The sequence below is a fragment of the Streptomyces sp. Act143 genome (assembly GCF_003143935.1).
Taxonomy (GTDB): domain Bacteria; phylum Actinomycetota; class Actinomycetes; order Streptomycetales; family Streptomycetaceae; genus Streptomyces.
In genome coordinates, this window is the sequence record NZ_QFRX01000001.1 from 223,129 (window position 1) to 390,456 (window position 167,328).

Annotated in this window: 156 protein-coding genes and 6 pseudogenes; 88 read left to right on the forward strand and 74 right to left on the reverse strand. The window is 70.6% G+C overall.

Annotation, left to right across the window (positions count from 1 at the left end; all coding sequences use genetic code 11):
- Positions 1 to 327: 327 nt before the first annotated feature.
- A complete protein-coding gene (locus tag DI272_RS00985) occupies positions 328 to 1,128 on the forward strand; it encodes an endonuclease/exonuclease/phosphatase family protein (protein ID WP_109493237.1) in 801 nt (266 codons plus the stop codon).
- A 16-nt stretch (positions 1,129 to 1,144) separates the two neighbouring features.
- Here the strand turns inward: DI272_RS00985 and DI272_RS00990 are convergent, their stop codons facing one another.
- The 5 genes and pseudogenes from DI272_RS00990 to DI272_RS01015 all read right to left on the reverse strand — a co-directional run bounded on the left by DI272_RS00990 (position 1,145) and on the right by DI272_RS01015 (position 5,085).
- Positions 1,145 to 1,531 (reverse strand): hypothetical protein, encoded by a 387-nt coding sequence (locus DI272_RS00990; RefSeq protein WP_109493238.1) that lies wholly within the window; start codon positions 1,529 to 1,531, stop codon positions 1,145 to 1,147.
- A 177-nt stretch (positions 1,532 to 1,708) separates the two neighbouring features.
- Entirely contained in the window at positions 1,709 to 2,449 is a 741-nt protein-coding gene (locus DI272_RS00995; RefSeq protein WP_109493239.1) for an alpha/beta hydrolase, read from the reverse strand.
- Positions 2,450 to 2,634: 185 nt separating this feature from the next.
- Positions 2,635 to 2,878: pseudogene (locus DI272_RS01005) on the reverse strand (carboxyl transferase domain-containing protein); the annotation flags it as partial.
- Between the two features lie 133 nt (positions 2,879 to 3,011).
- The gene (gene gap, locus DI272_RS01010) at positions 3,012 to 4,010 is read right to left on the reverse strand and encodes a type I glyceraldehyde-3-phosphate dehydrogenase (protein ID WP_109493240.1); all 999 of its coding nucleotides are present in this window, start codon (positions 4,008 to 4,010) and stop codon (positions 3,012 to 3,014) included.
- Positions 4,011 to 4,128: 118 nt separating this feature from the next.
- Positions 4,129 to 5,085 carry a GlxA family transcriptional regulator gene (locus DI272_RS01015; protein WP_109493241.1) on the reverse strand — a complete coding sequence of 319 codons (957 nt, stop codon included), beginning with the start codon at positions 5,083 to 5,085 and terminating at the stop codon, positions 4,129 to 4,131.
- Positions 5,086 to 5,367: 282 nt separating this feature from the next.
- On the opposite strand from DI272_RS01015, the gene DI272_RS01020 reads away from it, so the two are divergent.
- Entirely contained in the window at positions 5,368 to 5,946 is a 579-nt protein-coding gene (locus tag DI272_RS01020) for a dihydrofolate reductase family protein (RefSeq protein ID WP_109493242.1), read from the forward strand.
- A 4-nt stretch (positions 5,947 to 5,950) separates the two neighbouring features.
- On the opposite strand, the gene DI272_RS45030 is transcribed toward DI272_RS01020, so the two are convergent.
- Both DI272_RS45030 and DI272_RS01030 read right to left on the reverse strand, forming a co-directional pair.
- Entirely contained in the window at positions 5,951 to 6,337 is a 387-nt protein-coding gene (locus tag DI272_RS45030; protein ID WP_109493243.1) for a hypothetical protein, read from the reverse strand.
- 76 nt (positions 6,338 to 6,413) lie between these two features.
- A complete protein-coding gene (locus tag DI272_RS01030; protein ID WP_109493244.1) occupies positions 6,414 to 7,181 on the reverse strand; it encodes a helix-turn-helix domain-containing protein in 768 nt (255 codons plus the stop codon).
- A gap of 86 nt (positions 7,182 to 7,267) precedes the next feature.
- On the opposite strand from DI272_RS01030, the gene DI272_RS01035 reads away from it, so the two are divergent.
- A complete protein-coding gene (locus DI272_RS01035; protein ID WP_109493245.1) occupies positions 7,268 to 8,245 on the forward strand; it encodes an LLM class flavin-dependent oxidoreductase in 978 nt (325 codons plus the stop codon).
- A 36-nt stretch (positions 8,246 to 8,281) separates the two neighbouring features.
- Positions 8,282 to 8,875, forward strand: a complete 594-nt coding sequence (locus DI272_RS44100; protein ID WP_146238297.1) for a VanZ family protein — start codon at positions 8,282 to 8,284, stop codon at positions 8,873 to 8,875.
- On the opposite strand, the gene DI272_RS01045 is transcribed toward DI272_RS44100, so the two are convergent.
- The 7 genes from DI272_RS01045 to DI272_RS01075 all read right to left on the reverse strand — a co-directional run bounded on the left by DI272_RS01045 (position 8,853) and on the right by DI272_RS01075 (position 18,380).
- Entirely contained in the window at positions 8,853 to 9,998 is a 1,146-nt protein-coding gene (locus tag DI272_RS01045; protein WP_109493246.1) for an RNA polymerase sigma factor, read from the reverse strand. The two genes, DI272_RS44100 and DI272_RS01045, sit on opposite strands and share 23 nt — an antisense overlap.
- Positions 9,999 to 10,006: 8 nt before the next feature.
- A complete protein-coding gene (locus DI272_RS01050) occupies positions 10,007 to 10,414 on the reverse strand; it encodes a YciI family protein (RefSeq protein ID WP_109493247.1) in 408 nt (135 codons plus the stop codon).
- 363 nt (positions 10,415 to 10,777) lie between these two features.
- Complete coding sequence (locus DI272_RS01055; RefSeq protein ID WP_109493248.1) at positions 10,778 to 12,817, reverse strand: glycoside hydrolase; 2,040 nt, start codon at positions 12,815 to 12,817, stop codon at positions 10,778 to 10,780.
- Positions 12,818 to 12,930: 113 nt separating this feature from the next.
- A complete protein-coding gene (locus tag DI272_RS01060) occupies positions 12,931 to 14,970 on the reverse strand; it encodes a beta-galactosidase (protein ID WP_109493249.1) in 2,040 nt (679 codons plus the stop codon).
- 81 nt (positions 14,971 to 15,051) lie between these two features.
- Positions 15,052 to 16,389: a sugar ABC transporter substrate-binding protein gene (locus DI272_RS01065; RefSeq protein ID WP_109493250.1), complete on the reverse strand. Its 1,338-nt coding sequence runs from the start codon at positions 16,387 to 16,389 to the stop codon at positions 15,052 to 15,054.
- A 136-nt stretch (positions 16,390 to 16,525) separates the two neighbouring features.
- The gene (locus DI272_RS01070; RefSeq protein ID WP_109493251.1) at positions 16,526 to 17,449 is read right to left on the reverse strand and encodes a carbohydrate ABC transporter permease; all 924 of its coding nucleotides are present in this window, start codon (positions 17,447 to 17,449) and stop codon (positions 16,526 to 16,528) included.
- Between the two features lie 4 nt (positions 17,450 to 17,453).
- Complete coding sequence (locus DI272_RS01075; RefSeq protein ID WP_109493252.1) at positions 17,454 to 18,380, reverse strand: carbohydrate ABC transporter permease; 927 nt, start codon at positions 18,378 to 18,380, stop codon at positions 17,454 to 17,456.
- A gap of 324 nt (positions 18,381 to 18,704) precedes the next feature.
- Here DI272_RS01075 and DI272_RS01080 point away from each other — a divergent pair, with 324 nt between their 5' ends.
- The 4 genes from DI272_RS01080 to DI272_RS01095 all read left to right on the forward strand — a co-directional run bounded on the left by DI272_RS01080 (position 18,705) and on the right by DI272_RS01095 (position 23,770).
- Positions 18,705 to 19,694 carry a LacI family DNA-binding transcriptional regulator gene (locus tag DI272_RS01080; protein WP_181387496.1) on the forward strand — a complete coding sequence of 330 codons (990 nt, stop codon included), beginning with the start codon at positions 18,705 to 18,707 and terminating at the stop codon, positions 19,692 to 19,694.
- A gap of 197 nt (positions 19,695 to 19,891) precedes the next feature.
- Positions 19,892 to 21,115: a serine hydrolase gene (locus tag DI272_RS01085; protein ID WP_181387043.1), complete on the forward strand. Its 1,224-nt coding sequence runs from the start codon at positions 19,892 to 19,894 to the stop codon at positions 21,113 to 21,115.
- 5 nt (positions 21,116 to 21,120) lie between these two features.
- Complete coding sequence (locus DI272_RS01090) at positions 21,121 to 22,704, forward strand: alpha/beta hydrolase (protein ID WP_375138102.1); 1,584 nt, start codon at positions 21,121 to 21,123, stop codon at positions 22,702 to 22,704.
- A gap of 121 nt (positions 22,705 to 22,825) precedes the next feature.
- Complete coding sequence (locus tag DI272_RS01095) at positions 22,826 to 23,770, forward strand: amidohydrolase family protein (RefSeq protein WP_375138018.1); 945 nt, start codon at positions 22,826 to 22,828, stop codon at positions 23,768 to 23,770.
- Positions 23,771 to 23,810: 40 nt separating this feature from the next.
- On the opposite strand, the gene DI272_RS01100 is transcribed toward DI272_RS01095, so the two are convergent.
- Entirely contained in the window at positions 23,811 to 25,151 is a 1,341-nt protein-coding gene (locus tag DI272_RS01100) for a DEAD/DEAH box helicase (RefSeq protein WP_109493256.1), read from the reverse strand.
- A gap of 268 nt (positions 25,152 to 25,419) precedes the next feature.
- Here DI272_RS01100 and DI272_RS01105 point away from each other — a divergent pair, with 268 nt between their 5' ends.
- Entirely contained in the window at positions 25,420 to 26,298 is an 879-nt protein-coding gene (locus DI272_RS01105; RefSeq protein ID WP_109493257.1) for a PfkB family carbohydrate kinase, read from the forward strand.
- A 259-nt stretch (positions 26,299 to 26,557) separates the two neighbouring features.
- On the opposite strand, the gene DI272_RS01110 is transcribed toward DI272_RS01105, so the two are convergent.
- Positions 26,558 to 27,157, reverse strand: coding sequence for a TetR/AcrR family transcriptional regulator (locus tag DI272_RS01110; RefSeq protein WP_109493258.1), 600 nt, complete (start codon positions 27,155 to 27,157; stop codon positions 26,558 to 26,560).
- A 167-nt stretch (positions 27,158 to 27,324) separates the two neighbouring features.
- Between DI272_RS01110 and DI272_RS01115 the strand changes: the two genes are divergently transcribed.
- From DI272_RS01115 to DI272_RS01125, 3 genes are all read left to right on the forward strand, one after another.
- Complete coding sequence (locus DI272_RS01115; protein ID WP_109493259.1) at positions 27,325 to 28,206, forward strand: NAD(P)-dependent oxidoreductase; 882 nt, start codon at positions 27,325 to 27,327, stop codon at positions 28,204 to 28,206.
- A gap of 418 nt (positions 28,207 to 28,624) precedes the next feature.
- The gene (locus tag DI272_RS01120; protein ID WP_109493260.1) at positions 28,625 to 29,335 is read left to right on the forward strand and encodes a hypothetical protein; all 711 of its coding nucleotides are present in this window, start codon (positions 28,625 to 28,627) and stop codon (positions 29,333 to 29,335) included.
- A gap of 198 nt (positions 29,336 to 29,533) precedes the next feature.
- Positions 29,534 to 30,166, forward strand: a complete 633-nt coding sequence (locus tag DI272_RS01125; protein ID WP_258314409.1) for a sigma-70 family RNA polymerase sigma factor — start codon at positions 29,534 to 29,536, stop codon at positions 30,164 to 30,166.
- 66 nt (positions 30,167 to 30,232) lie between these two features.
- On the opposite strand, the gene DI272_RS01130 is transcribed toward DI272_RS01125, so the two are convergent.
- Positions 30,233 to 31,483: an MFS transporter gene (locus DI272_RS01130; RefSeq protein ID WP_109493262.1), complete on the reverse strand. Its 1,251-nt coding sequence runs from the start codon at positions 31,481 to 31,483 to the stop codon at positions 30,233 to 30,235.
- A gap of 126 nt (positions 31,484 to 31,609) precedes the next feature.
- Here DI272_RS01130 and DI272_RS01135 point away from each other — a divergent pair, with 126 nt between their 5' ends.
- From DI272_RS01135 to DI272_RS01145, 3 genes are all read left to right on the forward strand, one after another.
- Positions 31,610 to 32,494, forward strand: a complete 885-nt coding sequence (locus DI272_RS01135) for a LysR family transcriptional regulator (RefSeq protein WP_109493263.1) — start codon at positions 31,610 to 31,612, stop codon at positions 32,492 to 32,494.
- 224 nt (positions 32,495 to 32,718) lie between these two features.
- Positions 32,719 to 33,633, forward strand: coding sequence for a universal stress protein (locus tag DI272_RS01140; RefSeq protein WP_109493264.1), 915 nt, complete (start codon positions 32,719 to 32,721; stop codon positions 33,631 to 33,633).
- Positions 33,634 to 33,923: 290 nt separating this feature from the next.
- Positions 33,924 to 35,759 carry a stealth family protein gene (locus DI272_RS01145; protein ID WP_109493265.1) on the forward strand — a complete coding sequence of 612 codons (1,836 nt, stop codon included), beginning with the start codon at positions 33,924 to 33,926 and terminating at the stop codon, positions 35,757 to 35,759.
- A gap of 88 nt (positions 35,760 to 35,847) precedes the next feature.
- Here the strand turns inward: DI272_RS01145 and adhE are convergent, their stop codons facing one another.
- The 3 genes from adhE to DI272_RS01160 all read right to left on the reverse strand — a co-directional run bounded on the left by adhE (position 35,848) and on the right by DI272_RS01160 (position 40,035).
- Positions 35,848 to 38,529, reverse strand: coding sequence for a bifunctional acetaldehyde-CoA/alcohol dehydrogenase (gene adhE / locus DI272_RS01150; RefSeq protein WP_109493266.1), 2,682 nt, complete (start codon positions 38,527 to 38,529; stop codon positions 35,848 to 35,850).
- Positions 38,530 to 38,740: 211 nt separating this feature from the next.
- Positions 38,741 to 39,115: a cupin domain-containing protein gene (locus DI272_RS01155; protein WP_109493267.1), complete on the reverse strand. Its 375-nt coding sequence runs from the start codon at positions 39,113 to 39,115 to the stop codon at positions 38,741 to 38,743.
- A gap of 14 nt (positions 39,116 to 39,129) precedes the next feature.
- Positions 39,130 to 40,035: a class I SAM-dependent methyltransferase gene (locus tag DI272_RS01160; RefSeq protein WP_109493268.1), complete on the reverse strand. Its 906-nt coding sequence runs from the start codon at positions 40,033 to 40,035 to the stop codon at positions 39,130 to 39,132.
- Positions 40,036 to 40,579: 544 nt separating this feature from the next.
- Between DI272_RS01160 and DI272_RS01170 the strand changes: the two genes are divergently transcribed.
- From DI272_RS01170 to DI272_RS01195, 6 genes are all read left to right on the forward strand, one after another.
- A complete protein-coding gene (locus tag DI272_RS01170; RefSeq protein WP_181387044.1) occupies positions 40,580 to 41,425 on the forward strand; it encodes a DUF2249 domain-containing protein in 846 nt (281 codons plus the stop codon).
- A gap of 96 nt (positions 41,426 to 41,521) precedes the next feature.
- Positions 41,522 to 42,022 carry a hypothetical protein gene (locus DI272_RS01175; protein ID WP_109493270.1) on the forward strand — a complete coding sequence of 167 codons (501 nt, stop codon included), beginning with the start codon at positions 41,522 to 41,524 and terminating at the stop codon, positions 42,020 to 42,022.
- 254 nt (positions 42,023 to 42,276) lie between these two features.
- Complete coding sequence (locus tag DI272_RS01180; protein WP_258314410.1) at positions 42,277 to 43,695, forward strand: TIGR04053 family radical SAM/SPASM domain-containing protein; 1,419 nt, start codon at positions 42,277 to 42,279, stop codon at positions 43,693 to 43,695.
- Positions 43,676 to 46,297 (forward strand): multicopper oxidase domain-containing protein, encoded by a 2,622-nt coding sequence (locus tag DI272_RS01185; protein ID WP_219933835.1) that lies wholly within the window; start codon positions 43,676 to 43,678, stop codon positions 46,295 to 46,297. Before DI272_RS01180 ends, DI272_RS01185 begins: the two co-directional genes overlap by 20 nt.
- Positions 46,297 to 46,743, forward strand: a complete 447-nt coding sequence (locus DI272_RS01190) for a hypothetical protein (protein ID WP_109493271.1) — start codon at positions 46,297 to 46,299, stop codon at positions 46,741 to 46,743. Before DI272_RS01185 ends, DI272_RS01190 begins: the two co-directional genes overlap by 1 nt.
- A gap of 48 nt (positions 46,744 to 46,791) precedes the next feature.
- A complete protein-coding gene (locus tag DI272_RS01195; protein WP_109493272.1) occupies positions 46,792 to 47,778 on the forward strand; it encodes an Acg family FMN-binding oxidoreductase in 987 nt (328 codons plus the stop codon).
- A gap of 8 nt (positions 47,779 to 47,786) precedes the next feature.
- Here the strand turns inward: DI272_RS01195 and DI272_RS01200 are convergent, their stop codons facing one another.
- On the reverse strand, positions 47,787 to 48,209 hold the full coding sequence (locus DI272_RS01200; protein WP_109493273.1) for a pyridoxamine 5'-phosphate oxidase family protein: 423 nt from the start codon (positions 48,207 to 48,209) through the stop codon (positions 47,787 to 47,789).
- Positions 48,210 to 48,504: 295 nt separating this feature from the next.
- Between DI272_RS01200 and DI272_RS01205 the strand changes: the two genes are divergently transcribed.
- From DI272_RS01205 to DI272_RS01235, 7 genes are all read left to right on the forward strand, one after another.
- Entirely contained in the window at positions 48,505 to 49,788 is a 1,284-nt protein-coding gene (locus DI272_RS01205; protein WP_109493274.1) for a NarK/NasA family nitrate transporter, read from the forward strand.
- 45 nt (positions 49,789 to 49,833) lie between these two features.
- Positions 49,834 to 50,319: a hemerythrin domain-containing protein gene (locus tag DI272_RS01210; protein ID WP_109493275.1), complete on the forward strand. Its 486-nt coding sequence runs from the start codon at positions 49,834 to 49,836 to the stop codon at positions 50,317 to 50,319.
- A 219-nt stretch (positions 50,320 to 50,538) separates the two neighbouring features.
- On the forward strand, positions 50,539 to 51,057 hold the full coding sequence (locus tag DI272_RS01215) for a hypothetical protein (protein WP_109500616.1): 519 nt from the start codon (positions 50,539 to 50,541) through the stop codon (positions 51,055 to 51,057).
- Positions 51,058 to 51,124: 67 nt separating this feature from the next.
- Complete coding sequence (locus tag DI272_RS01220) at positions 51,125 to 51,793, forward strand: vitamin K epoxide reductase family protein (protein ID WP_109493276.1); 669 nt, start codon at positions 51,125 to 51,127, stop codon at positions 51,791 to 51,793.
- A gap of 220 nt (positions 51,794 to 52,013) precedes the next feature.
- A complete protein-coding gene (gene ctaD / locus DI272_RS01225) occupies positions 52,014 to 53,702 on the forward strand; it encodes a cytochrome c oxidase subunit I (RefSeq protein WP_258314411.1) in 1,689 nt (562 codons plus the stop codon).
- Positions 53,703 to 53,705: 3 nt separating this feature from the next.
- A complete protein-coding gene (locus DI272_RS01230) occupies positions 53,706 to 54,338 on the forward strand; it encodes a hypothetical protein (protein WP_109493277.1) in 633 nt (210 codons plus the stop codon).
- Positions 54,339 to 54,381: 43 nt separating this feature from the next.
- Positions 54,382 to 55,389, forward strand: a complete 1,008-nt coding sequence (locus tag DI272_RS01235; RefSeq protein ID WP_109493278.1) for an Acg family FMN-binding oxidoreductase — start codon at positions 54,382 to 54,384, stop codon at positions 55,387 to 55,389.
- 76 nt (positions 55,390 to 55,465) lie between these two features.
- Here the strand turns inward: DI272_RS01235 and DI272_RS01240 are convergent, their stop codons facing one another.
- The 4 genes from DI272_RS01240 to DI272_RS01255 all read right to left on the reverse strand — a co-directional run bounded on the left by DI272_RS01240 (position 55,466) and on the right by DI272_RS01255 (position 59,602).
- Positions 55,466 to 56,131 (reverse strand): DUF4389 domain-containing protein, encoded by a 666-nt coding sequence (locus DI272_RS01240; protein WP_109500618.1) that lies wholly within the window; start codon positions 56,129 to 56,131, stop codon positions 55,466 to 55,468.
- A 178-nt stretch (positions 56,132 to 56,309) separates the two neighbouring features.
- The gene (locus tag DI272_RS01245) at positions 56,310 to 56,768 is read right to left on the reverse strand and encodes a cyclic nucleotide-binding domain-containing protein (protein WP_109493279.1); all 459 of its coding nucleotides are present in this window, start codon (positions 56,766 to 56,768) and stop codon (positions 56,310 to 56,312) included.
- Between the two features lie 189 nt (positions 56,769 to 56,957).
- Complete coding sequence (locus tag DI272_RS01250; protein ID WP_109493280.1) at positions 56,958 to 58,076, reverse strand: ABC transporter ATP-binding protein; 1,119 nt, start codon at positions 58,074 to 58,076, stop codon at positions 56,958 to 56,960.
- 215 nt (positions 58,077 to 58,291) lie between these two features.
- Positions 58,292 to 59,602: a DUF1254 domain-containing protein gene (locus DI272_RS01255; protein ID WP_109493281.1), complete on the reverse strand. Its 1,311-nt coding sequence runs from the start codon at positions 59,600 to 59,602 to the stop codon at positions 58,292 to 58,294.
- Between the two features lie 450 nt (positions 59,603 to 60,052).
- On the opposite strand from DI272_RS01255, the gene DI272_RS01260 reads away from it, so the two are divergent.
- The 6 genes from DI272_RS01260 (at position 60,053) to DI272_RS44355 (ending at position 65,927) form a co-directional block, all read left to right on the forward strand.
- Positions 60,053 to 60,490, forward strand: coding sequence for an NfeD family protein (locus DI272_RS01260; RefSeq protein ID WP_109493282.1), 438 nt, complete (start codon positions 60,053 to 60,055; stop codon positions 60,488 to 60,490).
- Positions 60,491 to 60,519: 29 nt separating this feature from the next.
- Positions 60,520 to 61,611, forward strand: coding sequence for an SPFH domain-containing protein (locus tag DI272_RS01265; protein WP_109493283.1), 1,092 nt, complete (start codon positions 60,520 to 60,522; stop codon positions 61,609 to 61,611).
- Between the two features lie 81 nt (positions 61,612 to 61,692).
- A complete protein-coding gene (locus DI272_RS01270) occupies positions 61,693 to 62,040 on the forward strand; it encodes a hypothetical protein (RefSeq protein WP_109500619.1) in 348 nt (115 codons plus the stop codon).
- Between the two features lie 169 nt (positions 62,041 to 62,209).
- Complete coding sequence (locus tag DI272_RS01275; RefSeq protein ID WP_109493284.1) at positions 62,210 to 64,990, forward strand: AAA family ATPase; 2,781 nt, start codon at positions 62,210 to 62,212, stop codon at positions 64,988 to 64,990.
- A gap of 154 nt (positions 64,991 to 65,144) precedes the next feature.
- Entirely contained in the window at positions 65,145 to 65,318 is a 174-nt protein-coding gene (locus tag DI272_RS44350) for a hypothetical protein (protein WP_181387045.1), read from the forward strand.
- A 207-nt stretch (positions 65,319 to 65,525) separates the two neighbouring features.
- Positions 65,526 to 65,927, forward strand: coding sequence for a hypothetical protein (locus DI272_RS44355; protein ID WP_258314855.1), 402 nt, complete (start codon positions 65,526 to 65,528; stop codon positions 65,925 to 65,927).
- Here the strand turns inward: DI272_RS44355 and DI272_RS01290 are convergent.
- Positions 65,855 to 66,166: a flavin reductase family protein gene (locus tag DI272_RS01290; RefSeq protein ID WP_109493286.1), complete on the reverse strand. Its 312-nt coding sequence runs from the start codon at positions 66,164 to 66,166 to the stop codon at positions 65,855 to 65,857. The two genes, DI272_RS44355 and DI272_RS01290, sit on opposite strands and share 73 nt — an antisense overlap.
- A 21-nt stretch (positions 66,167 to 66,187) precedes the next feature.
- Between DI272_RS01290 and DI272_RS01295 the strand changes: the two genes are divergently transcribed.
- Entirely contained in the window at positions 66,188 to 66,829 is a 642-nt protein-coding gene (locus DI272_RS01295; RefSeq protein ID WP_109493287.1) for a hypothetical protein, read from the forward strand.
- Positions 66,830 to 66,989: 160 nt separating this feature from the next.
- Here the strand turns inward: DI272_RS01295 and DI272_RS01300 are convergent, their stop codons facing one another.
- Complete coding sequence (locus DI272_RS01300) at positions 66,990 to 67,826, reverse strand: AraC family transcriptional regulator (protein WP_258314856.1); 837 nt, start codon at positions 67,824 to 67,826, stop codon at positions 66,990 to 66,992.
- A 111-nt stretch (positions 67,827 to 67,937) separates the two neighbouring features.
- Between DI272_RS01300 and DI272_RS01305 the strand changes: the two genes are divergently transcribed.
- A complete protein-coding gene (locus tag DI272_RS01305) occupies positions 67,938 to 68,714 on the forward strand; it encodes an alpha/beta fold hydrolase (RefSeq protein ID WP_109493289.1) in 777 nt (258 codons plus the stop codon).
- Between the two features lie 483 nt (positions 68,715 to 69,197).
- On the opposite strand, the pseudogene DI272_RS01310 reads toward DI272_RS01305, so the two are convergent.
- From DI272_RS01310 to DI272_RS01320, 3 genes and pseudogenes are all read right to left on the reverse strand, one after another.
- Positions 69,198 to 69,434, reverse strand: a pseudogene (locus DI272_RS01310) (substrate-binding domain-containing protein); the annotation flags it as partial.
- Positions 69,435 to 69,557: 123 nt separating this feature from the next.
- Positions 69,558 to 69,770: a hypothetical protein gene (locus DI272_RS01315; protein WP_109493290.1), complete on the reverse strand. Its 213-nt coding sequence runs from the start codon at positions 69,768 to 69,770 to the stop codon at positions 69,558 to 69,560.
- Positions 69,771 to 70,056: 286 nt separating this feature from the next.
- Positions 70,057 to 70,383, reverse strand: coding sequence for a hypothetical protein (locus tag DI272_RS01320; RefSeq protein WP_258314412.1), 327 nt, complete (start codon positions 70,381 to 70,383; stop codon positions 70,057 to 70,059).
- Positions 70,384 to 70,501: 118 nt separating this feature from the next.
- On the opposite strand from DI272_RS01320, the gene DI272_RS01325 reads away from it, so the two are divergent.
- Positions 70,502 to 70,990 (forward strand): MarR family winged helix-turn-helix transcriptional regulator, encoded by a 489-nt coding sequence (locus DI272_RS01325; protein WP_109493292.1) that lies wholly within the window; start codon positions 70,502 to 70,504, stop codon positions 70,988 to 70,990.
- A 613-nt stretch (positions 70,991 to 71,603) separates the two neighbouring features.
- On the opposite strand, the gene DI272_RS01330 is transcribed toward DI272_RS01325, so the two are convergent.
- On the reverse strand, positions 71,604 to 72,827 hold the full coding sequence (locus DI272_RS01330) for a phospholipase D-like domain-containing protein (RefSeq protein WP_181387046.1): 1,224 nt from the start codon (positions 72,825 to 72,827) through the stop codon (positions 71,604 to 71,606).
- Positions 72,828 to 73,126: 299 nt separating this feature from the next.
- On the opposite strand from DI272_RS01330, the pseudogene DI272_RS46130 reads away from it, so the two are divergent.
- The 5 genes and pseudogenes from DI272_RS46130 to DI272_RS01345 form a co-directional block, all read left to right on the forward strand.
- Positions 73,127 to 73,375 (forward strand): annotated as a pseudogene (locus tag DI272_RS46130) (diacylglycerol kinase); the annotation flags it as partial.
- Positions 73,376 to 73,428: 53 nt separating this feature from the next.
- Positions 73,429 to 73,581, forward strand: coding sequence for a hypothetical protein (locus tag DI272_RS45035; protein WP_181387047.1), 153 nt, complete (start codon positions 73,429 to 73,431; stop codon positions 73,579 to 73,581).
- Positions 73,582 to 74,535 carry a YihY/virulence factor BrkB family protein gene (locus DI272_RS01335; RefSeq protein ID WP_109493293.1) on the forward strand — a complete coding sequence of 318 codons (954 nt, stop codon included), beginning with the start codon at positions 73,582 to 73,584 and terminating at the stop codon, positions 74,533 to 74,535.
- A 371-nt stretch (positions 74,536 to 74,906) separates the two neighbouring features.
- Positions 74,907 to 76,910, forward strand: a complete 2,004-nt coding sequence (locus DI272_RS01340; protein WP_258314413.1) for an NAD-binding lipoprotein — start codon at positions 74,907 to 74,909, stop codon at positions 76,908 to 76,910.
- A 233-nt stretch (positions 76,911 to 77,143) separates the two neighbouring features.
- Complete coding sequence (locus DI272_RS01345; protein WP_109500622.1) at positions 77,144 to 78,319, forward strand: PP2C family protein-serine/threonine phosphatase; 1,176 nt, start codon at positions 77,144 to 77,146, stop codon at positions 78,317 to 78,319.
- Between the two features lie 32 nt (positions 78,320 to 78,351).
- Here the strand turns inward: DI272_RS01345 and DI272_RS01350 are convergent, their stop codons facing one another.
- From DI272_RS01350 to DI272_RS45040, 3 genes are all read right to left on the reverse strand, one after another.
- A complete protein-coding gene (locus tag DI272_RS01350) occupies positions 78,352 to 79,461 on the reverse strand; it encodes a hypothetical protein (protein WP_146238299.1) in 1,110 nt (369 codons plus the stop codon).
- A 394-nt stretch (positions 79,462 to 79,855) separates the two neighbouring features.
- The gene (locus DI272_RS01355; protein WP_181387048.1) at positions 79,856 to 80,275 is read right to left on the reverse strand and encodes an STAS domain-containing protein; all 420 of its coding nucleotides are present in this window, start codon (positions 80,273 to 80,275) and stop codon (positions 79,856 to 79,858) included.
- 444 nt (positions 80,276 to 80,719) lie between these two features.
- Positions 80,720 to 80,920: a hypothetical protein gene (locus tag DI272_RS45040; protein WP_258314415.1), complete on the reverse strand. Its 201-nt coding sequence runs from the start codon at positions 80,918 to 80,920 to the stop codon at positions 80,720 to 80,722.
- Positions 80,921 to 81,118: 198 nt separating this feature from the next.
- On the opposite strand from DI272_RS45040, the gene DI272_RS01365 reads away from it, so the two are divergent.
- Positions 81,119 to 81,790, forward strand: coding sequence for an adenosylcobinamide amidohydrolase (locus DI272_RS01365; protein ID WP_109493296.1), 672 nt, complete (start codon positions 81,119 to 81,121; stop codon positions 81,788 to 81,790).
- A gap of 246 nt (positions 81,791 to 82,036) precedes the next feature.
- On the opposite strand, the gene DI272_RS01370 is transcribed toward DI272_RS01365, so the two are convergent.
- Positions 82,037 to 82,360 carry a multidrug efflux SMR transporter gene (locus DI272_RS01370; protein WP_109493297.1) on the reverse strand — a complete coding sequence of 108 codons (324 nt, stop codon included), beginning with the start codon at positions 82,358 to 82,360 and terminating at the stop codon, positions 82,037 to 82,039.
- A complete protein-coding gene (locus DI272_RS01375; RefSeq protein ID WP_109500623.1) occupies positions 82,357 to 83,016 on the reverse strand; it encodes an FMN-dependent NADH-azoreductase in 660 nt (219 codons plus the stop codon). Before DI272_RS01375 ends, DI272_RS01370 begins: the two co-directional genes overlap by 4 nt.
- A gap of 104 nt (positions 83,017 to 83,120) precedes the next feature.
- Here DI272_RS01375 and DI272_RS01380 point away from each other — a divergent pair, with 104 nt between their 5' ends.
- Complete coding sequence (locus DI272_RS01380) at positions 83,121 to 83,732, forward strand: TetR/AcrR family transcriptional regulator (protein WP_109493298.1); 612 nt, start codon at positions 83,121 to 83,123, stop codon at positions 83,730 to 83,732.
- A gap of 717 nt (positions 83,733 to 84,449) precedes the next feature.
- Here the strand turns inward: DI272_RS01380 and DI272_RS01385 are convergent.
- Genes DI272_RS01385 through DI272_RS01395 form a run of 3 tightly spaced genes read right to left on the reverse strand, consistent with a single transcriptional unit; the run spans position 84,450 to position 87,594 of the window.
- Entirely contained in the window at positions 84,450 to 84,881 is a 432-nt protein-coding gene (locus tag DI272_RS01385; protein WP_109493299.1) for an STAS domain-containing protein, read from the reverse strand.
- Positions 84,878 to 85,969 carry a B12-binding domain-containing protein gene (locus DI272_RS01390; protein ID WP_109493300.1) on the reverse strand — a complete coding sequence of 364 codons (1,092 nt, stop codon included), beginning with the start codon at positions 85,967 to 85,969 and terminating at the stop codon, positions 84,878 to 84,880. The genes DI272_RS01385 and DI272_RS01390 overlap by 4 nt, the downstream gene beginning before the upstream one ends.
- Positions 85,966 to 87,594: a PP2C family protein-serine/threonine phosphatase gene (locus DI272_RS01395; RefSeq protein WP_109493301.1), complete on the reverse strand. Its 1,629-nt coding sequence runs from the start codon at positions 87,592 to 87,594 to the stop codon at positions 85,966 to 85,968. Before DI272_RS01395 ends, DI272_RS01390 begins: the two co-directional genes overlap by 4 nt.
- Before the next feature lie 880 nt (positions 87,595 to 88,474).
- Here DI272_RS01395 and DI272_RS44365 point away from each other — a divergent pair.
- Positions 88,475 to 88,621 (forward strand): hypothetical protein, encoded by a 147-nt coding sequence (locus DI272_RS44365; RefSeq protein WP_181387049.1) that lies wholly within the window; start codon positions 88,475 to 88,477, stop codon positions 88,619 to 88,621.
- Here the strand turns inward: DI272_RS44365 and DI272_RS01400 are convergent.
- The 5 genes from DI272_RS01400 to DI272_RS01420 all read right to left on the reverse strand — a co-directional run bounded on the left by DI272_RS01400 (position 88,582) and on the right by DI272_RS01420 (position 95,218).
- On the reverse strand, positions 88,582 to 89,421 hold the full coding sequence (locus DI272_RS01400; RefSeq protein WP_109493302.1) for a carbohydrate ABC transporter permease: 840 nt from the start codon (positions 89,419 to 89,421) through the stop codon (positions 88,582 to 88,584). The genes DI272_RS44365 and DI272_RS01400 overlap by 40 nt on opposite strands.
- On the reverse strand, positions 89,418 to 90,779 hold the full coding sequence (locus DI272_RS01405; RefSeq protein ID WP_109493303.1) for a carbohydrate ABC transporter permease: 1,362 nt from the start codon (positions 90,777 to 90,779) through the stop codon (positions 89,418 to 89,420). Before DI272_RS01405 ends, DI272_RS01400 begins: the two co-directional genes overlap by 4 nt.
- A gap of 7 nt (positions 90,780 to 90,786) precedes the next feature.
- On the reverse strand, positions 90,787 to 92,115 hold the full coding sequence (locus DI272_RS01410; protein ID WP_109493304.1) for an ABC transporter substrate-binding protein: 1,329 nt from the start codon (positions 92,113 to 92,115) through the stop codon (positions 90,787 to 90,789).
- 39 nt (positions 92,116 to 92,154) lie between these two features.
- Positions 92,155 to 93,771 carry a glycoside hydrolase family 13 protein gene (locus DI272_RS01415; RefSeq protein ID WP_258314416.1) on the reverse strand — a complete coding sequence of 539 codons (1,617 nt, stop codon included), beginning with the start codon at positions 93,769 to 93,771 and terminating at the stop codon, positions 92,155 to 92,157.
- A 175-nt stretch (positions 93,772 to 93,946) separates the two neighbouring features.
- Positions 93,947 to 95,218, reverse strand: coding sequence for an ABC transporter substrate-binding protein (locus DI272_RS01420; protein WP_109493306.1), 1,272 nt, complete (start codon positions 95,216 to 95,218; stop codon positions 93,947 to 93,949).
- 120 nt (positions 95,219 to 95,338) lie between these two features.
- Here DI272_RS01420 and DI272_RS01425 point away from each other — a divergent pair, with 120 nt between their 5' ends.
- The 3 genes from DI272_RS01425 to DI272_RS01435 are packed head-to-tail and all read left to right on the forward strand — an operon-like array spanning position 95,339 to position 98,999.
- The gene (locus DI272_RS01425) at positions 95,339 to 95,854 is read left to right on the forward strand and encodes a PadR family transcriptional regulator (RefSeq protein ID WP_109493307.1); all 516 of its coding nucleotides are present in this window, start codon (positions 95,339 to 95,341) and stop codon (positions 95,852 to 95,854) included.
- Positions 95,851 to 96,600 (forward strand): ABC transporter ATP-binding protein, encoded by a 750-nt coding sequence (locus DI272_RS01430; RefSeq protein WP_109493308.1) that lies wholly within the window; start codon positions 95,851 to 95,853, stop codon positions 96,598 to 96,600. The genes DI272_RS01425 and DI272_RS01430 overlap by 4 nt, the downstream gene beginning before the upstream one ends.
- A 38-nt stretch (positions 96,601 to 96,638) precedes the next feature.
- Positions 96,639 to 98,999, forward strand: a complete 2,361-nt coding sequence (locus DI272_RS01435; RefSeq protein ID WP_109493309.1) for an ABC transporter permease — start codon at positions 96,639 to 96,641, stop codon at positions 98,997 to 98,999.
- 118 nt (positions 99,000 to 99,117) lie between these two features.
- Here the strand turns inward: DI272_RS01435 and DI272_RS01440 are convergent, their stop codons facing one another.
- On the reverse strand, positions 99,118 to 99,276 hold the full coding sequence (locus tag DI272_RS01440) for a helix-turn-helix domain-containing protein (RefSeq protein WP_109493310.1): 159 nt from the start codon (positions 99,274 to 99,276) through the stop codon (positions 99,118 to 99,120).
- Positions 99,277 to 99,552: 276 nt separating this feature from the next.
- On the opposite strand from DI272_RS01440, the gene DI272_RS44370 reads away from it, so the two are divergent.
- Positions 99,553 to 99,690, forward strand: a complete 138-nt coding sequence (locus DI272_RS44370) for a hypothetical protein (protein ID WP_181387052.1) — start codon at positions 99,553 to 99,555, stop codon at positions 99,688 to 99,690.
- 12 nt (positions 99,691 to 99,702) lie between these two features.
- Here DI272_RS44370 and DI272_RS01445 read toward each other — a convergent pair whose 3' ends face one another.
- The 5 genes from DI272_RS01445 to DI272_RS01470 form a co-directional block, all read right to left on the reverse strand.
- Positions 99,703 to 100,110, reverse strand: coding sequence for a hypothetical protein (locus DI272_RS01445; RefSeq protein WP_258314417.1), 408 nt, complete (start codon positions 100,108 to 100,110; stop codon positions 99,703 to 99,705).
- 370 nt (positions 100,111 to 100,480) lie between these two features.
- On the reverse strand, positions 100,481 to 100,906 hold the full coding sequence (locus DI272_RS01450; RefSeq protein WP_109493311.1) for a peptidase inhibitor family I36 protein: 426 nt from the start codon (positions 100,904 to 100,906) through the stop codon (positions 100,481 to 100,483).
- Positions 100,907 to 101,434: 528 nt separating this feature from the next.
- Positions 101,435 to 101,878 (reverse strand): transposase, encoded by a 444-nt coding sequence (locus DI272_RS01460; RefSeq protein ID WP_109493312.1) that lies wholly within the window; start codon positions 101,876 to 101,878, stop codon positions 101,435 to 101,437.
- Positions 101,879 to 101,908: 30 nt separating this feature from the next.
- Entirely contained in the window at positions 101,909 to 102,157 is a 249-nt protein-coding gene (locus tag DI272_RS45045; protein ID WP_258314418.1) for a winged helix-turn-helix domain-containing protein, read from the reverse strand.
- A 324-nt stretch (positions 102,158 to 102,481) separates the two neighbouring features.
- Positions 102,482 to 102,940: a DUF5707 domain-containing protein gene (locus tag DI272_RS01470; RefSeq protein ID WP_109493313.1), complete on the reverse strand. Its 459-nt coding sequence runs from the start codon at positions 102,938 to 102,940 to the stop codon at positions 102,482 to 102,484.
- Positions 102,941 to 103,203: 263 nt separating this feature from the next.
- Here DI272_RS01470 and DI272_RS01475 point away from each other — a divergent pair, with 263 nt between their 5' ends.
- Positions 103,204 to 103,605: a hypothetical protein gene (locus DI272_RS01475; protein ID WP_109493314.1), complete on the forward strand. Its 402-nt coding sequence runs from the start codon at positions 103,204 to 103,206 to the stop codon at positions 103,603 to 103,605.
- A 10-nt stretch (positions 103,606 to 103,615) separates the two neighbouring features.
- On the opposite strand, the pseudogene DI272_RS45935 reads toward DI272_RS01475, so the two are convergent.
- From DI272_RS45935 to DI272_RS01495, 3 genes and pseudogenes are all read right to left on the reverse strand, one after another.
- Positions 103,616 to 104,098, reverse strand: a pseudogene (locus DI272_RS45935) (ATP-binding protein).
- A 94-nt stretch (positions 104,099 to 104,192) separates the two neighbouring features.
- Positions 104,193 to 104,540 (reverse strand): annotated as a pseudogene (locus DI272_RS45940) (SDR family NAD(P)-dependent oxidoreductase); the annotation flags it as partial.
- Positions 104,541 to 104,880: 340 nt separating this feature from the next.
- Positions 104,881 to 105,783, reverse strand: a complete 903-nt coding sequence (locus DI272_RS01495; protein WP_109493316.1) for a LysR family transcriptional regulator — start codon at positions 105,781 to 105,783, stop codon at positions 104,881 to 104,883.
- A gap of 189 nt (positions 105,784 to 105,972) precedes the next feature.
- On the opposite strand from DI272_RS01495, the gene DI272_RS01500 reads away from it, so the two are divergent.
- From DI272_RS01500 to DI272_RS01515, 5 genes and pseudogenes are all read left to right on the forward strand, one after another.
- On the forward strand, positions 105,973 to 106,266 hold the full coding sequence (locus tag DI272_RS01500) for a DUF1330 domain-containing protein (protein WP_109493317.1): 294 nt from the start codon (positions 105,973 to 105,975) through the stop codon (positions 106,264 to 106,266).
- A complete protein-coding gene (locus DI272_RS01505) occupies positions 106,263 to 106,484 on the forward strand; it encodes an immunity 53 family protein (RefSeq protein ID WP_258314859.1) in 222 nt (73 codons plus the stop codon). Before DI272_RS01500 ends, DI272_RS01505 begins: the two co-directional genes overlap by 4 nt.
- 88 nt (positions 106,485 to 106,572) lie before the next feature.
- A pseudogene (locus tag DI272_RS46135) lies at positions 106,573 to 106,947 on the forward strand (IS630 family transposase); the annotation flags it as partial.
- Between the two features lie 350 nt (positions 106,948 to 107,297).
- Positions 107,298 to 107,597 (forward strand): DUF1778 domain-containing protein, encoded by a 300-nt coding sequence (locus DI272_RS01510; protein ID WP_258314419.1) that lies wholly within the window; start codon positions 107,298 to 107,300, stop codon positions 107,595 to 107,597.
- On the forward strand, positions 107,594 to 107,980 hold the full coding sequence (locus tag DI272_RS01515) for a fic family toxin-antitoxin system, toxin component (protein ID WP_109493319.1): 387 nt from the start codon (positions 107,594 to 107,596) through the stop codon (positions 107,978 to 107,980). Before DI272_RS01510 ends, DI272_RS01515 begins: the two co-directional genes overlap by 4 nt.
- A gap of 58 nt (positions 107,981 to 108,038) precedes the next feature.
- On the opposite strand, the gene DI272_RS01520 is transcribed toward DI272_RS01515, so the two are convergent.
- Positions 108,039 to 111,362 carry a tetratricopeptide repeat protein gene (locus tag DI272_RS01520; protein WP_146238300.1) on the reverse strand — a complete coding sequence of 1,108 codons (3,324 nt, stop codon included), beginning with the start codon at positions 111,360 to 111,362 and terminating at the stop codon, positions 108,039 to 108,041.
- A 130-nt stretch (positions 111,363 to 111,492) separates the two neighbouring features.
- On the opposite strand from DI272_RS01520, the gene DI272_RS01530 reads away from it, so the two are divergent.
- A complete protein-coding gene (locus tag DI272_RS01530) occupies positions 111,493 to 111,795 on the forward strand; it encodes a DUF4259 domain-containing protein (RefSeq protein ID WP_375138019.1) in 303 nt (100 codons plus the stop codon).
- A gap of 459 nt (positions 111,796 to 112,254) precedes the next feature.
- On the opposite strand, the gene DI272_RS01535 is transcribed toward DI272_RS01530, so the two are convergent.
- Positions 112,255 to 113,841 carry a hypothetical protein gene (locus DI272_RS01535; protein ID WP_109493321.1) on the reverse strand — a complete coding sequence of 529 codons (1,587 nt, stop codon included), beginning with the start codon at positions 113,839 to 113,841 and terminating at the stop codon, positions 112,255 to 112,257.
- Positions 113,842 to 115,049: 1,208 nt separating this feature from the next.
- On the opposite strand from DI272_RS01535, the gene DI272_RS44105 reads away from it, so the two are divergent.
- The 3 genes from DI272_RS44105 to DI272_RS01550 all read left to right on the forward strand — a co-directional run bounded on the left by DI272_RS44105 (position 115,050) and on the right by DI272_RS01550 (position 117,030).
- Positions 115,050 to 115,610: a hypothetical protein gene (locus DI272_RS44105; protein ID WP_146238301.1), complete on the forward strand. Its 561-nt coding sequence runs from the start codon at positions 115,050 to 115,052 to the stop codon at positions 115,608 to 115,610.
- A complete protein-coding gene (locus DI272_RS01545) occupies positions 115,604 to 116,005 on the forward strand; it encodes a hypothetical protein (protein WP_109493323.1) in 402 nt (133 codons plus the stop codon). Before DI272_RS44105 ends, DI272_RS01545 begins: the two co-directional genes overlap by 7 nt.
- A 165-nt stretch (positions 116,006 to 116,170) precedes the next feature.
- A protein-coding gene (locus tag DI272_RS01550) for an IS5 family transposase (protein ID WP_258314860.1) occupies positions 116,171 to 117,030 on the forward strand; the annotation gives its coding sequence in 2 pieces (ribosomal slippage) (positions 116,171 to 116,549 and positions 116,549 to 117,030; 861 coding nt in all).
- A 202-nt stretch (positions 117,031 to 117,232) separates the two neighbouring features.
- Here DI272_RS01550 and DI272_RS01555 read toward each other — a convergent pair.
- The gene (locus tag DI272_RS01555; RefSeq protein ID WP_109493324.1) at positions 117,233 to 117,559 is read right to left on the reverse strand and encodes a DUF6221 family protein; all 327 of its coding nucleotides are present in this window, start codon (positions 117,557 to 117,559) and stop codon (positions 117,233 to 117,235) included.
- Positions 117,560 to 117,601: 42 nt separating this feature from the next.
- Positions 117,602 to 118,003, reverse strand: a complete 402-nt coding sequence (locus tag DI272_RS01560) for a pyridoxamine 5'-phosphate oxidase family protein (protein ID WP_258314421.1) — start codon at positions 118,001 to 118,003, stop codon at positions 117,602 to 117,604.
- Between the two features lie 943 nt (positions 118,004 to 118,946).
- Here DI272_RS01560 and DI272_RS01565 point away from each other — a divergent pair.
- Entirely contained in the window at positions 118,947 to 119,297 is a 351-nt protein-coding gene (locus DI272_RS01565; protein WP_109500625.1) for an ASCH domain-containing protein, read from the forward strand.
- Positions 119,298 to 119,457: 160 nt separating this feature from the next.
- Here DI272_RS01565 and DI272_RS01570 read toward each other — a convergent pair whose 3' ends face one another.
- Positions 119,458 to 122,304: a SpoIIE family protein phosphatase gene (locus DI272_RS01570; RefSeq protein WP_109493326.1), complete on the reverse strand. Its 2,847-nt coding sequence runs from the start codon at positions 122,302 to 122,304 to the stop codon at positions 119,458 to 119,460.
- Positions 122,305 to 122,670: 366 nt separating this feature from the next.
- On the opposite strand from DI272_RS01570, the gene DI272_RS01575 reads away from it, so the two are divergent.
- On the forward strand, positions 122,671 to 124,716 hold the full coding sequence (locus DI272_RS01575) for an NB-ARC domain-containing protein (RefSeq protein ID WP_109493327.1): 2,046 nt from the start codon (positions 122,671 to 122,673) through the stop codon (positions 124,714 to 124,716).
- Positions 124,717 to 124,870: 154 nt separating this feature from the next.
- Here DI272_RS01575 and DI272_RS01580 read toward each other — a convergent pair whose 3' ends face one another.
- The gene (locus DI272_RS01580) at positions 124,871 to 125,761 is read right to left on the reverse strand and encodes an NAD(P)-dependent oxidoreductase (RefSeq protein ID WP_109493328.1); all 891 of its coding nucleotides are present in this window, start codon (positions 125,759 to 125,761) and stop codon (positions 124,871 to 124,873) included.
- A 159-nt stretch (positions 125,762 to 125,920) separates the two neighbouring features.
- Between DI272_RS01580 and DI272_RS01585 the strand changes: the two genes are divergently transcribed.
- On the forward strand, positions 125,921 to 126,319 hold the full coding sequence (locus tag DI272_RS01585) for a helix-turn-helix domain-containing protein (RefSeq protein WP_109493329.1): 399 nt from the start codon (positions 125,921 to 125,923) through the stop codon (positions 126,317 to 126,319).
- An 85-nt stretch (positions 126,320 to 126,404) separates the two neighbouring features.
- On the opposite strand, the gene DI272_RS01590 is transcribed toward DI272_RS01585, so the two are convergent.
- The 4 genes from DI272_RS01590 to DI272_RS01605 form a co-directional block, all read right to left on the reverse strand.
- Positions 126,405 to 127,121 (reverse strand): hypothetical protein, encoded by a 717-nt coding sequence (locus tag DI272_RS01590; RefSeq protein ID WP_109500626.1) that lies wholly within the window; start codon positions 127,119 to 127,121, stop codon positions 126,405 to 126,407.
- The gene (locus tag DI272_RS01595; RefSeq protein WP_109493330.1) at positions 127,118 to 131,437 is read right to left on the reverse strand and encodes a WD40 repeat domain-containing serine/threonine protein kinase; all 4,320 of its coding nucleotides are present in this window, start codon (positions 131,435 to 131,437) and stop codon (positions 127,118 to 127,120) included. Before DI272_RS01595 ends, DI272_RS01590 begins: the two co-directional genes overlap by 4 nt.
- Positions 131,438 to 131,442: 5 nt before the next feature.
- Complete coding sequence (locus tag DI272_RS01600) at positions 131,443 to 132,105, reverse strand: DUF7019 family protein (protein WP_109493331.1); 663 nt, start codon at positions 132,103 to 132,105, stop codon at positions 131,443 to 131,445.
- Positions 132,106 to 132,362: 257 nt separating this feature from the next.
- The gene (locus tag DI272_RS01605; RefSeq protein ID WP_109493332.1) at positions 132,363 to 132,971 is read right to left on the reverse strand and encodes a TetR/AcrR family transcriptional regulator; all 609 of its coding nucleotides are present in this window, start codon (positions 132,969 to 132,971) and stop codon (positions 132,363 to 132,365) included.
- A 122-nt stretch (positions 132,972 to 133,093) separates the two neighbouring features.
- Here DI272_RS01605 and DI272_RS01610 point away from each other — a divergent pair, with 122 nt between their 5' ends.
- The 3 genes from DI272_RS01610 (at position 133,094) to DI272_RS01620 (ending at position 135,126) form a co-directional block, all read left to right on the forward strand.
- A complete protein-coding gene (locus DI272_RS01610; RefSeq protein ID WP_109493333.1) occupies positions 133,094 to 133,840 on the forward strand; it encodes an SDR family NAD(P)-dependent oxidoreductase in 747 nt (248 codons plus the stop codon).
- Positions 133,841 to 133,953: 113 nt separating this feature from the next.
- Positions 133,954 to 134,307: a nuclear transport factor 2 family protein gene (locus DI272_RS01615; RefSeq protein WP_109493334.1), complete on the forward strand. Its 354-nt coding sequence runs from the start codon at positions 133,954 to 133,956 to the stop codon at positions 134,305 to 134,307.
- Positions 134,308 to 134,625: 318 nt separating this feature from the next.
- On the forward strand, positions 134,626 to 135,126 hold the full coding sequence (locus DI272_RS01620; RefSeq protein WP_258314422.1) for a hypothetical protein: 501 nt from the start codon (positions 134,626 to 134,628) through the stop codon (positions 135,124 to 135,126).
- A 308-nt stretch (positions 135,127 to 135,434) separates the two neighbouring features.
- On the opposite strand, the gene DI272_RS01625 is transcribed toward DI272_RS01620, so the two are convergent.
- A complete protein-coding gene (locus tag DI272_RS01625) occupies positions 135,435 to 136,178 on the reverse strand; it encodes an SDR family oxidoreductase (protein WP_109493335.1) in 744 nt (247 codons plus the stop codon).
- Between the two features lie 170 nt (positions 136,179 to 136,348).
- On the opposite strand from DI272_RS01625, the gene DI272_RS01630 reads away from it, so the two are divergent.
- Positions 136,349 to 137,389, forward strand: a complete 1,041-nt coding sequence (locus DI272_RS01630; RefSeq protein WP_109493336.1) for a hypothetical protein — start codon at positions 136,349 to 136,351, stop codon at positions 137,387 to 137,389.
- Positions 137,390 to 137,770: 381 nt separating this feature from the next.
- On the opposite strand, the gene DI272_RS01635 is transcribed toward DI272_RS01630, so the two are convergent.
- On the reverse strand, positions 137,771 to 138,223 hold the full coding sequence (locus tag DI272_RS01635; RefSeq protein WP_109493337.1) for a MarR family winged helix-turn-helix transcriptional regulator: 453 nt from the start codon (positions 138,221 to 138,223) through the stop codon (positions 137,771 to 137,773).
- A gap of 400 nt (positions 138,224 to 138,623) precedes the next feature.
- On the opposite strand from DI272_RS01635, the gene DI272_RS01640 reads away from it, so the two are divergent.
- From DI272_RS01640 to DI272_RS01650, 3 genes are all read left to right on the forward strand, one after another.
- Positions 138,624 to 139,529, forward strand: a complete 906-nt coding sequence (locus DI272_RS01640; RefSeq protein ID WP_109493338.1) for an NmrA family NAD(P)-binding protein — start codon at positions 138,624 to 138,626, stop codon at positions 139,527 to 139,529.
- A gap of 131 nt (positions 139,530 to 139,660) precedes the next feature.
- Positions 139,661 to 140,134: a VOC family protein gene (locus DI272_RS01645; RefSeq protein WP_109493339.1), complete on the forward strand. Its 474-nt coding sequence runs from the start codon at positions 139,661 to 139,663 to the stop codon at positions 140,132 to 140,134.
- 21 nt (positions 140,135 to 140,155) lie between these two features.
- Complete coding sequence (locus DI272_RS01650; protein ID WP_375138020.1) at positions 140,156 to 140,293, forward strand: NAD-binding protein; 138 nt, start codon at positions 140,156 to 140,158, stop codon at positions 140,291 to 140,293.
- A 170-nt stretch (positions 140,294 to 140,463) separates the two neighbouring features.
- On the opposite strand, the gene DI272_RS01655 is transcribed toward DI272_RS01650, so the two are convergent.
- The 4 genes from DI272_RS01655 to DI272_RS01670 form a co-directional block, all read right to left on the reverse strand.
- On the reverse strand, positions 140,464 to 141,504 hold the full coding sequence (locus tag DI272_RS01655; RefSeq protein ID WP_109493340.1) for an NAD(P)-dependent alcohol dehydrogenase: 1,041 nt from the start codon (positions 141,502 to 141,504) through the stop codon (positions 140,464 to 140,466).
- Between the two features lie 19 nt (positions 141,505 to 141,523).
- Complete coding sequence (locus DI272_RS01660; protein WP_109493341.1) at positions 141,524 to 142,318, reverse strand: SDR family NAD(P)-dependent oxidoreductase; 795 nt, start codon at positions 142,316 to 142,318, stop codon at positions 141,524 to 141,526.
- Between the two features lie 7 nt (positions 142,319 to 142,325).
- The gene (locus tag DI272_RS01665; RefSeq protein WP_109493342.1) at positions 142,326 to 142,970 is read right to left on the reverse strand and encodes a TetR/AcrR family transcriptional regulator; all 645 of its coding nucleotides are present in this window, start codon (positions 142,968 to 142,970) and stop codon (positions 142,326 to 142,328) included.
- A gap of 201 nt (positions 142,971 to 143,171) precedes the next feature.
- Positions 143,172 to 144,089 carry a LysR family transcriptional regulator gene (locus tag DI272_RS01670; RefSeq protein ID WP_109493343.1) on the reverse strand — a complete coding sequence of 306 codons (918 nt, stop codon included), beginning with the start codon at positions 144,087 to 144,089 and terminating at the stop codon, positions 143,172 to 143,174.
- Between the two features lie 126 nt (positions 144,090 to 144,215).
- Here DI272_RS01670 and DI272_RS01675 point away from each other — a divergent pair, with 126 nt between their 5' ends.
- The 10 genes from DI272_RS01675 (at position 144,216) to DI272_RS01720 (ending at position 153,302) form a co-directional block, all read left to right on the forward strand.
- Positions 144,216 to 145,217 carry a fumarylacetoacetate hydrolase family protein gene (locus DI272_RS01675; protein WP_109493344.1) on the forward strand — a complete coding sequence of 334 codons (1,002 nt, stop codon included), beginning with the start codon at positions 144,216 to 144,218 and terminating at the stop codon, positions 145,215 to 145,217.
- Positions 145,214 to 146,170: a cyclase family protein gene (locus tag DI272_RS01680; protein ID WP_109493345.1), complete on the forward strand. Its 957-nt coding sequence runs from the start codon at positions 145,214 to 145,216 to the stop codon at positions 146,168 to 146,170. The genes DI272_RS01675 and DI272_RS01680 overlap by 4 nt, the downstream gene beginning before the upstream one ends.
- Positions 146,171 to 146,194: 24 nt before the next feature.
- Positions 146,195 to 147,325, forward strand: coding sequence for an FAD-dependent oxidoreductase (locus DI272_RS01685; RefSeq protein ID WP_109493346.1), 1,131 nt, complete (start codon positions 146,195 to 146,197; stop codon positions 147,323 to 147,325).
- Positions 147,322 to 148,323 (forward strand): amidohydrolase family protein, encoded by a 1,002-nt coding sequence (locus tag DI272_RS01690; protein WP_109493347.1) that lies wholly within the window; start codon positions 147,322 to 147,324, stop codon positions 148,321 to 148,323. Before DI272_RS01685 ends, DI272_RS01690 begins: the two co-directional genes overlap by 4 nt.
- A gap of 5 nt (positions 148,324 to 148,328) precedes the next feature.
- Entirely contained in the window at positions 148,329 to 149,261 is a 933-nt protein-coding gene (locus DI272_RS01695; protein ID WP_109493348.1) for a VOC family protein, read from the forward strand.
- Positions 149,262 to 149,355: 94 nt separating this feature from the next.
- Positions 149,356 to 150,327: a fumarylacetoacetate hydrolase family protein gene (locus tag DI272_RS01700; protein WP_109493349.1), complete on the forward strand. Its 972-nt coding sequence runs from the start codon at positions 149,356 to 149,358 to the stop codon at positions 150,325 to 150,327.
- The gene (locus tag DI272_RS01705; protein WP_109493350.1) at positions 150,324 to 151,076 is read left to right on the forward strand and encodes an SDR family NAD(P)-dependent oxidoreductase; all 753 of its coding nucleotides are present in this window, start codon (positions 150,324 to 150,326) and stop codon (positions 151,074 to 151,076) included. Before DI272_RS01700 ends, DI272_RS01705 begins: the two co-directional genes overlap by 4 nt.
- Positions 151,073 to 151,864 carry an SDR family NAD(P)-dependent oxidoreductase gene (locus tag DI272_RS01710; RefSeq protein WP_109493351.1) on the forward strand — a complete coding sequence of 264 codons (792 nt, stop codon included), beginning with the start codon at positions 151,073 to 151,075 and terminating at the stop codon, positions 151,862 to 151,864. The genes DI272_RS01705 and DI272_RS01710 overlap by 4 nt, the downstream gene beginning before the upstream one ends.
- Before the next feature lie 14 nt (positions 151,865 to 151,878).
- Positions 151,879 to 152,634, forward strand: coding sequence for a CoA transferase subunit A (locus DI272_RS01715; protein WP_109493352.1), 756 nt, complete (start codon positions 151,879 to 151,881; stop codon positions 152,632 to 152,634).
- Positions 152,634 to 153,302, forward strand: coding sequence for a CoA transferase subunit B (locus tag DI272_RS01720; protein ID WP_109493353.1), 669 nt, complete (start codon positions 152,634 to 152,636; stop codon positions 153,300 to 153,302). The genes DI272_RS01715 and DI272_RS01720 overlap by 1 nt, the downstream gene beginning before the upstream one ends.
- A 97-nt stretch (positions 153,303 to 153,399) precedes the next feature.
- On the opposite strand, the gene DI272_RS01725 is transcribed toward DI272_RS01720, so the two are convergent.
- Positions 153,400 to 154,137, reverse strand: a complete 738-nt coding sequence (locus DI272_RS01725; RefSeq protein WP_109493354.1) for an SDR family oxidoreductase — start codon at positions 154,135 to 154,137, stop codon at positions 153,400 to 153,402.
- A gap of 214 nt (positions 154,138 to 154,351) precedes the next feature.
- Here DI272_RS01725 and DI272_RS44380 point away from each other — a divergent pair, with 214 nt between their 5' ends.
- The 4 genes from DI272_RS44380 (at position 154,352) to DI272_RS01750 (ending at position 157,246) form a co-directional block, all read left to right on the forward strand.
- Positions 154,352 to 154,726: a nuclear transport factor 2 family protein gene (locus tag DI272_RS44380; RefSeq protein ID WP_181387055.1), complete on the forward strand. Its 375-nt coding sequence runs from the start codon at positions 154,352 to 154,354 to the stop codon at positions 154,724 to 154,726.
- 105 nt (positions 154,727 to 154,831) lie between these two features.
- The gene (locus tag DI272_RS01740; protein WP_109493356.1) at positions 154,832 to 155,659 is read left to right on the forward strand and encodes a helix-turn-helix transcriptional regulator; all 828 of its coding nucleotides are present in this window, start codon (positions 154,832 to 154,834) and stop codon (positions 155,657 to 155,659) included.
- A 159-nt stretch (positions 155,660 to 155,818) separates the two neighbouring features.
- The gene (locus DI272_RS01745; RefSeq protein ID WP_109493357.1) at positions 155,819 to 156,124 is read left to right on the forward strand and encodes a hypothetical protein; all 306 of its coding nucleotides are present in this window, start codon (positions 155,819 to 155,821) and stop codon (positions 156,122 to 156,124) included.
- Positions 156,125 to 156,142: 18 nt separating this feature from the next.
- Positions 156,143 to 157,246: a DNA alkylation repair protein gene (locus DI272_RS01750; RefSeq protein ID WP_109493358.1), complete on the forward strand. Its 1,104-nt coding sequence runs from the start codon at positions 156,143 to 156,145 to the stop codon at positions 157,244 to 157,246.
- Positions 157,247 to 157,346: 100 nt separating this feature from the next.
- Here DI272_RS01750 and DI272_RS01755 read toward each other — a convergent pair whose 3' ends face one another.
- Together DI272_RS01755 and DI272_RS01760 are read right to left on the reverse strand one after the other, a co-directional pair.
- A complete protein-coding gene (locus tag DI272_RS01755; RefSeq protein ID WP_109493359.1) occupies positions 157,347 to 157,982 on the reverse strand; it encodes a TetR/AcrR family transcriptional regulator in 636 nt (211 codons plus the stop codon).
- Between the two features lie 104 nt (positions 157,983 to 158,086).
- Entirely contained in the window at positions 158,087 to 158,776 is a 690-nt protein-coding gene (locus DI272_RS01760; protein WP_109493360.1) for an alpha/beta fold hydrolase, read from the reverse strand.
- A gap of 218 nt (positions 158,777 to 158,994) precedes the next feature.
- On the opposite strand from DI272_RS01760, the gene DI272_RS01765 reads away from it, so the two are divergent.
- Positions 158,995 to 159,567 carry a TetR/AcrR family transcriptional regulator gene (locus DI272_RS01765; RefSeq protein ID WP_109493361.1) on the forward strand — a complete coding sequence of 191 codons (573 nt, stop codon included), beginning with the start codon at positions 158,995 to 158,997 and terminating at the stop codon, positions 159,565 to 159,567.
- Positions 159,528 to 160,511, forward strand: a complete 984-nt coding sequence (locus tag DI272_RS01770; protein WP_109493362.1) for a zinc-dependent alcohol dehydrogenase family protein — start codon at positions 159,528 to 159,530, stop codon at positions 160,509 to 160,511. The genes DI272_RS01765 and DI272_RS01770 overlap by 40 nt, the downstream gene beginning before the upstream one ends.
- A 352-nt stretch (positions 160,512 to 160,863) precedes the next feature.
- On the opposite strand, the gene DI272_RS01775 is transcribed toward DI272_RS01770, so the two are convergent.
- A complete protein-coding gene (locus DI272_RS01775; protein WP_258314861.1) occupies positions 160,864 to 161,523 on the reverse strand; it encodes an NADPH-dependent F420 reductase in 660 nt (219 codons plus the stop codon).
- A gap of 76 nt (positions 161,524 to 161,599) precedes the next feature.
- Here DI272_RS01775 and DI272_RS01780 point away from each other — a divergent pair, with 76 nt between their 5' ends.
- Positions 161,600 to 161,950, forward strand: coding sequence for a helix-turn-helix domain-containing protein (locus DI272_RS01780; protein ID WP_109493364.1), 351 nt, complete (start codon positions 161,600 to 161,602; stop codon positions 161,948 to 161,950).
- A 298-nt stretch (positions 161,951 to 162,248) separates the two neighbouring features.
- Positions 162,249 to 162,863 carry an ankyrin repeat domain-containing protein gene (locus DI272_RS01785; protein ID WP_258314862.1) on the forward strand — a complete coding sequence of 205 codons (615 nt, stop codon included), beginning with the start codon at positions 162,249 to 162,251 and terminating at the stop codon, positions 162,861 to 162,863.
- Positions 162,864 to 163,451: 588 nt separating this feature from the next.
- Here the strand turns inward: DI272_RS01785 and DI272_RS01790 are convergent.
- Complete coding sequence (locus DI272_RS01790; RefSeq protein WP_375138103.1) at positions 163,452 to 164,462, reverse strand: LacI family DNA-binding transcriptional regulator; 1,011 nt, start codon at positions 164,460 to 164,462, stop codon at positions 163,452 to 163,454.
- 420 nt (positions 164,463 to 164,882) lie between these two features.
- Between DI272_RS01790 and DI272_RS01795 the strand changes: the two genes are divergently transcribed.
- The coding region (locus DI272_RS01795; protein ID WP_258314424.1) for a glycosyl hydrolase at positions 164,883 to 167,328 on the forward strand (2,446 nt) is incomplete at its 3' end.

The window sequence follows — 167,328 nt, forward strand, 5'->3', positions numbered from 1 at the left end:
ACGCTTCAACGCGGCCGTGAACGCCCTGGCCGACAAGGGCGCTGCGGAACTGGCCGAGGACCGCGCGTTCCTGGAACAGACCGACCTCGTCGGCTGACCACGCGCCTTCGTGGAACAGGCCGACCTCGTCGGCTGACCACCGACCGCCGATTGCTGGAGGCGTGGGAGGGCGGGTCGCGGAGGCCGGCGGTAGTCCTGAATCAGTGGTCGCCGACAGGTTGCCGACAGTTGCGTCGCATAGCCTCGTGTCCGGAGTGGTCGGTTGCCGTGGGCTCACCTGGGGAGGCGTCGGTGTTCGGAAGGGGAGCGCGGCTGTACGCGAGCGCGATGATCGTGGTCTGCGTACTGCTTCTCGGCCCCAGCGCGCCGGGCGACGCCCTCGTCGGCAGGCCGCTGCCCGCCGGTGCGGCCCGGGACGTGGTGCCGAACCGGGTCATCACGTGGAACCTCTGCAACCCCTGCGGGAAGAGCAATGCCGACCGGGCGGCTGAGATCGCCACGTACGCGCCTCAGGTGATCGGGCTCCAGGAGTCGTGCACCGGTGATGTGAAACGGATCAGGGACCTCCTGGAGAGCCTGTACGGGCTGGTGTACCACGTCGAGTACGGGACGGTGCTCCAGAACTGGGGCCGCTGCGGGGGAGTGCCCTGGAGCCCGGGAGGCTACGGCCAGGCGCTCCTCTCGGCGGCGCCGATGACCGACCGGGTCGTGGTGGAGTATCCCGACGGCGGTTCTGAGGACCGCGGGTATCTGGCCGTCACCACCACCGTGGACGACAAGCCGGTCCGGGTCTTCAACACCCACCTCGCCCAGCGACAGCAGGAAGACGTCCGTACCGAGCAGGTGCGCGTGCTCGGCGCGGCGGTCGGCGAGTACGACCGCGCGATCGTGCTCGGCGACTTCAACGCCACGCCGGACACCCCCGAACTTGCCCCGATGTGGACACTGGCCACCGACACCGACCCCCAGTGCCGGCCGTCGGCCTCCGGCACCTGCGACACGACCACCGACTGGTACAGCAAGTTCGACTACGTCTTCCTGCGCGGCATCACCTCACTCCGGCACCAGGTGCACCCCACCGCGTACTCGGACCACGACCTGCTGCAAGCGGACCTGGATCTGACCTAGTGGCTGGTGCGGGCGGTCAGGGAACCAGCGTGAAACTCGCCCGGTAGACATAGCCCGGCATGACGGGGGTCCACGCGAAGCCGTGGCCCATGGTGAGGGTGCCGGTCTGGCCGTCGGGATGGTCCCGGTCGTTCATGACGTAGCTGATGGAGTACTCGACGGTGGCCGGAGTCGAGCCCGACCACTCGTAGCAGGTGAGGTACACCGGGTGCTCGTCGAAGTCCCGCACGGCCGTGGGGTTGTCCGGGCTGAGGTAGATGTGGCGGATGTACTGCGGAGCCCAGGACCAGTCCTGGCAGACGACCTCGGTGATCCCCGTGTCGGCCGAGGCGGTGGGCAGGGGGGCCGTCAACGGGAGGCCGAGGGCGGCGGCAACGGCCAGCAGAACAGCGGGTCTACGCATGGGCAGCTCCGTGGATGCGGCGACGGGGCCTTCATTCTGGCAACGGCGGCCGTCCTCCACAGGGCGGAATCGAGCCCCTCCCCGACCTGATGCCTCGTCAATGTGTGGACGTACAAGGCGTGTTGGGCGCGTGCCGCCCCGACCGTCGGGCGCTCGGACGGCCGGGGCGGCGCGGGCTCAGCTCAAGTGCCGGGAGAAGAACCGTGCCGCGGCGTCCCCCGCGGACTGCGGGACGCCGGTGTGTCCGCCCATGTGGGCGTGCAGGGACTTCTCCTCGGAGCCGAAGGCGTCGAACAGGTCCAGGGCGGCCTGCCGGTCGTTTCCTTCGTCGTCCCACTGCAACAGGACGTGCAGCGGAATGGTGACCCGGCGGGCCTCCTCGAAGATGGCGCGCGGCACGAGGCTGCCCGCGAACAGACCGGCGGCCACGATGCGCGGCTCGACCACCGCGAGGCGGACACCGACGGAGATCACCCCGCCCGAGTACCCGACCGGGCCGCCGATCTCCGGCAGGGCCAGGAGAGCGTCGAGGGCGGCCTGCCACTCGGGGACCGCCCTGTCGACGAGGGGGAGGACGAGGGCGTCGACGATCTCGTCGCCGACCGGCTCGCCCGCTTGCATCGCCCGCCGCAGCTCGGCGCGGGCCTCCTCGACGGCGGCCCAGCGCGGCCGGTCACCGCTGCCGGGGAGCTCGATGGTGGCCGAGGCGAAGCCGTCCGCGGCGGCCTGCGCGGCCCGCGCCACCAACCGGGGGTACATCTTGCGCAGTCCGAGCGGAGGGTGGCCGAGCAGGATCAGCGGCACCGGTGCGGGAGCGGACGCGGGCGTCCACAGGATGCCGGGGATCTCACCGAGGGTGAATGTGCGTTCGAGGACGTCGTCGTCGAGGCGCTGTTCGGACGTGAAGCGAAGGGCCATGGTCGTGCCTTTCGGGAGTGCGTGAGAACGGCGCTCCCGGACGACCTATCGCCCGACCGCGACCCCTGAGGGGAGCACCCATGTCGATACGTTCACGGGTACCACCTCCTCGGTCTCTCGCACGGCCTCCGGGACCGTAGCAGTGGCCACGACGTTCCACCAACGGGTTTTCGCGAAGGCGCGACGTCCAGGGCGTCCTCCTCGTCGGCGGCGAGAAAGCGCGCGTTGCCGGTCACGGCGTTGCTGGTGCGGGCGCCGCCCAACTCCTCGGCGCCCGTGCGGTCGCCGGTGACCGCCTCGATGACGTCGGGGCCGGTGACGAACATGTGCGAGGCGCCGGCAGGCGGCCCGGCCCGCGCAGGGCCTCAGCAGCACCGAGATCCGCGGAATCACCCCCGACGCCTGGACGTTGCGGCGCACCAGTGCGGCCAGCCGTTCGGTCCGCCCAGGCCCCGAACCGCCCACGCCTGCGCGCCCCGCCGGGCGCCGGCGCCCGCTCGCGGCGGTGGGCCAGGTCACCGCGTTCCACGGTGCTGCGGGGCGCGTACGCAACCGCGTGCGGTCAGCGAGCGGCGAGGAGCTGGAGCGTGTCGATCACACGGTTGGAGAAGCCCCACTCGTTGTCGTACCAGGCGACGACCTTGACGTGGCGGCCGTCGACGCGCGTGAGCGCCGAGTCGAAGATCGACGACGCGGGGTTGCCCACGATGTCGGACGACACGAGCGCGTCCTCCGAGTACTCGAGGACCCCGGCCAGCGGCCCCTCCGCCGCGGCGCGGTACGCCGCCAGCACCTCGTCGCGCGTCACGTCACGGGCGACGGTCGTGTTGAGCTCCACGATCGAACCCACCGGCACCGGCACCCGGATCGAGTCACCCGACAGCTTGCCGTCGAGGTTCGGCAGCACCAGCCCGATCGCCTTGGCGGCACCGGTCGTGGTCGGCACGATGTTGACTCCGGCGGCCCGGGCACGACGGGCGTCGCGGTGCGGACCGTCCTGGAGGTTCTGTTCCTGCGTATAGGCGTGCACCGTCGTCATGAACCCGTGCTCGATACCGGCGAGTTCGTCCAGGACCGCGGCCAGCGGCGCGAGCGCGTTGGTGGTGCAGGAGGCGTTCGAGACGATGGTGTGCACGGCCGGGTCGTAGGTGTCGGTGTTGACGCCGTACGCGAGGGTGACGTCGGCACCGTCGGACGGCGCGCTGACCAGCACCTTCTTCGCGCCCGCGTCGAGGTGGGCGCGGGCGGCCTTCGCCGAGGTGAAGCGACCGGTGGCCTCCAGGACGATGTCGACGCCGAGCTCGGCCCACGGCAGGTCGGCCGGTTCGCGCTCGGCGAGTACGCGGATACGGCGGCCGTCGACGACGAGGGTGTCCCCGTCGACGGTGACCGGGCGCCCGAGCCGGCCGGCCGTGCTGTCGAAGGCGAGCAGCCGGGCAAGCGTGGCGGGCTCCGTCAGGTCGTTGACGGCGACGACCTCGAGGTCGCTGTCGCGCTCCAGCAGCGCGCGCAGCACATTGCGTCCGATGCGGCCGAATCCATTGATGGCGATGCGAGTCATGAGTGGTGTCCCTTCCCTTCGCCACCAGGCTCGCTCGTGACGGGCGCCGGTGACAGTGGCGGGATCGCCATGGTTCAAAAGGATCCCGCCACGCGTCGGCCTGCCGGGTGGCGCGGGCTCACTCGCCCAGGGTGAACGTGCGCCGGTACTCGCTCGGAGTGGTGCCGAGGATGCGCTGGAAGTGCATCCGCAGATTCGCGCCGGTGCCGAGACCGACGTCGGCGGCGATCTGCTCGACGCTCCGCTGCGACCGCTCCAGCAGCTCACGGGCCACGTCGATGCGGGCCCGCATCACCCACTGCATGGGCGTGTAGCCGGTCTCCTCGACGAAACGCCGGGAGAACGTGCGCGCCGAGACCCCCGCCTGTCGCGCCAGTATGTCCAGGGTGAGGTCCTCGTCGAGCCGGTGCAGCGCCCACTCGCGGGTGGCGGCGAACCGCTCGCCGAGCGGCTCGGGGACGCTGCGGGGCACGTACTGGGCCTGCCCGCCGCTGCGATAGGGGGCCGCGACCAGCCGCCGGGCCGCGTGGTTGGAGGCGGCGACCCCGAGGTCGCCGCGCAGGATGTGCAGGCACAGGTCGATCCCCGAGGCGGCACCGGCCGAGGTGAGCACACTGCCCTCGTCGACGAACAGCACGTTCTCGTCGATCCGGACGAGCGGATGTCTGGCCGCGAGGGCCCGCGTGTAGTGCCAGTGCGTCGTGGCGCGCCTGCCGTCGAGCAGGCCCGTGGCGGCGAGCGCGAAGGCGCCCGTGGAGATGGCGGCGAGCCGCGCGCCCCGCTCGTGGGCGGCGATCAGCGCGTCGACCACGGCCCGCGGCGGGTCGTCGCGGTCCGGGAACCGGTAGCCGGGGACGAAGACGATGTCGGCCCAGGCAAGGGCGTCCAGGCCGTGGGCGACGTAGTACGCCAGGCCGTCACCGCCGGTCACCAGCCCGGGCGTCGCCCCGCACACCCGCACCTCGTACGGCATGCTCGCGCGGGTCGTGAAGACCTGGGCGGGAATTCCGACATCGAGCGGCTTCGCGCCCTCCAGCACGAGAACGGCGACGCGATGCAGACGGGAGGCTGGCACAGGGAGAGGGTACGTGGGGCGTGACCTCGACGCCTTCGCCCACCGGTCGGCCGGTGTCGAAAACCGCTGAGCAACGTGACCTGCGAGGGGGGACCACTGCGATGGATCAGGTACGAGAGGCCTTGGCGCTGGTGGGCGGCATGCTGGGCAACTGCCTCCACGGCTCCTCCGTCCTGGGCAGCCTGAGACCGGCCGGCCACGGCACGTGTTTTCGCGCGTCGCGATGAGTTCTGGGGCGTCGGACGGTCGTACTGTCGAACCTGTCTCCCAGGAGGATTACTGATGCGCAGCGTGACGTATTCGATGAGCGTCTCACTTGACGGCTACATCGTCGGACCGGACGGCAACTTCGCCTGGTCGGAGCCGAACGACGAGGTCTTCCGCTTCTGGATCGACGACATCCGTCAGGTCGACGTCCACCTGATGGGGCGACGGCTGTACGAGACGATGCTGTACTGGGAGACCGCCGACCAGGATCCGGCGCTCGACGACGCGCAGCGCGAGTGGATCTCGCTGTGGAACCCGCTCCCGAAGGTCGTCTTCTCCACCACCCTGTCATCGGTGCAGGGCAACGCCCGTCTGGCCGCCGGAAGCCTGGCGGAGGAGATCGGGCGGTTGCGGGCCGAGCCGGGGGAGGGCGAGATCGCGATCGGTGGCGCGGCGCTCGCCGCGGAGGCGTCCGCACTGGGGCTGATCGACGAGTACCGCGTCGTCGTCTACCCGGTGCTGGTCGGCGGCGGCACCCCGTTCTTCGCCCGTGCCGAACAACGGGTGGACCTCGAACTGGTCGAGACCCGCACCTTCAAGTCGCACGTCGCCTACCTCCGCTACCGCGTGGTGCGCGGCGCCGTGTCGTCGTAGCACGTCACGCGGGCAGGAAACCCGGCCACCAGGGCGGCACGTTGCCCGGGCACACCGGGGCGGGGTAGGAGTCCGGCATGCCGAGCCACGTCACCAGGAACCAGGCCAGCCACAGGGTGATGACAAGCCCCGCGGCCCAGGCCGCTGTGCGGTGACGTCTCCCGAGGGTGCTGTGCACGGCGATCCACGGGACCGCGGCGGCCACCCAGAGGAGAGGGGCGAGGAACAGCAGCGTCATGCCGTTGGCGGCGGCACCGATTCCGGTGTCGCAGGCGGCCCAGGCCCTCCCGATCGCCGTGACGGTCACCACTGCGGTCAACCCGCCCACGAGGACACCGACACCGATGCCGCTGAGCCGGGGGCGCGAAGAATCTGCCCGTCCAACGTCCATGCCTGCCTCCCCCGTTCGGCCGTGATCCGGAGAGTACCAGCGCCCCGGCGCGGCTTCCTGCGGCCCTGGCATGCCCTCATGTCGTCGGTGCCTGAGCCAAGGCCGTCGCCCCGGCGGCCGCCGAGAGAGCCTCGGACGTCGCCGGGTCCGCCGGGAGGAATGCCTCCAGTTTCAACTCGGCCAGCGTCACGTCGACGGCGGTGGCGAAGGTCGTCACGGTCGTCATCAGACGCAGCTCGCCGTACGCGGACCGCAGGTGCAGCGGGACCGCGAACCCCAACTGGCCTGCGCCCGGCTCCAGGTCGGGGACGTAGCGGGTCAACTCGGCGCGCAGTTCCTCCAGATGGCCGACGCGGGCCAGGATGTGGCGGGCCCATTCGGCGAGGTTGAGGATGCGGGGCGCCAGGCCGTCAGGATGCAGGGCCAGGCGGTAGACGTTCGTGCCCGGGCCCACCAGTTCGGCCGCCGCACCCTCGGTGATCAGGTCGAACGCGGTGTTCGCGGCGACCAGATCACCTCTGCGGTCCACCACCAGCGCCGGGTAGGGCAGATGCCCGCGCAGAATGTGGTCGATCGCCGTGCGGACGGGGGCCAGCGCCGGATCGTCGAGCGAGCTCTCGGGGTAGGCGGGTGCGTAACCGGCGGCCAGCAACAGCTCGTTGCGCTCCCGCAGGGACAGTTCCAGCGACTCGGCCAGCCGTACGACCATGTTCCGGCCCGGCACGGACCGGCCGGACTCGATGAAGCTCAGGTGCCGCTGGGTGGTACCCGCCCGCAACGCCAGGTCGAGCTGGCTGAGATGACGGCGGGCACGACAGGCGCGAAGCGTACGAGGGAAGTCCACCCGCCTGTTGTAGCGGGGGCGGAAGGCGCCAGGCCATTCCCCGCAGGGAATTGCCGCCACTCCCGCCGCACTTGAGCATGGCTGCCATGGACATCGGCGTACTCCTTCCGACCGGAACCGCCCAGTGGGGCCCTGCGGACGACCCTCGCGAGCTGGTGGCCTTCGGCCGTCATGCCGAACGCTCGGGCTTCACCTCGCTCTTCGTCAACGATTCCCTGATCAGCCCACGCATCGAGGCGCTCACGATGCTGGCCGCGCTCGCGCCGGTCACCGAGACCGTGACGCTCGGCACGGCCGCCCTGATGCCGTTCCTGCGCCGGCCGGTCCAGGCCGCGCAGTCCCTCGCGTCGATCGACCTGCTGTCCGGCGGCCGGCTCGCCGTGACCGTCGGCGCCGGCTTTCCCGGCCGCTTCGGACGCCCCCTCTACACGCTCTCCGAGCTGCCGTGGGAGAGACGCTTCGCCCGCCTGGACGAGACCGTCGCGCTGTGGCGGGCCCTGTGGGACGGCGCTGACGCCTTCCACGGGGAGATCCTCCGCTTCACCGACATCCCGCCCACGACCAGGCCGTTCCGCGCCGGCGGCCCGCCCGTCTGGCTCGGCGGTGCGACCCCCGCGGCCCTGGCCCGCACGGGCCGTCTGTACGACGGATGGCTGCCCTACCCACCCGAACCCGCCGCCTACGCGTCCGGCCTCCTCGACATCCACAAGGCGGCGGCCGGCGCCGGACGTGCGGCCGAGGAGATCACGCCCGCGCTGTTCGTCTCCGTACGGATCGACGACGACGCCGAGAGCGCCCGCCACTCGATGGACGCCTACGCACGGGCCACGTACGGCCTGCCGCTGGAGGAGTTGGAGAGCATCCAGGCGGTCGTCACCGGGACCGCCGATCAAGTACTGCACCGTCTGGGAGAGTTCGTCGCCGCGGGCGCTCGTCATCTCGTCGTGCGCCTTGCGGGCCAGGACCTGCGTACCCAGCGTGACCAGCTCGAACAGGCTGCGGACCTGATCCCCGCCCTCGGACGGCAGGCGGCGGATCAGGGGGAGCCCAGGCACGTAACCTGAGGGCCCCTCAGGACCCGGAACCGCGGAAAGAACCGTATGTGGCGCGTGCTCTTCTGCATCACCCCGGCGACAGTGGCGGCCTTCGCCCTGGTCATGCTCGCGCTGTCATGGGCCGGCGGGTGGTGGTACCGGCGCGATCCCGCTCGGGCAGGTCGCGCCGCCCGCGTCCTGCTGGCAGCCTGGGGCGCGTTGATCCTGACCGCGACGCTCGCCCCCTCCCAGGCGCCCGGAACGTCGGGATACGACGTCTTCTGGATCCCGGGCGAGGGCCTGTGGGGTGTGAACCCAGGCGGCCTCTTTCCTGCGGAACGCGCCATGATCGTGCGTCTGCAGCTTGCGAACGCGGCGATGTTCGTGCCGTTCGGGTCCCTGTTGTCGTTCACCTTCCGCCCCGCCCGCAAGGCTGTGCCCGCACGGGCGACGTGCGTGTGCCTGGGGTTCAGCGTGCTCATCGAAGGCGTCCAGTTCGTCATGGCGGCCGGTCGGACGGTGGACGTGGACGACGTGCTGTTCAACACCCTCGGGGGTCTTCTGGGGGCCGGGGTGGCGGTGGCTGGCGTGCAGGTGTTCGCGCGCGCTCGCCGCGGGAACGGGCGAGGGCGGTACGTCACTCGTGCCGGCGGGTGTTGAGGCGGGCGGCCTGGCGGGTGAGGTGGTCGCGTTCGGGGAGGTTGGGGGCCTGGTGGGCCGCCTCGGCGTACAGGCGTGCCGCGGTCGTGAGGTCGCCGTCACGTTCGTGGAGGTAGGCGGCCACCGCGGTGTGGCGAGGCAGCGCGGGGTCCAGTTCGGCGAGGGCGGCCAGGCCGGCGCGCGGTCCGTCGGCCTCGGCGACGGCGACGGCACGGTTGAGGCGGACGACGGGACTGTCGGTCAGGCGCACCAGTTCGTCGTACCACTCCACGATCTGGACCCAGTCGGTCTCCTCGGCGCGGGGCGCGTCCGCGTGGAGGGCGGCGATGGCGGCCTGGGCCTGGAACTCGCCGAGCCGGTCGCGGGCGAGGGCCGCCTGGAGGATGTCGACGCCTTCTGCGATCAGCCGCGTGTCCCATCGGCCGCGGTCCTGCTCGGCGAGCGGCACCAGGCTGCCGTCGGGCGCGGTCCGGGCGGCGCGGCGGGCGTGGTGGAGCAGCATCAGGGCAAGCAATCCGGATGCCTCGGGATGGTCCACGGCGGCCGTGACCTGTCGGGTGAGGCGGATGGCCTCGGCGGCGAGGTCGATGTCGCCGGAGTAGCCCTCGTTGAAGACGAGGTAGAGGACGCGCAGCACGGTGGCGACATCGCCGGGCTGGTCGAAGCGCACTTGGGAGACGGTGCGCTTGGCGCGGCTGATGCGCTGCGCCATGGTCGCCTCCGGCACCAGGTAGGCCTGGGCGATCTGGCGGGTGGTCAGCCCGCCGACCGCGCGCAGGGTGAGCGCGACGGCCGAGGACGGGGTGAGGGAGGGATGGGCGCACAGGAAGTACAGCTGGAGGGTGTCGTCGGCCTCGGGCGCCGGACCGGGCGCGGGTTCCTCCTCGACCCGGTCCTCGCGACGGCGGCGTGCGGCGTCGGCGCGGGTCGCGTCGAGGAACTTGCGCCACGCCACGGTGATCAGCCAGCCCTTGGCGTCCCGCGGCGGGTCGGCCGGCCAGACGCGCAGTGCCTCCACGAGCGCGTCCTGAACGGCGTCCTCGGCCGCCGCGAACTCCGCTCCGCGGCGGACGAGGACGGCGAGCACGCTCGGTGTGAGGCTGCGCAGCAGGGCCTCGTCCATCGGTGCGGTCACTCCGTGACGGTGCAGTGCGCGGCCATGATCGGCCGCACTTCCAGCCACTCGTGGATCGGCTTTCCTCCCGCCCCCGGCGCGGCGGAGAGTTCCGCGGCCAGTTCGAGGGCCCGCTCGTGGCTGTCGACGTCGATGATCGTCCAGCCGGCGATGAGGTCCTTGGTCTCGGCGAAGGGGCCGTCGGTGACCGGCGGGCGCCCCTCACCGCCGTAGCGGACCCACGAGCCCTCGGGGGCGAGCGCCTGGCCGTCGACGTACTCGCCGGTCTTCTCCAGCCGCGCCGCGAAGTCGTTCATGTACTGCACGTGCGCCGAGATCTCCTCCGGCGTCCACTGGTCCATCGGTACGTCGTTCACGGGCGCGGGAGCGCCGCGGTAGTGCTTCAGCAGCAGGTACTTGGCCATGTCGGTTCTCCTCGGTGCCGGTGCGCCCATTGTGGCCGCGTCCACCCCTGGGACGGAGCCGGACGCGGGTTCTCGACATGGTCGGCCGACTCAATTCGTGCAGACGCCGTCGCCGAGCGGGGTGAGTCCGGGCATTTGCTGCCACCGGTGACTGACCGGCAGCGCGTCGAGGGAGCGAGGCAGGGGCGGGGGCCGCCTGGGTGTCCTTGGCGGGGGCGAGTGCGAGCAGCGACCCGCCGCTGACCGCCTCGGCCGCGACCGGACCCCGGGTGTCGGCAGTCTGAGGTGAGCAGCGTCGGAACGGCCGAACGCTCGGCCGGGGTAGCCCGGCCGAGCGTTCGGAGCGAACCGTTCAGGGGCTGATCAGCTCACCTCGGTGATCCGCCACCGCTGGTTGGCGCCGGAGTTGGCCTGCCACGTCGTGACGGCCGCGCCCTCGCCGGTCGCCTGGCCGCCGACCTCCAGCAGCCGGCCCGTCGCCGCGTTCACCAGCGTCCACGTGCCGTCGCCCGTGGTCGACAGGATCCACTCGGTCGCCGGGTCCCGGTCGCCCGTGTCGGGCTCGATCACCGGCACGTCGTCCCGCACGGCGAGCCGCTTGCCCTCGGCCGGGTTGGCGAAGACGTAGCGGGCGCGGTTGCTGCCCTTCTTGCCGTACTTCGCCTCCAGCCGCCACTCCTGCGCGACCGTGCCGGCGGCCGAGTTGATGACGAGGTTCGTGCCGTTGGCGCCGACGGTGACCGCCTTGCCGCTCTGCACGCCGGTCAGGGTGTAGGACGCGCCCTTGCTGAACAGGCTCGCGTCCTTCGCCACGCCCGAGACGCCCTCGACGGCGAACGAGGTCACGGACTGCGCGGGGACGGTGAACGTCGCCTTGCCGTCGACGACCGCGACCGGCGCCTGCTCCACCAGCTTGCCGGCGGCGTCGGTGACGGTCGGGGTGACCGTCGCGTCCCGCTTGATCTTCCCGAACTTCGACAGGTCGATCGTCACCGTGCGCGGCGCGGTCGTGGAGTTGACGTGGACGACGGAGGCACCCTTGCCGTCCTTCGTGACCGCGGCGGCGCTGGAGGTGTCGTTCACCTTGACCAGGCTGTCGCCCGGCTTGATGAAGTGCGTGAAGTTGCGGGCCGTGTCGAACTTCGTGTTCGTGTGGATCGGGCAGGTCTGGAGGGTGTCCGTCGACGTGCAGCTGAACGGCAGCTGCACGGAACCCCAGTTGCCGCCCTTGGCGGACTCGCCGCCCGGCTTCATGTTGTCGTAGTCCTCGACCGGCTGCCAGAACACCCAGGCCGTGGGCTCCAGTTCACGCAGGTCGTTCACCATCTGCTGGGCCAGCCCGAGGCCGGGGCGCATGTCGGTGAAGCTCTGCCCGTCGCCCCAGTCGCCCTCCACCTCGCTCATCCACAGCGGCTTGTCGGCCGCCTTGGCCAGGTCGCGGACCGTGGTGCGCTGACCGGTGCCGTAGGTGTGGACGTTCATCTGGCCGACGAGGTCCTTGGACGCCTGTGAGTAGGAGTTCCAGTTGGTCGCGAACAGACCGGGGTTGGTCTCGTCCATCGCCGATATGTCGGCCTTGACCTTGGCCTTCTTCAGGGCCGGTGCCAGGGCGGCCAGCACCTTCTCCTGCATCGCGGGCCCGATGTGCGCGCCCTCCTGACGGCCGCCCACCGGCTCGCCGTCGGCGCCCAGACGGGTGCCCCAGTAGCCGGTGTTCGGCTCGTTGAACGGGTCGACGGTGTCGACCTTGATGCCCTCGGACTTCTCCAGCCGCTTCGTCGCACCGGCGAGGTAGGCGGCGAAGTCACCGACCGAACTCTCCTTCAGCTGCTCGGCGTTGGCGTTGAAGCCGCCCGAGACGTAACCGCTCTCGGTCATGAACCACGGCGGGGAGTTGGAGAACGTCTCCCAGTGGTCGATGTCGTTCTTGATGCGGTCGACCCACCAGCGCTGGGTGGCGTCGGCCTTGTCGTTCCAGTCGGCGGGATCGTCGGCGCTCCACCAGTCGGTGTCGGTACGGGTGGTGCCCTCCGGCGCCTGCCACCAGCCCTCGACCGCGCCACCGGCGCGCAAGTAGTCCTTCACATCCGGGGCGTTGCCGCCGCCGATGTTGTAGCGCGCGATGTTCAGCGCCAGACCGTCGTCACCGAAGAGCAGATCGGCGAGCTTCTCGCGGATCTCCTTCGGGTAGTCGCCGGTGGCGTTCGCGAACCAGACCAGGCTGGTGCCCCAGCCCTCGAACGGTGCCTGCTTGTACGACGGATCGGGCTGCACGGTGACCGACGCGGTGGCCGTGTCGGCCTGCGCGAGCGGCGCGGGGACGGAGAGCAGTGCCGCTCCGGTCGCCAGCGCGGTCATCGACGCGGCGGTGAGGAGCCGTCTGCTGCGGGTGAGTCCTGCCATCGTGTGCTCCCAGCTTCATAGGTGGAAACGCTGCGGTGGTCCCTCCCGCCGGACGTACGGGGAGGGGAGGTGCCCCCGGGCGGGTCAGGTGCCGCCCGGGGAGACAGATGAGGTCAGACGGCCGGCCGGCGCACCACGGCGACCTCGCGCGGCCCGAGGACGAGCCCGCCGTCGCCGGCCGTGCCGTACAGCACGTCACCGGCGAACCCGGGCATCGGCACCGTGTCGTCGGTGCGGTTGACCAGGAACAGGAACTGCTCCTCGGCGCTCCTGCGGACCGTCAGCTCGACGCGTCCGCGCGCCTCGGCCGGGAGTTCGCTCGCCACGCCGGCCGGCTCCAGCAGACGCGGCAGCAGCGCGGTGAGCCCCGGGACGCCGAGGCGGGTGGAGACGTACGACGCCGAACCGGCGGCCGCCGCACGGCGGGTCACGGCCGGTCGCCCGGCCTGGTCGCCGGAGTCGTAGCGGGCGAGAACCTCGGTGCGGTCGTCGGCCAGGGTGATCCGGTCGGTCCACAGGGTGCCGGTCGAGCCGTCGTCCAGGGACACCGACTCGTCGGCGAGCAGCGGACCGAACTCCTCGACCCGGATGCCGAGCAGGTCACGCAGCGCACCGGGGTAGCCGCCCAGCCAGACATGGTCGTTCTGGTCGACGACGCCCGAGAAGTAGGTCGTCACCAGGTGGCCGCCCTGCTCGGCGTAGCGGGTCAGCTCCTTGCCGAGTTCCGCCGGGACGACGTGCAGGACCGGCGCGATCAGCACGTCGTAGCGCGCGAAGTCGCTCTTGGTGGTGATCAGGTCGGCGCGCACGCCGAGCGCGAGGAGCGCCGAGTACCAGTCCAGGCCCTCCTGGCGGTAGTTGAGCAGCGAGGTGGGGTGGGAGTCCTGTTCGCTGGCCCACCAGGAGTCCCAGTCGAAGACGATGCCGACCTTCGCGCTGTCCCGCGTCGAACCGGCCACCGGGGCCAGCGTCTTGAGGGTGGCGCCGAGTTCGGCCACCGCGCGGAACAGCTCGCTGTCGGGACCGGCGTGCGGGACCATCGCCGAGTGGTACTTCTCGGCGCCGGCCGCCGACTGCCGCCACTGGAAGAAGCAGACGGCGTCCGCGCCGTGCGCCACGTGCAGCAGGGAGTCCCGGGCCAGCTCGCCCGGCCGCTTGGCCACGTTGACCGGCTGCCAGTTGACGGCGCTGGTGGAGTGCTCCATCAGGAACCACGGGCGGCCGCCCGCGATGCCGCTGGTGAGGTTGGCGGAGAAGGACAGCTCGTCGCGGGACTGCGGGCCGGGGTGGACGTAGTGGTCGTTGGAGACGAAGTCGATCTCCTCGGCCCAGTCCGCGTAGTTCATGCCCTTCGTCTCGCCCATCACCATGAAGTTGGTGGTGACCGGGACGTCCGGGGTGATCTCCTTCAGCAGGTCCCGCTCGGCGCGCAGGTAGTCCTTCAGGGCGTCGGAGGAGAAGCGCTTGAAGTCCAGCTGCTGGGTCGGGTTGGGGTGCGAGGCCGCCAGGCGCGGCGGCAGGATCTGCTGCCAGTCGGTGTAGCGCTGCGACCAGAACGCCGTGCCCCAGGCGTGGTTGAGGGCGTCCAGGGTGCCGTAGTGGGCGCGCAGCCAGTCGCGGAAGGCGCGGGCCGCGTCGTCGGAGTAGTCGTAGACGTTGTGGCAGCCCAGCTCGTTGGAGACGTGCCAGGCGACGAGCGCGGGGTGGTCGGCGTAGCGGGTCGCCATCTCGCGGACCAGGCGCAGGGCGTGCTCGCGGAAGACGGGGGAGGTGGGCCGCCAGTGCTGACGGGCGCCCGGCCACAGGGTCTCGCCGGTCGCGGTGACGGGGAGGATCTCGGGGTGGGCCGTGGTCAGCCACGGCGGCGGGGAGGCGGTGGCGGTCGCCAGGTCGACGCCTATGCCGCCGGCGTGCAGCAGGTCCATGACCTCGTCGAGCCAGCCGAAGTCCCAGGCGTCGGCGGCCGGTTGGAGCCGGGCCCAGGAGAAGATCGCCACCGAGACGACGGTGACACCGGCCTCCCGCATCAGCCTGACGTCCTCCTCCCACACCTCCCGGGGCCACTGCTCGGGGTTGTAGTCGGCGCCGAAGGCGAGACGCGGGGTGGGGTCACCGTCCGCTCCGCGGCGGCGGGAGTGGAGGGTGGAGATCATGGCGGTCCTTCCGAAGGGGTGGTGCACGGGGCGGCGCGGCCCGCAGGCCGCGCCGCCCGGTGTTCGTTGCTTCCGCGAGAACTACTTCTCGATGGTGAAGCCCTGCTCCTCGCCGTACTTGACGGACGCGTCCTGCCAGGCCTTCAGCCCCTCCGCCAGCGTGGTGCCGGAGACGTAGGCCTTGCCGACGGTGTCGTTGAAGATCGAGTTGGCGTACGGCTGGAAGGGCAGGTAGGACCAGTCGCTCGCCACGTTGGCCGCGGACTCGGCGAAGATCTTGTTGGCTTCCTGGCCGTCGAAGTAGTCGAACTTCTTGCTCTGGAACGCCGGGTCCTCCAGCTGCGCCTTGGTGGCGGGGAAGGCTCCCTCGGAGACACGGGTGGCGACACCGTCGCCGGAGTTGGCGTACTCCGTGAAGGCGTAGGCGAGTTCCTTGTTCTTGGCGAGGGCCGGGACGGTCAGCGAGGAACCGCCGTTCTCCGCGCTCGCCTTGTCGCCCTTGGTCCAGGCCGGCAGCGCGGCGGCACGCCACTGACCCTTGGCGCCCGGGACACCGGTCTCGAAGTTGGCGGGCATCCAGGCACCGCTGGCCAGGGTGGCGATGCTGCCGTCGCCCAGGCCCTTGTACCAGTCGTCGGTCCAGCCGTTGATCGGGGCGAGCAGCTTCTCGTCGATCAGCTTCTGCCAGACCGTCTCGAACTTCTTGGCGCCCGCGTCGTCGAAGTTGATGCCGACCTTGGTGCCGTCGACCTTGTACGGGCGCGAACCGGCCTGCCACAGCATGGAGGTGGTGAAGCCCGCGTCACCGGCGTCGTTGGCGATGTAGACCTTCGGGTCGGCCTTGTGGAGCTTGCGGGCCGCGTCGAGGTACTCGTCCCAGGTGGTCGGGACGGCGATCTTGTACTTGTCGAAGACCGTCTTGTTGTAGAACAGCGCCATCGGGCCCGAGTCCATCGGCAGGCCGTAGACCTTGTCGCCGTCGCTGACCGCGTTCCACGGGCCGGCCGTGTACTTCGAGGCGAGCTTGTCGGCGCCGTACGGCGCGAGGTCGGTCAGGCCCTTGGTGAGGGAGTACTGGCCGAGCGCGAAGTACTCGACCTGGGCGACGTCCGGGACGCCCTTGCCGGCCGAGATCGCGTTGGACAGCGCGGTGTAGTGCTTGTCGCCGGAGCGCTCGCTGACCAGGTTGACCTTGACCTTCGGGTACTTCTTCTGGAAGTCGGCGGCCACCGTCTTCAGCGTGGGCTCCCAGGCCCAGACCGTGATGGAACCACCCTTGTCCAGCGCCGCCTTGATGTCGCCGGCGGACACGGCCTTGGTGTCGGAGTCGTCGTCGGAGCCGCCGCAGGCGGTGACGCCGAGGGCGAGGGTGGAGACGAGGGCGATGCCGCGCAGGATGCGGCTCGTTGTTCTGCGCATGGAGGTGCTTCCACTTCTTCGTGGGTGGGACAGGTGAGGGTGGGGGAGCTTCAGGGGTTCTTCAGGGTGGTTCAGGGGTGGTTCAGGGGTTCTTCGGGGATGGTTCAGCGGTGCTGCATTGGGGGGCTTGGGGGCGTCACTCCTTGACGCTTCCGGCGGCGAGGCCGGACTGCCAGTACTTCTGGAGGAACAGGAAGGCGGCGATCAGGGGGATGATCGTGAGCAGGGAGCCGGTGATCACCAGGTTGAAGATGACCTCTCCGCCGATGGTCTGTGCCTGCGAGCTCCAGGCACTCAGACCCAGGGTCAGCGGATACCAGTCGGGGTCCTTGAGCATGATCAGCGGCAGGAAGTAGTTGTTCCAGGTGGCGACCGTGGTGAACAGCAGCACGGTCACGATCCCCGGGGCCAGCAGCGGCAGCGCGACCTGGAAGAAGGTCCGCACCTCGCTCGCCCCGTCCATCCGGGCCGCCTCCAGCAGCTCGGTCGGGATGGCCTCGGCGGCGAACACCCACATCAGGTAGAGGCCGAACGGCGAGACCAGCGACGGGATGATCACCGCCCAGGGGGTGTCGGTGAGCCCCATCTTGCTGAACATCAGGAAGGTCGGCACCGCGAGCGCCGTACCCGGCACGGCCACCGCGCCGATGACGACGGCGAAGATGCCGCGCTTGCCGGGGAAGTCGAACTTGGCCAGCGCGTACCCGCCCAGCACCGCCAGCAGGGTCGCGCCGCCCGCCCCGAGCACCACGTACAGCAGGGTGTTCAGCAGCCAGCGGCCGAAGATGCCGTCGTGGTAGGTGAAGGTGTCCCGGATGTTGTCCCACAGGGCGAAGTCGTGGGCGAACCACAGTCCGTTGGAGTCGCCCAGACCCGCCTGGGTCTTGGTGGAGTTGATGACCAGCCAGATCAGCGGCACCACGGTGTAGAGGACCATCAGGGCCATCAGCACCGTCAGCAGCACACTGCGCCGCGGCTTGCCGGGGGTGTGCGGCTTGCGGGGCGTCCGCAGCCTGGGGGCGGCCTTCTTCGCGGGGGGAGCGGTGACAGAGGTGCTCATCGGGTCACGCTCCCTTGCGCATGCCGCGCAGCTGGACGGCGTAGGCGACGATCATCGTGATGACGCCCATGATGATGGCCACCGTCGCGGAGTAGTTGTGCTGCTGGCCGTTGAAGGACAGCGAGTAGGTGTAGAAGTTCGGCGTGTAGTCCGTGGTGATGGAGTTCAGCGCCAGCGGACGCAGGATGCTCGGCTCGTTGAAGAGCTGGAAGCTGCCGATGATCGAGAAGATCGTGGCGATGACGATCGCGCCCCGGATCGCGGGCAGCTTGATCGAGCTGATGACCCGCCACTGACCCGCGCCGTCGATCTCCGCCGCCTCGTACAGCGAGGTCGGGATGACGCGCAGCGCGGAGTAGAAGATCAGCATGTTGTAGCCGACGAACTCCCAGGTCACGATGTTGCCGATGGAGGCGAGCACCCAGTCGGGGGAGAGCAGGTCGGGCAGCGAGGTGCCGAACGCGTCGTTGATGTCGCCGACCAGGCCGTACTTGGTGCCGTACATGAAGCCCCACATCAGGGTGGCGACCACGGCGGGCACCGCGTACGGCAGGAAGATCGTGATCCGGAAGAAGCTCTTGCCGTAGAGCCGGCCGCTGTCCAGCGCCAGTGCCACCAGCAGGGCGATGCCGAGCATGATCGGCACCTGGATCGCCAGGAAGAGCCCCACCCGGCCGACGGCGGCCCAGAACTGGTCGTCCTTGAGGGCCTGTGTGTAGTTGTCCAGGCCGACGAACTGGTTGCCGCCGATCAGCTGGTTGCGGAAGAGGCTCAGGTAGATCGAGTACGCGATGGGGGCGAGGAAGACCAGTGCGAAGACCGCCACGAACGGGCCGATGAAACCCCATCCGGTCCACGAGCGCCGGTCCCGTTTCGCCGGAGGCGGTGCCGGGCGCGGCTCGGCGGCGGCCGGCGGTTGCAACGTTTTCATGATCGTTCCTCGCTCGTTCACTCATGGAACCCGCCGCCCCGCAGGGGATTCCCCGTGCGGCACGGCCGCGATGTTTACGTAAACATCAGCCAGCAGAAAAAATGACTTGAGCTGTTATGTTTACGTAAACATCCGATGGCGGCATGTCTACACTCCTCCGATGACACCGGTCAAGGGTCTCCCCGGAGGATCGTGATCAAAGCGATGCAGGGAGAGGCAGGGGGTAGGAAAATGGACGCGACGCACGACTCGCCGCCAGCGGCGCGCGCGGCGGCGGCGCCCGGCGGACGGCGCTCGTCGGGGCCGGGCCGCTCCTCGGTCTCGATGGCCGACGTGGCACGGCTGGCGGGGGTGTCCTCGCAGACCGTCTCGCGCGTGTCGAACGGCTACGCGGGCGTCAACGAGGAGACCCGCCGCCAGGTCCTCGCCGCCATGCGTGAACTGGGCTACCGCCCCAACAGCGCCGCCCGCGCCCTCAAGCGCGGCGAGTTCCGCACCCTGGGCGTGATCACCTTCTCGCTCTCCAAGACCGGCAACGTCCGCACCCTGGAGGCGATCGCCACCGCCGCGGCCGCCGAGGGGTACGCCGTGACCCTGCTGCCGGTCGCCGTCCCCACCCAGGACGAGGTGCGCGGCGCCTTCTCCCGGCTCCAGGAACTCGCCGTCGACGCGGTGATCGTCATCATGGAGGTGCACCTCCTGGACGCCGCCACCGTCCACCTCCCGCCGCACGTCCAGGTGGTCGTCGCCGACTCCGACGCGGGGGAGCGGTACACGGTCGTCGACACCGACCAGATGGGCGGCACCCGCACCGCCGTCGAGCACCTCCTCGGGCTCGGCCACCACACGGTCTGGCATCTCGCCGGTCCCGAGGACTCCTACGCCGCCCAGCGCCGCACCGACGCCTGGCAGACCACGCTCCGCGAGGCGGGCCGCGAGGTGCCGCCGCTGGTGCGCGGCGACTGGTCCGCGGAGTCGGGCTACCGGGCGGGCCTGGAGCTGGCCGCGCGCGAGGACTGCACGGCCGTCTTCACCGCCAACGACCAGATGGCCCTGGGCCTGCTGCGCGCCCTGCACGAACGCGGTCGCCGCGTGCCCGAGGACGTCAGCGTCATCGGCTTCGACGACATCGCCGAGGCATCGTCCTTCCTGCCGCCCCTGACCACCGTCCACCAGGACTTCGCCGAGGTCGGCCGCCTCTGCGTCCAGGCGGTCCTGCGCAAGATACGCCACGACGACGCGCCGCACGGGACCACGCTCGTGCCGACCCGACTCATCGTCCGCAAGAGCACGGCACCGCCGCGCGCACAGTGACGGCACGCGCCGCGGAGCGCGGGGGCGTCGGGCCGTCGCGGTGGGCGCCCGACGACCGACGCGCGGCGACTGACAGCCCCCGGCCCCCGCGCGCTCCCCTGAGGGACACCCCCTGCCGCACCCGGGGGCATCCCCCACCCGAGGACGGCGGCCACCCCGAGTGACCCCGCCGCACCGCGAACCTAGCGTTGTGGCGTATGGCATCCACCCGTACGACCTCGACACTGGGCAGACGTGCAGGGGTGGCGGCCTTGCTGGCGGCCCTCCTCGTGCCCGTCGCGCCGGCCGCCGCGCGGCCCGCCGCCGCACCGCGGCACACCGGGTGCGCACCCCACGACGAACTTCGCCGGGCGCTGCGCACACTCATCGATCGCGACCGGATCACCGGCGCGGCGGTCCTGGTGACCGAGCACGCCGCGGGCGCGCCCTGCGGAAGCCGGGCCGAGACCGCGGGGACGGCCGACCTCCGCACGGGCCGCGCCATGAACGCCACCGACCGGCTGCGCGCCGGCAGTGTCACCAAGACGTTCACCGCGACCGTCGTGCTCCAACTCGCCGCCGAGCACCGGATCGTGCTCGACGCCCCCGTCGACCGCTATCTGCCCGGCCTGATCCGGCGCAACGGCCACGACGGCCGGCGGATCACCGTGCGGCAACTGCTGCAGCACACCAGCGGGTTGCCCGACTACCTCGACGCCCCCGAGTGGGAGCACCCCGAAAGCGTCCGGTACCGCCACTTCGAGCCGCGCGAGCTCGTGGCCCGCGCCCTCGACCTGCCGCGCCCGACGAGCAGGTGGCACTACGCGACCACCAACTACCTCCTCGCGGGCCTGATCATCCGCGAGGTCACCGGCCACTCTCCCGAGAAGGAGGTCACCCGCCGGGTGATCCGGCCGCTCGGCTTGCGTGACACGTACTGGCCCGGCGACGACACGCGCCTCCACGGCCCGCACTCGCACAGCTACTTCACCGCCGAGGACGGCCGTCTCACCGACGGCACCGCCTGGAACACGACCTTCGGCGGGGTCGGCGGCGCCCTCGTCTCCACGCCCGCCGACCTCACCCGGTTCGTCACCGCACTCCTCGACGGCCGGCTGCTGCCCGCGGAGCAACTGGCCGCCATGCGGCGGACGGTGGCCGCCGACCCCGACCGGCTGTGGCCCGGCGCCCGCTACGGGCTCGGCCTGATCGCCTCCCCGCTGCGCTGCGGCGGCCAGTGGTGGGGCCATGCGGGGACCGTGCCGGGCGGCCACCGGGCGCTGACCGCCGTGGGCCCCGGCGGGCGTGCCGTCGCCGTCGCGCTCAACAAGGTGCCGGACTCCCTCCAGGCCGAACAGGACTTCCTCGCCACGGTCGAGACCGCCTTCTGCGCAGGACGGCCGTCCCGAGGAACGGAACCGACAGAAGGGGAACACCAGTGATCCGCTTGGCCCGCCCCCCGCGGGGTGCTTCCGGTACGACGAGTCGGGGTGCTTCCGGTACGACGAGAAAGGCCGCCCTCGGACTGGCCGCCACCGCCCTCGGCCTCACCGCGCTGCCCGCCACCGCCCTTCCGGCCCACGCGGCCTCCGACCCCCTCGCCCGCTACCACCACCAGCGCCTCGACTGGAAGAGCTGCGTGCTCGGACCGGACGACACGACCGGCAAGGAGCTGGACCAGGCGGGCGCCCGATGCGCCGACGTGACCGTGCCGCTGGACTACCGCGATCCCGACGGCCGCACCATCACCGTGGCGATCTCCCGCATCCGCGCCACCGACACCGCGCACCGCGTCGGCCCGCTGCTGCTCAACGGCGGTGGCCCCGGCGGGCAGACCCTCGGCGACCCGCCGTGGGTGCGCCAGGCGATGAAGGACGTCGGCGCACGCTACGACGTCGTGGGCGTGGACCCGCGCTTCGTCGGCCGCAGCACCCCGCTGGACTGCCACTGGCCGACCGGCGCCGCGTTCCGCGGAGCGGGCCACGACCGCGCCGGCTTCGACCGCACGGCGGCCTTCTCCGAGGACCTCGCCCAGCGCTGCCGCCGGCACGCCGGGGACGTGCTGCCGTACGTCACCACCCGCAACACCGCGCGCGACATGGACGTCGTCCGCGCCGCCCTCGGCGACCGGCGGATCTCCTACCTCGGCTACTCGTACGGCAGTTACCTCGGCGAGGTGTACGCGACGATGTTCCCCGGCCGCACCGACCGAGTCGTCCTCGACGGGGTCATAGACCCGGACCGGTACGGCCCCCGGCTGCTGCGCGGCACCGAGAAGGCCAACCGTCACGCGCTGGAGGGCTGGGCCTCCTGGGCCGCCGCCCGGAACGCGACGTACGGCCTGGGCCGCACCCGCGGCGCGGTGCTGGCGGCCGTGGACCGCGTCCGGACGGCCGCCGCCCGCACACCGCTGCGGGTCGGGGACCACCGGGTGGACGAGCACATCGTCCCCCTGGTCGTCCTCGACGGCCTCTCCCAGGACAACGACAGCGCCTACGGGGACTTCGCGCAGGGCATGCGGGACCTGCTGCGGGCGACGGACGGGCAGCGGGTCACCCCGTCCCCGTGGCTCGCCGACACCCTGAAGTTCATGCTGACCGGCGCCGACTCCCACTACGGCAGCGTCCAGACGGCGATCCTGTGCGGTGACATCGCCGCCCCGCGTGATCCGGAGATCTACTGGCGCGACGTCCAGAACTCCCGGGAACGGGAACCGCTGTTCGGCCCCGTCGCGAACAACCTGAACGCCTGCGCCTTCTGGGACCCGCCCCGCGAACGCCCCACCACCATCAGGGACGACCTCCCCGCGCTGCTCGTCAACGCCACCGGCGACCCGCGCACCACCTACGAGGGCGCCACCGAGGTACGCCGGGCCTGGCCCTCCTCCCGCCTGATCACCCTGCGCGGCGCCGACCAGCACGCGGTGTACGGCGTCTACGGCACCCCGTGCGTGGACACCGCCGTCAACGCCTACCTCGCCACCGGCCGCCTCCCGGCCGCGGACCTCACCTGCCGCGCGCACGCCCGGTGAGCGCCGGGCGCCGGCCGAGGGCACCGCTCGCCCGCGACCGGCGGCCCTGGTGACCGATCACTCACACCTCCTGGAGGAAACGGCTGGACCCGCCCCCGCGCCGGGGGTGATCGTGGGAGACGTGAACGATCACCCTCCGGCGCCCGGCAGCCGCACCAGCCCGGAAGGCGCGACGAGCGATGTGTCCTTGGTGGCGGAAGCCGGTGAGATCCGCCGTTTCCGGGAGCGGCTCGGTCTTGCGGGACTGGTCGACGTCCACACGCACTTCATGCCCGAGCGCGTGCTGCGCAAGGTCTGGGAGTACTTCGACGCGCAGGGGCCGCTGACCGGCGGGTTGGAGTGGCCGATCACGTATCGGCGGCAGGAGGCCGAACGAGCGGCTGTACTGCGCGCGTTCGGGGTGCGGGCGTTCACCTCGATGCTCTACCCGCACAAGCCCGGCATGGCCCGGTGGCTGAACGGCTGGGCCGCCGAATTCGCCCGCCGGACCCCGGACTGCCTGCACACCGCCACCCTGTTCCCCGAGCCGGATGTGGAGGCGTACGTGCGCGAGGCCGTCGAAGCGGGCGCGCGCGTGTTCAAGGCGCACGTGCAGGTCGGTGCCTACGACCCGGCCGACGAACTCCTCCGGCCGGCGTGGGGGCTGCTGGCCGAGGCACGGGTGCCCGTGGTGATCCACTGCGGTTCCGGGCCCGCGCCCGGCAAGCACACCGGTCCCGAGCCGATCGCGCGGGTGCTGGCGCGGCACCCGGGGCTGCGGCTGATCGTCGCGCACATGGGGATGCCCGAGTACGAGGACTTCCTCGGCCTCGCCGAGCGGCACGGGCAGGTCCGGCTGGACACCACCATGGCGTTCACCGACTTCAGCGAGAGCTTCATGCCGTTCCCCCGCCGTGCCCTGCCCCGGCTCGCCGCGCTCGGCGACCGTGTCCTGCTCGGCTCCGACTTCCCCAACATCCCCTACCCGTACGTGCATCAGCTGCACGCGCTGGAGCGGCTGGGCCTGGGAGCGCGGTGGCTGCGAGCCGTGTGCCACGACAACGCGGCGGCACTGTTCGGGCTGTGAGCCACAGCCGGCGCCACAGCCGGCGTCGGCGGCCCCGGCCTCAGCGGCCCTTGCGCACCCGGGCCGCCGCACGGGCCTCCGCGATCTTGCGGGCCTCGGCGGTCTTGCGGGACTCCTTCGCGGGGCGGCCCGCGCGGGAGCCGAGGCCGCGGAAGGGGGCGTTGCCGCCGGTGTTCTTCGTCCCGACCGGCGGGCGCCGCGCGCCGGTGAGGGCGGTCAGCTGCGCCTCGCCGGACCGTACCTGGGTGACCGTCGGGCGGATGCCGGCCTCGGACAGCATCCGGTTCACCTCGCGCCGCTGGTTGGGGGTGACCAGGGTGACCACGGTCCCGGACTCCCCGGCGCGTGCCGTACGTCCGCCACGGTGCAGATAGTCCTTGGCGTCGGCCGGCGGGTCGACGTTGACGACGAGGTCGAGCGTGTCGATGTGAATGCCCCGGGCGGCCACGTTGGTGGCCACCAGTACGGTGATCGCACCGTCCTTGAACTGGCCGAGGGTGTGGGTGCGCTGCGGCTGCGACTTCCCGCTGTGCAGGGCGCCGGCACGGATGCCGCTGGCCCGCAGATGGCGGGTGAACTGGTCCACGGCGGCCTTGGTGTCGAGGAACATCAGGACCCGGCCGTCGCGCGCGGCGATCTCGGTCGCGGTCGCGTACTTGTCGGCGCCGTGGATGTTCAGCACGTGGTGTTCCATCGTGGTGACCGCACCCGCCGCCGGGTCGACCGACGCGAGCACCGGATCGTGCAGGTGGTCGCGCACCAGCCGCTCGACATCGCGGTCGAGCGTGGCGGAGAACAGCAGCCGCTGCCCGTCGGGGCGCACCTGCTCCAGGATGGCCGTCACCTGCGGCAGGAACCCCAGGTCGCACATCTGGTCCGCCTCGTCCAGCACGGTGATCCGCACCTGGTCCAGGTGGCAGTCCCGGCGCTCCACGAGGTCGGTCAGCCGGCCCGGGGTCGCGATGAGCACGTCGACCCCGGCCCGCAGGGCCGCCTGCTGCCGGTTGATCGACAATCCGCCGACCACGGTCGCCAGCCGTACCTTCAGCGTCTGCGCGTACGGGGTCAGCGCTTCGCTCACCTGCTGGGCGAGCTCGCGCGTCGGTACCAGGACCAGGGCGAGCGGCCGCTTGGCATCCGCCCGCCGGCCTGCGGTCCGGGCGAGGAGCGGCAGCCCGAAAGCCAGCGTCTTGCCCGAGCCGGTCCGCGCCCGGCCGAGGACATCGCGGCCGGCCAGGGCGTCGGGCAGGGTGGCGGCCTGGATCGGGAAGGGCTCGGTGACGCCGAGGTCGCTCATGGTCCCGAGCAGCTCCGGCGGCAGGTCGAGCGCGGCGAAGGACGCGGCCGGAGGCAGCCCAGGGGTCGACGGCTTCGTGTTCATGGGGAACCTTCCTGATCTGGCGCCCCGGAACGGACCAGGGCCCGTACCCCTCGGTACGGGCCCCGGCGCAAGTCGAAGCGTGTCGACATTTTACCAGTGGGAACACCTGCGCCCGCTGCTCGGGCCGCAGCGAGGTCTCCTCATCGACGGGCAGGACAGCCGATCCACTCCCGCCCGGCGCGCACTGGGTAAGGTGCCCGTGCCGCTGCCGACGGCCGCGCACCCCCTCCGCGCCACCGCCTCGCCTACCTCTGGACGGTCGACCCACGTGCCCACACGCCCCGCGGGACTGTTCGTCGGACTGTGCACGTTCGACGTCGTCCAGCTCGTCGATCATGTGCCGGGCGCGGACGAGAAGGTGACGGCCCGTCGGCAGACGGTGGCGGCCGGTGGCCCGGCGGCCAACGCGGCCGCGGCCTTCGCGCACCTCGGCGGGGCGGCCACGCTGCTCACGTCGATCGGCTGCCATCCGCTGGGCGTCGCCGCCGCGGCGGACCTGAGGGGGCTCGGCGTCACGGTCCGGGACCTGTCGCCCGAGTCGGCCGAGCCGCCGTCCGTGTCCTCGATCCTGGTGACCGCGGCCAGTGGTGACCGGGCCGTGGCGTCGACCAACACGGTGGGGCGCCGGATCGGCCTGCCCGACGACCTGGCCGCTGTGGTGGCCGGCTTCGACGTCGTCGAGTTCGACGGCCATCACATGGACCTGGCGGTGGCCGTCGCGCGGGCCGCACGCGCCGCCGGGCGCCGGACCCTTCTGGACGGCGGCAGTTGGAAGCCGGGAACGGAACAGCTGCTGCCGTCGATCGACGTGGCCGTCTGCTCCGACGCCTTCCGCCCGCCCGGCACTACCTGCGCCGAGGACGTGCTGCGATTCCTGCGGGCCCACCGGGTCCCGTGGGCGGCGGTCAGCCGGGGCGGGCGGCCCCTCGTGTGGGAGGGGCCGGACGGTGCCGGCACGGTGGACGTCCCGGACGTGCGGGTGGTGGACACGCTGGGCGCGGGTGACGTACTGCACGGGACACTCGCTCACCGGGTGGCGTCGGCGGGGCAGTTGACCGTGCCCGGGTTCGTCGGTGCGCTGGGTGAGGCAGCCGCTTGGGCGTCACGGGCCTGCGCCTCGTTCGGCACGCGGGAGTGGATGGGGTAGGCACCGGTGGGCCGGCCGATTGCGCTCGCCGTCCGCGGGGCGGCCGATTGCACTCGCCGTCCGCGGGCCGGCCGAATTCATTCGCAGTCCGCGGCCGACCAACCGGCCGGCCCCGGCTCGGGCCGGGCGCTGACGCGGTGCCCGAGCGAGGCGGCTCCGGGCTGCGCGGGCCGGTCGCCGACGGAACAGGGAACGCGGGGTGCGGTGAGCCGATGACGGGCGACGCCCTGCTCCTCCAGTCATCGCTGCGGGAACGGGCTCAGGGACGATCCCGGCCGTCGCGCGCGGCGGCGTCGAGCAGGGGGGCCAGTTCCCGCGCCGCGGTCGTCAGGGCGCGGACGTTCCGTTCGGCCCGGGCCATGAGGAGCGCGCCCTCCAGGGTGCTGATCATGAGCGTGGCCAGCGCGCCGGCCCGTTCCTCCGGCACGCCCATGTCCGTCAGCGCTTCGGCCACCGCCCCGGTCCAGGCGGCGAACGCGGCGGCGGACGCCTCCCGCGTGGACGCGGTGGACTCCGCACAGTCCACTGTGGCGGCGGCCACGGGGCAGCCGCCCGCGAAGCCGGCCTGTTCGTACTCGTCGGTCCACTGACGCACCATCTCGGCGAACAGCCCCCCGGGCGTGGGCCGCGGCAGCGCGGCGAGGAAGCGGGCGACGCGCCGGGCCGCGTACCGCCCCGCCCAGCTCACCGCCTCGTTGACCAGCTGCTCCTTGCCGCCGGGGAAGTAGTGCTGCAACGAACCGCGCGGCGCCCCGGCGTGGGCGGCGACCTCGCGCATGCCCGTGGAGGCCACCCCGTCGCGCCGGATGAGCTGGGCCGCACTGAAGACCATCCGCTCGCGCGGACCTCGCTCGGACATCCCCGGCCTCCCTCTCCGTTCCCGCTTCGCCGTGCCTGTACCGGCCATTGCGCACATCCTATGACCGCCGTCATAGAAGCTCGGCTACTATGACCGCTGTCATAGTCGGTGAACCAGGTCCGGTCCATGGTTCGCTGTCCGTCGCCGACCGTTGGTGGTGGTGCCTCGTGTACGTCGGTTTCGTCGGCCTCGGAGTCATGGGCCGGCCCATGGCGCTCAACCTGGCCCGCGCCGGAACGCCCCTCGTCGTCTGGAACCGCACACCGCACCGGTGCGATCCCGTGCGCGCCGCCGGAGCCGAGGTCGCGGCAAGCCCCGCCGAAGTCTTCGCCCGGGCCCGGACCGTGATCCTCATGCTGGCCGACGAGAGCGCCATGGACGAGGTGCTCGGGCGCGGCACCGCGGCCTTCGCCACCCGCGTCGCCGACCGCACCCTCGTCCACATGGGCACCACCTCACCCGAGTACTCGGCCGGCTTGGAGGACGCCGTTCGCCGTGCGGGCGGACGCTATGTCGAGGCTCCGGTCTCCGGCTCCCGACTCCCGGCGGAAAAGGGGGAGTTGGTCGGCATGCTGGCCGGCGACCAGGAGGCCGTGGCGGCCGTACGGCCCCTGCTCGCGCCCCTGTGCCGGGAGACGTTCGACTGCGGGACGGTACCGGGCGCACTGCTGATGAAGTTCTCCGTGAACCTCTTCCTGATCACTCTCGTGACCGGGCTGGCCGAGGCGTTCCACTTCGCCGGCCGGCACGGCCTCGACCAGCGGCTGCTGCGGGACGTGCTGGACGCCGGCCCGATGGCCAGCGCCGTCTCCCGGGTGAAGGCGGCCAAGCTGGTGGCCCGCGACTTCGATGTCCAGGCGGGTGCCGCGGACGTCCTGAAGAACAACCGCCTGATCGCGCAGGCCGCCCGCAAGGCGGATCTCGCCTCTCCGCTTCTCGACGTCTGCCACGCCCTCTACGAGGAGACCGTGGCACGCGGGTACGGAGGCGAGGACATGGTGGCCGTGGTGCGTGCGCTGCAGGCCCGGACGGAGCGGGCGGGGTCGTGACGACGGGCCCTCCGGGATGACCGCCGCCGACAGCTGCCGACTGTTGCGTGGCACAGGAGCCCTCCAGAGCTGCTCCGGCGGCAAAACAACCCACGATGCGGATCACATTGGCGCCGGGGCACTTGACGACTGGCACCGGTACCGGTGGTGGCGGCGCCGACCTGGACGACATGGACATGGGCGGCGGCAGACATGGAGGGGATCGGTGACGGGCGCGGAATGTGAGCCGTCCTTGCCGCACCGGTCGCCGTGCGGGAGGGTGGCTCCGAACGGCTCGTCGACATCGCGGACTTGACGGCCGGTCAGGACGCTCGCCGTGGTGGTCCGGCCGGGCAGCGTCCCTGGAAGTTGAGCGTGCCCCCTGTGGATTGCGTATCCCTCCCTGACCAGCGATGCCCGGATGCGAGGATGAGGCGTCATGACAGCAGGGTGGTGTTCTCGCACGGTACGGGCCGCGGTGTTCGCGGCCGTCTGTGTGCTGCTCGCCGCCCTGGGGCACGTCCTGATGTCGGGCGGCCACGTGCCCGCCTGGGCGCTGACGGCCGGTGCGGTCGGCACGGGCGGGGCCGGCTGGTGCCTTGCCGGGCGTGAGCGCGGCCTGCCGCTGATCGTGACGGTCGTGGTCATCGCCCAGACGGCACTTCACCAGGCGTTCTCGCTCGCGCAGCAGGCGCCGGGGGAGCCGGCCTCCCTGCCCGTGAACACGGGTGCGATGCAGACGGGCTCCATGGACATGGGCGTGGGCATGGACATGGGCGTGGGCATGATGCACACGCACTCCATGGGCATCGGCCACCTGGCGATGCGTCACATGCGCATGGATCACATGGGGCAGGTCATCGACGGCGGGGCCGGCTCGTCGTCGTACGGCATGTTCGCCGCGCACCTGCTCGCCGCGGTCCTGACCGGCCTGTGGCTGGCGTACGGCGAGAAGGCGGCCTTCCGCATCCTGCGGGCCGTCGCCGCACGGCTGGCGGCGCCGCTCCGGCTGCTGCTGGCTCTGCCGGTGCCGGGCGACCGCCCTCGGATCCGCCGCGGGCGCCCTCGCTCGGACCGGGCACCGGCGCTGCGTCTCCTCGTCCACGCGATCACCTCCCGGGGGCCTCCGGCGGGGACGGCTGTCGTCTGACGACAGCTGGTTCCCCGAGGCCGCGGCCACGCGCCTCGGGCCACGGCTGTACGCCCGCGCCGACGCCATGGCGCCGTGACTCATGACGCCATGAGCGGTGCATCGGCGGCGCGTGCCGTGGGGCCGTCTCCTCGCTCACCGGACCCCGGGCCTGCTGTGCGCCCCGGTCCGGATCACGGATTCCGAGAAGGACACCAGGTGATCACCTCTGCCCTGCTTGACCCGCCCTCCGAAACGGACGGCACGTCCCGCACGTCGGCCGCGGCCGACGCGTCGACAACCGCCTGGGCGCTGGCCGCCCGCGGCGGTGACCCGGCCGCCGTGGAACGGTTCGTGCGCGCGCTCCAGCGCGACGTCCAGCGGTACGTCGCCCATCTGTGCGGCGACCCCCAGGCTGTCGACGACCTCGCCCAGGACACCTTCCTGCGGGCGCTCGGCAGCCTGCACCGCTTCGAAGGGCGCTCCTCGGCCCGCGCGTGGCTGCTGTCGATCGCCCGGCGGGCCGTCATCGACAGCTACCGGAACGCGGCCGCACGGCCCCGCCTGTCCGACGTACCGGACTGGCAGCTGGCCGTCGAGTGCGCCCAGCCGCTGGGCCTGCCCGGTTTCGACGACGGCATTGTCCTGCTGGACCTGCTGGCCGCGCTGCCCGACGAGCGCCGGGAGGCGTTCGTCCTCACCCAGCTGGCCGGGCTGCCGTACGCGGAGGTCGCCGCGGCCAGTGACTGCCCGATCGGCACGGTCCGCTCCCGCGTGGCCCGTGCGCGGGCGAACCTGCTGGATCTGCTGGCCGAGCCGGAGGAGCCCGCCGCCGCGCTCGCGGCGGTCTGAGCCCTGCACGGCGTGCGCGCGAAGCCCGGCCTCCGAAGCGCGGAGGCCGGGCGGGCACCGAGGTGATCAGTGGGTGTGCGCGCGGCGGCCGGACAGGGCGACCACGGCGAGCAGGGCGAGGAGGATGCCGGCGAACCAGGTCATCACCGTGACGGAGGAGAAGCCGAGGGTGGCCACTCCGATGCCGATCGCCGGCAGCGTCAGTCCGAGGTAGGCGATGAGAAACAGGCCGGCCAGCGCCTCGCTGCGGTGGTCCGGCACGGCCAGGGCGGCGACGGTGCCGAGGGCGGCCTTGAACAGGACGCCCGCCCCGATGCCGGCGACCACGCCGCCCGCGAGGAAGACGGGCAGGTCGGCCGTGTGCATGCCGGTGACGAGTGTCACCACGCCGATCGCCTGCGCGGACTGGCCGAGCCGCCGCTTCGCCGCGGTGGACAGGCGGGCGGTCAGGCTCTGCGCGGTGGCGGCACCGCCGAAGACCACGAAGACGATCGCTCCGGCCAGAACCCGGGAGGGGTGGTGCAGGGTGCCGGCCACGAAGCCGGGGGCGACGGAGGTGAACAGGCCGAACACCGCGAAGGACGCGAACGCTCCCGCGGCGGCGGTGAGATAGCCGGCCCGGTCGCCGTGGTCGAGGCTGATGCGCTGCGGCCGGTAGGCGGGCCGGACGAACTGTTCCTCGACCGTCTCCGGGGCCAGGGCCACGGCGACCAGCGCGAGCGCCAGCAGGACGGCGAAGACCAGGTAGGGGGTGTGCAGGGGCACGGCGACCCACTGGGCCAGGAATCCGGCGACCAGGGCGCCGACGCCGAGGCCGCCGATGTTCGCGCCGGTCGACACCAGCTCGAAGCGGTGGGTCGACGCCTGCGGGCGGTGCGCGGCGTGCAGTTCCTGGAGGTGGGCGGTGGCGGTGGCGGTGATCATGCCGACCCCCAGACCGGTGACGAACCGGGCGGCCAGCAGCACCGGGAGCGCGGTGCCGGTGAGGAACAGGATCGCGGCGAGGAGTTCCAGCGAGAGCGCCGGCAGGAGGATCTTCTTGCGGCCGACCCAGTCGGAGACATGGCCGGCGAGCAGCAGGCTGACGACGACGCCGACCGCGTAGACGGCGAACACGACGGTGACCATGAAGGTGGAGAAGCCGTCGCGCGCCATGTACAGCGGATACAGCGGGGTCGGAACGGTGGAGAACGCCATCGCGGTGAGAAAGGCGAAGGCGACGAGGGCGAAGCCGACGCCGTGCCGCCGGGCCCCGGCGTCGGACCGCACGGCGGTCCGGCGGCCCGGGGCGGCGGTCGCGCGCGGGGTGGACGCCATGTGAGTCATGGGAAGTGCCTCCGACCGAGGAAGGTGGGTGAACGTTGAACAGTGTTGCTCGGTCCGATCATCGCGTCCAACGCAAGTAGAAGACAGTGACCATCTCTGTGAGAGATAGTTACGCTCATGGAACTGCGTCAGCTCGAATACTTCGTCGCCGTCGCCGAGGAGAAGAACTTCACCCGCGCCGCCGCCCGGCTGCACATCGTGCAGTCCGCGGTCTCCGCCACCATCAAGGCCCTGGAACGGGAACTGGGCGCCCCCCTGCTGGACCGCAACTCCAAGCGGGTGCTGCTCACCGACGCCGGCGCCGCCCTGCTGCCGCGGGCCCGCGCCACCCTGGACGCCGCTCGCGAGGCCGCCGAATCCGTCGCCGAGGTCAGCGCGGGACTGCGGGGCACGCTCCGGGTGGGCACCCTGACGTCCGTCCGCCTCATCGACCTCCCCGCCCTGCTCGGCGAGTTCCACCGCCGTCACCCCGGCGTGCTGCTCCAGACCTCCGCGGCCCGCTCCGGCTCCCAGGGCCTGGTCGACGCCCTGCTCGACGGCCGCCTGGACCTCGCCTTCGTCTCCCTGCCCGGCCCGCCGCCGCCCGGCCTCACCCTGATCGACCTCGCCTCCTCGGTGCTCGACCTCGTCGTCCCGGTCGGCCACCCCCTGGCGGAGCGCGACAGCGTGCAGCTCACCGACCTGGCCGGCCTGGACTTCGTCGACTCCCCGGTGGGATACGGCAACCGGGCGGTGGTGGACCGCGCCTTCGCCGCCGCCTCCCTGGCCCGCCGCGTGGCCGTCGAGATCACCGACATCGGCACCGGAGCCGACTTCGTCCGCAACGGCCTGGGCGTCGCCCTGCTGCCCCGCTTCATCCTGACCGACGCTCCCGGCGTCGCCACGCTGACCGTCGACGACGCCGACCTGGAATGGCCGCTGTCCCTCGCCGCCGCGGCCGACCGCCGACCCGGAGCAGCGGCCCGCGCGATGATCGCGCTGGCCCGCGAACACGTCGCCTGACCGACGCCGGCACACTCGCCCGTCAGCCGACGGATCCCGCCGGCAGCCGGCCCAGGACACGGCGCCGACCCGGTCGGAGCACCGAACTCCATCCTCACGAGGCCCTGATGACGGGACGTTCGGCCCCCGTCCCCGACCCGGGCGGCCCCTGCGGACACCGCCACCCCACCGGCATCGTGGGCAGCGCACCACACAGTCCCCGATCAGCTTCGTTGAGGAGAATCGTGTCCGGCACCGTTGTCGTGGGCCTGGACGGCTCACGTGAGAGCCAGGCGGCCGCCGCGTGGGCGGCCCGCGAGGCCGTCCTCCGCGACGCCGACCTGCGTCTCGTGCACGCCTGGCAGCCGCGGCCCGTCGCGTCCGCGGCCTTCGCCGGGGTCTCGCTGTCGTCGCTGTACACAGATCTGCAAGGGTGGTCGAGCCGCCTGCTGCGTGAGACGCAGGCGGACCTCGCGCGCCGCCACCCCGGACTGGATGTCCACACCGAGCAGCACCCCGAGCAGGCGGTACCGGCCCTGCTCGCGGCATCCGAGCAGGGCGAGTTGCTGGTACTGGGCTCCCGAGGTCTGGGCGGGGTCGCCGGCTTCCTGCTCGGCTCGGTCGCGCTCACCGTCGTGGCCCGGGTCCGACGGCCCCTGGTCCTCGTGCGCGGCGGCGAGTACGCCGAGAACGCGCACCTGCCGGACGCCTCCGGCGCCACCAGCGCGACCACCCCGTACCGCGATGTGGTCCTCGGTCTCGACCTGCACGAACCGCACGACGCCGTGACCGGGTTCGCGTTCGACGCCGCGGCCCGCCGTGCGGCGGGGCTGCGCGTCGTCTACGGCTGGAACCCGCCCGCCCTCGCCGACCACGGTGCCTTCGACGCCGTACTGCGAGCGGAGCTGAACGGCAGCATGCGCGGCGCGCTGGACGAGATGCTGGAGCCGTGGCGGCAGAAGTACCCCGGCGTGGACGTGACGGCGCAGGCCGTGATCGGCAAGCCGGGTTCCCACCTCGTCGAGGCATCACGGGACGCGTCGTTGGTGGTGGTGGGCCGGGCGGCGAGCCATACGGCGGTCGGCGCCCGTGTCGGCCCGGTCGCCCATGCCGTCCTGCACCACGCCACCGCGCCCGTCGCCGTCGTACCCCACCTCTGACCGACCTGCCGGCCGCGGGTGGCCGGCCGCGGGCGGTCGGGCCCGGAGCGCTCCTCCGAACGCCCGAGGTGGTGCGGCCCGTTTGTCCTCCTAGGCCCTTCCGGTTGCGGCCTGTTCGTCCTCCCAGGCCCTTCCGGTTGCGGCCCGTTCGTCCTCCGAACGCCCCTGCGGCTGCGGTCTGTTCGTCCTCCCGAGGCCGTTGCGGTTGCGGTCCGTTCGTCCTCGGAAGAGGACCGAAGGGCTCAAGAGAATCTCCTCCGCCGGAGAGAAGGTGATCACGCGGCGACGTGATGCCGGAGGAGGGGATCGACGTGAACGCCTCAGCATCCCGGACAGCCCGTGCCCGACGGCCGCGGCCATCGGCGTCCCGGGCCCGCGGCGACCCCGAGACCTCCCGGCTGGTGCGCCTGTACCGGCGCGCCGTGCCCGCGCGCCTCAGACGAGCCGTCCTGGCCGCGACGACCCCGCAGGCCCGCGCGCGAGTCAAGCAGCGGTTCGCGAACCCGCCGTCGCCACGTCGTCTGCTGGGCCGGTTGCACGCGGCCTGGCTGGTACACCGCCACCCCGGCCTGACGGCCCGGCAGGACCGGGAGATCAGGCTGGTGCGCGAGGTGCCCAAGGTCGTCCTCGTACGCCCCGGCCTCTCGCCGCTGGCGGCACGCCATGCCAACGCCGCCGCGGTCCGCGCGGCCCTCGACGAGGCGGGGCTCGACTATTTCTGCGTCCGAGCGCGCAGCAATACCTCCGCGGTCGTCGCCCTCGCCTCCCAGCACCGCCCCGCCGCCCTGCGCGCTCTGGAGCGGGCCTGCCAGGACCGGCCCGGCTACGTCCGCGCCGCCGACGGCTCCCGGCGCACGGGGCGTACGACGCGGCCCGGGTTCCGGCACCGTACCTGGCGGCGACTGGCCCGGGCCGAAGCGCTGCGCATGACCTGGTACCAGGGCGATGTGAGCGGAGAGCTGACGTTCGGGCCCATGTACGGCTGCGACGTCGAGTTCTGGACGCCGGACACCGAGACGGGGGAGCTGCTGCTGGCTCCGCGCCGCAACCGGGTCTGCGAGCAGGTGCCGTGTCACGACACCCCGGTACACGCCTCCGACTCCCTCTTCACCGCGCTCGCCCCCGCCGGCCGTCCGCTGCCGCCGGTGCGCACCCGGAGGGAGTTCGCCCGGCCGGCCCCCGAGGACGTGCGGTTCCCCGTCGACGCCGTCTACACCTGGGTCGACGGGCACGATCCGGCATGGCGGCAGCGCCGCGCGGCCTGTGCGGGACAGGCGTACCACGAGGAGGCGGACAACGCGGCGCGCTACCTCAACCGCGACGAACTGCGTTACTCGCTGCGCGCGTTGAGCCAGTACGCGCCATGGGTGCGCACGGTTCACCTGATCACCGACGACCAGGTGCCCGCCTGGCTGGACACGGGCGCGGCCGGTCTCCACGTCGTCGGCCACAAGGAGATCTTCAGCGATCCGAGCCTGCTGCCCACGTTCAACTCGCACGCCATCGAGAGCCAGTTGCACCACATCGACGGCTTGTCCGAGCACTTCCTCTACTTCAACAACGATGTCTTCCTGGGCCGTTGCGTCGTCCCGCAGGACTTCTTCCTCGCCAACGGCCTGACCAGGTTCTTCCCGTCCTCGGTCCTCATCCCGCCGGGCGAGCCGAACCCGCTCGACGTGCCGGTGGCAGCCGCGGGCAAGAACAACCGTGCCCTGATCGAGGCCGCCTTCGGCACGGTCGTCAACCAGAAGATGAAGCACACCCCGCACGCGCTGCGGCGCAGCGTCCTGTACGAGATGGAAGCGCGGTTCCCGGAAGAGCACCACGCCACCGCCGGCCACCGCTTCCGCAGCCTCGACGACGTCTCCTTCGTCTCCTCGCTGCACCACTACTACGCCTTCCACACCGCCCGGGCCGTCCCCGGCCACCTGCGCTACGCCTACCTCGACGTGTCGCACCCGGCACTGGCCACCCGGCTCGCGGCCCTGCTGGCCCGGCGGGACCGGCAGGTGTTCTGTCTGAACGACACGGTCTCGGGCGAGCAGGAACAGGACGCCCGAAGTGACCTGATCACGGACTTTCTGGAGGCCTACTTCCCGATCCCCGGCCCCTACGAGATCAACTGAGCGGGAACGGGAAGAACGGGAAGAGCGTGAAGGGCGCGTCCGCCGTGGGGGCCGACGTGCCCTTCCCGTCCCTCGCACTCGCTGGTTCCTAGACGTCAGCGGCCCCTGCCCGCCCGTAGTAGGCCGCGCGCATGAGGTCCTGCATGTCGTCCAGCATCGGCATCCGGGGGTTCGCCGGTGCGCACTGGTCCTCGTACGCGTTGAGGGCCTGCTGGGGGAGGGCGTCGAGGAACGCCTTCTCCGCGACGCCGAGGGAGCGGAACGACGGTTCGATGCCGACGGCGTCGCGCAGGCGCTCCACGGCCGAGGCGAGGGACTCGACGCCCTCGGCGGGGGTCGCGGCCGGCAGGCCGAGGGTGCGGGCGATGTCCTGGAAGCGCTCGGGCGCCCGGTAGTTCTCGTACTTGGGCCAGCCGGTCAGCTTCGTGGGGACCGTGCCGTTGTAGCGGATGACGTGCGGCAGCAGCACCGCGTTGGTGCGGCCGTGCGCGATGTGGAAGCCGGCGCCGAGGGTGTGCGACATGGCGTGGACGATGCCGAGGAAGGCGTTGCCGAAGGCCATGCCCGCGATGGTGCCCGCGTTGTGCATCTTCTCCCTGGCCTCGGGGACACAGCCGGTGACCGACGCCTCGATGTTGTCGAAGATCAGGCGGATCGCGTGCAGGGCGAGACCGTCGGTGAAGTCGTTGGCGTAGACCGACACATAGGCCTCTATGGCGTGGGTGAGGGCGTCGAAGCCGCTGTCGGCCGCCAGCGCGGCGGGCAGCTCGGTGGTGAGGAGCGGGTCGACGATGGCCACGCTGGGGGTGAGCGCATAGTCGGCCAGCGGGTACTTCTTGCCCGTCGTGGGGTCGGAGATCACCGCGAAGGGCGTGACCTCGGCGCCGGTGCCGGAGGTGGTGGGCACACAGACCAGGCGGGCGCGGGCACCGAGCACCGGGAAGCGGAAGGCGCGCTTGCGGATGTCGGAGAACTTCTGCCGCATGTCCGCGAAGTCGACGTCCGGGTGCTCGTACAGCAGCCACATCACCTTCGCCGCGTCCATCGGCGAGCCGCCGCCCAGCGCGATGATGGTGTCCGGGCCGAACTCCCGCATGAGGTCGGCGCCGTGGCGCACGGAGTCGATGCTCGGCTCGGGTTCGACGTTGTCGATGATCTGGAGGGTGACCGGCTCAGGCCGGCGTTGCAGGACGCGGCTCACCCGGTCGACGAAGCCGAGGCGGGTCATGGTGGTGTCGGTGACGATCGTGACGCGCCGGACGTCCGGCATCGAGGAGAGGTAGCGGATGGCCTGCGGCTCGAAGTAGATCTTCGGCGGCACCTTGAACCACTGGAGGTTGTTGCGGCGGCTGGAGACCCGCTTGACATTCAGCAACTGGACCGCGGAGACGTTGTTGGACACCGAGGTGCTGCCCCAGGAGCCGCAGCCGAGGGTGAGCGAGGGCAGCAGGCCGTTGTAGATGCCGCCGATGGCACCCTGCGAGGAGGGGGCGTTGACGATGATCCGTACCGTCTTCATGCGCCTGCCGTACGCCTCCGCGAGTTCCCGGTCCTCGGTGTGGATGACGGCGCTGTGGCCCTGGCCGTGGAAGGCGACCATGTCGGCGGCCAGGTCGAAGCCCTGCGGTGCGGAACCGGCGCGCAGCACGGCGAGCACCGGGCAGAGCTTCTCGCGGGTCAGCGGCTCGTGCGGGCCGACCCGCTCGGCCTCGACGAGGATGACAGAGGTGTCGGCGGGCACGGTGAAGCCGGCCTGTTCGGCGATCCACGCCGGACTCTGCCCGACGGCCGCGGAGTTGACCTTGGGTTCGCAGCCGCTGCCCGCGGCCCGGTTGGCCGGGAACAGGAAGGTCTCCAGCTTCGCCTTCTCCTCGGCCGTCGCCAAGTAGGCGTGCAGAGTGCGGAATTCGGCCAGGGCGGCGTCGTAGATCTCCTCGTCGAGGATGACGGCCTGCTCCGAGGCGCAGATCATGCCGTTGTCGAACGACTTCGAGAGGACCAGGTCGTTGACGGCGCGGCGCAGCTTCGCGCTCTTGTGCACATACGCGGGTACGTTGCCGGCGCCGACGCCGAGGGCGGGCTTGCCCGCCGAATACGCGGCCCGGACCATGCCGTTGCCGCCGGTGGCGAGGATGAGCGAGATGCCCGGGTGCCGCATCAGCGCGCCGGTGGCCTCGACCGACGGGGTCTCGATCCACTGGACGCAGTGCTCGGGGGCGCCCGCGGCCACGGCGGCGTCCCGGACGACCCGGGCGGCCTCGGCGCTGCACCGCTGGGCGGAGGGGTGGAAGGCGAAGACCACCGGGTTACGGGTCTTCAGCGCCATCAGCGCCTTGAAAATGGTGGTGGAGGTCGGGTTGGTGACGGGCGTGATGGCGGCCACCACACCTACCGGCTCGGCGATCTCGACCATGTCGTCGATGTCGTCCCGGGCGATCACACCGACGGTCTTCATCCGGCCCATGCTGTGGGTCACGTGTTCGCAGGCGAACATGTTCTTGGCCGCCTTGTCCTCGAACACCCCCCGCCCGGTCTCGTCCACCGCCAGCCGGGCCAGCGCGGTGTGCCGGTCCAGGGCGGCGACCGACGCCTTCTTCACGATGTGGTCGACCCGCTCCTGGTCCAGGGCGTCGTAGTCGGCCAGTGCCTTCAGCCCGTTCGTGACCAGCCGGTCGACGGCGACGTCGATGTCCGACGGCGCCTCCGCCAGTGCCTCCGACGGCGCCTCGGTCGGGGCGGCGGTCGCGGTCCGGTCGTCGTGGCGGGTCATGGGTGTGCCTCCGTCGTCAAATGGTGTGCCGGCGTGGCCGGCGGGCCCGTGAGGTGAGCGGCGCCGCGAGGGACCGGCGCCGCTCACCACCCACCCTCCCTCCGGCACCGCGGCGCCACGCAGGTCCGCCCGGTCCGTGATCGTCGTCCGACCGGCCCCCGAACACCGGGCCGGACGTCCCGATCGCCCCTCACCCCGCGCACCACGCCGGTCATGTCGCGGAGGGCTCTGCGGGGGCGGCCGGCCCGGGGGCGGGCAGCATGGTCAGCAGCATGACGCTGGGCTCGATGGCGCGCACGGTGTGCGGCAGTCGCGCCGGCAGGTGGATCCAACTGCCGGGCGTCGCCTCGGTCTTCTCATCGCCCAGGACGAGGTCGAGCCGGCCCTGGACGACCTGGATGACGACCGGCAGGGCCGAGGTGTGTTCGGTGAGTTCCTGACCGGCGGCGAAGGCGAAGCCGACCACGCGCAGCCGGTCGTCACGGTGCAGGACACGGCTGAGGGTGCCGTCCTCGGGCACGGGCAGTTCGGCGGCCAGGTCGGTGATGACGACGGCGGACAGGGGTGTGGGCGTCTGCGGGGACATGTGGATCGCTCTCCTCAGGGTGTCGATGCGTCAGATGTCGATGCGTCAGGTGTCGATGCGTTCGGTGTCGAAGTGTTCGGTGTCGATGCGGTAGGGGTTGCGACGAGACTGATCGCGCCCAGATGTGCGCGGTGACGACGGAAGACACGGCGCATCTGAAGGACGCGGCGCCGGGCCGCGGGGTCGAGCAGGGCACGACCGGCGATGCGGGCGGCCTGGGCGAGCCCTTCGTCGGCGACGAGGCGGCGTGGTTCCAGCAGCGCCATCGGGCTGCGCCGCCGGGCGGTGACGGTGAAACCCTCGTCGGCGAGCAGAGCCACCCAGGCGGACGGCTTGAGCGGACGGACCCCGACGTGGATGGCCTCGCTCAGGTCCCTGGTGATCGCCTCGGTGTGTACCTCGTCGAGGTCCTCGGGCAGCAGACACAGCTCGTGCAGGGCGTAGCGGCCCCCGGTAGCGGCGAGCAGTCGATGTGCCTCGCGCATGATGCGGCGCTTGGCCGGCTCCGGCTGCATGCTCAGCATGGCCTCCCCGTACACGACGGTGGCGCTGCCGGAAGGCAGACCGGTGTCCGCGGCGTCCGCCCTGACGGCGGCCGTCTCGGTCGGGCCGGAGGCGACGAGGGTGCCCAGTCGTGCCACGGCGGCGGGGTCGCGGTCCACGGCGGTGTAGGCGCCCGGGACGCGCTCGAGGGTGAGCCGGGCGGTGGCGCCGAGTCCCGCGGCGAGTTCCACCACGCGGTCGTCGGGGCGGATGTCCAGGGCGTCGAGCATCCACCGCGTCAGCTCCGCCCCGCCGGGCCGGAGCACCCGCTTGCCGAGCCGGGCCAGCAACCAGTGGCCCGGCATACGGCCGGCATCCAGGCCGTCGCCGGGTGCGGGCAGGCCCTGATGCAGGGCCTGGGGGTCCGTCGGTGCCATGTGTGTGCCTCGCTCTCTGCCCGCAACGGAACTACTTAGGTGAACCTAACTCGCAGTGATGGGGGAGGCGGGGGCCGAAAGTCCCGAGCCGAGGGCCCGGTGGGCCGTTCACAGTGTGGCGCCGCTGATCACTGTGCCGGTGGTGCGGAGGTGCTGATCGCAACAGGGGCCGATGGTCCCGGTGCTGGGGCCCGGCCGGCCGGGGAAGCGGGTGGCAGCGGCGGCGCATGCTGGGGAACGACCGAGCCGTGGATGTCCCACCCGCACCACGTGGCTCTGCGTGCCTGCCGGGCGGCCGCTTATCCCGCGTCCGGCCACCGCAGGTACGGCGCGCAAGGCACGCGCGGCGCGTACGGCGCGTACGGCGCGTACGGCGTGTTCGCAGCGTACGGCGCGTACGGCGTGTGGCGGCGGCTCGGTCCTGTGTCCGGCCGCCGCCCCGCGGCCGGACGCAGGAGCCTCCCCGCCCGGCGCCGACATCCCGAACGCCCGGCCCACCCGCACCGGTCGGCAGAGCCGGCCGTGACCTGCTGGAGACACCTTCATGAGCGTGCTGACCCTTGCCTCGGACCCCGAGGACGCCTCGGCCCTGCAGAGCGCCGAGGCGCATCATGCCCGCCTCGCCGGGGAGTTGGCGGGGCGCGTGAAGATGCTGTTCACCGCTGTGGACCGCGATCCGATCGCTGCTGAGAAGATCCACGCCGGGCTGGTGGCCTTCTGCGACGGCTCGCTGCTGCCGCACGCGGCCGCTGAGGAGGCGGTGCTCTACCCCGCCGCCCGTGACATGCCCGAGGCCCGCCTGCTCGTCGAGAGTCTCGTCGGCGAGCACCGTTGTTTCGGCGCGCTCGTCGACGCACTGCGCACGGCACCCGGTCCGGCGGCGGCGGTCGCGGACGCCCGGGCCCTCGAGGTCCTTTTCGAGGAACACGTGGCCAAGGAGAACGGACTCGTGCTGCCGCTGCTCGCGATGGCGTCGGAGGTGTCCTTGGCTGCCCTTCTGTCGGACATGCATAGCCGGCTCGCGAACGAGCCGGGCAGCGGAAGCGACCAGGACGCCCAAGGCGGCCAGGACGGCCAGGACGGCCAGGACGGCCAGGACGGCCAGGACGGCCAGAGCGACGGTTGCGGCGGCCAGTGCGGCTGTGGTGGCGCGGCAGAAGAGACGGCCGAGCCCGAACTGGACGTACGAGAGGTCCCGCACTCGCTCCGCCACGCCACGGTCTTCGGCGCACTCGACGCCGTCCCGGCGGGCACCGCCATGGTGCTGGTCGCCCCGCACGACCCGGTCCCGTTGCTCACGCAGATCGAAGAGCGCAACCCGGGTGTCTTCGTCGCGGAGTACCTGGAACGCGGCCCCGAGACCTGGCGGCTGCGGCTCAGCAGGCGTTGACCGCGAGGCCCGACCCTCACGCACCCACGCACCCACACCCACTCACGCCCCTACAGCGCTGCCCCTGCGCAGACAAGGAAAGAAGGACAACACGACATGGACGGATCGCACCGTCGTGCCGGCGCCCTGCTCGGGACCGTCGGCGCAGCCCTGGCCATCGCCGGACCGGTCATGGTGCTGCGCGGTCGCAGCGGCCGGAAGGAGATCCGCACCGAGCTGACCGCCCAGAAGATCACCTTCCCCCACCACGGGCTGCCCGACGAACTCGCCGACCACGCCGGCCGGCGCGTGGAGAACGGCCCCGAGGCATACGCCTACGCCGAGTTCATCAAGGGCAACCTCGCGCACGCCACCGGCGGCCGTACGTACGCCGAGATCACGGCGGAGTTGCACGCCGGCGGCGGTGCCGACGAGAAGCTGGCCGAGCTGCGCCGGACCGCGTTCATGGGTCAGTCCCTGCGCGCCTCGCTGATGTCCGCCTACCAGGCTTGGCACCTCACGACCCTGGTCACCGGCCTGGGCGCGGCACTGACCGGCCTGGGTGTGGCCCTGGTGGCGACGGCGGACGCTCTGCGGTCCTGCCCGCCGGATCAGTGAGGGACCTTCGGCCCTGCGTATCAAGACCATCGGCCGCCGCGCCGGCCACCACCGCCGGTGGAAGCTGGCGGCGACCGCTTCCGGAGGTATCCCGTGCACGACCACATCGACCGCCCTCAAGGCCGATTCCACCGCCGTCACTCGCGGTGGACGCCGCGCACGGTCCGGCCCGGTCACCGTCCGGCCGCCCGACTCGTCTGCCCTGACTCCAGGGCGGCCGGACACAGCCTCGGGGCACTGGACAGGGCCGCCCGATGAACACCGCCGAATCCGGCGAAGCGATGAACTCGGGCGGTGCCGCCGATGCGACGGCTTCGGCCGGTCCCGCCGACGCGGAGTTGTCCGTCCCCACCGCGGCGAGCCCGCCCACCCCCGCCAACGCCCCCCACTCGCCCACCCACCCCGGCGCGCCCACCCCGTCCCCCCACGCCATCCGACGTCAGCGGCACGACGTAGCGGAGCGGCCCTTCATCGTCATCTGGGAGTCCACCCGGGCCTGCCCGCTGGCCTGTCTGCACTGTCGTGCCGAGGCCGTGCCCGGTCGTGATCCGCGCGAGTTGGACACCGCCGCCGCCCAGGACCTGCTGCGGCAGGTAGCCGCCTTCGGGCAGCCCGCGCCGCTGTTCGTCATCACCGGCGGCGACCCCTTCCAGCGCCCCGATCTGGCCGAACTCATCGCCTACGGCCGGGAGATCGGGGTCCGCGTCGCCGTCTCACCGTCCGGCACCCCGACCCTCACCGCGGAACGACTGGGGGAGCTGCACGCGGCGGGCGCGGTCGGGCTGTCGCTGAGCCTGGACGGGTCGACGGCCGACATCCACGACACGTTCCGCGGTGTCCCCGGGGTGTTCCGCTGGACCCTGGACGCCTGGGACGCCGCCCGCGCCCTCGGCATGAAGGCGCAGATCAACACCACGGTCACCCGGCGCAATCTGCACGACCTGCCCGACATCGTCCGCCTCGTCGCCGACCACGGGGCGATGCTGTGGAGCGCCTTCTTCCTGGTGCCCACCGGCCGTGGCCGCGCCCTCGGTGCCCTCACCCCCGCCGAGGTGGAGGACGTACTGAACTTCGTCCACGACGTGGGTCTGACGGTGCCCGCCAAGACCACCGAGGCCCACCACTTCCGTCGCGTCGCCTTGCAGCGCCAGGTCCTCGCCGCCACCGGCGACGACCACGTGGCGGTCCTCGGACTGGGCCCGCTGTACCGCGAGTTGCGGGCGAGGGCCGCCGAACTGGGCCTGGACGCGGGGGAGCGGCGGGCCCGGCGGCCGCCCCTGGACGTCAACGCGGGGCGCGGTTTCGTGTTCGTCTCGCACACCGGCACCGTCCACCCCAGCGGGTTCCTGCCGCTCGGTGCGGGCAGCGTCCGCGCGACACCCCTGACGTCGATCTACCGCACCTCACCGCTGTTCACCGCGCTGCGGGATCCGGACATGCTCGGCGGCCGGTGCGGCGCCTGCGAGTTCCGCGCGGTCTGCGGCGGCTCGCGGTCCAGGGCGTACGGCGTCACCGGCGACCCGTACGCCGAGGAGCCGTGGTGCGGTTACGTCCCCGGTTCGTTCCCCCACCAGCGGGAGCTGGCCGCGCTCCTGAGCGCCCGACCACCCCTACGTCCCCGCCCGGGCAACGCCCGGGCCGGCAAGGAGCAGCGTGTCCGGCACGATCGATGACCCAGCCGTCGGCGGCGGGCGCCCGGCCGGCAGGTTCAAGGAGTCCAGCCTGCGGGGCCGGCACCTGGCCGCCCATGTCGTGGTCGCGGCCTGGGCCGTGCTCGCGCTGCTGGCGGCGAGCGCGCAGCAGACGCTGCCCGTGGCCCGCTGGCTGGCCATCCACCTGTTCCTGCTCGGCGCCGCCACCACCGCCATCGTGGTGTGGAGCGAACACTTCGCCGTCGCCCTGCTCCACGCCCCACGACCCGACCGGCGGTGGAGCGATGCCCGCCTGACCGGCGTCAACAGCGGTGTCGTCGGCGTCCTCGCCGGGGTGTGGGCCGACCTGCCCGTGCTCACCGGCGCAGGGTGCGCGCTGCTGATCACCGCCGTCACCGCGCACCTGGTGGTGCTCGTCCGGATGGGCCGCGGCGCGGTGGGCGGCCGGCTCGCGCCGCTCGCCGACTACTACCGGGCCGCCGCGGCGGCCCTGGTGGTCGGTGCGGTGCTGGGCTGGCTGCTGGCCACCGGCAGGGCCGGGCCGCGGCACTTCGCCGGTCTGAAGCTGGCCCATGTGCACGTGACCCTGCTCGGCTGGATCGGACTGCCCGTCCTGGGCACGCTGTTCATGCTCTGGCCGACCGTGCTGGGGGTGCGGATGGCCGAGCGCACGACCCGGCTGGCGCGCCGGGTGCTGGTGCTGACCGGGGGCGGGCTCGCCGTCGCGGTCGCCGGACTGTCCGTCGGCGGGCGCCCGCTCGCCGTGCTGGGCGTCGCGGGGTACGCGGCCGGCGTCGGCATGGCGGTGCAGGTGTTCGCCCGTACGGTGCGCCGCCGGCCGGCGATCTCGGCGGCGGCCGCGTGGAGTCTGGCCGCCGCTGTGGGATGGCTGACCGTCGGCGTGGTCGCCGACCTGGTGCTGCTGGCCTTCCAGCGGCCGGCCGACGTCCAGGACGACATCGGCTCCCTGGTCCCGGTCCTGCTCACCGGCCTGGTCGCCCAGGTCCTCATCGGCGCCCTCACCTACCTGCTGCCCATCGTGCTGGCCGCCGGCCCCAAGGAGCGGGCCGCGCTGCGGGCGGTCCTCGAACGGGGCTGGGTGCCACGGCTCGCCGTCCTCAACACCGGCGTCGCCCTGCTCGCCCTTCCGCTGCCCGACCCCAGCGGCGTCATCAGCACGCTGCTGATCGGGGCGGGCGGCGGCACGTTCCTCGCGCTGACGGCGGCGGTGCTGATCCGCAGCCGGCGGGCGGCCGGCCGGAACCCGGGTGGAACCGGCGGCGGGTCCCGGCGCCCCGCCCTGTGGGGCACCGCCGCAGGCGTGACGGCGATCGTGCTGGCCGTGCTCATGGCCAACAGCGGCGGGACCACGAACGACGAGGCGAGCGGCGCCAAAGCGGCGAGCTCGGGCAACGGCACCGCCCGCACGGTCGCCGTCACCCTGGCCGACATGCGCATCAGCCCGGCCCGCGTCGAGGTCGCCGCAGGCACCACGGTGCGGCTGAAGGTCACCAACACCGATGTCCAACGCCACGACCTCAAGGTCGAGGACGGCCCCGCCACCCCGCTGCTCGCCAAGGGCGACACCCGTGAACTCGACCTCGGACCGGTCACCGAGAGCCGTGAGGCGTGGTGCACCCTGCCGGGCCACCGGGCGGCCGGGATGACCATGGACATCGTGGTGAAGGATGGCGACTCGGCGGCCGGCACCGACGGGCACGCGGGACACACCGCCGCCGCGGACGGCCCGGGTCCGGATCTCTCCGGCGACTTCTCCACCGGCTGGCGGGCCCGCGACGCGTCCCTCGCTCCCGCGTCCGGCGGCACGCTCCACAAGGCCGAACTCCACGCCGCCCGCACCACGGTGGAGGTGGCCCCGGGCGTCACTCAGCAGATGTGGACCTTCGGCGGCACCGCACCCGGCCCCACCCTGCACGGCAAGGTCGGCGACGTCTTCGAGATCACCCTCGTCAACGACGACGGGGACATGGGCCACGGCATCGACTTCCACGCCGGCTCCCTCGCCCCCGACAAGCCCATGCGCACCATCGGGCCCGGCGAGCGGCTGGTCTACCGCTTCCGCGCCGAGAAGGCCGGCGCCTGGCTGTACCACTGCAGCACGTCACCGATGCTCCAGCACCTGGGCAACGGCATGTACGGCGCCGTCGTCATCGACCCGCCGGACCTGGCCGAGGTGGACCACGAGTACGTGCTGGTGTCGTCCGAGCTCTTCCTCGGCACGCCCGGCAGCACGGCCCAGGTGACGAAGATGCGTCAGGACACCCCGGACGCCTGGGTGTTCAACGGCGTCGCCGACCAGTACGCCCGGCAGCCGCTGAAGGCGAAGGCCGGCGAACGGGCCCGGTTCTGGGTGGTCGCCGCCGGGCCCAGTGACGGCGTCGCCTTCCACGTCGTGGGCAGCGTCTTCGACACCGTGTACAAGGAAGGCGCCTACCTGCTGAAGTCCGGCGACCAGGGCGGTGCGCAGGTGCTGGATCTGGCGCCCGCGCAGGGCGGGTTCGTCGAGACGACGTTCCCCGCGGCCGGGCACTACGCCTTCGTCGACCACGACATGCGCCACGCCGAGGCCGGTGCGCACGGCATGGTGGAGGTGGGCGGCTGATGGACACCGTCGGCTGGTGGTCCCTGGTGCGCTTCGCGCACGTCGCGGGCGCCGCCCTGTGGGTCGGCGGTCAGCTGGCCCTTTCCCTGGTGGTCCTGCCGCTGGCCCGCCGTCTGCTCGCCCCGGAGGCCAGGGACGACTTCGCGGCGGCCGCCGGGCGCCGCTTCGGCATGCTGACCGGGGCGGTGTTCCTGCCCGTGCAACTGGCCACCGGCTGGGCCATGGCCCGGCACAAGGGCGTCACCTGGGCCGCCCTCGCCGAACCCGGCTACGGGCGCACCCTGGCGGCCAAACTCGCCCTGTTCGTGGTGGTGATGCTCGCGGCGGCCGGCCACGGCATCGCCCATTCCCGAGGCCGCGCCGACCTGGCCCGGGCGCTGGCCGTCGTCTCCCTGGTCGGCTCGCTCGGCGTCGTCCTGCTCGCCACCGCCCTGCCCGCCACATGACGGAGGGCCGAGGAGAAGCAGTCACGCGAAGAAGAAGGAGCAGGCATCATGCGCACGCAAGCCCCACTGGACGCGGTCACCGTGGAAACACTCCTGGCGGCAGCCGTGGCAGCACCCTCGATCCACAACACGCAGCCCTGGCACTTCCGCCTGGACCCCGGCGGCCAGGTACTGGAGGTCCACGCCGTGCCGGAGCGCACCCTGCCGCTGGCCGACCCCACGCACCGCGCCCAGTACCTGTCCGTCGGCGCGGCGGTGTTCAACCTCCGGGTCGCCGCCGTCCACCAGGGCCGCCGGCCGGAGGTGCGGCTGCTGCCGGACCCGCGCCGCCCCGGTCTGCTGGCCGCCGTACGACTGGCCGATCCGCTCGGTGCGGACGACCGGTTGGCGGACCCGGGTCTCTACGAGGCCGTCGCCCGTCGGCACACGAGCCGGATGCCGTTCACCGGACGTCCGGTGCCCGAGCCGATCGTGGCGGAGATGACCTCGGCCGCGTACGCCGCGGGAGCGCGCCTGCACCTACCCGACATCTCCGGCACACGACGGCTGCTGCGCCTGACCGCCGCGGCCGAGGCACGCAACCGGGCCCACCCGGGACGCAGCGCCGAGACCCTCGCCTGGATCACGGCCCCGGGATCGCAGAGCCCCTACGGTGTCCCCCTCACCGCCCTCGGCCCGCAGGACGCGGCCGAGCGGATGCCGATGAGGGACTTCACCAGCTCCGTCCCCGCCCTGCGCCGGCCCGGCCTGTGGTTCGAGCGTCACGTCCAGACGGCGCTGTTGTGGACGCCCCAGGACCGCCGCGAGGACTGGCTGCGGGCCGGCCAGGCGCTGCAGTACGTGCTGCTCACCGCGACCGCCCACGGGCTGCGCACCTCGCTCCTGCACCAGGCCATGGAGTGGCCGGACCTGCGCGCCGAGGCCGCCGTCCCGCGCCACAAGCGATGCCATGCCCACCTGCTGATCCGCTTCGGCTACGGCCCCGACGGCACCGGCACACCGCGGCAGTCCGCGCGGGCCGGTACGGCCGGATGACGTGCGTGTCACCAGACGCTGCGGGTTCCCCTCAGCTCGCGACCGGTGACCAGTTCCGACTCGATCCGTACGAACACCGCGTCCCGCACGGGCATCCAGGAGACGGGGCCTTCCTGCGACAGCCGCTCGTGCTCGGCGGGATCGGTCACCACCGTGGCCCGTCCGGTGACGACCACGCTCCAGCCGGAGCGGGTCGCCGCGTCGAACTCGTCGCCCTCGAAGCCGACCACGACACCGTCGATGGCACGTACGAGATCCGAGTCCGGCGACGTGCGCAGCACGACCGAAGTGTCCGCGTCCAGGGAGAAGTTGACGGGCAGGACCGCGGGCAGCGCCTGCCGGGTGTAGACCACCCGGCCGACCGGCACCTTGGCCAGCAGGCGCAAGCACTCCTGCCGGTCGAGGGCGCGAAAGGCATCGTTCTTGAACATCTGTCCATCGTTCCTCTGACCGTGACCGGGTGGTAGGGCCGACCGGCCCCACCACCCGGGCGCCACGGGGCCGGCGACCGTGCACGGGCGGATCTTCGCGGAGCGGGCGGAGGGACGGTCGGGTCGTCCGCCGGGACCGTCTGCCGACCGCCAGGGACCCATGGCCCATCCCTCCTGGGTCCGCTGTTGCCAACAGTGGTGGCGGGAAGCAGTCCCGCGGGCAAGGGGCCCGCGGTGCGTGCGTTCCCGGTGGCGCAGTTCCACGGACAACAGGAACAGGAAAGGGACGGACGACATGGTCCAGCCGTTGAAGTCGCAGGGCGACAGCTCACCCACGGGCACCCCGGTGCCCCGCCGCGCATGGCTGACGCTGGCCCTGGCCACGGTCGGTTTCGCGGTGAACTTCTGGGCGTGGGCGCTGCTCAGCCCGCTCGGCCCGCGTTTCAAGGACAGCCTCGACCTGTCGTCGTTCCAGCAGTCGCTGCTGGTGGCGGTGCCCGTCGTGGTCGGCTCACTGGGCCGCATCCCGGTCGGCGCGCTGACCGACCGGTTCGGCGGCCGGGTGATGTTCCCGATCGTGTCGGCGGCCACCATCGTGCCGGTGCTCTATCTGGGGCTGGCCGGCCATGACTCCCTGGCCGCCCTGCTGGCCGGCGGGTTCTTCCTCGGCATCGGCGGCACCGCGTTCGCCGTCGGCGTGCCGCTGGTCAACGCCTGGTTCCCGCCCGAGCGGCGCGGCCTGGCCATCGGACTGTTCGGCGCCGGCATGGGCGGCACCGCCATCAGCGCCCTGACCACGGTGAAGCTGGTCGACGCGCACCGCATGTCCACTCCCTTCCTGATCACCGCCGCGGTCCTGGCCGTGTACGCGGTGACCGCCGCGCTGCTGCTGCGCGATGCCCCCGGACGCACTGTGCCGACCGAGTCGCCCGCCCGCCGGCTGGCCGCCGTCCTCCGGCTGCCCATCACCTGGCAGGCATCCGCCCTGTACGCGGTCGCCTTCGGCGGCTACGTGGCCTTCTCCGTGTACCTGCCCACCTACCTCAAGACCGGCTACGACCTGTCCCAGGCCGACGCCGCCAACCGCATGGCCGGGTTCGTCCTCCTCGCCGTCGCGATGCGTCCGGTGGGCGGCTGGCTGTCCGACCGGACGGGCCCGGTCCGGGTCCTGGCGGGCGCGCTGGCCGTGGTCGTCGCCGGTGCCGTGATGCAGTCCTTCACCCTCCCCCTGGCCCCGGTCGGCACAGTCGCCTTCCTGTCCATGGCCGCCGCGCTCGGCGCGGGCAGCGGGGCGACCTTCGCCCTGGTCGCCCGGCGGACCCCGGCCGACCAGGTCGGCTCCGTCACCGGCGTGGTCGGCGCCGCGGGCGGACTGGGCGGCTTCCTTCCCCCGCTGGTGATGGGCTCGCTGTACGGCGAGTACGGCACGTACGCGGCCGGCCTCGTCCTGCTCGCGATCGTGGCCGCCGCCGCGCTGACCTTCACCCTCACCGGGGTGCGCACCGCGCCGGACGGCGGCGACCGCGAACCCCGCACCGGTGGCCGCGGCGGCCACCGGCCCGCGCGCTCCGCGGCGTGAGGGCGAGCGGACAGAACTGCCGGCAGCGAACCGAGGAGAAGTCCGGTGTGCGAGTACTGCGGTTGCCAGGCCCTGGAGACGATCGACGAGCTCACGCAGGAACATGACGAGGTGGTGCGCCTGATCAGCCATCTCCGCGACGCCCACCGGCACGGCGGTGTGACGCGGATGGCGGAACTCGCCCGGGAGATCGCGCGGGTGCTCGGCCCGCACACCCGGGTCGAGGAGCACGGTCTGTTCCCCGCCCTGGCCGGGGACTTCCCCGACCAGATCGCCGCGCTGGAGGCCGAGCACCGCCGCATCGAGGCGGTGCTGGCCGAGGCGAGCGGCGCGTTCCTGACCGATCCGACCTGGCCGGGCCGGCTCATGGAGGCGATGGCGGTCCTGCGGGACCACATCCTCAAGGAGCAGGACGGCGTCTTCCCGGCGGCACTGGCCAACCTCAGCATCGAGCAGTGGGAAGCGGTCGAGGCGGCGCGCCTGGCGGCGGGCAGCACCCTGTCCCGTCCCGGCCGCCTGACGTCCCGCTGAGCCAAGTTCCAAGTCCCGTACGCCTGTTCACCCCGAGCGGGCGTACGGGGCTCTCACCGTCCGGCCGTCGGCCTCATGACCGGTCCGCGGGGGCCGTTCGGCCCTTGTCGCCCCTCGGCCGCCCGGACTTCACTGATCAAGCGCCCGCCGGCAGGGCGGGGGCGGGCGAGGACCGACAGGAGTGCGCGAGCGTCGCACTGCGGGGAGGTGAGCGGGGAGATGATCGCGACGGTCGGGCACGCCGACCTGACCCCGGAGGCGCTGAAGCTGGTGGAGGCCGAACTCGGGCCGCTGCTGGAGCGGTTGCCCCGGCGGATGCCGGTGGTGGTGCGGGCGGGCGCGGGGGCGCCGGTGGCCTTCGGACGGGCCGTGCGCGCCGGGGGCCGGCAACTCGTCGTGGTGACGCCCGCGCAGGGAAAGGTGCCCGCGTTGCCACCGGCCCGCGACCGCACGGCAGTCGGTGAAGTGCTGTGCCTCGCCGAGCAGGTGCGCCTGCTGGCGTACGACCCGGCCGACCGCGACGCGTGCGTCGTCGCGGACGAGCGAATGATCGCGGGGTGCCGGCGGCTGCTGGCCGTCTGGGACGGCTCACCGTCCGACGGCCGCGACGCCACGGCCCACTTGGTGGCGTACGCCCGGGCCCGGGGCGTTCCGGTCGAGGTGCTGTGGCCCGAGGGAGCCGCGCGCGAGGCGATACCCGGCACGCCGTGCACGGCACGGCGGCTGCCGACCGCTTGACGTCCCCCACCCATCGCCGGCATGGGCCCGCGGCCCATCCGGACACCATCGAGGCGGAACCATACCGATGACCAGCAGCACCAAGCCCACCGCGCACCACCTCAACCCCCTGGCCCGGCACGGCGGACGGCGAACCGGGCTCGCCCCGCAGACCACCGTCGGCGCCTCCCGCTCGCTGGCCTGGCTCCTGATCGTCACCGGCGCCCTCGGCAGCCTGGCATCCTTCGTGATCACCATCGACAAGTTCAGGCTCCTCCAGGACCCGGCCTTCGCGCCCTCCTGCAACCTCAGTCCGGTGCTGTCCTGCGCGAACGTGATGGGCAGTGACCAGGCAGGGGTGTTCGGGTTCCCCAACCCGCTGCTGGGCCTGCTCACCTACCCGGTCGTCGCCGCCGTCGGGCTCGCCCTGCTGGCCGGGGCGCGGTTCCGGCGCTGGTTCTGGCTCGGGCTGAACGCCGGCACGTTGCTCGGCGCGGGCTTCTGCATGTGGCTGATGACGCAGGCGCTGTACGAGATCGGCGCACTGTGCCTGTGGTGCTGCCTGGCCTGGGCGGCCACCATCGCGATGTTCTGGTACCTCACCGTGCACAATCTCCGGCACGGTGTCATCCGGGCCCCTCGCGTCCTGGTCGCCGGAGTGCGGGAGTTCCACTGGGCGGTGCCGACCGCCTGGTACCTGAGCATCGTCATGCTGATCGCCACCCGCTGGTGGGACTACTGGCGGACCCTGCTCTGAACCGCTCCCGCGCGCGTGCGGCACGTCGCAGCGAAGCCGGGTGCGAAGAGAGGGCCGTTGGGCCCTGAACACGGTCCCCGCAGGGGCTGTTCGGCCCTATCCGCACCCCCCGCCCCACCGTCGATCATGGGGCGGCGGCCGGGAGGGCCGAGTCCGTTCCCGCATCCACGGCACTTCCCGGCGCGTCGACCACACGCGCAGATCGGGAGGACACCGTCCGGTGGACGAGGCACAGACACAGCAGGTGGAGACCGTACGGCCGAGAGCCGACGTCACCGCGACGCCAGGGCAGACCGGGCGGGCCACCCGGCCGGCGTGGACGGAGTGGCTGACGACCACCGACCACAAGAAGATCGGGACGATGTACCTGGTCTCCGCGTTCGCGTTCTTCGTCGTCGGCGGCGTGATGGCCCTGATGATGCGCGCCGAACTGGCCCGGCCCGGCCTCCAGATCATGTCCGCCGAGCAGTTCAACCAGGCGTTCACGATGCACGGCTCGATCATGCTGCTGATGTTCGCGATGCCGCTGTTCACCGGGTTCGCCAACTGGATCATGCCGCTCCAGATCGGCGCCCCGGACGTCGCCTTCCCCCGCCTGAACATGCTGGCCTACTGGCTGTTCCTGTTCGGCTCGTCGATCGCGGCGTTCGGTTTCCTCACCCCGGGCGGGGCCGCCGACTTCGGCTGGTTCCTGTACGCGCCGCTGTCGGACGCCGTGCACTCACCGGGGCTCGGCGCCGACCTGTGGATCATGGGCGTGGCCCTGTCCGGCTTCGGGTCGATCCTCGGCGCCGTCAACTTCATCACCACGATCATCTGCATGCGGGCGCCGGGCATGACCATGTTCCGGATGCCGATCTTCACCTGGAACGTGCTGCTGACCGCGCTCCTGGTCCTGATCGTCTTCCCGGTCCTGGCCGCGGCGCTGTTCGCGCTGGAGTGCGACCGCAAGTTCGGCAGCCATGTCTTCGACGCGGCCAACGGCGGCGCGCTGCTGTGGCAGCACCTCTTCTGGTTCTTCGGGCATCCCGAGGTGTACATCCTGGCCCTGCCGTTCTTCGGGATCGTCTCCGAGGTGATCCCGGTCTTCGCCCGCAAGCCGATGTTCGGCTACATGGGCCTGATCGGCGCCACCATCGCCATCGCGGGCCTGTCGGTGACGGTGTGGGCGCACCACATGTACGTCACCGGCGGTGTGCTCCTGCCGTTCTTCTCCTTCATGACGTTCCTCATCGCGGTGCCGACCGGGGTGAAGTTCTTCAACTGGATCGGCACGATGTGGAAGGGCAGTCTGTCCTTCGAGACGCCGATGCTGTGGACCACGGGCTTCCTGATCACCTTCCTGTTCGGCGGCCTGACCGGGGTGATCCTGGCGTCCCCGCCGATGGACTTCCACCTCTCCGACTCGTACTTCGTCGTCGCGCACTTCCACTACACGGTGTTCGGCACGGTCGTGTACGCGATGTTCGCCGGATTCCACTTCTGGTGGCCCAAGTTCACCGGCAAGATGCTCGACGAACGCCTCGGGAAGATCACCTTCTGGACGCTCACGGCCGGCTTCCACCTCACCTTCCTCGTCCAGCACTGGCTGGGCGCCGAGGGCATGCCCCGCCGCTACGCCGACTACCTGGCCGCCGACGGCTTCACGGCCCTCAACTCCCTCTCCACGATCGGGGCGTTCCTGCTGGGCCTGTCGATCCTGCCGTTCCTCTACAACGTCTGGAAGACCGCCAAGTACGGCAAGAAGATCGAGGTCGACGACCCGTGGGGCTACGGCCGCTCGCTGGAGTGGGCCACCTCCTGCCCGCCGCCCCGCCACAACTTCCGCACCCTGCCCCGTATCCGCTCCGAGTCCCCGGCGTTCGACCTGCACCACCCCGAGATCGCCGAACTCGACACGGTGGGCTGAACCGTGTCCCGCGTACTGGGGCTGGGCATCGCACTGGTGACGGCCTCCGGCTGCGTCTGGTACCTGCCCGCCCTCATCGACCTGCGCGCGGGAGCCGACCGCCCCGTATCCCGTCGTACGGCGGCCATGGCGTGCCTGACGGGCTGGAGCGCGGCAGGGAGCGTGGCGCTGCTGTTCCTCGCCGGTGCGCGGTGGCCGGTGCCGTGCGCGGCGGCCGTGGCGGGCGCCGCGGGCACCACCGTGCTGCGCCTCCGCGCCAGGGCGCAGCACCGGTGCGAGGCGCGGGAGGTCGCCCGGCACTGGGCGGCGCTGGAACCCGTTCCGCCCCGGCACGGCCGGCCGCGGGGCCGTCCCGAGCGGGCGTTCGCCGCGCTGGTCGCCTGCGGGGTGGCTGTCGCCCTGCTCGCCGAGGCTCTTCTCATGGTCGCCGGGCCGGACGAGGGGTGGGGGAGGCCCGCGGTCACCGTGGTCCCCGCCGCGGTGCTCGGAGTCTTCCTCCTCCTCGCCGCGACGTACGCCCACGGGCGCCCGCGCCGGGCACGGCCGGACGCCGTACCGGGCCCATCGGGCCCGAGCGGACCCCAGGCAGGGACCACAGGCCCCTCCCCGCGGGGCCCCCGTGCTCCAACCCTCTAAGGAGGGGCACTGTTGCGCACCGCGGACCCGTGAGGAGGACGCCATGCAATCCGCGACCCTTGACGCCTCGACCCTGGAAGCCTGCATCGCGGCCGCGGTCGCGGCACCCTCCATCTTCAACACCCAGCCGTGGCGCTACCGGCTGGACCCCGTGACCGTCACGCTCCAGGTCCGCGCGGCCCCGGAGCGGGGACTGCGCCACGCCGACCCCACGGGCCGAGCCCTGCATCTCTCGGTGGGGGCGTCGGTGTTCAACCTCCGTGTCGCGGTGGCCCACTTCGGCTGGTGCCCGGTCACCCGCCTGCTGCCCACACCGGACGACCCACGCTTGCTCGCCACGGTCCGTCCGACGGGAACGGCCTCCCGCTCGGCGACGGGGCACCGGGACGGCCTCTACGAGGCGATCCACCGCAGGCGCAGCAGTCGGCTCCCCTTCTCCGGAAGGCCGCTGCCGCGACAGGTGCGTGCCGAACTCGCCGAGGCCGCACGCCGGGAGGGTGCCCTTCTCACCTTCCCGGCGGCCGACGAGAGGGACCGTCTGCTCCGCCTGACCGCCGAGGCCGAACGCCGCAACCGGGTCGATCCGGACCGCAGTGCCGAGAGCCGCCGCTGGGTGCACCGCGACGGGGACGAGCCCGCCGACATCGGACTCCCGCAAGCGGCCCTCGGCCCCCAGGACTCCCACGAACGCCTGCCCATGCGGGACTTCACCGCGCAACGGCATGTCGGGCGGCTGCTGTCCCAGCCGTTCGAGACCGACCCGGTCATCGCCCTGCTGACCACCGAACACGACCGCCGCACCGACTGGCTGCGGGCCGGACAGGCGCTCGAACACGTCCTCCTGGCCGCCACGGTCCACGGCGTGCGCACGTCCCTGCTGCACCAGCCGCTGGAGTGGTCGGACCTGCGGGAGCTCCTGAGCCCGACGCCCGGCCGCGACGGGCATGCCCAGATGCTCATCCGCCTCGGCTACGGTCCGGAGGGCCCCGCCACGCCACGGCAGACACCACAGGGTCTGTCCGACCCGCCGGAGGAGCGGCAGGACGGCTGAACAGGCCGGGAACGCGCTGCCCCGCGGTGCACCGACGCAGCGGACGGTCACCGCGGGGCAGCGACGCGAGGGTCGGTCACAGGTGCTTCTCCGCCCCCGCTGGTTCGGAGCCGCCCATGTCCAGCCGGAACGGCGGATACGTGTCCGTCATGAGCGCCACGTAGGCGGCGACCCGCAGCACCCACCGGTTCAGGCCCAGGATCAGGTCGAACAGGCTCCGGGGGTACCTCGCGGTGACGGCCAGCGTCACACCGGCGATGACCGTCAGCACGCCGACGAGTCCGGTGGACCACCAGCCGAAGTGGAACCCGCCGATGAGGAAGCCGATGACGATGTAGTGCGGGATCGCCAGCAGCCACCACTTCACCAGCACCAGGCCCCGGGAGAGGTGCTCCGGGTAGGCGATGTCCAGCCGGGCGGGGTACTCCGGCTCCGCACCCAGGCTGAACGGCGGGTAGCGGTCGGTTCCCAGGGCGCCGTACGAGTAGTAGGCGACCCGCCAACTCCAGCGCAGCACACCCAGGTTGAAGTCGAACAGTGCGCGTGGGTAGCGCCCGGTGAACAGGATGGCGAAGAACGCGATCACGCTCACCACGGCGAAGCCGGTCCAGAGGAAGAACAGCACCAGGTAGTGCGGAATGACCAGGACCCACTTCACCAGCCACAGCCATCGCGACAGTGGTGCGTCGAGCACCGCGTCGACCCGGACCGGACGATCCGGGAAACCTGCCAAGGTCGTCATGGCGATCAGCTCCTTCACCTCAGGGCCACCGCCCCGCGGGCAGGGCCCGTAACCAGCGTGCGTACGGAGCGGACGCCGCCGCGAGGGCTGACCGGGGTGGGACCCGGGGCCATCGGTCCCGAGTCGGGCGCGTCCCTCAGGAACGGCCCGGCCATCGGTCCCGAGTCGGGCGCGTCCCTCAGGAACGGCCGGCGCTGCCCTCGGGAACGTGCGGATCGAGCAGCCGGGTGCGGGCCGCGTGCAGCCGGTGGGCGACCACCCGGGCGACCCAGACCGCGACCGCGCGGCCGAACTCGGGGTCGGCCGCGCACATCTCCCGCACGGCGACCGCGTCGAACTCCCAGGCCCGCACCGTATGGGTGACCTCGGCGCCGAACTGCCAGCGGTGCGGCGGGAAGTGCCAGGACCAGCCGACCAGTTCGCCGTGCCCCAGCGACTCGATGACCTGTGGCCGGCGGCCGGGCATGCGCAGGTCGAGGGCGACGACACCGGTCCGCACGATCCAGAACCGGTCGGCTCGCCCGCCCTCCTCGAACAGGCGGGTGCCCACGTCGAAGGAGACCTCGCGGGCGAGGTCCATCAGCCGCTCCCGCTGCTCGGCCGGGAGGATCGCGTCCATGAGCGTGATAGCCGTCATCGTTTCTCTTCCCCTCGCTCGTGTCCGCTCCGACCGGTTCGGCAAGCCGTCGGGAGTGCTGCTCTCACCATGGGCGCGGAACCGGGAGGGCACCACGGACCGCCCGGTCCCGACGCATGGGCCGTTCGGCCCGCTGGACCAGGCGTACCGAGCCGCAGGTCCCCGCGAGCTCCGGCCCGGGCGCCGCGATCAGACGGGTGCCTGGTCGGCCGGAACGCGCTCTCCCGTCCTCGCCGAGAAGAGGTGGACGTCATCCGGGCGGACGGTCACCCGTAGCTCCTCGCCCTTGCCGTGCACCTGCCGTCCCGACGTCCGGACGACGACCTGCGCGGTCTCCGCGCCGACCTTGGCGGTGGTGTGGAGATAGCTGACGGCGCCGGTGTCCTCGACGGCGTCCACCACGAGCTCCAGCCCTGGTGTCTCCCGGTTCTCCTGGGACAGGATCTCGAACTGCTCGGGCCGCACGCCCAGGACGATCTCCGCGGATTCCTCGGCACGCGCGGCGCGCAGGGCCGTCCGCGGCAACGGCACGAGCAGCCCGCCCAGTTCGGTCCCGGCGGTGGTCAGCGGGACACGGAAGAGGTTCATCGCGGGCGAGCCGATGAAACCGCCGACGAAGGCGTTGGCGGGGTACCGGAACACGTCCTTGGGCGTCCCGACCTGCTGGAGCACGCCGTCCTTGAGTATCGCCACACGATCTCCCATGGTCAGGGCCTCGACCTGGTCGTGGGTGACGTACACGGTGGTGGTGCCCAGGCGCCGTTGCAGGGAGGCGATCTGGGTACGGGTCTGGACCCGCAGCTTGGCGTCCAGGTTGGACAGCGGCTCGTCCATGAGGAACACCTGCGGCTCACGGACGATGGCGCGCCCCATGGCGACCCGCTGCCGCTGACCGCCGGACAGCGACTTCGGCTTGCGGTCGAGATAGTCCCCGAGGTCGAGGATGCCGGCCGCCTCGGCGACCCGGCGCCGCCGATCCTCCTTCTGCACTTTCGCGATCTTCAGGGCGAAGCCCATGTTGTCCGCCGTCGTCATGTGCGGATAGAGGGCGTAGTTCTGGAACACCATCGCGATGTCGCGGTCCTTGGGCGGCAGATGGGTCACGTCCCGGTCACCGATGCGGATGGCGCCGGAATCGATGTCCTCGAGCCCGGCGAGCATCCGCAGCGTGGTGGACTTGCCGCAGCCGGAGGGACCCACCAGGACCATGAACTCGCCGTCGGCGATCTCGAGGTCCAGAGCGTCGACGGCCGGGTGGTCCATCTTGGTGAAGCACCGCGTCGCCTTGTCGAAGGTGACAGACGCCATGATCTTTCCCCTCCCTGGTGCCCCTCGCGAGCGCCCCGGCGCGGGCGCACGGAACGAGAGGTGCGACTGAGCGCCGCACCTTCAGGCTCGAACAGGACACAGCGGCCCGGCAGGTCCTCTCCGTCCCCGCCGATGGGCCGGTCGGCCCTGCGCCACTGCCGGGACAGGATCACCGGCTGCCGGACCTTGGAAGTCAACTCCTCGTGGAAGGACTGTCATGCCTTGGTGAGCGGCGGCGGGTTCCAGGTGCCGTCGAGTACTTCCGGCTTGGGCGCGTAGAGCCGCATGGTGATTCCCAGCGGTCCGGACGGGGCGGGCAGCCAGTTGGCCTCCCGGTCCGGACCGGGGTTGTGCCGTGAGATGTAGAGGGTGAGCGAGCCGTCCTGCTGGTCGTGGACCAGGTCGTCGCGGTCGCCCAGGGCGAAGCGGTTGATCTCGTTCGCGACCTGGAAGCCCTCGGCGTCGTACATGGTGATCGACCAGAAGGCGCCGGCCGGGGGCATCGCGTCGGCATCGAACCGGAGGAGGTAGTCGTTGTCGCCGTTGACCGGTTCGCCGTCGGCGTCGGCGGCCAGGACGGGGTAGACGGCGTCCTCGGGAGGATTGGCGCCGAGGCCGCCCGCGGCGACCCCGGCGCGCTTGAAGTAGCTGTTGCCGTAGACGCCCATGGTGTCGAGGGAGGTCCGCCAGCCGTTGGCGGCGACGCCGAAGCTCGCCAGCGAACCGAGGATCTCCGTACGTGCCTCCCGGGCGCCGGCGTCGATCTCGGCGAGATCGGCCTCGGTGAACCGGCCGGGGTCGAACCCCCGGCCCGGCACGATGCCGAGGTTGGCGATCCGGGCCAGAACGGAGAAGTCCCCGATGTGCGGCGGGTTGACCGCCAGCGCCTCGGCGGCCCGGCTGAAGAAGTCGACCGTGCTGAGCCCGTTCACCAGGGCGAGCGCGTCGGTCGTGATGTCGATGTCGCTGTCCACGCTGTCGTACCGGCGCGGAGGCACCGCGGTGAGGGTGTAGCCGTCCTGGACCTTCCGGACGGCCTCGTAGTCGGCCGGGCCGTTGGTCTGCGTCCGGCCGATGATCCACACATAGGGCGTCGGTGCCCGCAGCACCGTCAGACCGTCCCGGGGAGTGCCGTCGTGTCCGGGGCCGACGATGAGGTAGTCCTGGTCGCCGGTGCCGGTGGTGCGCTGGCCGATGGTGGCGAACACGTCGGTCCACATGTCCATCAGCGGGAGCATGAAGTACCGGTCGGCGGTGTCGTTCACGTGCAGCTCCACCGGGCCGCCCGTCAGGTCCAGCCAGGCGGTGGAATACAACGTGTCGAAGTTCGGCCGCACCACGGCGCGGAACTCCGCCGGGGGGAATTCGCGCAGGTGGTGGAACTCGTTCGGCATGCCGTGGCCCGGCCGGTCCGCCGCGAGGGGCGAGGTGGCCTGGCGGCGGGTGACGTCCATCATGACCAGCGGGTAGAGGTAGGTGTACGCCTCACGGGCCAGGGACCGCGGATCAGCCGACAGCATGCTCATGCCCTCATCCTTCCGTGGTGCGACCAGTCGTTCACGACCAGCCGGACACAGCCTGTCGCTGCATGATCCACCCTGCCGGAACGCCCCGCGAGTCGGCGCCGCTGCACCGTCGGGAAGGCGCGAGCAGGTGCTGGGCGCCTGCGTAACCGCTCTGCCGGCCGACGAGGTGGCCGACCGTCAGGGGGCTCGAAGGCGTCGCCGGGGGCCGGGCGGCGCACGGAGCCGATGTCGGCACGTATGCCTTCGTCACCCGCATCGACTCATCCGCCTGGCGCCGCGCTCCCCGGTCACGGCGGCAAGCCCGGCAATCACCGGCCCACCGAGACTGCCGGTGCACGGCAGTGCGCCGAGCGTGCGGGAGGGGGCAGGATGACCGTCGTGCTGCTCTCGTCCTGCCCGCTCGGGCGAGAGGTAGCTTGGTGGAGAAGGCCTTCGAAGGAGGGCGATGGGATGCCATGGTTCGTATGGCTGCTCCTTGCCGCGACGCTGGGCGTCGCGGAGTTCTTCACCCTGACACTGGTGCTGGGCCTGTTCGCGGGCGCGGCGCTGGTCGCGGCCGTGGTCGCCGGTGTGGGCGTCGGAACGCTCGGACAGCTCGTGGCGCTCGGCGTGACGGCCGCGGCGGGCCTGCTCATCGCCCGCCCGGTCGCGCTGCGGTACATGGCGCAGCCGCCGCTGATGCGTGACGGCAGCGACGCGCTGATCGGCAGACGCGCCGAGGTCGTGCAGGAGGTCACCGCGACCCGCGGCCTGATCAAACTGGGCGGCGAGGAGTGGACCGCTCGGGCCCTGGACGAGAGTCATGTCATCCCGGTGGGGACACTCGTGGACGTCATGGAGATCGAGGGCGCCACCGCGGTCGTCTACCCCCGTGAGCTTCTTCCATGAGCGGCTGAACGCAGAGCTATGGAGGCACTGTGGAACCAGTTGTCATCGCCATCGTCGTGGCGGTCATCGTCATCGTCTTCCTTGTCGCCTCCACGGTGCGGATCGTTCCGCAGGCGCGCCGTTACAACATCGAACGGTTCGGCCGGTACCGCCGCACGCTGCAACCGGGGCTGAACCTGGTGCTGCCGGTGGCGGACCGCATCAACACCAAGCTCGACGTGCGGGAACAGGTCTATTCGTCCGACCCCCGACCGGTGATCACCGAGGACAACCTCGTGGTGAACATCGACACCGTCCTCTACTACCAGATCACGGATCCGCGGGCCGCGGCCTACGAGGTCGCCGACTACCTCCAGGCGATCGATCAGCTGACCGTGACCACACTGCGCAATGTCATCGGCAGCATGGACCTGGAGGAGACCCTCACCTCGCGCGAGGAGATCAACTCCCGGCTGCGGGCAGTCCTCGACGACGCCACCGGCAAGTGGGGCATCCGGGTCAACCGCGTGGAGATCAAGGCCATCGACCCGCCGAACACCATCAAGGAGGCGATGGAGAAGCAGATGAGGGCCGAGCGGGACAAGCGCGCGGCCATCCTGCACGCCGAAGGCGAACGGCAGGCCAAGATCCTCACGGCGGAGGGGACGAAGCAGAAGGACATCCTGGAGGCGCAGGGCACGCAGCAGGCCATGATCCTGCGCGCGGACGGCGAGGCGAAGGCGGTGGAACTCGTCTTCCAGGCCGTCCACCGCAACAACGCCGATCCGAAGGTCCTGGCCTACAAATACCTGGAGACGCTGCCGCACCTGGCGGGCAGTGACAACAACACGTTCTGGGTGATCCCCGGCGAGCTGACGGAGGCGGTCCGGACCGTCACCCGGGCGTTCGGCGACCAGACGGCGGCCCCCGCCGCCCCCGCGCAACCCGAGGAGCAGGCGTCCGACGGGGCCGGCGCGGCGCCCGCCGACGCCCGCAGCCCCCAACTCGAAGCAGGCTCAACAGTGTTGCTCGACGCGGCCACGGCCGCCGACGAGGCCGAGAAGCAGGCCGCCGCGGCGGTGAGCGACGCCAAGGCGGAGGCCGAGGCCGCGCAGTCGCCGCAGGTACCGCGCCGGTCGTAGAAGTCTGGACGCGCCCGCGGAAACCCGCACGACACAGCGATGCTGCTGCACTACCGTCGCCCCGAAAAGGGGGACGTGAACATGGCGCTGGTGAAGAAGGGGTCGCGGCACATCACCGTCGACGGCACCACGTACCGATGGAGGCTGCGCGGACGACCCACCTACTGCCAGGGATTGGTCTGGTCGCCCCTTACCTACGCGGTCGAGCACGCGGAAACCCCCGGTACCACGCTGGTGGTCATCACCGGCCGGCCGCACCCGGACAACTGGCTCGGCGCACCGGTCGACCCCGTCCTGCCCTCCGGCGTCGCCGACAGCATTCGTGCGGCTCTCGCCGGCGGCTGGACACCCGAGAAGCCCGGTCCTCCTCACCTTCTCGACCGGTCGGAGGGCTTCGTCGCCCGCCGCGGACCCGCCCCCGGCTCCTGACCCGTTCGACGCAGATCACAGGGCAGTCGTACTCTGAGGCGACGAGGTCGGGATGTGGACACGTGTGCGCCGGGATGACCGTTGGCGGTGTGCGGCGCCTGCGGTGACACGGTGAGCATCGGCTCCCGGCCTTCGGCCTTCGGTACCGCGGCTTGGAGACAGCAGCTCGATGAACGACCTGGACCCCTCGTCCCGCCCGGCTTCCGGGCGGTTGATCGGACGGGACGAGGACCTGGAGTTCGTACGGTCCCACTTCGGCGGCTCCGGCCACGGCGCGGCCCTGCTGCTGTCGGGCGAGGCCGGCATCGGGAAGACCGCGGTCCTCGACGCCGTCGCGGCGCAGGCAGCGGCGAACGGCGTGCGCGTGCTGCGGGCCAGCGGCGTGGAGTTCGAGACGGACATCAGCTACGCCGGCCTCAACCAGTTGCTCGTCCCGCTCTTCGAATCGTTCGACCTGCTGGACCCGGGTCACCGCGACGCGCTCAGGATCGCGGTCGGCATCGGCAGCGGTCCGCCCCCCAACCGCCTGCTGACCGCCACCGCGGCCTTGCTGCTGCTGCGCCGGATCGCCCACGACACTCCCCTCCTGATCGTCGTCGACGACCTCCCGTGGCTGGACCGGCCCACCACCTTCGTCCTCGGCTTCATCGCGCGTCGGCTCGTCGGCAGCCGGGTGAGTTTCCTGGCCGCCTCGCGCGTCACCTCCGACGGCTTCTTCGAGGCGAGCGGGCTGACCGAGCACCACCTCCAGCCGCTGGACGACGCGTCGTCCGCCGAACTCCTCGCCCAGGCGCATCCGGGGCTGTCCCACGAGATACGACGGCGTATCGCCGCGGAGGCGAACGGCAATCCGCTCGCGCTGGTGGAGCTGCCGACCGCCCTGAACCGTGAGCAGCGCACGGCGCCGGCGGCGGTCCCCTCGATCCTGCCCCTCAGCGAACGTCTCCAGGCCCTGTTCGCCTCCCGCGTGGCCGATCTGCCCGGCCCTTGCCGCGAAGTGCTGTTGATCGCGGCACTGGAAGGCACCGGTGACCTCGCGGTCATCGAGGCGGCCGCAGGCGGCCGAGACGCCGTGGACCTGCTCGAACCCGCGGAACGCGAACGGCTGGTGGCGGTCTCGGCAGGCTCCCGGAGCATGTCCTTCCGGCACCCCTTGATGGGTTCCGCGGTGGTGGCCCAGGCCGGTGCCGCCGACCGCCGCAGGGCACACCGGGCGCTCGCCGCGGTCCTCGTCGACCAGCCCGAGCGCAGGGCCGGCCATCTGGGCGAAGCGACGACCGGCCGGGACGAGACCGTCGCCGAACTGCTGGAGCAGGCCGCCCGCCTGCGCCTCGGGCGTGGTGACGCGCTGGGGGCGGTGGCGGCCCTCACCCGTGCCGCGGGGCTCAGCCCGTCGCCGGCCGACGAGAGCCGCCGGTTGGCGGAGGCCGCCTACATCGGCACCGACGCCGGTGGCGACCTGGCGGACGCCTCGCGCCTGCTGGTCGGCGCCCGCCGCGCCGACCCGGCCGTCCGGGAGGGGTCCCTGCACGCCGCTGCGGCCTCCGCACTGCTGCTCATCAACCAGGACGGGGACGTCAACACCGCCCACAAGCTGCTGGTCGGCGCGATCGAGGCCGGCGCTCACGGCTACGATGCCTCGGACGAGGCTCTCGTCGAAGCCCTGTTCACGCTGATCACCCTGTGCTGGTACAGCGGTGACCCGCAGAAGTGGGCGCCCTTGTTCCGGGCCCTGGACCGGATGACACCCGCGCCGCCCGATCTGCTGTGGGCGTGCGCCCAGACCTTCGCCGACCCCGCCCGCACGGGCTACCGTGCGCTGGACGTCCTCGACGAACAGCTCGCCGACCTCGGCGACGCGACACACGTCGTGCGCGTGAGCACCTGTGCCGTCTACCCGGATCGGCTGGCGGACGTACGGGAGGCGTCCCTGCGCCTGGTCGAGCAGGCCCGGGCGGGCGCCGCGCCGGTCCGCAGACATCTGTCCGCCCTGATTCACCTGGGTCTGGACGATTACTACAAGGGCCGCTGGGACGAGGCCGTGCGCCTGACCGGTGAAGGGCTCGCGCTGTGCAAGGAGTACGGCTACCCGTTCTTCTCCTGCAAGTTCCAGTTCGTGCAGGCACTGGTGGCCGCGGCGCGGGGGGACGTGGAGGCCTGCGAGGCGCGCTCCGAGGAGATCATCGCCTGGGCAGCCCCCCGCGGAGCCCATGGCGCCCGCGCACTGGCCTTCCATGCGAGGTCCTTGGCCGCGCTGGGCAGCGGGGACTTCGAGACCTCCTTCCGGCAGGCCATGGCCGTCAGTCCGCTCACCCCCCTCGCCCCGTATCTGCCGCACGCCATGGCCGGGGCCCTGGACCTGGTGGAAGCCGCGCTCAGGTCAGGCCGGGCCGCCGAGGCGGCCGTCCACGTGGCGGCCCTGCGGGAGTCGGAGATGGCGCGGCTCTCTCCGCGCCTGCACATGCTCGTGCTGGCCTGTGAGGCACTGACGTCGTCCGGCGACGCCCAGGACCTGTTCCGGCAGGCCCTGTCCCTCGTCGAGCCCGAGGACTGGCCCTTCGACGTCGCGCGGGTACGTCTGCTGTACGGCGAACACCTGCGGCGCCGCCGCGCGACCAAGGAGGCGCGCGAGCAACTGGCCCTGGCGGGCAGGGCGTTCGAGAAGCTGGGGGCGGCGCCCTGGGTGATGCGCGCCAAGGCCGAACTGCGCGTGAGCGGCGTTGCGGCGTCGGCCGCCTCGGGTGGCAGGGGAGCCTTGACGGCGCAGGAATTCGAGATCGCGACGCTGGCCGCCACCGGGCTGACCAACAAGCAGATCGCGGAGCGCCTGTTCCTGTCGCATCGAACGATCGGTGCGCACCTCTATCAGATCTATCCGAAGCTGAACATCAGCTCCCGGGCCGCCCTGCGGGACGCCCTCGCCGCACTCGACCTGAAGGACGTCGGCTGACGGGTCTGCCCGCACGCCGTACGCGCGCCGGGGAGACGTCCCGACCACCCACGTGAGTCGTTGGGCCACCTCTTGCACTACATACCCAAGGGGGTATGCATGAGCCCGTCGTTCGCATACCCCCCGGCGGTATGTGGGTTCCATGGAGGATCTCATGTCTGCTTGCTGTACCCCGAACGGAAGCTGCCACACCGCCACCGCCACCGCCACGGACACGGACACGGTCGTCCACACGGTCGAAAGCATCGACAGTGCGCAGAGCGAAGGCGTCGCCATCGAGACCGTCGACGAGGCGGGAGACGGCTCCCAGGGCCGCGCCCCCGCCTGATCCGCCCGGCCGAACCGGGCCCCCTATTTCCCTCTTCTTCACGAGAGGTCAGTCATGTCAAGCGTCAATCCGCGCCGTTGGTGGGCACCAGGTCTCCCACGAAGCATTCAACGACCCGCAGGTACCAAAAGAAACGGCGTCTAAGAGCCCGGGCACGGCGACGACGGCCTCCGCGGCCCCGCCGATCTGCGCCGTGCGCTCGCCGAGATACGGCGCGGCGACTACGCCCTCCGCCGCCAGAGTCATCCCTGGCAGCTCAGTACCGTGGCGGCTCCGGTCCGGGACGGCGACGAGGTCGTGGCGGCCCTGTCGGTCGTCGCCCCACCGACGGTTTTCCCGACGCAGGCTACGGGCCCGCCGTACGGGCGACGGCGCGGGCGATCTCCCGCCGGCTCTCGCAGGACGGTCATCGGGCGATTCTCTTCGCCGCGTCGGACACGTAGCCGTGACACCGCCGCCTGGTCGGGCCCCGCGAGGCAGACGCGGACGCTCCGCCACCGTCGCGGACGGTGGCCGGCGAATACGTCGGCTGCTCGTCAGATGTCCCACCAGTCGAAGGCGCGCGTGGGTGCGTGGACACCGCAGGCCCGGTCGAGGCGTACCAGTTGACCGCGCTGGAAGATCAAGGGCTTGCGGTGTCCTTCGGCGGCGGCCAGGCGCCGTACGCGCCCCACGACCGCCAGGTGGTCCGCGGCGGGAAAGCTGTCCTCCAGGCTGCACTCGATCCAGGCCGCCGCCCCGCCGAGGCGTGGCGCCGCGCCGTCCGTCAGCTCCCGGTCGCCGGTGGCGAACCGGTCCGGCGTCCGGCCGGCGAAGGCCGCGCCGTGCCGCACGATACGGTCGCTCATGATCGACGAAGGGGAGAGCGGATGACGATCCAGAGGCCGGGACTGCCGGAGGACCTTCCGGACCCCGCGGTGCTGTGGGCGCGCTGGGCGCTCGTGGCCGTCGTGGAGGCGACCACCGAGGCGGAGGAAAGCACGCGATACCGGACCGGCACCTGGATCGACGACCAGGGACTGCACCTCGACGACTGTGGCTGCACCTGGTGGACGTTCGCCGACCTCGGCAACGGCCGGTACGTGCTGTACGGCGAGGACGAGTCGAGCGACTGCAAGTGGCATGAGCCGCCGGTCGACCTGCTGGCGGGCGGCCCCGACTGGCTTCCCTACGAGGAGTTGCGCGACCGCCTCGCGGGAAACGAGCTGGGCTGCGTGTACTGGTACGAGAACGGCGTCTGGGCCCGCGCCCCTTACCCCGAGGGTCTCAAGGACGACGGACTGGACTGCGGGATGAGCCGGTTCGTGGAGCGCGACAAGGCCCACAGTCTGCTGGACGACTACGTCGGCTACGGCAGGCCCGCCCGTGAGCTCCTCATGGACCACGCCGAGCGCCGCCGACTGACACCGGAACTGCTCGCGGAACACGTCTCCTCCCTGGAGGGAGGCGCCCCGGACCTTCCGGCGATGACCAGGGCACTCCGGCGTGCGGGACTGGACGCTCAGGTCTAGCGGGTGCCCAGGATTCATCTCCAGCGCCATTGATCTTCAGCCGCCAGGGGTGGGTGCTGCGGTGGTGATGTGAAGGCTCCCTCCGTCTCGCCGGACCTCACAGCGGACCATCTCATCCGGCCGTCCGTGCGGCGGGTCACGACCGCGCCGCCGGGCGCCATCACCGAGGTCGCCCGGCGTTCACCGCTGCCTGCCACGCACCCGGACGTTGGCCCGTGGCGTTGTGGAAGAACACCGAGAAGTTGGATGCGTCACTGAAGCCGAGCACGTCGGCGCAGCGGGCGGCGGTGAGGCGGTCGTGCGCGAGCAGCCGTTTGGCTTCCAGGGTGATCCGCTCGACGATGTACGCCTTCGCGGTGCGGCCGGTGGCTTGCTGCACCGCTCGGGACAGGGTGCGGGGCGCATATCCCAGCGTATGAGCGTAGTAACCGGCGTCGTGGTGCTGGCGGAAGTGCGCTTCGACGCTGGAGCGGAACAGCCGGAAGACCGGATGGGTGAGCCGCGTCGCGGCGTGCGGTGGGTTCAGCCGGGCGAGGAGCGCGGAGAGCAGGATCTCGGGCAGCTCGCCCGCCGCGTCGCCGGGCGGGGCGGATGTTTCGAGCAGGAGATGACGGCGCGCCGTGTCGACGAAGGGCCAGTCAGCGCCCGGGACGCTCCAGTGTGCGGCCGGGTCGGGCAGGGCGACGAGCTCTCGGGTGGCATGGGTGACCGGTGCGGTCGGAACGAACAGCACAAGGTCTCCCGTCACGTCGCTGATGTCGTCCCACCGGTGCACCGCGCCGGGCGGAATCCACACCGCGGACCGGGCGCGCAGCGGGTGGCGACGGAAGTCGACCGTGACTGAGCCGGATCCGGCGTCGACGACGGCCAAGACGTGGAAGTCGGCACGCTGCGTGCCACCGTCGTTCAACTCACGCAGGCGGGCGAACGTCATCGTCTCGACGGAGCCGGCGCTGTGTCCCGCGGGCTGGTAGGTCATCTGACGGATCAGGCTCACGTGTCCATTTTCTACCATCGAGCGACCAGTCACGCCGATGCCCCCACCGGCTGCGGAAGTTTCAATGAAACGCAAGGGAAATCGCCCAGTGCACCGACAGGAAGTGCCTCCATGAACACCACGCAGCAGACGCTAGTGCCCACTTACGACCATCGGCCGGGGATCGGGCCGACGCTGGTATTCCTGCATTACTGGGGTGGTTCGGCCCGCACCTGGGACCTGGTCGTCGACCGTCTGGCGGACCGTGACGTGCTCACGGTCGACTTCCGCGGCTGGAGCCGATCCCACGCCGTGCCCGGTCCTTACACGCTCGATCAACTCGCTGACGACACACTCGCCGTGCTCGCCGACGCCGCGGTGGACGACTACGTCCTGGTAGGGCATTCGATGGGAGGCAAGGTCGCACAACTGGTCGCGGCCACCCGGCCCGACGGTCTGCGCGGCATCGTTCTCGTCGGCTCCGGCCCGGCGAAGCCCGCCCCGCAGATCACCCCCGAGTACCAGCAGGCCCTGGCGCACGCCTACGACTCCCCTGAGTCCGTGGCCCAGGCACGCGATCACGTCCTGACCGCGACCGAGTTGCCGTCTGCGCTCAAGGCGCAGATCGTGGCTGATTCGCGCGCGGTCGCCGACGCCGCCCGCACCGAGTGGCCGCTGCACGGCATCGTGCAGGACATCACCGAGCACACCGGCAGGGTCAACGTGCCCGCCCTGGTCATCGCCGGAGAACACGACCAGGTGGAGCCCGCCGAGGTGCTCCGCGACAACCTGGTTCCCTACCTCCCCCAGACCGACCTCGTGGTCATCCCCCACACCGGTCACTTGATCCCGCTCGAAGCCCCCGCCGCCCTCGCCGACGCCATCACCGCGTTCGCACCGGCAGGCTGACACCTGCGTACCCGGCGCCCGGCTCGTGTCCCCCTGGCCACCTACTCCGAGGCCAGGCAAACCAGGCCGGGCTGGGCGCCGAGCATGCTGCGCGGCGGCTGGGAGCGGCACCCACCGAGGCTCAGCAGGCGCGATCAACACCTGCGACGACCAGGCCGAGGAGGTGCTTCATCGCAGCCCTGGGCCGGGACAGGAACTCGCGGGCAGGTTCAACTCACGACCGCTGCAACCGCAGCACAAGAGTCCTGCCGGGTCACGGCCGAGCACGGCGCCCCTGGGAGACCGTGCTCCAGCATGCGCCCACACTCACCGAGCTGCCCTCCATCTCCAGCCCATGAGCTACGCCGCTTCACGCCCCGCTCCTTCTGGCTCCACCCGCGCGGCAGGTGATCCCGGGTGAAGGTGCGCACCCCGGCCGCCCAGCGCAACCGCGAGGGCGAGGGCGTCGCTCCACCCGCTGGGCTGCGGCCCGACGCCCCATCCTCAACAAAGGGCCGCTGATTCGCGAACGACCAGTCCTGTACGGAGAATCACGTGCCGCCAGTCCACGGCTGGCTCCTCGATCTCCTCCGGCAGCAGCAGCAGTCTGATCATGGCCCGCCCGATCTCCTCCAGCGGTTGACACACCGTCGCCAGCCGCGGCTCGGTGCGCTCGGCCCGGGGAAGGTCCTCGAATCCGATCACGGCGACGTCCTCCGGTACCCGCCGTCCTGCCGCGCGCCCTTCTGGGCCGCCCCGCGAGGAGCCGCGCCCCTTCAACCACTCAACGCGCCCGCGGAGCCACGGAATTCACCCCAGCCCCCAGGTGCAGCCCCCAGCCCCAGCCATCGAGCCGCAAGGCTCTCAGGTCAGTTGGGGCTCGGCGGAGTGGATGCCTTCCTTCTCCGGGTCGCGCAGGGGCCGGATGAACAGGGAGAGCAGCAGCGCCGTCACGGTGACCACGGAACCGAGCCGAAAAGTCCAGGTGTAGCCGGTGTGCGGTGTGCGTTCGACGTCGGCGTGCCGCGAGTGCCTCTTCAGTCCGGTCGTGCCCGCGCTCCTGAAGACCGAGGACACCGACGTGTGCCGACAGACGAGCTCGCTCGTGGCGCCGGCCCACTCCCCTGGGCCAGTTCGTCAGCCCTTCGATCCGGATCATCCTGGTGACCCGCTCGGAAACCGCGTTCTACGGTCTCATCGTCGGCGGCGCCATGATTGCCGCCACACTCACACGGCAGCTCTCTACCGCACCCTCACACGCAGGCGCGGCAGAGAAGGTCCCCGCACAGCGGGTGACATCGGTCGGACCACCCCTGGTGCCGGCGTGCCGGGCAACCTCCATCCGCTGACCGCAGCACAGAGGTCACACGCTGAGGGCGCCGCCGACGAAGGTTCGTTCCGGCGGTGACGCCACGAGTTCGACCATGGTGCCAGTGCGGAGGTCATCACCGACGACGCGCGTGATCGCGTCGGTGAGCGCGGTGCCGAGGTGCGCGGTGATCTGGGCGGCGTCGGGGCGGTCGAACACGTCAGCGCGGACACCCAAGATCACCGAGGCATTTGTGTCCACGGCCTTGCCGCCCTGCGCGAAACGGCCCGCGGGGACTCCGGCCAGGCGGATGCTGACGAGGTCGCGGGCCCACTCGCCATAGACATCGACGATCGCGTCGGTCAGTGCGGTGACGAGCATGGGTTCCTTACCGGTCAGCCTGCTCTCTGGAAGATGGACGGTCAGATGCGGCATAGTGAACCTCGTCCCCTTTGAATACAAAGACTTTGCATTCAAAGGTATCCGGGGGAGGTCACTCATGTCCACGCAATCGGACGGTCCAGCCGTCGATGAGGCCGTTCGCACCCTGCTGTTGCTCATGCCCCGGCTCGTCGGCCGCGCCAAGCGCCTGCCCATCCCTCCGGCGCTCCAGGGCCTGGACCTGGCACCGCGGCATCTCGCGCTGCTGGCCCACTTGGAGTACGACGGTTCCACCAGCGTCAACGACCTGGCCGCCCGGCTGGAGGTGGCCCCGACGACCGTCAGCCTCATGGTCAGCGAGCTGTCACGGCTGGGCGTCCTGCAGCGCACTGCCGATCCCGCCGACCGCCGCCGCCGCATCGTCGCAATCGCCCCCGCCTACGCCGCACCGATCGACGAATGGCTTTCCGGCAACGCCTCTGCCTGGGAATCCGTCATGCGCGGTCTCAACCCTGCGGAACGCGCCACGGTCATCACCGCCCTGCACGACTACGAAGCCGCCTTGGGGCAGGCGGGCGACCAGCATCGGAACACGCAGCCGCGTTAGCGGGCTTGGCGAGGTCGGCATGGCGCGGCCCGCTGCTACAGCCGCTCTCACTTCTCGGTTCTGGCACAGATCTTGGGGAGTTGTCGCGGAGCATTACTCCGTTGTTCGGTGGCGAGGAGACGGCTTTGCGTGAGACGGCGTACGCCTTGTCGTCCAGCGATCAGAAATGACGCTCCTTCAGGTCCCTACAGACCGCTTCTGCGGTCGGTTGTGCCGGTGATGGTGCTGGTCATGCAGGCCGCAGCACCGTTTCGGGACTCGAAGATCAGCCGGTGGTCGTTCGTCTATGCGGGCATCACCCCTGAAGCCGGAGCAAACCCACGGATCAGGTTGAACCCGTAGACCGTCTCCATGGACGCACCCCCTCCTGCCTCATCGACCACCGGAGGTTGAGAGTCTGCAACGCGTGCCCCGCAACCGTGAGTGTGTCACCGTCGGCCGACTGTCACTCCCCGGCCTTGCGGCGCCTGGTGGCCCGAGGCCCGCCACGAACCGGTCAAACAACTTGATCCAGTTCATCATGGCGTGCCTGACCGTATTCGATGACGTTCCTCGACCTGTCCAGCGACTACGCCGTGACACCTGCCGTCAGCGGCCATTGCCGCGATGGGCGTCATAGGAAGCGTCGGACGGGTGTGACGGCGGTTTCCTTGGCGCGTTGGAGCAGGGTCCGCCGTCTCCAGCGGGTGAGATCGATATCGACGCTGTGTTCCAGGTCCTCTTCGTAGTCGCGGTCGAGTGAGGCCGTGAAGGTCTCGTCCAGCACCGCGAGCATGACCTCTTCGTCGTGGTCCATGGACCGTCGGTTGAAGTTGGTGGAACCGATCAGAGCGGCCACCGAGTCCACCGTGATGATCTTGGCGTGCATCATGGTCGGCTGGTACTGCCGGATGTGCACGCCGGCCTGCAGAAGACGTGCGTAATGGTGTTGACCGGCCAGCTGGCAGGCCCGCTGATCCGTATGGGGCCCGGGGAGCAGGATTTCCACCTGTACGCCGCGCTGGGCGGTCTGGCACAGCAGATCGATGAAGTACGTGTCGGGTGCGAAGTAGGCGGTGGCGAGCCGGAAACGTTCCTCGGCGGAGGTGAGCATGACGCGGATGAGTGTCTGCATGTCCTGCCAGCCGATGCTGGCCGACCCGCGCACGACCTGAACGACGGCCGAACCGGCCTGCTGGTGTTCGGTGAAGCGGTCGCGGTCGTCGAAGAGTTCCTCATGGCATTCGGCCCAGTTCTGCGCGAACGCGGCCGCGATGCCGTCGACGGCCGGACCGCGCACCTGCACATGGGTGTCCCGCCATTCGCCCGGACCCCGGGCGTCGCCGCACCATTCCTCGGCGATGCCGACACCGCCGGTGAAGGCGGTGCATTCATCCACGATGAGGGCCTTGCGGTGGCAGCGGTGGTTCTGTTTGAAGGGCGACAGCCACACGGGCTTGCGGAACCACGCCACCTGCACGCCTGCTTCGTCCATCAGGTCGAGCAGTTGCCGTTCGATCTTCTGGGCCCCGAAGCCGTCCAGGAGCAGACGGACCCGCACTCCTGCCCGTGCGCGATCGGCCAGGGCCTGGGCGAAGTCCCGGGCGATCTGTCCACGCCAGTACACGAACGTCATCATGTCGATCGTGTGCCGAGCCGAACGGATCGCTTCGAGCATCGCGGGAAAGATCTCATCACCGTTGCGCAGCCGGACGAGCTCATTGCCCTCGGTGGCAGCCACACCGATGAGCCGCTCCAGACGGCGGCGCAGACGTTGCTTGCGTGCCTCGGGTGCGGCAGGTGCAGTACCGGAAGCCGGGGCGCCGGCGGGGGCTGTCGGTATGCCGTCAAGAATCACACGCTGTCTCCCGTCGGATCATGAAGCGGGCTCGCTGCAGGCAGACCAGCAAGCCCGAGGAGCCGCTTGCCCGGCCGTGACTGCGGTACTCCTCCGAACAGACACCTTCGTGCAGAAGCGGTGAATGCCGGTCAGCAGCCTGGCCGCCGTCCCTGGCCGCGGACTCGTCCACCGGCCGCTTGCACACCGCAGACCCATCACCATGGGTCTGGGCCGAGGTTCAGCGGGCATACGGCGGAGAGCCAGAGGATAGGCCTCGGGCCGGCCATCGCCGTGACACGTTGATCTGAGGAGCAAGCATGCCGACGGCCGTAAGGCGCACTCCGCCGATCACTGTGAGCGCACGGCTGGACGGCACCCCGGCTGTCCGGCGCACCGCCCGCATGGTGCTGATCGGCGACGTCGGCGCGGTGCCGCACGGCGTGCGGCTGCTGCCGGACGCACAACCTGATGGTGGACGGCTCGACCTGCCGATCGTCGATCCACACGGTCTCGGCGGCTGGATCAGCGCCTTGCGGACGCTGCTGCGCGGCACAGCCTCACCACAGTCGGCTGTGAGCGCCCCAGCGAGCAGAAAGGCGCACTCAACGCCGGCACACCCGTGGCGTTCTTCACCTTCCGGCACGCCGAGTTCACCTTCGACCGCGTCCAGCACCGCGAACTGGACGGCGACCCCGTGACGTCCAGCCACCGCCTGAGCGTGGAGACGAGTCCGGGCGCGCCCGTGATGCGGCTGCCTGCACGGGAGGAGTGAATGGGTACGGCGACAAAGGTCCCCGAGACACGCGACATGACCGGAGAGGAGCTGTCCGGCGACGAAGCCTGGCAAGCTCTGCGCCGGTACGGCGGCTGGCCCCTGCTGCGCGACGCCTTCCTCCGCTTCCGCTACGCCGACGGCTTCAGCCACGCGCGGGCCCTCGCCCTGCAGACGGTGCTGGCGGTCATCCCCTTCGCCATCGCCTTCGTCGGCCTGTCCACCAGCCTGCACACCGAGAGCGTCGGCAGGCTCGCGGAACTGACGATTCAGCGGATTGCCCAGGGCCCGAGCGCGGCAGTCGTCGACGACGCACTCGACCGCAGCCGGCGCGACTCCGATTCCGGTGCCGAGGTCGCTCTGTGGTTCGGCGCCGTCTTCTCCCTGGTCAACGTCACCACGGCCATGTGTCAGATCGAGCGGGGCGCCAACCGGATCTACGGCAACGAACGCGACCGCCCCTTCCACCTCAAGTACCTGCGCGGTCTGGTGATGGCGCTCAGCGCCGGGCTGCCGCTGGGTCTCGGGTTCGTCCTCATCGTGGCCGGCGACGACCTCGCCGCGGCGGCGGGCACCGTCTACCACCTCAGCGACAGCACCCTGCACGCCTTGAACATCCTGCGCTGGCCTTTCGGATTGTTGCTCGCCCTCATTTCCGCAAGCGCGATCTTCCGCCGTTCACCACGTCGCAACCAACCCGGCTACACCTGGCTCGCCTTCGGTGCAGCCGTGTATCTCGTGCTGTGGATGGCCCTGACCTGGGCGCTGAGCCTCTATTTGAACCTCAGTGGTTCCTTCGACACCGTCTACGGCCCCCTCAGCGCATTCATGTCCCTGCTGTTGTGGGCCTACCTCACGTCCGTCGCCCTGCTGCTCGGACTGTCCTTCGCAGCACAGCTGGAAGCGGCGCGCGGTCGGCGCCCCGGACCGGTCCAGGACGACCCTGGGGTCTGACATGGGCACGAACGCCGCCTTGCGGAGCCCGCCGGAACGTCGCCGGCAAGCGGACCGCGCGTGCGGTGCACGGCTGCCTGCGTCGGCCTCGCCGCCGTCAGTGCGGTCCGCTTCGGGCGGGTGCTCATCCCTGTCGAAGGCCCGTGGCGGCCGTACTCGCATCTGCTGCCGGGCGACCACCGCGGAGCGCGGACCGTGCCGAAATGCCGTGGCGCGCCACAGCTGCAAGGCCCCCGTGGTGAACTCCGGGCTTCGGGGCCGGGTTTCAGCTCGGCCCGTCAGCTCGAAAGGATGAATGTCCCGGTGAGGCGGCGTGTCACCGGTGTCGGATTCTGCACGCTTCGTCTCCGAACGCGGAGTGAGGAGAACACGTGGCGGATGCGGGACGGCGTCAGGAGACGCCTCTCTTACGTGATCGGGCGCGGTACCTCTTCGACAGGACGCTGGCCCGCAGCACCGGAGCGCTGCTCGGCTGGCTCGCCCTGGGCTGCCTGACCCTCGTCGTCCCGGTCAGCGCGCTGTTGGTGTGGACGGACCCGCAGGCGCCGCCGTCCGTGGCAGGCCGACTCACCGCTGTGTGGCGTACCAGTGCCGAGACACTGCGGCTCAGCGGGGTGACCGGCGCGCCCCTGAGGATGTTGCTCGCCGCGGTCCTCGGCCTCATCGCCCTGCTGTGTGTGTCGACGGTCGTGGGTGTGATCACCACGGGTCTGGGCGACCGGCTGGCGGAACTGCGCCGGGGCCGCTCCATCGTGCTGGAGCAGGGTCACACCGTGGTGCTCGGCTGGTCCGAGCAGGTCTTCACCGTGGTGGCCGAGTTGTTCGCGGCCCGGTCCGGGCGTGGCCGACACGTGGTCACCGTACTCGCGGAGCGCGACTCGGCCGACATGCATACCGAGCTCACCACGAGGCTCGGCATCGCGGACACCTCCCGGCTGGTGTGCCGTACCGGTGCCCCGACCGACCCCGAGGCACTCGCGCTAGTGCACCCGGGCGCGGCCCGGTCGGTCCTGATCCTTCCCTGTGACGACGCCGACGCAGGAGTGATCCGCACACTCCTGGCATTGCGCGCCCTGCTCGGTTCCCGGCCCGGACCGCGCCTGGTGGCGGCGGTGCGCGACAGCCGTCATGTGCATGCCGCACGGCTGGCGGCCGGGCCGCGGAGCACCGTCCTGGAGGCCGATCGGACCGCGGCTCGGCTGCTCGTCCAGTCGGCGCGCCGGCCGGGCCTGCCGGCCGCCCTGCGCGACCTCCTCGACTTCTCCGGAGCCGAGTTCCACACTCTCGAGGTCCCGGGTCCGGCGGACCGGCCGTACGAGGAACTGGCCCTGTCCTTCGAGGACGCGTGCGTGGTCGGAATCCTGCGGGCCGACGGCACACCTGACCTCACCCCGCCGCCGGACACCGTGCTCGGTCCCGGCGACCGGCTGGTGACGGTCGCCCATGACGACCACCCAGGTCCAGCCACCGACTGCCGCGGCCACATCGACGCGACCGCCCTGGCACCCGCCGTCGAACGGGCTGACGGTCCGGGGCGCACCCTGGTGCTGGGCTGGAACCGCAGGGCGCCGTTCGTCGTGGAACTCCTGCGCCGGACCTCCCGGCCGGGCTCCGTCCTGGACGTCGTCACCGATCCGGAGACGGATGCGTCTGAGGCAGCCGCCCACCTGTCGCGCTCCGACGACTCCGGCTGCCTCCGCGTCAGCCACCGCACCGGTGACCCCACCTGCTTCGAGACCCTGCGTGCCCTGGGCCCCTCCCGCTACGACAACGTCATCGTCCTGCGCGACGAGAACCCACCCGCGCCCGCACGGCCCGACGACAAGACCCTCCTGACCCTGCTGATGCTCAAGGCTCACGAAGAGGAGACAGGCCGGCGCTTGCACGTGGTGGCCGAGCTGCACGACCACCGCGCCCGGCTGCTGGCCCCCCTGGGCGCCACGTCGGACGTCGTCGTCCGTGGTGAACTGACCGCGCTGCTCATGGCCCAGATCTCCCACACCCCCGCTCTCGCCGCCGTGTTCGAGGAGATCTTCACCGCTCGCGGCGGAGCGCTGGCCCTGCGCCCCGCCGCCGACTACGTCCGCCCCGGCCTCGAAGCGTCGTTCGCCACTGTCACGGCGGCGGCACTCGCCCGCGGACAGGCCGCGATCGGTTACCGCAGCAACGATCCTTGCGCCGACTCCGTGCCGCCCAGAATTCGTCTCTGTCCCGGACAGTCCGAACGACGGGTGTGGACAGCCCAGGACGAGCTTCTGGTACTGACTCCCGGACCCGGCACGACCACCACCGACGAAGCCGACCCGCTCCCCCTCCCCCTCACCAGGCACCCCCACCAGAACGACGTCCCCGCGGCGGAGCTGGAACACGGATGACCGGGCGGGTGAGCCGCCAGTCCGTTGCGTACGACGCTGGGCGCGGGCCACGACCGCAGCGCGTTCCTCGAAGGCGTACGACCCTCTGGCGGGTAGTGGGGCGCCGATGCCGATTCGACGCCCGCGTCACCCGGGAATGGCCGTGCGCGTGCGCCCTCGTACCCCCGGTGTGAGACTGCTGGATGACGTGCGCCGGACGGCACACGGCGCGAGGGAGGCGAGCCGGGGTGACCATGCCCGATGCCGGTGACGAACACCTGCAGCAGTTCCTGGCCGACTCGGCCAACCGGACCGTCGACCTCACCACCGCCATGGCCCGCTGCACCAAGGCCCTCGGGCTGCATCACGCGGTGGCCTACCTCGCCGACATCCAGCAGCGTCACCTGGTCCCACTCACCGACGTGACCGCGACCCTGCCCATCGACGACTCCCTGGCCGGCTGGACATACCGCACCCAGTCCCTGCGGGTCGAGCCCACGGAGTCCGGCGCGATGACAGCCTGGTTCCCCCTGCTGGACGGCGCCGAACGCCTGGGCGTCCTGGCCGTCCACGGCCCCTCCCTCACCGCCTCCTGCCTGAACCGCGGCAAGGCCCTGGCCACGCTCGTGGCGATGATGGTCACCTCCCGGCGCACCTTCAAGGACTCCTACGTCCAGCGCACCCGCACCGAACGCATGCAACTGCCCTCCGAGATGCTGCGCGCCTTCCTGCCGCCCCGGACGATCGGCAACGCGCGCGTGGTCTCCACGGCCGTACTCGAACCCGCTTACGAGATCGGCGGCGACGCCTTCGACCACGCCCTGACCGAGACGACCCTCCACACCAGCGTCCTCGACGCCATGGGGCACAACCTCGCCTCCGGTCTCACCAGCGCCCTTGCCCTGGCGGCCTGCCGCAACGCGCGCCGGGTCGGAGCCGAACTGCCGGAACTGGCGCAGACCGTGGACGAGGCCCTGGCCCAATGGCTGCCCGACCAGTTCTGCACCGGCATTCTCGCCCAACTGGATCTCGCCTCGGGCGTTCTGAGGTGGTGCAACTGCGGGCACCCCGCACCCCTGCTCATCCGCGACCAACAGCTGCTGGAGGACGCCCTGGAACGAGAGGCGGACCCTCCGCTGGGACTGCCGTTCCTGCTCAGCGATCGCGACCGCAGGATCCACGAGGTGACCCTCCAGCCGGGCGATCGTGTTCTGCTCTACACCGATGGTGTCACCGAAGCCCGCACCCGGGACGGGGAGCTGTTCGGGCTCCAGCGGTTCGCCGACTACGTCATCCGTGCGACCGCCGCGGGAGAGTTGGCCCCGGAGACGCTGCGGCGGCTGATCCACTCGATCCTGGACGTGGAGACCAGTCGGCTGCGGGACGACGCGACCATCATGATGTTCGAGTGGAAACCGCGGACGCAGTGACCTTTGAACGGAACACCGCCGTTCCCGCCGGCCTACGGCTGCTTCACCGACGCACGCAGCGCCGTTGATGGGTGTGTCTGCGCGGCGCCGAGGCCATCGGCCTGCACGGGACGGGTGCAACGGAGACCGCGGAGCGTCTTTCCTGCAGGTAATGACCAGTACTCCGTCCACCGCTGCCCGGACCGGACCGGTCGTGGCGGATGCGCGGATGCCTCCCACCCATACCAAGGAAGGGGGCAGCCCATGGCACCCTTCAACACCGGGTGCCGATCCCCCGCGCGTCCCCAGTCATCCGGCGGGATACGGCCACCGGAACGGATCGGCGGCTTGGCCGGGCCCGGGCCGCCGGTGGCTGTCGGCGGTGGAGGGTGTTTCAGTCCGATCCTGCCGGGTCGGACTGCGGGATGCCCTGGTCCGGCAGGCCCGTTGTGGCGTCCCACAGGCGGGTGAACTGCCTGAGTCGGTGCTCGACGTGGGCGGGGCGGGCATTGAGGGAAAAGACGGCGGATCGTGACCCGGCGCGCCCCCATCGCCTCGGTCTGTGCGTCCAGATACGGCCCCGCCGAGTCCGTGCCCCAGAAGCGCTGGTCGACGGAGCTGCTCGTGGCGTCGATGGTCCGCTGGGCGCACTGCGTGAGCCGGATGAGCCACTCGTTGTTGTCCCGTGGCCAGTGCGCGCTCATCCCGGTCAGGTCAGTGACGACGGAGGCGAGGCTCTCGACCTCTGAGCGGGCGAACGCCTTCACGATCTCCGGCCCCTGCTGACCGACCCGCCTCAGATTCTTGATCAGGCGCTTGGCGTCACTGGTGCTCATCCCTGCATCGTCGAGATCGCTCAGCAGGGCGGCTGCGTCACTGAGGTGGTCGAAGTGCTCCTCCAGCCGCCGACTGCCCTCCATGTGACCGGTCTCGAGCGTGCCCAGCCGCTGTTCGAAGTCGACCATGTACTGGACGATGAGCGTGGATCCACCGATGACGACGGCCACCGCGATCTTCCACAACTCGTCGCCGGACTGCTTCACCAGATTGGTCAGCACGTACGCGACCATGCTCACGACGACGGTGATGAGGATCTTGAGCACGAGCGGCGCGACGTGCACGCCACTGGTGGCCGGTCGTGGTGTGCCAGGATCTCCCTGCACGTTTCTCTCCCCCCCAACCGGCCCCGGATGCGCTCGGTGCGTGCCTCCTGCTCGGGCGGACACCTGACGAAAAACGCGCGGCCTGGGCCAGAGCCCCCTGCCCCCGTCTGGCACCGAACCGCACCGCACCGACGGGAAACACGGGCGATGCACACACGCGGACGGGCTGCGCAGTGCGGCGGCGCTGTGCAGCCCGTCGAGGGTCAGTTCGCGTGCAGTGGGCCTGGTGGTCGGGTGGTTGTTCTGGTGGGGGTCACGCGGTGGCGACCGGAGCGTCTGGGTTTGCTCGTGGGCACGCGGGTGGGCCGGGCCGCCGTTCGGGGACCCTTCGGTTCGGGCCAGTACAGCAGGGCCAGGGCCAGAAGAAGCGGGCCTGCGGTGAACAGGGTGAAAATCACCTCGCCACCTGCCTCGCGGACGCCCTCCGCCCGGTGCGGGCGGGCCGGCGGCGGGCCTCCGCGGCCAGCAGCAGGCGTAGTTGGGGCGGCGGGTGTTCGATGCGTACGTGTCCGCCCCTGCGATGCCAGCCGTCCAGTGCGGACAGCAGGGCGCCGTCGGCGAACTTCAGACGGTGACAGTCCAGGATCAGCGTGCGGTAGCCGTGGACGGCGGCGGTGACCAGCAGGGTGCGCAGCGGGCGGCTGCTGAAGTGGTCGGCCTCTCCGGCCAGGGCCACATGCAGGGTGTGGGCGCCGGAGGTGGTGCAGGAGAGTGTGAGTATGTGGCCGGGCGCGGCGTCCGCGCCCTGTTCGGTGGGGGCCACGGCCTTCCCAGCCGGGGCGGTCAGTATCGGAGGGGTCGACGTGCTGTTCATGCCCGTACCAACGCGTGCGGCCCCCCTCGCGGACATGGCCCGCGACCGTTGTTCACCCCTTCACGGGGTGGATGTCCCCGCACCGGAGGAACATCCTCACCCGCTCGGGTACAACCCGCGCCGGCTGCGTCACAAGACGGCCCGTGCGGAAGGGGGATGCCGGTCCAGCTTCTCGGCCGGCCTCGCCTTCGGGCCGAAGGGGTGGTGACCGAGGTGTTCGGCGTGCCGAGGGCCATCTCGACCTCGCCCGGTCCGAGAACGCGCGGGAGAGTGCGGGGCGTGCGTAGAAGTGGCTCGCCGCGATGGCCGCTGCGGCGGCGGTTGGCCAGGTCCGTCGGCACCGGGTTGCGATCAATAGCCAGGTCGTCGCGGGGCATCAGATAGCCGAACAACTTGGAGCCGCTGGCGAGCCGGCGCTTGATGGTCCGAGCCGACAGACCCGCCTCACCGTCGCACCACCGAGAAGAGGACCTTCAGCTCATAGGCGGCGGCCAGCAGGGTGTTCGGCCGACAGCGTGCCGCCACGGCCTCGAAGTAGTCGTCGACCAGGGCGTGCCCGAGCGATGCCGCGCCGACTCCCGCGGCCGGACCCTGCCCGGGAGTTCGACTTCGGTGACAGACAAGAGATGCCTCGCCGCTCACCACGCTTGGCCGCTCTCCGTCTGGAGTAGGGCGCCTGAATGGTCACCAACGGTGTTCTGATGAACCGCCACTCCCCCACCCCGACAGGCAGGACGCCGCCGTCTTCGGCCGGCAGCCTCTGGCGCTGCGACCGGGCGCGATCGGACCAGATCGAACACGTACGATCAGCCGGTTCCCGCCTGTCCAAGGAGTTTTTGCCCGATGACCATCATTCCGCCACCCCGTCCGGTTGCCGGCCTGCTGCCCGTGCAGCAGCTCACCCGTCTTGAAGACGGCGAGCGGCTGCACAGCCTGCTGTGGAAGGCGGGCGACGGCTGGCGGATGGTCAGCAGCGCCGTTCTCGGCGGTGGTATCGGGGAACGTTCCTGGGTCCTCAACGCCCAGGTGCCCCACGGCTACCGACGTACCGACCCACACCGTCACCTCGCCGAGCTGGCCTGTGAAGCCGGCGTCTGCGGGCCGGGGGTCGGGCTGATGACCGCCGCCGATGTCCGGGCGTTCGGTCACGCCTGCGACGGCGGGGTGGAGGCCGTCGCCACCGTGGGGCTGGGAGTCCGCGGCTGGGCTGCCGCCCCAGAGGACACCGTCTTGGCAGCGGCACCCGGCACGATCAACGTCGTGGTGGCGCTGCCGGTGGTTCTGACCGACGCGGCGCTGGTCAACGCGGTGGCCACGGCCACCGAAGCGAAGGTGCAGGCCCTGCTCGATGCGGGCTACGACTGCTCCGGCACTCCCACCGATGCGGTGTGTATCGCCGCCCGCACCCCGGGCACCGACGACGAGGCCGTCCCCTTCGCCGGGCCTCGTTCCCTGTGGGGCGGGCGTGTGGCCCGCGCCGTCCACCGAGCCGTACGCACTGCAGCCCAGCCGTGAGGTGACACATCAGCTCGGCGAGTTCCTGGCGTGCCGAGCGCCATGGTCTCCCGATCGATCGTGGGCCGTGCCGTGCCGTGCGGTGCCCGGCGGCCCGCGTCGTGACAGGCCGGGCGCGGGTCTCGTTACGGCGCGCACGGCCAGGTGAGCTGTCTGTCTGCCGATCCGCTCCAAGACGTACCAGCCATACAGCTCCCGGTCCCTTCGACCGGGCTCGGCCGCTGCGGCTGCGCGTTGAGTCCGGCGTCAGCTTGCTGGACTGGCGAGACGCGCCAGGACGATGCCCCCGACGATCAGGGCCAGTGCGGATATGCGCAAGAGAGTGACGGGGTCGCGGTTGATGATGATCCCGAGCGTGATGGCGCCGAGAGCGCCGATGCCGGTGAAGACGGCATAGGCGGTCCCCACCGGAATGGTTCGCATGGCGAGGGTGAGCAGGTAGACCGCGCCGGCGGCCAGCAGGAAACACAGCGCGGTGGGGAACGGGCGGGTGAAGTTCTGCGTGGGCTTGATGCTCTGGGACCAGCCGATCTCCACCGCTCCGGCGAGGGCGAGGAAGACCCAGTTCATACGGCCACCTTCGAGGCGAGATCGCCACCGAGGTCGCGCGCCTGTTTCAAAGCCTCACTGAAGGAGGCTTCTTGACGGTCCCTCAGGTCGGCCAGCAGCGGATCGACCACGGAATTCGTCAGTTCGGCGTGCAGGAAGCGGACGTCGGTGATGGCGAAGTGACCGGCAGCGAAGTCCTGCAGATAGCGCGCCTGGTGATCGAGTGCGGCCTTGGGGGCGCCGGGGAGATAGGAGCCGCCGCGGGCGCCGGCCACAACGATGGTCCGTCCGGTCAGCGACATGCGGGGGAAGGTGACCTGGTCGATCCATGCCTTCAGGGAGGCCGGGACGCCGTAGTTGTACATCGGGGTTGCGATGAGGACGACGTCCGCTGCGACGAGTTCGCCGAGGAGCGGCTGGACGATCTGCCAGGCGGCGACCTGGTCGGGGGTGCGCGCGCCTTCGGCAAGCCGGTCGAGGGCGGTGATCTGGTCGGCGAGGAGGTTGTCGCATATGCCGGTCCAAGCCTCGGTGATCTGGGGCACCGGGTCGGCGGCGAGGTCCCGGTGGGTGACCGTTCCGCCGGCCTCGCGCCACGCGTCGGCGAATGCGCCGCCGATCTCGCGGGAGAAGGAGCGTCGCCGGGCGCTGGCGTCGAGATGGAGCAGGTGAGGCATGGTGAACCCTTCCATCGGAATCCGTAAGTGGACGTGCCGTCCACTTAGGTCAGACCCTAGCAGTAAGCGGACCATGCGTCCACTTACTGCGGTAGACTGTCGGCATGGATGAGCCGAGCAGTCTCCTGGACCTGACGGCGGGGCTCTCGGCCGGCAAGCAGGAGCGGGCCGATGCCGCGCGGAACCGGACGCGTGTCCTCAACGCCGCCGCACGTCTGTTCGCCGAGCACGGCCCCGGCGGCGTGAGCATGCAGGACATCGCGCGAGCCGCCGGCGTCGGCAAGGGCACCCTCTACCGGCGCTACCCCGACATCGCCTCGATCGCGGTCGCACTCCTGGACGATCACGAGCGGACACTGCAGGAGAAGCTGCTGCGCGGGGAGCCGCCCCTGGGCCCCGGTGCCCCGCCGGGCGAGCGGCTGGCGGCGTTCTACGAAGCCATGGCCGAACTCCTCGACCAGCACACCCACCTGGTGCTGGGCACGGAGACAGGACGCTCACGGTTCGCGACAGGCGCCTACGGGTTCTGGCGCACTCACGTCGCAGCACTGCTGCGCGAGGCGGGGACAGAAGACCGGGAGGCGATGGTCGACCTCCTGCTCGCACCTCTCGCACCCGAGGTCTTCCAGTTCCAGCGGGACCAGCTCGGACTCGATGTCCGACAGATCGCCCGCGCACTCACCGCCCTGGCACGCAGCGTCGTCCCGAACGCCTGACCTTCCTCACCCAAGTCGCTGTCACCGCAGGGCCTTTCCTCACACAAGGTTCATCGCACGATCGCGGCCGCGGTCACCGCCTGCGGGGGGGGCGCCGTCGTTCCGGGTGCGGTCCCAAGGGCCGGGAAACCAGGCGCAGCCTGTGGGAGGAGATCGTGCCGCTCGGCTACAGGGGCAGCTACCAGCGCGTCCGCGCCAATCTGCAACCCACTGTCCCGAGCTCGATGCCCTCGCCCGGCACGACCGGTCCTTCGCGGTCATACTCACCCCGCGCCAAGGCGAGCACCTGCCGGCCTGACTCGGCGCCGCCCGGCAGGCACGGTCGAGCTCGTCGAAGGAGAAGAAGCGGTCGCCGCAGCCGCGCTGCTTGCGGCGCAACGCCCTGGCGGCGGTCCAAGCGGTGGCGAGCCAACCTCAACCGACTTCGCGCAGTCCTTGCTCCGCCATCACCGTCCATCCCGCTGTGCGATATCGGGCAATGACAGAGCGTCACCCGCCACAAACCTTCAGCCGGAACCGCTACCCGAGAACAAGGCCGAGGTGCGGTGGACTGCGCGGTGGCGTCCGTCGAGCGTTCGCACAGGACATCGAGGAGTTCGGCGATGCCGCCGGCGTTCTGGGCGTCTGGGAGCAGGTCCTGCTGGTGGTGGCTTCGGACGCGGGCACAACTGCTCCTGTGCGGCTGAGTGCTGTGCCGGATGGCCGGGCGGGGCCGGCTCAGGTGGTGGTGTCCGGTCCGGTCGGGCGGCCCGCTCCTGCTGTTCTCGTCGTCGTGGGGGGTTCTGCCGCGTCCCGGTGTGTGACTGCGGCACCGGTGGGGGGCGTTGCCGTGAAGTAGTCGAGCGTGCCGGTGATGTTGAGGAGCCGGTCGAGCTGCGCAGGCCGGTCGTCCAGATGCAGACGTACCTGTGCCGCGGTGGCGCGGCGGCCGATCATCAACAGAATCGACAGCCCCATGGAGTCGACGATGCCGATTCCCGCACAGTGCAGGTGCAGGTCTTTGAGACCAGGCCGGCCCGAAAGCTGGGCGGTGGCCTTCTCCAGAAGGAGGTCGGCGGTGTCGTAGTCGATGTCTCCGGTGATTTCTATGCGGACCGTGTGCTTGGTGTCGACGGTGGTCAGGTGGAGTGCGGGAGGCAAGATGGTCATGCGAGCGTTCCGGCTGCGGTGTGGTCGGTGGTGAGGGCTTCGATGCCGCGCTTGAGTACGCGCGATGCCCGGGGGAAGTCTTTGAGCTCGCGGGCGAAGAGGTTCAGGGCCGGCGGCAGGGACTGCGCGGGCACTTTCCTGGCCCGCAGAATCCGAGCGGTCCAGGTGATGAACCGGGTGAAGAGGTCTTCGTCGCCGAGGTAGAGGGCGGCGGCGAGGAACTCCACGATACGAGCGAGGTCTTCCGCCGTGCGCTCGCGCTGCATGTCGTCGTAGGCGTGCATGGCTGGCAACGCGTCCTGGAGGGCGAGGAAGACGGTCCGCACCAGGGAGTCGCTGTTGCGAGCGACCAACGTGTATTCCTGGTCGGCCAGGTGTGGCAGGTCGTCCAGCTCCTGGTGGTCGGTCTGCGGGCGCGGCAGCGGGCCCTCGGCGAGCCGGTCGGCGGCCGCACGCGCGTCCGGAGCCCACGCCTGGGCGCCGAGCAACTGTGCGTAGCGGCCGTCGGATCCGAACGCGGCGCCGCCGACCAGGACCGGGACTCCGATGGCCTGGCACGCGGTGATTGCCGCATGAGCGGCGGGAAGCCTGGTGGGAATCGAGCTGGACAGGGCCACCGCGTCGGCCTTCGTGGTGTGCAGGTGGGAGATGAGGTGCGGTGCGGGTACCTGCGCTCCGAGGTAGTCGACCTGCCAGCCGCGCAGCCTCAGCACCTCGGCCAGCAGCCGCGCGGGCAGCGCGTGCCATTCACCGTCCACGCACGCCACCGTGATCCGACCTCGGCTGGGCGTCGGGCGGGCGGTGGGGTGCAGGGCGAGTGCGGTCACGGCGCGTTCGTTGATGGCCGTCGCGGCGTGTTCCTGCGCGACGCTGATGCGGTTCGCGGCCCATTCCTCGCCGACTCTGACCTGGACCGTCGCGATCACGTCCAGGAGGACGGTCTCGGGGTCCAGGCCCTCGTCCAGGGCGCGCAGGACGACGTCGGTGGCGGTGTGCTCATCTCCGGCCGCCACGGCGTTCCACAGTCGGCCGGCTATCTCGCGGGTGTGGGTGGGTGCGGCAAAGGCGGGCGAAGTGCTGGTGCTCATGCGGTGTACCTGCCCCGGGTGTGGCCGTTCACCGCGCTCAGATGGTGGGTGCGTGGTGCAGAGATCGCGACGACGGCCATGTCGTCGTGGCCGCGGTTGCCCAGCCACTGCGAGGCGAGCATCTGGACATGTTCCACGATGCCCTCCGCCGGCATACCGGCGCACTCGGCCAGGGCGCGCTGAAGGCGTTCTTCACCGAAGAGGGCGTCGCCGAGCGGGCCGCCCCTGGCATCGGTGATTCCGTCGGTGTACAGGATGCAGGACTCCCCAGGGGCGAGGGTGACGGTCGTGGTGCGGGCCCTGATGTCTGGCAGGGCCCCGATCAGGGTGCCGCGGGTGTCGGCTTCCTCAACCGTTCCGTTCGAGCGGATGATCAGAGGATGCGGATGGCCCGCGCTGGTCAGCCGCACACGCACCCCGTTGTCCTGGCGGGCTGCGGAAGCCAGGACCAGAGTCGCGAACCGGGTGTGATGCGAGTTGAGCAGTGCGGTGTTCAGCAGATTGAGCATCCGCTGGTGATCGTCGGCCAGGGGCAGCAGGGCGTGCAGCGTGTTGCGGATCTTGCCCGTGAGAACGGCGGCTTCCAGACCCTTGCCGCACACATCGCCCAGCGCCACCAGCGACGGCTCCCCCTCGCCGGCGCCGGGGTGGACATCGTAGAAGTCCCCGCCGACCCGCTCGTGATCCGCCGACGGGCGGTAGCTGCCGGCGAAGTCCACACCGGAGATCTGGTGCAGCACGGGGGGCAGCAGATCCCGCATGAGGACCTCGGTGATGGCTGTTTGCTCCGCGTACAGGCGGGCAGCTGACATCGCCGCTCCGGCACGTGCGGCGAAAAGGCGGGCGAAGACCTCTTCCTCTTCAGTGAAGGCGGCTCTGCCCTCCTTGCGCAGCAGGACCAGCGCACCGGCCGGGACGCCGTGCCCGGGCAACGGAGTGATCACTATCGCCCCGATGGGACCGAAGCCCTCGGGAATCATCCAGTGCGGCGCCGCGGAAGCGTCAATCCACCGGGACGGAACCGGCGGGAACCCCCTCAGGGCCTCACCCAGACCGGGAACCTCGTCAGGATCGACCGCTTCCTGGGAGGCGGCGGGAGCGCCGCCGCGCAAGCAGGACACCACGGGCAACCGGCGGCCGCGGGACGGTGCGATCACCAGGGCCGCGTCGGCAAGGTGATCGGACGCCATCTGCGCGGTCACGTCCATGCAGCGCCCCAGATTCAGCGAGGACAGCAGGGCGCTGGACGCCGCCGCGAGGAACGCCGTCTGCTCCCGCTCCATACGCAGGGCTTCACGGGCCAGTTGGTGGTCAGTGTCGTCCACCAGCCACCACGCCACCGTGCCGTCGTCCCGCACGCTGGAGTGCGCCTCGAAACGGCGTCCTTCGATCACGCCGGACGGTGGCAGCTCCGGCTCCTGCACGCCCCGCAGGCCGGTCAGGCACGTTGAGCGGTGGGCCGCGGCGAGCCAGGGTGGGACCACATCGGCAAGTTGCGCTCCGGGGCAGGCTGCGGGCAGCACGACCTGAGCGGCTTCGTTGTGCGTCGTGAGGATGCCCGCCGCGTCAGCGACCAGCACCGGGTAGGGGGCACTGCCCCATGGGAAGTCTGGCTCCGCGCCCATCTGCGCCTGAGTAGAAACCAAATATCGAGGACCCGCTGCGCGAGTCCCTCACCTCACCAACCCCGAAGAAATCATTGTCGTCAGGCAACGATCTCTCGCGAATGCCCGTCTGGCAAGTCGCTTCCCGCCAAGCCTCTCACCTACCCATACGTGAAGGTTCCGTGCACACAACTCCCCAGAGGCGCCACGCAATGGGGTTCAAGCCACAGAAACAGCAGGGCACCCGCCGCCTGTCCGCCTCGATCTTCACAAGGATGCAGATCATGCGGCGAAGCGGAGGCGGCCTGCCGTCAGCGCGCCGCAGCCGCAACGGCCAGGAATTCACTCGTCGGCGTGAAACCGGGGCGCTTTCGCTCACACGGATCGGATCTGGTCGGCAAACAGCGCAAGCCCACTGCTCGCCAACACAACCCGGTCCAGGCTCAGGACGTGTCTCTCGTCGTGCAACACCAGTGCCTTGAGGGTGCGTACACCCTGTCAAGAGGCTGCCGTCGCGGCGCGCCTCGGCATCGCCCCGGCTGCTGAGGCGCCGCCAGTGCCTGAGGTGCTTCAGCAGCCACAACGGAGAGCTCATTGCCGCAGTTGGCTGCGCATCATGGATCTCGAACCCCAAGGCCGCGCGCGCAGCGCCGACTTGGCCGTCCATCGGTCCGGTTGCGCATCTCACGCGTCGCACTCACGTCCAGCGGCACCTCCCCCACACCACGCTCAAGACGAAGGTCTTCACCCCTGGTCTGACCCGTCGGAACTGCCGACACCCACCCCCGCTTCTGATCACGCCCCCGACACAGCGGCCGGTGCCCCGAATGGGCGCACCGGCCGCCCTGTTAATGGCAGGGAGTGACCACCAGCAGACTTCGGGCCAACGTGTTCGTTGCGCGTGACGGCCTTCCGCCGGTTCATCGAGTGGACGGTGGCCGGGTGCGAGCCGGTGTTCGTCGTCGCCGACGTGATCCCCAGCGCCGACTACGCCCCGCGCAGCGGTGATCACTTCACGGAGCCCGCCATCACGCCCTGGACGAAGTAGCGCTGGAAGGCGAAGAACACCACCAGGGGTACCACCAGGGACACGAAGGCTCCGGGGGCGAGGACGTCGACGTTGCTGCCGAACTGCCTTATCTGGGACTGCAGTTGCACGGTGAGGGGCTGGGAGGAGGCGTCGGCGAAGAGCAGGGCGACCAGCATGTCGTTCCAGACCCACAGGAACTGGAAGATGGCGAGGCTGGCGATGGCCGGCCTACCGACGGGCAGGACCAGTTGGCGGAAGATGCGCCACTCGGTTCCGCCATCCATGCGTGCGGCTTCGAGCATCTCCTTGGGTATCTCGGCGAAGTAGTTGCGCAGGAGGAAGATGGCGAAGGGCAGACCGTAGGCGACGTGGAAGAGGACGACGCCGGGGATGGAGCCGAACAGGCCCAGCTGGCCGAAGAGTTTGGCGACGGGCAGCAGGCCGATCTGCACCGGGACGACCAGCAGTGCCACGACGACGAGGAAGATGGCATCCCTGCCGGGGAACTCGAGCCAGGCGAACGCATATCCCGCCAGTGCCGCGATGAGAACGACCAGAGCGGTGGTGGGCACCGAGATGAGCACGGTGTTCCAGAACGCCTGGGTGATGCCCGCGTTCTTCAGCAGTGCTGAGTAGTTGTCCAGGGAGAGCTGGCCGGGGTGGGTGAAGGCCGTCCACCATCCACCCAGTGCGGAGTCCTGGGCTGAGCGCAGCGAGGAAAGGAGCAGGCCGGCCAGTGGGGTGAGCCATATCAGCGCCATCACCGCGAGGACCGCCTGGATGAGGGTGTTGCTGAGTCCGCGCCGGATCGTGGTCATCGCTGGCTCCTTCGGAAGCGGCGGACGTTGAAGGCCATGGCCGGGACGACCAGGAGCAGCAGGAGCACGCCCAGGGCGCTGCCCAGGCCTTGGTTGTTGCCGCCGCCGAAGGAGACCAGCCACATCTGGGTGGCCAGGACGGTGGCGTCCTCTTGCACCGGTCCGGGCGCGATGATGTAGACGAGGTCGAAGACCTTCATCACGTTGATGACCAGGGTGACGAAGACGACGGTCAGGACGGGGGCCAGGAGCGGCACGGTGATGCGGCGGAAGATCTGCCATTCGTTGGCGCCGTCCATGCGTGCGGCTTCCAGGGCGTCGCGCGGGAGCGCGGCGAGTCCGGCGCCGATCAGGACCATGGCGAAGCCGGTCCAGATCCACAGGTATGCGCCGATGATCGCGGGTGTGACGAGGGTGGGGCCGAGCCAGGACACGCCTTCGTAGGGCTGTGCGAAGTTGGAGGCGGGCAGCTTGAGGCGGTAGGCGCCCGCTCGGAGGTCGGTGAAGCGGAAGGAGCCGTCGGCGCCTGTCGTGGTGGTGGCGACCGTGTCTCCGGTGTCGTCGACTGCCTGGATCTGCATCTCGGGCAGTCCGCTTTCCCGGCGGTCGACCTTGCCTTGTGTGCCGCCGCCGCCCGGTGTGAAGTCCAGGTACACGGTCCCGCTGATGGTGTCCGCGGGCGCCGCGCGGCCGGCTGCCGGGTAGGCGGGCTGGGCGCCTGCGGGGATGTCGTGGGGAGCGACGCCGACGAAGCCGAGGTTGACGCCGGTGCCCGGGGCGACAGTTGTACTGGTCCGGTAGGAGCCGTCCGTCTGGGCGGTGAGGCCGTGGCCGTCGCGGGCCCGCGCCGTGGGGTAGGCGGAGGTGCCTTTGAAGGCGTCGTGGACGCTGACGACGGCGGCGTTCAGCACGCCCTTGGAGGGGTCCTGGTCGTAGGCGAGGCGGAAGATGATGCCGGCGGCGAGGAAGGAGACGGCCATCGGCATGAAGAGCAGCAGTTTGAAGGCGGTCGCCCAGCGGACCTTTTCCACCAGGACGGCGAGGATCAGGCCCAGGCCGGTCAGCAGGGTGGGGGCCACGACGACCCAGATGGCTGTGTTGCGCACGGCCTTCAAGGTCGCGGGGTCGCGGAACATCTCGGTGTAGTTGTCGGCGCCGACGAAGCGGGTGCCTGAGGCGTCGAAGAAGCTGCGCCCGACGGAGAACACGACGGGGTAGACGACGAGTGCGCCCAGCAGGAGCAGCGCGGGGAGGACGAACAGGAGGGCGATCGTGCGGGCCCGTCGGGTGCGGCGAGCCCTGCCGGGGGCGCCGGTGGGCGCCGGGCGGGGGGTCTGTCTGATCAACGTGGTCGTCATGGGTCGATCAGTTCTGGTAGGCCTTGGCGGCGGCGGTTTCGAGCTTGGCTGCGGTGTTCTTCGGGTGGGAGGGGTCGCGCAGGAAGTCCTGGAGGAGCTTCCACTCGCCGGCGCCCTTGGTGCCGCCGAAGGCCGCGGGCGCCTGGTCGGACATGTCGAAGCGGACGGAGTCGCCGGCTTCGACCAGGGACTTGGCGGTGGCGCGGGCCACGTCGTCGTTGTACGAGTCCAGGGGGACGTTCTTGTTGGGCGACAGGTAGCCGCCGGCCTTGGCCCAGACCTTGGACGCCTCCGGCCTGGCCAGGTATTCGAGCAGTGCCATGCCCGCCTTGGCGTTCTTGCCGTCCTTGAGGACCACGGCGGCGTCGCCGCCGCTGACGACGGGGGCCTTGCCGCCGCCGACGGGCGGGAAGGGGAAGAAGTCGGCGTCCTCGCCGATGGTCTTGCCGAACTGGTCGTGGGCGACTCCGCCGACGAAGTCTCCTTCGTAGACCATGCCGGCGTCGGGCTTGGGTCCGAAGACCTTCTCCACGGAGCCCGGGAAGTCGGTGTTGAGGGCTTCCTTCTGGCCGCCGGCGAGGAGTTCCTTGTCCTTGAAGACCTCGCCGAGAGTGGTCAGGGCCTGGACCACGGACGGGTCGGTCCACTTGATCTGGTGTGCGGCGAGCGCGTCGTACTTCTCCGGGCCGGCCTGGGAGAGGTAGATGTTCTCGAACCAGTCGGTGAGGGTCCAGCCGTCCTGGCCGGCGACGGAGAAGGCGGCGAGGCCGGAGTCGGAGATGGTGTGTCCTGCCTTGAGCATGTCGTCGAAGGAGGCGGGTGCTTCGACGCCGGCCTGGGTGAAGGCGTCGGGGCTGTACCAGACCGTCGACTTGTGGGCGGCCTTGAAGTAGAGGCCGTAGAGGGTGTCGTCGACGCTGCCGTACTTCTTCCACACGGGTGCGTACCCGGCGTCGACGGACTTCTCGGTGGTGGCGGACAGCGGGGTGAGCCAGCCGTTCTGTGCGAACTGCTGCAGTACGCCGACCTGCGGGACCATCACGACGTCGGGGGCGTTGCCGCCTTCTATCTTGCTGCCGACGACGGTGGAGACGTTGTCACCGGTGGAGATGAACTGGGTCTTCGCGCCGGTCTTGGCGCTGAAGGCGTCGAGGACCTTCTGGAAGTTCTTCTGTTCGGTGCCGGACCAGACACCGGCGACGGTGACCGTCTGGCCACTGAGGTTCTTGGCGCCGCCGCCCGCGGAGACGGGCTCGCTGCCGCCGCAGGCGGTGGCGCCGAGGGCGAGGGTGAGGGCGATGCAGCCGGTGAGCAGGGTCGTACGTCGTCGCGTCATCGTTGATGTCCCTTTGTTAGCTGGTGTGGGCGGGCTGAGTCAGAGGTCGTTGATCCACCACGCGGCGGTGGAGCCGGGGAGGACGCCGGGGGGCGTGGGGCCGCTGGCGAGGAGAGGGGTGCCGGCGACCGGCGCGGGGACGGGTTCGGTGCCGAAGTTGACGGCGCAGACGAGTCCGTCGCCGCGCTCGAAGGCCAGGACGCCGGGCGGGGTTTCGAGCCAGCGCAGGGAGCCTTCTCCCAGGTGGGGCAGGGTCGAGCGCAGGTGGAGTCCGTCGCGGTAGAGGTGCCAGAAGGAGCGGGTGTCGGCGAGGGCGCGGTCGGTGGCGTACTCGGCGAAGTAATCGGGTTGGGGCAGCCAGGGCCGTGCGGTGTCGGTTCCGGAGGTGAAGCCGAAGGGGGAGGCCTGTCCGGACCAGGGCAGCGGGACCCGGCAGCCGTCGCGGATGCGGGCCCGGCTGCCGGTGCGGCGGAAGATGGGGTCGGTGAGGACCTCGTCGGGCAGGTCGATGACTTCGGGCAGGCCGAGCTCTTCGCCCTGGTAGATGTAGGCGGCTCCGGGCAGGGCCAGCATCAGCAGGGCGGCGGCGCGGGCGCGTGCGGGGCCGAGGCCGCTGCCCTCGGGGGTGAACTCGCCGTACCGGGTGACGGTGCGGACCTGGTCGTGGTTGTTGAGGACCCAGGTGACCGTGGAGCCGGTGCCGGCGATGTCCTGCATGGCCTCGGAGATGACCTTGCGGAAGGCGTCGTCGGACCAGGGCGCGCTCAGCAGGTCGAAGAAGAAGGCCTGGTGGAGTTCGTCGGGGCGGACGTACAGCGCGTGCTGGCGGGCGGTGGGGACGGAGACCTCGCCGACGAGCAGGCGTTCCGATCCGTCGCGGGCGGTGTATTCCTCGCACACGGCCCGCCAGTGGCGCCAGACGTCGTGGACCTCGGGCTGGTTCCAGGCTAGGGGGTTGACGGAGTCGCGGGTGCGGGCGTCGGCCTCGGGGTCGTGTGAGTCAGGCAGGTCCGGGTGCTTGAAGAGGCCGGCGGCGACGTCGATGCGGAAGCCGTCGACGCCCCGGTCGAGCCAGAAGCGCAGCACGCGGTCGAACTCGGCGGCGGTCTCGGGGTTGCGCCAGTTCCAGTCGGGCTGGTCGGGCGTGAACATGTGCAGGTACCACTGGCCGGGCCGGCCGTCGGCCTCGGTGACGCGGGTCCAGGCGGGGCCGCCGAACATGGCGTGCCAGTTGTTGGGGGGCTGCGCGCCGTCGGGGCCGCGGCCGTCGGCGAAGTGGAAGCGGGCGCGCTCGGGGCTTCCGGGCGGTGCCGCGAGTGCCTGTCGGAACCAGGGGTGCTCGGTGGAGCAGTGGTTGGGGACGATGTCCAGCAGGACGCGCAGGCCGAGCCGGTCGGCGGCGGACATCAGCCGGTCGAACTCGGCCAGGTCGCCGAAGGTGGGGTCCACGTCGCAGTAGTCGGCCACGTCGTAGCCGTGGTCGTGCTGCGGGGAGGGATAGAAGGGGCTCAGCCAGATGCCGTCGACTCCGAGCTTCTTCAGGTAGGGCAGCCCGGCACGGACTCCGGCGAGATCGCCGATTCCGTCACCGGTGCTGTCGAGGAAGCTGCGGACGTACACCTGGTAGATGACAGCGTCGCGCCACCAGTGCTCCATGTTCACTGCCTGTCTCTGCCGTAACTGGTTATGCATGCATGTTAAGTAGCAGTGTCAGTCAGGTGTCAATGAGAAGCGCGCAAGCTGCGCTACATCGGTCCTTTATATAGGCATATTTCGGTGCGCTACGGGAGCGAAGAGCCCGCCATCCATACCTAACAAGTAACTAGGAAGGTCAGTGGGTGCTTACGGCGTCGAGCTCACGGCTGAGCCGGCGCACCGCCGCTTCCGGCGTCTGATGGCCCGTCAAGGCGTCCTGCACCGCCGCCTGGACGACCAGACTGACCTGGTCGTAGCGCGGGCTCTTCGGACGCGGTGCCGCATGCAGCACGCTCGAGCGCAGAATCGGCAGGTAGGGGAACTGCTGCACGAGGTCGGGGTCCTCGTACAGCGCGGCCCGTACGGGCGGCAGGGCGCCCCGCGTGAGGACCTGGCGCTGCACCGCCTCACTGGTCAGGTAAGCGATCAGGCGGGCCGCGGTGTCCGGGTGCCGCGCATGCGCGCTCACCGCCAGATCAGAGCCGCCCAGCACACTGCGTCCGGGGCCGTCCAGGCCCGGCAGGGGTACGACGCCCACCTTGCCCGCGACGGCAGAGCCGGGCGCGGAGGCGCTCGCGAAGGCGTAGGGCCAGTTGCGCAGGAAGAGCAGACGGCCGTCCTCGAAGGCCTGTTTGGACTCCTCTTCCTTGTAGGTGAGCGCCGCCCGGGGAATCCAACCCTCCCGGACGCCGCGCGCCAGGAAGCCGATGCCCTGGCGCGCCGCCGCCGAGTTGACGGTGACACGCCGCCCCTCGTCGCCGAGGATGCTTCCGCCGGCCGAATAGACCGCCTCCGCGGCGTTGACGGTGAGGCCCTCGTAGGGAAGGAACTGACCCGCGTAGCCGCCGAGGCCGTACTTGGGTGCGATGGTCTTCGCGGCCTCCTCCAGCTCCGCCCAGGTGTGCGGCGGTGACACGCCCTCCTTGGCGAGGATGTCCTTGCGGTACAGCAGCAGCCCGGCGTTCGTCACATAGGGCACGGCGTACAGCTTGTTGTTGTAGGTGGCCGTGTCGACGACCGGCGGCAGGAAGGACTTGAGCGGGAACCTGTCACGCGCGAGGGGCCGCAGCCACCCCGCCGCCGCGAATTCCGAGGTCCAGGCGACATCGATGTTCAGGACGTCGAACCGGCTGCGTTCTCCCCTGCGCAGGTCGGTGACCATCTGCGCATGGGTCTCGTCGGCGGAGTCCGGCAGCTGCACGAGCGTGATCTGCTCGTCGGGGTGAACACGGTTCCAGTCCCCCAGTACCGACCCCAGGTAACCGGTCAGGTCGCCGGCGGTGGCCAGCGTGAGCGGACCGCGATCCGCATCTGCGCCGTCGGCGCCCGGCCTCTCGGCAGGGACACACCCGGCGAGCAGCACACCGAGAGCGAGGAGACACTTACCCGCGGTCGTCGTCCACCGCATCGGTCCCTCCCAGAGCCACCCGACCCGGCACCATCACCTGAGTCAAGGGCCATGTATACCCGTTAGGTATGGGCGATACTAGGGGCCGGGAGATTTCACGACGACAGGAGGACCGCGGTAGTGCGCCTGCCCCTCCTGGCACTCCTCGCGCGAGGACCCGCACACGGCTACGAGCTCAAGCAGGGCCTTGAGCAACTGCTGGGGTCCGCGTACCCTCAGCCGAACATCGGCCAGATCTACGTCACCCTCGGCCGTCTCGAGAAGCAAGGCCTGATCGAGGGCGAGGACGTCGAGCAGTCCAGCCGTCCCAACAAGAAGGTCTACCGCCTGACCGCTTCCGGGCAGGCGGAGCTCCGCACCTGGTTCGACAGACCAGAGGATGAGCCGCGCGTCCGAGACGACTTCTTCATGAAGTTGGCTCTGGCCCCGCAGACCGGCATCGCCGATCAGATCGCTCTGATCAACAAGCAGCGCCGGCAATACCTCAATTCCATGCGCAACCTGTCGAAGCTGGCCGCCGAGGAAGACCGTGCCAACCGCATCGCCCACCTCCTCATCGAGGGTGCGATGCTGCACCTGCAAGCCGATCTCGATTGGCTGGAACGATGCCAGGAAGAGCTGGAGGAGCTGGAGTGAACGACCATCCCGCTCCCGCACTGCGCGCAGAAGGCCTGCTCAAGACCCACTACGGCGAGAGCGGCCCGGCCCATGCCGTACGCGATGTCGATCTCACCGTCCGGCACGGAGAGTTCCTGGCCGTCACCGGCCCCTCCGGCGCCGGGAAATCGACCCTCCTGCACCTGCTCAGCGGACTGCAGCGCCCCGACAGCGGCAGCGTCTGGCTGGACGGCGAACGCACCGACACCTGGGGCGAGGCCCGCTGGGCGGTCGAACGCCGCACACGCATCGGCATCGTCTTCCAGTTCTTCAACCTCGTCTCCAGTCTCTCCGTCGCCGACAACGTCGAACTGCCCGCCCTCCTCGCCGGCCTCTCCCCCAGGCAAGCACGTACCGAGCGGCAAAAACTGCTGGACGAGCTCGGCCTCACCGGCAAGGAACGCAGCCTGCCCGCCGAACTCTCCGGCGGCGAACAGCAACGCGTGGCACTGGCACGGGCCCTGGTCAACCACCCCCCGCTGCTGCTGGCCGACGAACCCGCCGGAAGCCTGGACAGCAAGGGCACCCGCGAGGTGATGCGGCTGCTGTCCCGCTTCCACCAGCGCGGGCAGACGATCGTGCTGGTCACCCATGATGCCCGGCTGGCCAGCGCGGCAGACCGGGTGATCAGCTTCTTCGACGGCAGGATCGCCGACGACGCCACACTCGACAGCACCCCGTCACCGCGACCGGGAACGTCCGGAGTGCTCAAGCTCAACAGCTGAGGTGCGCACGTACGGCGACACCGGAGGGGATGAACTGAATGCGCGCCACCTTGCGCTGGGCCCAGTCCGATCTGCGCACGCACCGGGGCGAAGCTCTGTTCCTGGTGCTGGCCACCTGCGGCATCGCCATGTCGCTGCTGCTGGCCACCGCACTCTTCGGCTATGCCACCAACCCCTGGCAACGCGTCTTCTCCCAGACCCGCGGAGCGCACGTCTGGATCCACACCGGCACCTCCACCGACCTCGAGAAGCTGTCAGCCGTAAACGGCGTCGAGGCCGCCGCCGGCCCCTACGCCACCAGCAGCACCACCCTCGCCTCCCGGGGCGCCCGCGCCACGGTGGAACTGCGGGCCACCCCGCACCTGCCCGGCGTCGACCGTCCCCTGCTGACCGCCGGACGCTGGCTCGACCCGCGCACCCCCCGGGGCGTGGTGCTGGAAAGCCAACTGGCCCGCGCCCTGCTCACGAGCCCCGGAGACGCGCTCACCCTGCAGGGCACCTCCGAAAAGATCACAGTCGTCGGCGTCGCCGACAGTGCGGAAACCCACTACAGGCCTGGCGGAAAACCCGGGCTCGTCTGGGCACTGCCGGCCGCTGTGCAGCGTCCGGACGGCCAGGCCATCGGGCTGCGGCTGATCCATCCGGACGACACGGACTACGCGATCCAACGCGCCGTCACCGTGCTGGGCGCCGGCGCGATCGACGACGTCTCCACCTGGCAGCAGGCACGGAACGAAGCACAGGGCGAGAACCGCCTCATCGGCCAGGTGCTCGGCCTGTTCGGCGTCGGCTCCCTGCTCGCCGCCGGACTCGCGGTGCACGGTGCCATCGGCACCCGTATCCGCGGCCATCTCCGTGACATATCCGTCCTCAAAGCCGTCGGCTTCACCCCCGGACAGGTCGTCCGCACCTTCCTGTGCCAGCACGTCGCCTACGCGGTGGTCGGAGCACTGGCAGCCGCAGCGGTCACCGAAACCGTCGGCTCCCATCTGCCGGGCCGGCTGGGAGACGCCGTCCAGGTGTGGCGCGTCCTTCCCGGGCACACCGCGGCACAGATCCTCATCCCGGTGGCGGTGGTGCTGTTCATCGCCGCGACGACCGGCCTTGCCGCCTGGCGGGCGGGGCGGGTACCCCCGGTGCCCGGAGCCCGCGCCGCGGCGACATCCGGCCACCGCGCGTTCCGCTCCGGCCGACACCCGCAGCGCAGCCGCCCCCGCATCACGCACCGCACGTCATTCAGCACGGCACGCCCCCTGTCCGCTGCGACACGGCGGGCCATCGGAGGCGGCGTACCGGCCGCCCTGGTCCTGGGCCTGCACGCGTTGATCGCCCGGCCGATCCGCTTCGTCTCCAGCGTCGCACGCCTGGCACTGCCCCTGCTGCTGGTCGTCGTGGCCGTGAGCGCCTGGACCACCCTCGACCGCTTCCACAGCCAACCCGAGAGGTTCGGCGCCCCGGCCGCGCTGACCGTCCGCTCGCACGAGGGACTCAGCGACCAGGAAGTCCGCGAACTGCTGCTCGGCCTGCCGCAGATAGCCGCGGTCTATCCGGGCGTGGAGGTCGCCGCCCTGGTCCCGGGGCAGACGGCGACCATCGCCCTGCGCGGACTCGGCACCCGCCAGTCCCCCTATCCCGTCTCGCTCGCCGAGGGCAAGGCCGCGACCGCCCGTGACGAGGCAGTGGCCGGGCAGGGACTTCTGGACCTGCTGAACGCGAAGGTGGGCGACTGGATCCGCGTGACGGTCGGCGACCAGCCCCAGGTCCTGCACATCGTGGGCCGCAGCATCGAGCCGGAGAACGCCGGCCGCGTCATCACCACCTCACTCGACACCCTGCGCGAGAACGACCCCAGCCTCGGCCCGGCTCTCTACCAGCTCCGTCTCCGACCGGGCGCCGACCCGCACACGGTCGCGCGCCACGTGCTCACCGCCGGCGACGACCGACTCGACGTCCACACCGTGCCCGGCCCGGCCGACGAACTCTCACCACTGCGCGGCGTCGTCGCCGGCCTGATCCTCGTACTCGCCCTCATCGCCCTCATCGAGGTGCTCACCACCATCGCGGCCACCGTCCGGGAGAGCGAACGTGATCTGTTGGCGCTGAAGGCGATCGGCCTGTCGCCGCGCCAGATCACGGCCATCACCCTCACGGCCACGGGCTGCACCGCCCTGGCCGCATGCGTCGCAGGGGCGGGCATCGGCATGCCCCTGGCACGCTGGCTCATCGACACCCAAGGACGATCGAGCGGCATCGGATCGGGGATCGCCCAGAGCCCGCCACCGGCACTGTTGGTGATCTTCGCCTTGGCCGCCGTCATCGTCTCGACCGGGCTGGCAGCGGTACCGGCCGCACGGGCGGCGCGGCGCCGACTGGCGGACTCACTGGCCGCCGCAGCGTGAGCAGCACGTGACGCCGCGGCCTGCACATCGGTCTTCCGCACATCGGTCTTCCGCACATCGCAGCTCCTGAACTTCGATGTGCGCCGACAGCAAGCGCGCCCGCCCCGCGCACACCGACCTACCGACGGCGCACCCTGTTGCGGTGCAGTTCGAGAGCGGCGGCCGCTCGGTCACGACTGCCATGGTGAGCACGCCAGGTACGCAAAGTGTCCAGCAGGACGGCAGGGCCGGGAGATTCGACATCGCCACCAGCACCGCTCGGAAGACGTTGGCGCACCTGCGTGACATGGGCGAGATGCGCACTGAGCTGGTCGTGGGCTCCTTCCCGCCGACGCTTGGGGGGGCTCGGCCTCGGTACGAAGGAGCACAAGCCGCCCGAGCGCGGAAGCTGGGACGATGACCGGGCCCCTTCGCCCCGTCACCACCTCTCAATGCACCCGTGCGAGCCACCAACTGGCGCCGCACGAAGCCAACATGCCGGGGCCGCTGAGCCGACGTCACAGACACACATGGGGTGCGCAACCACGGAAGCCGCCCAGGCCCTGTCGTTGCCATGCCCAGTGTCAGGCGTCAGCCGGCCATGCTGCGCGGCGCGGGCATATTCATCAGCCGCCGTGACGGTCGCCGCGTCCTGCACGCGGCGACCGCCCTCGCGTTGTTCCTCCTCGACACCAGCGACAGGGTGCTGTGACGACCTGCAGGTTCAGGACGGGACGCAGACCTCCGCGCCCTTCAGGGTTCCCTGGCCTACGACCTCGATGAGCGGACGGACACAACCAGCGGCGAGATACGTGGACCAGGTCTCAGTGCCGGTGTTCATACCGGGTGTCAACGGCCCGTGGACGTTGCGACTGAAGTTGGCCCCGCCACCAGTGTTGTTCTGCCAGCCCAGCCGTACGTGCACGGCGTCTCCCGCGCGCTTCCAGTAGCCGACCCCGATGACGCCGTTCTGCCCGACCCGGCCGGTGACGTCGATGCAGAGATCGCCGTTGCCGAGGTCAGTGCAGCGCTGGACGTAAGCCTCCGGGGCGGCCTGTGCCGGGGTGGCTGCCGCCGCGGGCACCAATACGCCGATCAAGGTGGCACCCAGTGCAAGGGCAGAAATCTTCATGAGTCCTCGATTCTTTTCATCAGCTGGTGAGCGAACGAAGGGGTTGAAAGCGTGCCGGAATGCAGTGCGACAACGTGATCTGCGGCGCTTCGCCGAGCCGGACCATCATTTCCATCACCGTCGAAATCGCCGCCGTGTCCGTCCAGTGAACACTCGGTCTCGGGATGGACGCCTGACCCGCGCATCGCACAGCCGAAAAAGCAACAGTCTCGGACGCGGAGGGCCTTCGTCTGGGCATGTGCTCGGCCCCAGGTGCACCAAGTCGAAGGCCGTGAGGACGATTTCGGGCCACGGTCCTGGTGCAACCGTGGCCGTGGGGGGATGGCGGCCTGCCATTCCTCGTACAGGCCGCCATCCGCCGACACCTGAGTCAGCAGTTGTAGGCGTACCAGACCGGTGCGAAGTTGTAGCTGGAGAATCCGTGGATCGTCCCGTTCACCTCACGGCCCGGGATGGTGTCGATAACGGTGAACAGCCGGTTCTTGAACGAGGCGGCCGTTCCTACCGTTTGGTTGTTCCATGCCGACCCCGCGCCGTTCCACTGGACCAGCCGGTAGTCGTTGCAGACGTAGAGATCGAAGCGGGTGCCCTTGAAGTTCGGTTGAGTGTAGAGGCAGAGCCGCCCGTAAGCGCAGTCGCCGCCGTCGCCCCGAGCCGGTACGCCATCCACACCGTCAACGCTCGCCTGCGAGTTGTCGTTGGAACCCGCCGGTGCGGACCAAGCAGGGCCGGCGAGAGTACCGGTGGTGAGCGCCAGGGACGCAACGACGAGTGCTGCCCCTTTTCCAAAACGCATGGTGATGCCCCCTCGTTGATGGTCGTGCGGTCCGCACGATTGTCATCTGCCGAGCGCGTCGGCCACCAACAATTCAACGAGCATGGAAAAGTGGCAGAGCCGGACACATCAGAACACGTCGACTCATCCGAGCTCCGCATCGTCCCGGCCGCCCATGCACCGCCGACAGTCCTTGCGTTCACACACGAAGCACGCCCGTCGAGGCGGCCGAAGCAGCTCATCACGGGCTGACGACAGTCGTTACTGCCCCATCCCTGTCAGATAACTGCCCGAAATCACGAGGCCTCTCAGAGGGCGTCTGAGGTAGGCAGATTGTTCTGATACCCCAGTAAGTTCCTCGCCAGGTGAGGGCGGTCAGGTCTGCTGCTGCCTCGTGCTGGCATCAATGACTCCGCGGAAGGGCTCGACCATCTGCTTCGAATGCTCGCCGAGCACGGCGATAGTCCGCAGGGCCCCATCCCTGTGGCCATCAAAACCTCCTGCGGACTTCACCTCCTGCGGACTTCTGGAGATCTTTAACGGCGGAGGTTACGGGGGTTGGAGGTCGAGTCCGGTCTTGGCCATGAGTGCATCGATGAGGCCGGGTCGGTACTGCATCCGTTTGAGCCGGTTCTTCACCAGCACGGTGAGCTGATCAAGGTTGTGTTTGGTGAGGTTGGCCAGCGATCTCTTCAGGTGTGACCACACACCTTCGACCGGGTTGAGCTCGGGTGCGTACGGCAGCAGCGGGTAGACGGTGAGCCATAATCGGGCGGCGATCAATTCTCGCATGGTGCGGCTGACATGTGTGTTCACGTTGTCCCACACCAGGGCGACGGGGCCGCCGAGCTGCTGATGTGCGGCATCCAGCAGACGGACGTAGTCGGTCTCGGTGAAGCCCTTGGGCCGTCCCCTGGCGGGGCCGCAGTCGAGGTGGATGCGGTAGATCAACCGCGGGCGGCGGCCGGCCCTGGTACAGATCGGCGCGGCCATCGAGACACGTTTCGTGCCCGCGGCGGTGACCTACACGACCGGCGTGTGTCCACGTCGGCCCCAGGTGCGGCCCTTGGGCGGCCTCAGGCCCTGGCCTGCCTCGTCCCGTTCGGTGGCCTTACGGGCCGGGACCTGCACGCTCCAGCCGATGCGGTGCAGCAGCAGGTCCAGGCCGGCCAGGGTGTACTCGACCCCGAACCGGCGGCGCACGACCTCGCGGATGCGGGCCAGCGTCCAGCACTGGTCAGGCCAGCCGGAAGCGGCCGAACCAGCTTCCAACACCGTCTCCAAGGCTCGCAGTTGACTCGCATCCAGCCTGCAGCGGGCGCCACCAGGACCCTTGGAGACCAGGGCCTGCCTGCCGCCCGAAGCCAGGGCTCGACGCAACCGGTTCGCCGACATCCGAGTCACTCTGAATCGCCGGGCCACCTCTGCGTCGCCGGCTCCCGCCTCCATCAAGTCAGCGGCCGCAAAACGAACTTGCTCACGCCGAGCCCGCTCCTCGGCCGTCAGACCACCGCCATCGGGATACCTCATCCCTCCGGCATAGCGCGGCCTCCACCAACCGTCACACCCCAACGTAACCTCCGCCGTTAAAGATCTCTAGCGCACGGTGAAGTCAGCCGCAGTGGTGTCCAAGGTGGTGGAGCCGTCCTTGGCGGTGGCCAGGACGGCGACATGCCAGACGCCGCGCGGGGACGACGTGGCATCGGCAGCGGTGACCGTGACGGTGTAGGAGCAGTGCACGGTGTCTCCCCCGGCAGCGGCACAGACGGCCGGCTCCGCGGCGGCCATGTCCTTCTCCGTCAGTCCCTTCTTGCCCAGGGACGACTTGTCCGGCCAGGCCAGCACCTTCACGCTCTTGGTTCCGGACGACGCGGTGACATCGGTGGCGAAGGTGAGCGAGCCGTCCCGGTCGCCGCCGGGAGCGGTGTAACGGGCGGTGCTGTCAGCCAGCAACGGTGGCTGCTCTCCGGCGTAGGCGAGCGCGAACACGCCGGCGCCGGCACCACCGAGGACAACGACACCGGCGGCCACGGACAGAGCGATACGACGGGACATGGGATTCTCCGCAACGGTCTTCAGCACTGGATCGAGCCGACGCAACTGCCTTGCGCCGCAGCACAGATACTCGCCGCACAACGATCTGCCGGACATCAGCGCACCTACTCAACCCCGTCTGAGTAGCAGAGGCCCACGGGCGCGACGATCCGCATCCCCTCGCCTGTCGGCGTACTCGCCTCTGCGCAGAGCCGCGTACGGATGATCGTACAGAGCAAAGAGACCCGTGAAGCGCCGGCGCCGTTGTTCGAGATGATGGGGCGGTGTCTCTTCGCTACTTCAATCAGACCGGCTGGACCGCGATCTTCAGCGGCACCGACACCGAGATCGGCCGCATGGTGCGTGTCGAGGGCTGGGACCAGGCGACCGGGACGGCCCTTGTCGTCGATCCCAAACGTGGTGCCCTGCGCGCGGTGACGGACTACGAGGACTTCTCCCACTTGGAGCGAGCCGACCAGGTCGTAGCCGCGGTGCCTGGTGGAGGGTGGCGGGTGCACTGGAAGGACGAAGGCCCGGGGGGAACACCGCTGACGGAACAGGTACTGGCCTGGCTCATCACGTCGCAGGGGCGGGCGACAGCCATCACGGTCGATGCCCAGGGGCATGTCGAGGATGCTGATGGCGCCGATGCCTTCATCCCGCCGGGCGAGGACCCGGCGTCGTGATCGCAGCCGGTCAGGCCACGTCGTTCTCCCGCTCGATGACCTTGAGTCGGCTCTTCAGCCGGTAGCTGGGGCCGTTGATGGAGATCACTTCGCAGTGGTGGAGGAGACGGTCGAGGATGGCGGTGGCGAGGAGTGCATCACCGAAGGCCTGCGCTCATTCGGTGAAGGTCTTGTTCGCGGTCAGGATGATCAAGCCCTTCTCTTAGTGCTTCGATATCACCTGGAAAAACAGGTTCGCCTCAGCTCGTTCGAGGGGCTGGTAGCCGACCTCATCGACGACCAGAAGTTGGGCCGCAGGTAGGTGCCGAGCTTGTTCAGGCGCCAGCCTGCGAGCTCGGCGGCTTTGAGGTGCGGAGCATGTCGTCAAGGCTGATGAAGTGGAGCGAGTGGCCGGCCCGGCCTGCCGCGACCGCGAGGGCGCAGCGATGTGCGTGGTGCCGACCCGGGGCGGCCCGAGCAAGGCGGCATCGGCCTTGGCCTCGACATAGGACAGGGTGTCGAGGTCCTTGACCTTGCGGGTAGGTCTTCGCCCGTGGGGGCTGTGCCTCGGTGCGGGTCGGGCCGACGCCGACGGCGCTGACGCGAACCCCGTGGGGGCCGTATTCGGCGGCCCGTGCTTTGGCGGGCAGGTTGACCGCCGCCTTGCTGGATCCGTTCAGCGACATCGCCGGCACGCCGTACGACGCGACCTGTGTGCTGATGTTCACGATGACCACCTCGCCGCGCTCGGCCGTCGTCGGTGCCAGCTCGGCGACGAGGAAGAACTTCGCCTTCACATTGAGGTCGTAGACGGCGTCGATCTCCTCCTCGGTCACCTCGTGGGTGGACCGGAACGGGTATGCCGCACCCGCGTTGTCGACGAGGATGTCCACCCGGCCTCCGCCCGCCTGGCGGGCGCGCTGTGCCAGTGACCGTGCGGATGCGGCGTTGCGCAGGTCGGCCGCGAGGAAGAGGGCCCTTCCGCCGCAAACCGCAAACCGCGGTGGCGTCCGCCTTCACCGACTGGAATCGGGGACCACCGGACTCGGCCGCGGTGCACGACGCTCTGCCCGACCCGGCGGATCGCCCTGGTGCAGGCGTTCGTGCAGTTCCCTCACCAGCCCCGTATCCCGCCAGCGGGGGAAGACGACGCACACACCCGAGCCCAGGGCGGGAAGCCCGTGGGCACCGCCCGATGACGTTCAGCAAGACCGTCGTCGTCACCGCGGACTCCGCCAGGGGCACGGTCTTCGGCTTCGCCACCGCAGGCGTCCGTCTCGCTCAACCTCTTGTGCGTCAGTCCGACAGCCAGCGCAGTTCGTGCGCCAGGGTTTTGGCGACGGCACGGATACGGCGGTGTAGTGGCGCCTGCTCGCGTGGGAGGACCAGGCAGAACGTCAGGTTGGGTGCGCCTCGCAGTGGTCGCCAGGTGAGACCGGCCGGTTGTGCCGCGGCCGCGGTTTCTCCGGCAGGGGCGAGCGTGGCCCCGTCGCGCAGGTCGCGCTGAGACATGTCGAAAGAGACTGCGGACGTGTGGAATCGGGGGTGTGGTCGGGTGTCGCGGAACAGCGCGGACAGCTGATCGTGGATCACGGGGTTGGCCGCACGGTCCGGGAGTCGCAGCGGATACGCGGCCGCGTCGGCGATCTCGATCTCCGGGTGTTCGGCCAGCGGATGGTGCTGCGCCAGCTGCACCCCGATGCGCGCACGCCGCAGCGGGAACCGGTGCACGCCACGGCCCGGCTGTTCACCGCGGGTGATCCCGGCATCGATGCGGCCGTCGGCGACCGCGGAGCAGATCTCCGGTGTCGCCATCGGGACCGCGCCGACCTCGAGTCCGCCGTTGTCGCGAATCAGCCTCTCCACCAGGGCCGGTGCCGTCTCGGCGCCGGCGCTGATGCTGTATCCCATGCGCAGCGTGCCCAGTTCACCGGCCGCCGCGCTCCGGGCGGTGTCCCATGCCCGGTCCAGCGCCGCCAGCGCGGGCGGCGCGGACTCCGCCAAAGCCGCACCGGCCGTGGTCAATACGACGCTACGGGTGTTGCGGACCAGCAGGGCCGTACCGAGTTCCGCCTCCAATCGGCGCATCCGGGCGCTGAGTGCGGGCTGTGCGATACCGATCCGTGCCGCCGCGCGGGTGAAGTTCAACTCCTGCGCCAGCACCAGGAAGTACCGCAGGCTCACCGTATCCGGCGCCACACGCTCACCCCTGCCGATTGATAACGATCCGTTCTGAGTCTATCCCGTACCGGTCTTTCCCCCGACCGCACATCAAGCCCTAACCTGCGCATACGACGATTCCACCGACCGCAGGACCCGCCGCCGGGCTCGATCGATCTGCCTGTCAATCCGACGTCGGACGCGTCCGGCCGAACAGAGGAAGTTTCCATGGCCAAGGGCTACTGGGTCAGTGTCTACCCCGCCATTTCCGACCCTGAGAGACTGACTGCCTACAACGAGCTGGCCCGTCCGGCTGTCCAGGCCGCGGGCGGGCGGACCCTGTCCCGTGGCAGTCGAGTTGTCGCCCACGAGGCCGGAATCACGCAACGCGTCGTCCTGATCGAGTTCGACAGCCTTGAACACGCCGTCGCAGCCTACGAGAGCGAGGCATACCAGAAGGCGCTGGTGGCTCTCCCCGACGGCGTCGAGCGCGACTTCCGCATCATCGAAGGCATCGACTGAACGGCACCCCGGGGTGGCTCATCAAGATCAATCTTGAAGAGACGGAGTTGGCTGACCGGGAGCATCCTCGCCGGCGGGCTACTCGAGACGAGCACGACTGGGTCATGGCCCGGACGTCTGAGCAGATGTTCCACGCCAGCTGTGGGCCCGGCCATCTGGCCGAGGCACCCTCGCTGTTCCGGACCTGGGCGTCCGAGGACGTCACGGAAGGGCTTTGATCGGAGCTGCTCACGCCGCGAGCGCGGGCCTGCCGTGGAGGGTGACGATGTCGGCGACGTAGGCGCGGGCAGCAAGGAGCTGGTCTTCCGTAAACTCATCGCCTGCCTGCGCAAAGTAGACGGCCGCGTCATCCGGATCGGCCGAGAGACGTGACGATCCCTGCTGATTCGACGCGGCGTCACCTGCAGCGCTCCAGGACAGTGACGGAGCCCCCCGGGCCCCGACCGTGACATCAAGCTCGACCGTATCGAGCGCCTCCTGGACCGCTTCCCCACCCGCGTCTTCCCGTTCGACGAATTCGACCCGCTCAGCCTCCGCCCCACCGCCGGTTCAGACTGGCCCCCTGCCGGTCACCCCGGCCGGCACGTCGCGACCTACCACCGCGCTCACGGCGTCCGGTACTTCCACAACTGTTGCTCGATCGGCGGCGGCACCCTGTGGGGCGTCAGCCGCCGCGAGAAGGCCGTACAGACCCGGGCCCTGCGCGCCGACCAGCGCTGGCGCAACAGAAGGCGCATCACCCGGACGTCCTGGCCTGCAAGGTCCCTCAGACCGATGACCGCTCCCCCACCCTGACGGTCCCCCTAACAGCACCGGCGCGGCCCGGGCCTGACCCCAGCGAGGTGGTCGGCCGCAAAGCGCGCCGAGTCGTCCGCCTCCCCACTGACGAGCATCCTCCGCCCGCTCTTGACCGCTGGGACCAGCTGCTGAACGGCTTCAGGAAAACGCGCCATGAGCGGCCTGCACCAGTGTGGAACCTCCCCCGCCACACGGGTGGCCGCACCTGTGGTACCGGCGGTACCATCGGTACCATGTCTCAGCCCAAAGCGATGAATCTACGTTTCCCCGATCCGGCCCAGCGTGCCGCCATCGAGGCCGCAGCCCGGCAGGAGGGCGTCAGTTTGCAGGAGTACATCCTGTCCGCCGCCTACGACCGTGCCACCGCGGTGGAGAGGCACTTCCTCGACGCTTTCAGCAAGTCGATGGCCCGCAGCGGCGACGCCTTCACCGAAGCGGCCGAAGCGGCCGATTCCGACAGGGAGCGTCGTGCTGCGGAGCTCGCCGCACGGCACGATCTTGAGGAGCAGCAGGAGCGGGGCCACGCCGCGTGACACAGCACGAACCGCTTCACCCTCTCGATGTGACCTTCCTGCTGCATGCTGCCGAGTTGCTGCCCGGTGATCCGCAGGTGGACGACTACGGCCCTTTGTACGGGGCTGTCGCCCGGGTCAATGCCCGGGCCATGGAGCGCGACGTCTACGGGTCCGTGTACCTCAAGGCGGCGGCTCTGCTGCAGACCCTGGTGCGGCTGCCGTGTCTGGAGCACTCCAACGAGGCGTTCGCGTGGCACTGCGCAGAGGCGTATCTGGTGCTGAACGGATGTCGACTGGAGTATCCGCCGAAAGAGGCGGTCGCCCTGGTGCGGGACGCGGCTTCCGGCACGTTGGGGGTTGGCCTGGTGGGTCGTCAGTTGCGGGCCTGGACCGTGGCCTGACTCTGTTTGTTCAGCGCTCCGTGTATCCCTTGTGAGTCGCCCGTGGCGTGGGATTTCGTCAGGGGTCGAGGGCACGCAGGAGGGGCGTCAGCAGTCTCCGCGTCCAGGTGGTTTTCTTGGTGTCCGCGCCTTCGGGTGGGTCGTCGAGTGCCGTGGCGATGCGGCGCAGTAGTCGAGAGCCGCCGGTCAGCAGGCCGAGGCTTGGGCGCAGGGCCAGAACGGAGGCCGCCTGCCGGGTCACGCCGGGCCACTGCAGCTGGTGGGTGAGAAGTGCTGCGAGTCTGATCGTGGCGGTGACGGGAATGCGGTTCGCGGGCAGGTGCTGCCGTAGCAGTTCCACAAATGGCCGGGCGATCTGGTTCTCAGCGTCGGTCATGCCGAACTGGAGGGTGAAGGACTGCGTGAAGTCGTCGATGGCGTCTTCGTATCGTGCGGCGTACAGGCGTACCGCGCCGCGGCCGCCGTATGCCCACGGCCACAGTGGTTCGTCGGCAAGCGCGCGGTCGAAGTCCCGTTCGGCTTCCGCGAGCCGTTCCGCCTCCCACAACAGCCATCCGCGCATGGCAAAGGGGAGCGTGAAACCGTCATCGACGGAGATGGCGCGGTCGAGGTCTGCCAGCGCTTCGGCCTCGCGGCCGAGTGCGTGCAGGGCCCAGGCACGGATTGAGTAGGGCCAGGCCAAGTCCTGTGTTGCGTGTTCGTCCGGGGCGGTCAGGGCCCGGTTCGCCTCACGCAGTGCCTCTGCGTGTCGGCCGAGGTCGAGGAGCAGCCCGGCATACTGGGCGCGGTACCAGTGCGATTCGCGGTCCAGCTCGGCCGCCCGCGCCATGTCGCGGACGGCTTCGTCCCACCGCTCCAAGCCCATCAGGCACCAGGACCGCTCCGCATGGGCCTGGATGTACTCGGGGTCGATGGCCAGCGCGCGATCCAGATCTGCCAGCGCGTCTTCGTGCCGTCCCTCGATGCGGTACAACGCGGCACGGCTGACGCGTGCCCATTCCTGCTCGGGCGCAAGTTCGAGGGCATGGTCGAAGTCGGCAAGCGCCGCGGCGCGTTGACCTGCCGTCAGATGGACGCGTCCGCGCACCACATGAGTCCAGGCATCGGGGCGGGCGCGGACCGCCTCATCCATGTCGGCGAGTGCGTGTGCTGTGTTCCCCATCTGGTCATGCGTGAAGGCGCGTTCGACCAGGGCGTCGCTGTGCTGCGGTTCCAGGGCCAAGGCCGCGGTGAGGTCGGCGAGTGCGGCCTCGTTCCGCTCCGCCAGCCGGTGCAACCGCCCGCGCACGACTCGGGCGTGCAGCTGCCCGGCGGTTTCCATGCCGGTGTGGGAAAGCAATGCGTCGAGGCAGGCGAGGACTGCCAAACTGTCGTCCCGGGGCACGTCGGCCAGCCGGTCTCCCCACGCCTGCAGAGCGTCGTCCGCAGTGTCGATGCCGGCCTGGGCGAACAGCTGTGTCCAGCGCCGGGCTGTGGCGCTCCCGTGGTCGCAGGCTTCCACGGTTTCGGCGAGGGCGTCCGGCAGCGCGCGGCGCGGCTCGGCGCACAGGAGGTGGTAGGTCTCGTTGTACCGGTGTTCGCGCCAGGTTGCGTCGCCCCAGCATTCCGCAGTGGGCAGGCTCTCCTCCCGCTCCGTGCGCCAGGCACGGAAGGTCTGCGCGAGCAGCTCATGCGCGGCACGCCAGCGGGTCGGGGACTGCAGGCGCTGCAAGCGCAGCATGGGAGCACGTACGACGTCGTGGTAACGGCAGCGCCCAGCCTGGTCGGTGACGAAGGCGAGCTGGCGTATCCACGCGTACTGCTCTATGGCCTCGGCCGGGGCGATGGCACGGTAGACGTCCTCGTCGAACTGAAGGGGAAGCGCCAGAGTCAGCGCGGCGGCCCGCCGCGCCGGGTCCGTCTCCCACTTCAAAAAGCGCTCCACGGCCGTCTCCGAGGGGTCGCCCACGGTGCGGTCGGAGTCGGGCCGGGCCTGCGCCAGGGTGTGCACCAGCACGGGAAGCCGACCGGACAGGCGCAGGACGACCTCGACGACGCGCTCGTCGGCGACACCTCGCAGCGCAAGCAGCGCCCGCGCCTCCTCCTCGGTGAACACCTCCAGCGGTACCTCCGTGATCAGGTCGAGCCAGTCGTTCCAGCTCCGGGCGGCAAGCCGCCCCTGTCCGGACAGCACGATCTGAACATTCGCCGGCAGCGCGCCGTGGACGTCACCGAATGCGATGTCGCGCAGCCACTCGTCCAGCACGGGGCCGGTCCGCTCGTACACGTCGAAGAACAGCACCACTCGCGGCAGCCGACGTGCCGCCTCCGCCAAGTCCTCCAGAAACACCGGGGTCAGGGCGCGCACCGGGTCCATGACAAGCCGTACGTCGTCGTGGGATCGCAAACGTGTGCCCAGCACCGCGCGTAGCCGGTCCGCGCCCTGGGCGACCTGCTGCGGATCGACAGCGCCGGCAACCGCCCCGACGCCCGGGATCAACCCGAGGCCGACCAAGCCCACTTGCGCGGCGACCGACGCCGGGAGCGAGGCCGCGGGCGGCTCTGCGGCGCCGGCGCCCTCTGCGGTCGGCTGGGTGTCCCGGGCCAACTGCGCGCCGTGCTCGCGCCGGCGCAACGTTGCCAACAGCTTCTCGAAGCCACGCAGTTGCAGGCCCTGGAGGCCGAGCCGGTCGGCGATCTGCGCCATTGCCTCGACGGCGCTGTGTATCCCGTCGTCCAGATGCACCGTGGCGGCCCCCTGCTCGCGGGCGACCACCTCCCACTGCCGCAGCAGCGAGGTCTTGCCCACACCGGCGTTGCCCCGGACGTGGTAGAGGAATTGATAGTCGTCGCTTTCCGGATCTCGTGCGAGGTTCTCCCGGAAAGCATTCACCTCACTGTGCCGGCCCACGAAACCGTTCCGGCGGCGGCGTCGGATCAACTCCTGCCGTGACAGCCGCTGTTCTGGCATCCCGCACCCCCGGTTCCAGTATGGCAAGGGTGCGCTGCGCCCGGCATGCGGATGACGATGCATGTGGTGACTGATGCCGATGACATTCTCACTTACCGTCAGTTCGTCAGCGAGCCCCCCTCGTCCGCTCTCCGCGGGCGGCCGGGGCACCCGGGGCGTGGTGCTGCGGGAGGGCGGCGCGCCGTGGGTGAGGGCGGCGCGGCCGGTTGAGGCGACCAAGAGCAGGGTGGTGGCTGCAATTGCCGTACACGCGGGACACTTGGATCCGCCGGCCTCCGGCAACAAGGCGACTGCTTGCCGGACTGGCTGGACGCCGTCCGGCAGGACGGCCTGTCCAGCTTCCACACACTCGCCGTCGGCATCGGCCGAGACCGTGACGCCGTCATCGCCGCCCTCGCCCTGCCCTGGAAGTCGGGCGTCGTCGAATGCCATGTCAACCGGATGAAGATGATCAGGCGTCAGATGTTCGGCCGCGCTGGTTCTGCCCTCCAACGGAGGCGTGTCCTGCCTTTCTCATGACAGCCTCTGTCAGTGGCCGCTGCGATGATCACCGCACGTCAGCGTGAGGAAAGATCCAGAGGGACTTGGCCTCGTGCGGGCGACGCTCAGCCGCACCATAGGGGCCGAGAGCTACCTTCCGAGCCCAGAAGGCGCAGAGGCTGTCGCAGCCGCCGCTCTCATCGCGGTACAGCGCCCAAGCGGTCAACCGATCAGTACAAGCCCCGTTGCCGAGAAGTCGTCCGAGCTCGCCGAACTCTGGGACGGGACATCAAGTGGCCCGGCCTGGCGGCCCTGCCTCAGTCGCCTGCGCGCCGTCCTCGCGCCCGTATCCACACCTCGGGAAGAGGTCGTCTTCGATCTTTGACCGGATCACCAGAGCTTCGCCTGGCTGACAGGCAGCGCGGCTGTTCGGCGGTCCTCTTGTTGCATGACCGGCGGTCGGTGCCTCGCTGTCCTGTGGTGTTGTGGCTGCTGTTGTGGCCGGCTCTGTACGGCTTCCGCTGCTGTTCCGCGACGTGGGTGGACCCGCTGATCCCTCGCTTCCGGCCAGTGCTGTCACTCGCGGCGGTGTTGTCCGGCAGCAGTCGGCCGTCGTTGATGAATGGCAGACCGGGGGCGGGGTGATCGGCCCTGGTGCCGTTGGCCGCCGAGCGTATGGCAAGCACGACGTTCTCCCTCTCGGTCAGTGGTGGACCGAGGAGGTGGGAAGCCGGCCGGCCGCGGAGGCAGCCACGCGGCGGGAACGAGCCGTCCGGCATTGCCAGGGGCCACCGGCAGGCGGGCGTGCGACGGCCGCTTGACGACGACGTGTGCCGGCGTTTCATCAGGCGGTGTAGGTGAATTGCCACCAGCTGCTGCTGGGGCCCGGGCTTCCGTCCTCGGCGATGCCGGTGACCCGCCAACGTCCCGCTTGGACGCCCACGAAGTCGAACTGGTAACTGGTGTTTGCCGTCTCGTCCCGGATCCAGGGGCGCCAGTCGGTGTCGTAGAACTCGACCTCGACGGTGTACCGGCTTGCTCCGCTGACGGGCTGCCAGGTGAGTGTGGTGGTCCGCGGGTAGGTGTCGAACACCGTGCCGTCGGCGGGGCTGAGCTGCATGGGTGCCTGCATACTGGTGTCGTAGCGGAAGTACCGCCAGGCGCTGGTGGTTCCGCTGGTGCCGTCCGACGATGTGGCGGTGACCCGCCACCGGCCTTCGTTGTCGCCCGGCCATTCGAAGGTGTGGCTGGTGCCGGTGGTTGTGGCGTTGGCCTGAGGGGTCCAGGCGCCAACGGTCACGCAGTGCCGGCACTCGACCTCGACACGGTAGCCTGACGCGCCGGTCACGCCGGCCCATTCGACTGTGGTGGTCCGCGGGGAGTTGGTGAGGACTGCCCCGTCCCCCGGCTGCAGCAGGGTCGGGGCGGGCAGTGTGGACGGCCCGCTGCTCTCATCCCTGCCGCGGGTCGTGGATCCGCTGCCTTCGGTGTCGCTGCTGGTGGTGCCGCTGCCGGTGTCACGAGCGCCTTGCGCCCCGCCGGGGATGGGGGCCGATCCGCCGTCAGAGGTGGTGGTATTGCCGCTGGCGCCGTCGCCCTGGTCAGCGTTTTGAGAGGGTGCCGCCGCTCTGTTGTCTGTGGGCAATCGGTCGATGACGAACCCTGCGACCAGGACGGTACACAGCACGATGACTGCAAGCGAAAGGACATACGCGGCTGCGTGGCCGACGCGCCGGGCGGTCTCCCTGGACGGTAACGCGGCGGTGGGCCGGAAACGGAAAGGCGGCTCGGGCGGAGGGGGCGCAGGCCGGGATGGGGTGAAGGCTGCTTCTTCATCAGAGACCGAGTCGACGGGCTCGACGCGAATGATTTCGCGGATCAGTGCCTGATCCACCTGGTCCAGCAGCCAAGCGGTATGGTCCAGCATCGCGTTGACAGCCGGGGGGCGGCGGGCACCGGGGGGCGGTGTGACGAGGGGCTGCGGAGGCAGTGGCACGCCTGCGCGGGCGACCTGCCGGTGCAGCCGGGCCGCTTCGTCGCGGAGCTGGACAGCCGGGTGATCCTGGTCCAGATCGTCATCGACCGCAGCCCCCGGTGGCCGGGATGCCTCCTCGGCCGCCATGGCCTGCTGGCGGCGCCGGATGTCCTCCTCCTGCTTCTTGAGGCGGTAGTACTCGGCGAGATCTTGCTGACCGACCCCCACGGCGCGCAGGTAGAGCCGCCACACATGGTCGCGCACTGTTTCGGTCAGCGGCTGCTCAAGAGCCCCGTCGACCATGTCCAGCAGCGCGAACAGCTCCGTGTACGTGGGCAGCTTCCGGCCGTTGGCGATCCTGGTGAGTCGCGTCTCGCTGCATCCCAGGCTCCGGATTATCTCCGCGTCGGTGAAGCCCAGTTCTTTCATCTGATCGAAGAAGACGTCCTGGAGCATCTTGACGAAGTCCCGTCGCTCCGACGGTCCTTCAGGGAGTTCGTTGCGGCCCTGCTGACGGCGAGCTGCCCCTGGTCGGCCGCTGGTGTTCTGCCTCGCCAAGTTCTTCCCCCACACCCACGCCAAAGGCTTTCTGCCACCCCTGAACTGGGCTTCTTTCCTCTTGAGCAGGATTTTTCGGTCTCCCGCAGTGGGCGCACCGCCCCCGGCGTCCCGCCCGGTAGCGCGCCCATGCGCTGCAGCAGGAGACCAGCATGGCCAACGGCGGTTACCCGCCGCATCCGTTCGGGCACATTCGTGCCGAGAAGCGGCCGAACCCGGCGACGGTGTGCGATGTGCGCATTCGCATTCGAGTTCGCCGAGAACCTCCCTTCAGGTCTGACCCCGGCTGCCTCCATCGGGCTGGTTCACAAGATCCGGGCACGGAACGCGCGTCGGCAGCGCCCAGATGATGACGCAGTACCCTGGCACTGCGCCGGAGCCCAGCACGAGCATGGCCGACGGAGCATCCTGAGGTCGGCGCGCAGGCTACGCGGGCGTGCCAGACCTGCCACACCTGCAACGGATCAGGTCCCGTGGCTGCCGGACCCGTCGTCATCAACCACAGCACAGCACCTCGGGCGTCAGACCGCTTCGATACCAGGTGTGGTCGAGCGCCTCTGGGAGTGTGGACGCACAGCCCTGGGGCCGCGCAGCTCATGTACGTCCGCGCCCCCGGTGCAGCCCACATCGAATGACGTCAATCGCCGCCGTCGTCCGTACGTTGGAGCGGCACTATCGACCAGAGCCTGATCACTAAAGATCCGAAAGGCTCCCGCGAGAAATTTAGCCCACCTGGCCCCCATTGCCTCGCCGGCCCCATATGGAACCGATCTTCGGTCCTTCTCGGCTACCGTCTAAAGCGCCGCATCCACACGGGGGATCTCATGTTTCGCTTCTTGTCTCACGGAGAGCGTAAATCAGCCCAGGCGAACGGAAAGGCATATTCATCGAACGTGCGACCGGATGCCACTTCCGAGGAAGTGAAGGCTGCAAAACCCAGCGACCGCAGCCCCACAGGAACCCGGTCAAACCAACGCACCCCCACAGCCGAGCCACCCCAACGCCTCTCAAGCAAGCCAGAAACCCGGCCTCGCACTCCTACCTCAAGCCGGCCAAAACAGCAGGCCCGCACATCCCGAGAGCCGTCCAGTTCATCGGATGCCTCCTTGGAAGCCAAGAGCGACGTGTCACACAACCCTGCGCCTGCTCGCGATCTAGATATCAACCAGGTGCGCGTGTACTTTCTAGGTCACGTCGAGAACAGTCAAGTGGCCATCAACTGTGGCACGGTGACGCAGACACAGCTAAAGGAGTTCTCCCACTTCCTTCCGGATGATGCAGTGCAAAACCTTTCCAAGCCTGACAGCCCTCAGCCCCCCGGAAAGTCCGCATTGCTTCGCCAGACTTCGCAACAGCCGAAAACTGCAGAACCGGATCACGATCGTCAGACCGTCACTGCCGAGGTCTTCAGCCGGATGTATCTCCTGCCCATGCTCTACGACCTGCAGGGGCGCATCCAGGAGCTGGGCCTTCCCCAGGGCGCTCAAGAAGACCTGGGGCAGACGATCGATGCCCTGCTGGCCCACCTCAAGCAGACGCCCGTCGACATGGCAGCCGTCAGCGCAGGGCTGGAACGTATCCGTCAAACGCTGACGGCGGTGCCGCCGGGCTCGGCGTCCTCCCTCGATGCGCTGCGGAGCGCTCCGGCACAGGAGACGGCATGGTGACCAGCTCGGGTGGCCCTGAGTTCCATGGAGACATCTACGGAAGTCAGATCGCGATCGGCAATCAGGATGTGACCCAGCGGATGCATGTGTCCTCCGAGAATCAGCCGAAGGACCGTCTCACTGAGGCAATTGCTGCGCTGTTGGCGGCGCTGGATCATCTGGATCTTCGGGCTGAGGAAGAATCGGCAGTCCGTCAAGAGGCGGAGGCTGCGCTGGTGGAAGCGCGCCAGCAGGAACCGGATGTCGGGCGCCTTCGGCGTTTCCTGACCAGGATCCGGGTCGCGTTGGTTCCCATCGCCGCGGGTGCTGCCGTGGGCGCGACCACTGGGGTGACAAACGGAACGGCGCAACTGGCGCAGACTGTCCTCGCTGACCTGCAGCAAGCATTGCCCTGAGACGTGCCTGGGCACGGTCGACAAGCGTCACCCTCCCGCGAAACGGGTCAGGACTCGATCAGTCCGGTGTGATGCAGGGGCGCGCCGGGCAGCGCCGCACCGCTTGGGTCTGTTGCGAAAGTGGATCTTGTCCGTTGATGATCACGTCCTGTCGGGCGTGGGGATCTGACGAACGGCCAGTGGGCCCGGCTGGCGCCGTTGTTGCCGCGGGGCATCAAGCCGGGTCGGCCGCAGGTGTGGACGCGGCGGCATCTGATAGACGGCATACGGTGGCGGCCCCGGACCGGTGCTCCCTGGCGGGGCGTGCCTGAGCGCTATGGGCCGTGGGATCGGGTCTATGACCTGTTCCGGCGCTGGCAGCGGGACGGCGCCTGGGCAAGGCTCCTCACCCAGCTCCAGGCCGAGGCGGACGCGAAGGGCCTGATCACCTGGGACGTCAACGTCGACTCCACCGTCTGCCGGGCCCACCAGCACGCCGCCGGGGCAGCGAAAAGGGGGACCTCCAGAAAGAACCGCCCGGCGGGATCTTCGTCGAGCCGGCCGACCACGGCCTGGGACCCTCTCGCGGCGGACTGACCAGCAAAATCCATCTCGCAGTCGAGCAAGGGCAAAGGCCCTTGTCGGTCGTGATCACGGCCGGGCAGCGGGGCGACTCCCCGCAGTTCGAGCCGGTCCTGGAGGCCATCCGGGTTCCGTGGCCGGGGCCCGCCAGGCCGCGCAAGCGCCCGGACCGGGTGCGGGCCGACAAGGCGTACGACTCCCGCGGCGATCGCTCCTACCTGCGCCGACGCGGGACCAAGGCCACCATCCGGGTACCGGCGGACCGGATCCGCAACCGCCTCGGGCGTGGATCGCGTGGCGGACGGCCACCGAAATTCGACAGGGACGACTACAAGCAGCGACACGCGGTCGAGTGCGGCATCAACCGGCTCAAGCGCCACCGGGCCGTCGCCACTCGCTACGACAAACTCGCCGTCCGCTGCGAAGCGACAGTACTGGTCGCAGCCATCAACGAGTGGCTGTGACCAGCACTTTCACAACAGGCCCTAGCCCAACGAGGCAGCCGCGCAAGAGGACATGCCGGCTGGCCGCCCGCGGCTCCGACGGGCAGCACCCTGCGTCTCTCAGGCGTTGTGCGCGGGCAGGGCCAGCTGCCGTCCGAGTGGTGACGGCCACGGTTCGGGGCGGTGTGCCGGCGTGAACTGTCCCTGCGGCCGGCGCTCCGTCTCAGGGGTACCAACGCTCCTGGAAGGCGGGATGCATCTCGAAAGGCAGCGCGAAGGCTTTCATGGTCTGGTAGGCGAGAGCTGATTCCAACGGCCAGACCACACCTTGCTGCTGCTCGCTTCGGATGCGCTGCTCGCAGTCGGCCAGGATTCGCCGGTAGGTGGCGATCCGCTCGCGGATCAAGGCAGGGCAGGCACAGGCGCACGCCTGCCCGCCCCCTGACTGCCGGGAGGCGGGACACGCATCCTCGTGGAAGAGGACGCTTACGTCCTCCTCCTCGCCCCACCGGGCAAGCAGGAAGTCCGACAGATCCGTCACGATGCCCATGAGCCGCGGCCTCTTCCCGGGTGTGGGCGGACAAGGCGCTGGTTACCGGTTCAGGCGGTAGCCGGTGACGAGATCGGCGTGCAGACGGACGATCTCGTCCAGGTCCCGGTCGATGAAAGGGATGAGCAGATCACGGTAGTGGGCGGCCTTCAGCGGCGCGGTGACCAGACTCGCCCGGCCGGTGACCATCACGCTCCAACCCGTGCGGGCGATCAGATCGAGGTCATCAGCCTCATAGACCATGACCTCCTCCACCGATGTGTCGCGGATCAGCGCGGCATCACTGTGCGTGCTGATGATCACCGAGTCACCGTCCACGAGATGGTGGGTCGGACGGATCACCGGCAACGCGTGCCGGGTGAAGCCGACACGGCCCATGGAAACACCCGCCAGCAGCGCCAGAGACTCCTCACGGCCCAGCTCGATCATCCGGGCGGCGGCCACACCGGCAGACCCACGATCACATTGCATGTCCGCTCCCCGACAGACGTGGACAGACAGTACCTAAGCCTTAAGGATCACTCCGGCCTGCGCGCAGTGACCAGGTCCCTCAGGGCCCGCCCTCTTAGGCCGAAAGGCCCACATACACGCCTGCGCCCCCATAGGACAGGGCCAGGTCGCGGCCAAGCCTGAAGACCGCCAGCGGCCCGAGGCCCCGCTGGCCCAAGGGTGGTGGGAGCGGACGGCAGACGGAGTATGAGGCACGGCAGCAGGCGGCGGCCGGGCCGATGGCTCCGAAGCCGATGTTGCCCTGGACCCGGTCGACGGCGGCTTCGGTGATCAGGTGGTTTCGCGGGCGGGCGTTCAAGCTGATCCGTCGGAGGCGGACGACGCGTTCGAGGCGGGCGGTGGAGGAGCCGGCCAGACGTGCCGGTCGAGGATGTGGCGGACGGTGGCGGCCCGGGGAGGGTGCGCGGGACGGCGGCGAGCAGGCCGACGCTCGATGACGGGACCGGCCTGAAGTGCAATGGAAGGAAGTACAACAGCAGGGCGTTTCAGAGCCTTTTGTGTCAGCCGACGCTCGTGGCCATGGACGAAGGCCTCCTCACCGAACGCCGACCTCCGCCCGGTCAACCGGCCCGCTGGTCTTCCTCTCCCTGTGGAACACCACCGGCGGAACACCACCGGCGGCACGGCCCGGCACGCCGCGCTCACCGGCTGCCTCGCCGAGTGGTGCCGTCGCCACGAACTGACCCTGTGCGCCGCCTTCACCGACCGCAAACCGGCCGTCGCCCTCCACTCCCCCGCCTACGTCGGCCTGTTCGACGCCCGTCGATCCATCACCGAGACAATGCTGTTCCGACCCTCGCCACAGCGTCCGCCCGTACGCGGCAGCCCAGCCCGGTCGCATGATCGCCGAACCCACATCCAGGAGCATCCTCGCCCCATGACCGACGCCACCGCCCGCATCCGCGAACTCAACCTCTACCGCGTCTACTTCGACCTCGTCGCCGCCGGTGCCAAGACGATCGAGGTGCGGGTGAAGTACCCCCACCTCGCCGACCTCGCAGCCGGCGGCACCATCCGCTTCCGCGTCAAAGACACCGCCGAGTCCTGCGAGGTCACAGTCGTCCGGGTCACCGAGTACGCCGACTTCGAGGCCCTGCTCGACAAAGAGGGACCAGTCAACGTCAACCCATCGGCCCCCCGCGACCAGCAACTGGCCGACATCCGCGCCATCTACCCACCCGAGAAGGAAGCCCTCGGCGCCCTGGCCATCGCAATCGCTCTGCTCTAGCTTGCTCCTCCCGCTCCCCACTGGCGCGGGGGACTGCCGATGCGGGTGGCCGTCCCCGTGCGGACGTCGGGACCGTCTCCGCGGGCAGAACCGAGCTGTACTCGGGCATCGGGCACGGCGGCGGGGTCGGTCGTCATGCTGTGCCGGTCGCGGTGGAACGTCACGTGCCGTCGGTGGCGTGCTGTGGGGTCGGCCATGGCAAGGTGCACCAGACGGACTTGCCGCCGCTGTGCGGGGTGGTGCCCCAGCGTTCGGTCAGGGCGGAGATCAGGAGGAGACCTCGGCCGTTCTCGTCCAGAAGGCCGGTGGTGCGTGGGCGCGGTTCGGCTCGCTTGTGGTCGCCGACCTCGATGGTCAGCTCGATCCCGTCCAGGTGGAGCGCCAGCAGGAAGTCTCCTTTCGTGTGTCGGATCGCGTTCGTCACCAGTTCTGTGACGATCAGTTCCGCGGTTTCGGTGACGGTGGCCGGGCTGCTCCAGTTCGCGAGAGTGCGTGCGGTGAAGCGGCGTGCCCGGGAGGCGGACTCGGGTTCGGGCGGCAGAGCGGTCGACGTGCTGCGGTGGGCGGGGGTGCGGACGGCGACCAGCGTGACGTCGTCGTCGTGCTTCTCGGGGCGGGAGATGAGGGCGCCCAGCACGTCGTCCGCTAGGGCTTCGAGGCCGGCGTGGGTGTGGCCGGTGCACTCGAGGGCGGTCTCGAAAGCGTCGGTGAGGTCGCCGATCCGGTCGTCGAGGTCGGCGCCGGGCAGTTCCACCAGGCCGTCGGTGTAGGCCAGAAGTGTGGTGCCGGCGGGCAGTACATGGGTGGCCTGCCGGTGCGGGATGTCCCCGATCCCCAGCGGCACTCCGACCGGCGCGTCCAGGGCGTGCGGCGGCCGGCCCGGCCCGGCGGCCAGGACGGGGAGGTGGCCGGCGCTGCACAGGCTGATCCGGTCGCTGTGCGGGTCGATGACCAGGTAGCAGCAGGTGACGAGTTGGTCGTCCAGCTCGCAGACGAAGGTGTCCAGGCAGTTCATCAGCTGAGCGGGGGTCATCTCGGCCTTGGCCAGGGCGTGGGTGGCCGCGCGGAGTTGGCCCATGACGGCAGCGGCGTCGATGCCGCGGCCCATCACGTCCCCGATCACGACGCCGGTGCGTCCCTTCTCCAGCGGGATGACGTCGAACCAGTCGCCCCCGACCCCGGCGTCCTGAGCGGAGGGCAGGTACCGGTGCGCTGTGGGCAGGTGCGGCAGCAGAGGCGGTGTCCCCATGAGGCTGCGTTGCAGCGTGTAGGCGATGCGCCGCTGCTGCTGGTAGGCCAGGCAGCGTTCTTCCTCCAGCTGCCGGCGCTCGGTGATGTCGCGGACGATGAAGCTGATCAGACGTCCTTCGTCGCTCACCAGCGTGCCCACACTGACCTCCGCCGGGAACTGCTGACCGTTCTCCCGCATGCCCCGCAGATCCGTGTCGAAGGTGACGGGGCGCCCTGCGGCGTGGGCGCGGTAGCTCCTCACCAGAGCGGTGTGCCTGCGGCGATGGGACGCCGGGGCGAGCTGGGACAGCCGTAGTCCCAGCAGCCGGCTGCGGGGCCGCCCGAACAGCGCCTCGGCGCGCGCGTTGGCCATCACCACCAAGTCGTCGCGGCCGACGATCAGGACGGCGTCGGGGGCCGATTCCATGAGGTCCCGGAATCGCTGGTGGGCTCGTTCCGCCTGTTGGTGTGCCGCGATCCTCAGCGTGTCGTCGGTGGCGATCCCGCAGATGGCCTGGGGCCGCCCGTCGGGGCCCGGCAGCGGGAAGAGAATGTCGGAGTAGACCCGCATGCCGTCGGCCGTGGGGACATGGTGTTCATGACGGCGGGCCTGATTGCTGTCGAGGACCTCGGCGTCGGCCGCGCGGGCGGTGACCGCGAAGTCGGCGGGCAGCACGTCCTCGGTGCGCATGCCCACCACGGTCTCCCGGGAGCGGCCGACGGCCCGCTCGAACTCGGCGTTGACGGCGAGATATCTGCCGTCCAGGTCCTTCACGAACACCACCGCGGGCGTGTGTTCCATGAACTGCTTGAGCCATTGGTAGCGGAGAAGTTCCCTGCGGGCTCGGGAGTGCGCCGCCTCGATCCGGCGTCCGGTGCCCAGCACGAGGAAGCCGAGCAGCAGGAAGACACAGACGTGTCCGGACACCAGCAGCGCCGCTCCGAGGCGCGTGCCGTACCAGCCGGCGTCCTGGCCCGCCAGCCGCAGCCAGCCCAGCAAGGGCGGCACCAGGAGGATCGTCACCACCATGCGACGGCCCAGAAGGCCGGTCGTGCCCGCGTTGCACACCAGTCCCGCCGGCCCCACGCAGGGGCGTGCGAGGAAGATCGCCGCTCCGAGCAGGACGAGGATCGCAGCGGTGTGCGGGGCCATGCCGATGTAGTCACCGACCTTGCCCAACTCCGGTACCCGGTAGGCCAGTCCGTACCATCGCAGCAACCCGAGCAGCACAACGAGCAACGCCATGATCTGGCCCGCGGCCACCGCCCGTCGATGGGGCAGGGTGAGTGTGAAGGCGCCACACCCTGCGAGCAGCAGGGCGACCGCCGTGTTGGGGGCCATGCGGCCCGGCGGGGAGGCGACGTTCGGCAGCGAGGCCGCGGTGTCGTCGACAACCAGGAACTGGTCGATCCCCAGGTACACGCCGAACAGGTACTCGGCCAGACTCGCCAGACCGATGGCGGCGCCGCACAGCAGGACGCTCCGGCCGATCGAGAGCCGCGGTCCCTGCTGCCGCGCGTCCGCCACCATGCCGAGCCCCGTGGCCAGCAGGACCAGCGACAGCGAGGTGTTGGCCTTGATCCAGCCCTCGGTGCCGGGCCAGGCCGACCGGAGGGAGGCGGGCATCGCCCAGCCGGCCAGCCCCACCGCTCCGAGCAGCGCGCCGAGGCCGGCCAGGATCCGGGTGGCGGACTCCGCGCGAGCGACGGTGCGCGGGCCGAAGGGAAGCCCGTCGGGGGTGTGGTCGGACGGAGTCGTGTCCAGGTGTCTGCGCATCGCGTGTCGCCTCGCTCGTGGTGCGGGAGAGCGACCGAATCTACGTCTCCACCAGCAGCAATATGACGTGAAAGCGGTAATTAAACTGTTTTGAACTTAATAGACCGATTGGAGACGAGATCACCCTTCACGGTTCTCTTCTCGAAGGCTGTCCGCCACGCTGTCCCCTTGTGGAGTACTTCCCTTGGGCGGCCTCGCACGGATGCGCCCGGATTCGGGTGTGGCCGCAGAGCCCGAAGAGACGCGGACGGCACGGCCTCGAACGGGAGTTGCCCGGCAGGCGAGGAGACGAAGTGAGGCGGCAGCGGCCAGAGTTGACTTCCGCTGTGGCTGAGTACCCGTCAGGCGGTGCAGGAGAATGACGTCATGGTGACGACGATTCCGGTGGAAGAGAACTCCTTCATCGGCCGTGCGGAGGAGCTGGCCCGCGTCGCGGCGGCCTTGACGGAGGCGCGACTGGTCACGCTCACAGGGGTGGGAGGGGTGGGCAAGACCCGTCTGGCCCAGCATGCCGTCACCCACGGACAGGCGGCCGTCGGAGAGGACGCTGCCTGGGCGGACCTGAGTCCGCTCAGAAACGCGGACCTGCTGGCCGCCACCGTCGCGGACGCGCTCGACCTGTCCGATCACACCCCGCGGATGCCTGTGGATGCCATCTGCGCGTGGATCGCGGACCGCCCGGCGTTGCTGGTCCTGGATTCCTGCGAGCATCTGCTCAGCGCATGCCGTGACCTGGTCGGTGAGCTGCTGAAGGGCTGCCCCCGTCTGCGGATCCTGGCGACCAGCCGCCAACCGCTGGGAGTGGAAGGTGAAACGGTGGTCGAGATCGATCGGATGGCCTCCCTGGACGAGGCGGTCGCCCTGTTCACCAATCGCGCCGCGATGGCCGGGAGCCCAGTGAAGGACGACGCCGGCGGGCGGCTGGCCGCCACCTTGTGCGAGCGCCTGGAGAGGCTGCCACTGGCGCTGGAACTCGCCGCCGCGCAGCTGCGGACCATGCCACTGGCGGAACTCTGCGTGGCCCCGCACGCGGTGGTGGACCTTCCGGTCTCTCCGCAGAAGCGCGTGCCCGGGCGGCACCAAGCGCTGCGGACCACCATCGGCTGGAGCCACGAATTGTGCACGCCGTCGGAGAGGCTGCTGTGGGCGCGGCTGTCGCTCCTGCCCGGTCCGTTCGACGAGGCCACGGCCTGCCACGTCGCCGGGACGGCACCTCTGCCGCCTCACGAAGCGGTACAGGCCCTCGCCGCCCTGTGCGACAAGTCGGTGGTCGCGCGGCGGGGCGAAACGTACCGAATGCTGGACGCGGTCCGCGAGTACGGCCGCATGTGGCTGGCCGAGATCGGTGACGAGCAGGCTACGGCGGACCGCCACGCCCAGTACGTCCTGAACCAGGCACGCCGGGCCCATCAGGAGTGGTTCGGCCCGGCCCAGGCCCGGTGGTACCGGCGGATCGGGTTCCTGCACGCCGACATCAGACTGGCCGCCGACCATCTCCTGGAAAGCGACCCGGCCGCCGTGTTGGAGCTGATCGGCCATGTCACGTTCTTCTGGGTCTGCTCCGGCTATCTGTACGAGGCCCGGCAGTACCTGGAACGAGTGATGCGGCGCCTCCCAGTGGAAGGCCAGGGCAGGGGACGGGTGCAGGGGCTGTGGAGCCTGGGGGTCGCCCTCACGCTGCAGGGCGAGCATGATGCCGCCCGCCGGATCGCCGACGCCTGCCGGGGCGCGGCACAGGCTGCCCAGGATGCCGAGGGAAATGCGAGGGCCGCCTACCTGAGCGGACTACTGCACCTGCTGGAGGGGCGCCCGCTGACCGCGGCCGCTCTCCTCGAACCGTCCGGGCCGGTGCCCGGGGTCCCCCACCGTGAGCCACTGACCGCCGGGGGCGCGTTGTGCCGCCTCGTCCACGTCTTCGCCCTCACCGGCTCGGGCCGGCTGGAACAGGCCAGGCAGGAAGCGCTCCGGCTCCGGGACCGTTGTGAGGCGCTGGGCGAGTACTGGACGCGGTCGTACCTCGACCACCAGCTCGCTCTCATCGCCGTCATGGAGGGCAGAGCAGAGGACGCCGTACGTCATGCCCGCGCGGCACTCGGAGCCAAGCGGCACATCGGAGACGCCTTCGGGATCGCCATGGTGATGGACGTCCTGGCGATCGCGTTGACGGACGCCGGGCGGGCACCCTCCGCCGCCTACGCCTTCGGGGCGTCGCGGCGCTTCTGGGAAACGGTGGGGCATCCGCAGCGCGGGACCCCGGAGATGACGCCGCTGCGCGACCAGTGCGAGGAGCGGCTCGTACACCTGCTCGGCGGCGACGATTACCAGCGGGTCCTCGACCGGGCGGCGGCCAGCGACAAGCGGACACTGTTGTCCTGGGGTGCCGACGGAGGGGACCCGCCGCCGGGGAACTGACCCGCACCGGTCAACTGGACTTCGGTGTCCGTGCGCTGGTGAGTTCCACCGGGAACTGACTCCCGGTGGGCTGCCGCAGCAGCTCCAGGAGGCGATGCCCGTAAAGCCCGGCGGGCACCTGCCTGGCCACCGTGGGGGTTGTGGTGGACAGGGCTCAGGCCTCCGGGTGTGGGGTGCGGATGCCGTCGATGATGCGAGTCCAGTTGTCGCCGCCGTGCCCGTCCTTGATCGCGCGGAGGTAGTGGCGCTGAACCGCGCGAGGCAGGGCGAGATCGATGCCCGCCTGCTCGCTCGCCGCGACGATGTGGTCGGCGGTGGCCCCCATCATCGTCGCGGTGCTCAGGTTGCCCGGGTGCTCGCCGGCGTCGATCTGGGCGGCCGGGTTCTCGCCCGCCTCCAGCATGGCCGGGATGCCGGCCAGGGTCGGCATCAGCTCCGGGAGGACGTCGCTCGCCTTGAGTCCCTCCGACTGCAGCAGTGCGACGGCGTGCGTGAGTGACGACAGCGTGGTGAGGAAGATGTCGAGATGTGCCAGGTACATCAGCTGGGCCAGGCCGGGGTCCTCGCCGAGATAGCGCGGCGTCCCGATGCGGGCAAGCGTTTCCCGATGCCGGCCCATCGCCTCCCGCGGTCCGCTGTAGTACGCGTATGCCGCCTCGGTGCCGACCATCGGGGCCGGCACCATGACACCGCCGGTCAGGAACGCCGCCCCGTGGCCGGCCGCCCAGGTCGCGGCCTGACGGGTGCGGTCCGGGGTGTCGGAGCTGAGATTGGCCAAGGTCCGCCCCCGTAGCGACGTTGTCGCGTCGCCCAGGATGTCCCACATCGCCTGGTAGTCGGTCAGGCTGAGGATGCTGAGGTCACTGGCCGCGACGGCCTCCGCTGGTGTCGCGGCGAGTTGCGCCCCTGCCGCGACCACCTCCTCGGCGCGACCTGGCGTGCGGTTCCACACCGTGACCGGATGTCCGGCCCGCATGAGGGATCGGGCCATGGCCTGGCCCATCGGGCCGAGACCGAGCACGGTGACAGGTGAGCGAGCGGGCATGCGTGAAACTCCTTGCAGACGCCGGGGTTTGATCACTGATCACTGATCACTTGCTGACCAGCTTCGCCGCCGCCACCGTCCGTCGGAAGTACCAACTAAAATGTGGGGTACACACCAGTTGGTAAGTATCCCCGCCTGCCTGAACCGAACGAGGTGCGCATGCCTGGCCGTCGAGGTCCCTACATCTGCGGGATCGATGCCGCGCTGGATGTCGTGAGCGGAAAGTGGAAGGGCCTCGTCCTTTGGGAGTTGCATGCCCACGGCACCCGCCGCTTCGCCGAGCTGCGTCGAGCGCTCTCCGGGGTGAGCGAGAAGATGCTCACCCAGCACCTCCGCCAGATGGAGGAGGACGGGCTCATCCACCGCAAGGTCTACGCAGAAGTGCCGCCGAAGGTCGAGTACTCACTCACGGAGGCAGGCGCCGCGCTCAACGAGGCACTGCGCCCGCTCGGCGACTGGGGAAGGGAGCGACTTCGCCAGAACGGGCTCGCCGTCGCGGGGCCCCCGGCGTCGAAGGACCCGGCCCCGCCGTCGAAGGACCCGGCGACGAGGAGGTGAAGCCGGTGACCGCCGGCCTCTGCATCAGCACCCCCAGCGTTTCGAGATCGCCCCGACCGGCTTGGAGTTGCGGCATCTCGCCGCGTCAGCGCGGCACTTCCACCTCGATGCCGCCGAGACGGTAGTTCCAGCGCCGGTCGAGCCGCGAGCCGCTCTTCCGGGCGCCCTTCAGCTTCTTCACGAAGGCCCTGCGCTGGGCCGGGGTGGCCGAGCGCCAACGCAGTTCGAGGACCGGGCGTACCGGGGGGATGAGTTCGCGCATCCGCAGGTCGTACCTGGCGAGACTCGCCTCGTAGTCGAACGGCCGGTAGACCAGGTCGAGATCGATCGACGGTGCCGTGCCGCCCGCCTCGTGGTGACAGGAAGCGAGCCACTCGGCGAGGTAGTCCAGCCCGATCCGGATGTCGGCGCAGGCCTGGTCCTGCCACTTGCCGAGGTAGGGCGCGTTCACCGCCTCCGCGGTCACCTCTTCCGGCATCACGATCAGACCGCGTACGGAGGTGCCCGACAGGGCGACGTGGATACGCGGCCAGTGTCCGCCGGCCTCGACCCGGAAGGAGGGGAAGCGGCCCGCCATGCCCATCCCCGTCCGCAGCTGGACCCAGCCGATCGCGTCGTGCGGGGGCTGCTCCGGCGAGTAGGGGCCCCTGGTGCGGTGCCCGAGGTCACCCTCCCGCATCATGAACACGGCCTCGAAGACATCACCGCGCAAGGCCATGCTCACTGGGAAGTACGCCCCGACGTCCGCCATGAAGGCCTTGCCGGTGATCAGGGCGCCGATGCTGGGCGGCTCCGCATTCATCGCCGTCTCCTCCATCCCCTCCGTGTCGGCCTGGGCGGCAGCGCCCCGGGCAGACTGTCCAGTTCGGCCTGGACGGCGAGGGTGTCCGCATGGTCCTCGCCCAGACGCAGCCGCCGTTTCGCCAGCACTTCGCGCAGGGCCTCCGCCGCGTCACCGTGTCGTCCGCGCCGACGGTGCACACGGGCCAGCCCCACCCGGACTTCCAGGGTCTGGAGGTCGTCGGGGCCGAGGCGCCGCACGAGCTGCGGCAGCAGCACGTCGTACAGCCGCTCGGCCTCGTCCAGTTCGCCCTTGTCGGTGAGCAGGGACGCGAGTGCCGTGATCGCCTCCAGCGTGGCCGGATGGTCCGGCCCCAGGTCCCGTTCACGTTCCGCGGTCACCGCCCGGATCAGAGCGAGGGCTTCCGTCGGCCGGCGCAGATCGATCAGTGCCGCGGCCCAGCCGAGCATCGCGCTCTGGGTGTCGACGTGCCCGGCGTCCCACAGGTGGGAACGCACGTCGACGACGAGCTGCCAGGTCCGCTCGGCAGCGACCGGATCGCCCCCGCCGTGCAGGAGGGAGGCGGCCTCGGCGAGCGTGACGAGGTCGTCCTGGAGCAGCTGGGCGAAGTGGTTGGCCCAGAAGGACTCGGACCGGTTGAGTTCCTCCTCCGGTCTGAGCAGCAGCGTGAACGCCTCGGCCGTGCCCGGTGTCCTGTCGGGCTCCCGGCTCGCCAGGTCCTCGGCCACGGAGTGCATGTAGAGGCGGTAGCCCGTGTCGTCGCGGGAAGGGACCTTGTCCAGTTCGGCGGCGAGTTCCAGGGTGCGGGTGACGGCGCGCTGCTGCTTCTCGCCGATGCGGGCCATGGCCTCGACGAGCGCCGGGCGGCTGTCGTCACGGGTCGGCAGTTCGACGGCGACCTCGGCCCGCAGTTCGTCGATCACGGGCTCGGCCTCCGCGCGCAGTACCCCGGTCGCCGAGCCGAAGTCGTACTCCCAGTCCAACGCCCAGGTCAGCAGGCGGCCGCGGTCGTCACCGGCCAGGAGCAGGGCGCCGTCGGGGGCCAGCGCGACATCGGTGACCGCGTCCGAGAAGCCGGTGAAGGCCCGCAGTTCCCGGCCGGTCGTCAGGTCCCACAGCCGTGCCTGGCGGTCCTCGCCGCCTGACGCCGCGAGCCGAAAGTCCGGCGTGACGGCGAGGCTGCGCACGGCGGCGGTGTGCCCGGTGAGCACATGGACGCAGCGGGCGGCGGCGACGTCCCACAGCCGGACGGTGCCGTCGGCGGAGCAGGACAGCAGGTGCCGGCCGTCCGCGCCGGGCAGGACGTCGACCACGGCGTCGGCGTGTCCGGTGAGCACCACCTCGCACTGTCCGTCGGCGGTCCGCCACACGCGTACGGTCGCGTCGGCGCCGCCGGTGACGACGTGGCGGCCGTCCTCGCTCAGCCGTGCGGCGCCGATCCATTCCTCGTGCCCGCCCAGCACCCACCGCAGTTCGCCCGTGCGCAGGTCCCAGATCTTCACCGTGACGTCCTGGCCGCGGGAGAGCCCCCAACGGTGGTCGGCGCTGACGGCCACGTCCAGCACCGCTCCCGGGTGCGCCTCCCACCGTCCGAGGCACCGGCCGCCGGGGATGTCCCAGGCGGCGACGACGCCGTCGGCCGTCCCGGAGAGGGCCACCTGGCCGTCCTCGCTGACCGCGACGTAGTACACGTGGTCGCGGGAGCTGGTGAACAGCTGGACGATGCGCCGGTCGCGGGGCTGCCAGGCGACGACCCTGCCGTCCTCGCCCCCGGACACCGCGAGCCGGCCGTCGGCGGTCATCGCCAGGGCGGTGAGGTGTCCGGTGTGCAGGCTGAGCGTGTGCAGCAGTTGCCCGGTCTCCACGTCGAAGACCCAGGCCTCGGAGTTGCCGGCGCGGGCGAGCGCGGTGGGGCTGCGCCCGCTGAGTTCCAGGGCCCAGGGGCGGTCGTCGTCGGGGGTGATCCGGCCCGCGGACCAGGCGTCGACGAGTGCGGTACGGCGGCCGAGTGCACCGAGTCGGCGCCACAGGCGTACGGGCTCGGTGTGGCGCCGGTGGCCGGGCAGTGCGCGGGCCGCGCGGATCAGTTCGGCCGCCTCCTCCAGGCGTCCGGCTGCGCCGTGCGTGGCCGCGAGGTCCAGCAGTTCGGCTGCACGGGTGGCCGCAGCGGTGACGTCCCTGGCCTGGTGGGGGCGGACGTAGCTCCAGGGGGCCGGTGGTCCGGCGGGCGGCAGGTGCCAGGCGCGCACGGTCTTGCCCTCGGCGGTGAGGGCGCGGTGCCCGGTCCCGCTCAGCGCGACCGACTTGGTGTCGGGTGTGGCGTCCAGGGAGAGGCGGCAGCGGCCCGTGGTGAGGTCCCACACCCGTGACGGCTCGCCGCGTCCGCCGCTGGAGAAGCCGACCGTGCCGTCCGAGTTCAGGGCTGTCCGGCCGTATTCGGTCTTGAGAACCCGTGAGGCATCACCGGAGCCGAGGTCGGCCAGTCGTACGTGAGCGCTCCCGTCGGTGACCGCGACGAGTCGGCCGTCGTCGGTGAACCGCACGCTCAGACAGGCGCGGTCGAACCGGTGGACCAGCGCGCCCGTGCGGACGTCGTACACCGTGCTCGTCCGGCGTGTGTGGTCGACGATGCAGCACAGGGTGCCCCGGGCGCCCAGGAAGTCGACCCGGCTCTCGAACTGCCGGCCCTCCACGGGTTCGCCGGTCTCCAGGTCCCAGGTGACGACCTCTCCCTCGTACCCGCTGGTGACCGCGTGCCGCTGATCCTCCGTCAGCGCGACCGCGAGCACCCAGCTGGGGTGGCCGGGGAGTTCGAACCCGGTGGCGGCCTCCAGGTCGAGCACCAGCGCGCGCCCGGTGCCCCCGCCGACGACCAGGAGGCGTCCGTCGTCGCGGACCGCGAGTGCCTTGGCGCGGTAGTTCTCCAGATGCAGTTCCTGGCGGCACTCCCCCGTGGCCAGGTCCCAGATCCGCAGCCCGCCGGAACCGTCCGCCGAGATGCCGGTCGTGCCGTCCGGGGTCAGGGCGAGGGCGGTGATCCAGTCGTCGTGTTCCCCGGGCAGCACGGACTGGGCCGGGGCGGGCGCGTCCCGCACCGAGGCGAGGGCGGCGGCGATCTGCGGGTCGTCGGGCATCCGTGCGGACGCGTCCCGGAGCAGGTCGGACGCGGCGGGCGCGTCGCCCCGCTCGCGGTGCACCAGCGCCAGCAGGTACGTGCCGTCGTCGGGGTCGCCGAACCGCACGGATTCCAGCTCGTCCACCAGTTCGGCATCGGTGAGCACACCCGTCCGCCAGCGGTGCAGTCCGCGGTTGTAGCGGGTGTGCGGGTGGTGGGGGTCCGCCCGCAGGGCACGGGTCCACAGCTCGTCGGCGCTGTCGCGGCGGCCGAGGTCCAGCATCGACAGCGCGTGGTTGGAGAGGCTGTCGGCGAGCAGGGTGGCCGCGGACGGGGCGCGGCGGGGATAGGGGCCGATCTCGCGCCGGTGCACCTCGACCAGCCGCTCGGCGAGCGGGCCGAGCCGGGAGGGGCGTGCGGCGGGGTCCTCCGCGAAGCACTCGCGCAGTATGTCCAGCACCTCGACCGGCACCCGCTGGATCGCGCCCGGCGTCTGCGACCGGGTATGGCCCTCGAAGGCGTCGCCCGCGGTGGTCCCGTCCCGCACCGGCGGCCTGCCCAGGAGCATTTCGAACACGGTGACCGCCCAGGACCAGACGTCGGTGGCCGGGGTGAGCCCGGACGGTGACCGCGCCTGCTCGGGCGAGCAGTACGCGGGGTCCAGGCCGCCCCGGCTGACGAACGGCTCCGCGTCCCCGGCCGCGCGGGCCCGTGCCAGGCCGAAGTCGGTGACCTTGACCGTGCCGTCCCGGGTCAGCATCACGTTGGCGGGCTTGACGTCCTGGTGCACGACGTCGTTCTCGTGCGCGTGGTCCAGGCCCCAGGCGGACTGGATCGCGACGTCCAGCAGCGTCGCGAGGGGATCGTCGCCGTACAGGGTCCGGTTGCGGACGGCTTCCGCGAGGCTGCCGCCGTCGGCCCACTCGGCGAAGACCCTGGGCACGTCCTCCAGGGTGCGCACGTAGACGCAGTTGGCGATGTGCGGGTGCAGGCCCAGCCCCACCCACACCTCCGCCTCCCGCACGAAGTCGCCGATTCCGTCCGGCGAGCGGACGACGGCCGGGCGCGGGGTCTTCACCGCCAGGTCGATGCCCCAGCCGCGGTGGTGGACCCGGTGCACGAGTCCGAGGCCGCCGGTGCGCACCACGTCCAGGACTTCGTACAGGTCCAGGATGACGTCGCCGCGGCGCCAGGTGGCCATCGGCGTCAGTCCACCACGGCGGCGTACAGGGGTGTTCCGAGCAGCACCGACCTGCCGGTGCCGTCCGGGCTTTCGCCGTGCAGCAGTCGCTTCGCCACGAACTCGACGTTCTGCGCCGGCCAGCGCAGTCGCTCAACGGCCCCCTGAACGCGGCCCAGTGCCGCGCGATCGACGCGGTCGAGGTCGCCGTCCACCGCGTCGGCGACGTACTCGTCCTCCAGGTCGGAGGTGATCCCGAGGCCGTCGAGCATGGAGGACATCATCGAGCGCCCCACGCCGTGGGCCTCGGCGTCCGGCACGTAGTCGTAGACGTGCCGGTACGAGCCGCCCAGGGCGACGAGGGTGTTCTCGCTGCGCCCGCCGAAGAACACCAGGGACGACGCGGGGTCGTCGGGGAACGCGCCCCAGCGCATCCGCAGCGAGCCCCAGAAGTACTGGCCCGGAGCGTCCACCGTGCCGAGGTCACCGTGGTCGTGGAGGTATCGGACGACCGATTGGAGACGCGTGATCCGGTCGTTCGGCGGGCCCTCGGTGGTGCGCTTCGCCGACAGCACGGAGAGGTTGACACCCACCTCCGTCTGCCGCTTGGCCCCGAACCCGGGTTCGATCTGCGGCAACAGCATGTCGACCTTGCTGTCGGAGATGTACACGTAGTAGCTCAGCGACACTGCCGGATCCTCCCAGGCCTCGACCTTCCCAGCCTATCGATCACGGCCGGTTGTGAGCCATGGGATGTGCGGGTGACGGGAGTTGAGCGATCGGGCGACGGCGTCCTCGTCGCCCGTGCGGTTGCAGGCGGCGGGGTCCGGATTCGAGACCGGAGGGGGCACGTACCCCCACGACCCCGCCGGCGCCCGCGCCACGGGCCGCTCGCGCGTGGGCACCGTGGCCGGTGGCCAGGTCAAGGACATGCTGTCCGGGCAGGTCACCCAGCGCCTGCGTGGGACCGAGGGATCGCCTGCAGAGCGATGTCGACCGTGGCATGGAGGTCTGCGCGGGGCACGCCGGCGGCCGCGTGCACGGCGTTTCCCTCACTGACGACCATGACGTAGCGGGCGAGTGCGTGCGGGTCGGTCCCCGCGGGCAGGTCGCCCTCCTCGACGGCGCGGGCCAGGCGCCGCGCGAGTTCACGCTCACCGGCCAGGCGACTGTCGGCCAGGAACTTGGCGACGCGGCCGCTGTCGCCGCCCTCGGCCAGGCCGCCTTGCACGGACAGGCAACCCGAGGGACGGTCGGCGCGGGTGAGCGCGTCCGCGTTGGCGCGGAGGAAGGATTCGATGACCTCGTACGCGGTCGGCTCGGCGAGGGCCTGGCGGGCATAGGCCATGTCGGCCTCGGCATAGCGGGCGACGGCGCGGTGGAAGAGCTCCTCCTTGTTGCCGAACGCCGCATACATGCTCGTGCGGTTGATACCCATGGCCTCGGTGAGGTCGGCGAGCGAGGCGCCCTCGTAGCCCTGGCGCCAGAACACCTCCACCGCACGGTCCAGTGCGGCATCCGCGTCGAAGCCCCGGGGTCTGCCGCGCACCGTCATGACGTCCTCCTGTGTCGGACCCCAAATTTTAACCGATCGGTACGGAATAGCCGTCCCGCCTCCGCGGTTCTCCACTGACGAACGACTTAAGTACCGAACGGTACAGAAAAGGAGAACCCCTCATGGGACAGCTGAACGGCAAGACCGCCCTCGTCACCGGTGCCACCTCCGGCATCGGCCTGGCCGCCGCCCGACGGCTCGCCGAGGAAGGCGCCCACGTCTTCCTCACCGGCCGCCGCAAGGAGGCCCTCGACGAGGCGGTCGCCGCCATCGGCGACCACGCCACGGGAGTACGCGCCGATGTCGCGAGCCTCGACGACCTCGACCGCCTCTTCGCGCAGATCGCACAGCACGGCAGCCTCGACATCGTCTTCGCCAACGCCGGCGGCGGAGAGTTCGCGGCCCTGCCCGACATCACCTGGGACCACTACGCGGACACCTTCAACACCAACGTCGGCGGCACCCTGTTCACCGTGCAGAAGGCACTTCCGCTGCTCACCCCCGGCGCCTCGATCATCCTGACCAGCTCCAACATCGACACCAAGGGCGCCGCCTCCTTCAGCGTCTACGCCGCCACCAAGGCCGCGCTGCGCTCCCTCACCCGCAGTTGGGCGGCGGAACTCGTCACCCGCGGCATCCGGGTCAACAGCATCGCGCCCGGTCCGATCGAGACGCCCGGCCTCAGCGGCCTCGCGGGCGGCCCCGAGGCTGCCGAGCAGCTGCTCCAGGGCCTGGCCGCCGGAGTGCCCATGAAGCGCCTCGGCCGCCCGCAAGAGATCGCCGAGACCGTCCTCTTCCTCGCGGGCGAGGCCAGCAGCTACATGACCGGCGCCGAGATATACGTCGACGGCGGGGCCAGCCAGATCTGACCACCGCAACCGACCACCCGGGCCCCCGCCCCCGAGACGCATGACTGCGACGGGGCGTCCGACTTGGCCTCACGGCCGACCAGGACGCCCCGGACCTCTTCGAAGGACTCACGATGCACGCCGTGACCGACCTGCTCACCGCCAACCTCCACGAAGTCTTCGGCAACCGCGACCCCGTATCCCGCCGCGCGGCCATCGACCGCATCTACACCGAGGACGTCGTCTTCTCCGACCCGGAGGGCGTCACGACCGGCCGCGACGCCCTCGAGAACAAGGCCGCCGCCCTCCTCGCCGACGCCCCCGCCGACTTCTCGTTCACCGAGGACGGCCGCCGATACGCCGACACCCAGACCGGGGCACTCGCCTGGGCCTTCGGCCCGCCCGACGCGCCCGCGGTGCACGGGGTCGACGTCATCACCGTCCGGGACGGAAGGATCGCCACTGTCCTGACCATGTTCGCCACCTGACCGCCGCGTCGGCGTCCCGTTCGACGTCCAGATCGGCGTCCCGATCGACGTCCAGGTCAGGCGTCGACGCGCTCCCAGACGCTTCGCACTGCGTCCGCCCGTGCCCCGTGCGCAGTCGTCGCGGCCGCCCTGTGGGGCGCGGGTCAACGGGCGCGAGCGGCACGGCCCGGCTCCCTTACCGCAGCCGATGGGACAGCCTTTCCGCGGGGTTCGAGGATGTGACCGCCGGCCGCGCCCTTGGGTGTCGGTGGCAACATCCACAACATGTCCCACTCATACGCACAACCGATTCTGAGGACAGCAGACCTGTCCGAGAGCATGCGCATCGTCCAGCGGCTGCTCGGAATCGCCGATCTCCAAGGCCTCGAAGTCGACTTCGAGGTACGGGTCACCTCGGAACAGGTCCTTTCAGCACTGCTGGAAGTGATCCCGGACGCCGAATGGTGGGCCGAAGAGGGCCGGGACGGCTCGTCGGAGAGAGGGGACGATCCTGCTGCGTGTCTTCCCCTCCGGCTGCGCGGCTGGGCCATGCCTCCCCAAGCGGTGGAGCCGTTCTTCAAAGCGGTGAGAGACAACCCTGCGTCAGCCCGATGGGACTTCAACGGCTGGCCCGAGGCTCCTGAAGTGGGCCTGGGCGTCGGTGGCACGAGGGGTGCGTTCGTGACGCTGTGCGTGAACGTCCGTGACCTCGAACTGGAGGAGCCCGCGGCCGATCACACCGTTTTCGTCCACGTCAAACAGATCGAGGCCGAACGCGCGCCGTGGCTCGCGGCTCAAGTCGGGCTGACGGTGATCGGGGAGCTGGTGATGGCCCCGTGACGAGGACGTGTGGCCCTGCCGGAATCTTGCGGCTGGGTGTCGGCGTACTCGGAAAGGTGTGCAACGAAGCACGGATGAACGTGCTCAGTCGGGTGTTTGTCGGTGGGCTCGGGCAGCTGGGGTGGTACCCAACCGTGTCCGCCGGGCGACCAGTTGGTCCGCTTCGGGTAGCCGACGTCCAGCGCCCGAGAGCCAGCTGATGAAACGGCGGGGCGGGTAGAACTCGGCCGCGCCCGGGTGCACGACACTCCGGGGCCGCCAGAACCAGGGCAGACCGTCCGGGATCACCCGCCGCGCAGGGGCGGATGCTATTGGGGGTCTGCGAGCCAGGCGTCGAAGGTGGTCGGCGCGATGCGGGCGTCCTTGCCCGGGAGGAGTACGTCGCCCGCCATCTCCGGACCGAGCAGCGATGACCAGGTGGGCACCAGCTTGACCTCGTGTCCGCGCGCGGCGTGGGTGCGACGGGCCATGTCGACCAGGTCCTGTGTTTCCGGTCCGGCGACATCGCGGTAGTGCCCCTGCGGTGCGCCCGTGGCGATCTCGGCGAGGATGCCGGCGACGTCGGCAGGGGCGATCGGCTGGACGAGCAGCGGCGGGACGGTGGCCACGCCGTCGTGTTCGGTCCAGCTCGTCAGCGTCGCGGCGAAGTCGTGGAACTGCGTGAAGGGAACGATCGTCCACGGGGTCGGCCCCTCGGCCACGAGGCGCTCCTGCTCACGCTTGCCGGCGTAGTGGGCGTTGCCGTCCACCCGGTCGATACCCACGATGGAGAGCAGCACATGGTGGCGGACGCCTGCTCGCCCCTCGGCGGCGAGCAGGTTCGAGGTGGCGGCGCCGAAGTATGCCACCGCCTCGTCCCGGTCGGCTGTCTCGTAGCTCGTCGCATCCACAACGGCGTCGACGCCGGCCAGCGCGACATCGAGGCCCTTCCCGCTGATCAGGTCGATGCCGTATGAGCGACTGATCCGCACGACGTCATGTCCGGCCTGCTCCAGCACGGCGACGGTGCGGGCTCCGATGTTCCCGGTTGCTCCGGCGACTGCGATGCGCATGGCGAGTGCTCCTCTGGTGTGTGCGGTGCCTTTCAGCGTGCCTTCCGCCGTCGGCATCCGCGGGGTGGGCGGTCTTGCGACTTCCAAGATACGAGCATATGCTCGTATTGCCAAGAGGGGCTCCCCCGAGTCCCACTCTCTCCGGCGATTCCTCGTCAAAAGGTTGTGCCATGACTCCCTCCACTGAAACGGCCGCCGAGCGTGAGCGGCAGCGCCCCGCGGCGGCGGAGCAGACCCCCGAGCCGGACCGGGGGCCGCGCCGGCCGCCCGTGAAGGCATGGCTCCAGCCGGTCCTGATCTCATTGATCGTCGTGGCCGCCTTCATCACGTGCTACGTGGGTCTCCAGCGCGACCCGCAGCCCCACCAGGTGCCCATCGCCGTCACCGGGCCGAGCCTGCCGGGCGAGATACAGCGGGCCCTGGGCGACGCCGTCGAGGTGCATCCCACCGAGGACGCCGCGACGGCGCGGCACGCGCTGCAGCGGCACGACGTGGTGGCGGTGCTCAGTGCCGCGGCCCCGGGCCACCTGAACCTGCAGATCGCCGGCGCCGCCGGTGCGTCCACCACGTCGGCCGTGAGCCAGCTCGTCGACGCCTACGCCCAGGGCGCCGGGGCGCACGTGACCACCACGGACGTGGTCCCGCTGGCCGAGCACGACGCCCGCGGCCTGGCCGGCTTCTACGTCGCCTTCGGTGTGAGCCTGGCCGGCTTCGTCCTCGGCTCCAACGTTCTGGGGCTGGCCGGCATCATGCGTCTGCGGCACCGGTACTACCTGCTGGCCGGAGCCTCCGCCGCCATCGGCACCGTCGGTGCGATCGTCGTCGGGCCCGTCCTGGGGGCCGCCCCGGCTCCGCTGGTGCCCCTGGCCTTCGTTCTGGCCCTGCTGGCCGCTGCGACGGCGTTCACGACCAAGCTCTTCGGCGCCTTCCTGGGGCCGATCGGGCTGCCGATCACCACACTGGTGCTGCTGACCGTCGGCAACGCCACGAGCGGCGCGGTCATCGGAGCCGACTTGTTGCCCTCCGGAGCCCGGGCGGTCTCCTCCCTGCTGCCGCCCGGAGCGGCTGTCCGCGGCATTGCCGACCTCAGCTACTACGACGGCGCGCACCTCGCCGGTCCCGTCCTGACCCTGGCGCTGTGGGCCATCGGTGCGGGGTTCCTGCTGAGCCTGCGCCCCCGCCTGATGCGGCGCCGGGCAGCCGTCGCGTGACCGCTGTGAAAGTCCCGGCCGCAACGGTGATTCCTGCCGCCCTGTCGTTCCCGGCACTGGCCTTGCCCGCCGTTCCTGGCGGGCAAGGCTCCCGGCAGGAACGGGAAGAACGGCAGGAACGGTAGGCGCCGCGCAGAGGAGACGCTGAATCGAGCACGCAAACACCGTCGACACGGCACAGCGGCAGCGCAGCGCGCAGCCAGGGGTTCTCCCAGCCGCCCGAGTCCGTCCGAGTGGAGGACACGGCGGATGAGGCCTGTGCGCTGCCGTCCCGGTGGAAGATCCCGTCCAGTTGACGTCGACCGCAGCCGCCGAAGCAGTCGCGCTCGGATGCCCCGTCCGCCCGTTCCAGGCGGAGCCCACCAGACGGCGCTCCGCCGTCTACTCCGCCCAGGGGTGGAATCCGGTGCCGAGGACGTCCTCGAGAGCGGCGCGCAGTCGGGCCGCCTTGTCCTGGCCGAAGCTCTCCTCGAACTCGGACTGCACCGTCCGCCAGTACGGGAGTGCGGCCTTCATCCGGGCGAGGCCGTCCGGGGTGAGGGTGACGATGCGGGCGCGTCGGTCGGTCGGTGAAGGCTCGACGGTGACCAGTCCCTCACGGGCGAGTGGCTTGAGGTTGGTGGCCAGGGTGGTGCGGTCCATGGCGATCATGTCGGCGAGGCTCGTGATGGTGATCTGTTCCTGGGTGCTCAGTTTCTGCAGGATGCTGAACTGCGTGGCACGCAGGCCCGTCGGGGCGAGCGCCTTGTCGTAGGTGGCGCCGAGGTATCGGGCCGCCTTGCGCAGGGCCAGGTTGTTGCAGGAGTCGACGGTGTCTGTTCCGGTGCTCGTCATGATCCCCTCCAGGTACCGATCCGGGGTATGAGTATATGCTCCTAACGGCCATACCGCCCACCTGCCCTGGAGCGGCAGACGCCGCCCCCCGGGGCCGGGGGCACGCCGCGGCGACAGGAGCGGCGCGATGGGCGCCGAAGGGCCGCCCGCAGGGCGTGTGAGCGGCGTCGCCGACCGGCGATGACGGCATCAGTGCGGGCACCGGGTCGAGTCTCGCCGAAGTTCTTCTTGCGCTCACGATATTAGGAGCATATGCTCCTAATATCGCAAGTGATTGTCCTGCGACGCCGCTTTCCGGCCGTTCCCGCTGTGCCTGTGCAGGCGCCCGCCGAACACTCGCGCCCTCGCCCCCCGATGCGACTGCGCGATCTTGTCCAATCCCGAAGAAGGTGAGCAGCTGATGGCTGTCACAAACCTCGTCCTGATCACAGGCGCCGGCGGCGTAGGCCGCACCGTCCTCGAGAAGCTGCGCGCACAACAGGTGCCCGTACGCGTCATGGTCCGCCGGGACGACGACCGTGCCGCGCAACTGCGCGCTCTCGGAGCGGAGGTCGTCCTCGGTGACCTCACGCGGCCCGAGACTGTCGCAGCCGCCCTGGAAGGCGCCAAGAGCATGTACTTCGCCATGCCCGTGTCGCCTGACCACCTCCTCGCGGCAACCGTCGTGGCGAGCGTCGCGCGGGATTACGGCAAGCTGGACGCGCTGATCGGCATGTCGCAGATGACGGTGTCGCAGATGACCGCCACCAGCATCGCCGAGTCCCACCAGCAGCGGCTGCACTGGCTGGCAGAGCAGGTCCTGGACTGGTCCGGGCTGCCGGTCGTGCACATCCGGCCGACGTCGTTCCTGGACAACCCGCTGTTCACCACGCTCCCGGCGCAGACCATCCGCGACAACGGCACGCTCGCGCTGCCGTTCGGAGCGGGGCGCACCTCGCCGATCGCCGTGGACGACGTCGCCCGGGCGGTCGCGGCCGTACTGCGCGACCCCCTTCCGCACGTGGGGCGCGTCTACGAACTGACCGGGCCGCGCACCCTCGACATGACGGAGATGGCCGAGGCTTTCTCCAAAGCGCTGGGCCGGCCGGTGGCGTACGTCGACGTGCCGCTCGAAGAGTGGCGCACGGAAGTGCTCGCCGGGATCGGCCTGCCACCGCACATCGAGCAGCACATCGTCACCATGTGCCGGCTGCACCAGCAGAACCGCTACGACCGGGCCTCCCAGGACGTCGAAAACCTGACCGGCACACCGGCCCAGACGGTCGAAGAGTTCGTCGCGGCACGCAAGAACCTCTACGTCGGCTAACGGATTCCCCGGATTCCCGGCCGATCGCCCACGGGGGCTCTCCCCCGTCCCACACGCCCCGCATACCACGGGACGCCACCGACGAAGTCCCGTACGGACACGGGACTCGGACAACGGAAGTGATCGCAGAAATGAACATGAAACTCGAACTATTCGTCCTGCCCGTCTCGGATGTCGACCGCTCCAGGGCTTTCTACGAGAAGGCGGGCTTCCGGCTCGACCTCGCCAAGGACATCAACGAGGACTACCGGGTCGTCCACCTCACACCGCCCGGGTCCGAGGCCTCGATCATCTTCGGCAAGGGGCTGACCACCGCCCTGCCCGGCTCGGCCCAGGGGCTGTACCTCGTCGTCGAGGACATCGAACAGGCCCGGGCGCAGCTCGTCGAGCGCGGCATCGACGTGAGCGAGGTCTTCCACGACGGCAAGGGCGTCTTCTTCCACGGGCACGACGCCGGCGACGTGGTCCACAAGGGCCAGGGCCAGGAGCGGATCACGGGCCCGCATCCCGAGCGCGCCAGCTACGGCTCCTACGCCGCCTTCAGCGACCCGGACGGCAACGGCTGGGTGCTGCAGGAGATCACACAGCGAGCCCCCGGCCGCTGATCCTGACCTGGCAGGCTCACGGTGTTGGCCGGTGGGGTGAGGGCAGTTGAGCTGGCCACGGCCTGGCAGGAACTCGGCTCCCACGTGACCTTGCTCGTCCGCGGCAACGGTCTGCTGCGCCAGGGTGGGAGCCCTTCGCCGGCGAACTCGTCACCGTGAGAGTGCGGCAGGCGGGCGACGACGTGCGTCGCGTCCTCACCCTCTCCGGATCGATCCGTTCGATGCGGTTTGGCTGCCTGGGCACTTCCGTTCCGGCTGTCGGAAGCGCCGTACGGGCAGATGTGAAGGCGATGACGCGTACGTCGTCGCCTTCACATCTGCGGTTCGCGTCAGCCGTGCGGCAGGATCACCGCACGCCCGTTGATCTTCCCGGCGTGCAGCCGTTCGTAGGCCAGCGGCGCCTCGTCCAGCGAGTACGTCTCGGTATGCACCGACAGCGCACCGGCCCGGGCCAGCCCGAGCACCTCGATGAGTTCGCCGCGGCTGCCCCAGTAGGGCGCGGTGACCGCCACCTCGAACGGCAAGTGCCCGAACCCGACGGGCAGCGACCCGCCGCCGATGCCCACGATGGTCACGTCGGCCTCTACGGCAGCCACCGCGCCCGCGGTGCGCACGGTCGCCTCGGCGCCGACGAAGTCGAAGACCGCCTCCGCGCCCAGACCGCCGGTCAGCCCGCGCACCACGTCCGCGGCCCCGGCGTCCGACAGGACCGCCTCGTGCGCACCGACCTCGCGGGCGAGGCGCAGCTTGTCCTCGCCGACGTCGAGCGCGATGACCCGGGCCGGCGTCAGCGCGCGCAGCAGCTGGACGGCGACATGCCCGAGCCCGCCCGCGCCGATGACCACGGCCGTCGAGCCCGGCACCAGCTTGGGCAGCGACCGCTTGATCGCGTGGTACGGGGTGAGTCCGGCGTCGGTCAGCGGTACGGCGGCGACGGGGTCGAGCCCGTCGAGCGGCACCAGGTGGCGCGGGTCGTCCACGAGCAGGTACTCCGCCATGGCGCCCGGCGACCCGAGGCCCGGCGGACGGATGCCCAGTTCGTCTGCGCGCAGGCAGTAGTTCTCCTTGCCCTCGGCGCACTTGGCGCAGGTCCCGCAGCCCCAGGGTCCGTAGACGGCGACCGCGTCGCCCTCCCGCACCCCGCTGACGCCGGCGCCCAGCGCGGCGACGGTGCCGACGCCTTCATGGCCGAGGGTGAGCGGAAGCTCGTAGGGGAACCCTTCGGCGGGCCAGCTCATCACGGCGATGTCGGAGTGGCACACGCCGGCGGCGGTGACCTTCAACAGGACCTGGCCGGGGCCCGGTTCGGGGTCGGGGACGGTGACCACCTCGGGCGGCGCGCCGATCGTGCGGTACTGAAGTGCCTTCATGGCGTAACTCCTCTTCGGCTCAGACGGCCGTGTAGGCGCCGTCGACCAGGTGGTAGCTGCCGGCCACGAAGGAGGCCCGGTCGGACAGCAGGAAGACGATCAGTTCGGCGACCTCCTCGGGGCGGCCCAGCCGGCCGACCGGGTGCAGGCCCACGAGCCCGTCGTAGGCGGCCTGGTCCATGCCCTGCAGCAGGGGGGTCTCGATGAAGCCGGGGCCGACCGCGTTGACACGGATGCCCTTCGCGGCGTACTCGGCGGCGGTGGTCTTGGTCAGGCCGACCACTCCGTGCTTGGCGGCCACGTAGGCGGCGGAGCCGGCGAAGCCGACCGAGCCGAGGATGGAAGCCACGTTGACGATGGCGCCGCCGCGACCCGTGGACTCGATGGCGGGGAGTTCGAAGCGCAGGGAGTAGAAGACGCCGTCGAGGTTGGTGCGGACGACGCGGTCGTAGGCGGCGATGTCGTACTCGCCCGTCGGGGCGCTCGGACCGCCGATGCCGGCGTTGTTCACGGCCAGGTCGAGGCCGCCGTAGGTCTCGACGGCGAAGGCGACCGCCGCCTCGACGGAGTCCGGGGCGGTGACGTCGAGCTCGACCGCGGCGGCCTTGATGCCCTCGGCGCGCAGTGCGGCGGCGGCCAGCTCGGCGCCCTCGGCGTTGTAGTCGGCGATGACGACGTTAGCGCCGCCCGCGCCCAGCCGACGGGCGGTCGCGAGGCCGATGCCGGAGGCGGCGCCGGTGACGAGGGCGGTCCGCCCGGCGAACTCGGTGGCGTAGTCGGACGTGGTCTCGGTCGCGTGTTCGGTGGTGCTCATGGTGCTCTCACTCTTCGGCAGTGCTGTCGGGGTCCGCGGACGCGGCCTCCGAGATCAGGGCGTCGTAGGCCTGTTCCACCAGGGCGGCGAGGTCTGCGGCTCCCGAGTCGGGGTCGGCGGCGCGACGTGCCCACACACGCAGCGCCGCCGTGAGGACGCCGGCGGCGGCGTCGACGACGACGGCGGGGCGCAGGTCCCGCACGTCGTCGGTGCCGAGCCGCTCGGCGAGGATGCGGATCGAGTCCTCCTGGGCGTCCACGCGGATGCGTTCGTATGCGGCGAACAGGGCGGGCTCGCGGTCGACCAGTGCCAGCAGCGCGCGCATCCTGGGGCGCAGGTGGTGGGCCGGGTTCTCTTCGTCGGCGAGCCAGGCACGCACGGCCCGCCGATAGGCCAGCAGGGGCGGCTCCGTCACGGGGCGCTCCCGCAGCAGCGTGTTGATGCGGTCGCCGTCGCCGCGCACGAAGTCCAGGGCGGCGTCCTCCTTGCCGGTGAAGTGCCGGCTGAAGGTGCGCCGGGTGACGTCCGCGCGCTCGGCGATCGCCTCGACGGTGGTGTGCGCGAGGCCGCGTTCCAGGATCAGGTCGACCGCGGCGGTGGCCATGGCGTTCCTGGTCTGTCGTGCCTTGCGCTGTCGCCGGTCCTCAGTCATGTCTTCGAGGGTACACCTTGATGTCTCATGGGGACATCTGACTCATTGGGACATCACATCGCGCCCCTTCAGGCTTGGATTGCTGACGGCACCGGCCAAGATCACGCCAGGTCAGCGGCCCACCCCGGGCCCCTGAGTGCACACCTCCAGGATGCGAACCGCGCGTGACAGGACCGACTCCTGGTGCGGTGCCCTCATCGCTCACTCCTCGCCCGTGCCTGGCAGCTGAGCCCCGACCCGCGCGGCCGTCTCGCGCAGCCAGATGTGGGCCGCGTCATGGGTGTGGACCGGATGCCACCACAGCGCCTCCCGCAGCGGCACCGCCTCGTAAGGCGGCTCCAGCACCCGCACGGCGGCGATCGGGGCCATCTTGCGCGCCAGCCGTGCCTGGACCAGGGCGATGCGCCGGGTGCCGGCGATCATCAGGGGCAGGAGCTGGAAGCTGTCCACGGAGACCTCGACCCGCGGTTCGATGCCGAGCATGCCGAGCTGCCGTACGGCGGGCGCGTCGTACGTGCGCTGATACGTCACCCATGGCAGTTCGGCGAGGTCGGCACGGGTGAGCCGTTCTCCGACGCCGGGGTGGTCCCGCGCCACGAGGAACACCCATCGGTCGTCGTAGAGGTCGGTGGCGGGGAAGTCGCTGATCACGCCGTGGGGCATGAGCAGGCCGTCGGCGGCGCTCAGCAGGGTCGCGGTGTCGTCGATGACGGTCGGCGGGGTCTGGGTGAAGCGCAGCCGGATGCCGGGGGCCTCCTCGTGCACCAGGCGGGCGAGTTCGGTGCCGAAGACGGAGACGGCGTAGTCGGACGCGACCAGTTTGAACTCGCGGTGCTCCGTGGCCGGGTCGAAGTCGGCCTGGCTGGAGAAGAGGCGTTCCAGCAGGTCGTAGGCCGAGGCGGTGCGGTCCAGCAGGACCTGGCCGAGCGCGGTCAGCTCGTAGTGGCCGCCGACGCGTGCGAGCAGTTCGTCGCCGAAGTGCCGGCGCAACCGGGCGAGGGCGGCGCTCATCGCGGGCTGGCTCAGACCGACCCGCTGCCCGGCGCGCGTGACGTTCCGCTCCTCCAGCAGGGCGCGCAGGGCGACGACGAGATTGAGGTCGAGACGGGCCAGGTTCACGGATCGGTCCCTTGCGGTGGGCGACGAACAGAGAAGATAGACACGGTGGATGCTGTTCATCCACAGAATCGATTTCCCTGATTGCTCGGTGCGGGTCCAGATTAGTCGCACCGCAATCAGGAGGACATGTCCGTGAAACCCGAACCCGCGTCCGCGCTCTTCGCCGGACCGTTCGCACTCGCCACCCTCTCCACCCAGAACGGGCCGGAATTCCCCGCCCTGGTCACCCCCGACGGCCAGGCCCTCGACCTGCGGGACGCCTTCGGCGACGACCGGCTGACCACGCGGGACGTGCTGGACCGCTGGGACACCGCCCTGCCGCGGCTGCGCGCCCTCGCCTCCGACCCCGGCCCGGCCCGTACGGCCGTCACGGACCTGCGGGTGCACGCACCGGTGACACCTCGCCAGGTGTTCCAGTCCGGCGCGAACTACCGGCAACACGTGATCGACCTGCACGTCGCCCACCGCGCCCCGGGTGACGACCGGCCGGAGAGCGAACGGCGCGCGGAGGCCGCCGAGATCATGGACCGGCGGGCCGCCGAGGACCTGCCGTACGTCTTCATCGGCCTGCCCACCTCGATCACCGGCCCGTACGACGACGTCGTCCTGCCCCGGTGGGCCGAGCAGCCCGACTGGGAACTGGAACTGGCGGTCGTGATCGGCAAGCCGGCCCACCAGGTGTCGGCGGAGGACGCATACGAGTACATCGCCGGCTACACGATCGCCAACGACCTCACCGACCGGGCCACCGTGTTCCGCCGGGACATGCCGCAGATCGGCACCGACTGGCTGCGCAGCAAGAACGCGCCCGGTTTCACCCCGCTCGGCCCGTGGATCGTGCCGGCCGAGTCGATCGCGAACCCCGACGACCTGCGCGTCACGCTCAAGCTGAACGGCGACACCATGCAGGACGAGTCCACCAAGGACATGATCTTCAAGGTCGCGCGGATGGTGGCGTACGCCTCCCGGACCGCACGCCTGCTCCCCGGCGACCTGGTACTGACCGGCAGTCCGGCCGGCAACGGCATGCACTGGGGGCGGCTGCTGCGCGACGGCGACGTCATGGAGGGGTCGGTCACCGGGCTCGGACTCCAGCGCACCCGGTGCGTCGCGGAGGGCACCGCGTGAACCGCCAGGACCCCGAGGGCTCGATCGCCGGGGCCGCCAAGGCGTACTCCAACTGGGGGCGTTGGGGCGAGGACGACAGGCTCGGCACCCTCAACTTCCTCACGGCGGACAAGCGCCGCGAGGGCGCCGCCCTGGTCCGGCGCGGCGTCAGCTTCTCGCTGTCGCAGTCCTTCGACATGAACGGCCCGCAGAAGGGGTGGCGGCGCCGCACCAATCCGGTCCACACCATGCTGGACACCGGCACCGACGCGGCCCTCGGCGCCCAGGGCTTCCCGCACGGCATCGGCGGCGCCGACGACGTGATCGCGATGCCGCTGCAATGCTCGACGCAGTGGGACGGACTCGGCCACATCTTCGACCACGGCAAGGCGTGGAACGGCCGCCCGGCCGAGAGGGTCGTCACCTCCGACGGCGACCTCGTCACCGGCATCGAGCACATGGCGCCCCACGTCGCGGGCCGGGGCGTGCTGCTGGACGTCGGCCGGGTGATCGGCACCGACGGGGAGCTGCCGGACGGCTTCGCGATCACCGAGGACCATCTGACGGCGACGGCCGAGGCACATCAGGTGACCGTCGGACGCGGTGACATCGTGCTGGTCCGCACCGGGCAGCTGGCCCGCGCACGCCGCGAAGGCTGGGGCGACTACGCCGGCGGCGACGCACCGGGTCTGTCATTCACCACGGCCGGCTGGCTGCACTCCAGCGAGATCGCCGCGATCGCCACCGACACCTGGGGCTTCGAGGTCCGCCCGAACGAGTTCGACCACGCCTTCCAGCCCCTGCACCAGGTAGCCATCCCGAACATCGGCCTGCTGATCGGCGAGATGTGGGACCTGGACGCGCTCGCCGAGGACTGCGCCCGCGACGGCGTGCACGCGTTCTGGCTCACCGCCGCACCTCTGCCGATCACCGGAGCGGTCGGCTCACCCGTCAACCCGATCGCGGTCAAGTAACGCGCGGAACAAGGGAGTTCCCTCATGAGAAACGCCCGCACAGTCCTGGTGATCGGGGGTGGCGCCGCAGGCAACGCCGCGACGATCCTGCTGCGTCGCGCCGGCTTCGCCGTGGACCTGATAGAAGCCAAGGACGACTGGAACGCCACCGCCGGCTCCGGCATCACCCTCCAGGGCAACGCCCTGCGCGTCCTGCGCGAACTCGGCGTCTGGGACCAGGTCAAGGCGTCCGGCTTCGGTTTCGGCTCCGTCGGCATCACCGCACCCGACGGCACCGTCCTGCACGTCGCCCGCGACCTGCGCACCGGCGGCGACGATCTGCCCGCCACCCTCGGCATGCAGCGCCCGCAGCTCCAGCAGATCCTGATCGACGCCGTCCGCGCCAGTGGCGCCACCGTGCGACTCGGCACGACCGCCGAGATCCTCAGCCAGGACACGGACGGGGTCTCCATACGGTTCTCCGACGGCGGCGAGGGCCGCTACGACCTGGTCATCGCAGCCGACGGCCTCGCCTCCTCGACCCGCGCGGCGATCGGCATCGGCGACAAGCCCGAGCCGACCGGCATGGCCATCTGGCGCATCGCCGCCCCGCGCCCGGCCGGAGTGATCCGCACCGACCTCGCCTACGGCGGCCCCGCCTACATCGCCGGCTACTGCCCCACCAGCGACACCACCCTGTACGCGTACGTCGTAGAGGCGAACCGCGATCGCGCCGCCATCCCGCCCGAGACGTACGCCGACGAGATGCGCCGCCTCGCCTCCGCCTACGGGGGCCACTGGCCGGAGATCACCGCTCACATCACCGACCCGGCGAAGGTCAACTACACGTGGTTCGACCGGCTGCTGGTGGAGGGTGCCTGGCACCGCGGCCGGGTGGTGCTGGTCGGCGACGCCGCGCACTGCTGTCCGCCCACGCTCGCGCAGGGCGCGGCCCTGTCCCTGGAGGACGCGTGGGTGCTCACCCAACTGCTGGCCGCCTCGCAGACCTGGGACGACGCCCTGTTCCAGGCGTACTGCGAACGGCGGATGGCCCGTGTCCGTCCGGTCGTGGAGGCGTCCGTGCAGCTCGGGCAGTGGCAACTCGACGGCGTGCGCGACGCCGACGTCCCCGGTCTGATGGGCCGCACCATGACGATGCTGCGGGAGCTGCCGTGAACCCCGCCCCCACCGTGGACGTCCACGCCCACGTACTGCTGCCCGAGGTCGAGGCGCTGGTGGCCGGCCTGCCGGGACTGGCGGAGGCAAAGGCCCTGGACGCCCGGCGCAACGGTGCGGCGGCACTCGCCGTCAACGGGCCGATGGTGCGCGAACGCATCCCCCGCATGACCGATCCCGCCGTGCGGCTAGCCGCGATGGACGCCCAGGGCGTGGACGTGCAACTGGTCAGCCCCTCCCCCTCGCACTACCACTACTGGGCGGACGAGGAGACGGCGGAGAAGGTGTACCGGCTCGCCAACGAGGCGACGGCGGCCCACTGTTCCGCAGCTCCGGACCGGTTGCGCGGGCTGGGCCTCGTACCGCTGCAACACCCGCGACAGGCCGTGCTTGCCCTCGAACACGCCATGGAACAGGGCCTGTTGGGCGTCGAGATCTCCAGCCACGCACCCGGGCGGGAGCTCTCCGATCCGGCGTACGAGCCCTTCTGGAGCCGGGCCGAGGAGGCGGAGGCGATCGTCTTCCTGCACCCCTTCGGCTGCACGCTCGACGAACGGCTCGACCAGTGGTATCTGTCCAACACCGTGGGCCAGCCGGTGGAGAACGCCGTCGCGCTCTCCCACCTGATCTTCTCCGGCGTCCTGGACCGCCATCCGGGCCTGCGGCTGATCGCGGCCCACGGGGGCGGCTATCTGCCCACGCACATCGGCCGTTCCGACCACGCGTGGCAGACCCGGTCCGACGCCGGAGCCGGCTGCGCCCACCTGCCCAGCAGCTATCTCAGGCGCCTGTACTTCGACTCCCTGGTGCACGACCCGCACGTGCTGCGCGCGCTGGTCGCCGCCGCCGGGCCCGACCGTGTGCTGCTCGGCTCCGACTTCCCCTTCGACATGGGCACAAACGATCCGCTGGGCGCTCTGCGCGCGGCGGGCCTGTCCGCCACCGACTTCGACGCCGTACGGGGCGGCAACGCGGCCGCCCTCCTCCGGAAGGACTGACCGTCATGCGTCTGCTCACCCACCTTCGGCACGTCGACCTCGCCGTGCCCGACTACGACAAGCAGCTCGACTTCTACGCCGGCGTCTGGGGCCTGACCAAGGTCGCCGAGGACTCCGGCATCTCCTTCCTCGCCGCGGAGGGCTCCCCCGAGCAGTACGTGGTCCGGCTGCGCAAGGCCGCGGAGAAGCGTCTCGACCTCGTCTCCTACGGCGCCGCGTCCGCCGCCGACGTCGACACGCTCGCCGAACAACTGCTCTCCCAGGGCGTGCAGTTGGTCTCGCAGCCGGGAAAGGTCGACACTCCCGGAGGCGGCTACGGCTTCCGCTTCTTCGACGTCGACGGCCGCACCATCGAGGTCTCCGCCGATGTGGCGGTACGGCAGCACCGCAAGATCGAGGAGAAGGAAGCGATCCCGGTCAAGCTGTCACACGTCGTCCTCAACTCCCCCGACCTGGACCGTACCCGGCAGTGGTACGAGGAGCACCTGGGCTTCCGGCTCTCCGACACCCTCAGCTCGCCCCACATGGGCGAGGTCATGCACTTCATGCGGATCAGCAACCAGCACCACTCCATGGCACTGGCCAAGGGCCCGCACACCGCGCTGCACCACATCTCCTTCGAGATGCGCGGCATCGACGAGTACATGCGCGGCTCGGGCCGGGTCATCCGGGCCGGCCACCGGAAGATCTGGGGCCCGGGCCGGCACATGGCGGGCGACAACACCTTCACCTACTTCCTCGACCCGCACGGCAACACCGTCGAGTACACCACCGAGCTGGAGCTCCTCGACGAGGACACCTGGCACCCGCACGTCTACGACTTCTCCCAGCCCGAGGTCACCGACCAGTGGGGCACGGCGAACCCGATGAACGAGCTGATCGCCAAGGAGTCGTTCAACGACGTCGACCGCGGCGTCTTCGTCGCCCCGCCCGTCTGATCCCACCCCGCTCCCGGGGACGCGGCCGGCCCTGTCATCTGCCCTGACTCAGTCCAGCCGCGCCCCCGAGCCCAGCCCGCCCGGAGCCCGCACCATGCGTTTCGCCGCCTACGAACACCATCACCGCCGTCGCGTGGCCGTCGTGGAGGACGACGGCACCCTGCTGCCGCTGCCCGGCGTCACCTCGCTCACCACCCTGCTGTCGCAAAGCGGCGGCCTCCCCGGCCTGCTCACCGCCGGCGCCGCCGCGCTCGATGTGCCGCCCGGCCCGCACGTGTCACAGGTGCGGCTGCTGCCGCCGCTCCAGCCCGTGTCCGTGCGGGACTTCGTCACCTTCGAGGAACACGTCGAGGGCGTACGGCGCTCAGTCAGCGGCGCCGTCGGCGTGCCGGAGCAGTGGTACGCCGCGCCGACCTTCTACTTCACCAACCCGCACGCGCTCTACGGCCCGCACGACGACATCCCCGTCCCACCCGGCTCCAATGTGCTGGACTTCGAACTGGAGGTGGCCGCTGTCATCGGCCGCGAGGGCCGCGACCTCACCCCCGAGCAGGCCCGCGACCACATCGTCGGCTACACGGTCTTCAACGACTGGTCCGCACGCGACCTGCAGTCCGCGGAGATGACGGTCGGTCTCGGCCCCTGCAAGGGCAAGGACACGGCCACCACCCTCGGCCCGTACCTGGTCACCGCCGACGAGCTGGAGCCGTACCGGGACGCCGACGGTTTCCTGCGACTCGCGCTCACGGCCGAAGTCAACGGCGAGATCGTCGGCCGGGACCGCCTGTCCAACATGAGCTGGACGTTCGAGGAGATGGCCGCCTACGCCTCCCGCGGCACCCGCGTCCTGCCCGGCGACGTCCTGGGCTCCGGCACCTGCGGCAACGGCGGCTGCCTCGCCGAACTGTGGGGTGTGCGCGGCGAACAGACCCCGCCGCCCCTGAAGCCCGGCGACACCGTCACCCTCACGGTGGAAGGGGTCGGCACCGTGTCCAACACGGTCGTCCCCGGCACCGACCCCGTGCCGCTGCCCACCGGCCGGCGCCGGTCCCGGGAGCGGCCGTGAGCGACCTGCACCCCAAGAGACTGCTCGGCAAGGTCGTCGTGGTCACAGGTGCGGCCCGTGGCCAGGGCGCCGCGGAGGCGGATGCGCTGGCCCGGGAGGGTGCCAGGGTGATCGCCACCGACGTACGGCCGGAAGGCGACTGCCGCCGCCTGGACGTGACCAGCAGCCAGGACTGGGCCGACCTCGCCGCCGAACTGCAGGAGTCCTACGGGCAGGTGCACGGGCTGGTCAACAACGCAGGCGTCACCTGGCGCGCCCGCCTCGGCGACGTGCGGGCCGAGGACTTCGACCGGGTCCACGCCGTCAACGTCACCGGCCCGCTCCTCGGCATCCAGCACCTCTCGCCGCTCATGCCGCCCGGTGCGTCCGTCGTGAACGTCGGCTCCTCGGCGGCCCTCACCGCCCACTACCCCGTCGCCTACACCGCGAGCAAGTGGGGGCTGCGGGGGCTGTCGCGGACGGCCGCGGTGGAACTCGGTCCGCGCGGCATCCGCGTCAACACGATCCACCCCGGCTACATCGAGACCGAGATGACCGCCTCGGCCGCCCCCGCGTTCCGTGCGGCCAACATCCGCGAGACGCCGCTCGGCCGCACCGGAACCGCCGACGAGGTCGCTCCGCTGGTCGTGTTCCTGCTGTCGGACGAGTCGTCGTTCATCACCGGCGCCGACATCCCCGTCGACGGCGGGATGACCGCGCACGGGGGCGTCAAGTCGGTCTCCGACGCGCTGCGCGGGGAGTCCTCGTGAAGCGGCTGGAGGGGAAGGTCGCGCTGATCTCCGGTACGGCCCGCGGGCAAGGGCGGGCCGCAGCCCTGCGGTTCGCCGCCGAGGGCGCACTCGTGGTCGGCGGCGACCTGCTGCACGAGGAGGCCGTCGAGACACAGCGGCTGATCGCCCGCGAGGGCGGCACCGCTCTCACCCCCGGCCCCCTGGACATCACCGACGAGGCGTCGGTGCGCTCCTGGGTGGCGGACGCCGCCGACGCCTTCGGCGGCATCGACATCGTGTACGCCAACGCCGGAGCGGTCCGCTTCGGGGGCATCGGCAGCCAGCCGTACGAGGACTTCACCTTCACCGTGCGCGCCGAACTCGACTCGGTGTGGCTCACCGTCCGGGCGGCGTGGGCGCACCTGATCGACAGCCGGGGCTGCGTCCTCACCGTCGGCTCCACCGCCGGTCTGACCGGTTCGCTCAGCAATCAGCGCACCGCGCACGCCGCGTCCAAGGGCGGCGTGATCGCGCTGACCCGGCAACTGGCCGCCGAAGGTGCCCCGTACGGCATCCGTGCCAACTGCGTCAGCCCCGGAATGATCGACACGGACGGCTCCCGCGCCAACCTGCTCGCCGACGACCACCCGATGCGCTCCATCGCCCGGCACATCCCCCTCGGCCGCACCGGGACACCGGACGACGTGGTCAACGCTGCCGTCTTCCTGGCTTCCGAGGAGGCGTCGTACATCACGGGCGCCAACCTCGTCGTCGACGGCGGCTGGTCGGCAGTCCTGCCCGGCCCCGTCCCCGACGCGGCCAACTGAAAGGAAACCCGCACGTGAACAAGGTCCGCGGCAGCGCCGCAGACGCCGTCGCCGACATCCCCGACGGTGCGTCCCTCGCCGTCGGCGGCTTCGGCCTCAGCGGCGTACCGGAGGTCCTCGTCCGCGCCCTGTACGAGCAGGGCGCGCAGGACTTGAAGGTCGTCTCCAACAACTGCGGCGTGGACGGGCGGGGCCTGGGCGTCCTGCTGGCAGCCGGTCGCATCACCCGCGTCACCGGCTCCTACGTGGGCGAGAACAAGGAGTTCGCCCGCCAGTACCTGGCCGGCGAGCTGGAGGTCGAACTCACCCCGCAGGGCACCCTTGCCGAACGCCTGCGGGCCGGCGGCGCCGGCATCCCCGCCTTCTACACCCCGGCCGGTGTGGGCACCCAGGTCGCCGACGGCGGCCTGCCCTGGCGCTACGCCCCGGACGGCTCCGTGGCCGTGGCCTCCCCTCCCAAGGAGACCCGCGACTTCGCCGGCCGCCCGCACGTCCTGGAGCACGGCATCACCACCGACTTCGCCCTCGTACGGGCCTGGCGCGGCGACCGCCACGGAAACCTCGTCTTCCGCAGGGCCGCCGCCAACTTCAACCCGCTGGCGGCCATGGCGGGCAAGGTGACCATCGCCGAGGTCGAGGACCTGGTCGAACCGGGCGAACTGGCGCCCGACGCCGTGCACCTGCCCGGCATCTACGTCCAGCGGGTCGTGGCGCTCAGCGCCGACGAGGCCGCCGACAAGCAGATCGAGAAGAGGACGGTACGTTCCTGATGGCCTGGACCCGCGATCACATGGCCGCCCGAGCAGCCGCCGAACTCACCGACGGCTCCTATGTCAACCTCGGCATCGGTCTGCCCACCCTCGTCCCCGGCCACCTGCCACCGGGCGTCCAGGTCGTTCTGCACTCGGAGAACGGCATCCTCGGCACCGGCCCCTATCCCACCGCGGACGAGGTCGACCCCGATCTCATCAACGCGGGCAAGGAGACGGTCACCGTGCTGCCCGGTGCCGCGTTCTTCGACTCGGCGCTCTCCTTCGGCATGATCCGCGGCGGCCACATCGACACCGCCGTCCTGGGCGCCATGCAGGTCTCCGCCCGCGGTGACCTCGCCAACTGGATGATCCCCGGCAAGATGGTCAAGGGCATGGGCGGCGCCATGGACCTCGTCCACGGCGCTCGCCGCGTCATCGTCCTGATGGAACACACCGCCAAGGACGGCAGCCCGAAGATCCTGGAGCGGTGCACCCTGCCGCTCACCGGCGAACGCTGCGTCCACCGGATCATCACCGACCTCGCCGTCCTGGACATCACGGCGGACGGACTCGCCCTCGTCGAGACGGCTCCGGGCGTGACCGTCGAGGATGTCGTGGAACGCACTGATGCGCCCCTGTCCCTGAACAGCCTCACGGTCGCTGGGCCGTCGGCCTCCGGAGGGTGAGACCTTCCCTGCCTTCCCCATCCCCCCACACCGGCCGTCGTGGTCGCCCGCCCGCCGTCCCGCCGCCGGGCACGAAGCGGCCTCGGTGCCTCGGCCGTCAGCCCTGTGCCGTGGGGCGAACGACGAGTTCGTTGACGTCGACGTTCGCCGGCTGGTCGACGGCGAAGGCGATCGCGTCGGCGATGGCCGAGGCCGGGATCGCCAGGCGCTCAGCCGCCGCGCGGGCAGCGCCCTGGGCTTCCGGCGAACCTCCGTGATGCGTCAACTCGCTCTGTGTGAATCCGGGGCTGACGACGGTGACCCGGATGTCCCGGCTCTCCTGCCGCAGCCCCTCCGACACAGCCGCCACGGCGAACTTCGTGGCGCTGTAGACGGCGGCGGTCGGATCCACTCGGTGCCCCGACACCGACGACACGTTGACGATGTGGCCGCCCGCCCGTCGCCGCATCTCGGGCAGCACGGCGGCGATTCCGTGGAGCACCCCGCGCAGGTTGACGTCGATCATCTGCTCCCACTCGGCGATGCGCAGGTCCTCGATCGGTGACAACGGCATGACGCCGGCGTTGTTGACCAGCACGTCGATACCGCCGTACTCCTCCACGGCGGCAGCGGCGAAGGCACGCACGGAGTCGAGGCTGGTGACGTCGAGCTCGCGGTGGTCGACCGTGGCACCGGCCGCCCGCAGTTCCTCGCACAGGGCTGCCAGACGCTCGGTCCGGCGCGCACCGAGGAACACCCGGTGACCTGCCCCGGCCAGCCGGCGGGCGGTGGCCTCGCCGATGCCGCTGCTGGCACCGGTGATCAGGACGGTCTTCGATTCTGCTGCTGTGGTCACGCGTGCTCCTTCAGATATACCAAGGCGGCGACTGCCGCGCCTTCGACTTCATCGCATCGGCGAGGGTCGGGGAAGGGTCCGTGAGCCTGGGTGCCGCACACCCAGGCTCACGGACCCTTCTTCGGCGCGGGGCGTGGGCGGAGGCTGGGGGAACCGGTGGGAGAAGCCGGCCGGAGCCCGGACAGGTGTGCCGGGACGACGAAAGAGGGCCACCATGAGCGACGAGCGCGAGATCCAGGGGGTTCTGGCGCGCTGTGTACGGGCCACGGACCAGTGCGACGGCAAGAGCCGAGGGGCGCTGTTCGCCGACGACGCGGTCGTGCAGAGCTTCTCCAGGACGGGCCCCGACAGCCACGCTCCGGTCACGCCGTCCCTGATCGGCGGGGCGGCCGTGGAGTACGCGGTGGACCACTGCATGGCCCCGCATTCCCTGGGCGGCTGGGCGGGGGGTTCCTTCGGTTCCCAGGGCGCCGTGCGACGCATCGAGTCCGGGTACTACGACACCGACCTGCGCCGGATCGACGGCTCGTGGAAGAGCGTGGGGCACCGGATCCTGCTGGACATGCCGTATGTCGTTCCGGGGGTCTGACCGGGGCGCCGGGCGTGCGAGCGCGGGAGGGCGTCCGTGGTCAGGCGGATGACGGTGCCCAGCCAGCGGATGGCCGACCCGGCGGGCGGGGCTAGCATCGGTGACATGACCCCAACGGACAACGAGCTCGGTGCCTTCCTCCGCGCGAGCCGTTCACGTGTGGCGCCGGGCGACGTGGGCCTGGCCGGCGGGGTCTCCGGGCGACGTGTCCGCGGCCTGCGGCGCGAGGAGGTCGCCGTGCTTGCCGGGGTCAGCGCGGACTACTACGCCCGTCTCGAGCAGGGACGCGAGCGCAACCCCTCCGCCCAGGTGATCGATGCGCTCGGGCACGCCCTGCGCCTCGCGCCCGAGGCACGCGCGCACCTGTTCCGGCTGGCGGGGCTCAATCCCCGGCTGGGCCCGGACAATCCCCGGGACCTCGTGCACCCGTCGTTGCTGCGGCTGCTGGAGACCTTCGCGCAGGCGGCGGCGTACGTGCTCGGCCCGGCGCTGGACGTGCTCGCGGCGAACCCGATCGCCGACGCGCTGCTGTCGCCGTTCGGCACCGAGCGCAACATGCCGCGTGTGCTGTTCACCGACCCCCGGGCCAAGGAGGTGTTCGCCGACTGGGAGCTGCAGGTGAGCAGCAGCGTGTACGCGCTGCGCCTGAACGCCGGGCGCTTCCCGGACAACGCGGAGATCACCGGCCTCGTCGCCGAACTCAGTGCGGCCTCCCCCCGGTTCAGGGCGCTGTGGGCCGACCACGACGTCGCGGGCCTCACCCGGAAGTTCAAGGTGTTCGTGCACCCCGAGGTGGGCCGCCTCGAGCTGACCTACCAGACGTTCGAAGTGGTCGACGCTCCCGGCCAGCAACTGCTCGTCGGCACCCCCGAACCCGGTAGCCGCAGCGAGGTGGCCCTGGCGTATCTGGCCTCGATGGCGACACCGGCCTGAGCGTCCCAGCACCCCCGCCCGGATATCGGTCCCTTCCCGGGCGCCGTACGCCCGGGCGGGCCCTGTCGTCCCGCCCACCGGGCGGAGCCCACGCTGCAAAGACCGTGGGCGGCATCCGCCGAGCCCCGATCTCCACCCCCCTCGGAAAGGACACCCGGCATGCCCGAGATCCTGGAAGTGACCACCCTCCGCCCCGCCCCCGGCCTCACGCCCGAGGACTTCGTCGCGGCGAACGCGGACATCAACGAGTACCTCAAGGGCCGGCCTGGTTTTCGCTGGCGCCGGATCGTCGTGCGCGACGACGGCACGGTCCTCGACATCGTCGCCTACGACAGCATCGAGCACGCCCGCTCGGGAGCCGCCGGGATCACCGGGGAGATGGGTGGCTCGCCCGTGCACGAGGCGATCGACCACTCCTCCGTCGACTGGCAGTTCACGACCGTGCTCCAGCACGTCGAGCCGTGACCGCCGGGAGAGACGACCATGCCCTTCGCCGACGAACTCGTCAACGTGCACACCGCGCGGTTGCTGACCCGGGCCGTCCGCGCAGCGCTGCCCGGCGCGGAGACCGTCGCCCTGCGGGCGGCCGCACGGCAGCTCGACCCGCTGTCGCTGCGTGAACGGTCCGACCTGCTGCGCGACGCCCTCCTCGCGGACGTGCCCGGCGGGTACGCGGAGCTGGCAGATGCGGTGCGGGCCGCTCGGGACGCCGTACCGGAGTTCGGCGGCTGGCTCATCTGGCCGGTCACCAGTGCCCTCGCCACGCAGGCCGTGGCCGACGGCACCGACGCCGCCTTCGACGACGCCATGGCCCTGCTGGCCGACCTCACCGGACGGCTGACCTCCGAGTTCGCCCTGCGCATCCTCTTGCGGCAGGACCTGGACCGGGCGCTCGGGATCATCGCCGGATGGACCGCGTCACCCGACTCCGATGTGCGCCGGCTCGCCTCGGAGGGCACCCGGCCCTACCTTCCCTGGGCGGTCCGGGTGCCTGAGCTCATGGCCCGTCCCGGCGCGACCGTGCCCGTCCTCGACGCCCTTCGTCGCGACGACAGCGAGTACGTCCGCCGATCCGTCGCCAACCACCTCAACGACCTCAGCCGTGACCACGCCGACCTCGCCGTGGCGACCGCCCGGCGCTGGCTGAACTCCCCCGCCCCGACCACGGAACGGCTCGTGCGCCACGCACTGCGCACCCTCGTCAAGCGCGGCCACCCCGGCGCTCTCGGACTGCTCGGCTTCGCCCCGGCGACACTCGAGGTCGACGGACCGGTCCTCGACCGCACCCGGGTTCCGTTCGGCGGGAGCGTCCGCTTCACCGCGACCGTCCGCAACACCGGCGCCGAGGACGCCCGGCTGGCGATCGACTACGTGGTCCACCACCACAGGCCCAACGGGTCGCACAGTCCCAGGACGTTCAAACTCACGAAGCGCATTCTCGCTCCCGACGAGACGGTCACGGTGACCCGGGAACACTCCTTCCGGCTCCTCACCACCCGCCGCTACCACCCGGGCCCGCACGCCGTCGCCCTGCAGATCAACGGTGTGACGTCGGACCGCGCGGAGTTCGAACTCCTCGCGCCCTGAAGGGCTTTCCCGCCGGACATCCCTGCCGCGTCCCGTTGCCGGGTGGGTGCGGCGGGCCAGGTGGGTGCGGCGGGCCGGGTGGCGCCAGCGGCCCGCACCATCAGTTCCTGAGCTCGGGGCGGCGGTACACACCGTGCCAGTAGCCATGGGCGAGTTCCCGGGCGACATCGGCGTCGTCGCTGCCGTCGCCGTCGAACACCTGGCGGGTGATGACCTCGCCGCCCCCCTGGACGATCATGCGCGCGGCGAGCTGCGGATCGATGTCCGCGCACGTGCGGCCGGCCCGCTGTTCCTCCTTCAGCAACGCAACCGTGTTGTCGACGAAGCGATCCTGGTGCGCCGACCACGCGTCGCGGACCGCGGGGTCGTAGGCGGCCACCTCGTGGATGGCCGACAGCAGCGCCGCATGCTCGCGGTAGTGCCCGATGATCTGTTCGTAGGTGCTTGCCAGGCCGTCGACGCCGCCGCCGGGGCCGCAGGGTTGCCAGCCCTCCGCGATCTCCAGGCTCCGGATCCTGAGCGTGCCGCTCACCCGCAGCAGGACGTCGACCTTGTCGCGGAAGTACAGATAGAAGGTGGACCGCGAGATCCCCGCCGCGTGCGCGAGTTGTTCCACGCTCAGTTCGGTGTAGGTCAGGCCGCCCCGCAGGAGTTCCTCGAGCGCGGACACCATGCGCTCCTCGAGTGCGGTCCGTCGGTCGGCCGCGGTGGAACGTCGTCGCGTCGTGGAAGCCATGCCGCCATCCTACGGAGCCGTGGAAAACGCCCTCGTCGGGACGGCGATAAGGGCCGGGCCGACAGCCCATGGGGCTCACACCGCTCCGGCATTCAACAGACGGCTCAGCCGACCGTCCCGGACGCGATCTTGGCGAGCAGGGCGGCGAAGTCTCCCGGCATCGACAGGAACGGCGAGTGACCGCTCGCGATGCGGTGGACCGCGCCGGACCTGAGGGCGAGTTGCTCCTGGTTGTCCGGCGAAAGGGCCTGGTCCTGCTCGCAGACGACATAGGTCGAGGGGACGGTGTGCCACCCGGCCGCCGTCAGCGTGTCACCGAAGGACCTCGTGCTCTGCGGTACCAGCCGTCCGGCGGCCGCCTCCGCGTCGGCCGCCGGGGCGTCCGCGTAGAACAGCGGGACCGGATGATCGGGCACGGCCTGGAAGCCGCCGGGGTCCGCCGGGAGGGGCGCGCCGTGGTGGCTGAACAGGCTCTCTCCGATGTCAAGCTGGTAGGCCGCCAGGTACACGAGGTGCGAGACGTTGGCGGCCTCCGCGACGGCCTGGGTGGCCGGCGCGCCGCCGTAGGAGTGGGCGACCACGACCACCGGGCCGTCGATCCGGGCCAGCGCCTGGAGCACCACGCGCGCGTCGTCCCGCACGCCGGCTCCCGACCCGGCGCTGGGAAGGTCCACGGTTCGGGTCGCCCAGCCGTCGGCGTGGAGCAGCGGGGTCAGCTTCTGCCAGCACCACGAGCCGTGCCACGCCCCGTGCACCAGGAGGAGGGTCGGACGGGTTGTTCCATCTGCACTCACTGCGATTCCACTCTCTGGTCGGACGAAGGAAGAGCTGAGCTGCGCTGGTGTACGATCCTAAGCGGGATTGGACATGGTGTCCAACAATGTGTCCGATGGATCGTCCGGCACCGGATCGACGTACCGAACGCCTCGGAACCAGGCACACAAGCGGCCGCTCGCTCCCACTGGTCGAACGAACTGGGCTGTTTGATTGAGGAGGCAGGGATGGCGACACAGTGATCGCGGCGTCGGGTGTCGCGAAGTCGACGCTGTCCGTGCACTTCCGCACCAAGGAGGAACTGGTCGCCGCGTACCTTCGCAGGACCGACGACTCCTGGACGGCACAGCTGCAGGACGCCGCCACCCGGGCCGGCGACGGCCCCCGCGAACAACTCGACGGCCTCTTCGACGCGCTGACGGAGGCCTTCGACCGGCACGGCTTCTTCGGCTGCCCGTTCGTCAGCGCGGCCGTCGAAGCCGACCTGGACTCCGAGGCCCGGACCATCACCGTGCGGCACACCCAGCGCCGCCACTCCTGGCTGACCCGGCTGAGCGAGCGGGCCGGAGCCGGCGCCCCGGACACACTCGCCCGGCACATCGGACTGCTGACGACGGAGCCCTGGCCTCCGGACGCCGGCTCCTGGACCGCGCCGTCGTCGAGGAGGCGAAGGCCGCGGCACGCCTGCTGGTCGCCGCCCACACCTGATCCCTCCGGTGCCACGCCGCACCGGATCCCACCCACCCAGCACGACAGGAAAGAGGCGCAGTCATGCGCGCAGTGGTCCTCCACGAGTTCGGCGCCCCGCTGATCCTCGACGAGATCGACAAACCGACCCCCGGGCCGGGCCAGGTGCTGGTCCAGGTCAGGGCCAGTGGCGTCAACCCGCTGGACACCAAGATCCGAGCGGGCAAGGCCGCGCATGCCCGGCGGACGCTGCCGGCCGTCCTCGGCCTCGACCTGGCCGGCGTGGTCGAGGCCGTCGGTCCCGATGTCCACGGCTTCGCGCCCGGCGACGAGGTCTTCGGCATGACGGGCGGTGTCGGCGACGTGCAGGGCTCGCTCGCCGAGTACGCGGCCGTCGACGCCCGCCTGATCGCCCGCAAACCGGCCGCTGTCACCTTTCGTGAGGCCGCTGCCCTGCCCCTCGTCTTCATCACGGCCTGGGAGGGGCTGATCGACCGGGCGCGCGTACACGCGGGGCAGAAGGTGCTGATCCACGGCGGAGCCGGCGGGATCGGGCAGGTGGCCGTGCAGATCGCCCGGGCCCGCGGCGCAGAGGTCTTCGCCACTGTTTCCCCGGCGCGGCGGGAGGTCGTCGAGCGCCTGGGGGCCACCCCGATCGACTACACCGCCGACTCCGTCGAGACGTACGTCGCCGAGCACACCGGCGGCGAGGGCTTCGACGTCGTCTTCGACACGGTCGGAGGCACCGTGCTCGACGACTCCTTCGCGGCGGTACGTACCTACACGGGCCACGTCGTCAGCGCCCTCGGCTGGGGAACCCACAGCATCGCGCCGCTGTCCTTCCGCGGAGCGACCTACTCCGGCGTCTTCACCCTGCTGCCGCTGCTGACCGGGCGCGGCCGGGAGCACCACGGCGAGATCATGCGCGAGGCCGCCGCCCTCGCCGACGCCGGGGCGCTCAGGCCGCTGCTCGATCCGCGGCACTTCACGCTCACCGACGTCGCCGAGGCCCACGCGGCCGTGGAAAGCGGCACCGCCCAGGGCAAGATCGTGATCGACGTCGGCTGACCGTGCGGGGGGCGGGGCGGGCCGGGCCGGGCAATCGGCGGCGAGGATGACGAACGCGTCGCCGCCGATCCAGGCCAGGCGCTGCGCACTCACCGCGCAGTGCTCACCCCGGGGGCCGTGGAGACGGACAGGCAGATCAGCAGGGGTCGCAGTGCACCGCGGAGGTGCAGGGGCCGTCCATGGGATGTGCCGGGCACACGGACCGGCCTGCCCCGCCAGGGGGCATCACGTCAGCGAAGCGGGCCGGTGGCCTCCGTGCGCTCTGGATCAGTGACGATCATGTTGGGGGAAGGTCCTCGGCGATGTTCCTGCCCCCCGCTATTGGAACACCTAACGACATGCCCTGGGCGCCTCACGCACTCTCGGATCGCGGACCTGTCGCATAGGCCAGCGGCGGCGCGATCGCCCGTACATCCGCCTGCTCCGCCACCCACAGTCCGATGAACAGCGCGGCGGTCGCCTCCAGCAGTCCGGCGCGGTCCAGGCCGCCCCCGGCCACCGGCTCACAGCCCATGTCCCGCACGAGCGTGCGTGCCAGGGCGAGTGCCGCCTCGTCGTCCCCGCAGATCGGAACGCTCAGAGGCTGACCGTCGAAGACCGGCGGGGTCATCCGCCACACGTCCTCGTGGCAGAGGTTGAAAGCTTTGACGACGTGCACGCCCGGTGCCGCCGCGGCCAGTCGGTGCGCCGCCGAGGGACCGCCTTCTGTCAGCAGCCGGAAGTCGGGCCCGATCGGATTAGCGCAGTCGAGCAGGACCTTCCCCTTCAGTGCCGACTGATGCTCCTGGACGATGTCGGCTCCGGCGCCGTACGGCAGTGCCGCCAGGATCACCTCTCCGTAGCCGACCGCGGCCTGCAGACTCCCGTGCCCCACACCGCTCCCGATGCGCGTCGCGAGCCGCTGGGCGTTCTGCTCGTTCCGGCCTCCGACGAACACCTCGTGCCCGGCCCGCACCCACTGCGTGGCCAGTGCGTCCGCCATGTTCCCCGTTCCCAGCACACCGATCTTCATCGACACGCCCCTCTCCGCATCTGCTCCAACCGCTTTCGGGACGACACTAGGAAACCCGTCAGGCACCATTTGGTACGTGACGACCGATGCCTACCTCGCCGACTGCCGCGCCCGCCTCGCTTTCGACCTCCTGTCCAACACCTGGAACGCCGTGCTGATCTGGGTCCTGCGGGACGGTCCCAGGCGCCCCGGCGAACTACGCGAGCGCATCGGCGGCATCAGCCCCAAGGTCCTGACTGAGACGCTGCGCCGGCTGGAGTTCAACGGGCTGGTGGCACGGACTGCCTATGGCGAAGCGCCGCCTCGTGTCGAGTACGAACTCACCGCTCTGGGGCGGACGTTGCTCGATCCGATCGACGCACTGGGCGCGTGGGCCTTCGAGCACGGCGATGAGGTCATGGCCGCTCAGGAACGAAGGGGTGGGTGAGCTCTCAGCCCGAGACCTCCCCACACGTTGCCGCCACGTCATCGGGATGAGTTCAAGCGCCGCCGGAAGATCAGCATGCATCCCAGAGTGAGGAACGTGCTCTCGACAACCCAGCGTTGAGCCGCCGATCAGGCGGACCGTGGCTGAATTGGCGAGGGGCCACATGGGGAGTGCGGTGGGACCCTCGGCTCTGGATTGCGGCTCAGGTCAGAGTGACGATGGGCGGTGGACGACGCGCGCCGGACGAACGGTAAGTCGTTTCCTGCAGGGCCTGGCGAGGGGGAGGTGCCAGTTGACCGTGCACTCCACAGAACTGACTGATCTGGTTGACAACCACCAGTACGTCGCTGCTTTGGAGGCGATCCAGCGGCTCGTTGCCACGGGCACGGCAGTGGACGAGATCCGGGACACGCGATACTCGGGCGATGCTCCACTCTGGGTGCGCATGCTGGACGAAGGACAGAGCGACGTAGCCGAGTTCGCCATCCAGGTCGGAGCTGATCCGAACGGGCGGTTCATCAACCGACCTGCCGTACTGCTGGCCGCCAAAGCGGGGTTCCATGCCCTGGTGGCTGCGCTGGCCGAGCACGGCGCCGACGTGAACGCTCGGAACGACGACGGGAGGAGCGCTCTTCACGAGGCGGCCCAATACGGTCACATCCGCGTCGTCGACGTACTTCTGGGTTCCGGAGCCGAGGTGGACAGCGTCGATCGCTGGGGGCATACCCCGCTGATGATCGCTGCCGTGTTCGGGGGCGCCGCCGTTCTGCGCCGACTCGTCATGGCCGGAGCAGATCCGAAGGTCAAGGACAGACTTGGCAACAACGCTCTGACCTATGCGACGAAGAACAACAACCAAGACGGGATCGACTACTTGAGCGCGCTGGACGCCGGAAAGTCCGGCCCGGAGTAAGCGCACGGACAGCGACAGCATGCCGAGCACGGGTGCGGACCTCGTCATTGCTGGGCCGCATGCAGACATCGCGCCGGCCGCGGACTACGAGCACCTGGCCGCTCGCAGTCAAGCTCAGGGTATCCCTTGACCGGCGGCTCGACGGCCGGCCAGTCTGCGCGGACCGAGACCCGGATCCAGCCCCTGCCATGACCGCCCACGGCATCGCACTCCGCCCCAGCAAACTGCCCGGGCACACGTTGCGCACCGCCATGTTGTCCGCCGGTCTCGGCACGTCGACACCGAGTCTCTCCCATGGCTGCCATCGCCGACGATCCGTTACCTCAAAGCCCGCCCCAGGGTGGCATCCCTCGTCCTGGTGTACGCCGCCCGGCCTGGTCGTCCCCGGCGTCGGCGGCGTGCTCCACATCGTCGCCGGTCTCCCAGGATGTCCAGCTGCGGCTGCGACCAGACAGTCATCCCCGCTGCCTTGAACACACTGTGTCTGTCAGGGCCCGCCAGACCCACAGATCCGCCCCCGACGTGCCGTCCGACGTCCGCTCGCCGGGTGTAGGCCGCCAGGCCGGTGAGCGGGTCGTGGAACGTGCCTCAGGAAGACTGACGCTGCACCAGAACGGTCGGCGTGATCACGGAATCGGCCCCCGGCTGCTCGGGGTGGTAGAGGAGACGCATCAGGAGTCTGACCATGAGGCGGCCCATGTCCTCGATGTCCTGTCGTACCGTCGTGAGCGCGGGGACCGCAGCACTGGCGACGTCGCCCATGTCGTCGAATCCGACGACAGCGACATCTTCGGGAATGCGGAGGCCGCGCTCCAAGAGGGTGCGTACCGCGCCCCGTGCCATGAGGTCGTTCGCGGCGAAGACCGCGTCGAGTCCGGGGCGCCGGTCGAGCAGCGCAGCCATCGCTCGGGCGCCGCTCTCCTCGGTGAAATCGCCCCGCTGCAGAAAGTTCGGATCGCCGTCGACCAGAACGTCGTGATAGCCGGCGGCACGGTCGACCGCAGAGGTCTGGTCGGACGGGCCCGCGATATGCGCGATTCTGGTGCGACCTGATGAAACGAGGTGGGCCACAGCCGCTCGCGCGCCTCCCCGGTTGTCGCAGTCCACGTAGGGGGCGCCTGGGGCGGATCCCGCAGGCGGCCGGCCCCCGAACACATAGGGCACCCTGCTGTGGGCAATCAGATGGGCGAGCTGATCGTCACTGTGCAGGGAGAAGGCGAGGGCCCCGTCGACATGTCCGCCCGACAGGTACCGGGCGATCCGGTCGTGATCGGACTCGCCCTCCACCCAGAGCAGCACAAGCTGGAGGTCGTTCGCCGACAGCTCCCGGCTGATCCCTCTCACCTGTCGCTCGAAGAAGGGGTCGGAGAACACCCGGAACTCCGGCTCGGCGATGATCACGGCCACGGCGCCGGTCCGCTGCGTCACGAGGGAGCGTGCCGCCTGATTGGGGACGTATCCAAGCTCGTCGACCGCCTTGCGCACCTTGTCGATCAGCGGTTGGCGCACTCCGGAGCCTCCGTTGACCACACGGGACACCGTCGCCCGTGAGACACCGGCGCGCGCCGCCACCTCCTCAAGGGTGGGGCGAGACGTCATCGTCTGCTCGGGCAAGAGGCTCTCCTGTTCTGCGCGGGAAGCGCGGGAAGCGCGGGAATCCTGCCAGGTCGCCTTTGCAGCATAGTCCCGCCCCCCGTCGACGTGAGAGCGCTCCCAGCCTTGTCCGGACAGCCCGCGCCCGGCGCCTCCGCGTACGTCGCATCCCGTGAGCGTCCCTGAGTGACGCGGCGCTCCGTCGTATACGAAACGGCGCGCGTGGTCATGGAGGCACCGGCACCCTCGGCGGCCTTTTCGCAGGCCGGTGACGATGCATCAACTGGCCGAACAGCGGTGGCCACGAAGCCTTCACGCCCTGAAGAGGCGCGCCCAGCCGTAAGGGATCTGGCTCAAAGTGTTGACCGCCTCACAGGGCCGCCCTACGTTAACGGCGACTTGAGAGCGCTCTCAGAAGGGTTGCGCATGAGATCTCGAAGAAACCTGTCACTGCTGACAACGGCGGCACTCGCCGCCACCGCTCTGAGCACTGTGGGTAGCGGTGTCGCCTCCGCCGCCACCATCGACGTGGGCAAAGGCAGTTACAGCGACGTTCGCCCGGCCGGCCGCCAGGGGCCGTCCGACAGCGGCGGCCAGGCGGTCAAGCCGAAGGTCACCGCCGCCGTCGCGGACCAGCCCGTCCCGACGAACGACTGGTGGTCGTCACTGGCCTTTCAGCGCTTCTCCAGCAATCCGTGGTCGGAGAACATGTACGGCCACCCCCTCACCTACAAGGCGGTCTCAGGCGGCCTGGAGGTCGGCTACCCGACCACACATCAGATCGTGGGTGACGGCCGCCAGTACGAGTTTGCGCACAAGGCCGACCTGACCCTGGGCCTCGCGGGTCTCAACTCCCCCGACGCGAAGGCGGACGGGTGGAGCGACTGGACCGTCAGCCCGTTCTGGAGCGACGGTACGCGCAGCCTGCGGACGACCATCGGACACGGGCTGCCGTACGTGTACGCCGAGGGCACCGGAGGGGCGGCGCAGATCAGCGCCGCGGCTGCACCGACCGTCTTCGCCGACCAGGGCAACGTCCTCGGTGTCACCATCTCAGGTCATGACTACGCGCTGTTCGCCCCGACCGGCAGCGACTGGACCGTCTCCGGCAACGAGATCCGAGCCGACCTGAGCGGCAAGAACTACTTCTCCCTGGCGGTCCTGCCCAGCAAGGAGGCGCTGGCCGACTTCAAGAAGTACGCCTTCAGCTTCGTGACCGGATCGAAGGTGGACTGGCAGTACAAGGAGCAGAACGGCGAGGTCACGGCGACCTACTCGCTGACCACCGAACCGAAGGAGGGGACCGAGACCGGCACTTTCCTCGCGCTCTACCGCCACCAGTGGCTGCACAGCGATGACCCGCTGACCGCCTACCGCTACGTCTCCCCGCGCGGCGAGATGAAGGTCCGCGAGGGCACGTCCTTCACGACCACCCAGAAAGTGAACGGCCTGCTTCCCGGCCTGCCGAGCGCCGCGGGCGTCGACAAGGCGAAACTCAAGGCATACATCAACGACGTACTGACGCAGGGCGATCCCTTCAGCGGCGCGGTCGACACCTACTGGACCGGCAAGGCCCTGGGCAAGCTCGCCCAACTCGTCCCCCTCGCGGACCAGGTCGGAGACACCGCCAACCGCGACAAACTGCTGAGCTTGATCAAGGGCCGTATGGAGGAATGGTTCACGGTCGGCGGCCCCTCCGAGTTCTCCTACGACAAGGACTGGCGCACCCTCATCGGGTACCCGGCCTCGTACGGAAGCGACCAGGAACTCAACGACCACCACTTCCACTACTCGTACTACGTGATGGCCGCGGCGATTGTGGCGCAGTACGACCCCCAGTGGGCCGCCGACTCCGAATGGGGCGGCATGGTCAAGGAACTGGTCAAGGACGCCGCCAACGCGGCGCGGAACGACGGCAGGTACCCGTTCCTGCGCGGCTTCGACGTGTACGCCGGCCATAGCTGGGCCGCCGGCCACGAGGCGTTCGCCGCCGGCAACAACCAGGAGTCGTCCTCGGAGTCGATCAATCTCAGCGCCGGCCTGATCATGTGGGGCGCGGCCACGGGCGACAAGGCGCTGCGTGACCAGGGCGTCTACATGATGACGACCGAGTCGGAGTCGATCGCGCAGTACTGGTTCGACGCCGACCAGCAGGTCTACCCCGAGGACTTCACCCACGACGTCGTGGGCATGGTCTGGAGCAGCGGCGGCGCCTACGCGACATGGTGGACCGCCAACCCCGAGGAGATCCACGGCATCAACTTCCTGCCCGTGACCGGCGGTTCGCTGCATCTGGCCCGCGAGAAGGACATGCTGCGGCGCAGCGTGGCCGAGATGGAGAAGGCAAACGGCGGCCCGGCCGTCGAGTGGAAGGACATCTTCTGGCAGGTCCAGGCCCTCTACGACCCCGCCAAGGCCATGCAGTACTGGGACCAGTGGAACGGTGGATACGTGCCCGAGGCCGGCGAGACCAAGGCCCACACCTACCACTGGGTCGCCACGATGAACTCCATCGGGGCGCCGGACATGACCGTCACGGCCAACTCCCCCACCGCCGTCGTCTTCGACAAGAACGGCACCAAGACCTACGCCGCGCACAACTACACCGCCGAGGCGTGCTCGGTGCTCTTCTCCGACGGCGGCGTGCTGAACGTACCGGCGCGGTCCACCGCGTCCGGCACAGGCGATGACACCGAGCTCGGTACCCTGTGCGGCGCTCCCGGCGACGACAAACCCAGCGCCCCCGGAACCCCCGTCGCCCAGGACGTCACCGACACCTCTGTCACACTGAGTTGGGAGGCGGCGGCCGACGACAAGGGCATCAAGGACTACGACGTCTACCGCGGCACCACCAAGGTCGCCACGGTCACCG

What these genes read in the sequence shown, in the direction of transcription:
- DI272_RS00985 (WP_109493237.1), top strand. Translation starts at nt 328, where the DNA reads ATGATCGTGGTCTGCGTACTGCTTCTCGGCCCCAGCGCGCCGGGCGAC.
- DI272_RS00990 (WP_109493238.1), bottom strand. Translation starts at nt 1,531, where the DNA reads ATGCGTAGACCCGCTGTTCTGCTGGCCGTTGCCGCCGCCCTCGGCCTC.
- DI272_RS00995 (WP_109493239.1), bottom strand. Translation starts at nt 2,449, where the DNA reads ATGGCCCTTCGCTTCACGTCCGAACAGCGCCTCGACGACGACGTCCTC.
- gap (WP_109493240.1), bottom strand. Translation starts at nt 4,010, where the DNA reads ATGACTCGCATCGCCATCAATGGATTCGGCCGCATCGGACGCAATGTG.
- DI272_RS01020 (WP_109493242.1), top strand. Translation starts at nt 5,368, where the DNA reads ATGCGCAGCGTGACGTATTCGATGAGCGTCTCACTTGACGGCTACATC.
- DI272_RS45030 (WP_109493243.1), bottom strand. Translation starts at nt 6,337, where the DNA reads ATGGACGTTGGACGGGCAGATTCTTCGCGCCCCCGGCTCAGCGGCATC.
- DI272_RS01035 (WP_109493245.1), top strand. Translation starts at nt 7,268, where the DNA reads ATGGACATCGGCGTACTCCTTCCGACCGGAACCGCCCAGTGGGGCCCT.
- DI272_RS44100 (WP_146238297.1), top strand. Translation starts at nt 8,282, where the DNA reads ATGTGGCGCGTGCTCTTCTGCATCACCCCGGCGACAGTGGCGGCCTTC.
- DI272_RS01045 (WP_109493246.1), bottom strand. Translation starts at nt 9,998, where the DNA reads ATGGACGAGGCCCTGCTGCGCAGCCTCACACCGAGCGTGCTCGCCGTC.
- DI272_RS01050 (WP_109493247.1), bottom strand. Translation starts at nt 10,414, where the DNA reads ATGGCCAAGTACCTGCTGCTGAAGCACTACCGCGGCGCTCCCGCGCCC.
- DI272_RS01055 (WP_109493248.1), bottom strand. Translation starts at nt 12,817, where the DNA reads ATGGCAGGACTCACCCGCAGCAGACGGCTCCTCACCGCCGCGTCGATG.
- DI272_RS01060 (WP_109493249.1), bottom strand. Translation starts at nt 14,970, where the DNA reads ATGATCTCCACCCTCCACTCCCGCCGCCGCGGAGCGGACGGTGACCCC.
- DI272_RS01065 (WP_109493250.1), bottom strand. Translation starts at nt 16,389, where the DNA reads ATGCGCAGAACAACGAGCCGCATCCTGCGCGGCATCGCCCTCGTCTCC.
- DI272_RS01070 (WP_109493251.1), bottom strand. Translation starts at nt 17,449, where the DNA reads ATGAGCACCTCTGTCACCGCTCCCCCCGCGAAGAAGGCCGCCCCCAGG.
- DI272_RS01075 (WP_109493252.1), bottom strand. Translation starts at nt 18,380, where the DNA reads ATGAAAACGTTGCAACCGCCGGCCGCCGCCGAGCCGCGCCCGGCACCG.
- DI272_RS01080 (WP_181387496.1), top strand. Translation starts at nt 18,705, where the DNA reads ATGGCCGACGTGGCACGGCTGGCGGGGGTGTCCTCGCAGACCGTCTCG.
- DI272_RS01085 (WP_181387043.1), top strand. Translation starts at nt 19,892, where the DNA reads ATGGCATCCACCCGTACGACCTCGACACTGGGCAGACGTGCAGGGGTG.
- DI272_RS01100 (WP_109493256.1), bottom strand. Translation starts at nt 25,151, where the DNA reads ATGAACACGAAGCCGTCGACCCCTGGGCTGCCTCCGGCCGCGTCCTTC.
- DI272_RS01110 (WP_109493258.1), bottom strand. Translation starts at nt 27,157, where the DNA reads ATGTCCGAGCGAGGTCCGCGCGAGCGGATGGTCTTCAGTGCGGCCCAG.
- DI272_RS01120 (WP_109493260.1), top strand. Translation starts at nt 28,625, where the DNA reads ATGACAGCAGGGTGGTGTTCTCGCACGGTACGGGCCGCGGTGTTCGCG.
- DI272_RS01130 (WP_109493262.1), bottom strand. Translation starts at nt 31,483, where the DNA reads ATGGCGTCCACCCCGCGCGCGACCGCCGCCCCGGGCCGCCGGACCGCC.
- DI272_RS01135 (WP_109493263.1), top strand. Translation starts at nt 31,610, where the DNA reads ATGGAACTGCGTCAGCTCGAATACTTCGTCGCCGTCGCCGAGGAGAAG.
- DI272_RS01145 (WP_109493265.1), top strand. Translation starts at nt 33,924, where the DNA reads ATGCCGGAGGAGGGGATCGACGTGAACGCCTCAGCATCCCGGACAGCC.
- adhE (WP_109493266.1), bottom strand. Translation starts at nt 38,529, where the DNA reads ATGACCCGCCACGACGACCGGACCGCGACCGCCGCCCCGACCGAGGCG.
- DI272_RS01155 (WP_109493267.1), bottom strand. Translation starts at nt 39,115, where the DNA reads ATGTCCCCGCAGACGCCCACACCCCTGTCCGCCGTCGTCATCACCGAC.
- DI272_RS01160 (WP_109493268.1), bottom strand. Translation starts at nt 40,035, where the DNA reads ATGGCACCGACGGACCCCCAGGCCCTGCATCAGGGCCTGCCCGCACCC.
- DI272_RS01170 (WP_181387044.1), top strand. Translation starts at nt 40,580, where the DNA reads ATGAGCGTGCTGACCCTTGCCTCGGACCCCGAGGACGCCTCGGCCCTG.
- DI272_RS01175 (WP_109493270.1), top strand. Translation starts at nt 41,522, where the DNA reads ATGGACGGATCGCACCGTCGTGCCGGCGCCCTGCTCGGGACCGTCGGC.
- DI272_RS01180 (WP_258314410.1), top strand. Translation starts at nt 42,277, where the DNA reads ATGAACACCGCCGAATCCGGCGAAGCGATGAACTCGGGCGGTGCCGCC.
- DI272_RS01190 (WP_109493271.1), top strand. Translation starts at nt 46,297, where the DNA reads ATGGACACCGTCGGCTGGTGGTCCCTGGTGCGCTTCGCGCACGTCGCG.
- DI272_RS01195 (WP_109493272.1), top strand. Translation starts at nt 46,792, where the DNA reads ATGCGCACGCAAGCCCCACTGGACGCGGTCACCGTGGAAACACTCCTG.
- DI272_RS01200 (WP_109493273.1), bottom strand. Translation starts at nt 48,209, where the DNA reads ATGTTCAAGAACGATGCCTTTCGCGCCCTCGACCGGCAGGAGTGCTTG.
- DI272_RS01205 (WP_109493274.1), top strand. Translation starts at nt 48,505, where the DNA reads ATGGTCCAGCCGTTGAAGTCGCAGGGCGACAGCTCACCCACGGGCACC.
- DI272_RS01215 (WP_109500616.1), top strand. Translation starts at nt 50,539, where the DNA reads ATGATCGCGACGGTCGGGCACGCCGACCTGACCCCGGAGGCGCTGAAG.
- DI272_RS01220 (WP_109493276.1), top strand. Translation starts at nt 51,125, where the DNA reads ATGACCAGCAGCACCAAGCCCACCGCGCACCACCTCAACCCCCTGGCC.
- DI272_RS01235 (WP_109493278.1), top strand. Translation starts at nt 54,382, where the DNA reads ATGCAATCCGCGACCCTTGACGCCTCGACCCTGGAAGCCTGCATCGCG.
- DI272_RS01240 (WP_109500618.1), bottom strand. Translation starts at nt 56,131, where the DNA reads ATGACGACCTTGGCAGGTTTCCCGGATCGTCCGGTCCGGGTCGACGCG.
- DI272_RS01245 (WP_109493279.1), bottom strand. Translation starts at nt 56,768, where the DNA reads ATGACGGCTATCACGCTCATGGACGCGATCCTCCCGGCCGAGCAGCGG.
- DI272_RS01250 (WP_109493280.1), bottom strand. Translation starts at nt 58,076, where the DNA reads ATGGCGTCTGTCACCTTCGACAAGGCGACGCGGTGCTTCACCAAGATG.
- DI272_RS01255 (WP_109493281.1), bottom strand. Translation starts at nt 59,602, where the DNA reads ATGAGCATGCTGTCGGCTGATCCGCGGTCCCTGGCCCGTGAGGCGTAC.
- DI272_RS01260 (WP_109493282.1), top strand. Translation starts at nt 60,053, where the DNA reads ATGCCATGGTTCGTATGGCTGCTCCTTGCCGCGACGCTGGGCGTCGCG.
- DI272_RS01270 (WP_109500619.1), top strand. Translation starts at nt 61,693, where the DNA reads ATGGCGCTGGTGAAGAAGGGGTCGCGGCACATCACCGTCGACGGCACC.
- DI272_RS01275 (WP_109493284.1), top strand. Translation starts at nt 62,210, where the DNA reads ATGAACGACCTGGACCCCTCGTCCCGCCCGGCTTCCGGGCGGTTGATC.
- DI272_RS44350 (WP_181387045.1), top strand. Translation starts at nt 65,145, where the DNA reads ATGTCTGCTTGCTGTACCCCGAACGGAAGCTGCCACACCGCCACCGCC.
- DI272_RS01290 (WP_109493286.1), bottom strand. Translation starts at nt 66,166, where the DNA reads ATGAGCGACCGTATCGTGCGGCACGGCGCGGCCTTCGCCGGCCGGACG.
- DI272_RS01295 (WP_109493287.1), top strand. Translation starts at nt 66,188, where the DNA reads ATGACGATCCAGAGGCCGGGACTGCCGGAGGACCTTCCGGACCCCGCG.
- DI272_RS01305 (WP_109493289.1), top strand. Translation starts at nt 67,938, where the DNA reads ATGAACACCACGCAGCAGACGCTAGTGCCCACTTACGACCATCGGCCG.
- DI272_RS01320 (WP_258314412.1), bottom strand. Translation starts at nt 70,383, where the DNA reads ATGCTCGTCACCGCACTGACCGACGCGATCGTCGATGTCTATGGCGAG.
- DI272_RS01325 (WP_109493292.1), top strand. Translation starts at nt 70,502, where the DNA reads ATGTCCACGCAATCGGACGGTCCAGCCGTCGATGAGGCCGTTCGCACC.
- DI272_RS01335 (WP_109493293.1), top strand. Translation starts at nt 73,582, where the DNA reads ATGGGTACGGCGACAAAGGTCCCCGAGACACGCGACATGACCGGAGAG.
- DI272_RS01345 (WP_109500622.1), top strand. Translation starts at nt 77,144, where the DNA reads ATGCCCGATGCCGGTGACGAACACCTGCAGCAGTTCCTGGCCGACTCG.
- DI272_RS01355 (WP_181387048.1), bottom strand. Translation starts at nt 80,275, where the DNA reads ATGAACAGCACGTCGACCCCTCCGATACTGACCGCCCCGGCTGGGAAG.
- DI272_RS01365 (WP_109493296.1), top strand. Translation starts at nt 81,119, where the DNA reads ATGACCATCATTCCGCCACCCCGTCCGGTTGCCGGCCTGCTGCCCGTG.
- DI272_RS01370 (WP_109493297.1), bottom strand. Translation starts at nt 82,360, where the DNA reads ATGAACTGGGTCTTCCTCGCCCTCGCCGGAGCGGTGGAGATCGGCTGG.
- DI272_RS01375 (WP_109500623.1), bottom strand. Translation starts at nt 83,016, where the DNA reads ATGCCTCACCTGCTCCATCTCGACGCCAGCGCCCGGCGACGCTCCTTC.
- DI272_RS01380 (WP_109493298.1), top strand. Translation starts at nt 83,121, where the DNA reads ATGGATGAGCCGAGCAGTCTCCTGGACCTGACGGCGGGGCTCTCGGCC.
- DI272_RS01385 (WP_109493299.1), bottom strand. Translation starts at nt 84,881, where the DNA reads ATGACCATCTTGCCTCCCGCACTCCACCTGACCACCGTCGACACCAAG.
- DI272_RS01390 (WP_109493300.1), bottom strand. Translation starts at nt 85,969, where the DNA reads ATGAGCACCAGCACTTCGCCCGCCTTTGCCGCACCCACCCACACCCGC.
- DI272_RS01395 (WP_109493301.1), bottom strand. Translation starts at nt 87,594, where the DNA reads ATGGGCGCGGAGCCAGACTTCCCATGGGGCAGTGCCCCCTACCCGGTG.
- DI272_RS01400 (WP_109493302.1), bottom strand. Translation starts at nt 89,421, where the DNA reads ATGACCACGATCCGGCGCGGACTCAGCAACACCCTCATCCAGGCGGTC.
- DI272_RS01405 (WP_109493303.1), bottom strand. Translation starts at nt 90,779, where the DNA reads ATGACGACCACGTTGATCAGACAGACCCCCCGCCCGGCGCCCACCGGC.
- DI272_RS01410 (WP_109493304.1), bottom strand. Translation starts at nt 92,115, where the DNA reads ATGACGCGACGACGTACGACCCTGCTCACCGGCTGCATCGCCCTCACC.
- DI272_RS01415 (WP_258314416.1), bottom strand. Translation starts at nt 93,771, where the DNA reads ATGGAGCACTGGTGGCGCGACGCTGTCATCTACCAGGTGTACGTCCGC.
- DI272_RS01420 (WP_109493306.1), bottom strand. Translation starts at nt 95,218, where the DNA reads ATGCGGTGGACGACGACCGCGGGTAAGTGTCTCCTCGCTCTCGGTGTG.
- DI272_RS01435 (WP_109493309.1), top strand. Translation starts at nt 96,639, where the DNA reads ATGCGCGCCACCTTGCGCTGGGCCCAGTCCGATCTGCGCACGCACCGG.
- DI272_RS44370 (WP_181387052.1), top strand. Translation starts at nt 99,553, where the DNA reads ATGCCCAGTGTCAGGCGTCAGCCGGCCATGCTGCGCGGCGCGGGCATA.
- DI272_RS01445 (WP_258314417.1), bottom strand. Translation starts at nt 100,110, where the DNA reads ATGAAGATTTCTGCCCTTGCACTGGGTGCCACCTTGATCGGCGTATTG.
- DI272_RS01450 (WP_109493311.1), bottom strand. Translation starts at nt 100,906, where the DNA reads ATGCGTTTTGGAAAAGGGGCAGCACTCGTCGTTGCGTCCCTGGCGCTC.
- DI272_RS01460 (WP_109493312.1), bottom strand. Translation starts at nt 101,878, where the DNA reads ATGGCCGCGCCGATCTGTACCAGGGCCGGCCGCCGCCCGCGGTTGATC.
- DI272_RS01470 (WP_109493313.1), bottom strand. Translation starts at nt 102,940, where the DNA reads ATGTCCCGTCGTATCGCTCTGTCCGTGGCCGCCGGTGTCGTTGTCCTC.
- DI272_RS01500 (WP_109493317.1), top strand. Translation starts at nt 105,973, where the DNA reads ATGGCCAAGGGCTACTGGGTCAGTGTCTACCCCGCCATTTCCGACCCT.
- DI272_RS01510 (WP_258314419.1), top strand. Translation starts at nt 107,298, where the DNA reads ATGTCTCAGCCCAAAGCGATGAATCTACGTTTCCCCGATCCGGCCCAG.
- DI272_RS01520 (WP_146238300.1), bottom strand. Translation starts at nt 111,362, where the DNA reads ATGGCATTCGACGACGCCCGACTTCCAGGGCAGGGCGAGGGCGGCGAT.
- DI272_RS01535 (WP_109493321.1), bottom strand. Translation starts at nt 113,841, where the DNA reads ATGCTCCAGGACGTCTTCTTCGATCAGATGAAAGAACTGGGCTTCACC.
- DI272_RS01545 (WP_109493323.1), top strand. Translation starts at nt 115,604, where the DNA reads ATGGTGACCAGCTCGGGTGGCCCTGAGTTCCATGGAGACATCTACGGA.
- DI272_RS01555 (WP_109493324.1), bottom strand. Translation starts at nt 117,559, where the DNA reads ATGGGCATCGTGACGGATCTGTCGGACTTCCTGCTTGCCCGGTGGGGC.
- DI272_RS01565 (WP_109500625.1), top strand. Translation starts at nt 118,947, where the DNA reads ATGACCGACGCCACCGCCCGCATCCGCGAACTCAACCTCTACCGCGTC.
- DI272_RS01570 (WP_109493326.1), bottom strand. Translation starts at nt 122,304, where the DNA reads ATGCGCAGACACCTGGACACGACTCCGTCCGACCACACCCCCGACGGG.
- DI272_RS01575 (WP_109493327.1), top strand. Translation starts at nt 122,671, where the DNA reads ATGGTGACGACGATTCCGGTGGAAGAGAACTCCTTCATCGGCCGTGCG.
- DI272_RS01580 (WP_109493328.1), bottom strand. Translation starts at nt 125,761, where the DNA reads ATGCCCGCTCGCTCACCTGTCACCGTGCTCGGTCTCGGCCCGATGGGC.
- DI272_RS01585 (WP_109493329.1), top strand. Translation starts at nt 125,921, where the DNA reads ATGCCTGGCCGTCGAGGTCCCTACATCTGCGGGATCGATGCCGCGCTG.
- DI272_RS01590 (WP_109500626.1), bottom strand. Translation starts at nt 127,121, where the DNA reads ATGAATGCGGAGCCGCCCAGCATCGGCGCCCTGATCACCGGCAAGGCC.
- DI272_RS01595 (WP_109493330.1), bottom strand. Translation starts at nt 131,437, where the DNA reads ATGGCCACCTGGCGCCGCGGCGACGTCATCCTGGACCTGTACGAAGTC.
- DI272_RS01605 (WP_109493332.1), bottom strand. Translation starts at nt 132,971, where the DNA reads ATGACGGTGCGCGGCAGACCCCGGGGCTTCGACGCGGATGCCGCACTG.
- DI272_RS01610 (WP_109493333.1), top strand. Translation starts at nt 133,094, where the DNA reads ATGGGACAGCTGAACGGCAAGACCGCCCTCGTCACCGGTGCCACCTCC.
- DI272_RS01615 (WP_109493334.1), top strand. Translation starts at nt 133,954, where the DNA reads ATGCACGCCGTGACCGACCTGCTCACCGCCAACCTCCACGAAGTCTTC.
- DI272_RS01620 (WP_258314422.1), top strand. Translation starts at nt 134,626, where the DNA reads ATGCGCATCGTCCAGCGGCTGCTCGGAATCGCCGATCTCCAAGGCCTC.
- DI272_RS01625 (WP_109493335.1), bottom strand. Translation starts at nt 136,178, where the DNA reads ATGCGCATCGCAGTCGCCGGAGCAACCGGGAACATCGGAGCCCGCACC.
- DI272_RS01630 (WP_109493336.1), top strand. Translation starts at nt 136,349, where the DNA reads ATGACTCCCTCCACTGAAACGGCCGCCGAGCGTGAGCGGCAGCGCCCC.
- DI272_RS01635 (WP_109493337.1), bottom strand. Translation starts at nt 138,223, where the DNA reads ATGACGAGCACCGGAACAGACACCGTCGACTCCTGCAACAACCTGGCC.
- DI272_RS01640 (WP_109493338.1), top strand. Translation starts at nt 138,624, where the DNA reads ATGGCTGTCACAAACCTCGTCCTGATCACAGGCGCCGGCGGCGTAGGC.
- DI272_RS01645 (WP_109493339.1), top strand. Translation starts at nt 139,661, where the DNA reads ATGAACATGAAACTCGAACTATTCGTCCTGCCCGTCTCGGATGTCGAC.
- DI272_RS01655 (WP_109493340.1), bottom strand. Translation starts at nt 141,504, where the DNA reads ATGAAGGCACTTCAGTACCGCACGATCGGCGCGCCGCCCGAGGTGGTC.
- DI272_RS01660 (WP_109493341.1), bottom strand. Translation starts at nt 142,318, where the DNA reads ATGAGCACCACCGAACACGCGACCGAGACCACGTCCGACTACGCCACC.
- DI272_RS01665 (WP_109493342.1), bottom strand. Translation starts at nt 142,970, where the DNA reads ATGACTGAGGACCGGCGACAGCGCAAGGCACGACAGACCAGGAACGCC.
- DI272_RS01675 (WP_109493344.1), top strand. Translation starts at nt 144,216, where the DNA reads ATGTCCGTGAAACCCGAACCCGCGTCCGCGCTCTTCGCCGGACCGTTC.
- DI272_RS01685 (WP_109493346.1), top strand. Translation starts at nt 146,195, where the DNA reads ATGAGAAACGCCCGCACAGTCCTGGTGATCGGGGGTGGCGCCGCAGGC.
- DI272_RS01695 (WP_109493348.1), top strand. Translation starts at nt 148,329, where the DNA reads ATGCGTCTGCTCACCCACCTTCGGCACGTCGACCTCGCCGTGCCCGAC.
- DI272_RS01700 (WP_109493349.1), top strand. Translation starts at nt 149,356, where the DNA reads ATGCGTTTCGCCGCCTACGAACACCATCACCGCCGTCGCGTGGCCGTC.
- DI272_RS01720 (WP_109493353.1), top strand. Translation starts at nt 152,634, where the DNA reads ATGGCCTGGACCCGCGATCACATGGCCGCCCGAGCAGCCGCCGAACTC.
- DI272_RS44380 (WP_181387055.1), top strand. Translation starts at nt 154,352, where the DNA reads ATGAGCGACGAGCGCGAGATCCAGGGGGTTCTGGCGCGCTGTGTACGG.
- DI272_RS01740 (WP_109493356.1), top strand. Translation starts at nt 154,832, where the DNA reads ATGACCCCAACGGACAACGAGCTCGGTGCCTTCCTCCGCGCGAGCCGT.
- DI272_RS01745 (WP_109493357.1), top strand. Translation starts at nt 155,819, where the DNA reads ATGCCCGAGATCCTGGAAGTGACCACCCTCCGCCCCGCCCCCGGCCTC.
- DI272_RS01750 (WP_109493358.1), top strand. Translation starts at nt 156,143, where the DNA reads ATGCCCTTCGCCGACGAACTCGTCAACGTGCACACCGCGCGGTTGCTG.
- DI272_RS01755 (WP_109493359.1), bottom strand. Translation starts at nt 157,982, where the DNA reads ATGGCTTCCACGACGCGACGACGTTCCACCGCGGCCGACCGACGGACC.
- DI272_RS01770 (WP_109493362.1), top strand. Translation starts at nt 159,528, where the DNA reads ATGCGCGCAGTGGTCCTCCACGAGTTCGGCGCCCCGCTGATCCTCGAC.
- DI272_RS01775 (WP_258314861.1), bottom strand. Translation starts at nt 161,523, where the DNA reads ATGAAGATCGGTGTGCTGGGAACGGGGAACATGGCGGACGCACTGGCC.
- DI272_RS01790 (WP_375138103.1), bottom strand. Translation starts at nt 164,462, where the DNA reads ATGACGTCTCGCCCCACCCTTGAGGAGGTGGCGGCGCGCGCCGGTGTC.